General features: G+C 71.8%; 142 protein-coding genes and 13 pseudogenes (2 of these 155 running past the window's edge). 79 read left to right on the plus strand and 76 right to left on the minus strand.

All coding sequences use genetic code 11. The features are described from left to right. Together ACICHK_RS38600 and ACICHK_RS38605 are read right to left on the minus strand one after the other, a co-directional pair. A protein-coding gene (locus tag ACICHK_RS38600; RefSeq protein ID WP_406840622.1) for an FtsX-like permease family protein crosses the window boundary here: on the minus strand, nucleotides 1-305 show its start. The gene continues 2,152 nt to the left of window position 1, outside the view; 305 of the gene's 2,457 nt are visible here — the first part of the coding sequence; the start codon lies at nucleotides 303-305; the stop codon falls past the left edge of the window. Beyond that, nucleotides 299-1,036 carry an ABC transporter ATP-binding protein gene (locus tag ACICHK_RS38605; protein ID WP_406840623.1) on the minus strand — a complete coding sequence of 246 codons (738 nt, stop codon included), beginning with the start codon at nucleotides 1,034-1,036 and terminating at the stop codon, nucleotides 299-301. The genes ACICHK_RS38600 and ACICHK_RS38605 overlap by 7 nt, the downstream gene beginning before the upstream one ends. Nucleotides 1,037-1,242: 206 nt before the next feature. On the opposite strand from ACICHK_RS38605, the gene ACICHK_RS38610 reads away from it, so the two are divergent. Next, nucleotides 1,243-2,514 carry a sensor histidine kinase gene (locus ACICHK_RS38610; RefSeq protein WP_406841441.1) on the plus strand — a complete coding sequence of 424 codons (1,272 nt, stop codon included), beginning with the start codon at nucleotides 1,243-1,245 and terminating at the stop codon, nucleotides 2,512-2,514. Then, a complete protein-coding gene (locus ACICHK_RS38615; protein WP_406840624.1) occupies nucleotides 2,478-3,146 on the plus strand; it encodes a response regulator in 669 nt (222 codons plus the stop codon). The genes ACICHK_RS38610 and ACICHK_RS38615 overlap by 37 nt, the downstream gene beginning before the upstream one ends. Before the next feature lie 76 nt (nucleotides 3,147-3,222). On the opposite strand, the pseudogene ACICHK_RS38620 reads toward ACICHK_RS38615, so the two are convergent. Then, a pseudogene (locus ACICHK_RS38620) lies at nucleotides 3,223-3,375 on the minus strand (indole acetimide hydrolase); the annotation flags it as partial. Nucleotides 3,376-3,380: 5 nt separating this feature from the next. Between ACICHK_RS38620 and ACICHK_RS38625 the strand changes: the two are divergent. The 4 genes and pseudogenes from ACICHK_RS38625 to ACICHK_RS38640 form a co-directional block, all read left to right on the plus strand. Beyond that, a pseudogene (locus ACICHK_RS38625) lies at nucleotides 3,381-3,506 on the plus strand (helix-turn-helix domain-containing protein); the annotation flags it as partial. 287 nt (nucleotides 3,507-3,793) lie between these two features. Next, the gene (locus ACICHK_RS38630) at nucleotides 3,794-4,627 is read left to right on the plus strand and encodes a PIG-L family deacetylase (protein WP_406840625.1); all 834 of its coding nucleotides are present in this window, start codon (nucleotides 3,794-3,796) and stop codon (nucleotides 4,625-4,627) included. A 596-nt stretch (nucleotides 4,628-5,223) separates the two neighbouring features. Beyond that, nucleotides 5,224-6,936: an MFS transporter gene (locus tag ACICHK_RS38635; protein WP_406840626.1), complete on the plus strand. Its 1,713-nt coding sequence runs from the start codon at nucleotides 5,224-5,226 to the stop codon at nucleotides 6,934-6,936. Next, nucleotides 6,933-7,553, plus strand: a complete 621-nt coding sequence (locus ACICHK_RS38640; protein WP_151473868.1) for a TetR family transcriptional regulator — start codon at nucleotides 6,933-6,935, stop codon at nucleotides 7,551-7,553. The genes ACICHK_RS38635 and ACICHK_RS38640 overlap by 4 nt, the downstream gene beginning before the upstream one ends. A 302-nt stretch (nucleotides 7,554-7,855) precedes the next feature. On the opposite strand, the pseudogene ACICHK_RS38645 reads toward ACICHK_RS38640, so the two are convergent. Then, nucleotides 7,856-8,029, minus strand: a pseudogene (locus ACICHK_RS38645) (response regulator transcription factor); the annotation flags it as partial. Between the two features lie 309 nt (nucleotides 8,030-8,338). Further along, on the minus strand, nucleotides 8,339-8,698 hold the full coding sequence (locus tag ACICHK_RS38650) for a hypothetical protein (RefSeq protein WP_406840627.1): 360 nt from the start codon (nucleotides 8,696-8,698) through the stop codon (nucleotides 8,339-8,341). 92 nt (nucleotides 8,699-8,790) lie between these two features. Here ACICHK_RS38650 and ACICHK_RS38655 point away from each other — a divergent pair, with 92 nt between their 5' ends. Continuing rightward, complete coding sequence (locus ACICHK_RS38655; RefSeq protein WP_406841442.1) at nucleotides 8,791-10,056, plus strand: M48 family metallopeptidase; 1,266 nt, start codon at nucleotides 8,791-8,793, stop codon at nucleotides 10,054-10,056. Nucleotides 10,057-10,188: 132 nt separating this feature from the next. Here ACICHK_RS38655 and ACICHK_RS38660 read toward each other — a convergent pair whose 3' ends face one another. Further along, nucleotides 10,189-10,458: a GlsB/YeaQ/YmgE family stress response membrane protein gene (locus ACICHK_RS38660; protein WP_406840628.1), complete on the minus strand. Its 270-nt coding sequence runs from the start codon at nucleotides 10,456-10,458 to the stop codon at nucleotides 10,189-10,191. Nucleotides 10,459-10,628: 170 nt separating this feature from the next. Here ACICHK_RS38660 and ACICHK_RS38665 point away from each other — a divergent pair, with 170 nt between their 5' ends. Beyond that, nucleotides 10,629-12,176, plus strand: a complete 1,548-nt coding sequence (locus tag ACICHK_RS38665; RefSeq protein ID WP_406840629.1) for a CHAD domain-containing protein — start codon at nucleotides 10,629-10,631, stop codon at nucleotides 12,174-12,176. A 101-nt stretch (nucleotides 12,177-12,277) separates the two neighbouring features. Here ACICHK_RS38665 and ACICHK_RS38670 read toward each other — a convergent pair whose 3' ends face one another. Continuing rightward, a complete protein-coding gene (locus tag ACICHK_RS38670) occupies nucleotides 12,278-12,763 on the minus strand; it encodes a TetR family transcriptional regulator C-terminal domain-containing protein (RefSeq protein WP_406840630.1) in 486 nt (161 codons plus the stop codon). Between ACICHK_RS38670 and ACICHK_RS38675 the strand changes: the two are divergent. Together ACICHK_RS38675 and ACICHK_RS38680 are read left to right on the plus strand one after the other, a co-directional pair. After that, nucleotides 12,762-13,330 (plus strand): annotated as a pseudogene (locus ACICHK_RS38675) (peroxiredoxin-like family protein); the annotation flags it as partial. The gene ACICHK_RS38670 and the pseudogene ACICHK_RS38675 sit on opposite strands and share 2 nt — an antisense overlap. 204 nt (nucleotides 13,331-13,534) lie before the next feature. Then, nucleotides 13,535-14,440, plus strand: a complete 906-nt coding sequence (locus ACICHK_RS38680; protein WP_406841443.1) for an endonuclease/exonuclease/phosphatase family protein — start codon at nucleotides 13,535-13,537, stop codon at nucleotides 14,438-14,440. Between the two features lie 103 nt (nucleotides 14,441-14,543). Here the strand turns inward: ACICHK_RS38680 and ACICHK_RS38685 are convergent, their stop codons facing one another. Further along, nucleotides 14,544-16,157, minus strand: a complete 1,614-nt coding sequence (locus ACICHK_RS38685; RefSeq protein WP_406840631.1) for an MDR family MFS transporter — start codon at nucleotides 16,155-16,157, stop codon at nucleotides 14,544-14,546. A 485-nt stretch (nucleotides 16,158-16,642) separates the two neighbouring features. Here ACICHK_RS38685 and ACICHK_RS38690 point away from each other — a divergent pair, with 485 nt between their 5' ends. Together ACICHK_RS38690 and ACICHK_RS38695 are read left to right on the plus strand one after the other, a co-directional pair. Continuing rightward, nucleotides 16,643-17,353, plus strand: a complete 711-nt coding sequence (locus ACICHK_RS38690) for a hypothetical protein (protein ID WP_406840632.1) — start codon at nucleotides 16,643-16,645, stop codon at nucleotides 17,351-17,353. Nucleotides 17,354-17,483: 130 nt separating this feature from the next. Beyond that, a complete protein-coding gene (locus ACICHK_RS38695; protein ID WP_151473845.1) occupies nucleotides 17,484-18,224 on the plus strand; it encodes a VWA domain-containing protein in 741 nt (246 codons plus the stop codon). Between the two features lie 63 nt (nucleotides 18,225-18,287). On the opposite strand, the gene ACICHK_RS38700 is transcribed toward ACICHK_RS38695, so the two are convergent. Further along, on the minus strand, nucleotides 18,288-19,058 hold the full coding sequence (locus tag ACICHK_RS38700) for an SDR family NAD(P)-dependent oxidoreductase (RefSeq protein ID WP_406840633.1): 771 nt from the start codon (nucleotides 19,056-19,058) through the stop codon (nucleotides 18,288-18,290). Then, nucleotides 19,055-19,546: a YbaK/EbsC family protein gene (locus ACICHK_RS38705; protein ID WP_406840634.1), complete on the minus strand. Its 492-nt coding sequence runs from the start codon at nucleotides 19,544-19,546 to the stop codon at nucleotides 19,055-19,057. Before ACICHK_RS38705 ends, ACICHK_RS38700 begins: the two co-directional genes overlap by 4 nt. 119 nt (nucleotides 19,547-19,665) lie before the next feature. On the opposite strand from ACICHK_RS38705, the gene ACICHK_RS38710 reads away from it, so the two are divergent. Beyond that, nucleotides 19,666-20,184 (plus strand): helix-turn-helix domain-containing protein, encoded by a 519-nt coding sequence (locus ACICHK_RS38710; RefSeq protein ID WP_406840635.1) that lies wholly within the window; start codon nucleotides 19,666-19,668, stop codon nucleotides 20,182-20,184. Between the two features lie 113 nt (nucleotides 20,185-20,297). Here the strand turns inward: ACICHK_RS38710 and ACICHK_RS38715 are convergent, their stop codons facing one another. Further along, a complete protein-coding gene (locus ACICHK_RS38715) occupies nucleotides 20,298-21,227 on the minus strand; it encodes an alpha/beta hydrolase (protein WP_406840636.1) in 930 nt (309 codons plus the stop codon). Nucleotides 21,228-21,336: 109 nt separating this feature from the next. On the opposite strand from ACICHK_RS38715, the gene ACICHK_RS38720 reads away from it, so the two are divergent. Continuing rightward, entirely contained in the window at nucleotides 21,337-21,792 is a 456-nt protein-coding gene (locus tag ACICHK_RS38720) for a MarR family winged helix-turn-helix transcriptional regulator (protein WP_151473840.1), read from the plus strand. Nucleotides 21,793-21,921: 129 nt separating this feature from the next. Here the strand turns inward: ACICHK_RS38720 and ACICHK_RS38725 are convergent, their stop codons facing one another. After that, a complete protein-coding gene (locus ACICHK_RS38725; protein ID WP_406840637.1) occupies nucleotides 21,922-22,389 on the minus strand; it encodes a DUF5959 family protein in 468 nt (155 codons plus the stop codon). 340 nt (nucleotides 22,390-22,729) lie between these two features. Here ACICHK_RS38725 and ACICHK_RS38730 point away from each other — a divergent pair, with 340 nt between their 5' ends. Further along, nucleotides 22,730-23,335 (plus strand): RNA polymerase sigma factor, encoded by a 606-nt coding sequence (locus ACICHK_RS38730; RefSeq protein ID WP_151473838.1) that lies wholly within the window; start codon nucleotides 22,730-22,732, stop codon nucleotides 23,333-23,335. 2 nt (nucleotides 23,336-23,337) lie between these two features. After that, on the plus strand, nucleotides 23,338-24,300 hold the full coding sequence (locus ACICHK_RS38735; RefSeq protein WP_406840638.1) for a CU044_5270 family protein: 963 nt from the start codon (nucleotides 23,338-23,340) through the stop codon (nucleotides 24,298-24,300). A 150-nt stretch (nucleotides 24,301-24,450) separates the two neighbouring features. Here ACICHK_RS38735 and ACICHK_RS38740 read toward each other — a convergent pair whose 3' ends face one another. Further along, complete coding sequence (locus ACICHK_RS38740; RefSeq protein ID WP_406840639.1) at nucleotides 24,451-24,930, minus strand: hypothetical protein; 480 nt, start codon at nucleotides 24,928-24,930, stop codon at nucleotides 24,451-24,453. A 90-nt stretch (nucleotides 24,931-25,020) separates the two neighbouring features. On the opposite strand from ACICHK_RS38740, the gene ACICHK_RS38745 reads away from it, so the two are divergent. After that, the gene (locus ACICHK_RS38745; RefSeq protein WP_406840640.1) at nucleotides 25,021-25,386 is read left to right on the plus strand and encodes a MerR family transcriptional regulator; all 366 of its coding nucleotides are present in this window, start codon (nucleotides 25,021-25,023) and stop codon (nucleotides 25,384-25,386) included. A 40-nt stretch (nucleotides 25,387-25,426) separates the two neighbouring features. Here the strand turns inward: ACICHK_RS38745 and ACICHK_RS38750 are convergent, their stop codons facing one another. Then, nucleotides 25,427-25,921, minus strand: coding sequence for a cupin domain-containing protein (locus ACICHK_RS38750; protein WP_406840641.1), 495 nt, complete (start codon nucleotides 25,919-25,921; stop codon nucleotides 25,427-25,429). 81 nt (nucleotides 25,922-26,002) lie between these two features. On the opposite strand from ACICHK_RS38750, the gene ACICHK_RS38755 reads away from it, so the two are divergent. Then, nucleotides 26,003-26,854 carry a LysR family transcriptional regulator gene (locus tag ACICHK_RS38755; RefSeq protein ID WP_406840642.1) on the plus strand — a complete coding sequence of 284 codons (852 nt, stop codon included), beginning with the start codon at nucleotides 26,003-26,005 and terminating at the stop codon, nucleotides 26,852-26,854. A 183-nt stretch (nucleotides 26,855-27,037) separates the two neighbouring features. Here the strand turns inward: ACICHK_RS38755 and ACICHK_RS38760 are convergent, their stop codons facing one another. The 4 genes and pseudogenes from ACICHK_RS38760 to ACICHK_RS38775 all read right to left on the minus strand — a co-directional run bounded on the left by ACICHK_RS38760 (nucleotide 27,038) and on the right by ACICHK_RS38775 (nucleotide 30,983). Further along, complete coding sequence (locus tag ACICHK_RS38760) at nucleotides 27,038-27,538, minus strand: GDSL-type esterase/lipase family protein (protein WP_406840643.1); 501 nt, start codon at nucleotides 27,536-27,538, stop codon at nucleotides 27,038-27,040. Nucleotides 27,539-27,640: 102 nt separating this feature from the next. Further along, nucleotides 27,641-28,638 (minus strand): annotated as a pseudogene (locus ACICHK_RS38765) (IS5 family transposase). 73 nt (nucleotides 28,639-28,711) lie between these two features. Then, entirely contained in the window at nucleotides 28,712-30,229 is a 1,518-nt protein-coding gene (locus tag ACICHK_RS38770) for an FAD-dependent monooxygenase (protein ID WP_406840644.1), read from the minus strand. A gap of 55 nt (nucleotides 30,230-30,284) precedes the next feature. Further along, complete coding sequence (locus tag ACICHK_RS38775; RefSeq protein ID WP_406840645.1) at nucleotides 30,285-30,983, minus strand: TetR/AcrR family transcriptional regulator; 699 nt, start codon at nucleotides 30,981-30,983, stop codon at nucleotides 30,285-30,287. 178 nt (nucleotides 30,984-31,161) lie between these two features. On the opposite strand from ACICHK_RS38775, the pseudogene ACICHK_RS38780 reads away from it, so the two are divergent. After that, nucleotides 31,162-31,257, plus strand: a pseudogene (locus ACICHK_RS38780) (MerR family DNA-binding transcriptional regulator); the annotation flags it as partial. 270 nt (nucleotides 31,258-31,527) lie between these two features. Here the strand turns inward: ACICHK_RS38780 and ACICHK_RS38785 are convergent. Continuing rightward, the gene (locus tag ACICHK_RS38785; protein ID WP_406840646.1) at nucleotides 31,528-32,001 is read right to left on the minus strand and encodes a nuclear transport factor 2 family protein; all 474 of its coding nucleotides are present in this window, start codon (nucleotides 31,999-32,001) and stop codon (nucleotides 31,528-31,530) included. A gap of 187 nt (nucleotides 32,002-32,188) precedes the next feature. Beyond that, on the minus strand, nucleotides 32,189-32,968 hold the full coding sequence (locus ACICHK_RS38790; protein ID WP_406840647.1) for a thioesterase II family protein: 780 nt from the start codon (nucleotides 32,966-32,968) through the stop codon (nucleotides 32,189-32,191). 184 nt (nucleotides 32,969-33,152) lie between these two features. On the opposite strand from ACICHK_RS38790, the gene htpG reads away from it, so the two are divergent. After that, nucleotides 33,153-35,054 carry a molecular chaperone HtpG gene (htpG, locus tag ACICHK_RS38795; RefSeq protein WP_406840648.1) on the plus strand — a complete coding sequence of 634 codons (1,902 nt, stop codon included), beginning with the start codon at nucleotides 33,153-33,155 and terminating at the stop codon, nucleotides 35,052-35,054. A gap of 132 nt (nucleotides 35,055-35,186) precedes the next feature. On the opposite strand, the gene ACICHK_RS38800 is transcribed toward htpG, so the two are convergent. Beyond that, nucleotides 35,187-35,717: a hypothetical protein gene (locus tag ACICHK_RS38800; protein WP_406840649.1), complete on the minus strand. Its 531-nt coding sequence runs from the start codon at nucleotides 35,715-35,717 to the stop codon at nucleotides 35,187-35,189. A 324-nt stretch (nucleotides 35,718-36,041) separates the two neighbouring features. Here ACICHK_RS38800 and ACICHK_RS38805 point away from each other — a divergent pair, with 324 nt between their 5' ends. Together ACICHK_RS38805 and ACICHK_RS38810 are read left to right on the plus strand one after the other, a co-directional pair. Next, nucleotides 36,042-39,821 (plus strand): family 78 glycoside hydrolase catalytic domain, encoded by a 3,780-nt coding sequence (locus ACICHK_RS38805; RefSeq protein WP_406840650.1) that lies wholly within the window; start codon nucleotides 36,042-36,044, stop codon nucleotides 39,819-39,821. Between the two features lie 223 nt (nucleotides 39,822-40,044). Continuing rightward, entirely contained in the window at nucleotides 40,045-40,926 is an 882-nt protein-coding gene (locus tag ACICHK_RS38810) for a neutral zinc metallopeptidase (RefSeq protein WP_406840651.1), read from the plus strand. 167 nt (nucleotides 40,927-41,093) lie between these two features. Here the strand turns inward: ACICHK_RS38810 and ACICHK_RS38815 are convergent, their stop codons facing one another. From ACICHK_RS38815 to ACICHK_RS38850, 8 genes are all read right to left on the minus strand, one after another. Continuing rightward, nucleotides 41,094-41,756: a lysophospholipid acyltransferase family protein gene (locus tag ACICHK_RS38815; RefSeq protein ID WP_406840652.1), complete on the minus strand. Its 663-nt coding sequence runs from the start codon at nucleotides 41,754-41,756 to the stop codon at nucleotides 41,094-41,096. 116 nt (nucleotides 41,757-41,872) lie between these two features. Then, entirely contained in the window at nucleotides 41,873-42,280 is a 408-nt protein-coding gene (locus tag ACICHK_RS38820) for a hypothetical protein (RefSeq protein WP_406840653.1), read from the minus strand. An 85-nt stretch (nucleotides 42,281-42,365) separates the two neighbouring features. Further along, complete coding sequence (locus ACICHK_RS38825) at nucleotides 42,366-42,695, minus strand: CU044_2847 family protein (protein WP_151473570.1); 330 nt, start codon at nucleotides 42,693-42,695, stop codon at nucleotides 42,366-42,368. A gap of 17 nt (nucleotides 42,696-42,712) precedes the next feature. Beyond that, on the minus strand, nucleotides 42,713-43,942 hold the full coding sequence (locus ACICHK_RS38830) for an ABC transporter substrate-binding protein (protein WP_406840654.1): 1,230 nt from the start codon (nucleotides 43,940-43,942) through the stop codon (nucleotides 42,713-42,715). Next, nucleotides 43,939-44,814 (minus strand): hypothetical protein, encoded by an 876-nt coding sequence (locus ACICHK_RS38835; RefSeq protein WP_406840655.1) that lies wholly within the window; start codon nucleotides 44,812-44,814, stop codon nucleotides 43,939-43,941. Before ACICHK_RS38835 ends, ACICHK_RS38830 begins: the two co-directional genes overlap by 4 nt. Next, nucleotides 44,811-46,265 carry a VWA domain-containing protein gene (locus tag ACICHK_RS38840; protein WP_406840656.1) on the minus strand — a complete coding sequence of 485 codons (1,455 nt, stop codon included), beginning with the start codon at nucleotides 46,263-46,265 and terminating at the stop codon, nucleotides 44,811-44,813. Before ACICHK_RS38840 ends, ACICHK_RS38835 begins: the two co-directional genes overlap by 4 nt. A gap of 66 nt (nucleotides 46,266-46,331) precedes the next feature. Continuing rightward, a complete protein-coding gene (locus ACICHK_RS38845) occupies nucleotides 46,332-48,500 on the minus strand; it encodes a tetratricopeptide repeat protein (protein WP_406840657.1) in 2,169 nt (722 codons plus the stop codon). Between the two features lie 3 nt (nucleotides 48,501-48,503). Further along, nucleotides 48,504-50,204 carry a trypsin-like peptidase domain-containing protein gene (locus ACICHK_RS38850; RefSeq protein ID WP_406840658.1) on the minus strand — a complete coding sequence of 567 codons (1,701 nt, stop codon included), beginning with the start codon at nucleotides 50,202-50,204 and terminating at the stop codon, nucleotides 48,504-48,506. A gap of 280 nt (nucleotides 50,205-50,484) precedes the next feature. Between ACICHK_RS38850 and ACICHK_RS38855 the strand changes: the two genes are divergently transcribed. Beyond that, nucleotides 50,485-51,156: a DUF2278 family protein gene (locus ACICHK_RS38855; RefSeq protein ID WP_406840659.1), complete on the plus strand. Its 672-nt coding sequence runs from the start codon at nucleotides 50,485-50,487 to the stop codon at nucleotides 51,154-51,156. 35 nt (nucleotides 51,157-51,191) lie between these two features. On the opposite strand, the gene ACICHK_RS38860 is transcribed toward ACICHK_RS38855, so the two are convergent. The 3 genes from ACICHK_RS38860 to ACICHK_RS38870 all read right to left on the minus strand — a co-directional run bounded on the left by ACICHK_RS38860 (nucleotide 51,192) and on the right by ACICHK_RS38870 (nucleotide 52,856). Beyond that, entirely contained in the window at nucleotides 51,192-51,707 is a 516-nt protein-coding gene (locus tag ACICHK_RS38860) for a hypothetical protein (protein WP_406840660.1), read from the minus strand. A gap of 117 nt (nucleotides 51,708-51,824) precedes the next feature. After that, the gene (locus tag ACICHK_RS38865; RefSeq protein ID WP_151473578.1) at nucleotides 51,825-52,553 is read right to left on the minus strand and encodes a YqjF family protein; all 729 of its coding nucleotides are present in this window, start codon (nucleotides 52,551-52,553) and stop codon (nucleotides 51,825-51,827) included. A gap of 54 nt (nucleotides 52,554-52,607) precedes the next feature. Next, a complete protein-coding gene (locus ACICHK_RS38870) occupies nucleotides 52,608-52,856 on the minus strand; it encodes a WhiB family transcriptional regulator (RefSeq protein ID WP_406840661.1) in 249 nt (82 codons plus the stop codon). Nucleotides 52,857-53,261: 405 nt separating this feature from the next. On the opposite strand from ACICHK_RS38870, the gene ACICHK_RS38875 reads away from it, so the two are divergent. Next, a complete protein-coding gene (locus ACICHK_RS38875) occupies nucleotides 53,262-53,501 on the plus strand; it encodes a hypothetical protein (RefSeq protein ID WP_406840662.1) in 240 nt (79 codons plus the stop codon). Between the two features lie 781 nt (nucleotides 53,502-54,282). On the opposite strand, the gene ACICHK_RS38880 is transcribed toward ACICHK_RS38875, so the two are convergent. Then, complete coding sequence (locus ACICHK_RS38880) at nucleotides 54,283-54,633, minus strand: beta/gamma crystallin domain-containing protein (RefSeq protein WP_151473581.1); 351 nt, start codon at nucleotides 54,631-54,633, stop codon at nucleotides 54,283-54,285. Nucleotides 54,634-54,885: 252 nt separating this feature from the next. Between ACICHK_RS38880 and ACICHK_RS38885 the strand changes: the two genes are divergently transcribed. Then, nucleotides 54,886-55,512, plus strand: coding sequence for a hypothetical protein (locus ACICHK_RS38885; RefSeq protein WP_406840663.1), 627 nt, complete (start codon nucleotides 54,886-54,888; stop codon nucleotides 55,510-55,512). Nucleotides 55,513-55,638: 126 nt separating this feature from the next. On the opposite strand, the gene ACICHK_RS38890 is transcribed toward ACICHK_RS38885, so the two are convergent. Continuing rightward, the gene (locus ACICHK_RS38890) at nucleotides 55,639-55,797 is read right to left on the minus strand and encodes a hypothetical protein (RefSeq protein ID WP_406840664.1); all 159 of its coding nucleotides are present in this window, start codon (nucleotides 55,795-55,797) and stop codon (nucleotides 55,639-55,641) included. Nucleotides 55,798-56,188: 391 nt separating this feature from the next. Between ACICHK_RS38890 and ACICHK_RS38895 the strand changes: the two genes are divergently transcribed. Further along, a complete protein-coding gene (locus ACICHK_RS38895; RefSeq protein WP_406840665.1) occupies nucleotides 56,189-56,884 on the plus strand; it encodes a hypothetical protein in 696 nt (231 codons plus the stop codon). 98 nt (nucleotides 56,885-56,982) lie between these two features. Here ACICHK_RS38895 and ACICHK_RS38900 read toward each other — a convergent pair whose 3' ends face one another. From ACICHK_RS38900 to ACICHK_RS38920, 5 genes are all read right to left on the minus strand, one after another. Next, nucleotides 56,983-57,354 (minus strand): hypothetical protein, encoded by a 372-nt coding sequence (locus ACICHK_RS38900; RefSeq protein ID WP_406840666.1) that lies wholly within the window; start codon nucleotides 57,352-57,354, stop codon nucleotides 56,983-56,985. 125 nt (nucleotides 57,355-57,479) lie between these two features. Beyond that, nucleotides 57,480-57,668 (minus strand): hypothetical protein, encoded by a 189-nt coding sequence (locus ACICHK_RS38905; protein ID WP_406840667.1) that lies wholly within the window; start codon nucleotides 57,666-57,668, stop codon nucleotides 57,480-57,482. A 68-nt stretch (nucleotides 57,669-57,736) separates the two neighbouring features. After that, entirely contained in the window at nucleotides 57,737-58,204 is a 468-nt protein-coding gene (locus tag ACICHK_RS38910; RefSeq protein ID WP_406840668.1) for a cupin domain-containing protein, read from the minus strand. Between the two features lie 107 nt (nucleotides 58,205-58,311). Continuing rightward, entirely contained in the window at nucleotides 58,312-58,473 is a 162-nt protein-coding gene (locus tag ACICHK_RS38915; protein ID WP_406840669.1) for a hypothetical protein, read from the minus strand. A 673-nt stretch (nucleotides 58,474-59,146) separates the two neighbouring features. Next, complete coding sequence (locus ACICHK_RS38920; protein ID WP_151473586.1) at nucleotides 59,147-59,374, minus strand: DUF5133 domain-containing protein; 228 nt, start codon at nucleotides 59,372-59,374, stop codon at nucleotides 59,147-59,149. A gap of 117 nt (nucleotides 59,375-59,491) precedes the next feature. Between ACICHK_RS38920 and ACICHK_RS38925 the strand changes: the two genes are divergently transcribed. Continuing rightward, nucleotides 59,492-60,001 (plus strand): GNAT family N-acetyltransferase, encoded by a 510-nt coding sequence (locus ACICHK_RS38925; protein ID WP_406840670.1) that lies wholly within the window; start codon nucleotides 59,492-59,494, stop codon nucleotides 59,999-60,001. A 26-nt stretch (nucleotides 60,002-60,027) separates the two neighbouring features. Here ACICHK_RS38925 and ACICHK_RS38930 read toward each other — a convergent pair whose 3' ends face one another. After that, complete coding sequence (locus tag ACICHK_RS38930) at nucleotides 60,028-63,579, minus strand: BTAD domain-containing putative transcriptional regulator (protein WP_406840671.1); 3,552 nt, start codon at nucleotides 63,577-63,579, stop codon at nucleotides 60,028-60,030. 1,259 nt (nucleotides 63,580-64,838) lie between these two features. Here ACICHK_RS38930 and ACICHK_RS38935 point away from each other — a divergent pair. Together ACICHK_RS38935 and ACICHK_RS38940 are read left to right on the plus strand one after the other, a co-directional pair. Next, a complete protein-coding gene (locus ACICHK_RS38935) occupies nucleotides 64,839-66,488 on the plus strand; it encodes a GMC oxidoreductase (protein WP_406840672.1) in 1,650 nt (549 codons plus the stop codon). After that, entirely contained in the window at nucleotides 66,481-67,173 is a 693-nt protein-coding gene (locus ACICHK_RS38940; protein WP_406840673.1) for a LuxR C-terminal-related transcriptional regulator, read from the plus strand. The genes ACICHK_RS38935 and ACICHK_RS38940 overlap by 8 nt, the downstream gene beginning before the upstream one ends. An 81-nt stretch (nucleotides 67,174-67,254) precedes the next feature. Here ACICHK_RS38940 and ACICHK_RS38945 read toward each other — a convergent pair whose 3' ends face one another. Then, nucleotides 67,255-67,869 (minus strand): LuxR C-terminal-related transcriptional regulator, encoded by a 615-nt coding sequence (locus ACICHK_RS38945; RefSeq protein WP_406840674.1) that lies wholly within the window; start codon nucleotides 67,867-67,869, stop codon nucleotides 67,255-67,257. 415 nt (nucleotides 67,870-68,284) lie between these two features. Here ACICHK_RS38945 and ACICHK_RS38950 point away from each other — a divergent pair, with 415 nt between their 5' ends. After that, nucleotides 68,285-69,445, plus strand: a complete 1,161-nt coding sequence (locus tag ACICHK_RS38950) for a cytochrome P450 (protein WP_406840675.1) — start codon at nucleotides 68,285-68,287, stop codon at nucleotides 69,443-69,445. Here the strand turns inward: ACICHK_RS38950 and ACICHK_RS38955 are convergent. Beyond that, the gene (locus ACICHK_RS38955) at nucleotides 69,435-71,357 is read right to left on the minus strand and encodes an ABC transporter ATP-binding protein (RefSeq protein ID WP_406840676.1); all 1,923 of its coding nucleotides are present in this window, start codon (nucleotides 71,355-71,357) and stop codon (nucleotides 69,435-69,437) included. The two genes, ACICHK_RS38950 and ACICHK_RS38955, sit on opposite strands and share 11 nt — an antisense overlap. Next, nucleotides 71,354-73,090 (minus strand): ABC transporter ATP-binding protein, encoded by a 1,737-nt coding sequence (locus tag ACICHK_RS38960; RefSeq protein ID WP_406840677.1) that lies wholly within the window; start codon nucleotides 73,088-73,090, stop codon nucleotides 71,354-71,356. The genes ACICHK_RS38955 and ACICHK_RS38960 overlap by 4 nt, the downstream gene beginning before the upstream one ends. A 184-nt stretch (nucleotides 73,091-73,274) precedes the next feature. Between ACICHK_RS38960 and ACICHK_RS38965 the strand changes: the two genes are divergently transcribed. The 3 genes and pseudogenes from ACICHK_RS38965 to ACICHK_RS38975 all read left to right on the plus strand — a co-directional run bounded on the left by ACICHK_RS38965 (nucleotide 73,275) and on the right by ACICHK_RS38975 (nucleotide 112,380). Further along, nucleotides 73,275-100,985 carry a type I polyketide synthase gene (locus ACICHK_RS38965; protein ID WP_406840678.1) on the plus strand — a complete coding sequence of 9,237 codons (27,711 nt, stop codon included), beginning with the start codon at nucleotides 73,275-73,277 and terminating at the stop codon, nucleotides 100,983-100,985. A gap of 66 nt (nucleotides 100,986-101,051) precedes the next feature. Next, nucleotides 101,052-106,370: pseudogene (locus ACICHK_RS38970) on the plus strand (SDR family NAD(P)-dependent oxidoreductase); the annotation flags it as partial. Between the two features lie 37 nt (nucleotides 106,371-106,407). After that, on the plus strand, nucleotides 106,408-112,380 hold the full coding sequence (locus ACICHK_RS38975) for an SDR family NAD(P)-dependent oxidoreductase (protein WP_406840679.1): 5,973 nt from the start codon (nucleotides 106,408-106,410) through the stop codon (nucleotides 112,378-112,380). Between the two features lie 264 nt (nucleotides 112,381-112,644). On the opposite strand, the gene ACICHK_RS38980 is transcribed toward ACICHK_RS38975, so the two are convergent. The 4 genes from ACICHK_RS38980 to ACICHK_RS38995 all read right to left on the minus strand — a co-directional run bounded on the left by ACICHK_RS38980 (nucleotide 112,645) and on the right by ACICHK_RS38995 (nucleotide 116,574). Then, nucleotides 112,645-112,839, minus strand: a complete 195-nt coding sequence (locus tag ACICHK_RS38980) for a ferredoxin (protein ID WP_406840680.1) — start codon at nucleotides 112,837-112,839, stop codon at nucleotides 112,645-112,647. A gap of 17 nt (nucleotides 112,840-112,856) precedes the next feature. Then, nucleotides 112,857-114,035 (minus strand): cytochrome P450, encoded by a 1,179-nt coding sequence (locus ACICHK_RS38985; protein WP_406840681.1) that lies wholly within the window; start codon nucleotides 114,033-114,035, stop codon nucleotides 112,857-112,859. A gap of 32 nt (nucleotides 114,036-114,067) precedes the next feature. Further along, nucleotides 114,068-115,126, minus strand: coding sequence for a DegT/DnrJ/EryC1/StrS family aminotransferase (locus ACICHK_RS38990; RefSeq protein ID WP_406840682.1), 1,059 nt, complete (start codon nucleotides 115,124-115,126; stop codon nucleotides 114,068-114,070). Nucleotides 115,127-115,194: 68 nt separating this feature from the next. Further along, on the minus strand, nucleotides 115,195-116,574 hold the full coding sequence (locus tag ACICHK_RS38995) for a glycosyltransferase (protein ID WP_406840683.1): 1,380 nt from the start codon (nucleotides 116,572-116,574) through the stop codon (nucleotides 115,195-115,197). Between the two features lie 155 nt (nucleotides 116,575-116,729). Here ACICHK_RS38995 and ACICHK_RS39000 point away from each other — a divergent pair, with 155 nt between their 5' ends. Together ACICHK_RS39000 and ACICHK_RS39005 are read left to right on the plus strand one after the other, a co-directional pair. Beyond that, nucleotides 116,730-125,897 carry a type I polyketide synthase gene (locus tag ACICHK_RS39000; protein WP_406840684.1) on the plus strand — a complete coding sequence of 3,056 codons (9,168 nt, stop codon included), beginning with the start codon at nucleotides 116,730-116,732 and terminating at the stop codon, nucleotides 125,895-125,897. 99 nt (nucleotides 125,898-125,996) lie between these two features. After that, a pseudogene (locus tag ACICHK_RS39005) lies at nucleotides 125,997-145,361 on the plus strand (type I polyketide synthase); the annotation flags it as partial. Nucleotides 145,362-145,583: 222 nt separating this feature from the next. Here the strand turns inward: ACICHK_RS39005 and ACICHK_RS39010 are convergent. Beyond that, complete coding sequence (locus ACICHK_RS39010; RefSeq protein WP_406840685.1) at nucleotides 145,584-146,357, minus strand: thioesterase II family protein; 774 nt, start codon at nucleotides 146,355-146,357, stop codon at nucleotides 145,584-145,586. A gap of 225 nt (nucleotides 146,358-146,582) precedes the next feature. On the opposite strand from ACICHK_RS39010, the gene ACICHK_RS39015 reads away from it, so the two are divergent. Continuing rightward, the gene (locus ACICHK_RS39015) at nucleotides 146,583-147,617 is read left to right on the plus strand and encodes a GDP-mannose 4,6-dehydratase (RefSeq protein WP_406840686.1); all 1,035 of its coding nucleotides are present in this window, start codon (nucleotides 146,583-146,585) and stop codon (nucleotides 147,615-147,617) included. Here ACICHK_RS39015 and ACICHK_RS39020 read toward each other — a convergent pair. Further along, complete coding sequence (locus tag ACICHK_RS39020; protein ID WP_406840687.1) at nucleotides 147,581-147,883, minus strand: integrase core domain-containing protein; 303 nt, start codon at nucleotides 147,881-147,883, stop codon at nucleotides 147,581-147,583. The genes ACICHK_RS39015 and ACICHK_RS39020 overlap by 37 nt on opposite strands. A 311-nt stretch (nucleotides 147,884-148,194) precedes the next feature. Here ACICHK_RS39020 and ACICHK_RS39025 point away from each other — a divergent pair, with 311 nt between their 5' ends. Then, nucleotides 148,195-148,563, plus strand: a complete 369-nt coding sequence (locus ACICHK_RS39025) for a peptidase inhibitor family I36 protein (protein WP_406840688.1) — start codon at nucleotides 148,195-148,197, stop codon at nucleotides 148,561-148,563. Nucleotides 148,564-149,026: 463 nt separating this feature from the next. Beyond that, the gene (locus ACICHK_RS39030) at nucleotides 149,027-149,581 is read left to right on the plus strand and encodes a peptidoglycan-binding protein (protein WP_406840689.1); all 555 of its coding nucleotides are present in this window, start codon (nucleotides 149,027-149,029) and stop codon (nucleotides 149,579-149,581) included. A gap of 132 nt (nucleotides 149,582-149,713) precedes the next feature. Here the strand turns inward: ACICHK_RS39030 and ACICHK_RS39035 are convergent, their stop codons facing one another. After that, nucleotides 149,714-151,831 (minus strand): WD40 repeat domain-containing protein, encoded by a 2,118-nt coding sequence (locus ACICHK_RS39035; RefSeq protein ID WP_406840690.1) that lies wholly within the window; start codon nucleotides 151,829-151,831, stop codon nucleotides 149,714-149,716. 221 nt (nucleotides 151,832-152,052) lie between these two features. Here ACICHK_RS39035 and ACICHK_RS39040 point away from each other — a divergent pair, with 221 nt between their 5' ends. Beyond that, the gene (locus ACICHK_RS39040; RefSeq protein ID WP_406840691.1) at nucleotides 152,053-152,175 is read left to right on the plus strand and encodes a hypothetical protein; all 123 of its coding nucleotides are present in this window, start codon (nucleotides 152,053-152,055) and stop codon (nucleotides 152,173-152,175) included. 84 nt (nucleotides 152,176-152,259) lie between these two features. Further along, the gene (locus tag ACICHK_RS39045; protein ID WP_406840692.1) at nucleotides 152,260-153,402 is read left to right on the plus strand and encodes an abortive phage infection protein; all 1,143 of its coding nucleotides are present in this window, start codon (nucleotides 152,260-152,262) and stop codon (nucleotides 153,400-153,402) included. Nucleotides 153,403-153,439: 37 nt separating this feature from the next. On the opposite strand, the gene ACICHK_RS39050 is transcribed toward ACICHK_RS39045, so the two are convergent. Beyond that, nucleotides 153,440-154,225 (minus strand): hypothetical protein, encoded by a 786-nt coding sequence (locus tag ACICHK_RS39050; protein WP_406840693.1) that lies wholly within the window; start codon nucleotides 154,223-154,225, stop codon nucleotides 153,440-153,442. Between the two features lie 336 nt (nucleotides 154,226-154,561). Here ACICHK_RS39050 and ACICHK_RS39055 point away from each other — a divergent pair, with 336 nt between their 5' ends. The 3 genes from ACICHK_RS39055 (at nucleotide 154,562) to ACICHK_RS39065 (ending at nucleotide 156,261) form a co-directional block, all read left to right on the plus strand. Further along, nucleotides 154,562-155,470: a hypothetical protein gene (locus ACICHK_RS39055; protein WP_406840694.1), complete on the plus strand. Its 909-nt coding sequence runs from the start codon at nucleotides 154,562-154,564 to the stop codon at nucleotides 155,468-155,470. A gap of 84 nt (nucleotides 155,471-155,554) precedes the next feature. Further along, nucleotides 155,555-155,890, plus strand: a complete 336-nt coding sequence (locus ACICHK_RS39060; RefSeq protein ID WP_406840695.1) for an SDR family NAD(P)-dependent oxidoreductase — start codon at nucleotides 155,555-155,557, stop codon at nucleotides 155,888-155,890. Beyond that, nucleotides 155,872-156,261, plus strand: a complete 390-nt coding sequence (locus ACICHK_RS39065) for a hypothetical protein (RefSeq protein ID WP_406840696.1) — start codon at nucleotides 155,872-155,874, stop codon at nucleotides 156,259-156,261. Before ACICHK_RS39060 ends, ACICHK_RS39065 begins: the two co-directional genes overlap by 19 nt. A 23-nt stretch (nucleotides 156,262-156,284) precedes the next feature. On the opposite strand, the gene ACICHK_RS39070 is transcribed toward ACICHK_RS39065, so the two are convergent. Next, nucleotides 156,285-157,136: a Cof-type HAD-IIB family hydrolase gene (locus ACICHK_RS39070; protein ID WP_406840697.1), complete on the minus strand. Its 852-nt coding sequence runs from the start codon at nucleotides 157,134-157,136 to the stop codon at nucleotides 156,285-156,287. A 50-nt stretch (nucleotides 157,137-157,186) separates the two neighbouring features. Further along, complete coding sequence (locus tag ACICHK_RS39075; RefSeq protein WP_406840698.1) at nucleotides 157,187-158,329, minus strand: ROK family protein; 1,143 nt, start codon at nucleotides 158,327-158,329, stop codon at nucleotides 157,187-157,189. Between the two features lie 85 nt (nucleotides 158,330-158,414). Here ACICHK_RS39075 and ACICHK_RS39080 point away from each other — a divergent pair, with 85 nt between their 5' ends. After that, entirely contained in the window at nucleotides 158,415-159,737 is a 1,323-nt protein-coding gene (locus ACICHK_RS39080) for a DUF1479 domain-containing protein (protein WP_406840699.1), read from the plus strand. 210 nt (nucleotides 159,738-159,947) lie between these two features. On the opposite strand, the gene ACICHK_RS39085 is transcribed toward ACICHK_RS39080, so the two are convergent. Next, the gene (locus tag ACICHK_RS39085; protein ID WP_406840700.1) at nucleotides 159,948-160,556 is read right to left on the minus strand and encodes a CAP domain-containing protein; all 609 of its coding nucleotides are present in this window, start codon (nucleotides 160,554-160,556) and stop codon (nucleotides 159,948-159,950) included. 1,120 nt (nucleotides 160,557-161,676) lie between these two features. On the opposite strand from ACICHK_RS39085, the gene ACICHK_RS39090 reads away from it, so the two are divergent. Further along, nucleotides 161,677-162,843: a peptidoglycan-binding protein gene (locus ACICHK_RS39090; protein WP_406840701.1), complete on the plus strand. Its 1,167-nt coding sequence runs from the start codon at nucleotides 161,677-161,679 to the stop codon at nucleotides 162,841-162,843. Between the two features lie 150 nt (nucleotides 162,844-162,993). On the opposite strand, the gene ACICHK_RS39095 is transcribed toward ACICHK_RS39090, so the two are convergent. After that, on the minus strand, nucleotides 162,994-163,515 hold the full coding sequence (locus tag ACICHK_RS39095) for a hypothetical protein (RefSeq protein ID WP_406840702.1): 522 nt from the start codon (nucleotides 163,513-163,515) through the stop codon (nucleotides 162,994-162,996). Nucleotides 163,516-163,758: 243 nt separating this feature from the next. Between ACICHK_RS39095 and ACICHK_RS39100 the strand changes: the two genes are divergently transcribed. Next, a complete protein-coding gene (locus ACICHK_RS39100) occupies nucleotides 163,759-164,586 on the plus strand; it encodes a restriction endonuclease (protein WP_406840703.1) in 828 nt (275 codons plus the stop codon). On the opposite strand, the gene ACICHK_RS39105 is transcribed toward ACICHK_RS39100, so the two are convergent. After that, nucleotides 164,481-165,161 (minus strand): thioredoxin domain-containing protein, encoded by a 681-nt coding sequence (locus ACICHK_RS39105; protein WP_406840704.1) that lies wholly within the window; start codon nucleotides 165,159-165,161, stop codon nucleotides 164,481-164,483. The genes ACICHK_RS39100 and ACICHK_RS39105 overlap by 106 nt on opposite strands. 1,038 nt (nucleotides 165,162-166,199) lie before the next feature. On the opposite strand from ACICHK_RS39105, the gene ACICHK_RS39110 reads away from it, so the two are divergent. Then, on the plus strand, nucleotides 166,200-166,781 hold the full coding sequence (locus ACICHK_RS39110; protein ID WP_406840705.1) for a hypothetical protein: 582 nt from the start codon (nucleotides 166,200-166,202) through the stop codon (nucleotides 166,779-166,781). 521 nt (nucleotides 166,782-167,302) lie between these two features. Here the strand turns inward: ACICHK_RS39110 and ACICHK_RS39115 are convergent. Next, entirely contained in the window at nucleotides 167,303-167,494 is a 192-nt protein-coding gene (locus tag ACICHK_RS39115; RefSeq protein ID WP_406840706.1) for a hypothetical protein, read from the minus strand. 194 nt (nucleotides 167,495-167,688) lie between these two features. Here ACICHK_RS39115 and ACICHK_RS39120 point away from each other — a divergent pair, with 194 nt between their 5' ends. Beyond that, on the plus strand, nucleotides 167,689-168,084 hold the full coding sequence (locus ACICHK_RS39120; protein ID WP_406840707.1) for a peptidoglycan-binding protein: 396 nt from the start codon (nucleotides 167,689-167,691) through the stop codon (nucleotides 168,082-168,084). A gap of 362 nt (nucleotides 168,085-168,446) precedes the next feature. After that, nucleotides 168,447-168,710 (plus strand): annotated as a pseudogene (locus ACICHK_RS39125) (transposase); the annotation flags it as partial. 312 nt (nucleotides 168,711-169,022) lie between these two features. Here the strand turns inward: ACICHK_RS39125 and ACICHK_RS39130 are convergent. Further along, entirely contained in the window at nucleotides 169,023-170,228 is a 1,206-nt protein-coding gene (locus tag ACICHK_RS39130; protein WP_406840708.1) for an ISL3 family transposase, read from the minus strand. On the opposite strand from ACICHK_RS39130, the gene ACICHK_RS39135 reads away from it, so the two are divergent. Continuing rightward, nucleotides 170,122-170,382: a hypothetical protein gene (locus tag ACICHK_RS39135; protein WP_406841466.1), complete on the plus strand. Its 261-nt coding sequence runs from the start codon at nucleotides 170,122-170,124 to the stop codon at nucleotides 170,380-170,382. The genes ACICHK_RS39130 and ACICHK_RS39135 overlap by 107 nt on opposite strands. A gap of 601 nt (nucleotides 170,383-170,983) precedes the next feature. Here the strand turns inward: ACICHK_RS39135 and ACICHK_RS39140 are convergent. Together ACICHK_RS39140 and ACICHK_RS39145 are read right to left on the minus strand one after the other, a co-directional pair. Next, nucleotides 170,984-171,625 carry a hypothetical protein gene (locus tag ACICHK_RS39140; protein ID WP_406840709.1) on the minus strand — a complete coding sequence of 214 codons (642 nt, stop codon included), beginning with the start codon at nucleotides 171,623-171,625 and terminating at the stop codon, nucleotides 170,984-170,986. 102 nt (nucleotides 171,626-171,727) lie between these two features. Beyond that, entirely contained in the window at nucleotides 171,728-172,738 is a 1,011-nt protein-coding gene (locus ACICHK_RS39145; protein ID WP_406840710.1) for a helix-turn-helix transcriptional regulator, read from the minus strand. Between the two features lie 93 nt (nucleotides 172,739-172,831). Here ACICHK_RS39145 and ACICHK_RS39150 point away from each other — a divergent pair, with 93 nt between their 5' ends. Together ACICHK_RS39150 and ACICHK_RS39155 are read left to right on the plus strand one after the other, a co-directional pair. Continuing rightward, the gene (locus tag ACICHK_RS39150) at nucleotides 172,832-173,230 is read left to right on the plus strand and encodes a glyoxalase/bleomycin resistance/extradiol dioxygenase family protein (RefSeq protein ID WP_257857693.1); all 399 of its coding nucleotides are present in this window, start codon (nucleotides 172,832-172,834) and stop codon (nucleotides 173,228-173,230) included. An 845-nt stretch (nucleotides 173,231-174,075) separates the two neighbouring features. Continuing rightward, a complete protein-coding gene (locus tag ACICHK_RS39155) occupies nucleotides 174,076-175,551 on the plus strand; it encodes a serine/threonine-protein kinase (RefSeq protein WP_406840711.1) in 1,476 nt (491 codons plus the stop codon). Between the two features lie 10 nt (nucleotides 175,552-175,561). Here the strand turns inward: ACICHK_RS39155 and ACICHK_RS39160 are convergent, their stop codons facing one another. Then, nucleotides 175,562-179,065 (minus strand): NB-ARC domain-containing protein, encoded by a 3,504-nt coding sequence (locus ACICHK_RS39160; protein WP_406840712.1) that lies wholly within the window; start codon nucleotides 179,063-179,065, stop codon nucleotides 175,562-175,564. A 325-nt stretch (nucleotides 179,066-179,390) separates the two neighbouring features. Here ACICHK_RS39160 and ACICHK_RS39165 point away from each other — a divergent pair, with 325 nt between their 5' ends. Beyond that, a complete protein-coding gene (locus ACICHK_RS39165; protein ID WP_406840713.1) occupies nucleotides 179,391-180,704 on the plus strand; it encodes a DUF6348 family protein in 1,314 nt (437 codons plus the stop codon). A gap of 107 nt (nucleotides 180,705-180,811) precedes the next feature. On the opposite strand, the gene ACICHK_RS39170 is transcribed toward ACICHK_RS39165, so the two are convergent. From ACICHK_RS39170 to ACICHK_RS39180, 3 genes are all read right to left on the minus strand, one after another. Continuing rightward, on the minus strand, nucleotides 180,812-181,885 hold the full coding sequence (locus ACICHK_RS39170) for an SMI1/KNR4 family protein (protein ID WP_406840714.1): 1,074 nt from the start codon (nucleotides 181,883-181,885) through the stop codon (nucleotides 180,812-180,814). Between the two features lie 472 nt (nucleotides 181,886-182,357). Further along, on the minus strand, nucleotides 182,358-183,221 hold the full coding sequence (locus ACICHK_RS39175) for a hypothetical protein (RefSeq protein WP_406840715.1): 864 nt from the start codon (nucleotides 183,219-183,221) through the stop codon (nucleotides 182,358-182,360). 157 nt (nucleotides 183,222-183,378) lie between these two features. Next, on the minus strand, nucleotides 183,379-183,819 hold the full coding sequence (locus tag ACICHK_RS39180; protein WP_406840716.1) for an SMI1/KNR4 family protein: 441 nt from the start codon (nucleotides 183,817-183,819) through the stop codon (nucleotides 183,379-183,381). Nucleotides 183,820-184,249: 430 nt separating this feature from the next. Between ACICHK_RS39180 and ACICHK_RS39185 the strand changes: the two genes are divergently transcribed. After that, on the plus strand, nucleotides 184,250-184,837 hold the full coding sequence (locus tag ACICHK_RS39185; protein ID WP_406840717.1) for a hypothetical protein: 588 nt from the start codon (nucleotides 184,250-184,252) through the stop codon (nucleotides 184,835-184,837). A gap of 31 nt (nucleotides 184,838-184,868) precedes the next feature. Here the strand turns inward: ACICHK_RS39185 and ACICHK_RS39190 are convergent, their stop codons facing one another. From ACICHK_RS39190 to ACICHK_RS39200, 3 genes are all read right to left on the minus strand, one after another. Beyond that, a complete protein-coding gene (locus ACICHK_RS39190) occupies nucleotides 184,869-185,294 on the minus strand; it encodes a transposase (RefSeq protein WP_406840718.1) in 426 nt (141 codons plus the stop codon). 5 nt (nucleotides 185,295-185,299) lie between these two features. Beyond that, entirely contained in the window at nucleotides 185,300-185,536 is a 237-nt protein-coding gene (locus ACICHK_RS39195; RefSeq protein WP_406840719.1) for a hypothetical protein, read from the minus strand. A gap of 209 nt (nucleotides 185,537-185,745) precedes the next feature. Continuing rightward, nucleotides 185,746-186,738, minus strand: coding sequence for a LacI family DNA-binding transcriptional regulator (locus ACICHK_RS39200; RefSeq protein ID WP_406840720.1), 993 nt, complete (start codon nucleotides 186,736-186,738; stop codon nucleotides 185,746-185,748). A gap of 321 nt (nucleotides 186,739-187,059) precedes the next feature. Here ACICHK_RS39200 and ACICHK_RS39205 point away from each other — a divergent pair, with 321 nt between their 5' ends. From ACICHK_RS39205 to ACICHK_RS39215, 3 genes are all read left to right on the plus strand, one after another. Continuing rightward, a complete protein-coding gene (locus ACICHK_RS39205) occupies nucleotides 187,060-188,790 on the plus strand; it encodes a discoidin domain-containing protein (RefSeq protein ID WP_406840721.1) in 1,731 nt (576 codons plus the stop codon). 102 nt (nucleotides 188,791-188,892) lie between these two features. Then, nucleotides 188,893-190,272 carry a DUF1996 domain-containing protein gene (locus ACICHK_RS39210; RefSeq protein WP_406840722.1) on the plus strand — a complete coding sequence of 460 codons (1,380 nt, stop codon included), beginning with the start codon at nucleotides 188,893-188,895 and terminating at the stop codon, nucleotides 190,270-190,272. Then, a complete protein-coding gene (locus ACICHK_RS39215; RefSeq protein WP_406840723.1) occupies nucleotides 190,248-190,802 on the plus strand; it encodes a DUF305 domain-containing protein in 555 nt (184 codons plus the stop codon). Before ACICHK_RS39210 ends, ACICHK_RS39215 begins: the two co-directional genes overlap by 25 nt. Here the strand turns inward: ACICHK_RS39215 and ACICHK_RS39220 are convergent. Further along, nucleotides 190,777-190,989: a hypothetical protein gene (locus tag ACICHK_RS39220; protein WP_406840724.1), complete on the minus strand. Its 213-nt coding sequence runs from the start codon at nucleotides 190,987-190,989 to the stop codon at nucleotides 190,777-190,779. The genes ACICHK_RS39215 and ACICHK_RS39220 overlap by 26 nt on opposite strands. Nucleotides 190,990-191,320: 331 nt before the next feature. Between ACICHK_RS39220 and ACICHK_RS39225 the strand changes: the two are divergent. Further along, a pseudogene (locus tag ACICHK_RS39225) lies at nucleotides 191,321-192,135 on the plus strand (IS5 family transposase). Here ACICHK_RS39225 and ACICHK_RS39230 read toward each other — a convergent pair. Then, nucleotides 192,092-192,487 carry a hypothetical protein gene (locus ACICHK_RS39230; RefSeq protein ID WP_406840725.1) on the minus strand — a complete coding sequence of 132 codons (396 nt, stop codon included), beginning with the start codon at nucleotides 192,485-192,487 and terminating at the stop codon, nucleotides 192,092-192,094. The pseudogene ACICHK_RS39225 and the gene ACICHK_RS39230 sit on opposite strands and share 44 nt — an antisense overlap. A 195-nt stretch (nucleotides 192,488-192,682) precedes the next feature. Between ACICHK_RS39230 and ACICHK_RS39235 the strand changes: the two genes are divergently transcribed. From ACICHK_RS39235 to ACICHK_RS39285, 11 genes and pseudogenes are all read left to right on the plus strand, one after another. Continuing rightward, nucleotides 192,683-193,621: a MerR family transcriptional regulator gene (locus ACICHK_RS39235; protein ID WP_406840726.1), complete on the plus strand. Its 939-nt coding sequence runs from the start codon at nucleotides 192,683-192,685 to the stop codon at nucleotides 193,619-193,621. A gap of 146 nt (nucleotides 193,622-193,767) precedes the next feature. Next, a pseudogene (locus ACICHK_RS39240) lies at nucleotides 193,768-194,155 on the plus strand (GNAT family N-acetyltransferase). Nucleotides 194,156-194,563: 408 nt separating this feature from the next. Next, complete coding sequence (locus ACICHK_RS39245; protein WP_406840727.1) at nucleotides 194,564-195,961, plus strand: FtsW/RodA/SpoVE family cell cycle protein; 1,398 nt, start codon at nucleotides 194,564-194,566, stop codon at nucleotides 195,959-195,961. Nucleotides 195,962-196,220: 259 nt separating this feature from the next. After that, nucleotides 196,221-197,195, plus strand: coding sequence for an ATP-binding protein (locus ACICHK_RS39250; RefSeq protein ID WP_406840728.1), 975 nt, complete (start codon nucleotides 196,221-196,223; stop codon nucleotides 197,193-197,195). Further along, nucleotides 197,192-197,707, plus strand: a complete 516-nt coding sequence (locus ACICHK_RS39255) for a hypothetical protein (RefSeq protein WP_406840729.1) — start codon at nucleotides 197,192-197,194, stop codon at nucleotides 197,705-197,707. The genes ACICHK_RS39250 and ACICHK_RS39255 overlap by 4 nt, the downstream gene beginning before the upstream one ends. Next, nucleotides 197,704-198,495: a hypothetical protein gene (locus tag ACICHK_RS39260; RefSeq protein ID WP_406840730.1), complete on the plus strand. Its 792-nt coding sequence runs from the start codon at nucleotides 197,704-197,706 to the stop codon at nucleotides 198,493-198,495. The genes ACICHK_RS39255 and ACICHK_RS39260 overlap by 4 nt, the downstream gene beginning before the upstream one ends. Nucleotides 198,496-198,709: 214 nt before the next feature. Next, complete coding sequence (locus ACICHK_RS39265; RefSeq protein ID WP_406840731.1) at nucleotides 198,710-199,213, plus strand: single-stranded DNA-binding protein; 504 nt, start codon at nucleotides 198,710-198,712, stop codon at nucleotides 199,211-199,213. A 61-nt stretch (nucleotides 199,214-199,274) separates the two neighbouring features. Further along, entirely contained in the window at nucleotides 199,275-200,444 is a 1,170-nt protein-coding gene (gene recA, locus ACICHK_RS39270; RefSeq protein ID WP_406840732.1) for a recombinase RecA, read from the plus strand. 62 nt (nucleotides 200,445-200,506) lie between these two features. After that, entirely contained in the window at nucleotides 200,507-201,703 is a 1,197-nt protein-coding gene (ruvB, locus tag ACICHK_RS39275; RefSeq protein WP_406840733.1) for a Holliday junction branch migration DNA helicase RuvB, read from the plus strand. 987 nt (nucleotides 201,704-202,690) lie between these two features. After that, complete coding sequence (locus ACICHK_RS39280; protein WP_406840734.1) at nucleotides 202,691-203,260, plus strand: FAD/NAD(P)-binding protein; 570 nt, start codon at nucleotides 202,691-202,693, stop codon at nucleotides 203,258-203,260. Nucleotides 203,261-204,222: 962 nt separating this feature from the next. Further along, a complete protein-coding gene (locus ACICHK_RS39285) occupies nucleotides 204,223-204,561 on the plus strand; it encodes a MerR family transcriptional regulator (RefSeq protein WP_406840735.1) in 339 nt (112 codons plus the stop codon). A 213-nt stretch (nucleotides 204,562-204,774) separates the two neighbouring features. Here ACICHK_RS39285 and ACICHK_RS39290 read toward each other — a convergent pair whose 3' ends face one another. The 4 genes and pseudogenes from ACICHK_RS39290 to ACICHK_RS39305 form a co-directional block, all read right to left on the minus strand. Further along, on the minus strand, nucleotides 204,775-205,134 hold the full coding sequence (locus tag ACICHK_RS39290) for a hypothetical protein (RefSeq protein ID WP_406840736.1): 360 nt from the start codon (nucleotides 205,132-205,134) through the stop codon (nucleotides 204,775-204,777). 398 nt (nucleotides 205,135-205,532) lie between these two features. Then, nucleotides 205,533-205,862 carry a UBP-type zinc finger domain-containing protein gene (locus tag ACICHK_RS39295; protein WP_406840737.1) on the minus strand — a complete coding sequence of 110 codons (330 nt, stop codon included), beginning with the start codon at nucleotides 205,860-205,862 and terminating at the stop codon, nucleotides 205,533-205,535. 203 nt (nucleotides 205,863-206,065) lie between these two features. Further along, nucleotides 206,066-207,105: pseudogene (locus tag ACICHK_RS39300) on the minus strand (transposase); the annotation flags it as partial. Between the two features lie 11 nt (nucleotides 207,106-207,116). Then, entirely contained in the window at nucleotides 207,117-207,521 is a 405-nt protein-coding gene (locus tag ACICHK_RS39305; RefSeq protein WP_406840738.1) for a hypothetical protein, read from the minus strand. Nucleotides 207,522-207,842: 321 nt separating this feature from the next. Between ACICHK_RS39305 and ACICHK_RS39310 the strand changes: the two are divergent. From ACICHK_RS39310 to ACICHK_RS39325, 4 genes and pseudogenes are all read left to right on the plus strand, one after another. Further along, nucleotides 207,843-208,816 (plus strand): annotated as a pseudogene (locus ACICHK_RS39310) (IS5 family transposase). A gap of 134 nt (nucleotides 208,817-208,950) precedes the next feature. Then, on the plus strand, nucleotides 208,951-209,886 hold the full coding sequence (locus tag ACICHK_RS39315) for a class I SAM-dependent methyltransferase (RefSeq protein WP_406840739.1): 936 nt from the start codon (nucleotides 208,951-208,953) through the stop codon (nucleotides 209,884-209,886). After that, the gene (locus ACICHK_RS39320; protein WP_406840740.1) at nucleotides 209,883-210,395 is read left to right on the plus strand and encodes a hypothetical protein; all 513 of its coding nucleotides are present in this window, start codon (nucleotides 209,883-209,885) and stop codon (nucleotides 210,393-210,395) included. The genes ACICHK_RS39315 and ACICHK_RS39320 overlap by 4 nt, the downstream gene beginning before the upstream one ends. Before the next feature lie 860 nt (nucleotides 210,396-211,255). Beyond that, nucleotides 211,256-211,561: a putative quinol monooxygenase gene (locus tag ACICHK_RS39325; RefSeq protein ID WP_406840741.1), complete on the plus strand. Its 306-nt coding sequence runs from the start codon at nucleotides 211,256-211,258 to the stop codon at nucleotides 211,559-211,561. Nucleotides 211,562-211,850: 289 nt separating this feature from the next. Here the strand turns inward: ACICHK_RS39325 and ACICHK_RS39330 are convergent, their stop codons facing one another. The 3 genes from ACICHK_RS39330 to ACICHK_RS39340 are packed head-to-tail and all read right to left on the minus strand — an operon-like array spanning nucleotide 211,851 to nucleotide 212,935. Further along, nucleotides 211,851-212,045: a hypothetical protein gene (locus ACICHK_RS39330; RefSeq protein ID WP_151472633.1), complete on the minus strand. Its 195-nt coding sequence runs from the start codon at nucleotides 212,043-212,045 to the stop codon at nucleotides 211,851-211,853. 50 nt (nucleotides 212,046-212,095) lie between these two features. Continuing rightward, complete coding sequence (locus tag ACICHK_RS39335; protein WP_406841444.1) at nucleotides 212,096-212,686, minus strand: IS5 family transposase; 591 nt, start codon at nucleotides 212,684-212,686, stop codon at nucleotides 212,096-212,098. Between the two features lie 3 nt (nucleotides 212,687-212,689). Beyond that, nucleotides 212,690-212,935 carry a transposase gene (locus tag ACICHK_RS39340; protein ID WP_406840742.1) on the minus strand — a complete coding sequence of 82 codons (246 nt, stop codon included), beginning with the start codon at nucleotides 212,933-212,935 and terminating at the stop codon, nucleotides 212,690-212,692. A gap of 1,195 nt (nucleotides 212,936-214,130) precedes the next feature. Between ACICHK_RS39340 and ACICHK_RS39345 the strand changes: the two genes are divergently transcribed. From ACICHK_RS39345 to ACICHK_RS39370, 6 genes are all read left to right on the plus strand, one after another. Beyond that, complete coding sequence (locus ACICHK_RS39345) at nucleotides 214,131-215,924, plus strand: acyl-CoA dehydrogenase family protein (RefSeq protein WP_406840743.1); 1,794 nt, start codon at nucleotides 214,131-214,133, stop codon at nucleotides 215,922-215,924. Then, the gene (locus tag ACICHK_RS39350; protein WP_406840744.1) at nucleotides 215,921-225,268 is read left to right on the plus strand and encodes an amino acid adenylation domain-containing protein; all 9,348 of its coding nucleotides are present in this window, start codon (nucleotides 215,921-215,923) and stop codon (nucleotides 225,266-225,268) included. The genes ACICHK_RS39345 and ACICHK_RS39350 overlap by 4 nt, the downstream gene beginning before the upstream one ends. A gap of 2 nt (nucleotides 225,269-225,270) precedes the next feature. Then, nucleotides 225,271-226,548: an MFS transporter gene (locus ACICHK_RS39355; protein ID WP_151472630.1), complete on the plus strand. Its 1,278-nt coding sequence runs from the start codon at nucleotides 225,271-225,273 to the stop codon at nucleotides 226,546-226,548. Next, a complete protein-coding gene (locus tag ACICHK_RS39360) occupies nucleotides 226,545-229,598 on the plus strand; it encodes a type I polyketide synthase (RefSeq protein WP_406840745.1) in 3,054 nt (1,017 codons plus the stop codon). Before ACICHK_RS39355 ends, ACICHK_RS39360 begins: the two co-directional genes overlap by 4 nt. Then, nucleotides 229,595-230,356, plus strand: coding sequence for a thioesterase II family protein (locus ACICHK_RS39365; protein WP_406840746.1), 762 nt, complete (start codon nucleotides 229,595-229,597; stop codon nucleotides 230,354-230,356). Before ACICHK_RS39360 ends, ACICHK_RS39365 begins: the two co-directional genes overlap by 4 nt. A 156-nt stretch (nucleotides 230,357-230,512) precedes the next feature. Beyond that, nucleotides 230,513-230,686: the 5' portion of a hypothetical protein gene (locus ACICHK_RS39370; protein WP_406841467.1), read on the plus strand. Its footprint extends 258 nt past the window's final position; the window shows 174 of its 432 coding nt (coding positions 1-174); its start codon is at nucleotides 230,513-230,515; its stop codon lies beyond the right edge, outside the window.

The raw sequence follows: 230,686 nt of genomic DNA on the forward strand, positions 1-230,686 counted from the left end.
GACCGGTCCTCGACGACGGTCCCGAGGCCGCGCAGCCTCGCGACCGTGTCGTCGGGCACGGCACGCGGCCGCGCGAGCTTTTGGCTGCGGTCGCCGATCGAGGTGGGCACCTTCAGCGCGTCCTGGCCCTTGACGACGACCGGCGCGGCGGCGAACCGCTCCGGCCCCCGGGCGGGTGCGTCCAGTGAGGACGCCAGGACCAGTCCCATCACGGCGATCAGGGCCACGCCCAGACAGAGGGCGACGAAACCGCCGACGAAGGTGACCCAGCGGGTGCGCAGGACGCGCAGCGCGGTGCTCAGCACGGCATCTCCTCGAGCCCGGTCACGCGCGCCGCGATGTCCTCGGCGGGGGCGCCGGTCAACTCGCCGTCGACACGGCCGTCGACGAGGAAGACGACACGGTCGGCGCAGGAGGCGGCGACGGGGTCGTGGGTGACCATGACGATCGTCCGGCCGTCCCGGTCGGCCATGCCGCGCAGCAGGGCCAGCACCTCGCGGCCGGTCCGCGAGTCGAGCGCGCCGGTCGGCTCGTCGCCGAACAGCACGTCGGGACGGGTGATCAGGGCACGGGCCAGGGCGACCCGCTGCTGCTGGCCGCCGGACATCTCCGCCGGGCGGTGCCGCGCCCGGTCGCCGAGTCCGACCTGTTCGAGCACCTCGCGCACCCGGGCCTTCCGCGGACGGCGGCCGGCCAGCCGCAGCGGCAGGGCCACGTTCTGCTCGGCGGTCAGCGAGGGCAGCAGGTTGAACGCCTGGAACACGAAGCCGACGCGCTCCCGGCGCAGCAGGGTCAGCTCGGTCTCGCTCAGCCCGGTCAGCTCCGTGCCGCCCAGGGTGACCGAGCCCGACGTGGGCCGGTCAAGGCCCGCGGCGCACTGCAGCAGGGTCGACTTGCCGGACCCGGACGGGCCCATCACGGCGGTGAAGGTCCCCTTCGGGAAGGCGAGCGACACCTCGTCCAGGGCGGTGACGGACGTACCGCCCGAGCCGTGGCGCCGGGTCACGGAGCGCAGTCGGATCGCGTCCTCGGTCATGTGTCTCCCCACCGGTACCTGCTCCCTCGGCTCGTCGGTACTTCCACGCCCCACGAAACCGTGCGACCTCCTCGCGACGCAGTACGGCGGGACCGAGACCTGGGGTAGGGCCAGGCATACCCCGATGCGGGCACCGGCCCGATGGCCACCGGCCGACGCGGCCGCCTACGGTCATGCGCATGCACCCTCGAAACGTGTGGCAGGCCATGTCCCGGCCGGGCTTCCTGCTGTCGGCCTGGCCCCTGCGCTCCGCCGCGTACCTGCTCACCGGCGCGGTGACCGGCGTCGCCGCTCTGGCGGGGCTCGTGACGCTGGCTGCGGTCTGCGGTGTGCTCGCCGTCGTCCTGGTGGGGCTGCCCCTGCTCGTCGTGGTCGCTCTCGGCGGGATCCCGGTGGCCTGGGCGGAGCGGCACAGGCTGCGCCTGGTCGACCGCACCCCGGTGTCCGGCCGGCATCAGGTGCCGACCGCGCCGGGGCCGTGGGCCTGGCTGACCACCCGGCTGCGGGAACAGGCGACCTGGCGGGAGCTCGGGTACGCGCTGCTGTTCGCCGGGGTGCTGTGGCCGGTCGACGCCCTGGCGGTCACGGCCGCCCTGCTCTTCCCGGTCTCCATGGTGGCCACTCCGCTGCTGATGGCCACGGCCGGAGACGGCCACGAGGCGAAGGTGCTCAAGCAGTGGACGGTCACCACGTGGCCGGCCGCGTTCGGCGTCGCCGTGCTGGGGGTGCTCCTGATGGGTGCGGGTGCTTACGTGCTGGGCACCGCGGCGGGCGCCCGCGCCGGGCTGACCCGGCTGCTGATCGCCTCGCGCGAGGGCGAACTCGGCGCCGAGGTGCTCGAACTGGCCCGCTCCCGTGCCCGGTTGGTGGACGCCTTCGAGGCGGAACGGCGCCGTATCGAGCGTGATCTGCACGACGGTGCCCAACAACGCCTCGTGGCCCTGACGATGGTCCTCGCTCTGGCCCGTCTCGACGTCCCGCCCGGTCCGCTCGCCGACCAGCTCGACAAGGCCCACGAGGAGGCCGGCAAGGCGCTCGCGGAGCTGCGCGAGCTCATCCACGGCATCCACCCCAAGGTCCTCACGGACTACGGCCTCCACGCCGCGGTCGCCGACGCCGCCGACCGCTGCGTGGTCCCCGTCGACGTCGACCTGGAACTGCCGGGCCGGCCGGGCCGGGCGGTCGAGTCCGCGGCGTACTTCGTGGTCTGCGAGGCGCTCGCCAACGTCGCCAGACACAGTGGGGCCGACCGCGCGCGGGTGAGCGGCGGTCATCGCGACGGACGTCTGTTCCTCGAGGTGCGCGACGACGGCCGCGGCGGCGCGGACCCCTCGGTGGGCAGCGGCCTCGTCGGCCTCGCGGACCGGGTGTCGGTCCTGGATGGCAGACTTGTCCTGACCAGTCCGCCGGACGGACCGACTCTGTTGCGTGTGGAGTTTCCTTGCGAGTTGACCGAGCCGGCCGATCGCTCCGCGTAGTCCTGGCCGAGGACAGCGTGCTGCTGCGGGAGGGGCTCATCGGCCTGCTCGGCCGCTGCGGCCACGAGGTGGTCTCGGCCGTCGGAGACGCACGGGCACTGATCGCGGCGGTCGAGGAGCACGCACCCGACATCGTGGTGACGGACGTACGGATGCCGCCCGCCTTCCAGGACGAGGGCCTGCACGCGGCGGTGCGGCTGCGCGAGGAACACCCCGCACTGCCGGTTCTGGTCCTCAGCCAGTACGTGCAACGGATGTACGCCGCCGAACTCCTGGACTCCGGTGACGGATCGGGCGTCGGCTATCTGCTCAAGGACCGGGTGGGCCAGGTCGAGGAGTTCGTGGAGGCGCTGCACGAGGTGGCGGACGGCGGGACGGTGGTCGACCCCGAGGTGGTGCGCCAGTTGCTGCGCCGCCGCCGCGATCCGCTGGAGCGGCTCACCCCGCGCGAACGCGAGGTGCTGGCCCTGGTCGCCGAGGGCAGGTCCAACGGCGCGATCGCCAGGGAGCTGGTGGTCTCCGAAGCGGCGATCGGCAAACACATCGGCAACATCCTCACCAAGCTGGACCTGCCCCCGGCGGACGAGACCCACCGCAGGGTCCTGGCCGTCCTCGCCTACCTCCGCTCCTGACCCCGACCGGATTCTCGGCTCCTCCCGGGTTCGCGGCTGTCGGTGGCCGGCACGAGCACGGGACCAGGGGTGCCGTCTACCGTGCGGCGACCGGGACTTCCGGGCGAGGGTCGACCGGTGTGAGCACGCCGAGGCGGTCCTCGATCTGCTGGGCGGCGGCCAGGCACAGGTCCTCCCGGAACGCGCGCCCGATGACCTGTACGCCGGACGGCAGTCCGTCGCCGACTCCGCCGGATCGCCGAGGCCGTCTGCCTCCTCGCCGACGAGCACGGACCGGAGGGGGTGAGCATGCGCGACGTCGCCGCCCGCGCGCAGGTCTCCCTGGGCGCCGTCCGGCGCTGCTTCCGCAGCAAGGAGGAAGCCGAGGAAGTCCTGCGCACGCACCTGGCCGGCCTCCGGGAACGCCTCCGCGCCACCCCGTGAAACGACGTGGCGACCTGCCCGGTGCACCGGAGCGCGCCGCGTCGCGGCGGTGCCGGGAACAGCCGGTCCGGTCGGCACGGTTGTACCGGCCGAGGGACCGGTGCCACCCGGGCGGGGGCAAGACGACCGTGCGGTCGTCCGCCCCACCGGGGGCCGGGCCTCAGGGGCGTGGTACGTCCGCCGCGCACCCGAACCACGATGTGTTTCCGCAGGAGGACTGTTTCATGACTGACCGGCCTTTGACGCTCATGGCGGTACATGCCCACCCCGACGACGAGGCCACCGGAACCGGAGGCGTTCTCGCGCGGTACGCGGCGGAGGGCATCCGCACGGTTCTCGTGACGTGTACCGACGGCGGTTGCGGTGACGGACCGGGGGGTGTCAAGCCGGGCGAGCCCGGGCACGATCCGGCGGCGGTCGCCTTGATGCGCCGTCAAGAACTCGAGGCGAGCTGCGAGGCACTGAAGGTCGGCGATCTGGAGATGCTGGACTACGCCGACTCCGGGATGATGGGCTGGCCGAACAACGAGGCTCCGGGCTCCTTCTGGCGCACCCCTGTGGAGGAGGGCGCGTCGCGACTCGCGGAACTCATGCGGCACTACCGGCCTGATGTGGTCGTCACCTATGACGAGAACGGTTTCTACGGACACCCGGACCACATCCAGGCCCACCGCATCACGATGGCGGCGCTGGAGATGACCGAGCTGACACCGAAGGTGTACTGGACCACGATGCCCCGCTCGTCGATGCAGCGGTTCGGGGAGATCATGCGTGAGTTCGGCGAGGAGATGCCGGAGCCGGATCCCGCCGAGACCGCCGCGCTCGCCGAGATCGGCCTTCCCGACGACGAGATCACCACGTGGGTGGACACCACGGCGTTCAGCGGTCAGAAGTTCGACGCGCTGGCCGCGCACGCCAGTCAGGGCGAGAACATCTTCTTCCTCAAGATGGGCAAGGAGAGGTTCGGCGAGCTGATGGGCATGGAGACCTTCGTACGCGTCCTGGACCCCACCGGTGCGCCCGTGCCCGAGAACGACCTCTTCGCCGGACTGCGCTGATCGGTCCGCCGGACCCGGAAGGCGCGTCGGCCGCCCGGCACGAGCCGGGCGGCCGACGCGCCTTCCTGATCGGGTGAGCGGCACGCCGTGCGGTGCGGGAATCCGGCGCGCGCACCGCGCTGACCGAGAACCAGGACGGCATGCGCGTCACCCGGCGACTCGTCCGGGGCCCGGGGCCCGGGGCGTGCGGAAGGAACCGAACACCCCCGCGCCGTGCGGCCCGCAGCACCGCCGCGACCGCGATGGCCGCCCGGGCCGGCATGTCGCGGACCTGCGCGTCGGCGATGAGCTTCGGCGGCCACCAGGCGCTGCGTCGCGCCGGTGATCCCGCCGACCGACCCGCGCCCGCTCCGCGAGACCGTACGGAACGTGCGGGTGCCGGCCCACGACGCCGTGCACGGCTCGCAGGGACACCGAGGCCTGAGCCGCCGTGCCGTGCCGATCGCGGGGCGGCGATGTGCGCCAGACCGCCTTTAGGTAGTCCACCTCGTATGGCAGTGACCATATATTGACAGTCTCTCTCAATTTCAATAGCTTTCAGAGTGCGGAGTTCTCCGCATCACTCACGATGTGCTGACACTTGTCGGAGGTTTGTCATGTCTGCCGCAGCCTCGGATGCCACCCTCTCGCCACCGCCCGCGCTCGCGAACTCACCCCGCCGCTGGTGGGCGCTGGCCGCATTGACGCTGTGCGTGCTGATCATCGGCCTGGACGGGACCATCATCAACGTGGCCCTGCCGTCCATGGCGCAGGAACTGGGCGCCGACAGCGCCGAGTTGCAGTGGATCAGCGGTGGCTATCTACTGGCCCTGTCCGCCGCCATGCTCCCCGTCGGCATGCTCGGCGACCGCTTCGGACACAAGAAGCTGCTGGTCGCCGGCATCGCGCTGTTCGGTCTGGCGTCCGGGGCCGGTGCCCTGGTCGACAGCACCGGCGCGGTGATCACCGTCCGCGCCGTGCTCGGCCTGGCCGCCGCCATCATCACGCCGCTGTCGATGGCGATCCTGCCGAAGATCTTCGCCCAGGAGGAGCTGCAGAAGGCCATCGCCACCTGGACCGGCGCCACCGCCCTGGGCCTGCCGATCGGGCCGCTGGTCGGCGGATGGCTCCTCAACCACTTCTGGTGGGGTTCGGTCTTCGTCTTCAACATCCCGGTGGTCGCCGCCGCGCTGATCGCCAGTGTGTGGCTGCTGCCCGACGACAGCAGGCGCCACGAGGCGGGGGCCGCGCGGGCCGCCGGCCGGGCGCCCGCCGCCGAGGAGAAGCAGGGCTCGTTCGACCTGCTCGGCACCGTCCTCAGCGCCACGGGCATCACCGCCCTCGTGTACGGCACCATCCTGCAGCCCACCAAGGGCTGGAGCGACGTGCAGGTCACCGGCTCGCTGATCGCCGGCGTCGTCCTGCTCGTCGGCTTCGTGCTCCACCAGCGGCGCATCCCCCACCCGCTGGTCGACCTCAAGCTGTTCGGCGACCACCGGTTCGGCTGGGGCGCGCTGATCGCGGTCTTCGTCCAGTTCGCCGTGGTGGGCATCCTGTTCGTCCTGCCCCAGTACCTCCAGGGAGTCCTGGGCGCCGACGCCTTCGGCACCGGTCTGCGACTGCTCCCGATGATCGGCGGCCTGATGGGAGCCGCCGCACTCAGCGACGGCCTGGTCTCCAAGCTCGGATCGCGCACCGTCATCCCGATCGGCCTGCTGCTGCTCGCCGTCGGCGGCCTGCTCGGATCCTTCACCCGCAACGGCGACGGCTACGGGTCGGTGGCGCTGTGGCTGACCCTGACCGGTCTCGGCTTCGGCCTGGCGATCGTGCCGGCCACCACCCTGGTGATGTCCTCGCTGCCGCCCGAGCGCTCGGGTGCGGGCACCAGTCTGCTGGAGACGCTGCAGCAGGTCGGCGGCGTGCTCGGCGTGGCCGTACTGGGCAGCCTGCTCAGCTCGTGCTATCTCGACCAGCTGTCCACCGACCACCTGTCGGCGCCCGCGGCGCACACGGCGCGCGACTCGGTGCTCGGCGCCGACGCGGTGGCCTCCCAACTGCACGACAAGGCCCTGCTCACCTCCGCGCACAGCGCCTTCGTGCACGGCATGAGCCTCGTGCTCGTGGTGTGCGCGGTGTCCTCGCTGCTGGCCGCCGTCCTCGCCGTGGTGTTCCTGCCCGCCCGGTCGCAGGACCCGGCCCTGCTGAGGGCCAAGGAGGCGGAAGCCGAGAAGGCTGAAGAGGCGAGGAAGGCGGAGGAGGCCGCGAACGGCACGGTCGGAGCCGCGAAGGATGACACCACGACCACCCAGCACGGAGAATCGCTGGTATGAGCGCCAGAGAGATCTCCACCGTACCTGCGACGTCAGGCCTCGGCCTGCGTGAACGCAAGAAGCTGAAGACGTGGCAGAGCATTCGGCGCGAGGCGTTTCGGCTCTTCGCCGAGCAGGGCTACGAAGCGACGTCCGTCGACCAGATCGCAGCGGCAGCCGAGATCTCGCCCAGCACGTTCTTCCGGTACTTCCCCACCAAGGAGGACGTCGTCCTCATGGACGAGTACGACTCCATGCTCGGCGACGCCCTGGGCGACCGCCCGGCGGACGAGCCGATCGTGGACGCCGTACGGCACGCCCTGTCCGACTCGCTGGCCAGGCTGCTGGCCAGCGACCGGGAGGAGTTGCTCTTCCGCACCCGGCTGACCTTCAGCGTCCCCTCGATCCGGGCGCGTTCGCTGGAGGAGCAGCTGAGGAGCCAGACGGCCATCGCCGCGCTGATCGCCGAGCGCACGGGCCGCGACGCCGACGACCTGGAGGTCAAGTGCGCCGCCGCGGCCATCATCGCGGTGCTCACCACGGTGATCTGGCACTGGGTGGAACATGACGGCGCCGGCGACCTGACGGCGATGTACGACAACCAACTCACCCTTCTCTCCAAGGGCCTGCACCTCTGACGCCCTCCCGCCCCACGGACCCGGACGCCGGACCAGGACGCCGTAGGCCGGTCCGGACATGAGCGCTTCGCCCCGTCGCCGCACGACGACGGGGCGAAGCGCTGCCCGAGGGCAAGGAGACGCGCCTGGCCTCGCGTACGGGACGGGTGCCGAGGGGCGAGGTCGAGGGTCTGGGCGGAGCGGGCGCGGCGATCGGACAGGGCTTTCAGGGTTCCCTCCGGCGCCCGCTGACCCGTCCCCGAGGAAATGGTCGCCGAAGTTCCCGACGGGCGGATCAACGCGAAAGAACTGGAGACGAGTTCTTCACGGCTGTTGACACCGGTCTTTCGGTAGATCGCCTTGAAATGATCGTTGACGGTGTGCAGGGAAAGATTCAGACTGCGGGCGATCTGTTTGACGGCCAGCCCGTCGAGAGCCCTCCTGATCACTTCCTGCTCCCGCGAGGTGATCCCGTACAGAACGGCCGCGGCCGGCAACAGGACGTCGGCGGCTCAGTGCTTGACGGCCCGGCTGTCGTGCCGTGAGGGCTATGTTCCAGACGTGCGCGACCTCTGAGCATGTGTCCGTCGTGCGGTACGAGTGGCGCGATCCGTTCCGAGACCACCTTGCCCAGTTCGGGTATCGTCGTGGCCTCCGCCGCCGCCGATGGAAGAGCGCGGGATATCAGTTCCACGTCCGGATCCATGCAAGGAGTGTGGATCGGCGCACCTCGACGGGCAAAGGTTCTCGGCGTGTCGGCCGCCCGGTCCTGGGACGTTCCGGACCGGGCGACCCGGCTCATCGCGTCAGCACTCCGGGACGTCCCCGCTGTGGAAGGCCTCGTTGCCGTCCACGTACGCCCCGTACGTCCACCCCGTCACGAACAACTCCTGGCCGTCGGCGGTGTAGCGCTCGGACACCGTGTGGTACCAGACGTTTCCGTGGTTGCCGATGTTGTCACCGCGGTCCCAGCAGTCGGCGACGATCGCGTCTCCGAAGCCCAGGTCCGGGATCCCCACCTTGCCGAAGCGGGTGTGCGTGGTGTTGCAGACGCCCGCGCCGGCACCCGAGGTGACGTGGATCAACGCGTTGGCGGCGGACGCGCTGCTGGTCGCCAGAGCCAGCACACCGGCGCTCAGCGCCGCGACGACGGCGCCGCACGACACTCTTCATCATCGTTTCCCCCTGATCACTGCCGGCGATGCGCTGCCGAGCGGTGCCCCGACGTCCGGAGCACACCCAGGCCCGCGTCTTGGCGGTGCTTCGCGAGAGGAGGAGGATGTCGCTTTCGGCGGCGGTCGGGGGGAGGGCCATGACAGGTCGAGGGGTGGCCGCTGAGGCTGATCTCGATGCCGGCGTACCGTTACGGGAGCGCTTGGCGACGGCCACCGCCTATGGCCTCGCCTGTCTCCTGCATGTCCTGACGGCGAGTTCACTGATCTGCGGTGTGCTGCTCGTTCTTCGTCTCGAGGCGGTCGTGCAGCCGCTGATCGGACTGGTGCTGATCCTGTGCGCCGTCCTGTTGCGCCCCCGCCTCGGCCGCCTCGACCCGGACCTGCCCACGCTGGCGCGGGAAGAAGCGCCCGCCCTGTACGCGCTGTTGGACGACGTGGCGGACGCGGTGGGCGTACGACGCCTCGATGTCGTACAGGTCGGCACGGATTTCTCCGTACGCGTCACCACCTTCGGTGTACGACGCAGACGGCGACTGGTGCTCGGCTATCCCCTCTGGCTGACTTCTGCACCGCAGCAGAGAGTGGCCGCTCTCGCGCATGAGTTGGGGCACTTCGCATCCCGCGATGTCCGACGCGGAGCGCTCGTCGGCCTCGCGCTCGCTTCCCTGGCCGCAGGGGCGGAAGAGATGGAACACCGGACCGTCGTGACGGAGGCGGCCTTCGACACGTCTCCACTGTCCCGGTACGCCGATGAAATGGCCGTAGCGGCCGCGCGGTTCAAGGCCCATGGCCGAACGGTGAATTGGGTGCTGTGGATCCCCGGCCTGCTGATGAAGGGCACAGCTCGGCTGCTGGCCCGGCTCACACTGCCGAGCGCCCGGCGCGCGGAGTTCCAGGCGGACGCCGTGGCCGCTCGTGTCGCTTCCACCCGAGCGGCCGTCTCCGCCTTGCACGACCGGCGACTGGGCGACGTCGTGACCATCGAGGTGCACCGACTGGCCGTTGCGGTGCGAACCCTCGGCCGGACCGGCAGCGCGCGGAGCGTGGACCAGGACTTCTGGGCGAAGGTCGGCGCGCACGCGGCATCATCGCGCGGTAGCACACGGAACGATCCCGATCGCGTCGGCGCAGGCGACGGGACACCTGCGGACTCGGACCCGCTCGGGCGACAGGACAAGGATCCCGGTCTCCCCGCCATCGGGTTGCGTGCGACTCGGCTGTCCACGGGGGCGGCGTACCCGGCCACCGTCCTGCTCGACGCGGCTCGGGCGGACGCCATCGAAAACGAACTCCGCGGCCCGAAGCGCTTGCTGGCTCGCAAGATCGTCCAGGACTGCGTCCAGGCCTGAAGCCGTCGCCGGTGCCGTCCTGGACGACCGGACGGCGAGTACGGCTCCGGCAAGCTCTCCGGGCAGAGCCGCGGCTCCGCCCTCGGACGGACGAGAGGGCGGAGCCGCTTGCCGAAGAGTGCGACGGTGCGGTCAGGCGTGGCGGCGGTTTCCGGTGAAGACCCGGTACAGGACGAGGAGGATGAGCGAGCCGACGATGGCGGCGATCCATGTGGAGACGTCGAAGAAGCCGTCGATGGAGTCGACACCGAAGATGACCTTGCCGAGCCAGCCGCCGAGGAGGCCTCCCGCGATCCCGATGAGCATCGTGATGATGATGCCGCCCGGGTCCCTCCCGGGCATGAGCGCCTTGGCGATGAGGCCGGCGAGCAGTCCGATGAGTATCCAGGCGATGATGCCCATGATGTGTGTCTCCTACCTGGTCGTATAAAGGCTGTGTCAAAGGACCGTGTGATCGGTGTCGGCGATTTCAAACCCATGCGGTCCGGCAGACCGGGGTCCGCGGCCGGTCACCGGGTCCGCGGCCGGTCACCGAAGTGTTTGAATCCCGGGAATAGGTCTACGCGACTGGTATGGCTCGTTCGACGCGAGAGACAGAACGCAAATACGCGGTGCCCGACACCGACATCTCCTGGCTGTCCGACCTGGTCGGTGCGGGCCCCGTCGCCTCCGTGGCGGACCAGGGAGTGCGGGAACTGGACGCCGTCTACTACGACAGTGACGACTTGCGACTGACCCGCACCCGCGCGTCCCTGCGACGCAGGACGGGCGGCACCGATGCCGGCTGGCACCTGAAACTCCCCCTCCCGGGCGACAGTCGCGAGGAGATCCGGACTTCTTCGATGTCGGAGGACGTCCCTGAGGAACTGCGGTGTCTCACGCTCTCCCGCACCCGCGGCGCGGCGCTGCGGCCCGTGGTACGGATCCGCTCCAGCCGTTCCCCGCACCGTCTCCTCGACGCGGAGGGCGACGTCCTGGCGGAACTGAGCGTGGACCAGGTGTCCGCCGAGGCGCTCCTCGACGACGAAGGACGCACGGCCTGGACGGAGCTGGAGGTCGAACTCGTCCAGGACGGCGACCCGGCCCTCCTGGACAGTGTCGAGAAGGTGCTGCGGAAGAACGGTCTCGACCGGGCAGAGAGCCCGTCCAAGGTCTTCCGCGCCCTGACGGAAGCCACGTCCCTCCTGCGACGCGCGCCCGACGCGTCCGACGCGCGCGCCGACGTCGCTCCGGGAACGGCCGGCCGGCACGTGCTCGCCTACACGGACCGACTCGTCGGCGCTCTCATGGACCTCGACCCCGCGGTCCGTCGCGACACGCCCGATTCCGTCCATCGGATGCGCACCACGGCACGCCGTCTGCGCGGCTGCCTGCGGTCCTACCGCTCCGTCTTCGACAGGGAAGTCACCGACCCCGTCCGGCGCGATCTGAAGTGGCTGGCCAACGAACTCGGCGCGGAACGCGACCACGAAGTGCTTCGCGACCGGCTCACCTCGGAGGTGCGGGAGCTCTCCGGCGAGCTGGTCCTGGGCCCGGTCGAGGCACGGCTCAAGGCCTGGGACGTGGCACGGCGGACCGAGGCCCGCCGCCGCACTCTCGACGCGCTCGCATCGCCCCGCTACCTGGGCCTGCTGAACGGCCTGAAGTCCCTCACGGAGGCGCCGCCGTTGCGCGCCTCCAAAGCGGCCGGCAAACCCGGGAAGGTCTTCCGCAAGGTGCTCCGGAAGGAGTACCGCCGCCTCGCGGGACGCATGGAGCCGGCACTCGCCATGGCGTCGGGCCCGGAGCGGGACACCGCGATCCACGACGCCCGCAAGGCCGCCAAGAGGCTCCGCTACGCCGCGGAGGCGGCCCGTCCGGCCCTGGGCAAGCCCGTACGGCGTCTCGGCAAGCGCGCCAAAGCCGTGCAGCAGGTGAGCGGAGCCCAGCACGACAGCGTGGTGACGCGTGACGCCCTGCGCCGACTCGCGGTCTCCGCCCACGCGGCGGGGGAGCCCGGCTTCACCTGGGGCGTCCTGCACGGCCAGGAGGGGGCCGCGGCCGCCGCCCGGGAACGACAGCTCCCGGAGGCCTGGAGCAAAGCGCGCGCGGCGGCACGGAAGAAGGCCCTCCGGTCCTGAGGGGTCCGGGCGGCGGCATGCCGGTGCAGCCCTTTCCCCCGAGGGGCTTCACGGGCCGGGGCGGCCGGGGTCGCCCCGGCAGGTGCCCGAGGGGCACGGGGTCATTCGGTCGCGCGGCTGCCGAGTGACCGCAGCGCGGCGGCCACCGTCGCGCTCAGCGAACCGGCTTCGGCGCCCGCGCGGGAACGCAGGTTGACGCCGTGGGCGAGCAGGGCCAGCAGGTCGGCCGCGGTGGCCGGGTCGGTGTCGAGGGCCGGCTGGCCTTCGGCGCCGGCGACGACGAGCACCGCGTGCAGGGCTTCCCGCAGTTCCTCGTGGTGCCGGTCGAGGAAGGCGCGGACGTCGGGGCCGCCGTTCTCCGCGCCGGCCTGCGCGTTGGAGACCATGCAACCCCAGCGCGCGTACTCGCCCGAGCATCGGACCCCGATCAGCGCGTCGAAGAACTCCGCGACGGCGGGCAGCCCCCGGCGGTCCTCGGCGAGCCCGCGGAACGCCGGCCGGGACCATTGCTCCTGGTAGCGGTGCAGCGCGGCGAGGTAGAGCTCCTGCTTGCCGCCGAAGGTGGCGTACAAGATGTGCCAGAACATGGACCGGGCGGCCCGGGAACTCGCCGACTCCGGGCAGGCCGGCCGCGCACGCGCCGTCGGCGAGCCCGCCCCGCGGTTCACCCTGCCCTCCGCGGCCGGGGCCATGGCGGCCCTGGACGACCTGCCGGCCGAGGGCCCCGTCGTCCTCACCTTCTACCGCGGCGCGTGGTGTCCGTACCGCAACCTCGCCCTGCGCGCCCTCCAGTCGCGCCACGCCGACATCGCCGCGCGCGGCGCCCGCCCGGCCGCCGTCTCCCCGCAGATCCCCGACGAGTCGCTCACCCTCACCGAGAAGCACGGTCTGGCCTTCGAAGTCCTCAGCGGTTCCGGCTCCGACACGGCCGAGCGGTACGGCCTCGCGTTCGACCTCTCCGACGAGCTCGCCGCCGTCCACGACAAGCTCGGCTTCGACCTCCAGCGCGTCACAACGACGACCACCCCCGCACGCTGCCGCTGCCCGCCACTTACGTCATCGACCGGAACGGAGTGATCCGCTGGGCCTTCGTCGACACCGACTGCACCGCCCGCGCCGAACCCGCCGACGTCATCGCGGCCCTGGACGCCCTCGGCGGAACCCGTCAGGGCCGGTCGCTCGGATCGTCCGGCAGTGGGAAGATCCGGACCGGGGAGACGACCGTGGTGCGGGCGGCGCCGAGGACTTCGGCGACGGCTCACCGGAGCGGTTCGACGTGGGGAGGGTTCGGGGTGCGCGCTGCGGGCGGGTGCGGGAGAGGGGACCTGTGGTCCGGGCACGTCCGGAGGCGGGGGCGGGTGCCCGCCGTGCTCGCGGTACTGGCGGCCGGGCTGATGGTCTTCCACCGGGCGGTGCCCAACTCGGTGGGACACCTGGGCAGTCTGCTGGAGGCTTTCCTTCCGTGGCTGGGCCCGGTGGTCGTGGTGCTGTTCCTCGTGGCCGTGCTGTGCCGCTCGGCGGTCGCGCTGGTGGCGCTGATGCTGCCGGTGGCGGCTTGGACCTGCCTCTTCGGGGGGCTGCTCGAGGCGGAGCACGGCTCGTACGACCTGGTGGTGGTGCAGCACAACGTCAGCGACGAGAACACCGACGCGGTGGGTACGGCCCGTGTCCTGGCCGGTGCCGGGCCTGATCTGATCGCGCTGGAGGAGCTCGTGCCTCCGGCGTCGGCGACGTACGCGCGGGCTCTCGCCCCGGCCTATCCGTACCACGCGGTCCGGGGCACCGTCGGGCTGTGGTCGAAGCACCCGCTGGGCGGTGTCCGGCAGGTGGACATAAAACCCCGGCAGATCACGGAGAGCTGGAGTCGTGGACTGCGCGCGGTCGTTCACACGCCCCGCGGTGATGTCGCGGTGTACGTCGCGCACCTGCCCTCGGTCCGTGTCCGGGCGAGCGGGTTCGCCTCCTCGTGGCGGGACGAGAGCGCGGCACGGCTGGGCAAGGCCGTCGCCGCGGAGAAACTGAAGAAGGTCCTGCTGCTCGGCGATCTCAACGGCACCGTCGACGACCGCGGGCTGGCCCCGCTGACCTCCCGGATGAACACGGCCGAGCGGGGTTTCGCCTTCAGCTTCCCCGCCGCCTTCCCGGTGGCCCGGATCGACCAGGTCATGGCCCGCTCCGCGACCGTCGGCCACATCCGTGCCCTGCCGCCCACCGGCAGCGACCACCTGCCGGTGGCCGCCCGGATCACCGGTGTCCTCCGATGATGTCCGGGCCTTCGAGCCGGGGGCGTCGCCCTGCGGCGGGAACAGAAGCCGCCCGGGGCGATCCGTAACGGATCGCCCCGGGCGGCTTCGGTCGTGGAGTGGATCAGGCGACGGCGGCGGTCGAGGTGTCCTGGGCGGTGTCCTCGGGGGCCGTCCCGGGCTTGGCGGCGGAGTCGAAGCCGCGCAGCGGGACATGGCGGATGAAGACGGCGATCAGCAGTCCGACGGCGGCCACGGCCGCGCCCCAGGCGAAGACCTGGCCGACGCCGTCGGTGACGGCCTGCTGGAACACGTGCTGCACCTTCTCCGGCAGGCTCTTGAGGGCCTGCGGCGTCATCTGGGCCACCTCGAACCGGCCGTCGCCCGCCCCCGCACCGGTCGCCGTGCCCATGTGGGAGGTGACGGTGTCGGTGAGGGTGGTGGCGTAGACCGAGCCCAGCAGGGAGACGCCGACCGAGCCGCCCATGTTGCGCAGGAAGGTCGCGGCGCCGGTGGCGGCGCCCATGTTGCGCAGCGGCGCGTTGTTCTGCGCGATGAGCATCGTGCTCTGCATCAGGCAGCCCATGCCCGCGCCGAGCACCACCATGTACAGCGATGTGGTGGTGCGGGTGGTGTCGATGTCCATGGTGGCGAACAGCGCCAGACCGGCGGCCATCAGGATCGTGCCGGCGATGGGCAGGGCACGGTAGCGGCCGGTGCGGCTGATCAGGGCGCCGCCCGCCATCGAGACGACCATCGACGAGAGCATCATCGGCATCAGCAGCAGGCCGCTGTTGGTCGCGGAGGAGCCCTGGACGAACTGCTGGAACTGCGGCAGGAAGGTCACCCCGCCGAACATGGCGAAGCCGACGATGAAGCTGAGGGCGCCGGAGAGCGAGAAGTTGCGGTTGGCGAAGACGGACAGAGGCATGATCGGCTCGGTGACGCGGCGCTCGACGATCACGAAGGCGACGAAGGCGAGCACGGTCGCCACGGCCAGGCCGATGATGGTGGCCGAGTCCCAGTCGTACTCGTTGCCGCCCCAGCTGGTGATCAGGACGAGGGTGGTGATCCAGGTGGTGAGCAGGGCCGCGCCGGTCCAGTCGATGCGGGCCTTGCCGGTGCCGCGGGACAGCTTGGCCAGGGTGAACCAGCACACCAGCAGGGCGGCGACGCCCAGCGGCAGGTTGACGTAGAAGGCCCAGCGCCAGGTGAGGTGGTCGGTGATGAAGCCTCCGGCCAGCGGACCGCCGATCATGGCGACCGGCATGACGGCCATCAGCACGCCCTGGTACTTGCCCCGCTCCCGCGGCGGCACGATCTCGGCCATGACCGCCATCACACCGACCATCAGGCCGCCGGCGCCGAGGCCCTGGAGGGCGCGGAAGCCGATCAGCTCGCCCATGTTCTGCGACATGCCGCAGAGCACCGAGCCGATGAGGAAGATGACGATAGAGGAGAGGAAGGTCATCCGGCGGCCGAGGAGGTCGCCGAGCTTGCCCCATATGGGCGTGGCGGCGGTCGAGGCCAGGATGTAGCCCGTGGTCACCCACGCGAGGTGGTTGAGTCCGCCCAGGTCACCCACGATGGTGGGCAGCGCCGGGGCGACGATCATGTTGTCGAGCATGGCCAGCAGCATCGCGATGACCAGGCCACTCATGGTCATCATGATCTCGCGGTGGGTGAACCCCGGGGGTGCCTCTGCTTCCGGGGCTGGCTTTGCTGCTGTCGACTCCATGGCACTGCCTCTCTTCGAACGGTCACTGCAACAGCCGGGAGCAGTCCACGCCAACGCGCCCCCGTCGTCCGCAGGGCATGCGGACGGCGGGAGCGCGGAGAACAGGGGGGTCTGCTCCAGGTGCGGCCCGCGCGTGGCGAGCCGAAGCGGAGTTCGATGCACGCTCCACTTACCTGTCGTCAAGTAAATTACTTGCCGGACGGCAAGCTTGCAAGCGGGATTCCCGGGAGCGGGGGAGGGTCGGCACCGAAGCCCGGCGGCGACCGGGAAGGCGCTTCGGGGAGCGCGCTCCGTGAGCGATCCGGGTGGCCGAGGGGGTGGGACCGGTCTCCGTGGGTCGGTGAGCGCGCCCCATCGGAACGGCATCCGAGGCGAATCGATCCGGCATGATCAATTCGGCGTATTTGCCTGAAAGTCGCACAAGTATGGTGCCTGGACGGCAATATGGCCTGATCTTCCCCGAACGACGCACCCGAGGCCGCGCCATGACCAGATCGCAGTTTCCGCCGGATCCCTACGCGAGGCCGCAGCGCCCGGTCCGCCAGGCCCCCGGTGACTCCCACCGGAGCGCGCTCGTCGTGGCCCTGATCGGCGCCGCGGCCACGATCGTCGCGGCCCTGATCGGACTGTTCGTGCAGTTGAGCGGAGATGTGGAGCAACGCGCTTCCGGTCCCTCGCTCGGCGGCGCGTCGCCCGCCTCCGACGCGCCCGACACCTCCGTCGTTCCCCGTAGCTCGGTCCCGCCGAGCACGCCCGCGGCGTCCGGAGCGTCCGGGGGAGCCGACGGGCCGGCCGCCCCGACACCCACCGCCCCGACACCCACCGCTCCGACGCCCGTCGGCCTGCCGGAGGAGTTCCTCGGACGCTGGCAGGGCTACGCCGAGGAGGTCGACGCCACCAGTACCGACCACTACCGCGTCACCGTGGAGCTCGACCAGGGCGCACTGCGGGGGCAGGTCGGCAACGTCCACTACGCGATGGAGTCCTCCGACTGCTACGGCACCGTGACCCTGACCGCGGTCGGCGGCACGGACCAGGTGATCCTCGGGGAGAGCATCCAGTCCGGCAACTGCATCACGAACGGCCGCATCACCCTGACACTGCGCCCCGGCGACACGGTGGACTTCGCCTACGAATCGACCAAGCGGGACGGCACCCGGCAGTCGGTGAGGGCGGGCCTGGAACGCGTCGCCTGACCGGCGGCAGGAACGAGGGACTCGGAGCGCCGTCCCGGGGGGCATCGATCGATGCCCCCGGAGGGCCGCGCCGCCGGGTGCCGTCACGACCGAGGCGGTGCGGATGTCACGCGATACGGGAAGAGTGAGCATGGGCGGGGACCGGAACGGCGCCCCGGCGATCAGTCTGTCCAAGGTGCAGGCGCAGGCTCCGGATCTGGTGAGCCTCTACAAGGCCGCCGGGGCCGGCGTGCGTGCGCACGGTCTCGAGGGGGTGCGTGCCGCCGTGTACCTCGTGCTGGACCGCTCCGGTTCGATGCGGCCGTACTACAAGGACGGCACCATGCAGCACCTTGCCGAGCAGGTCCTGTCCCTGTCCGCCCACCTCGACGACGACGGCACGGTACCGGTGGTGTTCTTCTCCACCGACGTCGACGGATCCACCGACCTCAGGCTCACGGGTCATCGCGGGCGCATCGACAAGCTGCACGAGAACCTCGGCCGCATGGGCCGGACGAACTACCACTGGGCCATGGACGACGTCATCGACCACTACCTGGCTTCCGGCAGCGATGCCCCGGCCCTGGTGATCTTCCAGACCGACGGCGGGCCCACCAGCAAGTTCGCCGCCGAACGCTACCTGTGCAAGGCCGCTCGCCTGCCGTTGTTCTGGCAGTTCGTCGGGTTCGGCGATCCCGACGACAACGAGTTCGCCTTTCTCCGCCGCCTCGACGACCTGGCCGTACCCCGATACCGCGTCGTCGACAACGCGGGCTTCTTCCACGCCGGCCGCGATCCGCGCAACGTGCGCGACGATCTCCTCTACGACCGGCTCCTGCGCGAGTTCCCCAGCTGGCTCTCGTCGGCCCGCGCGGCCCGGGTGCTGCGATGAGCGTCCGGAACCACGGAGCCGGAAGCGGTGTGCGCCGAACTCGCCAGGGCCCGCCCCGCGTTGTCAGTGGGCGGTCCAGCCGCCGTCGACCGGCAGCACCGCGCCCGTGAGGTACGACGCCGCGGGGTCGGCCGGCAAGACGGCCGCGCCGACGAGTTCGCCGGGGTCGGCCCAGCGTCCCATGGGGACCTGGTGGTCGAGGAAGTCCCGGACGCGCGGGTCGTCGTCGACGCCGTCGTTCAGCGGTGTGCGAAAGGGGCCGGGGGCCAGCGCGTTGACGCAGATGCCGGTGCCCGCGAGTTCGACGCCGAGGCTGCGGGTGAGCTGGACCACCGCGCCCTTGCCGGCCGCGTAGCCCGCCCGCCCCGCGGCACCGACCAGCCCCAGGGCGCTGGCCAGGGTGACGATGCGCCCGTACCCGGCCTGCCGCATCACGGGCACGACGGCCTGGCACGCGAGGAAGGTCCCGACGACGTTGACGTCCAGGCAGCGGCGCAGCGTGTCGGCGTCGAGCGCGCCTCGGGCCTGGATTCCGGCGCCGGTCACGAGTACGTCCAGGCGGCCGTACCGGTTGACGACGTCCTGGGCGAGGCCGTGGACCGAATCGTCCTCGGTCACGTCGCAGGACATGCCCACGGCGGTGCCTCCGGTCCGGGCGGCTATTTCGGCTGCCGTCCGCTCGCACGCCTCCAGCCGCCGGCCGGCCATCACCACTGCGGATCCCGTGAGGGCCAGTCCCAGCGCGATGGCCCGGCCGAGTCCGGTCGAGCCCCCGGTGACCAGTGCCACCTGCCCGGTCAGATCGGTCCCTGGGCCGAGGGGACTCCTGGTCACGGGCCGACGGGCAGCAGGAGCCCGCCCGTGAGCCGGAGGAGTTCACTCGTGGTGGTCGGGAAGACCGTACGGGGCGTCCCGGCGGCGGCCCAGAGCCGGGGGTAGTCGCCCAGGGCCGCATCGACCACGGTGGGAAGCGCCTGGGGGTGACCGACCGGGGCCACGCCTCCGATCGCCTGCCCGGTGGCCCGGCGCACCTGTTCCGGAGTGGCACGCCGGAGCTTGCCGCGTCCCCACCGTTCGGCGAGTGCTGTGGTGTCCACCTTGTGCCGGCCGCTGGTCAGAACCAGAACGGGTTCGTCGTCGGAGAGGAACACGAGGCTGTTGGCGATCGCGCCCACGTCGCACCCGAGGGCTTCGGCGGCCTCGGCGGCCGTGCGCGCCGACTCCGTCAGCTCGCGGACCCGGCCCGCGATGCCGGCCTCGGCGAGGACGCGAGCCACCTCCATGCTGCGGACGGGCAGGGACGTGCCTTCCTGGGGCGTCATGTGACTCCTTCGTGCAGCGTGCGCCATCGATCGTTCCGTATACGGAACGTTCTGTATGTGGAACGATAGATCCCTCGGAGGCCCGGATCAACCGGCTTTCGAAGACGAGGGGAGACTCCGTGGAACTGGCTGCCGGCGTCGGCTTGCGCTTGCGGGAGTTGCGCGAGGCGCAGGGGATATCGCTGTCCGAACTGGCGCGCAGGTCCAAGATCGGCAAGGGGACGCTCTCCGAACTGGAGAGCGGCCGGCGCAACCCCACCCTGGAAACGCTCTACGCCCTCACGACGGCGCTCGAGGTGCCGCTGAGCACCGCTCTGCGCGATCTCGGGTCTCCCGCCAGGATCTCCGGGCAGGCCGTCGAAGCCGTCCTCGTCGAGCGGTTCGAGGCCGACGCCTCTGTCACGGAGACCTACCGGATCCGCATCCGCTCCGGAGCCACGCAGGAGTCCGCCGCCCACGCCCCGGGCACGGCGGAGCACATCATCGTCCATACCGGCACGGCACGCGTCGGTCCGCTCGCCGACCCCGCCCTGATCGGCCCGGGTATGCACGGCAGTTGGGCCGCCGACGTCCCGCACCTCTATCAGGCGCCCGCCGGGGACGTCGAGGCCCTGCTGATCGTGCGCTACCCGCGGTGAGGGGGAAGGGCCGGCCCCCGGACCGATGCGGAGTGCGCGGGTGTCGTCGCGTCACAGGCTCGGGTCGACGCGGGGCTCCAGGATGCCGTCCGGCAGGCTGGGGCCGTCGGCTGTCAACGGACCGGTTCGAGACGATCGGAGTCCGGGCGCCCGGCGTCCAGGTGGCCGGTGAGGAAGCGGGCGGCGCGGTCGAGTGCGGCGTCCGCCTCGTCGAGGCGGCCGTAGTGGTGCTGGAAGACATGGGGGAGGCCGGGCCGGACCTCGAGGGTGACCTCGACGTCGTCGGCACCCGCGCGGCCGGCCAGCCGGACCGCGTCGTCGAGCAGCACCTCGTTCGCCCCGACCTGCACGAGCAGCGGAGGAAGACCGGTGAGGTCCCCGAACACCGGGCTGGCCAGGGGGTGCGCCCGGTCACCCGCGCCGACGTAGAGATCGGCGTAGGCGCGCACGTCGGCCTCGGTGAAGATGGGGTCGGCGTCCTCCTTGGAACGGATGCTCGCTCCACCGAGGGTGAGGTCGGCCCAGGGGGAGAAGACGACCAGGGCGGCCGGCTGCGGCAACCCGGCCTCCCGGGCCGCGAGCAGCGTGGCGATGCTCAAGCCGCCGCCGGCGGAGTCGCCTGCCATGACGAGGTCCCGTGGGTCGGTGCCCGCCTCCAGCAGCTCGCGATAGGCCGCGAGCCCGTCGTCGACGGCCGCGGGGAAGGGGTGCTCGGGCGCCAGTCGGTAGTCCACCGACAGCGCTCGCAGTCCGGCGCGGCGGGCCAGTTCGCCGACCAGCCCCGCGTGGGTGTCGGGTGAGCCGATGACGTAGCCGCCGCCGTGCAGGTAGAGCAGCCGGCCGCGGCCGGAAGCGTTGGCCGGCTCCAGCTCCAGGGTCGGCCGCCCGCCCAGCACGGTCCTGCGGGTGACCACGTCGTCCGGCGCGGGGCGGCCGACGCCTGCGGCGAAACCGCCGCGCTGTTCCTCGACGGTGAGAGGTGTCTCGCCGCGAGGGACGGAACGGAGCATGGCGTCCAGTGCGTCGCGCTGCTGTCGGGACATGTGGGGCCTCCATGGGTCGGGGTGCGAGGATGGATTCCTGGGAATCCATCTGTCCGAGCCCAACCGGATTCCGGGGAAGATGATTCCCGGGAATCTATTGGAGGTCATTGTGAGCCGCGTCACCCCGATCTTCGTCGATCTCGTCCGTGTCGAGACCCGGCTCTACAACGAGGTGAGCGCTCGGCTGCGCGCCGAACGAGGTCTGGGGTTGGGGCAGTTCGAGTTTCTGGACATCATCGACAGGGTGCCGGGGTGTCGTGTGCTCGACATCGTCGGCGAGCTGGCGATCACCGTGGGGGCCGTCAGCAAGGCGGTCGACCGACTGGTGGCCGCGGGCTGGTGCGTGCGGGTCGCGCATCCCCAGGACCGGCGCTCCTCCGTCCTCCGTCTCACGTCCGAGGGCGAGGAACTGCTGACGGCCTCCCGTCCCGTCGTCGAGAGCCAACTCGCCTTGCTGACCGCGGCCGTTCCCCCTGGCGACCTGACCCGCATCGCCGCGACCCTGGCCGCCCTCCGCGCGAATCTCGAGACGGGCCGTCACGGTCGGCCGGGCGGAGAGGCGTGACCGGACGAAGGCGCCCCGACCCGTGTGGCCGACGGCACCCGGAGCGGCGGCGGGACCACGGTCGACATCGCTGACGGCCTGCCGACCCGCGGCTCGCGCACTCGTCTCCCGGCGCCGGTTCTCGGCGGCTCAGCGCCGCCATCGGTAGGTGCCGGGAGAGGTCTCCACGACCTCCTGGGGCCAGGCGGCACGGACGCGCCGCAGCCGTTCGAGGTGCTCATCGGCCCATCCCTCGGCCAGACGCACCGAGGCACGCACGGACGTCCCCGACGCGGCGACGTCCTTCACCACGAACGTGACAGCCCGCCCCTGGCGGGACGGCTCGAACCGGATCCGGGGGTTGCGCCCGTCGTCCATCCAGACGGCGTCCCGTCCGGCCGCGAGTTCCCCCAGGATCTGGGACCAGCTGTCCAGGTCGTCCGGAGCCAGACACACGTCGAGGTGTCCTCGGGCGAACCCGCCGGTGACGACGATCTCCGCATCGAGGTAATCGTGCAGGGTCAACACCCCCGGCATCGTCCGGCCGAGAACCCGAACCTCAAGACCGTTCTCCCCGTCGGCCAGACGAATGAGTTCCACGGCGCCGTCCTCGGCCATGCCCGCTCCCCGCTCTCGCATCGATTCCCGTCATCATGCACGTGCGTCGGCACTCGGCCGTACGGGGCATCGCGTCAGGAGTTCCCGCGCCGCCGCGGCCGGTCTTCCCGCGATCCGCTCCCGGGCGGGCCGCCGACCGTGACCTGGGCCCGCGAGTGGACGCCGCCCGGCGGCGGGGGGTCTGCGAGGAGGGGCGTGCGGGAGGTGCCGAAGCGGGTGATTTCCTGATCACCCGCGGGTTCACCGGTGGTGCGACGACTTTCGCGAAACCGTGAACTCTTCGCGGCCCATCGGGGAACAGCAGGTGACAGGCACTCACCGAGAAGTCAGGGGAAGCATCGTGAGCGGACCACCGCCGTCTGTGGCACGGACGGAGGACGACGCGGAAACAGTCGCGCAGTCGCTGGAGCAGCCGGAGCTGTTCGCCCTGCTCTACGACCGCTACGCCCCCGACATCCACCGCTACGCGGCCCGCCGTCTGGGCGACGCCGCCGCCGACGACATCACCGCCGACACCTTCCTGGTGGCTTTCCGGATCCGGTCCCGCTACGACCGCACGCGCGCCAACGCGCGCCCCTGGCTGTACGGCATCGCCGGGAACCTCATCGGCAAGCAGCGCCGCGCCGAGGTACGGGCGCTCAGGGCGCTCGCCCGCACCGGCCACGACCCGCTCGCCGCGTCCGGCGGCGAGTTCTGGCTCGAGGACACCGACAGCCGGATCGCGGCGCAGGGCCCGCTGGCCGGCGCCCTCGCGGGACTGTCGGCGCCCGACCGGCACGTCCTGCTGCTCGTCGCCTGGGCCGAACTCACCTACCAGGAGGTCGCGGAGGCGCTGGACATACCGGTGGGCACGGTTCGTTCGCGGCTCAACCGGGCGCGACGCAAGGTACGTACGGCGCTGGGTGCCGATCCTGCATTCGTGACCGACGCGGTAGAGGTGGCGTAGCCATGGACGAGATGACCGAAGTGCGCGAGCTGCGCGCACAGGTGCCGGTGCCCGACCGGGCCCGGCTCGCACCGGGACGGGCCCGGCTCGCCGAAGCCGCACGGGCCAGTGAGGCACGCCGAGCGCTGTGGCGACGGCGGGAGTTCGCGATCGTCGCGGTCGTGGCCGCGGTGACCGCCGTCGCCGTCACCGCCACCTTGCTGGTGGGCGGCAAGGACACGGGACGCACGGTGCGGCCCGCGGCCACACCGGGCGTGCGCTTCAAGGGAGTGAGCGCGGCCGAGTTCCTGCGGCAGGCCGCCGACGCGGTCCAGACACAGCCGGACGGCACCGTTCCGACGGCCAAGCAATGGATCTACAACAAGACGGCACAGGAGCCCTTGAACAAGGCCCACCCGGAAACGGGCGCCATGGAGAACTGGATCCGCTACGACGGCTCCGCCAGCGCCTTCCGGATGGGGGACAGGCCGCTCGACATCACCAAGATGCACCTGGAGAACGGCGGCGCGGGTGATGACCGCTCGCCGCGCGAGATGTACCGGGTCCTCGTCGCCCTGCCGGCCGACGGCAGGGCGACGCTGAAGGAGCTGCGCGAGCAGAACGCCATCGCCGATTCCAAGGAACTCTCGCAGGCGCGCAACGACTACGACGAGATCAGCGTCCTGCTGTCGGCCGACGTGATGCCGGCCAAGGGCCTGGCCTCCCTCTACCGCGCACTCGCCCTCGTACCGGGCGGAAAGGTCACCGGCCACCTGGTCGACACGAACGCCGGACGCCGGGTGATCGCCCTGAACTACGGTCGTGGGAAGGACCCCATGACCGGTAGACCGGTGCACGACCAGTGGCTGATCGACCCGCAGACCTACCAGCTCGTCGGCAGGCGGACCATCGAAGGCGGCAAGACCGTCAACGGCAGCTCGCTCATCAGGACGGCCGTGGTGGACAAGGCCGGCGAGACCGACTGACCCACCACGATCCCGGGCGGCCCGCACCACGGGGGCGGGCCGCCCGCACCCGCCCCGTCGGCGGGAGCGGTGAGGACGACCGTGCTGCCCGGCTCGCCGGAATGTCCCTCGACGATGATCCGTCCTGCCGCCCCCGAGGTGATCGGGGCGTCACCGGGTCCCGGCGCCGAGCGGGTGTCCGGCGGCCGGGCCCGCGGGGTCGTCCACGAGGCCGGTGCGCCGAGCCCGCCCCCACGGCAGAAGCTGGACGACACCGAACGCCGCCTCGACGACGAGGAAGAGCCACAGCAGCCGCGTGGCACCGTGGGCCAGTGCGTACGCCTGCCAGGTGGCGAACAGCGTGCGCGCGACGCCGTCGAGCAGTCCGTGCACCGGCAGCGGCTCGATGATCCGCAGGAGTGCCCAGACGACCACGACCGAGCCCATCAGATTCGCGTACAGGGTCTGCGTCGGGTCGAGGGCGGGCAGGACACCCAGCCCGAACGTGTCACCCAGCGACGACAGCGCGTCGTGCAGCAGGGCGTAGGTCCAGGGCGTGGCGAATCCCGCTGTGACGACGAGGTCGTACCAGGCACTCGCGCGGACGAGGCGGAGATAGGCGCGGCGGGAAGGGGCGAGAAGACGGATCACGGCGAGGCTCCTGCTGGTCTCACGGCAGCGACGCCTCACGGTAAACAGTGGAGTACTCTCCAGGGTCAAGTCCACGGCCGGGGGAGGGCCATGCGTATCGGGGAGCTGGCCGCGCAAGCGGGTACGACCAGGGACACCATTCGCTTCTACGAGAAGATCGGCCTCATCGCGGGCCGACGGCTGACCAACGGTTACCGCGACTTCGCACCGGAGACGGTCGGCTGGCTGCGGTACGTCCGCACCGCACAGACGCTCGGCTTCTCGCTGGCCGAGATCGCCCGGCACGGCGAGGAACTGCGCGACGCGCCGGACGACGCCGAGGCGTTGTCCGCGCTGTTGAGGGAGAAGATCGGGGTCATCGACGCGCGCATGGCCGAGCTCGCCGCCCTGCGGGCCGACCTCGAAGAGCGAGTCGGCACCGGCTGCCCGCTGCGGGCGGCCGGCCAGGTCGCCTGAGCACCGGGCCCGACCCGGGACGGTCTTCACCGACGATCGGTCAGCCGAGGCCGGTGGCGGGCTCGGTCGCGTAGCGGCTCATCGCGTCGACGTTGGCCTGTGGTGTCAGCGGCCGGCCGTCGGCGAGCACCTCCTGGAGGTCTCGGAAGTACTGGACGTACAGGTCGGGGGTGAAGGTGCTGAGCATGACGGCGGGCTGGTCGGTCGGGTTGGCGAAGGTATGGGGGGTGCCGGGCGGAACCATGACGAGCGTGCCCGTGGTGGCGTCGTGCTCCTCGTCCCCGACGGTGAACCGCACGGTGCCGGAGAGGATGTAGAAGCCCTCGTCGTGTCGGGCGTGGCGGTGCTGCGGCGGTCCCTGGGTGTGCGGGGCGAGGACGGACTCGGCGATCGCGAGGCGGTGTCCGGTGTGGCTGCCGTCCTCCAGAACGCGCATGCGCGTGGTGCCCAGAACGATCCTCTCGCCCTCGTCGGCCCTCACCACCGATACGACGGGCTGGGTCTGCGGCTCGCTGGTCTTCGCTTCTTCGGTCATGCTCACGAGTTCACCGCCGGGGACCCGCCGGTGTCCAAGACCCGTCCTGCGGCGCCGATACCTCGTGGGTATCGTTGCAGCGTGGAGTTACGGACCTTGCGCTATTTCGTGGCGGTCGCCGAGGAACTCCACTTCGGCCGGGCCGCCACCCGACTGCACATGAGCCAGCCGCCGTTGAGCCGGGCGATCAAGCAGTTGGAGGCCGATGTCGGAGCCCTGCTCCTCGCCCGCTCGCCCGTCGGCGTCACGCTCACTCCGGTGGGTACGGTGCTGCTCGACGAGGCGCGGGCCCTGCTCGACCACGCCGACCGTGTCCGGGTACGCGTGAGTGCGGCGGCCGGTGCCACGACCATCACCGTCGGGATCCTGGGCGACGGCACCGACCCGGGAGTGGCCAGGCTGGCCGCCGCCTACCGCCGGACCCACCCCGGCATCGACATCCGCGTCCGCGACGCCGATCTGACCGACCCGACCTGCGGGCTGCGCGCCGGACTGGTCGATGTCGCGCTGACCCGGGCGCCGTTCGACGAGACCGCCCTGACGGTGCGTGAACTGCGGAGCGATCCGGTCGGCGTGGTCCTGCGCGCCGACGATCCGCTGGCCCGCCGAGACGGGCTGCGGCCGGCCGAGCTGAGCGACCGCCGCTGGTTCCGGTTCCCGCCGGGCACCGACCCCGTCTGGCAGTCGTACTGGAACGGCGGCAGGCCGCGCGAGGGACCGGTGGTGCGCGCCGTCCAGGAATGCCTGCAGGCCGTGCTGTGGAACGGCACGGTCGGCCTGGCCCCCCTCGGACACGATCTGCCCGCGGAGCTGGCCGTGGTGCCGCTGATCGGCATGGAGCCGAGCCGGGTGGTGGCGGTGTGGAACGAGGGCGATGCCAACCCTTTGCTCCGGTCCTTCGTCGAGATCGCGACAACCGCGTACCGCCACTGAGGGGAGTGTCCGATCGACGGCCCTGCCGGGGGAGGGGAGACAGGGCCTTCCGACGGCTTTGCCGTGGCGCCCGGCGCGTGCGGTCACCGCACACGCACCGGGCGCCACCGCTTTTCACGGGAAGGCCGCGAGCCGCCTCGGTCGTGGATCAGCCGAAGATCGTGGATCAGTCGAAGGTCGGGGTCAGTCGAAGAAGGAGAGGTCCATGGATTCCGCGAGGGCGGCGTAGCCCGCGTCACTGCCGTGGAGGCCGTCCCCCATGTGCAGGTCGCCGCGGATGCGGGTGGGGTCGGCGGGGTCGCGCCAGACGGCGTCGAAGTCGAGCACGCCGTCGAAGGCGCCGCTCGTACGGATCCACGCGTTGACCTGCTCGCGCGCCTTGTCGCCCTCGGCCGAGTACATTTCCGAGCCGCCGTAGGGAGCGATGGTCGCGGCGTGGACCTTCACGCCGTGTGCGCGGGCCCGTGCCGCCAGTTGGAGGTGGGCCGCGATGACGTCGTCCACGTCGACGGGTGAGCCGGGGAACATCGAGAGGAATCCGGCGGTCTTCTCGGTGCGGGGGGCGAAGGACAGGACGAGGTCGTTGCCCACGGCGATCACCGAGGCACCCCAGGTGCGAACCCATGCACCTGCCTGCGGGGTCGGACCTTCGAGGCCGACGGGGGTGTTGATGACACTGTCCACGGTCGTTGCCCTTCGGCTGTCGGGTATGACGGCGGTGCTCGAGGTAGTGGTGCTCGACGACTTCGATGTCAGACAGGCCCTAGGGCGCGTATCGAGTCGTGATCAATTGGTGGTTCGGGTGAGGTCTTTGATCCAGATCATCGAGGCTCGGAGGTGGAGGCCGGCCAGGTAGCTGTCCGGGGTCTTGTCGTATCGGGTGGCGATGCCTCGCCAGGCCTTGAGCTTGTTGATCAGGCGCTCGACGGTGTTCCTCTCCTTGTAGAGGGCGGCGTCGTGGCTGACGGGCCGACCGCCCCTGGACCCCTTCTTCTTCCGGTTGGAGGCCTGGTCCCTCTTCTCCGGGATCACTGCCTTGATGCCGCGCTTGCGCAGGTGGGCCCGGTTGCCGCGGGACGAATAGGCCTTGTCCCCGGCAACCGCGTCCGGCCGGGTGCGGGGGCGGCCGGCGGGGCCGCGGACCCGTAACTTCCTGAGCACCGGGATGAACTGTGGACTGTCCGCAGCCTGGCCCGCGGTCAGCACGAACGCCAGCGGGCGGCACTTGCGGTCGGCGGCCAGATGGACCTTGCTGGTCTGCCCGCCCCTGGAACGTCCCAGGAGAGCGGCCTTCAGGCGGACTCTTCGCCGACGCCGGACGCGTCGCCGCTCCTGCCTTTCGGGATCGGCGTCCTGCCCGCTTTGTTCTTCGAGGCTGCCCCCTTTGACCTGGCCTTCTCCTCCTCGGCAGCCGCCTTCTCCAGGGCGGTGACGACGTCCTCGCCCAGGTGCATCCCGGCGGCATCGTGGTGTCCCCGCACGGTGGTGGAGTCGATACTGACCAGGGACAGGTCCACCTCGCCCCGCTTCGCCGCTTCCGCGATCAGGCCCTCCAGCAGGGCCTCGAAGACGCCGGCGTCACGCCACTGCCGGAAGCGGTTGTGCACGGTCGACCAGGCGCCGAACTCCTGTGGCATCTCCCGCCACTGCCCGCTGGTCCGAAACCGCCAGATCACACCCTCGAACTGCTGCCGCAGCCGCTCGGGGTACGGGCCGTACTCGCCGATCGGCAGGTACGGCCCGATGAACTCCCACTCTGCGTCCGTCAGTTGCCCTCGCGTCACACAAGAAGGTCTACCGGACCAGACCCCGCCGCGAGAGCGAACCCCGCAGATTGATCACAACTCGATACACGCCCTAGTTCCGCGGCGCGCCGAACCACTGGGCGGCCGCCCGCTGGAACGCGTCGCGATCCGGGGCGAGTTCGCTCGCCCAGGCCACGACGCCGTCGGGCCGGACCAGCGCGGCACCCAGCCCGAGGTCGTCGCGCGCCGGGCCGGCCGCGTAGTGGATCCGGTCTCCCCACCCCTTGGCCGCGGCCCGCAGCGCCCGGTCGGTGCTGAACACGACTCCCCGCCCCGGGCGCAGCAGTTCACCGAGGCGGGTGCCGTCCTCGAAGCGGAAGTCCGGGGCGCTGCGGCCGGTGAAAGGCCGTTCACCGTCCAGGTCGTAGCGGTTGAAGAGTCCCGACGTCCTTCGGTACACGTGGGTCGTTCCGTCGGTGGTGCGCATCAGGTCGTGGACGAGTCGACGCAGCGCGGGGGCGTTGGGGCCCGGCTTCATGGTCGCGACCTGCGCGCGGGACCAGTCGAGCACGGCGGCGCCGACGGGGTGCCGCTCGGTGGTGTAGGTGTCGAGCAGACCCTCGGGAGCCCAGCCGCGCACGGTGGCGGCGAGCTTCCAGCCGAGGTTGACGGCGTCGCCGATGCCGAGGTTGAGGCCCTGGCCGCCCAGGGGCGAGTGGATGTGCGCCGCGTCACCGGCGAGCAGCACCCGGCCCTCGCGGTACGTCGTCGTCTGCATCGCTCGGTCGGTGAAGCTGGAGGCGAGATGGACCTCGGTCAGCGTCACGTCGGTGCCGCTGATGCGGCGCAGGACCGTCTGCAGGTGTTCGCGGGTCAGCGGCCGGGACCGGTCGAAGGTGCCGCCGTCGAAGTCCATCATGCCCAGGTGCCCTTCGAGGGGCGTCCGCAGGTACATGCCGTTCGGCGTCAGGTTGAACCCGAGCGGCAGTCGCCCGGGGTCGGCGAAGGCGACCTTGGCGGCGTAGCCGGTGAACAGCGGCTCGGTGCCCACGAACGCGAAGCCGACGAGTCGGCGTACGGCGCTGCGCCCGCCGTCGCAGCCCACCAGCCAGCTCCCCTGGTACTCCTGGCCGCCCGCCGTGACGAGGACGGATCCGGTGTCCTGAGTCACGGCCGTGACGGGAGCGTTCCGGACGATCTCGACTCCGAGCGCGGTGGCCCGTTCGCACAGCACCGATCCGGTCGCTTCCAGGCTCGTCATGAACCCCTCCATCGCCGGGCCGGGCAGCCGGGGCGGGAGGGCGGCCGTGTCGATGCCTGCCGCCGCGAGCGTCATGCCCGCGAAATGGCTCAGCTCGCGGGGGTGGGGCGCCTCGACCGCTTCGGGATCCGCGCCCACCTTCCGCGGGTCGACTCCCGAAGCCCGTGCCACCGCTTCCAGGAGGCCGCGGCGGTAGAACGTCTCGGCCGACCCGGCGTTCAGGCCCCGCAGCCCGAGGGGTAACGCCTTCAGGGGCGAGGTGAGTTCCGGGTCCCGCTCGAGGACCAGGACCGAACAGCCGGACAGGGCCAGCTCGCCGGCCAGGAACAGACCGACCGGGCCGCCGCCCGCGATCACGACGTCATGCATGAGAGGTGTCCTTCCGAGAGACGGACGACGGGGTCACCCGGCCGGATCGGCCGGGTCAGCGCAGATGGGTGAGGCCGTCGAGGATGACGGCGATGCCGGTGAGGAACTGCTCTCGGTCGTCGTGCTCCCTCATCTGGCCGACGACGGCGTGCATGAACGGATAGGTCTCCGGGTCGAGCTCCTGCCACGCCGCCGACGCCGCGTCGACGAACGCGTCGCGATCCCCGGTGGGGTCGGTCCCCGAGGTGTCCCCCTCGATGCGGGCGTTCTGGCTGACGGCTCCGAGGATGTAGTGCACGAGCGTCGAGGCCGCGTCGAACCAGGAGGCTCGCGGCACGCCCAGAGCGCCCAGTTGCCCGCCGATCCGCTCGAAGATCCCCACCGTCACCGGGCCGACCGGATTCCGGACGATCTGGAGGGTCAGCCGAGTGGCGAGCCACCGGTGTGCGGCGATCGCGTCGAACAGCGCCAGCGCGACGGCACGGATCTCGTCCCCGGGCGTGGCCGCGGCCCCGGCGGGCCGGGGCGCCAGCGCCGCGCCGATCACGGTTTCCGTCGCCGTGTCGAGCAGCTCGTCACGGGTGCCCACGTGGTAGTAGATCGCCCCGGAACCGGTGGACAGCCGTTCGGTCAGCGCCCGGACGGTCAGCGCGCCCTCGCCGCCCGCGTCGAGCATCTCGACCGCGGTGTCGACGATCTGCTCCCGGGAGAGCACCTGGTTGCGCCGCTGTGGTCGGCGCGCTCGCGTCGTCATACCTCGATGATGCCGTTCTTTGGTGCGGTGCTCCATATTGGTGCGCCGTACCAAAGCGGGATGGGGCCGCCCTCCAGAGAGGCTGATCGGCATGGCGAAGAGGGCCGGCGACGAGGAGCGGCTCCCGGCCCGCTGCCTGGTTCGGCCTTGACGCAACGGCAGGGGTTTTACCGACGGCCTGCGAATCGGAGAGATCGCCGCGCTCGTGGGGCTCGCCACCCGGGCGATCCGGCACTACCGCCATGCCGGTCTGCTTCCGGAACCGGAGCGGCGCACTGCCGAGAGGAGTCGATGCGGAACGGCCGTAAAGGAATTCCGACTTCATTCTCCGGTAGCCGGAATTCACGAGAATTCCAGCGCGCGCGGCCGACCGGCCCGGAGGAGCCGGGGGCGGTGGTTTCCTCTGGCCGGGCGCCGCGCAGAGCGCACACGCCCGCCTCACTCCCCGTGTTGTTGCAGCACCTGACGGGCTGCCACAACACAACTTCCTTTTGTGTCCCCGGCCATGACGCCACTCGGCGCCTCATGCCGGGTCAGGGCGAGTTCAGTCCTCGGCCTCTGCTCCAAGCCGTTCGGTCGGTCCGGCGAAAGCCAGGTACAAGGAGCGGGAACTGAGGAGCCAATCGCCTTCGACCTTGAGGAACGTGTCCTCGTAGTGCCCGACCTGCGTCGGGGCCCGCGGGGGCGCGTAGCCGCCGACGTGTCCGTCGACGCGGTACGTCGTGAAGTAGGTGGTCGCGGTGGCTGTCGACTCCGATGTGACGGTGACAAGGACATTCGTGCATATCCGGCGGGAGAGCCGGTCCGCGGGCCGGCCGGAGAAATACGACCGCAGCGCGTCACGGCCCTCGATCCGGCGCTCGCCTTCCGCCCACTCCCAGAACCCGGCATCCGTGAAGAGATCGGCCACGTCGCCCGGGTCACCGAGGTCGAGCTTGTGGACGAAATCGAGGATGAGGCGTTCACACGCCCGCTCGGCGAGCAGACGGTCCGTCGGATTCAGTGTTTCAGTAACCATTCCCCATGTCGTATCAAAATGACCGCAGCCGCCGCTACGGCTTTCTTGAGCCGCACGCGTCCACGAGTGACTTCTTTCCGCCCGTGCCCACGACCGGAGGGCGGCCCGTGTCCTCCGCGTCATCCGGATCCGCGAACGCCGGGGCGTGCCCGTTCTCGCCGAGCGCGCACACCCGCCGCCGCTGCGGTCAGGTGTGCGCCGCAGGCGCCGACAGCGCCCGGGCCAGTTGCTCGGAGACGATCTCCAGCACCTCCGCGGTCCGGTCGGCCAGGAAGAAGTGGCCGCCGGGCAGCACCCGCAGGTCGAAGGCGGCGGAAGTGTGCTCCTGCCACGCCCGGACCTCGTCCATCGTCACGTAGGGGTCGTCGTCGCCGGTCAACGCGACGACGGGGCACCGCAGCCGCTCCCCGGCGCGGTAGCGGTAGGTCTCGACGGCCCGGTAGTCGTTGCGGATCACGGGGAGGATCGTGTCCAGCACCCCCTCGTGGTCGAGCAGGCCGCCGTCCGTTCCGCCGATCTTGACCAACTCCGCCACGATGGCCTTGTCGTCGGTCTCGTGGACGTGCTCGTCCCGGCGGCGGGAGGGGGCGCGCCGACCGGACGCGAACAGGGTGACCGGGACCCTGCCCCGCTGCTGCAGCAGCAGGGCCACCTCGAAGGCCACGGTCGCCCCCATGCTGTGGCCGAACAGGGCCACCGGGCGGTCCAGGAGCTCGTCGTCCAGTTCGGCGGCGACGAGTTCGGCGAGGCGGTGGATGTCGTCGACGAAGGCGTCCGCGTGCCGGTCCTGCCGGCCCGGGTACTGCACGGCCAGCACGTCGACCTCCGGGGCCAGCGACCGGGAGACCGGGAAGTAGTACGAGGCCGAGCCGCCCGCGTGCGGGAAGCAGATCAGCCGGGTACGGGCGCCCGGTGCCGGGTGGAACTGCCGGATCCAGGGCGTGGTTCGGGTGGGCGCTTCTGCCATTCGCTCATGATGCAACATCACCGAGCCCGGTTTCCAGGAAGATCAAGTCCTCCCTCCGTCCGAGAACCCTCGCACAGGGTGCGGGCGCGCCCACAGCGAACAGCGGTGACAATGCGCCGACTTGGTGTCTTACAGTGGCTGTCGCCCGATTCGGCCACCCAGGAACCTGTGAGGAATACGAAGCATGGCGACCGAAACGTTCGAGTTCCAGGTAGAAGCACGCCAGCTGCTCCAGCTGATGATCCACTCGGTCTATTCGAACAAGGACGTCTTCCTGCGCGAGCTCGTCTCCAACGCCTCCGACGCGCTGGACAAGCTGCGTCTTGCCGCGTTGCGGGAGGACGGGCTCGACGCCGACACGTCCGACCTGCACATCGAGATCGAGCTCGACCAGAAGGCCCGGACGCTCACCGTGCGGGACAACGGCATCGGGATGTCGTACGACGAGGTCGGCAAGCTCATCGGCACCATCGCCAATTCGGGTACGGCCGCCTTCCTCCAGGAGCTGAAGGAGGCACAGGACGCCGCCGGGGCCGAGGGACTCATCGGACAGTTCGGCGTCGGTTTCTACTCCGGCTTCATGGTGGCCGACGAGATGACCCTGGTGACCCGGCGCGCCGGGGAGCGCAGCGGCACGCGGTGGTCGTCGCGCGGCGAGGGCACGTACACCCTGGAGACGGTCGACGACGCGCCGCAGGGCAGTGCCGTCACGCTCCACCTCAAGCCGGCCGACCCCGACGACCAGCTGCACGACTACACCTCCGCCTGGAAGATCAAGGAGATCGTCAAGCGGTACTCCGACTTCATCACTTGGCCGATCCGGCTCCTGCCGCAGGAGACCGACGGCGAGGACACGCCCGAACCCGAGACGCTGAACTCGATGAAGGCGCTGTGGGCGCGCTCGCGCGACGAGGTCTCCGACGACGAGTACCACGAGCTGTACAAGCACGTCAGCCACGACTGGCGCGATCCCCTGGAGACGATCCGCCTCCAGGCCGAGGGCACCTTCGAGTACCAGGCGCTGCTGTTCCTCCCGGCCCACGCGCCCCACGACCTGTTCACCCGGGACTTCCGCCGCGGTCTGCAGCTGTACGTCAAGCGCGTACTGATCATGGACGACTGCGAGGCGCTGCTGCCGCCCCACCTCCGCTTCGTCAAGGGTGTCGTCGACGCGCAGGACCTCTCGCTCAACGTCTCCCGGGAGATCCTCCAGCAGGACCGGCACATCCGGATGATCCAGCGCCGGCTGACCAAGAAGGTCCTGTCCTCGGTCAAGGAGATGAAGGCGAACGACGCCGACAAGTACACCGCGTTCTGGCGGGAGTTCGGCGCCGTGCTGAAGGAAGGCCTGCTCGGCGACGCCGACGACCGCGACGCCCTGCTGGCCGTGGCGTCCTTCGCCAGCACCCACGACGAGGAGGCGCCGACCACGCTCCAGCAGTACGTGGAGCGGATGAAGGACGGCCAGGACGACATCTATTACATGACCGGCACGTCCCGGCAGACCATCGAGAACTCCCCGCACATGGAGGCGTTCCGGGACCGGGGCGTCGAGGTCCTGCTGCTCACCGACCCCGTCGACGAGGTGTGGGTCGACGTCGTGGGCGAGTTCGAGGGCAAGCGGCTGCGGTCCGTCGCCAAGGGCGAGATCGACCTCGACGTCCAGGACGGCGAACAGACCGACGACGGGCGGGAGAAGCAGGCCGAGACGTACGCCGCTCTGCTGGGCTGGATGAAGGAACACCTCGGGGAGGAGATGAAGGACGTCCGCCTGTCGACCCGGCTGACCGTCTCCCCGGCCTGTGTCGTCTCCGACGCCCATGACCTCACCCCGGCGCTGGAGAGCATGTACCGGGCCATGGGCCAGGAGGTTCCGCCCACCCGGCGGATCCTCGAACTCAACCCCGCTCACCCCCTGGTCCAGGGCCTGAACCAGGCGTACCAGGAGAGCGAGGACCGCTCCGGGCTCGCCGAGACCGCCGACCTGCTCCACGGACTCGCGGTGCTCGCGGAGGGCGGGCGGCCGAAGGAGCCGGGGCGTTTCGTGAAGCTGGTGGCGGAGCGACTGGAGCGCACACTTCGCTGAGCCGGACAGCGCCGTCCGTCCGCTGAGCCGGACGGCGGCGCCACCGGACCGGCGGCGTCGACGCGTGCCCGGCTCCCGATCCGAAGGGGTCCGGGTACGCGTCGACGCCGCCGCCCGCGACGGCCGGCCGGCTCAGTGCCCTCGATCCGCGGGTCCGCTGCCGCACTCGGAGCGGAGGGCGTCGCGGAGCCTGCGCAGGTCGTCGGCGGGCCTTCCCAGACCGTTGAGGTGGAGCCGAGCCGCCTCGACGCCCGGACGCGGGTTCGAGGGGAAGGCGAGGTCCATGGCCTCGCGCATCATCCACTGGCCGTAGGAGAGCAGTCGCCCCGCGTACTCCTGGGCCCGGACGAGATCGGCCTCCGTCAGCGGCAGATCACGCACGCGCGCGTGCAGCCGGTGCAGGACCCTGTACTGCCGTCCGGCTTCCCGGGCGGTCTGCCCGGAGAGGGGGCCCGGTTCGCCGCAGGCCGCCACCGTCCGGTCCGCCGGCGTCTGCGCCGCCACCGCCTCGTCCAGCAGGGCGGTGAGCGCCCGCAGCTGGGCGGAGCGCGGGGGAGGGGCCGGTGCGGGGCGGCGTCGCGGCTTCGCCAGGAGGCGCACGGCATGCCGACGCAGTGCGCCCGGCTGCCGTCCGGGCGTACCCGGTGTCGTACCTGGCGTCATGGCCCTCCCGGTCCGTGCCGCGGGATCCCGGCCGCCGGCGGTTGCCTCCGTGGTCGCGGAGCACCCTGTCGGGGTGCCTTTCCAGTGTGCGTCACCGCGCTCCACGGCCGGTGCCGCCGGATCCCGCCGATCGCGCGGGACGGGCGTGGAGCCGTCCCGGACGGTGCGCCGAACCCCTTGACCCCCTTTGGCGACTTTCGTATGGTGCGACCGCACCAGCGTATTGAAACGTTTCAAATCCATGGTGGACCGGCCGCTCCTGTCCGTGTCCGTCGTACAGCCGAGCCGTCCTGCTTCGCCCGACGTGTGTGAAGGAGTACTTCGTTGGCCAGTCAGACCACCCCCCACGGCCCCGACTCGCCCACCCCTCACGGCCCCGACTCGCCCACCCCCCGCGACCATCCCGCGTTCAGCCGGCGCGGCTTCCTCGGCGCCGGATCGGCGCTGGCCGTGGGCGCGCTCGCCGCGGGGGCCGTCGGCGCGTTCCCCGCCCGCGCGCGAGCGGCCACCGGCACACCGCGGGCACTGCCCGTCGACCTCTCCCCGGCCCACTGGATCTGGTACCCGGAAGGCGATCCGGGCACCGACGCCCCCGTCGGACACCGTTACTTCCGCACCCGGTTCACCGTCGCCCAGGGCGAGGTGACCGACGCGCAGCTCGTCGTCACGGGCGACGACACGGTCGACGTCTGGCTCAACGGAACGCCCCTGGCGGGCTCTCCCCGAGGCGCGGATTCCTGGCGCAGGGCCCTCTACGTGGACCTGCGGCCCGCCGTGACGACGGGCGTCAACACCCTCGCCCTGGCGGTCCGCAACCAGGGCGGCCCCGCCGGCGTCATCGGGCGGGTCCGTGTCCTGTCCGCGGGCGGCACGACCGACGTCGTCACCGGCGGCGGCTGGTCGGCGGGCAAGGACGTGCCCGAGGGATGGGAGCAGCCCGGCTTCGGTGACGGAGGCTGGCCCGCCGCCCGGGACCTGGGCGCCTACGGTGTCGCCCCCTGGTACAGCGCCGTCGCCGCCCCCGACCTCGCGGCCCCGTCGCCGCTGAGCGTGGCCGGCCGCACCGTGGAGCGCCGTGACAACCCGCTGGGGGTGGACACCGCGCGGCCGCGGTTCGGCTGGCGGCTCGACTCGACGGAGCGTCAGCAGCGGCAGGCCGGCTATCAGGTCCAGGTCTCGTCCACGGCCGCCGGCGGTGGTGACCTGTGGGACAGCGGGCGTGTCCCGTCCGGCCAGCAGATCGACATCGCCTACGCCGGCCGACCCCTGGCGAGTCTGACCCGCTACTTCTGGCGCGTACGCGTATGGGACTCCCAGGGCCGTTCGGGGACGTGGAGCGAGCCGGAGTGGTTCGAGACCGGGTTACTGGCGCCGGCCGACGAGTGGCGTGCCGCGTTCATCGGACGGCCGACGGGCCCGGATCTGTCGGGGGCGGGCTGGATCTGGTACCCCGAGGGCGATCCCGCGGCGGGGCGTCCCGCCGAGACCCGGTACTTCCGCCGCACCTTCACGCTGACGGACGCGCCCACCGCCGCGACGCTGGTCGTCACCGGGGACGACACCGCCGACGTATGGGTCAACGGAACGCTGGTGAGTTCCTCGCCTCGCGTCACCGACTCGTGGAAGAGCGCCGCCCTCGTCGATGTCACCGCCCGCCTCACGAGCGGCCGCAACGTGATCGCGGTCGTCGCCCGCAACACGAGTCAGTCTCCCGCCGCGGTCATCGCCAAGCTGACGGTGACCGGGGGCCCGACCATCGTCACCGACGCGTCGTGGAAGTCGTTCCAGAGCGGGCCCTCCGGCTGGCAGACCCCCGGGTACGACGACGACGGCGGCTGGCCGGCGGCCCGGGCGGTCGCGGCGTACGGCGCCGGTCCGTGGGGATCCGGTGTGCGGGTCGTCAGCCCCGCGCCGCTGCTGCGCAAGAGCTTCACCGTGGACAAGGAGGTGGCCGCCGCCCGGCTGCTGACCACCGCGCTGGGCCTTCACGAGACCCGGCTCAACGGGGCGAAGGTGGGCCACGACGTGCTGGCCCCCGGATGGACCGACTACGGCAAACGCCTGCAGTACAAGGTCTTCGACGTGACTGGAGGGATCCGCCGGGGGACCAACGTGCTCGGTGCCTGGCTGGGCAACGGCTGGTACTCCGGCAGTCTGGGCTTCGCCGGAAGCCGGCACTACGGCACCCGGCCGTGGTACGCGGCGCAACTGCTCATCACCTTCACCGACGGCAGCACCCAGTGGGTGACGACGGACGGAGGCTGGAAGACGAGCACGGGCGCGATCACGGCGGACGACCTCTACGACGGCGAGTCCTACGACGCCCGCCTGCACGTCGACGGATGGGACGAGGCAGGCTTCGACGACAAGGACTGGGCCAACGCCACCGTCCACGACGGGACCGCGCCCCGTCTCGTCGCGCAGGTCGACGACGGTGTCACCGTCCAGCACGAGTTCAGCCCCGTGGCGATCACCCAGCCCCGGCCAGGGGTGTGGATCTTCGACCTGGGGCAGAACTTCACCGGCTGGAACCGGATCGCGCTCAGCGGTGACGCGGGCACGACGGTCACCGTCCGGCACGGCGAGGTCCTCAACCCCGACGGCACGCTCTACACCACCAACCTGCGCGCCGCCCAGGCCACCGACCGGTTCACCCTCGCCGGTACCGGGGGAGTGGAGACGTACGAACCCCGGTTCACCGTCCACGGCTACCGCTACGTCGAACTCAGCGGGGCACCGGCCGGGTTCAGCCCGGACAGCGGCACCGTCACGGGCCGCGCGGTGTGGACCGACGCGGCACAGCCGGGCACGTTCAGCACCTCCGACGCGCTGATCAACCAGCTCCAGCACAACATCGTCTGGGGCGAACGCGGCAACATGCTCTCCATCCCCACCGACTGCCCCCAGCGCGACGAACGCCTGGGGTGGACGGGCGACATCGCCGCCTTCTGCGCCACCTCCACCTTCAACCTGCACAGCCACGGCCTCCTCGCCAAGTTCGCCGACGACCTGACGGACGCCCAGCAGTCCGACGGCGCCTTCACCGACGTGGCGCCCGCGGTGATCGGTGGTTCCGGCACGGCCGGCTGGGGTGACGCCGGCGTGATCATCCCGTACACGCTGTGGCAGCGTTTCGGCGATCTCACCGTCGTCGACCAGCACTTCCCGGCGATGGCGCGATGGGTCGACTATCTGCGCGGCACCGCCGGGAGCGACCTGATACGCGACCGGCAGACCTTCGGCGACTGGCTCAACGTCAACGACAACACCGCGCAGGACCTCATCTGCACGGCCTACTTCTCCTGGTCGGCGCGCCTGGTCTCACGGATGGCGGCGGCCACCGGCCGCACGGCCGAGGCCACCTCCTACGGACGGCTCGCCGACCAGGTGGCGGCGGCCTTCACCGCGCGCTTCGTCACCGCCGACGGGACCGTCCGCGGCAACACCCAGACCGGCTACGTACTGGCCCTGGCCTTCGAGTTGCTGCCCGCGTCCCTGGTCCAGCCGGCCGCGGACAAGCTGGCCGCCAAGGTCACCGCGACGAACGGGCACCTCAGCGTCGGCTTCCTGGGCGTCGAGAACCTGCTGCCCGTACTGGCGGACCACGGGCACGTCGACACCGCGTACCGGATCCTGCTCCAGCGGGGCTTTCCCGGCTGGGGCTACATGATCGACCACGGTGCCACCACGATCTGGGAGCGCTGGGACGGCATCCGGACCGACGGATCGTTCAACGATCCGGGCATGAACTCGTTCAACCACTACGGTCTCGGCTCGGTCGGCGACTTCCTCTACCGCCGGATCGGCGGCCTCGGTCCGGCGAGCCCCGGCTACGCCTCCCTGCGCGTCGCACCGCGGCCCGGCGGCGGGCTGACCTCCGCCGACACCGCGTACGACACGCCCTTCGGCCGCGCGTCGAGCGGCTGGTCGGTCTCCGGCGGACGACTGGAACTGCGGGTCACCGTGCCCGTCAACACCTACGCGGCCGTGACCGTACCCACCTCACGGCCGCAGTCGATCGTCGCGCCCGCCCAGGCCGTCCCGGCGGGGCCGGCGAGCTTCCACCTGCCGGCGGGAAGCTACACCTTCACCGCGGCGAACTGACGACGGCGCGGCCGATCCCGGGGGCGGAGCGTTCGTGTCGTTCCGCCCCCGGCGGCCGGTGCCGCGCGGGTCTTGATCCCGGTACAGGGTCGAGGGCTGCGAACGCAGCTGTTCGTGTTGTCCGCGGGTGCGGTGCCGGTGATGATGCGAACCCCCTCGCACGGGGTACGCGGGCGTCACGACGCGGTGCGGGCCGACGCGCTGCCTGAGGGAAAGCCGACGCATGCAATTCGATGACGACGCAGCCCTGGACACGTCCGAGGTGCAGGACAACCGCGGTGGGGCGCTGGGCGGCATCCCGGGCGGCGGGAAGACCGTCGGCGGGGGAGTGGCCGGGCTGCTGGTGCTGGTCGTATCGGTGCTCTTCGGCGTGGACCCGGGCCTGTTCGGCTCGGACGGCAGCACCTCGCCGGGCACGTCCGCCGCCGACCTGTCGGCCGACTGCCGGACCGGAGCCGACGCCAACAGCAAGGAAGAGTGCCGGATCGTCGCCGTGGTCGACAGCGTCCAGGCGTTCTGGAAGCGGACCGGGACGGCCGCGGGCAAGTCCTACGAGCAGGCCCCGACGTTCCTGTTCACCGGCAGCGTGAACACCGGTTGCGGGAACGCCACCTCCGACGTCGGCCCCTTCTACTGCTCGGCCGATGACAAGGTCTACCTCGACCTCGGCTTCTTCGACGACCTGAGCAGCAAGTTCGGCGCCGAGGGCGGGCCCTTCGCCGAGGCCTACGTCATCGCGCACGAATACGGCCACCACTTCCAGGACCTCAGCGGCACGATCTCCCGGGGCAGCGGCCAGGGCCAGGGCAGCGGCTCGGTGAAACTGGAGCTGCAGGCGGACTGCTACGCCGGGGTGTGGGCCCACCACGCCACGACCACCCCCGATCCCCACAGCGGAAAGCCACTGATCACCGAGCTGACCCAGGACGACATCGACCGCGGACTGGACGCGGCCGCCGCCGTCGGCGACGACCGCATCCAGCAGCGGTACCAGGGCAAGGTCACGCCCGACACCTGGACCCACGGCTCCGCGAGCCAGCGCCAGAAGTGGTTCTCCACCGGCTACAGCACCGGCAGCATCGCCCGCTGCGACACCTTCGGCTGAGAACACCGCCGAGACGGATCGGAGGACGACCGCGTCCGGTGAACGGTCACACCTCCTCCGGCACCTGTTCGCCACGGCTGCGCAAAAGGTCGGCGGCAGCCGCTCGCACGTCCTTCTCGACGGCAGCCCGTTCGTCCGGCCGCAGGGATGTCGCGGACGCCGTGGGCCTACGCGGCGAGCGCGGCGGGTTCTCCGAGCCGGGCGGCGGCCGTGCGCCAGGCGGCCGTCACCGCTGTGCGGGCCTGCTCGGTCCGGGCGGCACCCTCCGCCGTCAGCTCGATCGGCTCGCCCACGTGCACATGAAGGTGCGGACGGCGAAGCGGTGCCGTGAACAGGCCCGCGAGCTGCTTGGCCGTGCTTCCCGAGACGATCCGACGGGAGCCGGCCTGACCCACGGGCACCACAGGAGCCCCGGTTCTCCGGGCGAGCCGGGACAAGCCGCTGCGGAAGGCCCCGGGGGCCGCTTCCGCGGCGTCCGCCCGGTGCGGGAGACCGCCCTCGGCGTAGATAAGGACCAAGTGCCCGCGCTCCAGCGCCTCGGCGGCTCCGTCCAGGGCGTCCGCCGCGCGCAGGCCGCCACGGTGGACGGGTATGTGCCCTTCGCGGGCGAGGGCGCGTCCGAGAAGCGGGACGCGCCACAGGCCGGCGGCCGCCATGACGACCGGACGGGCCCCGAGGCGGTGCAGCGCGGCGAGCACGACGGCGGGGTCGGCGAGCGAGGTGTGGTTCGCGGCGATGATGCTGCCGGGGGCGAGTTCGGTGCCCGGGTCGGTGGTGATCGTGAGGCGGCCGACGGCGGGCATCAGGACGTCGGCGAGGCGGCTGAGCATGTTCGGTCTCCGGGTCTCTGCGGTGTCGACCTTCATCGTCGGCTGTGAGGGGCACCGGGGCCTGAGTAGCCGTACTCACCTTTTGCGGCCGGTACCCCGGGGCGTTCCCGGGGCCGTCAGCCCGACCCGATCCCGAGGAGCAGCGTGCCGATCGACGCCAGCGTGAGACCCAGCGGAATCAGGCTCACCCCGATGCCCACGCCGAGACTCCTTCTCCTCGCCAAGTACCACGGCACGCCCAGGGAGAGCAGTGCCAGCAGGAGCAGCACCAGCGTCGCGCCGATGGCGGCCTCCGCGCGCCCGCACGGGTCGGCGGCGGAGCACGAGTCCAACGCCATGGGGGACATCAGCAGCAGGAAGGCGGCGACGAGTTGGACCGGCAGCGCCACCAGCGCACCGGCCAGCGGGGCGATCCACCACTTCCGCGGTGCCCGCGTCCGGTCGGCGGGGAGGGGGCCGGCCGGGGACGGCGGCGGTGAGGAGGAGGGCTGAGGGGAGGCCTGTGGTCCGGCGGTTGTGCTCATGGGCGCAGTATGGCGCCCTGGTGAACATCCGGTGAAGGCGGAGGCCTTTCGCGTCCGCCGGGCCGGCCGGTGTGCCGGCCCGGGGTCAGCTCGGTGGTGTCGGTTCCGTGCCGCTCCAGCGGAGCGTGACATCGAGGTGGGTGCTCGTGCCGGCGCTCGTCAGGACCGCGCCGAGCTTGGCGTCCAGGACGACGCCGAAGGTGACCTCGACCTCGTCGGGCCGTTGGGCGACGCTGCGGAACTGGCCGATCACCTCGGAGGCGGCGGCGGTGATCGGCGCCAATGCCTCGCGCAGGCTCCTTCCCGCGCTCTCGAGACGGGTTCCCAGCCCCACGGCGCCGGTGCCCGTGCGGGCGGGCGGGGCCACGAGGACGACGGTGCCGTCGTCGAGGGTGAACTGGACGGCGTCGGGCATGAGGGCTCCTGGAGGGATCAGGGACGGTCCGGGTGGCTGCAGAGCGGTCCGGGCGGTGGCGAGGACGGGGCGCGCGCGTGTCCGAGTTGCTCCTGGACCCTGTCGAGCGCCTCCAGGAGGGGGAGCAGGCGCTTGCCGTTCGTGAAGTTCAGGACCGCACGGTAGAAGGCGGCGGAGACGTCGGGATCCATCGCGTCGGCGGCGCTGAAGCAGAGCGTGTGACGGGGGGAGCGGAACAGCGCGGCTATCCGGCCCTGAGTGGCGTTGTCGTACTCGGTCACCTCGTTGTCGGCGGAGAGCGCGAAGCCGGGCTCGTTCACCCAGGCCTGCTGGGCCCGCGCGCTCGCCAGGTACTCGATGAACTCGTCGGCGCTCTCGTTCTCGGTGAACTTCCCGACGAAGTCCGCCGAGACCTGCAGGACTTCACGGGAGGACGGCACGTACGTGTACCCCCCGTCCTTCACCCGGTCCGGCTCGAAAGCCATCGCGGACAGGGCGCCGTGGCTCAGGGAACACTGCCTCCTGGCCATCTTCTCGGCGGCGGCGCGGAAGTTGGACGTGGCGGCGTCCTTGCGAGCGCCTGCCACGATGTCCCCCCACGCGGTCCACGCGTCCTCGACGGGCTCCCCGTCCCACCGCGTGCCGCCCGAGGCCCAGGCGGTGTACGGGCCGACGCCCTCGTCGGCGAGCAGGATGTCCGCTATCCAGTCGGCGCCGGGCCAGCCCGACGTCGGACCGGACTCCAGCCCCAGGCACCAGGTGTCGGAACGGGACCGCAGAGCCGTCCAGTTCCCGGGAGGCCGTGGGGTGACCCTGGCGTCGTACCAGATGAGGCTCTTCACGTCGGCCTTGACGGGGACGGCGTAGACGTCCCCGTCGTTCATGCCGAGCCCGCGGAAGGGCTGCGCGTAGGCGTCCGTGTCGACGTCCAGTTTCCGCAGCGCGCCCTCCTCACGGTATCCGGCGATCGCTCCCACACTGGGCAGCACCGCCAGGTCGGGCTCCGCGTCCGCGGCCACCGCGGCGTCGAGCTGCTGGGTCAGGGCGCGGGTCACCTGCGGCTCGATGTCGACGTCGTGGTCGCGTTCGAAGTCCTTGACGACCGCGTAGAACGCCTTGAACTCGGTGCCGGACCAGGGAACCATGATCGTCACCTTGTCCCTCTCCGGCTCCTCGCACGCGACCGGTGCCATGAGCAGACCGAGGACCAGGGCACAGCGCACGAGGGGTGCCGTGAGCCGTCTCATGAGCGGGGGAACCTGTACTCGGCGAGACGGGGACGGTAGGCCAGGTACGCGAGCGCGCCCGCGGCGGCGAGCACGGGCAGCGCGACCGCCGGGGCGAGCGGGTCGGTCGTGCACATGGTGACGCCGATCGACGCGGTGGCCAGCAGGGCCACGACGAGCGCCGGGCCGGGCAGGCGCCGGAAGTGGTGGACCACGATGTAGCCGGTCGCGCAGACCAGCAGCAGCATGACCGCCACCGGCCCGAGGAACAGGGGACGGAGGAGAGCGGGGTCGCGCCAGCCCGACCTGAGCCGGTCGTGGCGGGCCTGGACCTCCAGCTCCTGGAGATCCCTGAGCGATTGCCTGAGGCCGCCGGTGAAGGGGACCGGCGCCCTGCCGTCGTACTCCGGCGCGTCGTCCAACGCGTCGCGTGCCCTCGTCACGCCCGGCACCCCGTCGAGGACCGCCGTGTTGGCCATCTGCACACACATGGTCAACTGCCCCTGGACGAACTCGATGTGGCTCAGCCCCTGCCTTCCGGCCGCGTTGCCCTCGGCCGCCGAGGTGAGGTGGGAGGTCACGCGGGCGGTGGCGGCGGCGAAGTCGTTGCTGGTGCCGGTCAGGTCGATCGCTTTGCTCAGGGAGACGGCGCGGAGCGCGTCGTTCGCCTTCCCCGCCTCGTCGTACGCCGCGCCGATGTGCTGGATGGCCGTCGTCGTACGGCGGGCGGCGGCGATCTCCTCCCCGCCCCGGTTCGCCACCACCAGGTACAGCAGCGCCGTCAGCGCCACCGTGCCCAGCACGGACGCCCTGAGCCACCGCAGCACCACGACCGGGTGGGGCGCCCGAGACCGCGCGAGGGGACGCGGCGCGTGGAACCGTCCGCCGGTCACGGCGTGTCCGCCGGCCCGCCGGCCGCGCTCGCGGCGTCCAGCCGGTCCCCGCACTCCTGGCAGAACTTCGCCGTGGGCAGCGTCGACGCCGTACCGCACCGTGGGCACACACGCGACGGCCCGGATCCGGGGGAAGGGGGTTGGTACGGGCCGTCCGGCTCTCGGGTGACCCTGGTCGAGGCGACGCCGATCCTCTGTACCAGCCCCCGGGGGACGTTCCGCCGCACCCGCGGCAGGCCGTCGGGGCCGTCGGCCGCGATCTCGCGCAGCAGCCGCAGGCGCGTGGCGTCCGGGAGGGACGCCGCGAGGCCGATGGCGAGGCGCAGTTCGCGGTCCGCGCGGTCGAGGTCACCGCGCTCGTGGGCGTCGGCGCAGGCGCGCATGGCCATGCCGAGCTCGCGTTCGTTCTCGACGCGGGTGAGGTCGGCGGAGGGGACGACGGCGGATCCCGGTGTCGAGCGGCGGCACACGACCACGGCCGCGCTGTCCGAGCAGGGCCGTCGGGTTCCGTCGGGGAACTCGGCGTGCAGGGTGACGCGGACGGCCCGCAGGACCTCGTCGACGGTCAGGCTGTCGGGGGTGAAGCGGAGGGAGATCTGGTACTGGCGGCGTTCCGGGGGCCATGAGCCCAGCGGGACGAGCGTCTCCCCGTCATGCTGTCGACGTCCCGTCAGTTCCGCCTCGACGGGACGGGTCTGCCGTACGAACGCGAGCTGGAAACGCCTGTTGAGGCGCAGGCCCAGATACACCCGGGGAACGACGATCCGCTGCGCCTCGCGCATCAGGCGGGTGAAGTCCTCCGTGAGGTCGGAGACGGTGACGACGGCCTCGGCGGTGCCATGCAGGGTCTCGGTGACACGGAGGAGCTCGGTGTAGTGCCAGTCCTCGCCCAGGCCTCTCGCGTCACAGACGAACCGGTCGGTGCACGTCGTGAGGATCTCGTCGAGTTGTCCGGGTGTCTCGTGCTCGTTCTTGCCGTCCGTGTAGAGGACGGCGTGGCGCACCGTGCCGGGGGAGTCCACCGTGGCGAAGAGGTGGCGGGCGCGAGCCAGCCACTGGCCGATCGCCGTGCCGCCCTCGGCGAGCTGGCCGGCCACCCGGAGCTTGGCGTCCTCCCGGACCCGGGCGTCGACCCGGGCCAGGCCGCCCGTCGTCGGGAAGATCACGTCGGCCCGGTGGTTGCCCGCGACGATCCCGAGGAGGGTGCCGTCCCGCAGGGTGTCGACGGCGGCGCACATCGCGCGCTTCGCCTCGTCCAGTCTGTAGCCGGACATCGACAACGAGCGGTCCATGATGAGGATCTCGGCACCGGGGCTCTGCCCGGCCGAGGCCGCGGCGGAGTGTGCGGTGACGGTGATCAGGGCGTCCGCCCGTCGCTCGTCGTAGGACAGATCCGAGGGTGCGTCCACCTCCAGGGTGAAGCCGAGCCCCAACGGTGACTTGTCCTCCACCGGCACCCCCGTCCGTGTCGCCGCGTGTTCTCCTGCGGAGCATGCTCGCTTCCTCGACGGAACGGGTCAGGAGCCTAGTGCGCCGGGTGCCGCTCCGGAACGGGAACGACTCGTTCCGCCGCGCTTTCCCGGCCGTCCCCATCCCGGCGCCGGACGCAGCCGGTTCGCCAGGTCCACCAGTGCGACGTACTCCCGCTCGGTCGGCGCGTGCGGGCCGAGGGCGCGGACCGCGCCGGACAGTTCGAGCCGGTCGTGGGTGTGCAGGAACCGCGCGTACTGGATCTCGGCCCGCAGCGCGGCGGCCGCCGCCTCGTCCACGTCGAGGCCGGGCAGGCACTCCCCGGCCCGGGCCACGTCGTCCTCGGTCGGCACCGGGTGGCCCGGCTCGGAGAGGACCATGACGCGCAGGCGTACGGCTGCCACGCGTGCCTCGCGCTCGTAGCGGAACTCCTTGGCCAGCTGCTCGGCGATGTCCACCGCCCTCGCGCGCTCGCCGTCCAGCAGCAGCACGCGGGCCAGGCCGAAACCGGCCGCCCCGAGCGCGGGGGTGGTGTCGAAGACGGTGCCGTAGTGGGACCGCGCGACCGCGCGGTCCCCGCGGAGTTCGGCGCACAGACCGAGGGCGAGATGGGGCACCAGCTCGCCGGGAAGCGCCCTGCGCACCCGGGTGAACGCGACGGCGGCCCGCTCCGGGGACCCCTCGGCCAGCGCGATCAGACCGCGGTACCAGTCGGGCAGCCAGTGCCAGTCGGGCAGGCCCGCAGCCGCGAGCCGCCGTGCCGCCGACGCGGCGTCCCTCCTGCGCAGGGCGAGCCGGCTCTCCGCCAGCGCGCCGTCGGCCGAGCCCGTGAGGCGAGGGTCGTCGGGATCGGACAAGGGCGCCGGGAGGGTGGCCGCGACCTCGCCGGGGGCGGGGGAGAGGAACGGCCCGGGCATCTTCAGCAGGGCGTTCTCCTCCGCTCGCGCCCCGACCCAGTGGGCGAGCGGCCGGGCCGTGCCCAGGCCACCGTGCAGCGGTTCGGGCACCGAGCCGAACAGGGCCGAGGGACGGGCCACTTGACGACACGTCGGCGGAGCCGCCACGACCTGCCGGATGACCCCGCTGAGCTGTTCCGCGAACTGCCGGGCCGACACGAACCGGTACCACGGCCGTTCGGGGTCCGTGGCACGCTCCAGCAGCAGGCGGAGCGAGTCGGCACCCGGTGCGGAGCTGTCCGTCCAGCGGGAGCGGCAGACCTCGCGCAGGGTCATGCCCAGTCCGTAGAGATCGAAGCCGGGAGTGGGACGCCGGTGCTCCGGATCGGTCTCCGGCGGCGCGTACGCCCTCGTGTACGCCACGACCGGCCCGGTGTCCTTCGTGTGGTTGCGCACCGCGCCGAAATCGATGAGCCGCACCCGGTCGAGCGCGCCCGTCGGGCTCTCCTCCCCGAAACGGATGATGTTCAGGGGCTTGACGTCGCAGTGGAGCAAGCCCCGGGCGTGCAGGTAGTCGAGCGCCTGGAGGACACGCACGCCGTGCGCCAGGAGGGTTTCGAGGCGGTCGCCGTCGCGCGCCGAGAGCGGTTCGCCCGGCACGTACTCGAGAACGAGGTGCGGCCCTTCCTGCTCGTAACCGAGGATGCGGACGATGCTGTCGTGCCGGAGACCGACGAGGACGTCCCGTTCGTGCCGGGCGGTCCTGGCGACCGTCCTGTGCAGGGCCTTGAGGACGACGTCGGTCGCGAGATTGCGGTCGTGGGCGAGGTAGGCGGCACCGTACGCCCCCGAGCCGAGGACGCGTGTGACGTCGTAGCGGCCGGCGATGGTGAGGCCGTCGGGCTGGCCGAAGTCGAAACGGGTGCCGCAGTACGGGCAGAAGCCGGCGGTCCGGCCCGGCTCGCCCTCGTGGCCGCGGCCGACCGGCCGCCCGCAGGAGGGACCGGGGCAGAAGCGGTGCGCCTCGGCGACCGGGCCCGGCGCGACCGGCGGTACGTCCGCGGCCCGCGGTACCTGATGGGGATCGACCAGGCCGAGGCCGTACCAGGGGTCCGGGCGCACCTGCGCCACGCCGAGGCCCGTGCCCACCCGTGCCGACGGGGCCGGGTCCGGGGCCGGACCCGGTTCGGGGGCGCGGGGCGCCGGCGCCGTCGCGTCCCGTGCCTGCGGCTGCCGGTCGCACACGTCGCAGAAGCCCTGTTCGTCGATCGTGCCGCGCCCGCAGTCGGGACGGTCGCACGTCCGAGGGCCGGTCCCCATGCGTCACCTCTCCTCGAGCCGTCGGTCGACCTCGTCGATGTAGCGCCTGACCCGGCCGCGGGCGGCCTCCAGGTCGATCGGCTCGGTCCGCAGCGCGCGGGCGGCGGGGGCGTGCCGCTCGGCGAGTTGCCGGTCCTCGGCGCCGAAGTACCGCGCGGCCCGGACCCGGTGCAGTTCCAGGGAGGCGGTGAGGTCCTCGTGAGCCGTGATCAGCCGGCGCAGGTCGTGGTCGAAGCGGACCAGGGCGGTGCGGGCGTCATGGGCCCGGTCGTGGATCGCGGTGAGCTCGTGACCGGGTTCCGTCGTCCGCGCGACGGCCAGCCGGACCCGTAACCGGGGCGCGGCGCGGGGCGGGAGCCGGGGCGCGGCGAAGAACCGTACGCCCCACTCCCGTTGCAGCGCGGACGCGGCGTCCTCCTGCGCCGCGAGCCGTTCCACGGCCGCGTGGGCCTCGGCGGCGGTCACGCCCCGGACGGCGTCCCCGCGCAGCGGTTCGGGGTCGAGGGACACGTCGTAGGCGAGGCCGGCCGGTGGCGTCCCCTCGAAGCCGAGGACGAGACGGAGGCCGCGCGACCGGGCGCGGGCGGCCAACTGCCCCAGCAGTTCCCGTAAGAGGGCCTCCGGATCCTGGGCCCGGTCGACGCCGCCCACCACCAGACAAGCGGGCGGCCTGCGGCGCAGCAGCTGCCGCCGCACCTCCTGCGGGTCCCCGCCGGGGAGTCCGAACCGGCCGGTCAGGTAGCCGCTGACGTCGGCGACCGACCTGGCACGCGCGTCGTAGGCCGCGTCGAAGGTGCCGAGCCCGAGCACGGTGTCACCGGGGGCACCGGTGAGCTCGGCGTCGGTGGCGGTGGCCCGGGCCGCCGGATCGGCCGTCCGCACCAGACGGACGAGCCAGGAGTCACCGACGGCGCTCGTGCCGCCGGTGCCGACGACGACCGTGCCGCACCAGTCGCCGCCGAGCAGCCGGGTGAGCTCCTGCGTCAGCGCGAGCCGCAGCGGGTCGCCCAGCACGTCTTCGGTCAACTCACCGCGCGAGGAACCCAGTTCGTCGTTGCGGTCCCCGCCCGTGAACTCCTCGATCCGGGGCAGGTACGTCAGTATCGTCTCGGTCGGCAGCATCCAGGCCGCCTTCGCGTCGCCGTTGACGTAGTCGGCCACCACGATGCCGATCACACGGCCGTCGAACTCACCGCCCACCGCCATCGCCCCGGCGCCCGAATATCCACGCTCGATCCACGGGTCGCCCTCGCGTATCCGCTTCAACAGGCCCCATTCGCCCTGCCGGTGGCCGGATCCCGCCAGCCGCGCGTCCGCCCCCATGCCGAACGGTTCGTCACGGGGAAAGCCGTAGACCTGGACCGTGCCCCCCGAGATGGGCGCCTTCCACAACGTGGTCCGGGTGCCGCAGCCGGCCGGCTCGTCGAGTTCGAGCAGTGCCACGTCGCCGCGCTGCGTGTCGTGGTCGTGCACCCACGTGCTGAGGGCCACGTGCGCGGTGCGGGTCCATTCCGGGCGGCACGCCACACTGCTGATCCGCACGTGGGAGGAGGTGCCCCCGGGCGCGGCCCCGGCGTAGCGGACGACATGCGCGCAGGTGAGCACATGCCGGTCGTCGAGCAGTACTCCGGCGCCACAGGGGGTGCCTTCCTCGTCGTCCACCCTCACGCGCCACGGACGGTCACTGTGATGATGCAGCGCCATACGACCAAGGTAGGGCAACGGGCGCCACATTGAACCGGGTCGGCGAGACCGGCCGGGTCCCGACCGTCACTTCGTCGTCGTCACGGCAGCCGTCGGGTCCCGCCCCGGCCGTGCCGACGACCGGCGGTGGCGGCGGCTCGCCGGCCTTTCGCGCGCGACGCGCCGCCGCCCGTCCAGGTGACCGGACGGCCTCCGTCGACCGGTTCGCTCCGACGGCGTTCCGCCTACGGAGCGCTGTCGCCGTGATGCGTCGGGTGTGTGCCGGTGATTCACTGGCGGCATGCCTTTGGAGCGCTATGGCGTGCTGTCGGGGACCTTGTACCGGCACTACCGGGACCAGCCGGACGACCAGGGCCGCTGGTTCCACCTCCACCTGGAGGTGGACGCCTCCGACGTGCGCCACCACTGTGCCGTCGACGTCGACAGCCATCAGTCGAACGTGGGCGTGCAGTGGAAGACGTTCACCCTGGACCCCGGCGGTCTCGGGCCGGTCCCGCTGCTCGCCCCGGGGTACCACGACCTGGTGTCCGAGCCGGACTCCGGAGCCCTGGACCACCTGCGCCACCCGGCGCTCGTCGACCGGTCCGGGGTCCTGTTCCAACGCCGCCCGCCGTCCTGGCTGCGGGAGCTCCTCGACCTCTTCGGGTCCCACCCCTGGCAGGCGGGCTCCAACGTCGACGCGGCCACCGCCCTGGAGTCGATCCTGGTGCCGGGCCGGCCCGTCCTCGTCTTCGGCGAGCCCTTCGAGCACGATGCCGGAGGGCAGCGCGGGATGCACAACATCCACCAGAACCAGGGCGACCCGGCCGACTCCCAGTGGGCGCCGGAGAACGGCCCCTGGCAGGACGGCGGGACGCTCACCCGGCTTCCCGACGGCCGCTTCGAGGTCTTCCTGAACAAGTTCTCCAGCCAGGCGGGGGCCACGGACGGCGCGGGCCACCCCGTTCCGTGAAGGGGCGGTGCACGACCGGAGCGCTCGCCCCGGGGTCAACCCCGCCGGGCGCGCGCGATGCTGTCGTGGACCCACCGGGGAAACACGAGCCGCGGGAAGAGCCGGCCCTCGACGTCGAACTCGAACGAAAAAGACCGGAGCATTCTCATGTCCCGGTGCGCGACGCGGACGGTGACGAAGGTGTCGGGAGCGTGCCAACCCGACCCGAAGGGGCCGATCCGGTTGATCCTCGCGTGAATACGGTTCCCGTGGACCAGGGCGGCACAGCCGTGTTCCCGGGCCTTCAGCACCGGGACGATGCCGTCCCAGCGGCTGAACTCGTCGAGATATCCGTGCTCGGACAGTTCCCGCAGGGTGATCCTCTCCATCCGCGCACTCTCCGGGCCGTCGAGGAACACCATGAGCTGAGGCACCCCCTTGCGGCGCCGCCAGTGGGCGGGGAGGTCCCGGACGACGCGGTCCAGCACGCACAGGATGTCGGCGCGCACCGCGGGATCCAGCGACTGGAGCTCTCTCGGTATGTACTCGACGTGCTCGTCGGCTTCGCTCACCCCGCAAGTGTCCACAGGAGAAACCACCGGCTCAACCACGTGGTCAGCGGCCTGCGTTCGTTCCCGGCGGCGGGCTCGGCGGACCGGGTCGGACATGCCGCGCGACGCACCGCCCGCTCAGGTGCCGGGCAGCGGTACCGGTGTTCCGAACCGCACCGGCACGCCAGGCGCGTACAGCACACTGAGCGGTGCTCCCTCCGGCTGGGACAGGCCCGCGGCCGCGATGAGCGAATCGTCCCAGTCGAGCAGGGAACAGCGGCGGAACGACCACGCGGGATGAGTGTTGGGAAGGTAGTAGGACCGTCCGAGGGCGCGTCCGTGCAGTCCCCAGCGGTTCGTGAGGAACTCCTCGACGGGCTCCGGCACCACAGGGGTCCTCTCGATCTCCAGCCATACGCGGGCCCCGGCTCCGGCCGCTCCGCGGCGGCTGGTCCGGTACAGCAGACGGTTCTCGAACCACTGGCTGCGGATGCGGGACCAACGGTAGGGGAGCCGGAAGGACGCGTCCGCGGCCAGGACGGGTACCAGGCGGTCGCATTCCAGCGAGCGGAACACCACTCCGCGACGCCCGAGCGCGTCCCGGCTGTAGAGACGGACGTTCACCTCGTCGAAGGACCCGAAGTACGGGAGCGCCGGAGTGCCGCCGAAGGCGAGACCGCGCAGACGGAAGAAGACCAGACCGACGTACGTCCGGCCACGGTGGAGGTCGGGGACGGTGCCGGGCGGGAGAAGGCCTGCCACTTCGAACGGGTCCGCGGGCCAGTGCAGGAAGACCAGGTCGTGCCAGCTCTGACGGAAGAGCGTCCGCCGCGGCGTACGCGGCGCGCACGGGGTGACCGGCTCCACGGGGCGTACGGTCCGGTGACGCTGTCGGGATGATCCGGGCTCGCGCACTTGTGATCAGGGGGTGCGGCGCTCGGCCGGCTCTCGTGAGCTCAGCGTGCGCCGCTCGGCCGCCGTCGTCCCGCCCCACACCCCGTCGCGCTCCGTGTTCAGCAGGGCCCAGTCCGTACAGGCGGGCACGACCGGGCATCTGCGGCAGACGGCGCGTGCCCGCTCGATCTGCCCTCGGGACGGGCCTTCCTCACCGAGAGGGAAGAAGAGTTCGGGGTCTTCGGTACGGCAGGCCGCCGATTCACGCCAGTCCATGGCTCGCCCATCCTCCGCACAGCACCGCGACTGTTCGCGGGCAGGTCGTCCACGCGGCGCACGCGGCGCCGCCCGACCCGGCAGAGGTAGGGAACAATATAGGTGCTATCGGTTGATTCGGCCACGTCGAGGTCGCTGTCGTCCTGGGCCGACGTGTCCATGGCTCAAGGAGCGAGGGCCCGCTCCGACTCGCCCGCGGCGTCATCTGCTCGAGGCGTCCGTGAACCTGCGTCGGACCCGGTCGGTAAAGCGGTGGTTCCATCTCGGCATCGCCCCTACCTTGTCGGCATGTGCCGATACGCGATCTCGTACAAGCCGCACTTCGTGTGTCTGGCGTGCCGGTCGTCGTTCAAGCGGAACCCGCTGTCCCCGCGAGCGCATCCATGTCCACGCTGCCGAGCCCCGATGATCGATGCCGGGTTCGACCTCGCCGTCCCCCGTCGTGGGGACAAGGGGGCCTGGAAGGCGCTGGAGGCCACGCTGCGCGCCGGTCTCACCTTCCACTCGTGCGGTTGCGACGGCCCCGGCTACCGGCCGAGGACCGCTGCGGAGGTCCGGGAGCGACGCCGGGCGGCGAAGCGGCTGGGACTGCCGGAACGAGCGACTCTCAAGCGCTACGACCCGTGGGAGGAGCCCACGTGGTGAGGTCGTGCCGTACACCGGCGAAGTACGGCGACCTCCGGTGTGCTCACGGGGCGGCCGTCCTGGCTTCCTCCGGTCGACGAAGCCACGCACCGGCAGAATTGGGGGTCCCCGCAGAGCTGTGAGCCGTTGTGCGGCCATCCGCGGGTGAACGCGTGACCTGCTCCGCGCGCGGCTCCGCCACCGAGCCGAGGGCGTCGGTCCTTCGTTCACTGTAGGTGCGGCGCTGTTGCTGTCGTCGTCGGTCGGTGGGCGGGTAAAGGCGGAAAACCCCAAGGCGGCCATGACCGCCTCGAGCGACGCCATGTCTCTGTCCGCCGGCCATGCACGCCGGGCGATCAGCTCACGCCCACGAGACGGGTCCGCGGACGGTGGCACAGTCGGGTGCGGGAGCCGGGCCGCATCGCGACGGCCCGGCCGCCGACAGGTGCCCGGAGCGTCGGCCGCTCACCGTTACGACCGGGATACGGCCGCGTCGGCCCCAGGTGCGTCCTCGGGACTGCCGAGGGGTGAAACCGGCTTCGTCCTCGAAACAGATGTAGCCCCCGCAGACCGCCTGCCGCGAGATACGGCCAATATCCCTGGCTCTACAGGTGCTTCGCGAAAATTTACCCCGACGGGCCGAAGTCGGCAGCGGGTACCTCTTCCTGTTTCTCCGTCGACAGGCCGATCATCAGGCAGTGGATCGAGGCTGAGGCGGGGTGTCCCGGAGAGGAATTACCCCGCCACATCCCGGCGCTATCCGCGAGGTTTCCGTATTACGCGATCGCGGTTCGTGGAGTCGTCACCAGATTTGAATCGCATTGACGTGCACCGCGTTTCGCGGCTGGAATACGGTCCACCGGTTGATGTGCACCGTGGCCCCGTTGACGTCGTAGTAGGTGATGTCGTTGTTGCCGGTGCTGATCCTGTCCACCCAGATGCCGCCCGGGTACTCGTCCCTGCCGGCGTTCGCGTAGCAGATCTCGAGGGACCCTCCCCAGGAGTGCCCTTCGACCTTCAGGAGGTCCGTCCTGCCCTGGCAGGGAACCTCGTCGATGGCGTAGGCGCTGCCGACCGGTACGGCGACGGTGAGAGCGGCGGCCGCGGCGATCGCCATGGCCGAGGAACGCACCATCCTCTTGGTCCGTGACATTGCAATTTCCCCAATGAGCTAATACCGAATCGTGCGGTCACGTCACGGGGAATGGTCAACGCGACGGAATTGGCCGTACGGCCATTCCGTCGCTTCCCCCGCGCCTCACCGAGGATCGCCCAGGGGTCTCCCGCGCGGCAACCCTGCCCTTTGCCCCGGACCGAAATCAATCACCCAATGTCCTGAAGCGATCCCTGAATGTACGGGTCCGGGTGGATTCGGGCTCTCTTGGCGGCCCGTATCGCAGCGCAAATGACGGACCGCCCGGACCGACACCCGCTCGGGCGGATGCATTTCACGGTGGTTGGCCATGCCACCGGCCTGACCTGGGCAGTTGCAGATGATTCACAGGCCATTCGCTTCGCCGCAGCTTTGGCTTGGCGTTTATCCCCGGCGGGCTTCGTGCTCCTTGACGGTCAGCGGCCGACGCTCCGGACACCTGCCGGTGGCCGGGCCGTCGCGATGCGGCCCGGATCCCGTCAGTGCGAGATCCTGCAGGACGATGCCCAGCTCGAGATCACCGGACTCTTGACCCGGTCATCAGGACTCCACCGGCCTTCGCGGCAACCCGGCCGTATGGAGCGGACTCGGCTTCAGCCAGGACTGATCGAGCGGGCGCTCTCCCGGTGGACCGCCATCGCCAAGGCACCCAAAGATCAGCTCCCTTCACCGTTCGGTGACCGGTGCGGTGTCCCCGAATGCTGCCCTGAACCGGCTGACGAGCGAGATCTGCCGGAGCTGGCGATCCGTGCTCTGCCGAAGAAGAGTTCACGGGAGCTCCGCAGCATCGTGCAGCCCCTCGATCTGAAGATCCTCGAACGCCCCGACGCCGTGCCGTACGGTGATCCGCCGCATCGCTGGTGGCGAAGCGCCTTCTGACCGAGCAGTGCCCCTGCCGTGCCCGATCGAGCGGGGAACAGCGGCAGCCCACGGGTATCGGAAACGGCGACGGGTGCTTTCCTCGGTGCGGTGGACGGCCGCCGGTCAGCGGCAACGGGCTTGTGGTCAGGTGGGACGGCAGGTCTTGCACGCGCGGTTGTCGATCGCGGCCATCAAGTCCTGAGCCGCTGCCCGCACGGCGGGATCCCCGTCACCGGTCGGCCTGTCCGCCAGGCCTCTGCCGTCGAGCACGGCCTTGGCCATCAAGGCCAGGGGGAGGGGCATCCTCGTGGAGGAACGGGCAGGGATCCGCCGGTTGCACGGGCTCGCGGCAATCCGTTCGCGTGATGGTCGCCCGGCCGCATACGGTCCCCGGATGACGAGGACCACGCCGGCCAGACCGGTATCCGTGGAGGCCGTGTTCCCGGAGCTGGCCGCCCACCGGGGCCGGACGACACGGTTGCACCCCAGGCCGGGGCGGCCCGGCATGCACGACAGTCACGTCGGTGGGCCGATGCTGTGGCCGGACTGCGAACCCTGGCCACTCTGCCATGAGCCGCACCAGCGCGAGACCGAGGGGTACGCACCGGAGGAGATCCGCGGTGCTCGGGCCGCAGGCGTCTTTCCTCCGAGCCGGCCGTGGTCTCGCGCGGAAGCTCCCGGGAGGGACGGTCCGGTGCCCTTCGTGGGCCTGGCCCAGTTCTTCCGCCGTGACATCCCCGGTCTTGCCTGCGGGCCCGACGGCGCGGATCTGGTGCAGCTCTTCCGCTGCCCCTTCACCCACGGACCGTACCTGGAGCGCCGCTACCGCCTGCGGTGGCGGCAGACCGGGCAGACCGAGCAGGCGGAACGCTTCCTCGCGGATCTGCCCCACGTGCCCCTGCTGCGGTGGGAGCACGAACTTCCCGAGCCGTGTGTCCTGCACCCGGAAGAGGTGGACACCTATCCCTGGGCGGAGGGGGACACACTGCCCGCCTCGCTGATCGCGCGCATCGATGAGTGGGAGGACGCCCAGATCGCGGAACACGGCCCCGACGCCCCCAACTACCAGAGCGACCTGTCGATTCCTCCCGGCTGGCGCGTCGGAGGATTCCCCAGCTGGGCGTCGACAGGCCCGATGTCCATCGACTGTGCGTCCTGCGCGACCCCGATGCGGCTTCTGCTGACGGCCGAGGGCCACGAGATGGACGCCGGCTCGCACAGCTGGGTGCCACTGGAGGACCGTGACCCGTCCCTGAGGGGGAAGGCATCGATCCGGGGTGGCCAATTCGTCGCCCAGCCCACTCGGCTCCGCTTCGGCCGGGACCGGGACCTGCATGTCTTCATCTGCCCGGCCGATCTCGAACACGAGCCCCGATGGGTGCTCACCTGACGGAGTCCCACCGGCCCGAACCGGACGATCACGTTCGGAGACAGGCCTGGTCCCGAGCGGCAGTGATTCCTCCCGGACCACCGCAACGGCGTCGCCGGTCATCGACCGTCCAGGCCGTTCCCGCGGGAGCGCCGATGGCGGTCGACCAGGGTGTGCTTGAGCAGTTTTCCGGTGGGCGTGCGGGGCAGTGCGCCGACGAACTCCCCGTGGCGCGGATGCTGCGCCCCGCGGGTCCGCTCGGGATCCCCGTGGTGGACGAACGGCGGCTCGTCGCGCTCGAAGTAGACCGTCCCGGTCCGTCCCGGCGGCAGCTCCCCGCCGTCCTCGGCGCAGATCCGCACGGTGCCCAGCAGGACCCGGCCGGCCGAGCCGGGCCTCCGCAGCCACTCCTCGGTGTCGATGAACGTCGCCCCGATGCCCTCGGTCGCCGCGTAGTACTCGTGGATGATCGGCCCCCACCAGGCGATCATGGCCCGCTTGACGTCGACCGGGCAGGGCGCGGCGCGTGCACCGCCACCCGCAGCGAGGAGAGGTCGTACCGGGTACGGACTTCGGCGGGCGGCTTCAGCGCCCTGACGAACATGGCCGGCACCCCCTAGGTGTGGGTCACCCGATGGCGCTCGATGGCGGAAAGGGCCTGTTCCGCGTCGAAGTGCCGCAGCATCACCACGGTCCCGCCGCAGGCGTGCACCACACCGCCGAAGCGCAGCGGCGCGGCGTGGTGGACCGGCGCGGGGGAGAGGCGGACGGTGTCCGGGCCGAAGCCGTAGAGCGGGCCGAACAACGCGGCCGGGATGTCATCGAGGCGACCGGACCGGTCGCAGTCCGACCGGTCAGCGGCTGCGGGGCGGTCTAGTAGGAGCTGGTGCGGTAACGGCTGCGGAACTCCGCCAAGAGTTCGTCGGTCGCTTCGGCCCCGGCGCTCACGGCGGCGTGGATGTCGCGGAAGTAGTTTTCGTAGCCCGCAGGCGTGTAGAGGCACAGGGCGCGTGCGGGGACCGGGCCCGCGTTGCGGAAGCCGTGCGGGGTGCCGCGCGTGGCGGCGAGCAGATGCCCGGGGCCGACCGTCACCTCGCCGTCCCCGGTGTGGAGGGTCAACTCGCCCTCGAGAACGTAGAAGTATTCGTCGTGTCCGTCGTGGACGTGCGGCCTGGCACCGATGGTGCCAGGGGCCAGGCCGAACTCCTCGAAGGCGAAGTGCCCGCCCGTGTGCTCCGCGGTGAGCCGGAAGAAATGCTCGACACCGGCGACGTCGATGAGCTCGCCGTCCTGGGGGCGGCGCAGAAGCGGGCGAACGGGAGTCCGGTCCTGATCATTCATGACTGCATTGTGGCCCAGCCATCCTCGTCCCACGCGGGTGAGCCCTCCGGCAGAGCGTCGAACGCGCCGGCCTCCCGCCCTTGCCGGAAGCGGTTGGAGACGGTCGGTCAGGGGCCGGACCCCTGTGGCATCTCCCGCCGTTGTCCGCCGGTCCCGAACCGCCGGATCACACCCTCGAACTGCTGCCGCAGCCGCTCGGGGTACGGGCCGTACGCGTCGACCTGCAGACAAGGCCCCGTGAACTTCCACCCCTGGTCAGTCAGTTGCACGCGAGTCACGCGAGACGATCTACCGGTTCAAAGCCTCGGAGCGGCGTCGAATCCAAGGAATGATCATGACCCGATATGTGTTCTGGTGGACGTCGACGGCCGTCCCGCATGCTCTTGAGCCCAGACGCCCCGGTCCCGGGGCACCGAGCAGGAGGAGCGGACATGTCCGGACGCATCAGCAGGAGATTCGCGGCCGCCCTGGTGGGCGGACTTGTCCTTGTCTCGGGAGCGACCTCCGCGGCAGCGGCATCGCCGGGCGAAGCAGCAGCAGTGGGTGGCACCAGAATTCGCAGCGAGTACCGACAGTCATGGGCGGACGTGGAGAGCGCGTCATTCGCGGACGGAGCCCGAGTCATACAGTGGGCCACCGACGGCTGCCTGCCCAACCAGCGATTCGACGAGCGGCGCCTTGGGGGACCAGCTCCGCCAGTATCCGTGTAACGGCGTCGTCAACCAGAGGTGGACTCTCTGGTCCTGACAAGGACGCCGTTCCCCTCGGCGCCCGGCGGGACGGGGGCCGATGGCTGCGATCATCGTGTGCCGGTGTGGCGCCCTCCGGGCGCCACCCTCCCGACCCCCGTACCGGCGAGGTCGTGTATTCACGTGTCGCAGGTTCCGGACAGTCCCCGGTCAGGTGGACATGAGGTCTGACATGTCGCGGTGATGGGTGGGGTCAGAGCGTGACGAGGGAGTCGTCGTGCGGGCGTGCGCCGGGCAGCCGGTGGCGGGCGGCGACGAGGGCCGTATCGATGTCGCGGGTGCCGGTCGACACGCACAGGGTGTAGGCGATGTCGTCCATACGCCGGCGTACCTCGGGGCCGCCCTTTTCAGCTTGCAGGATCCGCAGCGTCTCGTACTGCTCGATCAAGCGCGCCAGTACCGCGGGGTGTGCCATGAGCATCGCAAGTCTCCCTGATCGCCATCGTCACCAAGGCTCATACACCGGCTCCTGTGCCCCGGAGCCCGCCCGCCATTCCCCTGTGTTCCGGTCCGGCGGCTGTTCTGAAAGGATCACGGCATGACCGGCCGACGGAACGCCGCCACCGCATCCCCCAGGCCCTTTGCCGAGCCCGTCCGGCTCGACCTGTCCGACCCCGGCACCCTGCGTCCTCTGTGGGACCTCCAGCGGGCCTCCTACGCGGTCGAAGCCCGGCTCATCGGCTTCGACGGCATCCCGCCCCTGCACGAGACCCCTGAGCAGTTGCGCGCGAGTGACGAGTCCTTCCTCGGGGTCCGCGACGCGTCGGGACTGGTCGGAGCGGTCGCCTGGACCCGCTTGCCGAACGGCGCCCTGGACATCTGCCGCCTCGTGGTCCATCCCGCCGCGCATCGCCGCGGCGTCGCGACGGCACTGCTCGACGCCCTGGACTCGATCGAGCCGGCGGAACTGACCGTCGTCTCCACCGGAACCGCCAACCTGCCCGCGATCGCGCTCTATCGCCGGCGCGGATTCACACCGGTCGGCCGGCGCCGGATCGCGCCCGACGTCACGGTCACCCTGCTGGAACGCAGGACCGAACCGGCCTGATCACGTCCCGGGCGGCCTGCGGTGCCTCACGGGGACGGAGAGCCGGTCGGGTCGGACCACTCGTCGGCACCCGGGCCCAGCAGCTCGTGCAGCAGCGGGGTCGCGGGCAGCGCGGGGTGGAGGTACACACGCTCACGGCGTTGTCCGACCGCGGCCAGCATCGTCCGGAAGGTGGTCCTCGCCGCCTCGGCACGCCCGCTGCCCAGCTGCGCCTGCCCCAGCAGGCCCAGGTGGAGGGGGTGGCGCAGGTACGCCCCGGACCGGCCCAGTTCGGCCAGCGAGATGTGCATGAGGGACAGGCCGTCGTCGGGGTCTCCCGCCTGCGCCAGGCCCCACCCCTTGACGACGCCCAACATCGCCTTCCAGTAGAGCAGTCCGTACTCGCCCGCGACCCGGACACCCTCGTCGCTCGAGGCGAGCGCGGTGTGGACGTCACCCTCCCAGGCCGCCACGACCCCGTCCACGTAGAGGGCGAAGGAGCGGTCGGAGGGCCTGCTCTCGTACTCGGTGATGCTCAGCAGTTCCCGTCGGCGCGCATCGGCGGTGCCCCGGTTCCCGAGGAGCCAGTGGGTGAAGGTGTCGTAGGAGCGGCAGGAGACGCGCGGGTCGTGCTGGAAGGTACGTGCCAGCACACGGACCTCGTCGGCCACACGGTCCGCCGTGTCGACGCCGCGCTCCAGTTCGACGAGCGCCTGCGGCAGCATTCCGCGCACGTGCAGCACGATGCCTTCGCCGTAGGCCGCGCCGAGCGCCGCCACGGGCTCCCAGGTCCGGCGCGAGATGTCCCGCAGCAGGCCGGACAGCTGTCGCGAGGTGTCGTAGCGGCCGGTGACCAGGTGCGCCGCGCACAGCGCCCAGAGCACCGACGGATCCTCGGGAGCCTGCGTGGCCGCGTTCAGGGCGCGGCCGTGCGTCAGGGCCGTCTCGGCCTCGCGGTCCCCGTAGCCGCGCGTGGTGGCGAGTACCTGGCCGAGCTGGATGTGCAGCCTCTGCTCCAGCCGCGCCGTGGCGGGATCGTCCGAGGGCAGGAACCTGATCAGGTGCTGTGCGCGGCGCAGCCAGATCTCCACCTGCTCGTACGCCATGGACAGTTCGGCCTGTTCCGCGGCGAGCAGCAGCCGGGGGAGCACCTGGGCGGCGGGCAGCACGCTCCTGGCGTGCCAGCTGTGATGCGCCACCCGCTCCTCGTCGCCCGTCTGCCCGCCCTGGCGTGCGCCCAGCGCCTCGGCGATCCTGGCGTGCAGGTGATGGCGTTCCGCACGGGGCAGTTCGTCGATGAGCGTCTCCTGGACCAGGGCGTGAGCGAAGTGCAGCCGCCCCGGATCATGCGGCTCCTCCCCGAGCAGACCGGCGCGCAGGGCCGATTCGAGACCGGTGGCGACCGGTTCGTCGGGCGTGGCGGTCCGGTGCAGCAGGTCGGTGTCCACCTCGGTGCCGATGACGGCGCACAGCCGGAGCAGTCGCAGCACCGGCTCGGGCAGCGCGGCGAACCGCTGGTGCAGCACCTCGCGAATGCCGGTGGGAATGTGCGCCAGGAGCGCGTCGGCCGCGTCCGGGCGACGGAGTCTGCGCGCGTCGCCCACGAGGGAGAGGAACTGCATCACGAAGTACGGGTTGCCTTCGCTGCGCCGGTGCAGCACCTCGACGACGCTCGGGTCCACACCGGACCCCGCATGTGCCTCGACAAGGTCGGCGATGCCGTGCAGGGAGAGCCCGCCCAGCCGCAGCGTCTCGGTTCTGGGCCCGCGCAACACGTCGGAGACGATCCGGCGCAGCGTCCCGTCCGACTCGGCCTCGAACTCCCGGGCCGTGAACACGATCCCGAGCGGATGGCCCTGGCACCGGGTGCGCAGCAGTCTGAGGAGGTCGAGGGAGACGGTGTCCGCCCATTGCAGATCTTCGAGGAGCAGCACGAGCGGGTGTCGTCCGGCGAGGTCGAGCAGCACCTCGCAGACGGCGTCATGGGCGAGGAAGAGGTCCTGGGGCCCGTTGGCGGACACGCCGGGGTCTTCGGTCCGGGCCGCCGACCGTTCGGGTATGAGCGGGGCGAGCAGGGCGTCGTACGGTCGTGTCGCCTCACGGAAGGCGTCCGGCCGGGTGGCGGACAGCCGCCGCAGGACCTGGGTCCACAGCCAGTAGGCGGGGACGCCCTCGTCGGGGAAGCAGTGGCTCCAGACGACCTCCAGTCCGGTGCCCTCCTGCCGCGCCTCCATGCTTTCCAGCCGGGCGGCGAGTTCGAGCAGCAGGCGGGTCTTTCCGACGCCCGGGGGGCCGAGGACGCCGGCCACGTGGCCCCGGCCCACCGCGGCACTCACGGCAGCGGCGGTCAGACGGTCGAGTTCCTGGCCGCGGCCGGTGAACGGTGACGGGGCGGCCGTCCGCCCCGACTCGGGCTCCGGGGACGCGTCGGCTCCCGGGGCAGTCGCCGGCTCGTACGCCGGCCAGGGTAAGCCTCGCCGCCGTGCTCTCCCGTCCCGCGCGCCGTCGGCGTCCGCCCGTGCCCCGGGCGGCAGATCGGCCCGCGTCCTCGGGCGCGCGTCGGTCCCCGTGCTCTCGTCGCGTCCGGCGGACGGCGGTGAGCCGGCTGCCGCGAGGGCGTCGCCGGTCGCCACCGTCCCGTCGTGCCCGCAGTCGGTGACAGCCGTGCTGCCGTCGGAGCGTGACGAGCCCGGTGGTGCGCCGGCTGCGGTCCCGTTCCTCACCGGCGGCGCGGGGGAGGGGGCGGTGGACGCGGGCCGTGCGGGAGGGAGCTTCTCGGACGGAGCGCCCGCTCCCGGCTCCTGGCGCACTATCAGGTCTCTGACCTGGCGCAGTTCGGCCGCGATGTCGACACCGAACTCCTCGGCCAGATGGCTGCGCGTCCGCTCGTACACCTCCAGCGCCTCGGCCTGCCGGCCGAGGCGGGACAGTGCTGTCATGAGGTGGCCGACCAGTCGCTCGCGTGTGGGGTGCCGGCGCGCTTCCCCGTCCAGATCGGCGGCGACCTCCTCGGCCGCGCCGAGAGCCAGCCGCGCCTCCGCGCGGGACTCCACGGCGGTGAGCCGGATCTGTTCGAGCCGGGCACACTCGTCGCTGAGCGGCGGATGGCCGTCGAACTCCGCGTACGGCGAACCGCGCCACAACTGGAGGGCCTCGGTGAGCCGGGCCTGCGCGGTACGCGGATCGCTCTGCTTGAGCAGCAGCCGTCCGTCGGTGACCAGACGCTCGAAGCGGCAGGCATCGACGTGCTCGGGATCGAGGTCGAGGACGTAGCCGGGTGTCCTGTGACGCAGCACCGAGGGACGACCCGGTCCCGCCGCCGCGTGCAGTGACCGGCGCAGGTGCGAGACATGGCTCTGCAGGGTGGCGACGGCGTGCCGGGGCGCTCCGTCACTCCACAGTTCCTCCACGAGCAGTTCGGTGGGCACCACACGGCCGAGACGGATGAGCAGCAGAGCCAACAGCGTCCGTCGGCGCGGCGGGCCGAGCGGGAGGTCGTGTCCGTCGAGGTGCGCCGACATGGGTCCCAGGACGCTCAGAAAGAGCTCGGCCCGGCCGGTGTTCGTGGGCGACCCGTTCGCGGTCGGGGGTACGGGCATGACGGTCCCTATCGTTCAGCCGCGGCCGGAGTCGACGCCGACGGTCGACAGCGGTGAAGGGCCATCGGCGATTTCGGCTGCATCACGGAGGAGTGGGTATTGGGTAGAACTGATCATGAAGAAACCGTAATACCGTAATGGTGTTACCCGCGGTCGTGACAAACGGCACGCCGGGCCTGTCGGCCATGGAGGCTGAGACGGAGCCACGGGAAGCCGCGGTCCGAGTGACGCATGACACGGTGCCCCAGGTGACGGCGGACACGCCGGGCTGCTTTCGGGTCCGGCGGATCGTGCCGCGAACTCCGGCCCCATGATGGCGAACTCGAGGAGTCCCGGGCCACCACCTCGCTCTGTTCGGCAAGAAACAGGCAGGCATTGGGCAAGGATTCCGTCCAGGGGGCGGAAAAAGGGCGGCGGCCGACGGCAAGGGGTCGTCAGCGGCTCGACCAGGACCCTGCAAGGGCGGTGACGCACGATTCCGGTGTCTGGAGACACCGCTGGTCCAGGGCCGATGAAGCCCCTGTGGACGGTCCGACGACCGCACACCGGCCTTCGGACTGATTTCGTGCTCAAGTTTCGGACAGGGGGCCTTTTCTTGCTGAATGAAGCACTTGCAGCTCCGGGCCTGCTCGTGGCAAGCCTCTATATCACACCGACCGTCCAGCAAGGGCCCAGGAATTTCCGGCAGTTCACCGACTGGTTAAATGGCCCGTCCAGGGACCTGTTCTCGGAATTTACGCCTTCGCCGTGCCTTTGGCGGAAAACCGCTGCTTCGACCGCCGGAGCGTCAAGCGCCGCACGACCTGTCCGCCTGTGCCCGCCCGCCCGAGGTCGTCGATGACGTCGTGAGGTGAGCGGGCGCGGACCCGCGTCGCCGGTCACCCGCCCGCGGCAGGGCAGGACGGCTGGAGCGAGTCGGCGCGCCGTGGCGAGGCGTCTCACCGGTGCCCGCCGCGGTCCCCGGTACGGGACGACCCGGACCGGCCGCGTTCCACGAGTTGCCGCTCGGCCCGGCGCGCGCCCGAAGACACACGTGTGGGCGTGGCCCGCCCGTGAACGAACCATGCCCCACGCCCCCTTCCGCACGTCGAGCGGCCGTCCGTCCATGGCCCGCCCTCCGCGACGTCCCCGAACCCGATCCGGACGCCGGCGACCGCCTTCGCGCTTCACCGGACACCCATCAGGCCGCGCGGGCCCGGCCTTCCGATTCCTCCTTCCCCTTCCTCCTTCCCCGCCTTCACCGCCAAGGAGCACAGCACATGACCGCACAACAGTCCCTGTCACGCCGCCGCATGCTCGGTCTGACGGCCTTGGGCGCTGCCGCACTCGCAGGGCAGAGCACGATCACCGCAGCACCCCGGGCCGCCGCCGCCGAGGCCGGTGTGTCCGACGGCACGTTCGTCCCCGCCGTCGTGGTCGGCACCGGATACGGCGCGGCCGTCTCCGCGCTCCGTCTCGGTGAGGCAGGAGTGTCCACCCTGATGCTGGAGATGGGCCGGCTGTGGAACCAGCCCGGCCCGGACGGCAACGTGTTCAGCGGGATGCTCCGGCCCGACAAGCGCTCCAGCTGGTTCAAGAGCCGCACCGAGGCCCCGCTCGGCTCCTTCCTGTGGCTCGACGTCGCCAACCGGGACATCGAGCCCTACGCCGGTGTACTGGACCGGGTCAACTTCGACCAGATGTCCGTGTACGTGGGACGCGGTGTCGGCGGTGGTTCGCTCGTCAACGGCGGCATGGCGGTCACACCCCGGCGCTCGTACTTCGAGGAGGTGCTGCCCCAGGTCGACGCCGACGAGATGTACACCAAGTACTTCCCGCGCGCGAATTCCACCCTCCGCGTGAAGACCATCGACAAGGCCTGGTTCGAGGAGACGGAGTGGTACACGTACGCGCGTGTCTCGCGCCGGCAGGCCTCGAACGCGGGCCTGAGCACCACCTTCGTGCCCAACGTCTACGACTGGGACCACATGCGCCGTGAGGCGGACGGCACGGCGGCCAGATCCGCGCTGGCCGCCGAGGTCATCTACGGCAACAACCACGGCAAGGTCTCCCTCGACAAGAGCTACCTGGCGGCCGCCCTCGGCACCGGCAAGGTCACCATCGAGACCCTGCACCAGGTCAAGGCGATCCGGCAGCGCAACGACGGCACCTACCTGCTGACCGTCGAGCAGAAGGACGCCGGCGGCAAGCTGCTCGCGACCAAGGAGATCTCCTGTCGCCACCTCTTCCTCGGTGCCGGCAGCCTCGGCTCGACCGAACTGCTGCTGCGTGCCCGGGAGACCGGAGCCCTTCCGAACCTCGGCTCGGAGATCGGCGGAGGCTGGGGCCCCAACGGCAACATCATGACCGCCCGCGCCAACCACGTGTGGAACCCCACGGGCAGCCATCAGTCGTCGATCCCCGCCCTCGGCATCGACGACTGGGACAACCCCGACGCCCCCGTATTCGCCGAGATCGCCCCCATGCCGGCCGGCCTGGAGACCTGGGTCAGCCTGTACCTGGCCATCACCAAGAACCCGGAGCGCGGCACCTTCGTCTACGACGCCGCCGAGGACCGGGCGGACCTGCGCTGGACCCGGGAACAGAACGCGCCCGCGGTCGCGGCCGCGAAGTCGCTGTTCGACCGCATCAACAGGGCCAACACCACCATGTACCGGTACGACCTCTTCGGCAAGCAGCTCAAGGCCTTCGCCGACGACTTCTGCTACCACCCGCTCGGCGGCTGCGTCCTCGGCAGGGCCACCGACAACTACGGCCGTGTCACCGGATACAAGAACCTCTATGTGACCGACGGCTCGCTCATACCCGGCAGCATCGGTGTCAACCCGTTCGTGACCATCACGGCGCTGGCGGAGCGGAACGTCGAACGCGTCATCCGGGAGGACGTCAAGGATTCACGCCGTGATTGACGAAACGCGTGCCACGACGGTGGCCCCTGTTTCCTCCACCGCGACGAAACGGGGATCGGAGTACGGTGAGATATTCCGGTTGATGTTCGAGCGGTCCGGACTGTGCATGGCCACGCTGGATCGCTCCTTGTGTCTGCGTGAAGCCAACACCGACTTCCTCGCACAGTTCGGCCGCAATCCCCGGGACAGTTACGGCCGCCCGTTCTCGACGTTCCTGCATCCGACGGCACGACGATCCATAGGCCGCGATCTGGAACTGCTCGGCGCCGGTGAGCGTGACCGTGTCGGAGGAAAGTTCATCGCGGTCCGGCAGGACGGCGCGCTGCTGTTCGGTGAGCTGATCGCCGTATCGGCGGTCAGGTCGCTCGGTGAGGTCGATTCCATTCTGGTGCTGGTGGGCCGGACCTCCCGGGTCGGCAAGACGCAGGCGATGGTCCGGCGCGGAATGCTGCTCGCCCCGATGGACGCCAAGATCCTGGAAGGCGTCGCCGCGGGGATGTCCACGGACAAGCTGGCGACCGTCCTGCACATGAGCCGGGGCGGGGTGGAGTACCGGATCACGGCTCTGATGCGCAGGTTCAAGGCCGTCAACCGAACCGAACTGGCCTCGAAGGCCTACTCCATGGGCCTGCTGACCGCCGACAGCTGGCCGCCCACCGTGCAGTCGGCCTACGTGCAGGCCTGAGGGGACGAAGGGAAGCGGAGCCGCCCGGTGGTCCGCCGGGCGGCTCCGCTTCCTGTCGGATCGTGGTTTCAGCCGGACTCGTCAGGGGCTTTTGACGTACTCCTGCCGCACCCGGGGTGGCCAACTGCCACTGCTCAGAATGCCCAGCGTGTAGGCGCGGGAGACGAGCGCCGGCCGGTTGGGAACGTCCAGCTTCCGCAACATGGCGCCGACGTGGTACTCGATGCCTTTGCAGCTCAGGTGCAGCCGGCCGGCCAACTGCACGGTGGAGGCACCGGCGGCGACCTTCTCGAGGATTCTGGCCTCCATCTCGCTCAGCAGGGGCGACCGGGCACCGCCCGGCGGGCATGCGGGGGTCGGAAGGTCGACCTGGACCAGCACGAGGAGCGGACTGTCGGCGCGGGCATCGGCCTGCATCCGCAGTGCCGTGAGATTGCCCCCCACCGCGTTGTCCGGGCGCGGCACCTTGACGTACTCGGTGAGACGGCCGGTGCGGCCGAGACGGAGCTGATCGAGACCGGCCCGTAGCCGGGGGCGGCTGTCAGGGTGGAGGAGGTCGGCGAACGCGATGTCACGGACCTCGGAGGTGCTGCGGTCCAGCAGGGCGAGCATGGCGTCGTTGGCCCGTCGGATCCGGCTGTGCGGGTCCAGCGTCGCCACTCCGACTCCGGAACGCTCGAAAAGGGAACGGAACATGGCCGCCGACCGGGACGGTGTGCGTTGGTGCGCAGAGTGATTGATTTCAGCCCGGGGGTGTTCCGCCGGACAATTTAATGCATCTGGCATGAAGTTCCTCGTGGGAAGTTGTCAGACGACTGCGCCAGTGGCTTCTGCTGAGCTGGTCAACATCACCCGGATCCCCGATGCGCGAGGTGTCGGACGAAGCGTCGGTGTCGGACGGAAGTCGTCGGAAAATCGGTTCCAGCCCAGATACTTCTTGTGCCGAAGGCTAGTTGCACGTTTATCCACGCCGCAACTCGACGTGATTAGCGTCACGGTTCCCGTCCGCTGTCATCGCGTCGGATATCGGTCGGCTTTCTAGGGATTTCCGGCCGACGGCGTCATGAGAATGTCCGGTGCCACCGGCCTTCATGCGGAGAGGACGCGAGCCATGACCATGGCCGAAAACAACATTCCCTCGATGGCGTCGCTGACCTCGCCCCTGCTCGGAATCAACGAGGAATTGCGGGCGATGCAGGCGGAGCGGCCCATCTGGAAGGTCAGAACCTACACCGGTGACGAGGCCTGGCTGGTCATGGGCGCTCCGGAGATCAAGCGGCTGCTCGTCGACAGGAGGCTGGGTCGCTCGCATCCGGACCCGGCCAACGCGCCGAAATACGCGCCGAGTCCGGTCTTCGAGCAGATCATGACCGAGTTCGGACGTCATGCCGAGATCCGGGCGTTGCTCACGCCGTACTTCTCCCGCACGTCCATGCGGGGGATGCGGCCCAAGGTCGAGGCGGCCGTGGCGGAACTGGTCGACACGATGCTGGCCGGCGAATCCCCGGCGGAACTGCAGAAGGTGCTGGCGCGTCCGTTGGCCATGCGAGTGATGTGCGAACTCGTCGGCATCCCCGTGGCCGACCAGGAGCTGGTCGGCCGGCTTCTGCACCAGATGGCCGGTCTCGGCGCGGGCGACGGCGACGCCACCCTCGACGCCTACCTGGCCGGGATCGCGGCGCAGAGGCGGGCCGAACCGCGCGAGGACATGATGTCCGGACTGGTCGCCGCGGGACAGACCGATGAGCGGGTGGCGACGCTCGTCGCGATGCTGCTGTTCGCCGGCGGCGAGAGCGTCGCCACGCACATTGGGTTCGGCGTGGCCCGGCTGGCCACCGATGACGCGCTGCGAGAGGCGCTGAGCCACGACCCCGCGCTGGTCGAGCCGGTGGTCGAGGAGATGCTGCGCACCGCGAGTCACGGTGGTGGGGCGCAACCCCATTACGCCAACGCGGACATCGAGATCGCGGGGGTGACCATCCGGGCCGGAGACCTCGTGCTGCCGGACTTCGCGCTGGCCAACTTCGACGCACGCGCCTTCGAGAACCCGGAGGCCGTCGACCTCACGCGCAGCCCGAACCAGCACCTGGCGTTCGCGCACGGCATCTGGCACTGTCTCGGCGCGCCCCTGGCCCGGATGGAGCTGCGGACCGTCTACACGACCCTGTTCGAGCGAGCGCCCTCCATCCGTCTCGCGGTGCCGCTCGACGAGCTGAACCGCGAGACGGACCGGCTGTTCTCGACCATGCCCGAGCTGAGCATCACCTGGTGACACCGCTCTGTCGGGAGGCACCCCTTCGGGTGTCTCCCGACACGGCTTCGAACTGTGCCGTGTACAGACGGGCGTAGGCGCCGTCGACGGCGAGGAGTTCGTCGTGCGTGCCCTGCTCGACGATCCTGCCCCGGTGCATGACGAGGATCAGGTCGGCGTCACGGACGGTGGACAGCCGGTGCGCGATCACGAAACTGGTGCGGCCCCGGCGCAGCCTTGCCATGGCCTGCTGCACCAGCAGTTCGCTGCGCGTGTCCACCGAACTGGTCGCTTCGTCGAGGATCAGCACGGACGGCGAGGCGAGGAACGCCCGCGCCACCGTGATGAGCTGTCTCTCGCCGGCGCTGATGCCCGCGGCCTCGTCGAGCACCGTGTCGTAGCCCTTCGGAAGCGTCCTCAGGAAGTGGTCCACCCGCATGGCCCTGGCCGCGGCGACGACCTCCTCGCGCGTCGCCTCCGGGCGCCCGTACGCGATGTTCTCCGCCACCGTCCCCTCGAACAGCCACGTGTCCTGGAGCACCAGCCCCATGTGTGAGCGGAGGGCCTCGCGGCTCATCGTCGCGATGCCCACGCCGTCGAGCAGGATCCGCCCGGCATCGGGTTCGTAGAAGCGCATCAGGAGGTTGCCGAGCGTCGTCTTGCCCGCGCCGGTCGGACCCACGATCGCGACCGTGGTCCCCGGCGGCACCGACAAGGAGAAGTTCTCGATCAGCGGACGGTCCTGTCTGTAGCGGAAGCTGACGTCCTGGAACTCGACGTGACCGGACACGGCGGCGAGGGAGGCCGGTTCGGCGGGTTCGGCGGACTGCTCGTCGGCGTCGAGGAAGGCGAAGACGCGTTCGGCCGAGGCCAGGCCGGACTGGAGCTTGCCGACCACCGCGCCGATCTGGCCCGCCTGGTTGCTGAACTGGTGGGTGTACTGGAGGAAGGCCTGCACCTCGCCGAGGGACAGCGCGCCCGAGGCGACCCGCAGCACCCCGATGACGGACACGGCGACGTAGTTCAGGTTCGACACGAAGCCCAGTGCGGGTTCGACGGTCGCCGCGAGGAACTGCGCGGCCGAGCCCGCCCGGTACGCCTTCTCGTTGTGCTCGTCGAACTCCGCCTCGCTGTGGGCCTGCCGTCCGAACACCCGTACAAGCGCGTGTCCGGTGTACATGTCCTCGACGTGCGTGGCCAGGGCGCCGGTCGCGGCCCACTGCTCGGCGAACCGCGGCCGGGCCCGGGCACTCAGCTTCGCCGCGATCACGGCGCACACCGGGAGGCTCGCCAGCAGCAGAGCCGCCAGCAGCGGCGAGATCACGAACATCACCGCGGTGAGGCCGCTCGCGTACAGCACGGCGGTGCCCAGCTGACTGAACGTCTGCTGGAGCACCTGTTGCAGATTGTCGACGTCGTTGGTGAGGCGGTTCAGCAGCTCGCCGCGCGGCTGCCCGTCGAAGGAGGCGAGGGGCAGCCGGGCCAGTTTGGCCTCCGCCCGGGTCCTGACGTCCCGGGCGATCGCCTGTACGACGTTCGCCGCGATCCGCTCCTGCACGAAGTTGGCGGCCGACCCGGCCGCGTACAGGGCCAGCGCCGTCAGCAGCACCGACGCCACCGCCGCGAAGTCGATGCCGTGACCGGGCGTGAAGTCGACCGTGTCGTACACGGAGGCGAGGGTGCCGTGGCCCTCCGCGCGGAGCCGGGCCAGTGCCTGCTCCTCGGTGAGTCCGGCCGGCAGCGCCTCACCGGCCACGCCGGCGACGATCAGGTTCGTGGCGTGCCCGAGGCGGAGCGGGGCGATGATGTTCACCACGACCCCGGCGAGGCTCACCAGGACGGTGACGGCGAGGACCCTCCGGTGCGGGCGCATCAGCCGCGCGATCGCCCGCAGGGTTCCCCCCGGGTCGGCGGCCTGCTTCTTCTCGGTCACGCCGCTTCCTCCATGTTGTCGAGCTGGGACCGCACGATCTCCTTGTACGTCCCGTTCTCCGCCAGCAGTTGCTCGTGAGAGCCCCGGCCCACCACGCGGCCGTCCTCCAGCACGAGGATCAGGTCGGCGTTCTTGACGGTGCCCACCCGCTGCGCGACGACCACCACCGTCGCGTCGGCGAGTTCCGGGGCCAGCGCGTTGCGCACGGCCAGGTCCGTCGCGGCGTCCAGGCCGGAGAAACAGTCGTCGAACAGATAGATCCCGGGCCGTCGCAGCAGGGTTCTCGTGAGGGCGAGCCGCTGCCGCTGCCCGCCCGAGACGTTCGTGCCGCCCTGGGTGATCTCCGCCTGCAGCCCACCCGGCATCGCCGCCACGAACTCGCGCGCCTGGGCGGTCTCGAGCGCGTGCCAGAGATCCGCGTCGGTGGCGTTCTCGTTGCCCCAGCGCAGGTTGGACGCGACCGTTCCCGCGAAGAGGTAAGGCTGCTGCGTGACCAGACCCACGGCACGACTGCGGGTGCCGGCGTCCAGATCACGCACGTCGACCCCGTCCACCAGCACCGATCCGGACGTGGCGTCGAACAGCCGCACCACCAGGTTCAACAGGGTGGTCTTGCCGCTCCCGGTGCCGCCGATCACCGCCACCGTCCGGCCGGGTCCGGCGATCAGGTCGATGTCGTGCAGGAACGGCTCCTCCGCGCCGGGATAACGGAACCCGACGCCGCGCAGTTCCAGGTGCCCCGGCCGCGGCCCGGACACGACCGGCCGGGAGGACGTGGCCGTCCCCGGGGCGGTGTCGAGCACCTCACGGATGCGCCGCGCGGCGGCGGCGGCCCTCGGAACCGTGAGCATGACGTACATGGCGATGACCATCGAGGTCAGCACCAGCACGATGTATCCGAGGAACGCGCTCAGCGCTCCGACCTGCAGCGCGCCCGAGGCGATCCGCTTCGCGCCGATCCACGCCACCACCACGGTGAACCCGTTGCCCAACAGCCACACCAGCGGGAACATGCCGGCCGCGAGCCGACGCACCCCGCGGGTCAGCACGAACATCTCTGTGTTCGCCGCGCCGAACCGCTCCTGCTCGTGCGTGTCCCGTACGAAGGCACGTACCACGCGCACGCCGGTGATCTGCTCACGGAACAGCCGGCCGATGGTGTCCATGCCGCCCTGGATGCGGTCGTAGAGCCGGCCCATCCGGGTCAGGATCACCGCCACCACGACCGTCGTCACCGGGATCAGCACGATCACGACCAGCGCCAACGGCACGTCCTGGCGCAGCGCGAGCACCACGCTCACCACGCACATGATCGGCGCGGTGATGATGCTGCTCAGCCCGTCGGCCGCGAGGGTCTGGACCTGCTGCACGTCGTTGAGCGTCCTGGTGGCCAGGGAGGACGTGCCGAAGCGCCCCACGTCGTGCGCGGAGAACCGCTGCACGTGGCGGAACATCGCCGACCTCAGATCGCGGCCGACCGCGGTGGCGGCACGCGCGGCGAAGTACTCGGCTCCCAGCCGCGCGGCGAGCTGGGCCACGACGAGGAGCAGCATCCCCGTACCCAGCCAGATGATCCCCGGCAGCGACCCCACCAGCAGTCCCCGGTCGATGACCTGCGCGCTCAGCGTGGGGAGCATGAGGAGCGCCAGCGTCTGCGCGATCTGGAGGGTGACGGTCAGCGCGACCCAGGTCCGGTAGGGGCGCAGGTACGTCCTGAGCAATCGCAAGAGCACGCGGTACTCCGGAAGTCGATGGCGGTTGGCCGCCGGGCGCGTGCGTCCGGCGCGGGCAGCGTCCCCCGGACCGGGTCGGTGATTCCCTAGTGTCCCCGCACCGCTTTCGCTCCCGACACTAGGAAATTCCGGCTGCCCGGAGATCGAGACTGCACGAGGGTGTCCGCGAGTGAATGGAAGCGACATGGATCGTGCGATGGGCAACGAGCAGCGCCTTCGGGACTACCTGAAGCGTGCCACCGTCGACCTTCGGCGCACCCGGCAGAAGGTGCAGGAACTGGAGGAGGCGGCGGCCGAGCCCATCGCCATCGTCGGCATGGGCTGCCGTTACCCCGGTGACGTGCGCGGCCCCGAGGACCTGTGGGCGATGCTGGAGCAGGGCGGCCACGGCGTGACCGACTTCCCGGACGACCGGGGCTGGGACCCGGAGGCGCTGGGCACGTCCTCGACGCTGTCGGGTGGATTCCTGCACGACGCCACCACGTTCGACGCCGACTTCTTCGGCATCTCACCGCGTGAGGCGCTGTCCATGGACCCCCAGCAGCGGGTGCTGCTGGAGACGACGTGGGAGGCGCTGGAGCGCGCGGGCATCGACCCGACGGGCCTGAAAGGCACGCAGACCGGCGTGTTCGTGGGCGCCATGCCCCAGGAGTACCGGGTCGGTCCGGCCGACGACATCGACGGGTACCGGCTGACCGGCAACACGTCCAGTGTGATCTCGGGCCGTCTGTCGTACTCCTTCGGACTGGTCGGTCCGGCCGTCACCGTGGACACCGCGTGCTCCTCCTCGCTGGTCGCGCTGCACCTGGCGGCCCAGTCGCTCCGGGCGGGGGAGTGCGACCTCGCGCTGGCCGGCGGCGTCACCGTCATGTCCAGCCCGCTCACCTTCGTCGAGTTCTCCAAGCAGGGCGGTCTCGCCGCCGACGGGCACTGCCGTTCCTTCGCCGAGTCCGCGTCCGGCACCGGCTGGGCCGAAGGGGTCGGCGTGCTGGTGCTGGAGAAGCTGTCCGACGCACGCCGACGCGGGCACCGGATCCTCGCCGTCGTACGCGGCTCGGCCGTCAACCAGGACGGCGCGTCCAACGGCCTGACCGCCCCCAACGGGCCCTCGCAGGTCCGCGTCATCGAGCAGGCGCTGCTCAACGCGCGGCTGTCCGCCGACCAGATCGACGTGGTGGAGGCGCACGGCACCGGCACGACGCTGGGGGACCCGGTCGAGGCGGAGGCGCTGCTCGCCACCTACGGCCGCAACCGCCCCGCAGACCGTCCGCTGCTGCTCGGCTCGGTGAAGTCCAACATCAGCCACACGCAGGCCGCCGCCGGTGTGGCGGGCGTCATCAAGCTGGTCCTGGCGATGCGTTACGGGATGCTGCCGAAGACGCTGCACGTCGACGCACCGACATCCCATGTGGACTGGTCCGGCGGGTCGCTGGCGCTCGCGACCGAGAACACGCCGTGGCCCGGGGAGGCGGACCGTCCACGCCGTGCCGCCGTCTCCTCGTTCGGGCTGAGCGGCACCAACGCGCACGCCATCATCGAGCAGGCACCCGCCGACGAGGACCGGACGTCCGACGAGGACGAACCGTCCGCCGGTGACGTCGCGGCCGGCGCGGTGCCGCTGCTGGTGTCCGGGCGTACCCGTGAGGCCCTCGGGGAACAGGCGTCGCGCCTGCTGTCCGCGGTCGACTCCGGCCCCCTGGCCGACACCGCCTTCTCGCTCGCGACCACGCGCGCCGCCTTCGAGCACCGCGCCGCCGTCGTGGCGACCGATCACGAGCAGGCCCGGGCCGCGCTGGCGGCGCTGGCCGCAGGCGGGACGCCGGCCGGGCTCGTCTCGGGCGTCACGCGCGGCAAACCCAAGCTGGCCGTGGTGTTCACCGGCCAGGGCGCACAGCGCGCCGACATGGGCCGCGAACTGTACGACCGCTTCCCGGTGTTCGCCGCGGCGCTGGACGAGGCGTGCGCGGCGCTGGACGCCCACCTCGACCGCCCGCTGCGCGAGGTCATGTGGGCCAGGACGGCACGTACGCTCAACCGCACGGAATACGCCCAGCCGGCACTGTTCGCCGTCGAGGTCGCGCTCTACCGGCTGGTGGAGTCGTGGGGCGTCAAGCCGGACTACCTCGCCGGCCACTCCATCGGCGAGCTGGCCGCCGCGCACGTGGCCGGTGTCCTCGACCTGACCGCTGCGGCGGCTCTCGTGGCGGCGCGCGGGCGACTGATGCAGGCGCTGCCCGCCGGCGGCGTGATGACGTCCGTGCGGGCGTCCGAGGCCGAGGTCGCGCCGCTGGTCTCCGGGCACGCCGGCACCGTGTCGATCGCGGCCGTGAACGGCGCCCGGTCGGTGGTCGTCGCGGGCGAGGCCGACGCGGTCGCCGAGATCGAGGCCGCACTGGTCGAGCGGGGGCACAGGCCGAAGCGGCTGCGGGTGTCGCACGCGTTCCACTCGCCGCTGATGGACCCGATGCTGGACGAATTCCACGCGGTGGCCGACGGGTTGGCGTTCCGCGAGCCGTTGCTGCCGGTCGTGTCGACGGTGACCGGTGAGCAGGCCACCGTCGAGCAGCTGACCGGCGCTGACTACTGGACCGACCACGTGCGCCGCCCGGTCAGGTTCCACGACTGCGTCGGCTGGCTGCGCGAGCACGGAGTCGGCGCGTTCCTGGAGCTGGGCCCGGACGGGGTGCTCACCGCGATGGTGCGGGAGGACTTCCCGGACGCCGGCGTGGTCGCGACGCTGCGCGGGGCGCGGCCCGAGGACGCCGCCCTCGCGGCCGCGGCCGCGGGTCTGCACACGCTCGGTGTCCCGCTGCGCTGGGCCGACTACTTCGCGGGCACCGGCGCCCGTCGCGTCGGCCTGCCGACGTACGCCTTCCAGCGCCGCCGTTACTGGCCGCGTGACGCCCACGCCGCGCCGGGGGACATGCGCGCCGCCGGACTCGGCTCGGCGAACCACCCCCTCCTCGCCGCCGCCGCGTCCCTGGCGGACTCGGACGGCGTGCTGCTCACCGGCCGGCTCTCCCTGGCGTCGCACGCATGGCTCGCCGACCACGCCGTCCGCGGCACGGCCGTGCTGCCCGGCACCGCGCTGCTCGAACTCGCGGTGCGAGCCGGAGACGAGGTCGGCTGCGGCGGGATCGAGGAGCTGACGCTCGCCGCGCCGCTGGTGCTGCCCGACCAGGGCGGCGTACAGGTACAGCTGTGGATCGGCAGCCCGGACGCCCGCGGCCACCGCACCCTCACGGTGTACTCGCGGTCCGACGCGGGCGACGCCACCGACTCGGGCGAGGACCGCCCCTGGACCCGTCACGCCGATGGCGTCCTGGCCCCCGGCGAGCGGACCGGCCCCTCCGGTGCCACCGTGTGGCCGCCGGCCGGGGCGGAGGCGGTGGGCCTCGACGGCTTCTACGAGCGCGCGGCCGAGGCGGGGCTGGAGTACGGACCGGCGTTCCGCGGCCTCGCCGCGGCCTGGCGGGTGGGTCCGGACGGCACGGTCGCCGCCGAGGTCGAACTGCCCGAGAGCGTCGCGGCCGAGGCGCCGTCCTTCGGCATGCACCCGGCGCTGCTGGACGCCGCCCTGCACGCGATCGCCCTCACCGGCCTCGGCGACGGCGGCGCCATGCTGCCGTTCTCATGGGAAGGCGTGCGCCTGCACGCCACGGGTGCGACGGCGGCCCGCGTGCTGCTCGTGCCGGTCGGCGATTCCGCGGTGTCGATCGAGGTGACGGACGCCGCCGGCGCGCCGTTGCTGTCGGTGGCGTCCCTGGCGCTGCGGCGTCTCGGGGACGAACGCCCGGCCGCCGAGCCGGGCGGGGACGCGCTCTTCCGTCTGGAGTGGGCTCCGGTGTCCGGTGGAACGGCGCCCGGGACCGTCGCGGTCCTCGGGCCGGACGCCCCCGTGCTGCCCGGAGCGGAGGTGCTGGTCGCCGCCGGTGTCGCCGACCTGCCCGGCGCGGTGCCGCCGGTGGTGCTGGCACCGGTGCCGGCGGGCACGGGTGACCCGGTGGCCGACGCGCACGCGAACACCGTCTGGGCCACGGGCATCGCACAGGACTGGCTCGCGGACGAGCGCTGCGCCGGCTCCCGTCTGCTGTTCCTCACGCACGACGGCGTGGCCGTGCGGCCGCAGGACACGGTCGATCCGGCTCAGGCCGCCGTGTGGGGTTTCGTGAGGGCGGCCGAGGCGGAGAACCCCGGACGGTTCGGTGCGATCGACGGCGTCCCGGTGCCGGCCCTCGGTAGCGGCGAGCCGCAGACGGCGGTGCGGGACGGCGAGGTGTTCGCCGCCCGCCTCGCCCGCGTGCGGTCCGCCGACCGCGGTGCCGTGGACTGGGGGGACGGTGCCGTCCTGGTCACCGGCGGTACGAGCGGTCTGGGCGCCCTGGTGGCGCGGCACCTCGCCGAGCACCACGGCGTGCGGCGGCTGGTCCTGGCCGGCCGTCGCGGTGCTGCCGCCGAGGGCGCGGCGGAGGTGGCGGCCGAGATCGCCGGGCTGGGCGCGCGGGTGACGTTCGCCGCCGTGGACGCGGCCGACCGGGACGCGCTGGCCGCCGTGTTCGCCGCCGAGGGGCCCGTCACGGGCGTCGTGCACGCCGCCGGCGTCCTCGACGACGGCGTCCTGTCCTCGCTGACGGCCGACCGCGTCGACGCCGTGCTGCGGCCCAAGGCCGACGCGGCCTGGAACCTGCACGAACTGGCCGGTGACGCGACGGCGTTCGTGGTGTTCTCCTCGGTCGCCGGTGTGGTGGGCGCGGCGGCGCAGACGGCGTACGCGGCCGGCAACGCCTTCCTCGACGCGCTGGTCACCGAGCGGCGCTCCGAGGGCCTGCCGGGCGTGTCGCTGGCATGGGGGCCATGGACGCGGGAGACGGGCATGACCCGCTCCCTCGGCGCGTCCGGCATGCGCCGCCTGGCCCGTGCCGGCGCGTTGCCGCTGTCCGTCGAGGACGGTCTCGCGCTGTTCGACACGGCGGTCACCGGTCCCGACGCCGTGGCGGTCCCGGTACGGCTCGACCTGCCCGCGCTGCGCGCCCGCGACGAGGTGCCGCCCGTGCTGCGCGCCCTGGTCCGGCCCCGGGCCCGCCGGGCCACCGCGGAGAGCGTCGCCGCGAGCGGCCTGGCGCAGCGGCTCGCGCGGCTGAGCGCCGTCGAGCGTGCCGATACCGTGCTGGAGCTGGTGCGGTCCCAGGTGACCTCCGTGCTCGGCCACACCGGCACCGATCGCATCGACCCCGACCGGACCTTCGCCGACCTCGGCTTCGACTCCCTGACGGCCGTCGAACTGCGCGGTCGGCTCGCGGCCGCCACCGGCCTGCGGATGCCGGCCACGCTCGTCTTCGACCACCCGACCGTCGGCGCGCTGTCCGCGTACGTACTGGACGAACTGCTCGGCGCCGAGGAGCCGTCCGAGCCGGTCACCGGTCCGGAGGCCGTCACCGACGACCCGATCGTCATCGTCGGCATGTCCTGCCGCTACCCGGGCGGCGTCTCCTCACCGGAGGACCTCTGGCGGTTGGTCAGCGAGGGCGTCGACGCGATATCGGGCTTCCCGACCAACCGCGGCTGGGACCTGGACACCCTGTTCGATCCGGACCCCGACAACATCGGCACGTCCTACGCGCGTTCCGGCGGCTTCCTGCACGACGCGGGCGAGTTCGACCCGGCCTTCTTCGGCATGAGCCCCCGCGAGGCGCTCGCCACCGACGCCCAGCAGCGCCTGCTCCTGGAGGCGTCCTGGGAGGCCGTCGAGCGGGCCGGGATCCCTCCCGCCGCGCTGCGCGGCAGCCGCACCGGTGTGTTCACCGGCGTCATGTACAGCGACTACGCCCACGCGCTCGGCGGTGGCGAGTTCGAGGGGCACCAGGGCACCGGCACGTCCCCGAGCGTGGCCTCCGGCCGTGTGTCGTACACGCTCGGCCTGGAGGGCCCGGCGGTCAGTGTCGACACGGCCTGCTCGTCCTCGCTGGTGGCGCTGCACCTGGCCGCGCAGTCGCTGAAGGCGGGGGAATGCTCCCTCGCCCTCGCCGGCGGCGTGACGGTCATGTCGACCCCGACGTCGTTCCTCGAGTTCTCCCGGCAGCGCGGCCTCGCCCCCGACGGCCGGTGCAAGGCCTACGCGGACGCCGCCGACGGCGTCGCCTGGTCCGAGGGCGTCGGCGTCATCGTGCTGGAACGCATGTCCGACGCCCGCCGCAACGGGCACGAGATCCTCGCCGTGGTCCGCGGTTCCGCGGTGAACCAGGACGGCGCGTCGAACGGCCTGACCGCGCCGAACGGCCCGTCCCAGCAGCGGGTGATCCGGGCCGCGCTGGCGAACGCCGGACTGTCGGCCTCCGACGTGGACGTCGTCGAGGGGCACGGCACCGGGACGGCGCTGGGCGATCCCATCGAGGCGCAGGCGTTGCTGGCCACGTACGGCCGTGACCGGGAGGCGCCGTTGCTGCTGGGTTCGGTGAAGTCCAACATCGGTCACACGCAGGCGGCGGCGGGTGTCGCCGGGATCATCAAGATGGTGTTGGCGATGCGGCACGGTGTCGTGCCCCGCACCCTGCACGTGGACGCGCCGTCGGCCCAGGTCGACTGGGCGGCCGGCGCGGTGAGGCTGGTCACCGGCCGGACCCCGTGGCCGGTCTCCGGCCGGCCGAGGCGTGCGGCGGTGTCGTCGTTCGGCTTCAGCGGCACCAACGCGCACACGGTCCTGGAAGCCCCGCCCGCGGTGGCGGAGTCCGTCCCGGAGCCGGGGACCACCGCCGGTGTCGTACCGGTGCTGGTGTCCGGGCGCACCCGGGACGCGCTGAGGGCGCAGGCGGAGCGGCTGCCGGCGTACGTCGACTCGGCCGCCCCGCTGGACCTGGCCCACTCGCTGGCGACCACCCGTTCGCGGTTCGAACAGCGGGCGGCGGTGATCGCACCGGACGCCGGGACGCTGCGGCGGGCCCTCGCCGCGCTGGCGGCCGGCCGGCCCGACCCGGCCCTGTTCGAGGGGGAGACGGTCCACGGCCGTACGGCCTTCGTGTTCGTGGGGCAGGGTGCCCAGCGGCTGGGCATGGGCCGTGAGCTGTACGCCAGGTTCCCGGTCTTCGCCGAGGCGTTCGACGCGGTGACGGCGGAGCTCGACGAGGGCGTCCGCGAGGTGATGTGGGGCGAGGACGCGGAGGTGCTGAGCGGGACGGGACGGGCGCAGCCGGCGCTGTTCGCGCTGGAGGTGGCGCTGTACCGGCTGGTCGAGTCGTGGGGCGTGCGGCCCGACTTCCTGGCCGGGCACTCGGTCGGTGAGATCGCTGCGGCGCACGTCGCCGGCGTCCTGTCGTTGAGCGACGCGGCGGCGTTGGTCTCGGCGCGCGGCCGGCTCATGCAGGCGCTGCCGGCCGGCGGCGGCATGACGGCCGTCGAGGCCGGTGCGGACGAGGTCGCCGCCGAGCTGGTCGAGGGCGTGTCCATCGCCGCGGTCAACGGTCCGCGGTCCGTCGTCGTGGCCGGTGGGGCCGACGCGCTCGCCCGGATCGAGACGGTGTTCCGCGAGCGGGGCTGCCGTACGAAGCGGCTGCGGGTCTCGCACGCGTTCCACTCGCCGCTGATGGATCCGATGCTGGACGCGTTCCGGTCCGTGGTCGAGGGACTGTCCTTCGGCGAGGCGCGGATCCCGCTGGTGTCCACCGTGACCGGCGTCGTGGCCGGTGACGAGCTGGCCACGCCGGAGTACTGGGTCAGGCACGTCCGGGAGGCCGTGCGGTTCGCCGACGGCGTACGGACCCTCGTGGACCGCGGGGTGCGCGCGTTCGTCGAACTGGGGCCGGACGGCACCCTCTGCGCGATGGTCGAGGACAACGCCGCCGACGTCGCCGCCGTCGCCCTGCTGCGGGGCGAGCGGGACGAGGAGCACGCCGCCGTCACCGCCCTGGCGCGGCTCGACACCTGGGGCGTGCCCGTCGACTGGGCCGCCTTCTTCGCCGGCACCGGCGCCCGCCGCGTCGACCTGCCGACCTACGCGTTCTCCCGCGAGTCCTACTGGCCCGAGGCCCGCACGCGGCCGCCCGGCGACCCGGCGGGCGACCGGCTGTGGGCGGCCGTCGACGAGGGCGACGCCGCCGGGCTCGCCGAACTCCTCGGCCTCGGCGAGGACCAGCGCGGCTCGCTGGACGCGCTGCTGCCCGCGCTGTCGTCGTGGCACCGGGACCGTCACGAGCGTGCCCTGCGCGACACGTGGCGCTACCGCGTCGAATGGGCGGCCCTGGCGGAGCGCGCGGCGACGCTGTCGGGTTCCTGGCTGCTCATCGGCACGACCGGACATCCCGATCTCGCCGAGGCGCTGCGGGCGCACGGCGCCGAGGTCCGCACCCTGGTGGTGACCGGACCCGACCGTGCCGCGCTCGCCGCTCGGCTGGCCGGGTCCGGCGACCACACGGGGGTGGTGTGGGTGCCGCCGTCCGAGGAGGAGCCGACGGCGTTGTCCGGACCGGCCCTGACCGTCACGCTCGTACAGGCGCTCGGCGACGCAGGCGTCACCGCTCCGCTGTGGGTTCTCACGCGCGAAGCGGTGTCGGCGGCCCCCGGCGACCCGGCGCCCCGCCCGTCGCGGGCCGCGGTGTGGGGCCTCGGCCGCAGCGTCGCGCTGGAGCACCCCGACCGCTGGGGCGGCCTGATCGATCTGCCCGCGGTGTGGAACGACCGGGCCGCCTCCCACCTCGCCGCCACCCTGGCCGGGACCGACGGCGAGGACCAGGTCGCGATCCGGCCGGCCGGGCGCAGCGGTCGGCGTCTCGTCCGGTACACCGCCCCCTCGCCCGCCGCCGAGTTCACCGCCCGCGGGACCGTGCTCGTCACCGGGGGCACCGGCGGGCTCGGCGGCGAGGTCGCGCGCTGGCTCGCCCGTTCCGGTGCCACCGGCCTCGTGCTGACCAGCAGACGCGGCCCGGACGCGCCCGGAGCCGCCGAGCTCCGCGCCGAACTGGAGGAACTGGGCGCGCGCGTCGAGATCGCCGCCTGCGACGTGGCCGACCGGGCCGCGCTGGCGGCGGTGCTCGCCGAGCACCCGGTGACCGGTGTGGTGCACACGGCGGGTGTCAGCGACATGAAGGCGCTTGCGGACACCACCCTCGCCGAGTTCGACTCCGTGCTGTCCGCGAAGGCGGCCGGCGCGGTCAACCTCGACGCCCTGGTCGGGGACGTGGACTTCTTCGTGCTGTTCGGCTCCGTCGCCGGCACGATCGGCAGCGGCGGCCAGGCCTCCTACAGCGCCGCCAACGCCTGCCTGGACGCCGTCGCCGAGACCCGTGCCGCACGCGGCCTGACCGCCACGTCCGTCGCGTGGGGACCGTGGGCCGAGACCGGCATGGCGACCGGCGACGCCATGACCGCGAACCTGCTGCGGCAGGGCCTGCGGTTCATCGCGCCGGCCGCCGGCATCGCCGAACTCCGCGACGCCGTCGTGCGCGGCGACACCACCGTCACCGTCGCCGACGTGGACTGGACGCGCTACGCGCCGGTCTTCACCGCCTCCCGTCCGAGCCCGCTGCTCGCGGCGCTGCCGGAGGCGGCGGCGCAGGCCGAGGAACCGAACGGCCGCACGGAGTTCGCCGCCCGCCTGGCCGCACTGCCCGCCGAGGAGCGCGAACGACAGCTCGTCGACCTGATCCGCACCGAGGCGGCCGGCGTGCTCGGCCACGGCTCCGTGGACGGCGTGCCGGAGCAACGGGCCTTCCGCGACGGCGGGTTCGACTCGCTGACCGCCGTCGAACTGCGCAAGCGCCTCAGCGGCGTCACCGGACGCGCCCTGCCCAGCACCATGGTGTTCGACTACCCCACGCCGTCGGCGCTGGCACGCTTCCTGGCCGGGGAACTGCTCGACGCCGACAGCACCGCCGCGCGGGTGACCGCCACGGTCGGCGCCCCCGACGAGCCCATCGCGATCGTCGGCATGGCATGCCGGTTCCCGGGCGGCGCCGCCACGCCCGAGGAGTTCTGGGCCCTCGTCGAGGACGGCGTCGACGCCGGCAGCGAATGGCCCGTGGACCGCGGCTGGGACGCGACCGCGCTGTACGACGCCGACCCGGACAAGCCGCACACCACCTACACCACGCGGGGCGGCTTCCTGCACGACGCAGGCGACTTCGACCCGGCGTTCTTCGGCATCTCGCCGCGTGAGGCCCTGTCCATGGACCCGCAGCAGCGCCTGCTGCTGGAGACCTCGTGGGAGGCACTGGAGCGGGCCGGCATCGACCCGGCGGCACTGCGCTCCACCACGACCGGCACGTTCGTCGGCTCCAGCTTCCAGGAGTACGGCGCCCAGCACGTCGAGGACCTCGAGGCGCACGTCGTCACCAGCACCATCCCCAGCGTGCTGTCCGGCCGCCTCGCCTACGTGTTCGGGCTGGAGGGTCCGGCGGTCACCGTGGACACCGCCTGCTCGTCGTCGCTGGTGGCGATCCACCTCGCCGCGCAGTCGCTGCGCAACGGCGAGACCACGCTGGCGCTCGCCGGCGGCGCGACGGTCATGCCGAACCCCGGGCCGTTCACGGCGTTCAGCCGGCAGCGGGCGCTCGCCCACGACGGCCGGTCCAAGGCGTTCGCGGAGGGCGCCGACGGCATGGCGCTCGGCGAGGGCGTCGGCATGCTGCTCCTGGAGAAGCTGTCCGACGCGCAGGCCAACGGCCACCCGGTGCTCGCGGTGATCCGCGGCTCCGCCGTCAACCAGGACGGCGCGTCCAACGGTCTGAGCGCGCCGAACGGGCCCGCGCAGCAGCGGGTCATCCGGCAGGCCCTGGCCAACGCCCGGCTGGCGCCGTCCGACGTGGACGCCGTGGAGGCGCACGGCACCGGCACCGCGCTCGGCGACCCGATCGAGGCCCAGGCGCTGCAGGCCACCTACGGCGTGGACCGGGACCCGGAGCGGCCGCTGCTGCTCGGCTCCGTGAAGTCCAACATCGGCCACACGCAGTCCGCCGCGGGCGTCGCCGGCGTCATGAAGATGGTGCTGGCCCTGCGGAACCGCGTGCTGCCGCCCACGCTGCACGCCGGGACACCGTCCTCGCACATCGACTGGAGCGCGGGCACCGTGCGGCTGCTGCACGAGGCCCGGCCGTGGGAGCCGGGGGAGCGGGTGCGCCGCGCCGCCGTGTCGTCGTTCGGCATCAGCGGCACCAACGTCCACCTCGTGCTGGAGGAATCGCCGGCCGCGCCGGCACCGGACGAGCGCACGCCCGTGCCGGTCCCGGCCGTGCTGCCGCTCGTGCTGTCGGCGCGGTCCGCCCCCGCGCTGCGTGACCAGGCCGCCCGCCTGGCCGGCTGGGACGCGGACCCGGTCGACGTCGGCTACTCGCTGGTGACCTCGCGGTCGCTGTTCGAGCACCGGGCCGTGGTCCTCGACCGGGACGCCCTGGACGGCTACGCCCGCGGCGGGGCCACGACCGCGGTGGTCGAGGGCGTCGCGGACGTCGAGGGCCGGACCGTGTTCGTGTTCCCTGGCCAGGGATCGCAGTGGGCCGGCATGGGAGCGCGGCTGCTCGACGAGTCGCCCGTGTTCGCGGAGCACATCCACGCGTGCGCCGCCGCGCTGTCGGAGTTCACGGACTGGTCCCTGCTGGACGTGCTGCGCCAGGCGGAGGGCGCGCCGGGCCTGGAGCGCGTCGACGTCGTGCAGCCCGCATCGTTCGCGGTGATGGTGGCGCTGGCGGCGCTGTGGCGGTCGCAGGGCGTGCACCCGGACGCCGTGGTCGGACACTCCCAGGGCGAGATCGCCGCGTCCGTGGTCGCCGGCGCGCTCTCCCTCGGGGACGGTGCCCGCGTGGTCGCCCTGCGCAGCCAGGCCATCGCACGGCGGCTGGCGGGCAAGGGCGGCATGATGTCCGTGCCGCTGCCCGCGGACCGCGTCGAGCCGCTGCTGCCCTCCGACGGCACGGCGCAGATCGCGGCCGTCAACGGGCCGGGTTCCGTGGTCGTGGCCGGTGCTTCCGCCGCGCTGGACACGCTGTTCGACACCCTGGCCGCGGACGGCGTCCGGGTGCGGAAGATCGCCGTGGACTACGCCTCGCACTCCGCCCAGGTCGAGGACATCCGCGACGAGCTGCTCGAACTCCTCGCCCCGATCCGGCCGCGGACCGCCGAGGTCCCGTTCTACTCCACCGTGACGAGCGAGTGGCTCGACACCGCGGTCATGGACGCCGGCTACTGGTACCGCAACCTGCGCGGCACCGTGCACTTCGGTCCGGCCGTCACCACCCTGCTCGGCGAGGGCCACCGCGCGTTCATCGAGTGCAGCCCGCACCCGGTGCTGCGGACGGGCATCGCCGAGGCGGTCGACGCGGCCGGCGTGCGAGCCGTGGTGACCGGCACACTGCGCCGCGAGAGGGGCGGCCTGGACCGCGTCCTCACGTCCTTCGCCGAGGCGTTCGTCCGCGGCGTCGCCGTGGACTGGGCCCCTCTGTACCGGGGCGGCCGCCGGACCGACCTGCCCACCTACGCGTTCCAGCACGAACGCCTGTGGATCCCGGTGCCGCCACCCGCGGTGTCCGGCGGCACGGACCCGGTCGAGGCGGACTTCTGGCAGGCCGTCGAGACCGGCGACCTGGCCTCGCTCACCACCGGCCTCGCCGTGGACGAGGAGGCCCTCGCGGCCGTGCTGCCCGGTCTGTCGGCATGGCGTGGCCGCCGCCGCGAGGAGACACTCGTGGACGCCTGGCGCTACCGCGTGGCGTGGACGCCGGTCAGCACGGGCACCGCCGCGCCGACCGGACGCTGGCTCGTGGTCACCGCCGACGGCGTCGCCGACGAGGACGTGTTCTCCGCGCTGAGCGCGCACGGCGCCACGCCGGAACGGCTGGTCCTCGACGCCGCCTGCGCCGACCGGGCCGTGCTCGCCGCACGCCTCGACGGCATCGACGCCGTCACGGGTGTGGTGTCGCTGGTGGCGGGTGCCGAGCGCCCGCTCGCGGGCCGTTCCGCGACGAACGAGGGCCTCGCGCTGACCGTGGCGCTCGTACAGGCCCTCGGCGACGCCGGAATCGACGCCCCGCTGTGGTTCCTCACCCGTGCCGCCGTGTCGACGGGCCGCGCCGACGAGGTGCTCAACCCCGGCCAGGCACAGGTGCTCGGTGTCGGCTGGACCGCCGCGCTCGAGCATCCGCAGCGGATCGGCGGCACCGTGGACCTGCCGGTCGAACTGGACACCCGCGCGGCGGGCCGGCTCGCCGCCGTGCTGTCCGGAGCGACGGGCGAGGACCAGCTCGCCGTGCGTGCCGCCGGCACACTGGCACGGCGGATCGTGCGGGCGCCGAAGACCGCCGACGACTCGGGCTGGAGCGCCCGCGGCACCGTCCTGGTCACCGGCGGTACCGGCACCCTGGCCCCGCACCTGGCCCGCTGGCTCGCCGACCGGGGCGCGGAGCGGATCGTGCTCGCCGGCCGCCGCGGCCCGGCCGCCCCCGGCGCGGCCGAACTGGTCGCGGAGCTGACCGAGCGCGGTGCCGCCGCCGAGGTCGTGGCCTGCGACATCACCGACCGCGACGCCGTGTCCGCACTGCTGGACCGGCTGCGCGCGGACGGGCCGCCGCTGCGGACCGTGGTGCACACGGCCGCCGTGATCGAGCTGAGCGCTCTCGCCGACACCACCCTCGACCAGTTCGAGCGGGTGCTGGACGCGAAGGTGACCGGCGCCGCCGTCCTGGACGAGCTGCTCGCCGAGGACGAGCTGGACCACTTCGTGCTCTACTCGTCCACCGCGGGCATGTGGGCCTCCGGCGCGCACGCCGCGTACGTCGCGGGCAACGCGTACCTGCACGCCCTGGCCGCGCGCCGCCGTGCCCGAGGACTGCCGGCGGTGTCCCTGTCGTGGGGCATCTGGGCGGACGACAGGAAACTCGGCCGGGTCGACCCGGAACAGATCGTGCGCAGCGGCCTCGTGTTCATGGAGCCGCCGCTCGCGCTGACGGCCCTGCGCAACGCCCTCGAGGGGGACGACACCGCACTCGCGATCGCCGACATCGACTGGGACCGCTACCACGAGGTGTTCACCTCGGCCCGGCCGACGACGCTGTTCGACGAGATCCCCGAGGTCAAGGCGCTCACCGAGGCCCGGGAGCGGAACACCGTGACCGGTGGTGCCGGAGGCGGTCCCGCCGCCACGCTGCGGGCGCTGCCCGCCGCCGAGCGGGAGCGCACGCTGCTGGACCTGGTGCGCGGCCAGGCCGCCACCGTGCTCGGCCACGCCTCCGGCGACGCGCTCGGCGAGCAGCGGGCGTTCCGCGACGCCGGCTTCGACTCCGTGACCGCGATCGACCTGCGCAACCGGATCGCCGACGCCACCGGCCTCACGCTGCCCAGCACCATCGTCTTCGACCACCCGAACCCGGTCGCGCTGACCGGGTTCCTGCTGGCGGAGATCACCGGCGACGCGCCCGCGGCCACGAGCGCCCCCGCCGTGGCCGCGCCGGACGAGCCCATCGCCGTCATCGGCATGAGCTGCCGCTACCCGGGCGGGGCCGACTCGCCCGAGGACCTGTGGCGGCTGGTCACCGAGGGCGTCGACGCGATCGGCGGCTTCCCCGCGGACCGCGGCTGGCCCGCGGACGAGCTGTACGACCCGGACCCCGACCGCGCCGGCAGGACCTACTCGGTGCAGGGCGGCTTCCTGCGGGACGCCGCGGAGTTCGACGCGGACTTCTTCGGCATCTCACCGCGTGAGGCGCTGGCGATGGACCCGCAGCAGCGGCTGCTGCTGGAGACGGCGTGGGAGGCCTTCGAACGGGCCGGTCTCGACCCGCACGCCCTGCACGGCAGCCTCACCGGCACGTTCATCGGAGCCAGCTACCAGGACTACACGGCGTCGGTGTCGCGCACCGCGGACAGCTCCGAGGGCCACATGGTCACCGGCTCGCTGGGCAGCGTCCTGTCCGGCCGCCTGGCGTACCTGTTAGGCCTGGAGGGTCCCGCCGTCACGCTGGACACCGCCTGCTCGTCGTCGCTGGTGGCGATCCACCTCGCCGCGCAGTCGCTGCGCACCGGGGAGAGCACGCTGGCGCTGGCCGGCGGCGTGAGCATCATGTCCAACCCGGGCGCGTTCATCGGGTTCTCCCGGCAGCGGGCGCTCGCCGTGGACGGGCGCTGCAAGGCGTACTCCGACGACGCCGACGGCATGACCCTCGCCGAGGGCGTCGGCGTGGTCCTGCTGGAGAAGCTGTCCGACGCGCAGGCCAACGGCCACCGGGTGCTCGCCGTGCTCAAGGGCTCGGCGGTGAACCAGGACGGCGCGTCCAACGGCCTGACCGCGCCGAACGGACCCGCGCAGCAGCGGGTCATCCGCGCGGCGCTGGCCAACGCCCGGCTGACGGCGTCCGAGGTGGACGCGATCGAGGGCCACGGCACCGGCACCGCGCTCGGCGACCCGATCGAGGCCCAGGCGCTGTTCGGGACCTACGGCCGCGAGCGCGACCCGGAGCGGCCGCTGCTGCTCGGCTCCGTGAAGTCCAACATCGGCCACACCCAGATGGCCTCCGGCGTGGCCAGTGTGATCAAGCTCGTACTGGCCATGCAGCGGGGCGTACTGCCGCGGACCCTGCACGCCGAGACGCCGTCCACGCACGTCGACTGGTCCAGCGGTGCCATCGGCCTGCTGACCGAGCAGGTGCCGTGGCCCGAGACGGGCCGGCCGCGCCGCGCCGCCGTGTCGTCGTTCGGGCTCAGCGGCACGAACGCGCACGCGATCCTGGAACAGGCGCCGGTCGCGCCGGAGTCGGCCGAGCCCCGCGTCGACGGCGTGCTGCCGTTCGTCCTGTCCGGCCGGACCGACGCCGCGCTGCGGGCGCAGGCCGGGCGTCTGCTCGACCTCCTGCGCACGCGGCCCGACACGCACCCGGCCGACCTCGCGCACTCGCTGGCGACCGGCCGCGCGGCGTTCGAACGGCGCGCCGCCGTCGTCGCGACGGACCTGGCGGAGCTGGGCAGCGGCCTGACGGCGGTGCGGGACGGAGCACCGGGCGCGGGTGTGCTGCGCGGCTCGGTGGAGCGGGGCGGCCTGGCCGTGCTGTTCACGGGCCAGGGCGCGCAGCGCGTCGGCATGGGCCGCGAACTGTACGAGCGCTTCCCGGTGTTCGCCGACGCCCTCGACGAGGTGCTGCTCCACCTCGACGACGAGTTGGACCGTCCGCTGCGGGACGTCATGTGGGCGGACGACGCCACCGAGCTGGACCGCACCGGCTGCACCCAGCCGGCGCTCTTCGCGGTGGAGGTGGCCCTCTACCGGCTCGTGGAGTCCTGGGGCGTGCGGCCGGACCACGTCGCCGGCCACTCGGTCGGCGAGCTCGCCGCCGCGCACGTCGCCGGAGTGCTGTCGCTGGCCGACGCCACCAAGCTCGTCGCCGCGCGCGGCCGGCTGATGCAGGCCCTGCCCGAGGGCGGTGCGATGGTCTCCGTCCGGGCGTCCGAGGCGGTCGTCGCGCCGCGCCTCGACGAGCGGCGCGTGTCCGTCGCCGCGGTCAACGGTCCGGAGTCCGTGGTGATCGCCGGCGACGAGGACGCGGTGCTGGCGCTGGCCGAGGGCTTCGAGGCCGACGGGTACCGTACGCGGCGGCTGCGGGTGAGCCACGCCTTCCACTCGCCGCACATGGACGCGGTGCTCGACGACTTCCGCCGGGTCGCGGCGACCCTGACGTACCGGCCGCCGCGCATCCCCGTCCTGTCCAACGTGACCGGCGAGCCGGTCACCGCCGAGCAGGTCTGCGACCCCGAGTACTGGGTGCGGCACGTGCGCGCCGCGGTGCGGTTCGCCGACGGCGTCGCATGGCTGGCCGGGCACGGCGTGCGCGCCTTCCTGGAGATCGGCCCGGACGCGGTGCTGACCGGCATGGCGCAGGAGAGCCTGCCCGAGGACGGGGCGGCGGTCGTCGCGTCGCAGCGGCGCGACCGCTCCGAGGCCTCCGCCGTCGCCGCGGCCGTCGCGGCCCTCCACGTGCACGGCGTCCCCGTCGACTGGACGGCGTTCTTCGCGGACACCGGCGCCCGCCGGATCGACCTGCCGACCTACGCGTTCCAGCACGAGCGCTTCTGGCCGCGGCAGGACGCCGCCGCGGCGCCGCGGCCCGGCGACACCGTCGACGCCACGTTCTGGGCGGCCGTGGAGGAGGCCGACGTCGACTCCCTCACCACCGCCCTCGGCCTGCCCGCCGACACCGTCTCGGCGATGGTGCCGGCGCTGTCGACCTGGCGTCGCCGCCGCGACGAGGAGTCCGCCGTGGACTCCCTGCGCTACCGCGTCGTGTGGGCGCCGATGCCCGGCGGCTCCCCGTCGCTCGGCGGCACCTGGCTGGTGCTCGCGCCCGGCGACTCGGACTGGGTCACCGCGGCCGTCGGCGGTCTCGTCGCCGCCGGGGCGGACACCGTCCGGCTCGACGTCACGGAGCCCGACCGGACCGCGCTCGCCGACGCGCTGCGCGACCAGGCCGCCGGGGGCGGCTTCGCGGGCGTGGTGTCACTGCTGTCGGCCGCGGCGCCCGGCGACGGCGAGGTGCCCGCGGGCCTGGCGCTGACCACCGTCGCCGTGCAGGCGCTCGGCGACGCCGGGATCACCGCGCCCCTGTGGTGCGTCACGCGGCACGCCGTCGCCGTCGACGGCACGGAGATCCCCGACCCCGCCCAGGCCGCGGTGTGGGGCCTCGGCCGGGTGGCGGCGCTGGAGCAGCCCGCGACCTGGGGCGGTCTCGTCGACCTGCCGGCACGACTGGACGCCGTCACCGCGCACAGGCTCGGCGAAGTCCTCGCCGGGGCCGGCGAGGACCAGGCCGCCGTGCGCGCGGCGGGCGTGTTCGCCCGCAGGCTCGCCCACGCCGCCTCCGGCACCGGCCGGCCGTACCGCCCACGGGGCACCGTGCTCGTCACGGGCGGTACCGGCGGCATCGCCGGGCACCTGGCGCGCTGGCTGGCCGGCGCGGGAGCCGAGCACCTCGTGCTGACGAGCCGACGCGGCCCGGACGCCCCCGGCGCCGTGGAGCTCGCCGCGGAGCTGGAGGCGCTCGGCGCGCGGGTCACCGTCGCCGCGTGCGACGCCGGCGACCGCGAGGCACTGGCCGCGCTGCTCGCCGACGTGACTCCCACGGCCGTCTTCCACAGCGCGGGGGTACTGGCCGACGGCGTGCTGGACACGCTCACGCCGGAGTCGTTCGCGACCGTGCTGCACGCCAAGACGACGGCGGCCCGGAACCTGGACGAGCTCACCGCGGGGCTGGACCTCGACGCGTTCGTGCTGTTCTCGTCCACCGCCGGCACGATCGGCGCGCCGGGACAGGCCAACTACGCCGCCGCGAACGCCTGGCTGGACGCCTTCGCCGCCCGGCGGCGGGCGCAGGGCCGGGTCGCGACCTCGATCGCGTGGGGTCCGTGGGCCGACGCGGGCATGGTCGCCGACGGCGGCCTGGCCGCGCGGGTACGGCGCGGCGGGTTCCGGCCGCTGCGCTCGCGGACGGGTGTCGACGCGCTGCGCCGGGCCGTCGAGCTGGACGACGTGGCGGTGGTCGTCGCCGATGTCGACTGGGCGGCGTTCGTGCCCGCGTTCGCGTCGATGCGGCCCACCCGGCTGGTCGAGGACCTGCCGGCGGTCAGGGCACTGCGTACGGGCCCGGCCGCCGACCGGCCGTCGGGGTCCGGCCTGCGCGCGGACCTGTCGGGCCGCAAGGAGAGCGAGCGCAGGAAGGTGCTGCTGGAGCTGGTGCGGGCGCAGATCGCCGCCGTGCTCGGGCACTCCGACGCCGACCGGATCGAGCACGACCGCGCGTTCCGGGACCTGGGCTTCGACTCGGTGACGACGCTGGAGCTGCGCAACGGACTGGCCACGGCGACCGGCACCGCACTGCCCGCCTCACTCGTCTACGACCACCCGACGCCGGCGGACCTGGTGGACTTCCTGCTCGCCGAGATCCTCGGGAACGCGGAGGCGCCGGCGGCCGTGGTCCCGACGCGCCCCGCGGACGACGAACCGATCGCGATCGTCGGCATGGCCTGCCGCTTCCCGGGCGGTGTCGACTCGCCCGAGGAGCTGTGGGAGCTCGTCGCCGGCGGCCGGGACGGCATCGGGGCGTTTCCCACGGACCGCGGCTGGGACCTGGCCGCCCTCGCCGCGGGCGCGTCGGCCACCATGGAGGGCGGTTTCCTCGACGGCGTCGCCGACTTCGACGCGGCGTTCTTCGGCATCTCGCCGCGCGAGGCCCTGGCGATGGACCCGCAGCAGCGGCTGCTGCTGGAGACGGCGTGGGAGGCGGTGGAGCGCGCCGGCATCGACCCCACCGCACTGCGCGGCTCGCAGACCGGGGTGTTCGTCGGCACCAACGGGCAGGACTACCTGACCGTCCTGCGGACCGCCACCGAGGACGTGCGCGGCCACGCCGCCACCGGCAACACGGCGAGCGTCCTGTCCGGCCGGCTGTCGTACACGCTGGGTCTGCAGGGCCCGGCCGTGACCGTCGACACGGCGTGCTCCTCGTCGCTGGTGTCGATCCACTGGGGCACGCGCGCGCTGCGCTCCGGCGAATGCTCGCTCGTGCTGGCGGGCGGCGTGTCCGTGATGTCCACACCGGACTCGATCATGGAGTTCACCACCCAGGGCGGCCTGTCGCCGACCGGCCGGTGCCGGTCGTTCGCCGACGACGCGGACGGCACCGCCTGGGCCGAGGGCGTCGGCGTCCTGGTGCTGGAGCGGCTGTCCGACGCGCGGGCCAACGGCCACCGCGTGCTGGGCCTGGTGCGCGGCACCGCCATCAACCAGGACGGCGCGTCCAACGGTCTGACCGCGCCCAGCGGCCCGTCGCAGCAGCGGGTCATCCGCGCCGCGCTCGCCGACGCCGGTCTGTCCACGAGGGACGTGGACGCGGTCGAGGCGCACGGCACCGGCACCCCGCTCGGCGACCCGGTCGAGGCGCACGCGCTGCTGGCCACCTACGGCCGGGACCGCGAGACGCCGCTGCTGCTCGGCTCCGTGAAGTCGAACATCGGCCACACCCAGGCCGCCGCGGGTGCGGCCGCCGTCATCAAGACGGTCATGGCGATGCGGCACGGCAGCGTGCCGCCGACCCTGCACGCGGACACGCCGTCCTCACACGTCGACTGGTCGGCCGGCGCGGTCGAACTGGTCACCGACTCGATCGCGTGGCCGGAGACCGGCCGTCCGCGCCGGGCCGGGGTGTCGGCGTTCGGCATCTCCGGCACCAACGCGCACGTGGTCGTCGAGCAGGCCCCGGAGGCGGAGCCGGCCGCCCGCTCCGTCAGCCCGGAGATCCTGCCGTGGCCGGTGTCGGCGCGCACCCGCGAGGCGCTGGACGCGCAGCGCGGGCGGCTGGAGGCCCTCGTCACCGGCCACGAGCGGGTCGACGTGGCGTGGTCGCTGGTCAGCACCCGCGCCCACCTCGCCCACCGCGCGGTGCTGCTGTCCGCACCCGACGGCGTCGTGGAGACGGTCACCGGCACGGCACGCGGCGGCGCACTGGCCATCGTGTTCTCCGGCCAGGGTTCGCAGCGGCTGGGCATGGGGCGTGAGCTGTACGCACGGTTCCCGGTGTTCCGGGAGGCGTTCGACGCGGTGGTCGCGGAGCTGGAGGCCGATGTCCGTGCCGTGATGTGGGGTTCGGACGCCGACGCCCTGAACGGCACCGGGTGGACGCAGCCGGCGCTGTTCGCGGTGGAGGTGGCGCTGTACCGCCTGATGGAGTCGTGGGGCGTCGAGCCCGGCTTCGTCGCCGGTCACTCCGTCGGTGAGATCACGGCGGCCCATGTGGCCGGGGTGCTGACGCTGGCCGACGCGGCGGCACTGGTCTCGGCACGGGCACGGCTGATGGCCGCGCTGCCGGCCGGCGGCGCCATGACGGCGATCGAGGCCGGCGAGGACGAGGTCCGCGCCGAGCTCGTCGACGGTGCGGTGGTCGCGGCCGTCAACGGCCCGCGGGCCGTCGTGGTCGCCGGTGAGGCCGAGGCGGTCGCCACGGTGGCGGCGCGGTTCACGCGGTCTCGCGAGCTGCGGGTGTCGCACGCGTTCCACTCACCGCTCATGGAGCCGATGCTGGCCGGGTTCCGCTCCGTGGCCGAAGGCCTGTCCTTCGCCCCGGCGCGGATTCCGGTGGTCTCCAACGTGTCCGGCAAGATCGCCGGCGACGAGCTGGCCACACCTGAGTACTGGGTCCGGCACGTCCGCGAGGCGGTGCGGTTCGGCGACGGCGTGGCGACGCTGCTCGACGCGGGCGTGACGACCCTGCTCGAACTCGGCCCGGACGGCGTGCTGTCCGCGATGGCGGCCGAGACCGTGCGGGAGCGTGGCACCGAGGCCGCCCTCGTGCCGGCGCTGCGCCGCGACCGGGGCGAGGAACGCGCTGTCGTCACGGCGCTGGCGCGCCTGTACGCGCAGGGCGTCGAGATCGACTGGACGGCGTACTTCGCGGGCAGCGGCGCACGCACCGTCGACCTGCCCACCTACGCGTTCCAGCGCGAGCGGTTCTGGCCGACGGCGGCGCCCCTCACCGCGACCGATCCCGAGGACGCGGAGTTCTGGGCGGCGGTCGAGCGCGCCGACCTCGACACCCTGGCATCGGCCCTGGAGCTCCGGGGCACCGAGCTCTCCGCGGTGGTGCCGGCGCTGTCGCAGTGGCGTCGCCGCCGCCGCGACCGTGCGGCCACGGCCGGCCTGCGCTACCGCGTCACGTGGCGTCCCGTCCGGCAGGAACCCGGCGACGGGCGGTGGCTGGCGCTCGTGCCGGACGGCTGGCAGGCGGACGGGACCGCGGCCTCCGTCGTGGCGGCGCTGGACGCGGTGCCCGTGGTGCCGGGCGCGGACCTCCCCGGCACCGACGGTTTCGCCGGGATCCTGTCCCTGCTCGCCGCCACCGACGGCGAGGACGTCCCCGACGAGGCGTGGCCCGAAGCGCTGCTGGCGGCGTCCGAGGGAATCGGGCTCCCGGTCTGGCTCGCGACGCGCGGGGCCGTCGCCGTCGCCGACGGTGAGCGACCGGTGCCCGCTCGCGCCGCGCTGTGGGGCGCCGGCCGGGTCGCGGCCCTCGACCACGCCGACCGCTGGGGCGGCCTGATCGACCTGTCCGGTCCGGTGACGGCGACCACCGTCGAGCACGTCAGGTCGGCGCTCGGCGGAGCGGAGGACAACGTCGCCGTGCGCGATCACGGCGTGCTGGGCCGCCGGCTGGTCCGTGCCGAGGGCCTCGCGGCGGAATGGACCGCCACCGGCACGGTGCTCGTCACCGGCGCGGACACCCCCGAAGGCGCGCGCACGGCGCGCTGGCTGGCCGACCGTGGTGTGCCGGGCCTGCTGCTGCTCGGCGGCGACCCCGGTGACTCCGGCGGCCTGGGCGTGCCGGTCACGGCGTCCGACGTGGACCCCGAGGACCGGGACGCGCTGGCCGCGCTGCTCGCCGGGCACACCGTCTCGTCGGTCTTCGTCACCGGCGACGCCGGAGCCGACGACCTGGCCGCACTGCTGCACGACACCCCGCTCGACGCGTTCGTGCTGTTCGGGTCGGTCGCCGGCACCTGGGGCGTCCGGGACCGGGCCGGACAGGCCGCCGCCGACGCTCGGCGCGAGGCCGTGGCCGCCGCGCGACGGGCCCGTGGCCTCGCCGGGGTCGCGGTGGCGTGGGGCGCCTGGGCCGGCAGCGAGGGCGACGGGACGGCCCGGCACCTGCACCTCAACGGCCTGCCGGCCATGGAGCCCGGCCGGGCGCTGGCCGCTCTGGACGGCGTGCTCGGCGGCGCCGTCGACGTGACGGTCGCCGACGTGGCGTGGGAGACCTTCGCCCCCGCCTTCGCGCGGACCCGGCCCAGCAGGCTGTTCACCGAGCTGCCGGAGGCCGCCGTCGCGGAACCGGCGGAGCACGGTCTGCGCGACCGCCTGCTCACCCTGCCCGAGCAGGATCGCGCCCCCGAGGTGCGCACCCTGGTCCGCGACCGGGTGGCCGCGGTGCTCGGCCACGCGGGCGGCACGGCGATCGATCCGGACCTGTCGTTCAAGGACCTCGGCATCGACTCGCTGACCGCGGTGGACCTGCGCGACCAGCTCGCCGAACTGACCGGGCTGTCGCTGCCGGCCACCCTGGCCTTCGACCACCCGACGCCGGCCGTGCTGGCCGACCACCTGCGCGCCGAACTGCTCGGCGAGCGGACCGAGGACCTCGCGCCGGTGCGCGCCGTGGCCGCCGACGACGACCCGGTGGTCATCGTCGGCATGGCCTGCCGCTACCCGGGCGGGGCGGGGTCGCCGGAAGAGCTGTGGGAACTGATCACCGCGGGCACCGACGCCATCGGCCCCATGCCCACGGACCGCGGCTGGGACCTGGCCGGGCTGTTCGAGCCGGGACCGGCGGGCCGGCCGCGCACCGTGGCGCGCGCCGGCGGATTCCTGGCCGGAGCGGCCGACTTCGACCCGGCGGTCTTCGGTGTCTCGCCGCGCGAGGCGGTCATCATGGACCCGCAGCAGCGGTTGGTACTGGAGTCGGCGTGGGAGGCGCTGGAGCGAGCCGGCGTCGACCCGGCCGGGCTGCGGGGCTCGGACACCGGCGTGTACGTCGGCGGCATCAGCGGCGACTACCGGCCCGTCGCGGAGGGGCGTGACTGGCAGACCGCGCAGTCGGCGAGCCTGCTGTCCGGCCGCCTCGCCTACACCTTCGGCCTCGAGGGGCCGACCGTCTCGGTGGACACGGCGTGCTCGTCGTCGCTGGTCGCGATGCACCTGGCGGCCCAGGCGCTGCGGTCCGGCGAGACGGACCTGGCGCTGGCCGGCGGTGTGACGGTGATGTCCACGCCGGTCAACTTCGTGGAGTTCACCGACCTCGGCGCGCTGTCGCCGGACGGCCGCTGCAAGGCGTTCTCCGACGCGGCGGACGGCACCGGCTGGGCCGAGGGCGTGGGCATGGTCGTTCTCGAGCGGCTGTCCGACGCGCGGCGCAACGGCCACGAGGTGCTGGCGGTCCTGCGCGGCTCCGCCATCAACCAGGACGGCGCGTCCAACGGCCTGACCGCGCCGAGCGGCCCCGCGCAGCAACGGGTCATCCGCCGGGCGCTGGCCGCCGCCGGCCTGGCACCGTCCGACGTGGACGCCGTGGAGGCGCACGGCACCGGCACCAGGCTGGGTGACCCCATCGAGGCGCAGGCGCTGCTGGCGACGTACGGCCGCGACCGGGAACGTCCGCTGCTGCTCGGTTCCGTGAAGTCGAACATCGGCCACACCCAGGCCGCGTCCGGTGTCGCCGGTGTCATCAAGATGGTGCTGGCCATGCGGCACGGCACGCTGCCGCGGACCCTGCACGTCGGCGAGCCGTCCTCGCACGTGGACTGGTCGTCCGGCGCGGTGCGGCTCGTCACCGAGGCGACGGCCTGGCCGGAGACCGACCGGGCCCGCCGCGCGGCGGTGTCGTCCTTCGGCGCCAGCGGCACCAACGCGCACCTGATCCTGGAACAGGCGCCGCCGGCCGTGACCGAGACCGTCCCCGAACGACCGCACGGGGTACTGGCGATGCCGCTCTCCGCGGTGACCGGTGCGGCGCTGCGCGACCAGGCCCGCCGTCTGCTCGACACGGACGTCACCTCGCTGCCGGACCTGGGGCTCTCCCTCGGCACCACCCGCAGCACGTTCGACCGGCGCGCCGCCGTGCTCGCGGCCGACGCCGACACCCTGCGGGCCGGGCTCACCGCCCTCGCCGAGGGCACGCCGTCGGCGGCCGTGCTCACGGATCGCGCCGGCAGCGGCGCGGTGGCGTTCCTGTTCACCGGGCAGGGCGCGCAGCGCGTCGGCATGGGCCGTCGCCTGTACGAGCTGTACCCGGTGTTCGCCGAGGCGTTCGACGCGGTCGTCGCGGAGCTGGACCCGCATCTGGCACGGCCGCTGCGTCAGGTGATGTGGGACGGCACGGACGGCGCGCTCGACCGCACGGAGTTCACCCAGACCGCGCTGTTCGCGCTGGAGGTGGCCCTGTACCGGCTGGTGGAGTCGTGGGGCGTCGAGCCCGACTTCCTGGCCGGGCACTCCGTCGGCGAGCTGGCCGCGGCCCATGTGGCCGGTGTGTTCTCGCTGGCCGACGCGGCGGCGCTGGTCGCCGCCCGCGGGCGGCTGATGCAGGCGCTGCCGACCGGCGGCGCGATGGTCTCCGTGCAGGCGTCCGAGGACGAGGTGATCCCGCTGCTCACCGACGCCGTGTCCATCGCGGCCGTGAACGGCCCCGAGGCGGTGGTGATCGCCGGTGACGCCGACGCGGCCGACGCGGTCGCCGCGCACTTCGCGCGCCGGGGACGCAGGACCAGGCGGCTCAACGTCAGCCACGCGTTCCACTCCCCGCACATGGACGCGATGCTCGCCGACTTCGAGCGCCTCGCCCACCGGGTGACCTATCACGTTCCGACGATCCGGCTGGTCTCCACGCTCACCGGCGTGGTCGTCGAGCCGGGGAACCTCGTCACCGACCCGGCGTACTGGGTCCGGCACGTCCGCGACGCGGTCCGGTTCGCCGACGGCGTGCGGACCCTGCTGGACCGCGGCGTCACGACGTTCCTGGAGATCGGCCCCGACGGTGTGCTCACCGCGATGGCCCAGGACACCATCGCGATGAACGGCGCGGGACCGGTCGCGGTGGCCTCGCTGCGCCGCGACCGGGACGAGGACGCGGCACTGGCCGCGGCACTCGGCACGCTGTTCACACGAGGCGTCCGCGTGGACTGGGCCGCCGTGCACGCCGGAGCCCGAAGGATCGGGCTGCCCACCTACCCCTTCCAGCACGAGAGGTTCTGGCCGCGGACCACGGCGGCCACGGCGGTGCCCGCCGGCCGGCGCGACGACGACGGGTTCTGGGCGGCCGTCCGGGACACCGACCTCGAAGCGCTGGAGTCCCTGCTCGACGTCGACGGCGAGGCACTGGCGAAGGTCATGCCGAAACTGCTCGACTGGCGGCGCGCGAGGGACGAGCGGTCCACGGTCGACGGCTGGCGGCACCGGATCGCCTGGCGCCCCGTCGCCGGACGCCGTACCGCCGTCACGGGCACGTGGCTCGCGGTGCTGCCGGCCGACCGGGTCGACGACGCCTGGGCGGACACCGTGGTCGACGCGCTCGGCCCGGACACGGTCCGGGTCGAGATCGGCGACACCGATCGCGAGCGGGTGGCCGCACGGCTGCGTGAGGCCGTGGACGGCACGCGGGTCGCGGGCGTCCTGTCGCTGCTGGCGCTGGACGAGACGATCGTCGGCGCCGTACCGAACGGCGCGCTGCTGACCACCGCGCTCGTGCAGGCACTCGGCGACGCCGGCATCACCGCGCCGCTGTGGTGCGCGACCCGTGGCGCGGTGTCGGTGGACGCCGACGAGCCGTTGGCGCACCCGGCGCAGGCGGCGGTGTGGGGTCTCGGACGCGTCGTGGCCCTCGAACACCCCGACCGCTGGGGCGGACTCGTGGACCTGCCGTCCCTCCTGGACGGGGCCACGGCGACCCGGCTGCCGGGCGCGCTGTCCGGCGAGGACGGTGAGAACCAGGTCGCGGTGCGGCCGGGCGCGGTGTTCGGCCGCCGGCTCGTGCCGGCGCCGGCGGCCGACCCGGACCGCCTGTGGACACCGGACGGCACGGTCCTGGTGACCGGCGGCACCGGAGCGCTGGCCGCGCACGTCGCCAGGTCGCTCGCCGCGGAGGGCGTGCCGCACCTGCTGCTCGCCGGCCGTCGCGGCGAGACCGCGCCGGGTGTCGCCGAACTGCGGGCCGAACTGGAGGGCCTCGGCACGCGGGTCACCGTTGCGGCATGCGACGTGGCCGACCGGGCCGGCCTGGCCGCGCTGCTGGACGGCATCCCGGCCGAACACCCGCTGACCGCGGTCGTGCACACGGCGGGCGTGCTGGACGACGGTGTCGTCGACGCCCTGACGCCGGACCGCTTCCAGGGCGTGTTCCGCGCCAAGGTGGCCTCGGCACTGCTGCTCGACGAGCTGACGCGTGATCTCGACCTGACCGGATTCGTGCTGTTCTCGTCGGCGTCGGGCGCGGTGGGCAACCCCGGCCAGGCCAACTACGCCGCCGCGAACGCCGTGCTGGACGCGCTGGCCGAGCAGCGCCGGTCGAAGGGCCTGCCGGCCACGTCGATCGCCTGGGGTGCCTGGGACGGCGGCGGCATGGCCGCCACCGCACGTGCCGAGGAGGGCGCCCAGCGCACCGGCGTCGACGCGATGGATCCGGCGCCGGCCGTGACGGCGCTGCGGCAACTCGTCGCGGAGCCGGTGGCGGCCGCGGTGGTGGCCCGGGTGAGCGCCGCGGCGTTCCTGCGCGGGGCCACGGGGTCCCGCCTGCGGACGCTGCTCCAGGAACTGCCCGGCGGCGAGGACCTCGACACGCCGGCGCGGCGGCAGGAGGAGGCGCCGCGGCTGCTGACGCGGCTCGCCGGCCTGACGCCGGTGCGGCGCCGGGAGCAGGTGCTGCGACTGGTGCAGGACAGCGCGTCCGCGGTGCTCGGCCACGCCGACGCCGAGCTGTTCGGACCCGACAGGGCGTTCCGGGACATGGGCTTCGACTCGCTGAGCGGCGTCGAGTTGCGCAACCGGCTCACCGCGGCGACCGGGCTGACCCTGCCGTCCACGTTGGTGTTCGACCGGCCGACGCCCTCGGCGACGACCGCGTACCTGCTCGACGAACTCGGGCTGGACGAGGAGGCCGACGGCGCCGTGGCCGACGGCGACGAGACGGCCGTCCGTTCACTGCTCGCCTCCGTGCCGCTCGCCCGGCTCCGCGAGATCGGCGTGCTGGAACCCCTGCTGCAACTGGCCGGCCGCGGCGCCCGGTCGGCGGACGGCGGTGAGCCGGACGACGCTGCCGAGCAGGTGGACGTCGACGAGATGACCGTGGACGACCTGGTCCGAGCCGCGCTGGACGGCTCGTCCGACCTGACGGTCGACTGAGGGAGGGAAGATCCGGTGTCTACACCCAAGGACAGCACCGACAAGGTCGTCGAGGCGTTGCGGGCGGCCGTGAGAGAGACCGAGCGGCTGCGCAGGCAGAACCAGCGGCTGGTCGCCGCCGCCACCGAGCCGATCGCGATCGTCGGTATGGCGTGCCGGTTCCCGGGCGGCGTCACGTCGCCCGAGGACCTGTGGCGGCTCGTCGCCGCCGGCGACGACGCCGTCACGCCGGTCCCCGCCGACCGCGGCTGGGACATCGGGGAACTGGCGGCCGGCGACACCACACTGCTCGGCGGGTTCCTGCCGGACGCCGCCGACTTCGACGCCGCCTTCTTCGGCATATCGCCGCGCGAGGCGCTGGCGATGGACCCGCAGCAGCGGCTGCTGCTGGAGACCTCGTGGGAGGCGCTGGAACGGGCCGGCGTCGACCCGGCGTCGCTGCGCGGCAGCCGGACCGGCGTGTTCGTCGGCACCAACGGCCAGGACTACGCGTACCTGATGGTGCGCTCTCCCGCGCAGAGCACGGGTGAGGTGGGCACCGGCATAGCGGCCGGCGCGATGTCCGGCCGCCTCTCCTACACGCTGGGCCTCGAGGGACCGGCGATCACGGTCGACACGGCGTGTTCGTCGTCGCTGGTGGCACTGCACTGGGCGGCGCGGGCGCTGCGCGCCGGTGAGTGCACGCTGGCGCTGGCCGGCGGTGTGAACGTGATGAGCACGCCGGGCGCGCTGGTGGAGTTCTCCAAGCAGGGCGGCCTCGCCCCGGACGGGCGCTGCAAGGCGTTCGCCGACGAGGCCGACGGGACCGGCTGGGCCGAGGGCGCCGGCATGCTCCTGCTGGAGCGGCTGTCCGACGCCCGCCGCAACAACCACCCGGTGCTCGCGGTGGTGCGCGGCTCGGCCGTCAACCAGGACGGCGCGTCCAACGGCTTCACCGCGCCGAGCGGGCCCTCGCAGCAGCGGGTGATCCGCGCGGCACTGGCCGACGCCCGGCTCACCGAGAACGACGTCGACGCCGTGGAGGCGCACGGCACCGGCACCGCGCTCGGCGACCCGATCGAGGCGCAGGCACTGCTGGCGACCTACGGCCGTGACCGGGAACGCCCGCTGCTGCTGGGCTCCGTGAAGTCGAACATCGGGCACACGCAGGCCGCGGCGGGCGTCGCGGGCGTGATCAAGATGGTTCAGGCGATGCGGCACGGCGTGCTCCCGCCCACCCTGCACGCACGTCGTCCGTCGTCGCACGTGGACTGGTCGGCGGGCTCGGTCGAGCTGCTGACCGAGGAAGTTCCCTGGCCGGAGACGGGACGGCCCCGCCGAGCCGCCGTGTCGTCGTTCGGCATCTCCGGCACCAACGCGCACACCGTCCTGGAGCAGGCGCCCGAGCCGGCGCCGGCCGAGCAGGGCCCGGTGCGCGACGCGGTGGTGCCGTGGGTCGTGTCCGGCCGGACGCCGGCCGCGCTGCGGGACCAGGTCGCGCGGCTGGCCGCGAACGTCGGGGCGACGACGAGCGCCGCCGACGTGGCCGCCGTGCTGGCCACCGGCCGTACCGCCCACGAACACCGTGTCGCCGCCGTCGGCCGTGACACCGCGGACCTCGCGGCGGCGCTGTCGGCGTGGGCGTCGGGCGACCCCGCGCCGGGCGTGGTGTCGGGCACGGCCGCGCGGACCGGGAAGCTGGCCGTGCTGTTCACCGGCCAGGGCGCGCAGCGGCTCGGCATGGGCCGCGAACTGCACGCCCGGTTCCCGGCGTTCGCCGAGGCCTTCGACGAGGTCGCCGCCGAACTGGACCGGCATCTGCCCGGCTCGGTCCGTGACGTCCTCTGGGGCACCGACGCCGACCGCCTGGACAGCACGGACTGGTCGCAGCCCGCCCTGTTCGTCGTGGAGGTGGCGCTCCACCGGCTCGTCGAGTCCTGGGGCGTGCGGGCCGACCTCGTCGCCGGCCACTCGCTCGGTGAGATCACCGCCGCGCACGTGTCCGGGGTGCTGAGCCTCGCCGACGCGTGCCGGCTGGTCGCCGCCCGCGCCCTGCTGATGGGCGCGCTGCCGGAGGGCGGCGCGATGCTCGCCGTGGCGGCTGCCGAGGAGGAGGTCGCGCCGCTGCTGGACGCGGCGGTGTCGGTGGCGGCGGTCAACGGCCCCACGGCGGTGATCGTCGCCGGCGCCGAGGACGCGGTCGAGCGGGTCGCCGGCGCTGCCGACGAGCGCGGGTGGAAGCACAAGCGGCTCGCGGTGTCGCACGCCTTCCACTCGGCACTCATGGACCCGATGCTGAGCGACTTCGCCGACGCCGTCGCGGACATCGAGTTCGGTGACGCGCGGATCCCGCTGGTGTCGTCCGTGACCGGCGGCCTCGCGGAGGCGGCGCGGATCCGGGACGCCGCCCACTGGGTGGCGCACGTGCGACGACCGGTCCGGTTCGCCGACGCCGTGCGCGCGCTGCTCGCCGCCGGGGCGACGACCTTCCTGGAACTGGGCCCCGACGCCACGCTGTGCGCGATGGTGCAGGACACCGCGCCGGACCCCGTCACCGCCGTCCCCGTGCTGCGTGCGGGCCGCGACGAGGAGACCACCGCGGTGAGCGCGCTCGCGAGACTGTCCGCACGCGGCGAGCACGTCGCGTGGGACGCGTTCTTCGCGCCGCTCGGGACACGTCCGGTGGAGCTGCCCACGTACGCGTTCCAGCGCTCCCGGTTCTGGCCGGACGGCGGCACGGGCGGCGACGCCGCGTCGGTCGGTCAGTCGGCGCTCGGCCACGCGCTGCTCGGTTCGTCCGTGGAACTGGCCGACGACGGCGGCGTGGTGCTCACCGGCCGGCTCTCGCCGGCCACCCAGCCGTGGCTGGCGGACCACGTCATCATGGGCCGGATCCTGTTCCCCGGCACGGGCTTCGCGGAGCTGGCGCTGCGCGCCGCCGACGAGGTCGGCGCGGATCTCGTCGAGGAGCTGACGCTGTCGGTGCCGTTGGAGCTGTCCCGGCACGGCGCCGTCGCCGTCCAGGTGCGGGTGGGCGCGGCCGACGAGGACGGCCGCCGGTCCGTGGGCGTCTACTCCCGCGACGCCGAGCACGCCGGCGCATGGCTCCAGCACGCCGCGGGCACGCTCGGGACCGGAAGCCCCGAGGCCGGCACCGACTTCGCGTCGGCGTGGCCGCCGCCCGGCACCGATCAGGTCGACCTGGCCGGCTTCTACGACGGCGGTGACTACGGGCCGGCCTTCCAGGGCCTGCGCGCGGTGTGGCGGCGGGACGGCGAGGCGTTCGCGGAGGTGGCGCTGCCCGCCACGGCCCGTGGTGCGGACCGGACGGGCCTGCACCCGGCGCTGCTGGACGCCGTGCTGCACGCCGTCGGCTGGGTCGAGTCCCCGGACGGCGGCCGTGGCGTACTGCCGTTCTCGTGGGAGGACGTGGCCCTGCACCGCACGGGCGCGACCACACTGCGCGTTCGGCTCACCCGCGGCGGCCAGGGGGCCGTCGGCATCGAGGCGGTGGACGGCGCGGGCCGGCCGGTGGTGACCGTGGGCAGGCTGGTGCTGCGCGCGCCGTCGCGGGAGGACACCGCGCGACGCCCCGACTGGCTGTTCCGCGTCGACTGGACACCGTTCGCCGTCCGGCCGGTGACCGGGGCTTTCGTGGTGCTCGGCGCGGACCCGGGCGGACTCGCCGGAGCGGTGCGGTACGACACCGTCGACGCCGCGCTCGCCGCCGGACCGGACGTGGTCTTCGCGCCGGTCACGGGCGCCGGCGTGCTCGATGCCACGACACGGGCGCTCGGCCTGGTCCAGGAGTGGCTCGCCGACCGGCGCGCCGAGGACGTGCCGCTGGTGTTCGTCACCGACGGCGCCGTGTCCGGCGCGGACGTTCCGGCCGCCGCCGCGGCGGGTCTGGTGCGGACCGCGCAGGCCGAGCACCCGGGACGCTTCCTGCTGCTCGACGCCGCCGCCGACGAGTGGCCGCTGCTCGCGGTGGCACCGGAACTGACGGCGGCGGGGGAGACCCAGGCCCTCATCGAGGACGGCACCGTGAAGGTCGGCCGGCTGGCCCGGTTCGCGGGCGCCGAGCGGCCCGCCGAGTGGCGCCCCGACGGCACGGTGCTCGTCACCGGCGGCACCGGCGGCCTCGGCGCGCAGCTGGCCCGGCACCTGGTCGCGGAGCACGGCGTGCGCGAGCTGCTGCTCCTCAGCAGGCGCGGCCTCCGGGCGCCCGGCGCGAGCGAGCTGGCGGCCGAGCTCACCGGTCACGGCGCGCACGTCGACATCGTCGCCTGCGACGTCGCGGACCGCGACGCCCTGGCCGCCGTGCTCGAGGGGCGCACGATCACCGCCGTGGTGCATGCCGCGGGTCTGCTGGACGACGGCGTCGTCACCACGCTCACCCCGGAGCGGCTCGACGGCGTGCTACGGCCCAAGGCGGACGCCGCACGGCACCTGCACGAACTGACGGACGACCTGGACGCGTTCGTGCTGTTCTCCTCCGTCGCGGGCACGTTCGGCAGCCCCGGCCAGGGCAACTACTCCGCCGCGAACGCCGCACTCGACGCGCTCGCCCGCGAGCGCCGTGCGGACGGCCAAACCGCGCTGTCGCTGGCGTGGGGCCCCTGGACGCAGGACGCCGGCATGACCGGGGCGCTGGCCGAGACCGATCTCAAGCGCATGGCGGACTCCGGCTCCGCGCCGCTCACGGTGCCGCAGGGCCTGGCGCTCTTCGACGCGGCCGTCGCCACCGACGAACCGGTGCTGGTGCCGCTGGCGGTGCGCCTCGGCGCCCGCGCGGGCACCCCCCATCCGTTGCTGCGCGGCCTCGTGCGCACGCCTCGTCGTCGCCCGTCGGCCGACGCGGCTCCGGCGGCACCGGTCACGGCGCGCCTCGCGGGCCTGGACGAGCAGGCGCGCACGCGGTTCGTCCTGGACCTGGTGCGCGCCGAGGTGGCGGCGGCGCTGGCGCACGACTCCACGGACGGTGTCGCCGACGACCGCGAGTTCCGCGACCTCGGCATGGACTCGCTGACCGCCGTGGAGCTGCGCAACCGGCTCGCGACGGCCACCGGGCTGCGGATGTCCGCGACCCTGGTGTTCGACTACCCGACCCCCGCCGCGCTCGCGGACCACCTGCTGTCCCGGCTCGGCGGCGCGGCCACCGCCAGGGCCCAGGCCCCGAACCCGCTGGCGGAGCTGGACCGGCTGGAGTCCGCGCTGGCGGGCGCCGATCCCGACCCGATCACACGCGCCGGCATCACGGCCCGGCTGCGCGGCCTCGCGGCGCAGTGGGCCGGCGCCGACCCGACGCCCGACGGCGAGGACGTCACGGAACAGATCTCCTCGGCCAGCGCCGACGAGATCCTCGCCTTCATCGACCACGAGCTCGGCCGGATCAACGACCGCTGAACTCCCCACATCACGCACCGAAAGGCAGCCATTTGCGATGGCGGACGACACCAAGCTGGTCGAGTACCTGAAATGGGTGACGGCCGATCTGCACCGGACCCGGCGCCGGCTGGAAGAGGCCGAGTCCGGCCACCACGAGCCCGTCGCGATCGTGGGCATGGCCTGCCGGTTCCCCGGCGGCGTCACCACCCCCGAGCAGCTGTGGGAGCTGGTCGCCGACGGCCGCGAGGGGATCGTGCCCTTCCCGGCCGACCGCGGCTGGGACCTGGACCTGCTCTCGGGCGGGGGCCCGGGCCACAGCGCCACGCTGCGCGGCGGCTTCCTGCACGACGTCGCCGGATTCGACGCGGCCTTCTTCGGCATCTCGCCGCGTGAGGCCGTGGTGCTCGACCCGCAGCAGCGGCTGCTGCTGCAGACGTCGTGGGAGGCGTTCGAGCGGGCCGGCATCGACCCGGCGTCGCTGCGCGGCAGCCGCACCGCGGTGTTCGCCGGCACCGACGGGCAGGACTACGCCTCACTGGTGCTGGACTCCGTCGAGGACGCGGAGGGGCACGCCGGCACGGGCATCGCGGCGAGCGCGATCGCGGGCCGCCTCTCCTACACGTTCGGCCTCGAGGGGCCCGCGGTCACCGTGGACACCGCCTGCTCGTCGTCGCTGGTGGCACTGCACCTGGCGGCGCAGGCCCTACGGGCCGGGGAATGCGACCTCGCGCTGGCCGGCGGCGTCACCGTGATGTCGACCGCGCTCCGGTTCGCCGGCTTCACCCGCCAGGGCGCGCTCGCGTCGGACGGACGGTGCAAGGCGTTCGCGGACGCCGCGGACGGCACCGGCTGGTCCGAGGGCGTCGGCATGTTCGTGGTGGAGAAGCTGTCCGACGCCCAGCGGCTGGGCCACCCCGTCTGGGCGGTGGTGCGCGGCTCCGCCGTCAACCAGGACGGCGCCTCCAACGGCTTCACCGCCCCCAACGGGCCGTCCCAGCAGCGGGTCATCCAGCAGGCGCTGGCCGGCGCCGGCCTGACCGCCGGCGATGTCGACGTGGTCGAGGCGCACGGGACCGGTACCAGGCTCGGCGACCCGATCGAGGCGCAGAGCCTGCTCGCCACCTACGGCCAGGACCGCGAGCGGCCGGTGCTGCTCGGCTCCGTGAAGTCCAACATCGGCCACACGCAGGCCGCGGCCGGCGCGGCGGGTGTCATCAAGATGGTCATGGCGATGCGGCACGGCGTCGTCCCTCGGACCCTGCACGTGGACGCGCCCTCGTCCCACGTGGACTGGACGCAGGGCGCGGTCGAGCTGGCGACGGTCGCCACGCCGTGGCCGGAGACCGGACGCCCGCGCCGAGCCGGCGTGTCGTCGTTCGGCGTGAGCGGCACCAACGCGCACACGGTCCTGGAGCAGGCGCCCCCGCAGGACCCCGCGGAGAGCGCGCCGGAGACATCGGTGATTCCGTGGGCGCTGTCGGCGAAGACCGCCGCCGCGCTCCGTGACCAGGTCACCGCGTTGGTGGAGCGCGTCCGGCGGGAGCCGGACCGGTGCGCCGCGGACGTCGCGGCGGCCCTCGCCGCACGGAGTCGGTTCGAGCACCGCGTGGTGGCGACCGGCCGCACGCGGCGCGACCTGGCCGACGCGCTCTCCGCGTGGGCCGCCGACAACGCGGCGCGGGGCGTCGTGGCCGGCACGGTGCGGCGCGGACGGCTCGGGATCGTCTTCACCGGCCAGGGCTCGCAGCGCCTGGGCATGGGCCGCGAGCTGTACGAGCGTTTCCCGGTCTTCGCCGAGGCGTTCGACGCCGTCGTCACGGAGCTGGGCACCGAGGTCCGCGACGTGATGTGGGGCGGGGACGCCGAGGCGCTCGGCCGCACCCGCTGGTCGCAGCCGGCGCTGTTCGCGCTGGAGGTGGCGCTCTACCGGCTGGTGGAGTCGTGGGGCGTCCGGCCCGACGCCGTGGGCGGGCACTCGCTGGGGGAGATCACCGCCGCGCACGTCGCGGGTGTGTTGTCGCTGTCCGACGCCTGCCGCCTCGTGACCGCGCGGGCGGAACTGATGGGCGCGCTGCCGGAGGGCGGCGCGATGCTCGCCGTCTCGGCGGCGGAGGCCGACGTGGCCGCCGTGCTCGGCGAGGGGGCGTCCGTCGCGGCGGTGAACGGACCGGCGGCGACCGTCGTCGCGGGCGGGACGGAAGCGGTGGAGCGGGTCGCCGCGGTGGCGGCCGAAAGGGGCTGGAAGCACAGGCGGCTGCCGGTGTCGCACGCGTTCCACTCGGCGCTGATGGACCCGATGCTCGACGGCTTCGCCGCCGCCGTCGCCGACCTCACGTTCGCGCGGCCGACGATCGGCCTGGTGTCCGGCGCCCCGACCGACCCCGCCTACTGGGTGCGGCACGTCCGCGAACCGGTCCGGTTCATGGAGACCGTCACCACCATGGCCGAGGACGGTGTGACCACGTTCATGGAACTGGGGCCCGACGGCACACTGTCCGCGATGATCGCGGCGACGGTCGACACCGCCGCCACGGTGCCGATGCTGCGGCCGGACCGTCCCGAGGAGGAGACGGCCGTCACCGCGCTCGCCACCCTGCACACCCGCGGCGTCGCCGTCGATCTGCGTACGGTGCTGCCGCCGGCGCGGCCGGCGGATCTGCCGACCTACCCCTTCCAGAACGTCCGCTACTGGCCCCAGGCCCGCTCCGCCGCGGCCGACGTCACAGGGGCGGGTCTCGGTCCGGTGGCGCACCCGCTGCTCGGCGCGGCCGTCGAACTGGCCGACGGCGACACCGTGCTGACCGGACGGCTGTCGCTGCGCACGCACCCGTGGCTCGCGGACCACGTCGTGGCCGGCGCCGTCGCGCTCCCGGCCACCGCTTTCGCGGAGCTGGCGTTCCGCGCGGCCGACGAGGTCGGCTGCGACACCGTCGAGGAACTGACCGTCGCGGCCCCGCTCGGCCTGCCCGGGACCGGCTCGGTCGCGGTACAGGTGCGGGTCGCCGCCGACGACGGGCGAGGACGCCGCCGCGTAGGAGTGTTCTCCCGCCGGGACACCGCCGGCGCCGCCTGGCTGCCCCATGCCACCGGCACGCTCACGACCCGCGGCGCGACCGGCGCGACCCTGGAGTGGCCGCCGCGTGACGCCGAACCCGTCGACATCGGCGCGCACTACGACGGATCCGGCTACGGCCCGGCGTTCCAGTGCCTGCGCGAGGTCCGGCGGGCCGGCGACACCGTGTACGCCGAGGTGGCGCTGCCGCATTCGGCCGGGGACGCCGCGGACTTCGGCGTGCACCCGGCACTGCTGGACTCGGCGGTGCAGGCGGTGGCGTTCCTGCCCGGAGCCGCCGGCCGTGTGCTGGCGCCGTTCTCGTGGGAGGACGCCTCGCTGCACGCCTCCGGACCGACGCTGCTGCGCGTGGCGATCAGCTCGCTCGGCGGCGACGCCGTCTCCATCAGGGCGGTCGACGCGGCCGGCCGTCCCGTGGTGTCGGTGGCGTCGCTGGCGCTGCGCGAGCCCGTCGCCGCCGGGCCGGTGCGGCCGGAGTCCGACTGGCTGTTCCGCCTCGACTGGACGCCGGTCGACGTCGCTCCGGTGCCGGGGAGGCGATGGGCGGTGCTCGGCGCCGACACCTTCGGCCTCGGTGCCGCGCTGGCGCGCGGGGGCTGTGACGTCCTCGGCCACGGCGGCACCGCCGACGCGGTGCTGGCCACGCGGCCCGACCTCGTGGTCGCGCCCGTCACGGGCGATTCGGTGCAGGACGCCACCGCCTCGGCGCTCGACCTGCTCACGTCCTGGCTGGCCGACGAGCGCGCCGACGACGTGCCGCTCGTGCTGGTCACCTCCGGTGCGGTGACCGGTGCGGACGTGCCCGCGGCCGGTGCCTGGGGTCTCGTGCGGGCGGCCCAGGCGGAGAACCCCGGCCGGTTCCTGCTGCTCGACGTCGACGACACGGAAGCGTCCCGGCTGCTCGTCGCGGCGGCGCCCGGCCTGCTGGAGGAGGACGAGACACAGGCCGTCCTCACGGACGGGGTGGCCGCCGTCGCCCGGCTGGCGAGGTTCGGCAGCGCGCCGGAGCCCCGGGCGTGGGACCCGGACGGCACGGTCCTCATCACCGGTGGCACCGGCGGTCTCGGGAGCGCGCTGGCCCGGCACCTCGTCGCGGAACGGGACGTGCGCAAGCTGCTGTTGGTCGGCCGACGCGGCCCGAAGGCCCCGGGTGCGCGGGAACTGGCGGCCGAGCTCACCGAACAGGGCGCCGACGTCACGCTGGTGGCGTGTGACATGTCCGACCGTGACGCGGTGGCCGCCCTCCTGGCCGAGCACCCGGTCCGGGCGGTCGTGCACACGGCGGGCGTGCTGGACGACGGCGTGATCGGCACGCTGACGCCGGACCGGCTGGCGGCCGTGCTGCGGCCGAAGGTGGACGCGGCACAGCACCTCGACGAACTCGTCGGCGACGTGGACGTGTTCGTGTTGTACTCCTCCCTCTCGGGCGTGATGGGTGGTGCCGGGCAGGGCAACTACGCGGCCGCCAACGCCGCTCTGGACGCCATCGCTGCCCGGCGCCGGGCAGCCGGGCGTCCCGCGCTGTCGTTGGCGTGGGGCGCGTGGGCACAGGACGCCGGCATGACGGGAGCGCTGTCGCAGGCCGAGATGCGGCGGATGGCGAACTCGGGTTCGATGCCGCTCACCGTGGCACAGGGCATGGCCCTGTTCGACGCCGCGTCCGCCACCGACGAGGCGCTCCTCGTGCCGCTGGCGGTGAAGCCCGGTGCGAAGGGCGGACCGGCCACGCACCCGATCCTGCGCGGCCTGCTGCGGGCACCGCGCCGCCGGGCCGCCGCGGACGCGTCCGAGGTGTCCACGGCGACGCTGCGCGAGCGGCTGAGCGGCCTCTCCGCCGCCGACCAGCACACGGTGCTGAGTGAGTTGGTCGTCGGCTACGCGGCGGCCGTGCTCGGCCACGCCGACGCGAGCGGCATGGACCCGGAGCGTGACTTCCTGGAGGCCGGCTTCGACTCGCTGATGTCGGTGGAGCTGCGCAACCGGCTCGCCGGCACGGTCGGTCTCCGGCTGCCCAGCACGGTCGTGCTCGACCACAAGACACCCGCCGAGCTGGCCCGGTGGCTGCGCGGCCGGCTCGCCGACCACATCGGGCCGGCCCCGGCGGCCGCGTCGGGGCGGTCCGACGACACCGTCGGCACGCTGTACTTCGACGCGGTCCGGGCGGGCAAGGTCGACGAGGGCTGGGAGCTGCTCAAGGCCGTCGCCCTCACCCGCCCGCTGTTCGAGGCGCCGGCCGAACTGGAGGAGCTGCCCCGGCCCGTCACCCTCGCGGACGGGCCGACCGAGCCACGGCTGATCTGCATCAGCTCACCCGTGTCCGTCGGCGGCGCGCACCAGTACGCCCGTCTCGCCGCCCACTTCCGCGGCGACCGTGGTGTGCAGGCGTTGCCGCTGGCCGGGTTCGCGGCCGGAGAGAGCCTGCCCGGCTCGGCCCGGGCCATCACACGGGCCGCCGCGGAAAGCGTGCTGCACGCCAGCGACGGGGACCCGTTCGTGCTGGTCGGCCACTCGTCGGGCGGTGCGCTGGCCCTGGCGGTGGCCGGGCTGCTGGAGAGCATGTGGGGGGTGTGCACCGACGGCGTGATCATGCTCGACACGCTCAGCCTGCGGCACGAGCACGGGGACAGCGTGGACTACCGGCAGCTGGCCAGGAGGTTCATGGGCGAGACGGACTCGGCCACCGTGACGGTGGACAGCAACCGGCTGTCGGCCATGGCCCACTACCTCAACCGCATGTCCGCCCTGGACGTTCCGCCGACCACCGCGCCGACGCTGCTGGTGCGGTGCAGCGTGCCCCTGCTCGGTGATCCCGACACACGGGTGGAGCACGGGCAGCAGGAGCTGCTCGTCCCCGCGGGGACGGTCCGCACCATCGACGCCGACCACTTCTCGCTGGCGCAGCGGGACTCCCACGTCACGGCGGCCGTCATGAAGGAGTGGCTGGCCACGCTGTGACGGACAACGACACAAAGACAGCGTGCGCCCGCGAGCAGGAAGCGGGCGCACGCTGTGCGGTGGGGCAGACGGGAATCGTCGGACAGGGCCTAGGCCCTGTCGTCAAATTCCCGCCTGCCCCGCGACGCCCGGCACGCACTCTCGCCGCACCGGGCGAAAGCCCAAGTACGTCCAGTACGAGGACTTCCGCCCGGCACGCCGAGAGCACGCGCCGGACGCCGCAGGGCCGCCCTTCGGGCGACGACGGCAATTTGACGACAGGGCCTAGCGGCTCAGAGTGATCGTGCCGGACGGGCACACCCGCGCCGCCATCGCCGCGGCGGCGGCCTGCGTGTCGTCCGGCTCGGCGTCGAGCACCTCCACCAGACCGTCGTCGTCGCCCTGGTCGAACAGCGCCGGCGCCGTCAGCGCGCACTGGCCCGCGCCGACGCACCGGCTCCTGTCCACATGGATCTTCATGACTTCGCTCCTCTGGTTCACCAACGGACGGGCAACTCGTGCAGGCCGAACAGGGTGCCGTCGTACTTGAACGGCAGGGCGGTGACGTCGGCGTCGACCGCGAGCGTCGGCACCCGGCGGAACAGCGTCCGGTAGACGATCTCCATCTCGGCACGCACCAGGTTCTGTCCGAGGCACTGGTGCACCCCGTAGCCGAACGCGACGTGGTGGCGGGCGGCCCGGCCCGGATCGAACTCGTCGGGCCGGTCGAAGCTGTCCAGGTCGTGGTTGGCGCCGGCGATGAGCGGGATGATGCCCTCCCCGGCCCTGACGACCTGCCCGCCGATCTCCACGTCCTCGACCGCCACGCGCAGCGCGACCAGGTCCGCGACCGAGTGGTAGCGCAGCAGTTCGTCCACCGCGCGGTCGTCGCCGATCCACTGCGGGTTCGACAACAGGGTCACCACGCCGAGCGCGATGTTGTTCGCGGTGGTCTCGTGCCCGGCGATCAGCAGCAGCATGACGACCCCGGTCAGCTCTTCCGGGGACAGGACCGCGGACTCCAGAAGCCGGGAGATCAGGTCGTCGCCGGCCCGCTTCCGCTTGACCTTGATGAGCCTTCCGATGTACCGCAGCAGCTCCTGGACGGCCACGCCCCGCTCGTCCTCGGTGGTGGTCTTCAGGTTCACCAGCGTTTTGGTGCGCGACTCGAAGAACTCCCGGTCCACGAACGGCACGCCCAGCATCGTCGAGATCACCAGTGAGGGCACCGGCAGCGCGAACTCGGCGACCAGATCGGCGGAACCGCCGAGGGAGAGCAGGTGGTCGACGCAGCGGTCCACGGTCTCCTGGATGAGGGGCCGCCACTGCCGGATGCGCCGTACGCTGAATTCGGGGATCAGCGCCTTGCGGAACCTGTCGTGCTCCGGAGGGTCGATGCCGACGAACCAGCCGGGAATCTGATCCTGCGTCGGTACGCCGCCGGTCCTGGCGACGTTGGGGAAGCCCTCGCGCGCGGGATCGGAGCTGATCCGGCGGTCGGTCAGCACGGTGCGCACGTCCTCGTACCGCGACACCAGCCACACCGGGCCGCCCGTCGGCAGCGTCGAGCGGATCAGACCGGGCTGTTCGCGGAAGCCGGCGTACTGGCGCGGCGGGAAGGGCTCGCCGGGCGACCGTACCGGGAACGGGGTCGCCGCGGGTTCGGAAAGCGTCATGGGTGCACGTCCCATCGGGATCGGGGCGCCGGTCAGCCGGCACCGTAGAACTTGCGGACCCGGCCGACGATGAAGTCCTGGTCCTCGGGGCTCAGATCGGTGTAGGTCGGCAGGTAGAGGCCCTCCCGCGCGAACCGGGTGGCCCTGAGCGAAGGCCACACCGGGTCGCGGTACATCGGCTGCCTGCTCATCGGCTGGAAGAAGTAGCGGGTCTCGATGCCGTTGTCCGTGAGGAACTCCATGAGCCCGTCGCGGTCCTGGGCCAGCACGTCGTACATCCACAGCACCTGCCGTGACGGCATCAGCGTGATGCCGTCGACGCCCAAGAGCCCGCGGTCGTAGTGCGCTTCGATGCGCGCCCGTGCCGCGAGGATCTCGTCGATCCGCTCGGTCTGCGCCAGGGCCACGGCGGCCTGCAGATTGGTCATCCGGAAGTTGTAGGCGAGCTTCTTGTGCAGGAAGTCGTGCTCCCTGCTGAACGCCATGCCCCGCAAGTGCTCCATCTGGGCGGCCAGACGGGGGTCGTCGGTGACGCACACCCCGCCCTCGCCCGAGGAAATGATCTTGTTCGCGAACAGCGAGAAGCACGCGATGTCCCCGACCGGGCGGATGCCGTGCGCCTCGGCGGAGTCCTCGACCACCCGGAGGTTGTACTCGTAGGCGATCTTCATGATCGCGTCCATGTCGCACCGTCTGCCGTAGACGTGCACCGGCATGACGGCCCTGGTCCGCGGGGTGATCTTGTCCTCGATCAGCGTGACGTCGATGTTCAGGTCGTCGCCGCAGTCCACGAACACGGGTGTGGCACCCGTGTACGACACCGCCCAGGCCGTCGCGACCATGGTGAACTCCGGGACCAGCACCTCGTCGCCCGGCCCGATGCCCAGCGCCCGCAGCGCCACGGTCAGTGCCGTGGTGCCCGACGAACAGGCGACGGCGTGTCCGACCCCGTTGTACCGGGCGAACGCCTGCTCGAATCGTGGAATGTAGGGTCCCTGCGCGGAGATCCATCCGCTGGTGACCGCGTCGGTGACGTACTCCAGTTCGCGCCCCTTCATGCTGGGCCTGGAGACCGAGTACTTGAATCCCATGGGGTCCTCGTTCGTTGAGTGGTGCCGGCGCCGAAAGGGGATCGCTCGGGGGTGGCGCTTCGCGGCGGTCAGGGAGCCAGGGCGGGCAGGGCAAGCACCAGATCGGCGGCGGCGTCCGCGCCGCCGGCGGCGCGCAGCAGCTCGCCGAAGTGCTGGGCGCGCTCGCTGAACGACGGCTCGTCCAGTACCCGTCGGAGCGCGCGGAGGATGTCGTCACCGCTGCCGCGGTGCGGATCGACGGTCAGGCTGACGCCGAAGTCCTCGCCGCGCACCGCCTGGTCGTGGCAGTCCACCCACAGGGGGCGGACGACCATGGGCTTGCCGAAGTAGAGGCCCTCGTGGAAGCCGTTGCCACCGCCGTGGGTCAGGAACGCCTTCACGTTCGGATGGGCGAGCACGTCGAGCTGGGAGGGCACCCAGCTCTCGACGCGCACGTTCCCGGGCAGCGGCCCGTCGGGCAGCAGACGCTGCTGCTCGACGGGCAGCTTCCACAGGATGTGGTGGTCGTCGCCCAGCCGCCGTGCCACCGTGAGCACCTCACGCACCTGTTCGGAGGTCAGGCGGGTGGTGGTGCCCAGGCCGACGAAGACCACGGAGTCGTGCTCGGCGAGCCACCCGCTGACGTCCTCGTCCTCGGGTGCCTCGGGCAGCGGCGGGATCAGCGCGCCCACCATCCTCATGTTGTCCGGCGCCCGGAAGGGGTAGTCCAGCTCGGCCAGTGACCCGTTCACGACCAGTTCGGCGCGTTCGATCCTGGCCAGGAAGCGCCGCGCCTCCGGGGCGATGCCCAGCTGCTGGCGGGTCCGCCTGTCCCGCCGGAGGACCCGCGCCATGGACGGGCGCAGGAAGATCCCCAGGGTGCGCACACGGAAGAGCCGGTTCTCGATCCGCTGCCGCAGCGTCATGCGCGCGGACAGGCCCGAGTGCGGCACGGGGAAGTCGGGGCCGGTGTAGGCCTTGGTGAAGGGGGTGTACGCGGTCACGTAGTTGCTCGGCAGGAAGGGCGAGACGAGCACGTACGGGATCCCGCGGGTGATCGCGATGTCGATGGCGTACGCGGTGAGGCTCTCGATGACCATCAGCGCGGGCTCGATCTTCTCGACGATCTCCAGGAGCCGCCGGTACTTGTCGACGTGCAGCGCGGGGTCGTAGGTGTGGCGGATCACGGCGGCGTGCGCGGCGAACCGCTTCGGGCCCGTCACCTTGGCGTAGACGTCCTCGTCCCACGTCAGGGCCGACAGCTCCGGCACCACGTCGCCGAGTGAGGCGAAACGTACCGCCGACGCGTCGGCCAGCTCCTCGACGTCGTCCCGGCGTTCCTCGTCGGTGGCGAACCACAGGTCCTGGACGCCGCGCCGTGCGAACTCGCCCGCGATCGTCCGGACCGGGTTGAACAGGCCGCTCTCCGGGAGGCTGACGAACAGGACCGGCCGCGAGCTGGATGACATGCGGGACACCTTTCGGGCGGGATTGTCCACGGACGGGACCGGCATGCGCCCCCGAGGTCCCGTTTATCCCACCGTCGACGGCCGGAATTCCCTAGACCGGCGGGCCCCCGCGCAGGCCCCCCTGCACCCGTGCCGCACCTGTAGGGAAATACGGGTTGGGCCGTGCCTACGCTCCACCGCTGAGTCCTGTCGTACCTACCGGTCTGAGGTGGTCCCGCGTCATGAGCGAAGCCGGCAACGAGAACCCGGAAGCGACCGACCCGGTGGTGATCGTCGGCACCGCCTGCCGCCTTCCCGGCGGCATCGACTCGCCGGAGGAGCTGTGGCGCCTGCTGTGCGACGGCGAGGACGTCCTCGGACCGTTCCCGACGGACCGCGGCTGGGACCTCGACGCGCTGTACGACCCCGACCCGGCGGCACCGGGACGAAGTTACGTGCGCGAGGGCGGGTTCCTCGCCGGCGCCGCCGAGTTCGACGCCGCGTTCTTCGGGATCTCACCCCGTGAGGCCGAGGCGATGCACCCGCAGCAGAGGCTGCTGCTGGAGACCGTGTGGGAGGCGTTGGAGCGCGCGGGCGTGGATCCCGCGACGCTGCGAGGCACCGCCACCGGCGTGTTCGTCGGCGCCGAGGCGCATGAGTACGGCCCGGGGCTGACCAACGCGCACGGTGCCGAGGGCCACCTGCTCACCGGCACCGCGGGCAGCGTCGCCTCCGGCCGTATCGCCTACGAACTGGGGCTTCGCGGACCCGTGCTCACCGTGGACACGGCGTCGTCCGGCTCGCTGGTCGCCCTGCACCTCGCGGTGCGGTCGATACGAAGCGGGGAGTGCGCGCGTGCCGTCGTCGGCGGCGTCACGGTCATGCCGACTCCGGCGGCCTTCGTCGCGTTCAGCCGGCAGCGCGCGCTGTCGCCCGACGCCCGGCCGAAACCCTTCGGCGCGGACGCGAACGGCACCGCGTGGAGCGAGGGCGTCGGCGTGCTGTTCGTGGAGCGCCTGTCGACGGCACGGGCCGAGGGACATCAGGTGCTGGCCGTGGTGCGGGGCTCGGCGATCAACTCCGACGGCGCCTCGGCAGGACTCACCGCGCCGAGCGAGGAGGCGCAGCGCGAGGTCGTCGTCGCGGCCCTCGCCGACGCGGGCCTGCTCCCCTCCGAGGTGGACGCGGTGGAGGCACACGGCACCGGCACCCCGCTCGGCGACCCGGTCGAGGCCCGGGCGCTCATCGCCGCGTACGGACAGGACCGCGACCGGCCCTTGTACACGGGGTCGTTGAAATCCAACCTGGGACACACCCAGGCCGCGGCCGGCGTGCTCGGCGTGGTGAAGATGGTGGAGGCCCTGCGGCACGGCGTCCTGCCCGCCACCCTGCGCGCCGAACCACCGACGCCGCACGTGGACTGGTCGTCCGGCGCCGTCGAACTGCTGACCCGGAAACGGGACTGGCCGGGCGGTGACACCCCGCGCCGGTGCGGCGTGTCGTCCTTCGGGTTCAGCGGCTCCAACGCCCATGTCCTGCTGGAGGAGGCCCCGCCCGCACCCGACCCGGCGGAACGGGGGACCGCGCCGTATCCGGCCGCGCTGCCGCTGGTGCTGTCGGCGCGCTCCGCGGCGGCGTTACGCGGCCAGGCCGCCGGCCTGGCCGGACTGGAGGCCGATCCGCGGGATCTCGGGCACTCGCTGCTGACCTCGCGTTCGCTGTTCGAGCACCGGGCGGTGGTCGTCGATCGTGACGGGCTGGAGCGGTTCGCCCGGGGCGAGGTGACGCCCGCCGTCGTCGCCGGTGTGGCGGACGTCGAGGGCGGGACCGTGTTCGTGTTCCCCGGTCAGGGCGCGCAGTGGGCCGGCATGGGCGCGCGGCTGCTGGACGAGTCACCGGTGTTCGCGGACCGGATCGGCGAGTGCGCGGCGGCGCTGTCCGAGTTCACCGACTGGTCGCTGGTGGACGTGCTGCGGCAGGCCGAGGGCGCGCCGGACCTGGACCGCGTGGACGTGGTGCAGCCGGTGTCCTTCGCGGTGATGGTGTCCCTGGCGGCGCTGTGGCGTTCGCGGGGCGTGCGTCCGGACGCGGTCGTCGGCCACTCGCAGGGCGAGATCGCCGCCGCCGTCGTCGCCGGGGCGCTGTCCCTGCAGGACGGTGCCCGGGTGGTCGCGCTGCGCTCCCGGGCCATCGCCCGGCGGATCGCGGGTGACGGTCTCATGATGTCGGTGCCGTTGCCGGTGGAGCGCGTCGAGCCGTTGCTGCCCGCCGACGGGTCCGCGCAGATCGCGGCCGTGAACGGGCCGGCGTCGGTCGTCGTCGCCGGTCCGCCCGCCGTGCTGGAGACGCTCTTCGAGGCGCTGACCGCCGACGGTGTGCGGGTGCGGCGCATCGCCGTCGACTACGCCTCGCACACGACGCAGGTCGAGGCGATCCGGCAGGAACTGCTCGACCTGCTCGCACCGATCCGGCCCCGGACCGCGCGGGTGCCGTTCTACTCGACGGTGAGCGGCGAATGGCTGGACACCACGACGATGGACGCCGGCTACTGGTACCGGAACCTGCGTCACACGGTGAACTTCGGGCCCGCGATCGCCGCACTGCTCGACGGCGGGCACCGCGCCTTCATCGAATGCAGCCCGCACCCCGTGCTCCGTGTCGGTATCGCCGAGGCGGTCGAAGCGGCCGGCGTGCGGGCCGTCGTGACGGGCACGCTCCGCCGCGGCGAGGACGGCCTGGACCGCGTGTTCACGTCGCTCGCCGAGGCGTTCGTGCGGGGCGTGACGGTGGACTGGTCCGGTCTGTACGAGGGCGGCCGCCGGATCGCCCTGCCCACCTACGCGTTCGACCGCCGCCGGTACTGGCTGGCCGGTCCCGGTGCCACGGCCGCGCCCGTGCGCCGGCCGGAACCCGTCGCCGACGTCCCGGCGCTCGATCGCGCGGCGCTCCTCGACGCCGTCCGGACGCAGGCCGCCGGCGTACTGGGGCACACGGACCCGGCCGCGATCGACGCGTCCCGGGAGTTCCGCGCCCTCGGTTTCGACTCGATCACCGCCGTCGACCTCCGTGAGCGGCTCGTCGCCGCACTGGGCATCGCGCTGCCCACGTCCGCCGTCTACGACCACCCGACGCCCGACCGGCTCACCGACTTCCTGCTCGCCTCCGTCACCGGCGAGACCGAGGAAGCCGCTGCCCCCCGGGCCGCCGCCGACGAGCCGATCGCGATCGTCGGCATGGCGTGCCGGTTCCCGGGCGGCGTCGTCGGCCCCGACGACCTGTGGCGGGTCGCCGCCGAAGGGCGGTGCGTCGTCGGCGACTTCCCGGCCGACCGTGGCTGGGACCTGGACGCGCTGTTCGCCCCGGGCACCGACGGCACGCCCGCCGTCGCCACTCGCTCCGGTGGCTTCCTCCCCGACGCGGCGGGCTTCGACGCCGAGTTCTTCGGTGTCTCGCCGCGAGAGGCCAAAGCGATGGATCCCCAGCAGCGCCAGCTGCTGGAGACCACCTGGGAGGCGCTGGAGCACGCCGGCCTGGACCCGGCCTCCCTGCGCGGCACCCGGACCGGTGTGTTCGTGGGCACCTTCGGCGGCAGCTACGCGTCGCTGCTCGGCCGGCGCGAGGACGCCCGGGGCTTCGTGATGACCGGTACGACGCCGAGCGTCATGTCGGGCCGGACGGCGTACGTGCTCGGCCTCGAGGGACCGGCGCTGACCGTCGACACCGCGTGCTCGTCGTCGCTGGTGGCGCTGCACCTGGCCGCACAGGCACTGCGCGCCGGGGAGTGCGGGCTCGCGCTGGCGGGCGGCGTGACCATCATGTCCACGCCCGACAACTTCGTGGAGTTCACGCGGCAGGGCGGCCTGGCCGCCGACGGCCGGTGCAAGTCGTTCTCCGACGCCGCCGACGGCACCGGCTGGTCCGAGGGCGTCGGCGTGCTGGTCCTGGAGCGGCTGTCCGCCGCCCGTGCGAACGGGCACCGGGTGCTCGCCGTCGTGCGTGGCTCGGCCGTCAACCAGGACGGAGCCTCCAACGGCCTGACCGCACCGAACGGGCCGTCGCAGCAGCGGGTGATCCGTGCCGCGCTGGCGAACGCGGGCCTGCGCCCGTCCGAGGTGGACGCGGTCGAGGCGCACGGCACCGGCACGAGGCTCGGCGACCCGATAGAGGCCCAGGCCCTGCTGGCGACGTACGGCCAAGGCCGGGAGACACCGCTGCTGCTCGGCTCGCTGAAGTCCAACATCGGCCACACACAGGCCGCCGCCGGTATCGCGGGTGTCATCAAGATGGTGCAGGCCATGCGGCACGGGAGGCTGCCGCGGACCCTGCACGTCGAACAGCCGTCGTCGCACGTGGACTGGTCGGCGGGTGCGGTGGAGCTGCTCACCGAGGCCGCGCCGTGGCCCGACACCGGCCGTCCGAGGCGCGCGGCGGTCTCGTCGTTCGGCATCTCCGGCACCAACGCGCACGTCGTCCTGGAGCAGGTCGCCCAGCCGGAGCCCGCGCCCGGGACGAACGGTGTCCTGGTTCCGTGGGTGGTGTCGGCCCCCACACCGGAGGCGCTGCGCGCACAGGCGGCGCGGGTCGCGACCGCGTCCGGCGGCGCGGCCGACGTGGCGCTGTCCCTGGCCGGCACCCGCACGCACTTCGCCCATCGTCTCGCCGTGACCGGCCGGGACGGCGACACCCTGCGGGCCACGCTCGCAGACCCGACCGACGCGGTCCAGGGCTCGGTCGTCCAGGGCAAGCTGGGCATGCTGTTCACCGGTCAGGGCTCGCAGCGCCTCGGCATGGGCCGCGGCCTGTACGAGCGGTTCCCCGCGTTCGCCACGGCGTACGACGAGGCCGTCGCGGCACTGGGCACCGAGGTCCGGGACGTCATGTGGGGCCGGGACGCGGCGGAACTCGACCGGACCCGTTGGACGCAGCCCGCGCTCTTCGCGCTGGAGGTCGCCCTGTACCGGCTCGTGGAGTCGTGGGGCGTCGAGCCGGACGTGGTCGGTGGCCACTCGGTCGGTGAGATCGCCGCCGCGCACGTCGCCGGCGTGCTGTCGCTGGCCGACGCGGCGACGCTCGTGCTCACACGGTCCGGCCTGATGCAGGCCCTGCCCGAGGGCGGGGCGATGCTCGCCGTCGAGGCGACCACGGCCGAGGTCTGCCCGCTGCTGGTGGAAGGAGTGTCCATCGCGGCCGTGAACGGGCCGATGTCGGTCGTGGTGGCCGGTGTCGGCGAGGTGGTGGCCGAGATCCGCGACACCTTCACGCGGCTGGGCCGCCGCACGAAGCCGCTGCCGGTCTCCCACGCCTACCACTCGCCGCTGATGGACCCGATGCTGGCCGAGTTCGGCGAGGCGCTGAAGGACTGCACGTTCCAGGAACCGCGCATCCCGTTCGTGTCGGCACTCACCGGCCGGATCGACACGCCCGACAGCGCAATCTACTGGACGCAGCACGTACGGCAACCGGTGCTGTTCGCGGACGCCGTCCGGGCGATGGCCGACGCCGGTGTCCGCACCGTGCTCGAACTCGGACCGGACGGCACGCTCAGCGCACTGGTTCCCGATGCCGCCGGCGACGTCGACCTGCGCGCGATCCCGGTGCTGCGCCGTGACCGGCCCGAGGAGGAGCGGGCCGTCACCGCGCTGACGGAGCTGCACGTGCGCGGCACGGAGGTGGACTGGGCGGCCTTCCTCGCGGACACCGGGGCGCACACCGTGGCCCTGCCCACCTACGCGTTCCGCCATCAGCGGTTCTGGCCGGACGACGGCGGGACGGACGACGTCGTCGGCGCCGGTCTCGACCAGGCCGGTCACCCGTTGCTCGGCGCGGTCGTCCGATTGGCGGACGGCGACGGCATGCTGCTCACCGGCCGGCTGTCCGCCACCGCGCACCCCTGGCTGGCGGACCACGTGGTCGGCGGCCGCACCCTGTTCCCGGGCACGGGATTCGTGGAGCTCGTGCTGCGCGCCGGCGACGAGGCCGGCTGCCGACGACTGGACGAGCTGACGCTGGCCGTGCCGCTCGTGCTGCCCGCGCACGGCTCGGTCCCCGTGCAGGTCGCGGTCGGCGCGGACGAGGACGGCCGCCGCCCCGTGAAGGTGTCGTCGTGGGCCGACGGCACCTGGACGCTGCACGCCACCGGACACCTCACGGCGGACGCTCCCGCGGTGGACACGGCGTTCGCGCGGGACGCGTGGCCACCGGCCGGCGCGCAGGCCGTGCCGCTGGACGACCGCTACGAGCGGCTGGCCGCGATGGGCCTCGCCTACGGCCCGGCCTTCCGGGGCGTGCGTGCCGTGTGGCGGCGGGACGCCGAGGTGTTCGCGGAGGTCGCGCTGCCCGACGTGGTGGCGGGCCAGGCTGGTGCCTTCGGTCTGCACCCCGCCCTGCTCGACGCCGCAGTGCAGGTGGCGTTCCTCGGCGGGACGGATGTGGCACCCGGGGCCCTGCCGTTCGCGTGGGAGGGCGTCTCCCTGGCGGCCGGCGGCGCGGCCGTACTCAGGGTCCGTCTGACCATGAACGGCCCGGGCGTGTCCGTCACGGCCGCGGACGTGCTCGGTGATCCGGTCGCGGCCGTCGAGTCGCTGACGCTGCGGGCGGCCGCCGCGCCCGGCACCGCGCACGCCTACGACTCGCTGTTCGCACTGGACTGGACGCCGCTCCCGGAAGCCGGGGCGGTCGAGCCCGCCGCGGTGACGGAGTTCGCGCCGGCCACCGGAGACCTCGCGGCGGCGGCGCACACGGCGGCGGCCGAGGCGCTCGAGGCCGTGCAGGAGTGGCTGTCCGGCGACAGCACGGAACCGCTGCTCTTCGTGACGCACGGAGCGGTGACGGGCGAGGACCCGGCCGCGGCCGCCGTGTGGGGCCTGGTGCGGACCGCGCAGACCGAGAACCCCGGCCGCTTCCTGCTGCTCGACCTGCCGGAAGGCCAGGACCCCTCGACGGCGTACGGCGCGTTGCTGGCGTCCGGCGAACCCCAGGGCTGGGTGCGGGACGGCGTCGTGCACGCCGCCCGGCTGGCGCGCCTCGGCGCGGACGCGGGCCTGTTGCCGCCCGGTGGCGGCGGGTGGCGGCTGGACGTCCCGCGACGGGGAAGCATCGACGGCATCGCCCTCGTCCCGTACCCCGAGGCGGAGCGCGAACCGACGGGTCGGCACGTACGCGTGCGGGTGCGCGCGGCGGGCGTGAACTTCCGGGACGTGCTCAACGTCCTGGGCATGTACCCCGGCGACCCGGGCGCGCCCGGCGCCGAGGGCATGGGCGAGGTCGTGGCGGTCGGTCCCGAGGTGACGGGCGTGCGAGTCGGCGACCGGGTCATGGGCATGATCACGGGTGGCTTCGGCCCGCTGGCGGTCGTGGACGAGCGGTTGATCGTGCCCGTACCGGCGGCCTGGCCGGACGAGGTGGCGGCAGCCGTCCCCCTGGTGTTCCTCACCGCGTACCACGGTCTCGTCGACCTGGCGGGCCTGCGCAGTGGCGAGCGCGTACTCGTCCACGCCGGTGCCGGAGGCGTGGGCATGGCCGCGATCCAGCTGGCGCGGCACCTGGGCGCCGAGGTGTTCGCCACGGCCGGCGAGGGAAAGTGGGACACGCTGCGCGCCCTCGGCGTCGCGGACGACCACATCGCCACCTCCCGGACGCTCGACTTCGCCGAAGCGTTCGGCAGGGTGCTGGGCGAGCGGCGGATCGACGTCGTGCTCAACTCGCTGGCCGGGGAGTTCGTCGACGCGTCCCTGGGCCTGCTCGCCGACGGCGGCCGGTTCGCGGAGATGGGCAAGACGGACGTGCGCGACCCCGCCGATCTGCCCGGCGTGCGGTACCTGCCGTTCGACCTGATGACGGTGGAACCGGACCGCGTCGCCGGCATGCTCGCCGAACTGGGCGAGCTGTTCGAGGCCGGGGCACTGGCACCGTTGCCGGTGCGGTCGTGGGACGTGCGGCGCGCGCGCGACGCGTTCCGGTACATGAGCCAGGCCAAGCACATCGGCAAGATCGCCCTCACGATGCCGGCGGGACCCGCCACCGACGGCACGGTCCTCGTCACCGGCGGCACGGGCGGCCTCGGCAGCGAGCTCGCCCTGCACCTGGCCGGGCGGGGCGTGGCCCGGATGGTGCTCGCCTCACGCCGCGGACCGGCGGCGGACGGTGCGGCGCGACTGCGCGAGGAACTGGCGCGACGCGGTGCCGAGGTGCGCATGGTCGCCTGCGACGTCGCGGACGCCGCCGCCACCCGCGAGCTGGTCGCGAGCATCCCCGACCTCACGACGGTCGTGCACGCCGCGGGTGTGCTCGACGACGGCGTGGTCGGCTCGCTCACGCCGCAGCGGCTGGCGACCGTGCTGCGGGCGAAGGCCGACGCGGCCTGGAACCTGCACGAGGCGACCAAGGACAGGCGGCTCACGGACTTCGTGACGTTCTCCTCGGTCATGGGAATCGTCGGCGGGGCCGGGCAGGCCAACTACGCCGCCGCGAACGCCTTCCTCGACGCACTGGCGGCGCACCGCCGCTCCGCGGACCTGCCCGCCGTCTCACTGGCCTGGGGCGCGTGGGCGCCGGGCACCGGCATGACCGCGGCGCTGTCCGAGGCGGACCTCGCGCGCATGGCCCGCGACGGCATGGCCCCGCTGTCGACGGAGCAGGGCATGGCGCTGTTCGACGCCGCGCTGGCCGTCGACGCCCCGGTGCTGGTGCCGATGCGGCTGGACCTGCCCAGACTGCGCGCGAGGAGTGACGTACCGGCCGTGCTGCGCGGTCTCGCCGGCACCGGCCGCCGCACCGCCGCCTCCGCCGCGGCGGCGGAGACCGCCACACTGACATCGCGGCTCGCCGGCGCGACTCCCGACGAACGCGTCCGGCTGGTGCTCGGCGTCGTACGGACCGAGGCCGCTGCCGTCCTCGACCACGGCTCACCGGCGGCGATCGAGCCGTTCCGCGAGTTCCGGCAGCTCGGCTTCGACTCGCTCACCGGCGTCGAACTGCGGAACCGGCTCAACACGGTCACCGGCCGCAGACTGCCGTCGACGCTCCTGTTCGACTACCCGACTCCGTCGGCGCTCGCGGAGTACCTGCGGGACGAACTCACGCCTTCGGCCGAGCCCGGGGCGGCCGGGACCGGCACACCACTGGAGCAGCTGGACCGACTGGAGGCGGCCGTCGCGGCCGCCGGCTCCACGGCCGACCACACGGCGCTCGCCGACCGGCTCGAGCAGCTCGGCCGACGGCTGCGGCAGACGGAGACGGACACGGCCGGACACGGCGGCGAGATCGACGCCGCCACGATCAACTCGGCTTCGGTCGACGAGCTGTTCACGATCATCGACGGCGGTCTGGGCGTCTCCCAGAACTGAACCCGCCCGCCACCGCCCCCCGTTCGTTGATGGAGAAGAGGACCCGCGATGGATGACCACGGCCAGCAGGACAAGGTTGTCGAGTATCTGAGGCGGGTCACGGTCGACCTGCGCACCGCCCGCCAGCGCGTGGAGGAACTCGAGCTGAAGGGACGCGAGCCGATCGCCGTGGTCGGCATGGCCTGCCGGTACCCGGGCGGTGTGCGCTCACCGGAGGACCTGTGGCAGCTGGTCGTGGACGGCACCGACGCGGTCACCGGGTTCCCGGCGAACCGCGGCTGGGACCTCGACACCCTCTACGACACCGACCCCGAGCACCTGGGCACGTCCTACGCGCGGGCCGGCGGATTCCTCCACGACGCGGGGAACTTCGACGCCGAGCTCTTCGGGATGAGCCCGCGGGAGGCCATGGCGACGGACGCGCAGCAGCGTCTGTTGCTGGAGACGTCGTGGGAGGCGCTGGAGCGGGCGGGCATCGACCCGGCGTCGCTGCGCGGCAGCCGCGCCGGCGTCTACGCGGGGGTGATGTACAGCGACTACCGGGAACTGCTCGCCGACGACGCCTTCGAGGGCTACCGCACCAACGGCAGCCTGCCCAGCGTCGCCTCGGGCCGCGTGGCGTACACACTGGGGCTGGAGGGGCCGGCGGTCACGGTCGACACGGCGTGTTCGTCGTCGCTGGTGACGCTGCACCTGGCCGCGCAGGCACTGCGCAACGGCGACTGCACGCTGGCGCTGGCCGGCGGGGTGACGGTGATGTCCACGCCGAGCACCTTCGTGGAGTTCTCGCGCCAGCGCGCCTTGTCCGCGGACGGCCGCTGCAAGGCCTTCTCCGACTCCGCCGACGGCACCGGCTGGGCCGAGGGCGTGGGCATGCTGGTGCTGGAGCGCCTGTCGGACGCACGGCGGCTCGGCCATCCGGTGCTCGCGGTGGTGCGGGGTTCGGCGGTGAACCAGGACGGCGCGTCGAACGGCCTGACCGCGCCGAACGGCCCTTCGCAGCAACGGGTCATCAAGCTGGCGCTGGACAGTGCCGGGCTGCAGGCGTCCGACGTGGACGTCGTCGAGGCGCACGGCACGGGGACGACGCTGGGTGATCCGATCGAGGCGCAGGCGTTGTTGGCGACGTACGGGCAGGGTCGTGGGACGCCGTTGTTGCTGGGTTCGGTGAAGTCGAACATCGGGCACACCCAGGCCGCCGCCGGCGTCGCCGGTGTGATCAAGATGGTCATGGCGATGCGGCACGGGCTCGTGCCGAAGTCGCTCCACGCGGAAACCCCGTCGTCCCACGTGGACTGGTCGGCGGGTGCGGTGACACTCGCGGCGGAGGCGAGCCCGTGGCCGGCGGTGGACCGACCGCGGCGAGCGGCGGTGTCGTCGTTCGGGATCTCCGGCACCAACGCGCACACGATCCTGGAGCAGGCCCCGGATGCCGAGCCGCGCGCCGACGAAGCGCCGGTCGACGCGGTCGTGCCGTGGGTGCTGTCCGGGCACACGCCGACGGCGTTGCGCGCGCAGGCGGAGCAGCTGGCATTGCGGCTGGACGCGGGTGCGCATCCGGCGGACGTCGGCCTCACCCTGGCCACCGGCCGCGCGCACCTCGCTCACCGGGCCGCGTTCGTCGGACGGGACGCCTCCGAGCTGGCGAGGGAGTTGACGGCCTGGACCTCGGTGGAGGGGGTGGCTGGTGATGGCCGGTTGGGGGTGGTGTTCACGGGTCAGGGCGCGCAGCGGTTGGGGATGGGGCGTGGGCTGTATGGCCGGTTCCCGGTGTTCGCGGAGGCCTTTGACGCGGTGGTCGCGGAGTTGGGTGCTGATGTCCGGGAGGTGATGTGGGGCGCGGATCCTGATGTGTTGAATCGGACGGGGTGGTCGCAGCCGGCGTTGTTCGCGCTGGAGGTGGCGTTGTTCCGGTTGGTGGAGTCGTGGGGTGTGCGGCCCGAGGTGGTGGCCGGGCATTCGCTGGGGGAGGTGGTGGCGGCGCATGTGGCGGGTGTGTTGTCGCTGGGGGATGCGTGCCGGTTGGTGCGTGCGCGGGCCGCTTTGATGGACGGGCTGCCGGCGGGTGGGGCGATGCTCGCGGTGTCGGCTTCGGAGGCGGATGTGCGTGGTCTGCTGACCGACGGGGTGGCCATCGCCGCTGTCAACGGGCCGACGTCGGTGGTGGTCGCCGGTGAGACCGATGCTGTGGAGAGTGTCGCGGTGCGGGCGACTGCGTTGGGTTGGAAGCACAAGCGGTTGTCGGTGTCGCACGCGTTTCATTCGCCGTTGATGGATCCGATGCTGGAGGAGTTCGCGGCCGCGCTCGAGGGGATCGAGTTCCGTGAGCCGGTGATCCGGCTGGTGTCGGGTGATCCGACGGATCCGGCGTACTGGGTGCGGCATGTGCGTGAGGCGGTGCGGTTCGCCGACGCGGTGCGGGAGATGGTCGATGACGGTGTGGGTACGTTCCTGGAGCTGGGGCCGGACGGCACGCTGTCGGCGATGATCCAGGAGACGGCAGCCGTCACCACGGTTCCCGCCTTGCGCCGGGACCGGGACGAGGAGGAGTCGGTCGTCACCGCGCTCGGCGCCTTGCACTCGGCCGGAGTGCCGGTCGAGTGGGCAGCGTTCTTCGGGCCCCTGCACGCCACCCGCGTGGACCTGCCCACCTACGCCTTCCAGCACCACCACTACTGGCCCGAGCCGGCCGATGACGAGCCGGGCGCGACCGACCCGGTGGACGCCGAGTTCTGGGACGCCATCGAGAGCGAGGACCTCGACGGCCTCGCCGCCGGCCTCGGTCTCACCGGCGAGGAGCTGTCCGGAGTGGTACCGGCGCTCGCCGCATGGCGCCGCCGCCGACGGACCGAACGCGACCTCGATGCCGTGCGCCACCGCGAGACGTGGGCACCGCTGACCGGAGCCGTCACCGGCGTCCCGCGCGGCACCTGGCTCGTGATCGTGCCGGAGGGAGCCGACGAGACCTGGGCGAGCCGCGTGGCCGGCGCCGCCGGTCCGGGCGCGATCCTCGTGCACGTACCGGTGACCGCCGACGCCGACGCTCTCGCCGCGCGGCTGTCCATCGCGGAGGGCGCGGGCTTCGCGGGCGTGCTGTCCTTACTGGCCGAGGACCCGGCCGGACCGGTCGCCACGGCCACGCTGCTCCGCGCGCTCTCCGGGCTCGGCATCACCGCGCCCCTGTGGGTGGTCACGCGCGGCGCCGTCGCCGCCGTCGAGGGCGACACCGTCGAGCACCCCGAACGCGCAGGCGTCTGGGGGCTGGGCCGGGTCGCCGCGCTCGAGCACCCGGACGGCTGGGGCGGTGTGATCGACCTGCCCGTCGAGCCCGACGACGCCGCACTCACACGGTGTGCCGCCCTGCTCGCGCATCCCGCAGGCGAGGAAGAGGTCGCCATCCGCAACGGGGGCGTCGCGCTCGGCCGACGGCTGACACCCGCGCCCGCCGGGGACCCGCAGGAGTGGACCCCGACCGGCACGGTGCTCATCACCGGCGGTACCGGTGCGCTCGGCGCGTGCGTGGCCCGCTGGCTCGCGGACCGAGGTGTCGCGCGTCTCGTGCTGGTGAGCCGTCGGGGTGGCACGGCGCCGGGCGCCACGGAGCTGCACGACGAATTGACCGCTTCCGGCGTCGAGGTGGACCTGGTCGCGGCGGACACGGCGGACCGGGACGCCATGGCGGCCGTCCTCGCGGCGATCCCCACCGACCAGCCGCTGACCGGCGTCGTCCACGCGGCCGGCGTCCTCGCGGACGGCGTGCTGACCAGGCTGAACGGAGAGCAGTTCGAGACGGTGTTCTGGGCCAAGGCCGCCTCGGCGCTGGTGCTGGACGAACTGACCCGCGGTCACGACCTCTCCGTGTTCGCCCTGTTCTCCTCCGCGGCCGGTTCCGTCGGCAATCCCGGCCAGGCGAACTACGCCGCGGCCAACGCGGTCCTCGACGCCGTCGCCCAGCGCCGCCGTGCGCTGGGGCTGCCCGGCACCTCACTGGCGTGGGGCGCGTGGGCCGGGGACGGCATGGGCGGCAGCGCGACGGGCGTCGGCGCCGCCGCGCTCGACCCGCGGCTGGCCCTCACGGTGCTCGGGCAGGCCGTCACGGCGCCGGACCCCACGCTCACCGTGCTCGACATGCGCCACCCCGACGTGCTGGCCACCCTGCTCACACCACGGCCGCACCGCCCTCTGCTGTCGGCACTGCCGGAGGCGCGCCGCTTCGCCGAGTCCTCCGCCGCTCCGGCGTCCGGACTCGCCGCGGAGCTTCGGGCTCTCGACCAGGACCAACGCCTGGCACGGGTCGCCGGTGTGGTGCGGGGCGCCGTGGCGGCGGTCCTGCACAGGATGCCCGGCGACATCACGCCGGACCGCGAGTTCGGCAAGCTGGGCTTCGACTCCCTGGCCTCCGTCGAGCTGCGCAACCGGCTTGTCGCGGCGACCGGGCTCAGCCTGCCCGCGTCCCTGCTCTACGACCACCCGACCCCGGCCCGGGTGACCGAGCTCCTGCTCGCCCAACTGCTCGACAGCCCGAGCACCACCGTCACGGCACCGGTCGCCACCGTCACCGACGAGCCGATCGCCATCGTCGGCATGGCGTGCCGTTTCCCGAACGGCATCGACTCGCCGGAGGCCCTCTGGGCGCTGCTGGCCGAGGGCAGCGACGCGATCGGGCCGTTCCCCACGGACCGTGGCTGGGACCTGGACGGACTCGCGGACGACCGACCGGGCCGCAGCGCCACCCAGCGGGGTGGCTTCCTGCACGACATCGCCGGCTTCGACGCGGAGTTCTTCGAGGTCTCCCCGCGGGAGGCCATGGCGATGGACCCGCAGCAACGACTCCTGTTGGAGACGTCGTGGGAGGCACTGGAACGGGCGGGTATCGACCCGCTGTCGTTGCGCGGCAGCTCCTCGGGGGTGTTCGTCGGCACGAACGGCCAGGACTACGGCGACGTGCTCGCCGGCACCGAGGCCGGCCACCAGGGACACACCGGCACGGGCCTCGCCGCCAGCGTGCTGTCCGGCCGCCTCTCGTACACGCTCGGTCTGGAAGGACCGGCGGTCACCGTGGACACGGCGTGCTCGTCCTCGCTGGTGGCGCTGCACTGGGCGACGCAGGCACTGCGCGGCGGTGAATGCTCCCTGGCGCTGGTCGGCGGTGTGACGCTGATGACGACGCCGTGGCTGTTCGTGGAGTTCTCCCGGCAGGGCGGGCTGGCGCCGGACGGCCGGTGCAAGGCGTTCGCCGAGGACGCCGACGGCACGGGGTGGTCCGAGGGCATCGGCATGATCGTGGTCGAGCGGCTGTCCGATGCCGTCCGCAACGGTCACGAGGTCCTCGCGGTGGTGCGGGGTTCGGCGGTGAACCAGGACGGCGCGTCGAACGGCCTGACCGCGCCGAACGGCCCTTCGCAACAGCGGGTGATCCGGGCCGCGCTGGCCAGTGCCGGTCTCGAACCGTCCGGAGTGGACGCCGTGGAGGCGCACGGCACGGGTACGTCGCTGGGTGATCCGATCGAGGCGCAGGCGTTGTTGGCGACGTACGGGCAGGGTCGTGGGACGCCGTTGTTGCTGGGTTCGGTGAAGTCGAACATCGGGCACACCCAGGCCGCCGCCGGCGCCGCGGGCATCATCAAGATGGTCCTCGCGCTGCGCAGCGGCGAGCTGCCGAAGACGCTGCACGTCGGCGACGTGTCGTCCCGGGTGGACTGGGACTCGGGCGCGGTGTCGGTACTGACCGAGGCGAGCCCGTGGCCGGTGGTGGAGCGGCCGCGGCGGGCGGCGGTGTCGTCGTTCGGGATCTCGGGGACGAACGCGCACACAATTTTGGAGCAGGCCCCGGTTGCTCAGGTCGGTGAGGTTGTTGAGGTCGTTGAGCCGGCGGTCGGGGATGTCGTGGTGCCGTGGCTGGTGTGCGGCCGGTCCGGGGCGGCTGCCCGTGGGCAGTTGGCCCGGCTGGCGGAGGTTTCGGCTCGGCCGCTGGACGTGGCGTACTCCCTGTTGTCGCGGTCGCGGTTCGACCACCGTCTGGTTTCGGTCGGACGGACCAGGGACGAGCTGTCGGCGGCTGCGGTGGAGGGGGTGGCTGGTGATGGCCGGTTGGGGGTGGTGTTCACGGGCCAGGGCGCGCAGCGGCTGGGGATGGGGCGTGGGCTGTATGCCCGGTTCCCGGTGTTCGCGGCGGCTTTCGACGCGGTGATGGCGGAGCTGGGTGAGGACGTCCGGGAGGTGATGTGGGGCGCGGATGCTGATGTGTTGGACCGGACGGGGTGGTCGCAGCCGGCGTTGTTCGCGCTGGAGGTGGCGTTGTTCCGGTTGGTGGAGTCGTGGGGTGTGCGGCCCGAGGTGGTGGCCGGGCACTCGCTGGGCGAGGTGGTGGCGGCGCATGTGGCGGGTGTGTTCTCGCTGGGGGATGCGTGCCGGTTGGTGCGTGCGCGTGCGCGGTTGATGGACGGGCTGCCGGCGGGTGGGGCAATGCTCGCGGTGTCCGCCGCCGAGGCCGATGTGCGTGGTCTGCTGACCGATGGGGTGTCCGTCGCCGCGGTCAACGGCCCGTCGTCGGTGGTGGTGGCGGGTACGGAAGACGCGGTCGAAAGTGTTGCGCGGCGGGTGTCTGGGTTGGGTTGGCGGCACAGGCGGTTGTCGGTGTCGCATGCGTTTCATTCGCCGTTGATGGATCCGATGCTGGCCGAGTTCGCGGCCGCGCTCGAGGGGATCGAGTTCCGTGAGCCGGTGGTCCGGCTGGTGTCGGGTGATCCGACGGATCCGGCGTACTGGGTGCGGCATGTGCGTGAGGCGGTGCGGTTCGCCGACGCGGTGCGGGCGATGGTGGACGACGGTGTGGGGACGTTTTTGGAGCTGGGGCCGGACGGGACGCTGTCGGCGATGATCCAGGAGATCGCCGGGGTGACGACCGTGCCGATGCTGCGGCGTGGCCGGGACGAGGAAACGTCGGCGGTCACCGCCCTGGCCGGTGTGTTCGCGCACGGGGTGGCCGTGGACTGGGAGGCGTTCTTCGCCGACACGGGCGCCCGCCGGGTCGAACTGCCCACCTACCCCTTCCAGCACGAACGGTTCTGGCCCGAGCGGACCGGTGTCACCGGGGACGTGTCCGGCGCGGGCCTCGCTTCGGTCGAACATCCCTTGCTGGGCGCGGCCGTTGCCGTTGCCGGCGGCGAGGTCACCGTGCTCACCGGGCGGCTGTCCGTGCGGTCCGTGCCGTGGCTGGCGGATCATGCCGTGCACGGCCAGGTCCTGTTCCCCGGCACCGGGTTCGTCGAGCTGGCGCTGCGCGCTGGCGACGAGGTCGGGCTCGACCGGATCGAGGAGCTGACCCTGGCGGTCCCGCTCGTTCTGCCCGAAACCGGCGCGGTGCACGTACAGGTGAGGGTCGACGGCACCGCCTTCGGCGTGTTTTCCCGCCCCGAACACACCGACGGTCCCTGGACACAGCACGCGTTCGGCGCCCTGGCCACCTCCGAGGCCGCCACGGCCGACTTCTCCACGTGGCCGCCGGCCGGTGCGGAAGCCATCGCCCTGGACGGCTTCTACGAGCGGCTCGCCGGCCTCGGCTTCGGCTACGGCCCGATGTTCCGCGGTCTGACGGCCGCCTGGCGCCACGGCGGCGATGTCTACGCGGAGGTCGTGCTGCCGGACCGGACGGCCGGCCAGGCCGACGCGTACGGTCTGCACCCGGCGTTGCTGGACGCGGTTCTGCACGCGGCGTCGTTGACCGGCGACACCGATCGCAGTGTGCTCCCGTTCGCCTGGGAGGGCGTGACCCTGCATGCCTCGGCGGCCGCCGCGCTGCGCGTGGTCCTGACCGGCGATCCCGCCGACGGCGTCACCATCACCGCCGCCGACACAGCCGGCAACATGGTTGCCACCGTCGACTCGCTCGTGTTCCGCGAGGTCGCCGCCGACCAGGTCGGCCCCGGCACCGACGCGCTCTACCGGATCGACTGGTCGGCACGGGTACGCGCCGGCAACGAGCCGGTGACCGCCGTCGTGCTCGGCGACGACCCGAGCGGTGTCGCCGACCGGTTGCGTTCGGCGGGCGTCACCGTCTCGGCCGCCGTCGACCTGGCCTCGCTCGGCGACGCCCCCGGTACCCCCGACGCCGTCGTCGTACCTCTCGCCGCCGACGGCGACGTGCTCACCGGAACCCACGACCTCGCCACCCGTGTGCTGAGCCTGCTCCAGCGTCGGCTCGCGTCCGACGTGTCGTCCGACGGGACCCGGCTGGTGTTCGTCATCGACGGCGCCGATCCGGCCACGGCCGCGCCGTGGGGTCTCGTGCGGTCCGCCCAGACCGAGAACCCCGGCCGCTTCGTCCTCGTCGACGCCGACCACGGACCACTGCCGCTGGGCGCGGTCCTCGCCACCGACGAGCCCCAGGTGCGCGTGCGGGACGGCGAGGTCCGGGCCGCTCGGCTCGCCCGCCTCACCGCCCCCGCCGCGAGCACGGACTGGGACGCCGACGGCACGGTCCTGATCACGGGTGGCACCGGCGGGCTCGGTGCGAGCCTGGCACGGCACCTCGTCGCCGAGCACGGCGTGCGGCACCTGCTGCTGCTCAGTCGCCGCGGACCCGATGCCGAGGGCGCCACCGAATTGGTCGCCGATCTGACAGGACTCGGTGCCACCGCGACGGTCCTCGCCTGCGACGTGACGGACCGGGAGGCACTGGCCGCGGCACTTGCCACCGTGTCGGCCGGGCACCCGCTGCGTGCCGTCGTGCACGCCGCCGGCGTGCTGGACGACGGTGTCATCGACTCCCTCACGCCCGAACGCCTCGCCACGGTGTTGCGAGTGAAGGCGGATGCCGCCTGGCACCTGCACGAGCTGACCACCGACCTAGACGCCTTCGTGCTCTTCTCCTCGGTCGCCGGCATCCTCGGCGCGGCCGGCCAGGGCAATTACGCGGCGGGCAACGCGTTCCTCGACGCCCTCGCCGCCCACCGCCGTGCCCACGGGCTGCCCGGCCTGTCGCTCGCGTGGGGCGCGTGGGCGCCCGAGACCGGCATGACCGCCGGGCTCACCGACGCCGACCGCGCCCGCCTCGCCCGTGAAGGCGTGCCGCCGCTGACGGTCGAGCAGGGCATGGCGCTGTTCGACGCGGCCCTGTCCGTGCCGGACGAGGCGGTGGTGTCGCCCGTGCTGCTCGATCTGGCGGCGGTGCGGACACGTGGCGAGGTGCCCGCCTTGCTGCGCGGACTCGTGCGCGTGCGGGACCGGCGGATCGCGGCGCACGGAGGGGAGGTGGCCGACGGCCTGGCCCGCCGCCTCGCGGCGCTCCCGGAGGCCGACCGCACGGAGGTCGTGCTCGACCTGGTCCGTGGCCGGGTGGCGGCCGTGCTGGGCTACGACGCCTCGGTGTCGGTGGATCCGGCGCGCTCGTTCCAGGAACTGGGCATGGATTCGCTGACGGCGGTGGAGTTGCGCAACGGTTTGTCGGCGGCCACCGGGTTACGGCTGCCGGCGACGCTCGTGTTCGACTACCCGACCTCCGCCGGGCTAGCGGCCCACCTGGTCGGGGAACTGCTCGGGATCGAGCCGGCGCAGACGCCGGTCGCGTCACTGCCGCCCGTGTCCGACGACCCGGTGGTGATCGTGGGTATGGCGTGCCGGTATCCGGGTGGGGTGCGGTCGCCGGAGGACCTGTGGCGGCTGGTCACCGACGAGGTGGACGCCGTGTCGGCGTTCCCGGACAACCGGGGCTGGGACCTCGACGGCCTGTACGACCCCGACCCCGACCACCTCGGCACCTCGTACGCGCGTGAGGCGGGTTTCCTGCACGACGCGGGGGAGTTCGACGCGGAGTTCTTCGGCATGAGCCCCCGGGAGGCGCTCGCCACGGACGCGCAGCAGCGTCTGTTGCTGGAGACGTCGTGGGAGGCGCTGGAGCGGGCGGGCATGGATCCGGTGTCGCTGCGGGGCAGCCGCACCGGTGTGTTCGCCGGCGTCATGTACAGCGACTACTCGGAACTGCTGAACACCCCGGAGTTCGAGGGGTACCGCGGCAACGGCAGCGCACCGAGCGTGGCGTCCGGCCGCGTCGCCTACACCTTCGGCTTCGAGGGTCCGGCGGTCACGGTCGACACGGCGTGTTCGTCCTCGCTGGTGGCGCTGCACTGGGCGGCCCAGGCGTTGCGGTCGGGTGACTGCGATCTGGCGCTGGCCGGCGGGGTGACCGTGCTGTCCACCCCGAACCTGTTCGTCGACTTCTCCCGCCAGCGGGGTATGTCCGTCGATGGCCGCTGCCGGTCCTTCGCCGACTCCGCCGACGGTGTCGGGTGGTCCGAGGGTGTCGGCATGCTGGTGGTGGAGCGGCTCTCCGATGCCGTCCGCAACGGTCACGAGGTGCTCGCGGTGGTGCGGGGTTCGGCGGTGAACCAGGACGGCGCGTCGAACGGCCTGACCGCGCCGAACGGCCCTTCGCAACAGCGCGTGATCCGGCAGGCACTGGCGAGCGCGGGGCTGTCATCCGCGGACGTGGATGTCGTGGAGGGTCACGGCACGGGGACGACGCTGGGTGATCCGATCGAGGCGCAGGCGCTGTTGGCGACGTACGGGCAGGGGCGTGGGACGCCGTTGTTGCTGGGTTCGGTGAAGTCGAACATCGGACACACCCAGGCCGCCGCCGGCGTCGCCGGTGTGATCAAGATGGTCCTCGCGCTGCGCCACGGTGTTGCGCCGCGGACCTTGCACGTGGACCACCCCTCGTCACACGTGAACTGGGAAGCCGGTGACGTCGAGCTGGTGACCGAGGCGAGCCCGTGGCCGGTGGTGGAGCGGCCGCGGCGGGCGGCGGTGTCGTCGTTCGGGATCTCGGGGACGAACGCGCACACAATCTTGGAGCAGGCCCCGGTTGCTCAGGTCGGTGAGGTTGTTGAGGTCGTTGAGCCGGCGGTCGGGGATGCCGTGGTGCCGTGGCTGGTGTGCGGCCGGTCCGGGGCGGCTGCCCGTGGGCAGTTGGCCCGGCTGGCGGAGGTTTCGGCTCGGCCGCTGGACGTGGCGTACTCCCTGTTGTCGCGGTCGCGGTTCGACCACCGTCTGGTTTCGGTCGGACGGACCAGGGACGAGCTGTCGGCGGCTGCGGTGGAGGGGGTGGCTGGTGATGGCCGGTTGGGGGTGGTGTTCACGGGCCAGGGCGCGCAGCGGCTGGGGATGGGGCGTGAGCTGTATGCCCGGTTCCCGGTGTTCGCGGCGGCTTTCGACGCGGTGATGGCGGAGCTGGGTGAGGACGTCCGGGAGGTGATGTGGGGCGCGGATGCTGATGTGTTGGACCGGACGGGGTGGTCGCAGCCGGCGTTGTTCGCGCTGGAGGTGGCGTTGTTCCGGTTGGTGGAGTCGTGGGGTGTGCGGCCCGAGGTGGTGGCCGGGCACTCGCTGGGCGAGGTGGTGGCCGCGCATGTGGCGGGTGTGTTCTCGCTGGGGGATGCGTGCCGGTTGGTGCGTGCGCGTGCGCGGTTGATGGACGGGCTGCCGACGGGCGGGGCAATGCTCGCGGTGTCCGCCGCCGAGGCCGATGTGCGTGGTCTGCTGACCGATGGGGTGTCCGTCGCCGCGGTCAACGGCCCGTCGTCGGTGGTGGTGGCGGGTACGGAAGACGCGGTCGAAAGTGTTGCGCGGCGGGTGTCTGAGTTGGGTTGGCGGCACAGGCGGTTGTCGGTGTCGCATGCGTTTCATTCGCCGTTGATGGATCCGATGCTGGCCGAGTTCGCGGCCGCGCTCGAGGGGATCGAGTTCCGTGAGCCGGTGATCCGGCTTGTGTCAGGTGATCCGACGGATCCGGCGTACTGGGTGCGGCATGTGCGTGAAGCCGTGCGGTTCGCCGACGCGGTGCGGGCGATGGTCGACGACGGTGTGGGGACGTTTTTGGAGCTGGGGCCGGACGGGACCTTGTCGGCGATGATCCAGGAGATCGCCGGAGTGACGACCGTGCCGATGCTGCGGCGCGATCGTGATGAGGAGACATCGGCGGTCGCAGCCGTGGCCGGGGTGTTCGCGCACGGGGTGGCCGTGGACTGGCAGGCATTCTTCGCGGGTACGGGCGCCCGCCGGGTCGAACTGCCCACCTACCCCTTCCAGCACGAACGGTTCTGGCCGGAGCGCACCAGTGCCACCGGAGACGTGTCCGGGGCCGGGCTCGAGTCCGTGGAGCACCCGCTGCTCGGCGCCGCCGTCGAGCTGCCGGACGGCGGAGGCGTCATCCTCACCGGTCGGCTGTCGCTGCGGACGCAGCCGTGGTTGGCGGATCACGTCGTACACGGCCAGGTTCTGTTCCCCGGCACCGGTTTCGTGGAGCTGGCGCTGCGCGCCGGGGACGAACTCGGTCTCCAGCAGATCGAGGAACTGACGCTGTCCGTCCCGCTGGAGCTGCCCGAAACGGGTGCGGTTCCCGTGCGGGTGAGGGTTTCGGAGCCCGACGCGAACGGCCGCGCCGAACTCGACGTCTTCTCCCGCGACGGAGAGGAATGGATCCGGCATGCGACCGGCGTCCTCCGTGCGACGGCCGTCGAACCGGCCTGGGACGCGGAGCGCTGGCCGCCGACCGGAGCCGTCGCGCTCGACCTCACCGGCTTCTACGACGGGACCGACTACGGCCCGACCTTCCAGGGCTTGACCGCTGCCTGGCGCGTCGGGGACGACGTGTTCGCCGAGGTCACACTGCCGGAGCGGGCCCGAGACGTGGCGGCCTTCGGCATCCACCCCGCGCTGCTCGACGCCGTGCTCCACGGGGCCGCGTTCCTCGAGGGCGCCGAGCCCGGCACGCTGCTGCCGTACGCGTGGACGGGCGTGGGACTGCACGCGAGCGGCGCGGCCACCGTACGGGTGCGACTGAGCGGTTCCGCGTCCGCCGGTATCGGGATCGCGGTCGCCGACGGCACCGGTAGGTCGGTCGCGACGGTCGGCACGCTGCACCTGCGCGCCCCCGAATATGTGGATCGAGTCCGCTCCTTGTATCGGGTGGAGTGGTCGGTGTCGGTGCCGGCGGTCGAGGTGGGTGATGTGCGGGTTGTGGAGTTGGTGGGTGGCGTTGATGTGGTGGCGTCGGCGCATGTGTTGGCGGTTCGGGCGTTGGAGTTGGTGCGGGAGCCGGGTTCGCGGGTGGTGTTCGTGACCCGGGGTGTGGTCAGTGGTGCGGATCCGGCTGCGGCGGTGGTGTGGGGTCTGGTGCGGTCGGCGCAGCGGGAGTTGCCGGGTCGGTTCTGGCTGGTGGATGTGGAGGGTGGCGGGGAGCCGGTTGTCACGGATGAGCCGGAGGTGGTGGTGCGTGGGGGTGAGGCGTTCGCCGCCCGCTTGGTCCGAGCCGGGGCCGGGGCCGATGAGGGTGAGGGTCGGTCCTGGGATGCCGATGGGCTGGTGGTGATCACTGGTGGTACGGGTGGTCTGGGTGCGTTGGTGGCGCGGCATGTGGTGGCCGAACACGGTGTGCGCAGGCTGCTTTTGCTGAGTCGGCGTGGTCCTGCGGCGGAGGGTGTGGCGGAGCTGGTGGCCGAGTTGGCCGGGCTGGGGGCGCAGGCCGAGGTGGTGGCGTGTGATGTGGGGGACCGGGCGGCGTTGGCGAAGGTGCTGGACGGGCGTGTGGTGTCGGGTGTGGTGCATGCGGCCGGGGTGCTGGACGACGGTGTGCTGGAGTCGTTGACGCCGCAGCGGCTGGATGGGGTGCTGGGGCCGAAGGCGGATGCGGCGTGGCATCTGCATGAGCTGGTCAGGGATGTGGATCGGTTCGTGGTGTTCTCGTCGGTGGCGGGTGTGTTCGGTGCTGCGGGTCAGGCGAACTATGCGGCGGCCAATGCGTTTTTGGATGCGTTGGCGGTTCATCGTCGGGCTCTGGGCTGGTCGGGTGTGTCGCTGGCGTGGGGTCCGTGGGAGCAGGGCGCGGGCATGACCGGGCAGCTGGCCGCGGCGGATGTGGCGCGGATGCGGCGTTCGGGTGTGCTGCCGCTGGCTGCTGTCGAGGCCCTGGCCCTGTTCGACGCGGCGACCGGCCCGGCGATGGTGCCGGTGAAACTGGACCTGACCGCACTGCGGACTACCGGCGAAGTACCGGCACTACTGCGCGGTCTCGTCCGCACCCCATCCCTCCGTGGTGTCGCACGCACCGGCGAGGCCGGTGACCTCGCGCACCGCCTGGCCGGCCTGCCCGCCGAGGCCCGCACCGACCTGGTGCTCGACCTGGTGCGTGGGCGGGCGGCGACCGTGCTCGGGCACGTGGACGGCTCACTGGTCGATCCGGAGCGCTCGTTCCAGGAACTGGGCCTCGACTCGTTGACGGCGGTGGAGTTGCGCAACGGCTTGTCGGCGGCCACCGGGTTACGGCTGCCGGCGACCCTGGTGTTCGACTACCCGACCTCGGCCACGCTCGCGCACCACCTGCTCGATGAATTGCTCGGCACCGCTGAGCAGACCCAGGTTCCAGTCGGCGCACTGCCGTCGCTCTCCGACGATCCGGTCGTCATCGTGGGCATGGCGTGCCGCTATCCGGGTGGGGTGCGGTCGCCGGAGGACCTGTGGCAGCTGGTCAGCGAGGGCGTCGACGCCATCGGTGACTTCCCGGACGACCGCGGCTGGGATCTCGACGCCCTCTACCACCCCGATGCGGAACACACCGGCACGTCCTACACCCGATCCGGCGGGTTCCTGCACGAGGCAGGGGACTTTGATGCCGCGTTCTTCGGCATGAGTCCTCGGGAAGCCATGGCGACGGACGCGCAGCAGCGTCTGTTGCTGGAGACGTCGTGGGAGGCGCTGGAGCGGGCGGGCATGGATCCGGTGTCGCTGCGGGGCAGCCGCACCGGTGTGTTCGCCGGCGTCATGTACGGCGACTACTCCGACCTGCTGAACGCCCCCGAGTTCGAGGGCTTCCGCGGCAACGGCAGCTCGGCCAGCGTGGCCTCCGGGCGCGTGGCCTACTCGCTGGGCCTGGAGGGTCCGGCGGTCACGGTCGACACGGCGTGTTCGTCCTCGTTGGTGGCCCTGCACTGGGCGGCCCAGGCGTTGCGGTCGGGTGACTGCGATCTGGCACTGGCCGGCGGGGTGACCGTGCTGTCCACCCCGGAGCTGTTCGTGGAGTTCTCGCGGCAGCGAGGAATGTCGGCAGACGGACGGTGCAAGGCGTTCGCTGACTCCGCCGATGGTGTCGGGTGGTCCGAGGGTGTCGGCATGCTGGTGGTGGAGCGCCTGTCGGACGCACGGCGGCTCGGCCATCCGGTGCTCGCGGTGGTGCGGGGTTCGGCGGTGAACCAGGACGGCGCGTCGAACGGCCTGACCGCGCCGAACGGGCCGTCCCAGCAGAGGGTGATCCGGCAGGCTCTCGCCGGGGCCGGTCTGTCGCCGCTCGACGTGGATGTCGTGGAGGGTCACGGCACGGGTACGACGTTGGGTGATCCGATCGAGGCGCAGGCGTTGTTGGCGACGTACGGGCAGGGTCGTGGGACGCCGTTGTTGCTGGGTTCGGTGAAGTCGAACATCGGGCACACCCAGGCCGCCGCCGGCGTCGCCGGTGTGATCAAGATGGTCATGGCCATGCGTAACGGCCTTGTGCCCCGGACCTTGCACGCGGACCTGCCGTCGTCCCATGTGGACTGGACCGTCGGTGACGTCGACCTCGTCACGGAGAACACCGCCTGGCCGGTGGTGGAGCGGCCGCGGCGGGCGGCGGTGTCGTCGTTCGGGATCTCGGGCACCAATGCTCACACCGTCCTCGAACAGCACCTCGTCAACCCGGTCGAGCCAGAGTCTGCCGATGTCGTGGTGCCGTGGGTGGTGGCGGGCAAGACAGCGGCCGCTTTGAAGGAGCAGGTCGCGCGGCTCGCCCGCAGTCACGGACGGCCGCTGGACATCGGCTACTCGTTGGCGACGACCCGGTCGGGATTCGAGCACCGGGCGGTGCTGGTCGGCCGGACCAGGGACGAGCTGTCGGTGGCTGTGGTGGAGGGGGTGGCTGGTGATGGCCGGTTGGGGGTGGTGTTCACGGGTCAGGGCGCGCAGCGGTTGGGGATGGGGCGTGGGCTGTATGGCCGGTTCCCGGTGTTCGCGGCGGCCTTTGACGCGGTGGTCGCGGAGTTGGGGGCTGATGTGCGGGAGGTGATGTGGGGCGCGGATGCTGATGTGTTGGACCGGACGGGGTGGTCGCAGCCGGCGTTGTTCGCGCTGGAGGTGGCGTTGTTCCGGTTGGTGGAGTCGTGGGGTGTGCGGCCCGAGGTGGTGGCCGGGCATTCGCTGGGGGAGATCGTGGCCGCGCATGTGGCGGGTGTGTTGTCGCTGGCGGATGCGTGCCGGCTGGTGCGTGCGCGGGCCGCTTTGATGGACGGGCTGCCGGCGGGTGGGGCAATGCTCGCGGTGTCCGCCGCCGAGGCCGATGTGCGTGGTCTGCTGACCGACGGGGTGTCCGTCGCCGCGGTCAACGGCCCGTCGTCGGTGGTGGTGGCGGGTACGGAAGACGCGGTCGAAAGTGTTGCGCGGCGGGTGTCTGGGTTGGGTTGGCGGCACAGGCGGTTGTCGGTGTCGCATGCGTTTCATTCGCCGTTGATGGATCCGATGCTGGCCGAGTTCGCGGCCGCGCTCGAGGGGATCGAGTTCCGTGAGCCGGTGGTCCGGCTGGTGTCGGGTGATCCGACGGATCCGGCGTACTGGGTGCGGCATGTGCGTGAAGCCGTGCGGTTCGCCGACGCGGTGCGGGCGATGGTGGACGACGGTGTGGGGACGTTTTTGGAGCTGGGGCCGGACGGGACCTTGTCGGCGATGATCCAGGAGACGGCGGCCGTCACCACGGTTCCCGCACTGCGCCGGGACCGGGACGAGGAGACGTCGGCGGTGACGGCGCTGGCGGTGCTGCACGCGCATGGGGTCGGGGTGGACTGGGAGGCGTTCTTCGCCGGCACGGGCGCCCGCCGGGTCGAACTGCCGACGTACGCCTTCCAGCACGAACGGTTCTGGCCGCAGCCGTCGGACGCAGCGCCTTCGACGGCCGGCCACCCGCTTCTCCACTCCGTTGTGGCACTGGCCGACGGCGACGGCGTGGTCCTCACCGGTCGGCTGTCGCTGCGGACGCAGCCGTGGTTGGCGGATCACGTCGTACACGGCCGGATCCTGTTCCCCGGCACCGGTTTCGTGGAGCTGGCGCTGCGCGCCGGGGACGAACTCGGTCTCCAGCAGATCGAGGAACTGACCATGGCGGCGCCGCTGGTGCTGCCGGAGAAGGGCAGCGTCGCCCTTCAGGTCTCGGTCGACGGGACCGGCCGGATCGCTGTCTTCTCCCGGCCCGACGGCACGGACGGCCCGTGGACGCAGCATGCCACCGGCACCCTGGGCCAGGGCGCCAGGCCCGCCGCCGACCTCGGCGCGTGGCCACCGGCCGGTGCGGAACCCCTGTCGCTCGACGGCTTCTACGATCGCGTGCTGGAGCTCGGTTTCGACTACGGACCGGCGTTCCAGGGCTTGCGGTCGGTCTGGCGCGCCGCCGACGGCGCGCTGTTCGCCGAGGTCGAACTGTCCGACCACATGTCGGGACAGTACGGCTTGCACCCGGCGCTGTTCGACGCCGCCCTGCACACCCTCGGCACGACCGCACATGGCGAGCCGAGCCGGGTGCCGTTCTCCTGGGAGGGCGTTTCCCTGCACGCGACCGGCGCCACAGCACTGCGGGTCCGGCTGGTCGTCGACGGCGACACCGCGTCGCTGACCGCGGTCGACCCGGCGGGCGCCCTCGTCCTCAACGCCGATGCGCTCACGTTGCGTACCGTCACGCCGGATCAGTTCGGCCAGGTCGACTCCTTGTATCGGGTGGAGTGGTCGGTGTCGGTGCCGGCGGTCGAGGTGGGTGATGTGCGGGTTGTGGAGTTGGTGGGTGGCGTTGATGTGGTGGCGTCGGCGCATGTGTTGGCGGTTCGGGCGTTGGAGTTGGTGCGGGAGCCGGGTTCGCGGGTGGTGTTCGTGACCCGGGGTGTGGTCAGTGGTGCGGATCCGGCTGCGGCGGTGGTGTGGGGTCTGGTGCGGTCGGCGCAGCGGGAGTTGCCGGGTCGGTTCTGGCTGGTGGATGTGGAGGGTGGCGGGGAGCCGGTTGTCACGGATGAGCCGGAGGTGGTGGTGCGTGGGGGTGAGGCGTTCGCCGCCCGCTTGGTCCGAGCCGGGGCCGGGGCCGATAAGGGTGAGGGTCGGTCCTGGGATGCCGATGGGCTGGTGGTGATCACTGGTGGTACGGGTGGTCTGGGTGCGTTGGTGGCGCGGCATGTGGTGGCCGAACACGGTGTGCGCAGGCTGCTTTTGCTGAGTCGGCGTGGTCCTGCGGCGGAGGGTGTGGCGGAGCTGGTGGCCGAGCTCGCCGGGCTGGGGGCGCAGGCCGAGGTGGTGGCGTGTGATGTGGGGGACCGGGCGGCGTTGGCGAAGGTGCTGGACGGGCGTGTGGTGTCGGGTGTGGTGCATGCGGCCGGGGTGCTGGACGACGGTGTGCTGGAGTCGTTGACGCCGCAGCGGCTGGATGGGGTGCTGGGGCCGAAGGCGGATGCGGCGTGGCATCTGCATGAACTGGTCGGGGATGTGGATCGGTTCGTGGTGTTCTCGTCGGTGGCGGGTGTGTTCGGTGCGGCCGGTCAGGCGAACTATGCGGCGGCCAACGCGTTCCTGGATGCGCTGGCGGTTCATCGTCGGGCTCTGGGCTGGTCGGGTGTGTCGCTGGCGTGGGGTCCGTGGGAGCAGGGCGCGGGCATGACCGGGCAGCTGGCCGCGGCGGATGTGGCGCGGATGCGGCGTTCGGGTGTGCTGCCGCTGGCTGCTGCCGAGGCCCTGGCCCTGCTCGACACCGCGACCGGCCCGGCGATGGTGCCGGTGAAACTGGACCTGACCGCACTGCGGACTACCGGCGAAGTACCGGCACTGCTACGCGGCCTCACCCGCACCCCGGCCCGCCGTACGGCGGCCACCGCGCACGCCGGAGGCGGGATCGTCGCGGCACTTGGCGCGGCCGCGCCCGCCGACCGGCCGGAGCTGGTGCTCGAGCTGATCCGTCGGCATGCCGCCGCCGTCCTCGGACACGGCGACGCGGCGGAGCTCTCACCGGACCGGCGGTTCCAGGACCTCGGGTTCGACTCGCTGATCGCTGTGGAGTTCCGCAACAGGATCGGTGCGGAGATCGGGCAACGGCTGCCTGCGGCGCTGCTGTTCGACTACCCGACCCCGGGTGATCTGGTCGACCACCTGCTGCCCAGGCTCGTCGCCGACGAACCCACCGGTCCGGCCGCGCTGCTGGCGGATCTGGATCGGCTGGAGCGCGCGCTGGACGGGACCGCGGTGGACGACGAGCGCCTGCACCGCCAGATCGCCGGCCGGCTGGAACTGCTCCGCAGCAGGTGGGCGGCAGGTCGAGAGGAGGCGGCAGGTCGAGAGGAAGAAGGGGGCTTCGATGTCGAGTCGGCCACCGACGACGACATGTTCCGCATGCTCGACGACGAGCTGGGCCTGAACTGAGGACCGAGGAGCGCACCGTGGCAGCGGGTGCCTGTCCGGGCATTCGCGGGCGGTGAGGGCCGGGCGATCACGCCCGGCCCTCACCGCCGCATGCTCGGAAGCGACGGCCTCGCAGCCGTGGCCGGCTCCTTCGAGCAGGTTCTCACTCGCGGGGGCAACCGGTGGTGATGGACGCACGGGAGCCGCTGCCGCACGTCACGTGCGGCAGCGGCCCCGGAACGACTACCTGATGGCGGCCCCCTCGGAGACGGCGGACAGCGTGGCCGCCAACTCGGCGTTCACCGCGGCCTGGTGCTCGGCCAGGTAGAAGTGGCCGCCGGGGAACGTGCGGAGGCGGAAGGCGGCGGTGGAGTGTTCGCGCCATCGGTCGGCCTCCGCGACGGTTGTCTTCGGGTCGTCGTCCCCCACCAGCACGGTGATCGGGCAGTCGACCGTGCTGCCCCGTACGGCCTGGTAGGTCTCGATGACCCGGTAGTCGCCGCGCACCGCCGGCAGGGCCATCCTCACGATCTCCTCGTCGCCCAGTAGGTCCGCCTGGGTGCCGTTGAGCTTCCGTAACTCGTCGAGCAGGCCCTCGTCGTCCCGCAGGTGCACGCGCTCGTCGCGGTACGTGGCCGGCGCACGTCGGCCGGACGCCACGATCGCTCGGGGCGCGGCGGGCGTGTCAGCGAGGGCGATGGCTGTCTCGAACGCGAGCACCGCCCCCATGCTGTGTCCGAAGTAGACGGTCGGCAGCGGCCTTTCCTGCTCGAGCACCGGCCCGATGCGGGCGACGTACTCCGCGACGCTGGGCACCAGTGGCTCATGTCTGCGGTCCTGGCGGCCGGGGTATTGGAGGACCACGACGTCGGCGGCGGCCGCGTGGGTCATCGCGACGGGGTGGTAGAAGCTCGCGGAGCCGCCCGCATGCGGGAAGCAGACGAGCCGTACGCGGGCACTCGCGTTGGGCCGGAAGCGGCGCAGCCAGCGCGCCGCGTCGGTGCCGGGCATGGGCATGAGGTCTCCTCGGGGCAGTCGTCAGAGGCGAGTAGGTCCCATTCCTGACCGGAGAATCCCCAGTCCCGAGAAATGATCGTGCCGATTCCCAGTGATGCACTAGGGTGCCCCGACTTTCGTTGACACTGCGGACTTGCGGCTGTGAAGGTCATTACCAGGGACTGCTCCGGCGAGAATTCGCAGCGCGTAGCGGTCATTTTTCCCGTCGTGGCAGAAGGGAATGTCGTGTCCAAGCGTGCTCTCATCACTGGGGTCACCGGCCAGGACGGCTCGTACCTCGCAGAACACCTGCTGGCACAGGGCTACCAGGTATGGGGTCTGATACGCGGCCAGGCCAACCCGCGAAAGTCACGGGTCAGCCGCCTCGCATCCGATCTCTCCTTTGTGCACGGTGACCTCATGGACCAGGCCAGCCTGGTCTCGGCGCTGGACCACGTCCAGCCTGACGAGGTGTACAACCTCGGAGCCATCTCGTTCGTGCCGATGTCCTGGCAACAGCCTGAACTGGTGACCGAAGTCAACGGCGCCGGTGTGCTGCGCATGCTGGAGGCCATTCGCATGGTCAGTGGGCTGAGCACGTCCAGATCGACGCGCTCCGGTCGGATCCGGTTCTATCAGGCTTCGTCCTCGGAGATGTTCGGGAAGGTCGCGGAGACTCCGCAGCGGGAATCGACTCGCTTCCACCCCCGTAGCCCGTACGGGGTGGCCAAGGCTTATGGCCATTTCATTACGCGCAACTACCGTGAGTCGTTCGATGTGTACGGCGTTTCCGGCATCCTGTTCAACCACGAGTCCCCGCGCCGTGGTGCCGAGTTCGTGACCAGGAAGATCTCGCTGGCCGTGGCTCGGATCAGACTGGGACTGCAGGACAAGCTGGCGCTGGGCAACCTGGACGCGGTGCGTGACTGGGGCTTCGCCGGCGACTATGTCAAGGCGATGCACCTGATGCTCCAGCAGGACGAGCCCGGGGACTACGTGATCGGGACCGGCGTCATGCACTCGGTCCGCGACGCGGTGCAGATCGCCTTCGACGCCGTGGGCCTCCACTGGGAGGACCACGTCGTGATCGACCCCTCGCTGGTCCGCCCGGCTGAAGTGGAGACGCTGTGCGCCGACTCCAGCATGGCCCGGGCCGCGCTGGACTGGGCGCCCACGGTGAAGTTCGAGGAACTGATGCAGAGGATGGTCGAGTCGGACCTGGAGCAGGCATCGCGGACCCGCGATCACGGCGAGCTGCTGGCAGCCGCCGACAGCTGGTGACACCATTGATCGAGTTCGAGGACGGCCGGGGTGAGGTGGCCGATCGCCGAGTGCCTGCGCTGGTGGTTGTGACAGCCGAGTCGGCGGAACACCACGAGGCGGGCGGCTCGTGCGGTGGGCGAGCCGCGCCGGCCGGGCAGGACCTCCCGTTCGAGTGAGGTGAAGAACGACTCGGCGAACGCCTTCGCGTTGTGCCGGGTTCCGTGATCGCTGTGGAAGATCACGCCGTTCATCCGGCTGCCGCGGGTGCGGACGGCCGTGTCCAAGGTGTCGGGTGTCGGTGTCGATGACGAGCTGGGTGTGTATGCGGCTGGCGATCGACCGGCCCAGCAGGTGCCGGGAGTGCGCGTCGACGGCCTTCTGCGCGTTCCATCTCCACCTCGGCCTGCTCCAACTCGCTTGCGGCGTCATCTGCTTGCGACGACTTCGAAGGTCATTCCGAAGACTGTGACCAACGTCATCTCCGTGAACCACATGAGTGCGGGGGCCGTCTTACGGCCGGATGACCTGGAGGAGCGGCAGCTGGACGCGGTGACCATGACCGCGCTTCCACGGGCGACAACGGGAAAGGACACTCATGAAACTGACAGTCAAAACCGCGATGGTAGCGGCAGCCATCGCTTCCACCGCCGTACTGACGGCTCCGGGAACCGCGTCGGCCGCCCCCCAGGGCGCTTGTTGGGAAGGTATGGTCTGCCTCTTCGACGGCCACAACAACACCGGGGACATGGTGCAGCTCTATCCGGTGGACACCCCCAACATCGGTTGGGCGTGGAACGATCGGGTCAGCTCGGTGTGGAACCGCAGCGGCGATCAAGTCTGCATCTGGACCGATGCCGACTACGACGGCTACCACTTCAGCATCCCGGCGGGCGCGAAGCAGGAACTTCTGTTCCTCTACGACAACGCGGTGTCCTCCTTCTCGGTCAGTGGCTGCGGAGGCTGAGCCGGCTGGTCGACCGAGCCCGTCACCCCCCCGCTTCGAGAGGGACGCGCGCACCAGGCGGCGACTTCGCGTCAGGCGGGTGAAGAGGCGGTCGACGATCCACCGCTCGGGCGGCACCACGAAGCCGTGCATGTCGTCGCTGCGTCTGACGATCGCCGGGTCCGGTGTGAGCGTGCACCGGCAGCACACCGCCGTTGCCGCAGCGGCTCCACAGGGCCCTGCTCCTCACCTACTCGGCGCGGTGCGGTCTGCTCGCGGGCCGCGCCGGGGGCGCCCGGCGAGGCGGCCCGTGGCCCGGCTCCGTTCCGCCGGCCCGTGCTGCAGGTCCCCCGTCCCGGGGCGCAGTGCCCCACCCCCCGGTGCCCGGACCGGGCGATGTGCTTTTGTTGATCATGAAGTGCTAGGTTCTGCCTGCTCATGCCAGCAAGGTGCGCAAGTAGCGCGCGATCAACGGGGGTTCGTCATGAAGTGGGTCAGCAGGCGTTTCAGACTGGGCGCGGCCATGGTCGGGGCGTTGACCGCCTCCGTCCTCGCCATGAGCACCACCCCCGCCGCGGCGGCCGGTGACTACAGCGGCCTCCCCTACATCAGCGGAGGCGGCGACTACTCGGACGACTGGGGCGACGAGGGCATCCTGTCGATGAGCCAGCACGCGCAGTCCAACGCCACCTGCCTGTGGCAGAAGATCCTCTGGGCTGACGGCTACATCCAGCCCGAAGGTGCCGACGGGTACTTCGGCGACATCACCAAGGGCTATACCCAGCACTGGCAGGCGGACCGCAAGGGACTGACGCCCGACGGGGCGGTCGGCAAGGCGACCTTCGGCTGGGCCGACGGCCAGAAGATCGAGTACGTCTCCGGCAGCACGGCCGACGGCCAGACGCTGAACCTGCGGTACCACGGGACCTACTGGAGCTTCCCCATGGTTCGTGACAGCTACGGTCACTACCAGTTCCAGGACTACGCGGGGAACTGGCGGGCGGCCGGGTACGACTACCGGACCTGCGTCAACCTCTGAGCTTGACCCTGTCGGGGATCTTGGTCGCTGCGGCGTCAGCTGACGGCCCCCCTGGCCAGCAGTCGATTTCCCGATCGACATCCTGGCGCACCCTCGGCACCTGACCTCGATCATCCAAGATCCCCGACAGAGTCAAGCTCGGCGGTGATGGGTCAGGACCGCCATGCCCGCGCCGAAACCGACCACCAGCCGTCCGTCGGGCGCCACCGTCAGTCCCCTGATACGGGAAGGAAAGGCGTACGTACCGATCCGCTGCCCTGTGCTCGCGTCCCACATCCACACGGTCCGGTCGCCGCCGGCGACGACGACAGGGCGACCGTCCAGCGTGCCGGTCGCTCCCGCACGCACCTCACCGGTGTGTCCCGTCAGCGGCGGTGCCAGCAGTTCGCCCGTGGCCAGGTCCCAGAGATGGACTCCTTCAGCCCTGAGACCGGTGAGGAGGACGCTGCGGCCTTCGAGCGTCTCCAGGGCCAGGGCACCTCGTTGCCGCGGCTGCACTCCGATCCATCGGCTCGCGGTCAGGTCCCAGACGCGGCCTTCCCCGGTCACACCGACGAAGCGGTCGTCGACCGCCGCGAAGAACTCGATGAAGGAGCTGGTGTATTCGCTGGTCGACCGCCCGTGCAGCTCTTCCCGGGTGGTCAGGTCCCATATCCGCACCGTCTTGTGCCGGTCGCCGCGCGTGAGGAGGGTGGGCCGTCCGTCCACCGTCCCCGTCGTCAGCAGATCCACGGCAGTGGTATGGCCGGTCAGGGGCTCACCGAGCGGTTCCTCGCCGTCGAGGTCCCAGATCCGCACTCCCGTGTCCGAGCCGCTGGTGACGATGACGCAACTGCCGTCCACGACGGCCGTGGTGACCCCTGTCACGGGGCCGGCATGACCAGCCGGCCGGCTGCCCGTCTCCCTTTCGCCGTCGAGGTCCCAGACCCGGACCGATCCGTCGTCGTCACCGGTGACCGCGAGGTGGCGCCTGTTCACCACCGCCGTCGCCGCTCCCCGCACAGCCGCCTCATGGCCGGTCAGCGGCGGCCGCAGCTGCCGGAGGGTGGACAGGTCCCACACCTCGACCGGCCCATGGCCGTAGGCGACGAGGGCGGCGGGGCGGTCGTGGAGCACGCTCACGGCCGCCGTTTCCACGAACATGGCCGCGACAGGCTCACCGACCTGCTCGCGCGCGGCCAGGTTCCAGACGTGCACCTCGTAGGCGTTGGCGCTGACGGCCAGCGGGCACTCGGACGCCGGATCCGTCACCAGAAAGTGCGCCCTGGCGTTGAGGTCCAGACTGACGCAGCGCCTGGCCTCCCCGTCACCGTCACTGCCGCCTTCCACCGTCCGGTCGTACGCCTGGTCCGTGAACTCGGCAGGCTCGTCGGGACGGTCGCCCAGGGCGCCGAACTCCCGTCCCGTGATCAGGTCCCACGCCCGGACGGTTTCCTCCCCGGTGATCGGGTCCGTCGCCCCGAGTTCCGGGGAGTGGCTGGTGACGGCGACGGGACGGCCGTCCAGCACCGTCGTCGCCAGAGCGGACACAAAACCGGTGCGCACGGTCAACGGCTCACTGCGCTGGGAGAGGGTGGCCAGATCCCACACTCTCACCACGTCGTCGACGCAGGCGCCGACCACGACCGGCCGCCCCTCGACCAGCCCCGTGGCCAGCGATTTCACCCAGGAGTCATCGTCGGCGGAGCACGTACCGACGAGTTCTCCCCGCCCCAGGTCCCATACCCGAACGGCTCGGTCGTAGGCGGCGGTGACGGCGACGGGACGACCGTCCAGGACCGCCGTCGTCAGCGCACGTACGGCGCCGGTGTGAGCGGACACGGCCTTGCCGTACCGGCTGCCCGTGGCCAGATCCCACGCGTGCAGCGTGCCGTCCTCGCAACCGGCGACAGCGAGACCACGGGCCTCCACCACCACGGTCGCCAACACGCCCACCTTGGCCGACACCGGCAACGCGTACCGCAGCCGGGAGTCCAGGTCGCCGCCGGTCGCCCACTGCACGACCCAGGGGTCGTCCATCTCCTGGCGGACCGCGACCCGGGCGATGTCTCTCGCCAGCTCCCGGTTCCCGTACCGGGCGGCGTCCAGCGCCAGTACCTGCCGCCGAACCCCCGCACCGGCGTCACGGTGCACATGCCCCGACGTCCGGTACACGGCAGCCGCCAGCGTCTCCTCCGGCCCGGCGGCGCCGTCCAAACCCGCGAGGACCAGCTCCGGGTCCCCGTGCACCAGCCATCCAGGATCGGTCAACCGGCTACTTTCCGGCGCGACTTCACGGTCCGGACTGCTGCTTCGGAGTTCATGGGACATGACCGGCATGGTAACCACGCCGGTGCACGGCGAGCTTCGAAGACTGCCGCGAGGGCTGCCGGACACCAAGCCGCCTCCTGATTGTCGGTGCCGCCCGCGAGACTCGTTCCATGATGGCGAAACTGCCCTTGGACAGCCCTCGTCGGTGTGGTTTCGACGGTGTGAAGGTCGAGGAGGTGCGGGTGCTCCTGGAGCAGCTGGCCTCCGCGGCCGCCACCGGGGGCGTGTGCGACCGCGGAGAGCGCGCGCTCCTGGAACATCCGTCCTTCGGACCGTCGCCGTAGACCTTCGGCGGACGACGTGGAGCCCGGTGGCTTCCCAGACTGGGGCCGAGGCGAAGGACGCCGGTGCGGGAGTCGGGAGGCGCGATGCAAGGGACACCGGGGATCAGCCGGGCGCGGTTTCTGGGGATGGCGGCGGCCGTCGGCGGCGCGGTGGCACTGCCCGTCGGCGCGGCGGCGCGGGCTGCGGCCTCGGACGGGCGGACGACGCCCGGCCGGCGCGGGCTGACCCACCGGGGCGTGGTGTACGAGGTCGGCGCCGGCGAGACGCCCGCGACGGCGTGGAACGCCAGGACCATGCGTGCGGACCTGCGCGCCGTCTCCCGTGACCTGCACGCCGATTCCGTCAAGGTCACCGGGGACGGCGTCGCACGGCTCACCGCGACCGCGGCCGAGGCGGCGGAGCGCGGCCTGAACGTCTGGCTCGAACCGACCCTCGGGGACGTGCCCGAGCGGGAGATCCTGGACCATCTCGCGGAGACGGGCCGGTACGCCGAGCGGCTGCGACGGCAGGGCGCCGGCGTGCATCTGAGCGTCGGCTGCGAGTTCGTGCTGTGCGTCCCCGGCATCGTGCCCGGCGCGAACGTCCAGGAGCGCGTCGAGAACCTGCTCAAGGGCGACGTCGACCCGGTCCTCATGGCCCGGCGCCTGCGCCGGTTCACCGCGAAGGCCGCGAAGGTGGGCCGGTCCGTCTTCAAGGGACGACTGACGTACGCGGCGGCCCAGGACGAGGACGTCGACTGGCGTCTCTTCGACCTCGTGGGCATCGACTACTACGGGTACTTCCGGCGGCCCTCGGACTACCTCCGCGATCTCGCCGCCTACCGCCGCTTCGGCAAGCCCGTCGCCGTCATGGAGTTCGGCTGCTGCACCTTCGAGGGCGCGCCGGAGCGCGGCGGCATGGGCTGGGACGTCGTCGACCACACGAAGGAACCTCCGGAGCTCGAGGCGGGCCTCGTGCGCAGCGAGCGCGTCCAGGCCCAGTATCTGACGGACGTACTGGCGGCGTTCGAGGCCATGGGGCTGTACTCGGCGATGGCGTACACCTTCGTCTCCCGCGACGCACCGCACCGCCCGTGCGACCCGCGCCACGACCTCGACACGGCGAGCTACAGCATCGTGAAGACCGTCGAGGACCGCCCCGGCGACCCTGCCTCCGGCGTGCACTGGGAGCCCAAGGCGGCCTTCCACGCCCTGGCCCGGCAGTACGGGTGCGCCCGCCGCGGCTGACGTCCGGCGACGGTGCCGCACCGCCGTCGTGCCGTCGTCAGTACCGCCAGGCGAAGGACGCGCTCTCCCGCATGTCGCCCGGGCAGACGATGTCGGCGATCCGGTTCGCGGAACGCCGGTAGGCGGCCTCCTGTTCGGCGGTCAGCACCCGCGGTGCCGGTGCGCCGGCGTCCGCCCGGTCCGCCGGAGCGAGCAGCGGTCGCAGCAGTGCCAGGTCCCGCGGCGCGGGTTCGGGACGGAGCGTGTCCAGCAGGATCCGCACGTTGAAGCACAGGCTCGAGGCGGTGGACGGGCCGAGCGGGTACGGGTGCTGTCCGGCGATCCGGTCCAGCAGGGCGGTTCCGTGCAGCCGCCCGGCCAGCACCTTCGTCAGGCGGTCCAGCAGGGCCGCGAGGGTGTCGAGGTCCCGCGCCGCGATCTCCACCAGGTGGACGGGTATGTGTTCGCGGCCGTCGGGTCCCCACAGGCCGCTGCCCCGGGCGACCCGGTCCCGCTCCTCCGTCGCCAGCCGGCACACGCGGTCCACGACCGATTCCCTCGGGTCGCGGTGTTCCGCGGGCTCGGCGAAGGGGTCGACGGGCTCGGGAACGTGGGTGCGCAGCGCTTCGGGGAGCGCGGCGCACAGCGCCTCCCAGGCCGCCAGGGCGGCCACCGGGTCGACTCCGTGCGGCAGTTGGGCCGGCTGCTCCACGGCCGCGGCCGCGAGGGGGACGAGGAGCATGGAGTGCGCCCGGTGGAAGTGCCAGAGCCAGGCGGGGTCGCCCGGCACGAGCCGTTCGCAGCGCACGTCGACCGTGCCGGGGGTGTCTTCGCCGAGTGTCACAGGATCCTCCGAGGCCGGTTCCGGGCATGGGGGACGGGCGTACGTACGCGTCCGCCCGACAAGTCCTCATCATATCGTCACACTGACGATATGGAGGTCGGTTCCCTGAACTCCCACCGCTTCCGGCCGGCACCGGCCCGCACCGCGCCCTCCCGGCCACCGATACCGGTGCCGATACTGGTACGACCGTCCGTCCACCCGTCGGCGCACGGCATATTTCGACATACCTCCCCGACCGAAGCATCTGGGCTATAGATTCACGTCCCGACCGCGTATCACCGGCATTGTCCGGTGCGCGGACGAGCGGTCGAGGCATGGAAACACGGGGGAACGTCGGTGCGTGTACGAGAGTTGTGGATCGGCTTGGCGGCGGTGGCCGTCACGGCGACCGGATGCGCGGCGGGAACGCCCGACGCGCGGGAAAGCCCCTCCGCGGCGGCGCCTTCCGCTCCCGGAGTCGGCGAGTCGGCCGACTCGTCGAACCTGAGCCCTCAGGGGCGGGCCGCCCGCGCGGTCGAGCAGGCCATGATCGGCCGCCACGTGACCGCGTTCGACATCGAGGCACGCAATCCCAGTGACCCCGCTCAGTTCCACGGCCAAGGACGTATCGACATGTTCTCGGGCCGTACGAGGGCCGCCGCGACCCATGTCCTGTACGAGCCGGGCGAAGACCCGTGGTTTCCCCCGGACGTCGTGGTGATCGGAAACCACGCCTGGGTGACCCCGGACAACTCTCCCAGGACCGACACGGCGACGTACGGGCCGACCACCTACGTCGGCGACGCCGGCGCCGCGACGGGCGACCTCTCCGTCGGCAACGCCCTGCAGACTCGCTGGCTGGCATCCCCGGAACACCTCGCGGCGCTGATCGCACACGCCGACCACTTCCGCGAAACCGATCACGCCGGACGGGAACTCACCGGCCGGGTCGCCCTCTCGACCCTGGCGGCGGACCCGACGGGGGCCTTCTTCTACCGCCCCTACGCCGAGGCGAGTCCCGGCAAGGAAGTCTCCTTCACCATCGTCACCGGCGCCGACCACCTGCCGGTGTCCTTGGACATGACCGTCCCCTTCCGCCACGACGACACGGACCATCTCTCGCAGTACACCGTGGACCCCTTCTCGGTGAAGTACCGCGACTGGGCCAAGGGCGGTTCCATCACCCCACCCGCGCCGTCCCCGTCCCCCCAGTGGGGCGGCCTCCCACCACGGAACGACACCACCACGCCCCGACCGGCAGGCTGACCAGGTCATTCGTCGCTCTCCGCCGGCACCACCCGAAGAGTCTCGGTGTCGCGGGGGCGCAGGCGACGGCCGCGGGTGGCGGTGGTGGCCGGTGCAGGGCGCGAGCTGGGACGAGAGTGCGCGACGCTTCTGGCCGGACGGGGCGCGAAGGTGGTGGTCAACGACGTGGGGACCGGGATCGACGGCCGCGGGTCGTCGGCGGCGCCCGCGTGCACCGTGGCCGAGGGGATCGGCACGACGGGCGGTGAGGCCGTCGCGGACCTCCACGACGTCTCCACCCCGGCCGACGCGCGGGCACTGGTGGCGGCCGCCGTCCAGCGCTGGGGACGACTGGACGTCGTGGTCAACAACGCGGGGATCTCGATCCCGCGGCCGCCTCCCACAGTCCTGAGCTGCGCATCATGCGGCAGACGGCCATAGACGTCACGTTCATGTGCAACGACGTCTACTCGCTGGAGAAGGAGGAGGCGCGCGGTGACGTGGACAACCTCGTCCTGGTCATCGAACACGGCCGTCGCTGCACGCGCGCCGAGGCCGTCGCCGAGGCCCGCCGGGAGGTCGGGCGACGCGTCGAACGGTTCGAGGCACTCGCTCTGCAAGTGCCCGGTCTCTGCGCGCTGCTGAGGCTCACCGACGCGGAAGCGGCCGCCGTGCGCACGTACGTGGAGATCATGGCCGCGTGGATGAGCGGCTATCACGCCTGGCAGACCCGGACCCGCCGCTACACGAACGTGCTCCACGTCCTTCCCCGCACCGGGCCGGGCCACTTCGACCAGATCATCGGCGCCTGACGACACCCCGCCCGCGCCCGGCGTCAGATGTCCAGAACACTCCTGATGGTGCGTACGACACCGTCGTCGGTGTGCGCGGGAGCCAGGTGGCGGGCGCGGGCGAGGACGGCGGGATGGGCGTTGGCCATCGCGTACGACCACTCGGCGGCGTCGAGCATGCCGAGATCGTTCAGGTAGTCCCCGAACACCATCGTCTGGTCCGGGCCGATGCCCAGGTGCTCCTGGAGTCGGCGCACGGCGACTCCCTTGTCGGCGGTGTGGTTCATGACGTCGATCCAGTGCTCGCTGGAGACGACCACCTGGTGGGTGTCGGCGAAGGGGGCGAGTGCGGGCGCCGTGGTGCGCTCGATCGGCCCGAAGTCGAAGACCGCGACCTTGACGATCTCGTCGTCCACCGCGGTGGCGTCGTCGACCAGGCGGTGCGCGTGGTAGTAGCGGCACACTTCGTCGAGGAAGGCCTGGTCACGGCGTTCGATGTAGGCCGCGCGCTTGCCGCACACGACGACGCCCACGTCCACGCCCTCGTCCGCGAGCTGCCGGACGGACTTGACCAGTCGCGCGGAGACGGCGGGGTCGAGGGGGTCCGAGGAGACCTCCGTGCCGTCGCGGACGACGAACGCGCCGTTCTCCGCTATGTAGACCATGCCGTCGTCAGCGCCGCCGAACAGGTGGGCCAGCGTGGCGTACTGGCGTCCGCTGGCGGGACTGAAGACGACGCCCCGGCGGCGCAGGTCGGCGAGCAGGGGCCACAGACCCTGCGGGACGCGCCCGTCGGCGTCCAGCAGGGTGCCGTCCATGTCGGTGACGACGAGCCGGATGTCGGGACGGCCGGAGAGGGGAGCAGGGGCAGAGGCGGGCGCGGTTCGCGTGGTCATCGTGTTCCGGGAGGGTCGGTGCGGAAAGGGGCTGAAGGGGCTGGGGGTGGTCACCACTGCGTGGTGGGGTGGGCGTCGCGGACGATCAGGGAACCGAGCTCCTCGACGGCGCGGGCGCGCGCTCCGGTCAGCTCGGGCAGGGGCAGGGCCGCCGCGCTGAGCGGGACGGAACGTGGTGAGCGGGCGAGGTGTTCCTCGACCGCGGCGATCAGGAGGGGGTGGGAGCCCCAGGGTCCGCCGAGGACGACCGTACGGGGGTCGGCGAAGGCGAGGGCGGCGGACAGGACACCGCCGATGGCGTGCGCCAGAGCGAGGCGTACCCGCTCGGCGCGGGTGTCGGAGGCCTCCAGGACGCCCAGCAGTTTCGGCACGTCGACCGCGGTGGAGGAGTTCCGGCGCAGGCCGAGCGCGGCGAACACCTCCGTGAAGGCCATGGCCTGCCCGTCCGGGCCCGCGGTGTACAGGTGCGCGACCTCTCCGACGAGGCCTCCGTGTCCGCGGCGCACGACGCCGTCGCCGACCACCGCGCAGCCGAGGCCTTCTCCGAGGTGGAGGTAGACGAAGTCGTCGACGCCCTGCACGCAGCCGTGTTCGTACTCCGCGCGGGCGGCCCAGTTGACGTCGTTGTCCACGAGGACCGGGCCGGTCACCGTGTCGGCCAGGACGGCGGGCGGATCGAGCGCGCCCACGAGGAACGGGGCGTCCGGCAGGTGCACCAGCCGGCCGGTCGCCCGGTCGACGGGGTCGGCGGCGCTCACGACCGCGAGGCGCAGCGGGCCGGCGGACTCGCCGTCGAGCCGGGCGGCCGCCGCGCCGAGCGCCTCGGCCGCCGCTTCCTGTCCCGCGTCGGCGTGCAGCGCGGTGCGGACCTGTCCGTGGGTGCGTCCGCGGGCGTCCACGGCCTCGGCGACGACGCCGTGCGGGGTGATGCTCGCCACCAGGGCGGTACCGGCGTGCGGTGCCAGCGCGTAGTACGAGCCGACCCGGCCGCGCCCGGTGGTGCGCTCGCCGGTGTCGACGACGAGCCGCGCCTGTTCGAGGCGCTGGACGCTCTCGGAGATGGTCGGCTTGGAGATGCCGGTCCTGGTGGCGATCTCGGCCCGGGTGAGCCGGTCGTGGGCCATCAGGACGCGCAGCACGTTCTCGTCCGTCAGAGCCCGCAGCAGTTCCAGGGACGGTTTCGGCGCGGTCATGCGGACAGTCTAGTAAGGAGTCTTGCCTAAAGATGCGCGGGGGGTTACGTTCCTCTAGTAAGGAGTCCTGACTAAAGGAGCTGAGATGACGCTCGCCGCCGAGCAGCGCCCCGTGCCCTCACTGCCGCACTGGAACCAGACCCCCGAGGACATCGCCGCGGCCGTCCGTGAGATCAAGCGCGCCCTGCGTGCCCGCATCGAGGCGCACGGCCGCACGGTGGAGCAGGCCTTCGCCGCCGTCGAGGAGCGTGTCGGGGCACGTATCGCGGAGATCGAGGCCGACCGCGAGCGCGGCGAGGAGATCTGGCCCGTCCTGGACTACGACGCGATCGCCGCCGGCACCGTCTCCCCGGCCCGGACGGCCAAGCTCGAGAAGCGCGGCTGTCTGGTCGTGCGCGGCCACTTCCCGCACGAACAGGCGCGGGCCTGGGACCGGGACATCGTCGACTACGTCGAGCGCAACAAGTTCTTCGAGACCTACACCGGCCCCGGCGACGACTTCTTCGGCAGCGTCGGCTCCAAGCCCGAGATCTACCCCGTCTACTGGTCGCAGGCCCAGATGCGGGCCCGCCAGTCCGACCGTACGGCCACCGTCCAGTCCTTCCTGAACTCCTTCTGGAAGCACACCGACGACGAGGGCACCCAGTGGTTCGACCCCGATCGCGACGCCCTCTACCCCGACCGCATCCGCCGCCGCCCGCCGGGCACGGACTCCTCCGGCCTCGGCACCCACTGCGACCCCGGAACCCTCGACCTGTGGATGACCCAGGAGTACCAGCGGGCGTTCCGCCACCTCTTCAGCGGCCAGGTCGAGCGGTACGACCCCTGGGACCCCGCCCACCGCACGGACGGGCCCCAGTACCCCGGCTCCACCATGTGCTCCGCGTTCCGCACCTTCCAGGGCTGGACCGCGCTGTCCGACATGGACGCCGACCAGGGCGTCCTGCACACCGTCCCGATCCCGGAGGTGATGGCCTACCTCCTGCTGCGCCCGCTGCTGCCGGACGTCCCCGAGGACTCCATGTGCGGCGTACGGCCCAACCAGGTCTTCCCCGTGACCAAGCGCTGGCACCCGGACCTCTACCGCGCCCTGACCCCGATCCCCGACGTCAGGGCGGGCGACTCCGTGTGGTGGCACTGCGACATGATCCACAGCGTCGCGCCCGTCGAGAACCAGAAGGGCTGGGGCAACGTCATGTACATCCCCGCCGCACCCTGGTGCCCCCGCAACGAGAAGTACGCGGCCGACGTCAGGGAGGCGTTCGCCACCGGCTCCAGCCCGAGCGACTTCCCCGAGGAACACTACGAGCGTTCCTGGAACGGCCGGTTCACCCTCGAGCAGCTCAACGAAACCGGACGCCGGGGCCTCGGCCTGCCCCGGCGCCCGGACTCGACGACCGTCATGTAATGAATGTCCGTACCTGGACGTGCGGTTGCGGAACGGTCCGCAACCGGGCGTGAACGCGGCGAAGGATCTGCCGGCTGCCGGACTGGCGGTGACCGCTTGTGGAGTCGGCGTAAGTCATCAACGGAGCATCGCCGGAGGGCAGTTGGCGACGAAGCAGGAAGTCCTGCAGCGCGAGCCATAGGAATCCCTCTCTCGCAGGAGGGGAGGAAGTCACTGCTGGCAGCGTCCGAACGTCACGACGTAGGTGCCGGCGCCGGGCGACGAGGCCCCGGCCCGGTCCGCCGAGCCGGGCTGGGCCCACGGGCCCATCTCGCGCAGCGACGGCTTGAGGATGATGGCACGGTGACCGGGGCTGTTCATCCACCAGTTGACGGCGGCCTGCGGAGTTCCCGATCCGCCCCACCCGGTGTACGCGATCTCGTTGAACTCCCACGAGCGGGGGTTGGGACAGTATCCGGCCGCCTGGATGCGGCTCTGCGGTGTCGAGCCGGTTCGGGGGTTGCGGTGCGGGTCGATGCCCGGTCCCCACCACTTCAGCTGGACGGCCGCGACAGCGTGCTGCTGGGCCGCGTTCGTCAGGGCCTGGTTGGTGGTGAGGGGAGAAAGCCCGCGCTGTGTGCGCTGCGCGTTGATCAGGCAGATCACGGCATCCCTCGCCTGGGCGGTCGTCCCGGCGGTCGGGGCCCGGTTGGCGGCGGCCTGGTCGCAGGTCACGGCCGCCGCGGGCGAGGCCGCCACGACAGGGAAGAGCGTGGCCGACAGGGCGGCGACCGCAGCAGTGCTCAGCAGTTTTCCGGTGCGCGACATGCGGCTCTGCATGGGTACTCCACCTCCTGCGAACAAGAAGGGTGTTGTCTCCAGGCTGTCACCGGGTCTGACCCGTCGCCAACCGGGGCCGCGGGCCTAGCGGATGCGCTTGTCCTTCTGCCTGACCCCGGCTCGCAGCCGCCCCGGGCTCGGCGCGTTCGCTCTCCCGCGAGGCGGGGCCTGCGTGGTGACAGCCCGTCACGGAACCCCCCACCCGAAGGGCACAACGGTTTCGGACGGGTCCAACGCCGACCAACACCGGCAAAGGCCGACTTGCCTGGTCGGCGGCATGACTTGACGGGCACCGCAGAAAATGCCCGAAGGGACCGCACCCCGTGACGTGGTGGGTGGGCTTCGCGACGGCCACCTGGACCGGCGAGAGCGAGCCGACCTGGTACGAGACCTTCGGAGGCGAGGAGAAGCGCGGGGTGGTCGCAGGCGGTGCCCTGGTGGTCCTGCAGGGCGAAGGAGATCCGGCCCGGCCCGGACAGCGAGCCGTTCCGGATCGGCACGAGGGCGCCCGAGGTCGCCGGCAGGGTCTTCGGGGTCTTCTTCCCGGGCGGGAGAGGTTTCCTCGACCACGTGCCGAGGAGGGAAGGAGACCACGAGCCGGGCGTCGTCACCGGTGGCCTCGAGGACCGGCATCCCGTCGGCGCGGGTTTCGGTCACGGTCGGACCGGACCACGAAACTCCGGGGAGCGGATGGTCCGAGGGTCGGACGGGGAGGAAGTTCGGCACGATGACCACCGGCCGGGGTCGAAGACGTGTGGGCGCGGCCGAAGTCGACGAACGCAAATCTGATTGAAATGCGAACTTCTGAGGGGTCGTTCGGCGCACCTGACCCCAGACTCGTCCCGTGCACAGGCCATGTCAATTTAGGTCGGGGCGCGTCCACGCCACGCAGGACCTCGGGCCGGCTCCACCCCGGACGCACATCGCCCGTCCGCGCGCCTGACCTTCTGTCGGTCGCGCGGATCATGGGGCGGGCGTACGATGCAAGGTGGGGGACAACGGGGATTGCGGGAGCCTATTCGACCCGTACGCAGTTGAGCATGCGCCTTGCGGCCATAGACCCTGCGATATCTCGCCAGCCCCTGCGATATCTCGTCGTCGGCAGCGACAGGGATGAACCATGACTGAAAACACCGTTCCCTCGCGCCTTCAGTTCCGACTGCGTGGATTCATCGAGCACGAGTCCACCGACGATTTTCTTCAGGGCGCCAACGATGAAGTGTATATGTCCGCCGTAGGGCTTGACTCTTCGTCGGTGAAGAAAGGGGCCGACGGGAAACCGACTGTCGGCCTGATCCACGCTCCGCAGATCGGCGATGTGTCCGACAACGCCGTCCGGGGCCCGTGGGCCACCAACCCGCACGTACTGATCGACTTTGACCTTCAACAGCCCGGCGACTGGCCCCGGACGTACACGGTGACGCTGTTCATCGTCGAACACGACAACGGCGACCTGGCCAAGGCCTTCGAAGTGCTCAACGAGCAGGTCGGACAAAAGATCAGGACCGCGGTGGTGGCGGCTGCCAGCTCGGCGGCCGCCGGCCTCGCCGGCGCGGCGGTGGGTTCGGCGATTCCCGGAATCGGAACCGTGGTCGGTTTTGCCGTGGGAGTTCTCGCCGGTGCCGCCTACGACGGCATCATCACCGCGATCGACGAGGGTCTTTCGGACGACGTCTTCGTTCCCGTTTCGCTCACGCTGACGGCTGAGGACTTCCTGCTCACCGGAACGCAATCCGATGTCGGCGTCCAGAAGTCCTTGGAAGTCAAACAACATGGTGGCCACTACACCATCTTCTACGACTGGAACATGGTATCCGTCGCGGCCCCGGATGGTGTCGGCTTCCCGACCCTGAGCCTCCATTCCCAGGGTCCGGCGGTGCGTAAGCTCCAGCAGTTGTTGAACGGGCATGTTCCTGATCTGCCGTCGTTGGCTGTCGACGGGGATTTCGGGCCGGTGACGGATGGTCGGGTGCGTGAGTACCAGCGGCGCGTGGAGATCACGGTGGATGGTGTCGTGGGTCCTCAGACGTGGGGCATGCTGACGGGTGGTGAGGTGTCGCAGGAGGCGGCTGTCGGTACGCCGACGTTGCAGCAGGGTGCGCATGGTCCTGCGGTGCGTAAGGTGCAGCGGTTGCTGAATGCTCACGTTCCCGATTTGCATCAGCTTGCCGTCGACGGTCGCTTCGGTCCGGTCACGGACGGCAGGGTGCGTGAGTTCCAGGGGCGTGTGGCGATCGTGGTCGACGGCATCGTCGGGCCCCAGACCTGGGGGCACCTGACGCAGTAACAGGGGAAGCCCGGCACGCGGTGAAACTGCGCGTTGTCGACCAGGAGATCGTCGGTCCCCGGACCTGGGAACGCCTGACGCAGGGACGTGCGACTGTGACTCCGTCCCTGCTCTCTCGAGTGGCCTTCCGCAGCAGCCGTGTCGATCGACTCAGTCGTCGGCGGCGACGAGGAGCGTGATCCGCCCGGCCGAGCGGTCGATGAGCACGAATTCGTGGAAGTCCACGTGCACACGCCCCCAGTCATGAATCGCCTCGTCCCCGAGCCCGCTCAGGTAGTAGATGTGGCTGGCCGCGGCCAAGCGATCGAACACCTCCTGCCGCAGATCCGCCTCCAGCTCGGTGGGTACGTTCCCGAACTGGTTCGCCCACCCCCACAGGACGTGCGCGCTCTTCTCCCGGCTGACGGCTTCGTAGACGTCAGGGGTGACCAGCCTCAGCCAGTACGGTCCGTGCCTGGACCCCTCGGCCAGGACCCCGCCACCCGCGTAGTCGTTCCGGAACTGTTCATGCCCGATGAGCGCAGCGAGCAGTTCCCGATTCCCGCCGGACTCCGCAGGGAGCCGCAGATGTTTGACGTCGACCCACCTGAAGCCGTGTGACCTCGGGTCCTGGAACGCGTAGTCCCGGAAATTGATAAAGGCACTGGCCTCATGGGCGAGCTGGTTCTCCACAGCGCCACAGCTTAGGAGCCGAACAAGGTTGCTCCGCCTGGGACGCGGTCGGTGGCTCCGCTCGGCGCCGGTAGGCGCAGAATACCGGCGCGCGGGCCCACCCCGACGCGCCTGTCGACGGCGGTGGGCCCGCACCTGCCGTCGGGCCGGAAGAGGCGTGCACGACGGAACCCGGTAGAACGGCCGCTGCCTGGGAAGACGCGAATTGATCTTCGTTGACGTTCCAGGGGAGGAAACATCACCATGGCCGTTCCCGCACGCGCCCGGCGTACCGCGCGCCGCCCCCGCCGGTTCGAACTCCGGGCGACGGCCCTCTACTTCGCCCTCCTCGCCGTCATCATCGCCCTGGTGGGCGCGGCCGCCCGCACCGCGGCCGCGGCCGCGGTGCACCGTCCCGCCTGGGCTGCGGCGCTCGCCCTCATGGGCGTCGGCGCCGTCATGGCCGGCTGCCGCGGGAAGCGTCGCATATCGGCGGCCAGGATCGTGCGCCGCTCGGCCGAAGCCCTGGACGAAGCCACACAGACGGCGGTCGAAGCGCTCGACGCGGCGTCACCGGCTCCTGCCGTCGACCTGGCCCCCGCCGGGGCCGGCGCCTGCAGCGGCCGCCTCGGCACGGAACCCACCGTCCTGCTTCCCGAGGCCGTGCCCGAGGCGCCCGCGGACATGGTGGAGATCGCCTACGAGGCCCTGGACCCGGACGAGTTCGAACAGGCGGTGGCCGAACTGTGCCGACGCGACGGCTGTCTCGATGTGGACGTCGTGGGCGGGGCCGGCGACCTGGGCGCCGACGTCGTGGCGAGGACGCCCGACGGGCGCTCGGTCGTCATCCAGTGCAAGCGGTACTGCGACGGCAACCGGGTCGGCTCACAGGACCTGCAGCGCTTCGGCGGCACCTGCTTCACCGTTCACGGCGCCGATGTCGCCGTCGTGGTCACCACCAGCGACTTCACCGCCCCCGCGCTCGACTACGCGGAGCAGTGCGGCATCGTGTGCGTCGACGGTCCGCAGTTGCGGCGCTGGCAGGAAGGCACGGGACCGCGGCCCTGGGAGGCGCAGCCGTCGGCGGGCTGAGGCGGGTCGTGGGCGGCGCCCCCGTGCATCATCTCCCGAAGCTTCGAGGAACCGCCGGTCGTCTCGAACTCCTCGCAGTACGGACAGCGCGGATCCTCGTACAGGCGCACGGTCATCCTCGCGTCCGGATCGCCCACGAGAACGGCGGCGCCGTCCTTCGCTGGCTTCTCAAACAGCTTCTCCGCACTCTCGAACGCAGGCTCGGCCTGTGCTGCCCGCTGCCCGTACCCGGTCGGCATCGGCATCGCGGCCCCACACAGCACAGCGACCTCGTCCTCACCCCTGAAGGGGGAGAGGACGTCAACCCCAGGTCTGGTGGCACAGGGCCGCGAGCTCGGAGGACGTGACCCCGTCCGCCTGGCGGCACAGCTGACGCATCTGGTCGGGCAAGGGCTGCGGACGGATGCGCGGTGCCCGCGGAGTCGGGTGGCGGTGAGCCCTCGCGCGGGAGTGTGCTCGCGGCGGCTTTCGGCGCTGCGGAACGGCTCGCGCGTGCGGCACCGCGTACGTCGGCGGCACCGTATGCGTCGGCGGAACCGTACGAGGCGTGGTGCGTCGTGCTGGTCCCCCCGCATGACGGGGAGGAGCCGTTGCGACCCCGGCCGCACGCCGCGGCCGTTCCGGTTCGGTCTTCACCAGAGCGGAACGAGGCGAGGACTGCGTCACCGGTACGGACCTCGGTGAGGCTGCGCCGTCCGCCGCGAGCGAGGCGCGTACACCCGGGCGGCCGTCGACCGGCGGGACCTTGGGGGCCACGGTGGTGCAGCCCGTGACACTGAGCAGCGCCAGGAGCAGGATGATCAGCGGGCGAGGAGACACCGGTCCACTGTGCTGCACCGTGAAGACGGTCGAGCGGCACCACGCGGCGGATCATCACAAGGCGGGAGGCCGCCGCTGTGGGTTGACGCGACAGTCCAGAGGGGTGGGGCGGGGAGAGGTCGAGCGAGCGCGGAGAGGCCTCGCGGCACCAGCCTGGAGGGGGCTTCCGACGGAAGCCTGAGCGCACGGACGTGTTCGTCCGGGAGCACTGATGGCGCTATTCGAAAACGGCTCTGTCCGCAGTTCCGTGACGGCCCACATCCTCACGCCGAGCACCGATGCTCGTGTAGAACTGCACCAGCCCGGAACCGGAGACGCCCGCAACGCTCTTCGTCCTCGCCGGCTGCGTCGCCAGCACACCGGAACCGACCGGTCGCCGTCAGGCAAACGGCCCCGACATCACCCATTCAAGTTCAGTAGCCGGCGGTGAGGTCGAGCATGTTGGCGGCCGAACTACCCCCGCAGGCGCGGGGACAACACGACCGCAAGGGTTCCCGCGACATCACCCGACGAAGGCGATCAACGCCTTCCACGCCTCGGGCTGGACAGCGATGCTCACGTGGCCTCGTAGCGGCTATTCAGTATGCGCGGTCGGTGAGTAGCGGACAAAGAGCGAGGGAGCAGGGTCCGGATAGCGGAGCCGTCCAAAGTAAGTGAAGGCAGTCACCGGAAGCGGCTCATGCGGTGCGGTGAGACCCGCCGCGTGGTCATTCTCCGGGACCCATCACTTCACTGTTCAACCACACGGTTGTGCCACATCCGCACGCTCACAACTCACAGACGGGGTAAGCCTGATGAGCTTCAAGTCCACGATCGACAAGGGTGGCACGGCCGCCGCCACGACCGATCTTGCTGCCGAGGGTGCGCAAGCGGCCGCCCGGCCGCGTCACGGAAGGATGATCATGGGCAGGCGGATAGGCGGGGTGGTGCTGGCTGCGATGCTGGCGGTTCCGGCGGTGCTGCTGGGGTCGGCGGAGCAGGCGTCGGCGGCGGACGGCGGCACGGTGACGTGGCGCAACCACAAGAACGACTTCTTCCTGTCCGCCCACGGCGGCCGGGTATGGGACGACAAGTGGGCGGGTGTGAGCAACTACCACCTGTGGTTTGAATACCAGAACAGTGACGGCAGCTGGAACCTGCAGTCGAACGACGGCCAGTGCCTGGTGGGCTACTACCGCCAGGTCTACACCGAGCCGTGCAACCCGCGCCGCGACCAGACCAACTCGTGGCAGCGCTGGTACGAGATCCCGACCCAGACCGGCTGGGCGCTGAAGAACGTCCAGACCCGCTACATGCTCGACGACGCCGGCGACGGCAGCATCTACGCCAACAAGAATGACGTCGGCAATGGCGACCCCAACCAGCGCTGGTACTGAGCCTGCGCACCCACACGCTGCCCCGCCCCTGCCCTTCCCGGGTAGGGGCCGTGCGGCAGCCCTGCGGTGAAGCCGCCGCACCTGGGACGACTGCCCCGGCCATCCCGCCGGGTGGGCGCGTAGCGTGGGAACCGCACCCTGCGCCCCGCCCCGTCCTCGCCGGGAGCCCCGAAGCCGGCCAGTGCCTCGCCCTTCGAGGCACGGCCCCTGTCCTTCTCCCGCCCGCCGCAGCGCCGGCTCAGGCAGGTCCCCGCGGCCACCCGGCCGCGCGGGGACCAGCAGGACCGCAGGTGTGTCGTCTTCGAACGGCTTTCCGCCCCCTACCGGCCCGCGGCCAGGGGATGGCGCGCGTACAAGACACCGGAGACGACCGAGGCCATCGTCGGTGCCGTCGCCGACCCGCTCACCGCCCCGGGCACCCTCCTCCTCGGCCGCTACGGCACCGACGGCCGCCTGCAGTACGTCGGCTCCACCACCCTCGCCCGGAGCACCGCCGCAGTCCTCACCCCGGCGGTCAGCAGTTATCCCTGGACGGGGTGGACGTTCTCCGCGGGGTGGGGCAGCCGCCAACCGCTGGACGTCACCCCGGTGAGCCCCAGCCTCGTGATCGAGGTCGGTGTCGACGTGCCGGACGGCCGGATGGTGGGGTCGACGACCAGGGCGTAGGCGCAGTGGTCGTTGACTTCGGCGTGCAGCTGGTGTCGCTTGAACACGCCGCGCATCACCTGCAGTACGGCGACGGGCTCAGAGCGACATCGAGTCTCCTGCGGTCCGGATCGGAGAGCCGGCGGTCGTGGCGGAGGGGATTCACGAACGGCTCGGAGAAGGCTGGCTCGGGGCGGTCGCACCCTTTATACGATCATGAATTGAATTCGCTTCACCTCTACTACTGTGCATGGGGGATCACATGTCCATACGTCGTCCGTCCCGCTCGCTGAAGGTCACCGCCGCCCTGACCCTTGCCTCGGCCGCGCTGCTGGTGGCCACTCCGTCGGCCGACGCGACCGAGTACAACTTCGACACCTGCATCGCCCAGGTGGGCAGCCGTATCGCCCCGAACGGCAATGAGATTCCGGCCCGGAACTTTGCCCGCGGCAACTCGGGGGTCTGCGTCAAAGCTATCCAGGTAGTGCTGGTCAGGTACGTCGTGACCGAGTCAGAGAAATCCGGTTTCGTCGACGGACAGTTCGGTGCCCGGACCGACTACTACGTGCGCCTCTTCCAGCACCAGTACCGCCTCGATGCTGACGGGATCGTGGGTCCGAGCACGTGGGGTGTGCTGGCGGCCACCTACACCGGCTGACCAGGAACTGAACGGGCTGTCCCGCCCACTGTGCGCCGTACGGGGCCGGCCCGCCGAAGGGCCGGCCCCGTACGGCGTGGCCACCGCCGTCCATGGGGCGCAGACCGACCTCCGTGGACGTCCGCCGGGACCGAAAGCAGCCCGTCACCCCGGGCAGTTGATTCCACACGACGCCCCCGCCGACCGTCACGCCTGGCCGCAATCCTGCGCCGGGCATGGAGCCGGGCGGCGGCTATCGTGGGCGACTCGAGGCCGGACGTGCCCAGCCCGGTCCTCATCGACGCCGCCCGAGTCGCCCTCGACACCGCCCGCATCAGGACCAACACCGTCTCCTGCATGGCCAGTTGGTCGTCGGCCGGGTCATGGGGAGTAGGCAGCGGGGATGGATCGTGCCGGAGGGGCTCCGGGAGATCGCCAGGCCTTTGCTGTCGCCGGCACGGGTGCGGCCGCAGGACGGCGGGGTGGCCGACATCGATGACGAGGCGATGTTCGCGTCCATCATTTACGTCCTGGTCAGCTGCTGCGCCTGGCACGCTCTGCCTCCGCGCTTCGGGACGTCGAAGTCCACGGTGCACCGCCGGTCCCTGATCTCGTCGCGGGCGGGTGTCTGGGGACGGCTGCATCAGCAGACAGAGCCCAGACAGGTCGGGTTGATGGCGATTCGTGAAAACGGCTCTGTCCGCAGTTCCGTGACGGCCTACGTCCTCATGCCGAGTGCTGATGCTTGTGCAGGGCTGCGCTAGCCCGGAAGCGGAGCCGTCCGCAGCGGTCCTTGTCTGCGTCGGTTGCGTCGTCGGCGCAACAGCAGTGCTGCGCCAGCCAGCGCAAGTCTTCCGGGTCAAGCCAGAGAGCAATACGGCCTTGTGCGACCTCGGCTTGCGGATCCGTGGGTTGGGGCGACTTCATGGGTCCTGACTGTATGCCCAGCTCTCGGAACCTCATGGCTGGGTGAGGATCCGGGTCCGGAGGAGTTCGAACGAGGCTCGGCCATACATAGCCCGCTTGAGTGTCTTCACTCGGTTCACGTTTCCTTCGACGACGCCGGAGCTCCAGGGCAGGGTGAGTCCGGCGGTGACGGCGTCGAGGTCCTGGCGGAGGAAGCCGGCGAAGCCTTTCATGGGCTTCGGTGCGTCCTGTTCGGCCTGCTGGATCCACTCCAGCAGCAGGTATCCGCGCTTGTGACGCACCAGATCCGCGAAGGCCCGGGCGAGGTCGCAGACCCGGGTGATGTCCGGGCAGGCGAGCCGGACTTGAAGGAGTCGCTCGTCCTGGCTCTCGGTGAGCGTCTCCCGGGGCCGCATGATCCACGAGGTGATCTTCCGGGGGCTCGGGATGTCTGCCCGGACCGGCTCGGCGGTGCCCGCGCGGAGGGCGGCGAGGTGTTTGCGGACGACCTGGCGGCTGCCGCGATAGCCGCGAGCCTGGATCTCCAGGAAGAGCTGGGTGCTGCTGACCTGGCCCTGGGCCTCGCTGAAGCGGGCGTTGAGGTATGCCTTGAACGGCTCCAGGACGCCGCCTGGGCGGCGGTCGTGGGCGGAGGCCAGTAGCTCGTCGAGGTCGGTGTCGCGGAAGCGGCGCACGGTCTTGCGGTCGAGGTTGAGGCGGCGGGCGATGGCGCTGATCGTCCAGCGTCTCTCCAACAGGCGGTGGATGTCTTCATAGCGGTGGCGAGTGCGTTCGATGATCTGGGTGCGGGGCAGTTCCGCGGGCGGCAACAGCATCGGGGACGGCTCCGGCACCTCGGTCACCGGCTCCTCCTCGGCACATTTGCGCAGGCAGTCGCGGTGCTGGTGACAGGTCTTCTCCACCGCGGCGGACAGGTTCTGCAACAGGTGCCACCGGTCGGCCACTTCGAGGGCGTGAGGGGCGGCTTCCTTGACCGCCTTGGTGTAGGCGGTGGCCCGGCCCCGGCAGATGATCTCGGCCCCAGGATGCACGGTGAGCCAAGCCGCGAACGTCTCCGAGGTGCGGTCGGGCAGCACGTCCACGACCCGGCCGGCCTCGACGTCGACCAGCACGGTGCCGTAGGTGCAGCCCTTGCGGAAGGCAAACTCGTCCACCCCCAGCACCCGCGGTGCGCGGTCCGGCACCGTCGGCAACGAGATCCAGGCCGAAGTCAACCCGCGTCTGCTGAGCCTGGGCATGCCGATGACCCAGCGCGCGATCGATGCCTTCCAGGCCACCACCGCGTTGGCCTGCTTCCTGCGCATCCCCGACCTCGCCGCACGCCTTTCGAAGGAGGACCGCGGAGGCAACTGGCAGCTCCCCGAGAACCCGGCCCCGACCAGCATCATCTGAAAGCGACCGGGCTGTTCGCACTGCCAGCCGCCATGACCGTGCCCGACCGGCCGTGCGAACTGCGCAGGACAAGAACCCCCTGCCTACAAGCTGATCAGCTGCGCCCCCAGCGTTCTCCATCCGCCGTCGCCATCTACCTCGTCTGCGGGTGGCGGGCCCAGACACGCAGGGCCACTGCAAGCGCTGCGGATATTTCGTGACGGTGGAGGCTGAACACCAGATCAGACCCCTGTGAATGTGGGCCTGGCACTCTCCCTGGCTAGGGTGATTGCTTACTCGGAACATGCGAAAGCACAGCACGTGCATGCGGGGAGGATGGGCGTCATACGTGGCGGCATTCAGTGGCTTGTAGAGCAGGATGACTGGCAGCACGGCATGGTCTTTGCGCGTGGCATCTCTCCGGAGGAGCTGGGGTTGCGTATGGGGGCGTACGTGGATCCATCGTTTCTGCGCTGGCGCAATGCGAATGCCCGTCACCCCGGCGTGCTCGCAGCCCGGCGCCGCGAGCGCGCTCGTATTCGCAGCGAGAGGGCATCCGTTGGGGCGGACGCCCCCTCGCCGATGCCGTTTGACCAGCCCGGCGACTTTGCCCGGCCGGGTCCTAGCAGTAGCCGTCCACCCGGGCGCCGGCTGGAGTGAGGTCGGGCCAGGGATGTCCTGCTCTGTCGGAGGCAGCGGACTGTAGGAGGCCGAGAATCGTGCATCCCGGGTAGCCCCGAAAACTCGCGTAGGTGCCCCGGTAGTAGCAGTTCCAGTAGCTCACGACCCGCCGTTGAGTGCGCGCGAAGAAAGCAGGGTTGTCCACGAGGAACTGCCCGTAGGCGAGGTGGCTGCAGGTGCCGGGAGTGGCGAGATCACGGAGCTCATCGCAGATGACGACCAGGATCTCCAAGACGTACTCGCCGACCAGCTGCACGACGAAGGGGACGACCCATGGGTCCGTGCAACCAACGATTTTCTCCAGGTGGCGCTGCCTGACCATGCCGTCGCAGTGCCTTGAGTACAGGCAGTGCAGAAGCTGTTGTTGGCGCGACGAAAGCGACGCCACCCTGTCAGTTGGCGGCTCGTCGTTGTAGAGGCGCTCGGGGATCAAAACCTGCCGGCCCTCCACAGCGACCGAGAACGAGGCATGCGGCTGGAGCCGAGAATCAGGCATCACCGCCAGGACTGCCCCGGCATCGCTTGCAAGCTCGGCTGGGAACGCCTTGATCAACGGATTGCTGTGGTCGGAAAGCGGCTGCACGAGCCGAGCATAGGCGGATGCCTCGGCCAGGCAGCTGACATTATTGGCCCCCACCCGTCCAACCCGGCGAGGGTATGCGGTCAGAGCACCAGCTGTGCCATCTCATGGCATCGGTTTCTCGCGGTCGGGCTCGGCGGCGCAGGACGTGAGGCGATCGGCGAGCGCGACGACGAGGTCGCGGAGTTCATCGGGGCGCTCGATGACGAACGGCCGGTCGAGTGAGGCGAGTACCGGGGGCAACCAGTCGAGCCGCTCCGCCCGCAGCTCGACGCGCAGCCAGCGCTCGGTCGCGCGGTCCTCGTCGGCCGCGGACTCGTGCTCCTCCAGGCTCGCGACGCCGGCCGGAAGGCGGGCGCGGATCTGCTCGACCGTCCCGTGGATCCGCAAGGTCACCTCATGCCGGTACTCGGCCGTGGCGAACCCTGACAACACGCGCTGTTCCGGACCGGGACCCACCGGCGCTTCGAACGAGCCGGGCAGGGTCCGCGCGTCTGCGATGCGATCGAGCCGGAAGGTTCGGTCCTCGCCGATCCGGGCGTCCTCGCCCGTGACGTACCACCGGCCCGCATGGGCGACGATCCCGTACGCGTGCAGTGTGCGTTCGCTGCGCCGTCCGTCACGGTCGGTGTAGCGGATCGAGACCGGTCGGTGGTGGCGCACCGCATCGGCGATCGTGAGCAGGACCCCGGCGTCCGGGGTGTCGAACTCGCCGGGCTGATCCGTGAAGGCGAGGGCTTCCAGGAGTGTGTCGAGCCGGCGGGCGATGTGCTTGGGCAGCACTCGCCGGATCTTCGCCGACGCCGTCTCGCTCGCCGTGCGCTGCGTCGTCGTCAGCCCTGCTCGGCGGCCCGCGACCAGGCCGAGCAGCACGGCCAGCGCCTCGTCGTCGCTGAGCATGAGCGGAGGCAAGCGGTACCCGGGAGCCAGCCGGTACCCGCCGTAGCGGCCGCGCACCGATTCCACGGGCACGTCGAGGTCGAGCAGTTGGTCCACGTACCGGCGCACGGTGCGCCCTTCGACGCCGAGCCGGTCGGCGAGTTCGGCCACCGTCCGGGTGCCGCCCGACTGCAGCAGCTCCAGGAGTGTCAGCACGCGGCCGGTGGGTCGAGGCATGTCGGCAGCCTAACGCGAATACAGGACCGATTCTGTCCACTATTTCTCCTAGCCTGCGACGAGCACGCCTCCAGCACAGCCAAGGAGATTCCCATGGACTTCGTCTCGATCCGCATCATCACCAGCGACGTCGCACGCCTCGTCGACTTCTACGAGCGAGCCACAGGGGCGCGGGCGACGTGGGCCACCGAGGACTTCGCCGAACTCCGGACCGCGGGCGCCACCCTCGCGATCGCCGGCACCCGCACCGTCCCGCTGTTCGCCCCGGGCTCCGCCCGCCCGGCGGACAACCACAGCGTGATCACCGAGTTCCTCGTCGACGACGTGGACCGCGTTCACCAGAACCTGACCGGCTTCGTCACCGACTTCGTCACCGAGCCCACCACGATGCCCTGGGGCAACCGGTCGCTGCTGTTCCGCGACCCCGACGGCAACCTCGTCAACTTCTTCACCCCCGTCACCCCGGCGGCCATCGAGAAGTTCGCACGCTGACGCCACGCACAGCCGCTCACCGGGAGCCCTGAGATCCCAGGGCTCCCGGTGAACGCGGCCGCCGGGTCCAGGAGCGCCACCGGCAGGGGACATCGGAACGCACCGCTGCCCCCCGAAGGACGTCTGCGCTTGTGTCTGCGGGGCGGCGCCGGACGTCCGATCGCGTACGTCGCTGCGGGATCCGGGATCTCCCACCGTTGCCCGGCGAAGTGGTACGCCCACTGGCGCGCACGGCGAGAACGGACTGCTCGACCACTCCTCCCGCCCCGCCACCAGTCCCGCCCGCACCCCCGAGGACATCGCCGACCGGGTGGAGGCGCTGCGGCGTCGGCACCGAGTCCGCCCGCGCCTCCGAACGCACCGGTCCCGGCACCGGCAAGGGCGGATACACGTACCCGCATTCGGCGCTCGACGACCACTTCCGGCTCGCCCGCACCGAGGCCCCGGACGATGAGAAGGCCGTCACCGCGGTCGCCTCGCCGCCGTCTTCCCGACGGACCGGACCCTGCCCGCCCTGACACCACGCCTGCGGATCTTCACGCACCAGCCGCCCCCAGGACACCGACATCGGCGACTACGTGCGGTTCGCCCTCGTGTCGGCCACCCAGGAAGACGACCAGATCCTCGCGGCGACAGAGAAGCTCACCGACGCCTACCGGACGGGAACAGCTCACAGCGCCCGGCGGACGACCCTCGTACCTCTGCCTTCCGGGCGTGGAGCGACGCGAGGTCCTGCCCACCGCCGCAGGCGACGGGGGATAGGGGCGTGCCCGCTGGGTACGCGGGTCTGGTCATCGCGTCGGCGGGTGTCGTCGGTCGTGGTCGAAGGATCAGGGAGGTTCGAGGTGGGGTTCGTCGAGTCGGGTTTCGCTCTGGCCTCCAAAGGCAGTGCGCGGGTTCTGACAGGTCGCTATCGCCTCGACGGGCTGATCGGCTCCGGTGGTGCCGCGGATGTCCACCGCGGGTTCGATCTGCGGCTGCGGCGGCCGGTGGCCGTGAAGATCTTCCGGGCCGGTACCGGCTTCGACACGGAGGAGGATTACCGCAGCGAAGCGGTGCTCCTGGCCCGGCTGCAGCACCAGGGCCTGGTGACCGCCTACGACGCCGGACGGCACGACGGTGACGCCTACCTCGTCATGCAGCTCATCGAGGGCCCCACCCTGAAGACCCGCATAGCCGAAGGCCCCCTGCCGTGGAAGACCACCGCCACGCTCGGAGCCGGCCTGGCCGACGCCCTGGCCCACGCGCACGAGGCAGGAGTGGTCCACCGCGACGTGAAGCCGTCCAACATCATCCTGGACGACTCGGGCGACCCCCACCTGACCGACTTCGGCATCTCACGACTGCTGGACACCACGACCCGCACGGTCACGGGCACCCTTGTCGGAACGGCGGCCTATCTGTCCCCCGAGCAGGTCCTCGGCGAGCCCGTCGGCCGGCCCGCGGACGTCTACGCCCTCGGCCTGGTCCTCCTCGAATGCCTCACCGGCCGGCTCGAGTACGACGGCGGCCCCCTGGAAGCCGCGATCGCACGCCTGCACCGCCGACCCGGCGTCCCCGACTTCGTGCCCCGGACACTCGCAGCCCTGCTGCAGCCGATGACGGCCCTGGACGCCGGAACCCGGCCCACGGCGCGTGACTGCGCCCATGCGCTGGCCCTCCTGGCGGCTGAGCCGGCCGCGGCGGATCCCACGGCACCGGCCGCCCGCGCCACGAGCGTTGTCGTCGCACCGCAGGCGGCCACGGATGCCCGTGACAACACGCACAACATGCCGCTGTCCGGCAGTGAGCGACCCGCCCAGCGGTCCGTTCCTCGGGCTGCTGCGCGCACCGCGCCCGTCCGGAGCCGCTTGCGGGCGGTCGGAGCGGCAGCCGCGCTGGCCGCGGCAATCGCCGCCTTCGCCGTCACCGAGGGATCCTCCGCTCACAGCTCCGGTGGTGATCGGGCGGCGTCGGCCGACGACCGGCCCGCCCCCTCCGACTCCCCGAAGGCGTCGGTACGAGACGACGACAGTCACGCACCGGCGGCGGCGCCGGCCGACGCACACTCGGCCTCTGCCCGTCCCCGGCGCGACTCCGCACCGGGTCGCAGTACGCCTGTCGGCAGCCCGGCCCGTGCTCCGGCCACCGGTGCGGTGCCGACTCCGAACGACGACAGGGCTGGTGCGGCGAAGGGAGTCGGGCCGGACGTTGCCGGGAAGCGCGGCAAGAAGGCCCCCAAGGAGCCGCCCGGGCAGGTACGTAAGGCCCGACAAGGCGGCGACAAAGGAGAAGACGGCAATTCGCAGGGGTCCGGCGGCACAACTCCCGAGGATGAATGACCTCTTCGATTCAGCGGCTCATCAGGCCAGGGTGGAAGTCGTAGCCGAACAGACCGCCCCGGCCGCCGGCGAAGAGGGTCCGGCCGTCCGGGCTCCAACCGCAGCACCGCAAAGGGCTGTCCGTGCGCATCAGGGTCACCACTGACCCACTGACCGGGTCCCAGACCTGGACCTTGCCGTCCTCGCCGCACGACGCCAGCCGCGGACCGCTGAACGCCACCGCGCCGACGGAGCCTTCGTGGCCGGTGAGGGTGTGCCGAACGGTGCCCGAAGCCGGGTTCCACTGGCGTACGGTTCCGTCGTCTCCCGCCGTTGCGACCAGGCTCCCGTCGGCGCTGAAGGCGACCGCCCGTACGGTCTGCGCGCCGTCATGGCGCAGGGCGTGCGTCGCGATGCCCGTGTCCAGGTTCCAGAGGTGGACGGTCTCCTGGTCGCCGGCGGCCGCGAGCATGCTCCGGTCCGCGTTGAAGGCCAGCAGGCGCACTCCTTGCAGGGTGCTTGTCAGGGTTCTCCCGACCCGGCCGTCCGCGACGTCCCACAGGTGCAGCAGTCCTTCGCCGTCGGCCGTGGCCAGCACCCCGCCGTCCGCGCTGAACGCCGCGGCCCGTACGCCCCGGACGCTGCCGTCGTCGCCGAAGGCCCGGACGGGCATGCCGGTCTCCGGGTCCAGAACCCACATCTGGCCGTCCTCCCCGACCGTGGCGAGGAGCGTTCCGTCCGGATCGAGGGCCACGGTCCGAACACCTCGGATGTACTCGGTGAGGATGCGCAGGGGCCTGCCCGTGGACGCGTCCCAGACGCGTACGCACCCGTCGTCGTCCGCCGTGACGAGGCGCGGGCCCGCCGCGACGGCCAGTACCCGTGTGCCCACCGCGTCGTCGGTGGGCAGAGTGGTCGCCGGGTCCCGGAGCCGTACCGCCCGGTCGTGGCCGGCGATGGCGAGGAGCGTTCCGTCGGGGCTGAACGCCAGGGTGTTCACACCGCCCTCGTGACCGGTCAGGGTCCGTACCGCGGCACCGGTGCCCGGGTTCCATATGCGTACGGCCCTGTCGTACCCCGCGGTGGCCAGCAGCGCTCCGTCGGGGCTGAAGGACATCCCGTTCACGTACCCCTCGTGTGCCGGGAGGACCTGTGCGGCCGCACCGGTGGCCGGATTCCAGAGCCGCACGCGCCGGTCCTCGCCCGCGGTCGCGAGGAGCCTTCCGTCGGGGCTGAAGGCCAGTGCCCTGCCGCCGATCTGATCGTTGAGGGACCGCACCACGGTGCCGGTGGCGGGGTCCCAGATCCGTACCCAGCCGTCGTCGTCGGCGGTGGCGAGCAGGGTGCCGTCCGGATGGAAGACCAGAGCCCGGAGGCCTCCGACGTGGTCGGTCAGGCGACGCAAGGCGGTTCCGGTCCTCGGATCCCAGGCTCGTACGTGTCCGTCCTCCGCGACACCCGCGAGCAGGCTCCCGTCGGGGCTGAAGGCCACGGCGTTCGCGTGCCCCTCGTGGCCTTTCAGCGTCCGCAGGGTCGCACCGGTGGCGGAATTCCACACGCGTACGCGGTTGTCGTCGGCGGTGGCGAGCAGGGCGCCGTCGGGGCTGAAGGCCACCGCCTTGATCCTTCCCCCGTGCCCGGTGAGGGTGCGCAGGGCCACGCCGGTCGCCGGGTTCCACAGGCGTACGCGCCGGTCGTCCCCGACGGTGGCCAGCACCGTCCCGTCGGGGCTGAAGGCGACCGCCCGCACCTCGCCGGAGCTGCCGGTGAGGGCGCGCAGCAGGGAGCGGTCGGGCAGGTCGGGGGGCAGCCACCGGTTGGTCAGGGCGGGATGCGCCGTGGCGGTCGGCCGGTCGTCGCCGAGCCCCAGGGCGGCCAGCCGGCTGCGGAGGATCGAGTCGAGGGCGTGGGGCGGGTCCGTGGGCGAGAGGAGGTGCGCGGCGCGGGCCAGGTCGCCGGCCAGTGCCCGGGCCGCCGGACTGGCGACGCGGTCGAGGTCGCGCCAGGGGGCCGTGGGGCCGCGTCGGCGAAGCCGGACCTGTATCCACCGCGCGTCACCGGCCAGCGACTCGGCTTCCGCCGCGCGGCCGGCGTCCAACAGGTGCTCGACGAGGTGGTCCTGCAGGTAGCCGTCGGTCGTCCGCCACCACGAGGGCCGTGCGGCGCCGGCACCGGCGGACGGGAGCTCCGCCGCGATCGCGTCGACCAGCGCCGAGTTCACCGTGGTCACGTCGGCCCCGAGTTCGACGCGCAAGTAGTCGCGTACGACGTCGTGGAGGGTGACGGCACCGCCGTCGGCGGAGGGATCGACGGCGAGGAGGGACAGATCGGCCATGTGCATGCACAGTCGACGGGTCTCGGGTTCGCCGAGGCCGCCGGTGGTCCGCCACAACATCGCGACCAGTGCCAACGGTACGGCCTCGTCCTCGGCGAAGATCCCGAGCTCGGAGAATCGGCGGGCGCCGTCTCCGGGCAGCAGTTCGGTGGCCGCCTGGATGCTCGCCCGCACGGCGGTGTTCCGTCGGACGGGATCGTCCAGGTCCAGGGGCGGTTCGGGGTCGGCGCCGGCCGGTCCGAGAGCGCGCAGCCGGTCGAGGATCGCTTGCGCGGCGATGGTGGGCTCTACGCCCGTGGCCGCCTGCACCGTGATCAGCTGGTTGACCAGCCGGAGCAACAGGGCCCACCGTCCCGTCGCCTTGACCAGGGCGGTCGCCAACGGCTCCGGCAGGGCGGGAGTCAGTTCACGGGTCAGCACCGCCCGCGCCTGCCCGAACGACATGCGGTCCACGACGGCCCGTATCGCGTCCGGCGGCAGGACGGCGGGCCTACGGGTCGTCACCAGGCGTACGCAGCGTTCCTGGGCCCCGCGGAGGAACGGCTCCAGCTGCTCCGGCTCCCAGACGTCGTCGATCACCAGGAGCGTGCGCGGACGCATGGCCAGGAGACGGCCGAGATGGTCACCCGCCCGGCCGGGATCCTCACCGGATTCGAGGGTGTCACCCGTGATGAACCGCGTCGCCTCGGCCACCTTCGCGGCGATCGCGGCCCGGCCGCGCACATCGCGCCCCACGGTGACGACGTAGACGCGGCCGCGGAAGGCCCTGCGGACCTTCGGATGGGCACAGACCATGTGCGCCAGCGTCGTCTTGCCGAATCCGCCCGCCCCGTGCAACCCGGTCGTGATGCCGACGGGTGCGCCACCGTGTCCGCGCGTGTGCCGACGGCCGAACCATCCGCGGACTCCCGCCCGCCCGCAGACCGCGGTGACGACCGCCTCCATCTCGTCCCGGTCGACGACCCAGGCGGGAACGGCCGGTGCCGGCGGAGGCGGTGGGTCGCCCGCCGTCCCCGCGACACCGGAGGCGAACCCCAACGACACCATCAGCGCGACGATGCCGGCGGCGCCGCCCATGACACTCGCGACCGGATCCGCGGCGTCCCAGCCCCCGCGGACCGCCGTCGCCAACAGCCACACCGCGGCGGCAGCGCTCACGGCGACCATGGCCTGCCCCAGCCGCCGACCCCCGTCTCTCATGACGAGTGATCCTTGCCGCTGCACACGCCGACTGCCAGCGCCTCGGCCCGCCCGACACCGAACCGGAACATGGAACACAAACCCACCAGGGATCGGCAATCCGTCTGCGCCTCAAGGGACTTGAAGGAAGGAGTCTCGCCGGCCGCACGGTCCGGGCCGTGGACGACCGGGTTCACCAGCCTTGTCCGGCGGCGTCCAGACCTCCGTCGGCCCTGTGCCCCGCAGCCGGGCCGCGAACACTTCGAGGCCCGGTCCGAGCGCCCGGCACCCCCGGAGCCCCGAGCCCGAACGCTGCTCGGCCGACCGGGCTCAGTACCATCCACGGATGTCCTGGATACGACGTCGTACGCGCAAAGAGGAGCCACCGGCGAACCGGCTGCCCGACCTGGAGTTCCTCGCACTGGTGAGGGCCGGGCTCGAAGAGTTCGCGCCCGGCGTGACGCAGGACGCCCAGCTCAAGGGGAACTCGTTGATCAGCCCACGGGGATGGGCCGTGGCCGTGGCCCCGCCGCACCACGGGGGCGGCCACCACTACGACCTCGTCGCGCTGCCGGACGTCGGTCTCCAGCCGGACGTGCCGTGCTTCATGGACTGCGTCGTGTCGATGTCCGCCGATCCACAGGACGCGGCGAACACGTGGGTGCAGACGGCAGGAGCCTGCCTGCTGGAACTCCTCGACCGCCGCGAACACTTCGCGGACCACGCGGGCCCCGACGACGAACGCGGCGTGCCCGGCCGGCACGTGATCACGTCGGGCGCGGTCGGCCTCGGACGCGACGTCGACGAGAACCGGCGACTTCAGGGCGCGCTGCTGGAAGCGAACGTGCTGCACCGGATCGCGGACTCGTTCACCGCGGACCTGGAGTCCCCCTTCTTCAACGGCGTCAAGGTCTTCTACGGCGGCAGCCCTGGCGCCATGCAGGCCGAGGTCCGCGTCAACGGTGAGCGCCACGAGGCCGCATCGGCGGCGATGGCGGCGCTCGGACTGCCCGAGCCGACGACGTTCACGACAGTACGGTTCTACGCGCTGCTGCTTCCCGTACCGGCGGGCGGCGGCCGGCCGAGCTACCGGACGGCCCGGCTCGATCTCGCTCCTGCCTCCGTGCGAACCGACGCCCACAGCCACGGCGCCGCCTGCGCCTGTGACTGCGGGGGCCACCTCGACCCGGAGCACCCCGGGTTCGACCTCGCCCTGCCTCACCTGGTCGCCGAGCTCTCGGAGGAGGAGCGCGAGCGCCGCGTGAAGTCGGACACGGGCGCGATCATCATCGCGGAGGGCGTCGGCAACTTCCTCAAGGTCCGCCTCCCGATCCGTCTGGACGACGGACGCACGGTGGTCTACCTCGCCTGGGTCTACCTCCAGGCGGCTGTGATCGACGACTTCGTGCAGCGGGTCCACAACGACGACCTGGCCGGTCATCGCTTCGAGGGCCTGCTGTGCAATGCCATCGGCCCCTGGGGCGAGGACGTCCTGCGCGCCCCCGTCGTCCTCGGCGGCCAACGGATCAACGAGGACGGCTCGATCCGCCGCAGCGAGGTTCTGGAGTCCAGCGACCCCCTGCTCGGCAAGGTACTGAGCGAGACCTGGCCTGCCGCGTTCGTCCTCGGCGACCGCTTCCCCCGCTCGCCGTCGAACTGAGGGGCCGACAGGGGAAGCGGACCCGAGGGCAGGGGGCTCGACCCAAATGAGCATGGTCATGAGTCGCCGGCTCGCCCGGCGACCACGCTGATTCCACCGCGTTCAATTTAGGACAGGGGTTCGTAGAACGGACGGTCAGGCGTGAAGTTGCGAGAACACACCGTCACGTCCTCGCCCCTGAGATAAGCCAGCAACCAGTCGCTGAACGTCATCTCATGGAGAGTCCAGGCCGGGCTGTCAAGCTCCTGAACCAGGACGCTCCAGGGCGACGAGGACCCGTCTGGAACGCGAAGGAAAACCCATTCACCCGTCGTGGCCGACGCCACCGGCATCAACTCACCGGGGTTCGACCCAACCGGACTGGGCAGAAACTCTGCCATGTCCTCCTCCCGCCACATCTCGAGATCCCCTCTGATGGTCTCTCCCAAGCTGTGCAGAAGATGGCCGGCGGGGTGCTCCAGGTACAACTGCCCGTTGATCTGGATCGAACCGTAGGCGTTCACGATCTCACGGAAGTCCGCAGGGAATTCGATACCGAACTCCCGCTCCATTTCGGCCCATGGCACCGCATCCGACCAGTTAAATCGGGGTTCGCCCAACAGGGAGCGGATCTCTGAAAGCGTTGCCACCGCTGGGCCTCTTCCACCAGGTTTCGGATGTCCTGGCCGGTACATCCGCCCCAGCAGCCTATGGGGCGCTGACTCACCTGGCGACCGCGCTGAACATCCCCGGACGTTCCTCGGCCGGCCGGCCCCACGCGACCAGGCGCTTCGCCTTCGACCGCACCCCTCGACCTTTGCCGGAACCGTCTCCAGGCCGAGCGCCACGGCGAGTTGCCGACAGTCCATCGCCTCCCCGCCCGGCTCGCTCCCACCGGCAAGGACATCCACGAGCCGTCGGTAGTCCGGCGCCAACGCACTGTCCTCGAGCCCGTCCCTCCACACCGGCACCACCGAGCCAGGCACAGCTGCGGCGGTCTGCGTCGACGGCTCGCCTGCCGCTACGACCGGCGGCACCTCATGGCCTCCGCAGGACTCAGCCGGCACCAGTCCGATCGTCTCCCGGGTGATCATGAACCGCTCCCACGCGGCCTCCGCCTCCCGAAGCTCGGTCTGAAGAGCTTCCACCCGCTGCCGAGCGGCATGCTCGCGCTCCTCCAGCAGCCCCATCACGGACGGCATCCCAACACCTCCACCGCAAAGACGACACGACACCTCGTCTCTGCCGCCGAAGCGCCGGTCCTGTACCTGACCAGCGGGAACGCGCCCACAACTCTCGGAAAGACAACGGCTTCTGACCGAGTCGGAGCTTCACTCGGCTCTATTGGAGTGGCGCTCACCCCCGACAGCCACGAAGCCTTCAGCCGGTATCTCGAGTTCCGGACCGTGCGGTCCTGACCTTCCCGCCTCTTCGGTCGGACCCCTCAGCCCAGAGACTGTTGTTCGGCTCGGGTGCGGGCGGCCGCGAGGCGTTCAACGATGGCAGCGCAGAGGCGAGGGTGGTGGGGGCCGGGAATGAGGACAGGGCCGGCCCGGATCGGTCCTGCACGTGCGGTACTCGTGCTGTGGCGCGGTGCTGCTGTGTTTCTGTCCGCGAAGTCACCGGTTCGAGGCAGCTTGCCGCGGCGGGGGCGTTTTTTCGGGTGACTGAGTGTCACCCATTGAGGTCGAAGACGTCCCATGTGGTGAACGGTTCGGCCTGGACGTAGATTCTGCTGCCCCGGCCGACGACCCGTCGACGGCCCGGGGGAGTGCCATCGGGCAGGGTGAGCAGGCCGACCTCCGTCGGCTCGACGGAGGTCTCGGTGAGTTCTCCGTGGGCGAGTCGGTCCTGTTCTTCGCCGTAGCCGCCGTAGAAGGCGACCTGCTTGCCGTGAACGGCCACCGCGTTGGCGCCCCGTATGGTGTTCGTCCACACCTTCACGGGTCGGTCGGGCCGGTCGGGGCGGATCTCGACGAGTGGGAAGTCTGTGTATGGGCAGGCCCAGGCGACGGTGCCGGACACGTTCAGCGCGTAGCAGTCGAAGAGTCCGGGTATGCGGGCGCCGTCGGAGGTCCAGGTGCGCCGACCCGTGGCGCTCCAACGCTTGATGCCTTCCGGGTTCTCGTCGAAGTGTCCGACCCAGAGGTGGCCGGCCTCGTCCACGAGCATGTGCTCGAGAGCGTCCCCGACGGAGAAGGATGTGGTTTCGCGGCCGAATTCGTCGAAGACCTGGACCTGGTCCGCGGCCTCGTGCCGGCGGGCGCGGGGCGCGGCGACGATGAATCCGCCCTCCGGCAGGCGGTCGAGGTGCGGCCACCGGGCCCGCACAGTGTTCAGCTCGGTGAGTTCGACGTGGCCGTAGGGGTGGACGGAGACGACCAGCGCGTCAAAAGGCCGGACACCGCCGGGCTCCGGTGCCCGGTCGGCGAGCAGCCAGTGGGCGGCGCCGAAGACGTCGACGGTACTGGTCAGGACGTGACGGTTGCAGTGCGCGCGGGGCAGGCGGGCGTAGGGGGTAAGGGCGGTCCTCTGCACGGGCGGGCTCTCCTGGGTGCGTGGTCGCGGACATCGGGGGCGGTGGTGACCGGTGGCGCGCGAGCGCTGGAGAGCGGAGCGGGGCGCCTAGACGGCATGGCCCTTTCTGGTCGTCATGCAGTGATCCTCGCCGACGTCGGACCTGGTGACAAACCCTTTACCACTGCCGGTACCAGTCGTCTCCGCCAGTGCGCAGCGAACGACCGAGGTAGTCCTGGAGGTCCCTGGCCACCCATCGGCGGCTGTCGCTTTCGTGCTCCCAGACGAACACGTCCGCGCGCTCGGGCTTCTGGACGAAGGCGAACTGATCGCCGCCCCCGTTGTCCCCGAAGAACAGGAAGGCATCGAACGACATATAGAGCTGAGCGAAGGATTCGTCAGTCCAGAAGAGGAGGTTCCGCTCGACGATCTGGTCGAGAGTCCAGACGGTGTCGACGTGAGTGCGGCCGAGCACGCCGTCGCTCTCCAGAAGCAACTGCTTGAGCTCCGCCGGCAGACTTCGCCCGAGTCGCTCCTCGGCCTCGGCAAGCGCCGATGCGCGAACGGGCTCCCGAATCCCTGCTGCGGGAAAGACTTCGAGTACTGCTCGTCTCCACATGGTCGGGAGCTTAGCCAGACCGGCCGAACGGGCAGACGGCCACACCAGTCAGAGGTCCGAGCCGGAGGAGTAGGCGGAGTCCGAGGAGCACTTCGACAAGCGCAGGACTGAAAATCGGGAACCGCGGCCGGCCTTACGGCCCGCCCAACGGACACCCGTCGCCCTCGGCATCCCGACCCCCCGCCGGTCTGGGGGAGCCTGAAGCTCGGCGCTCCGAACGCTCGATCTCTACTCGCGCCTGATCGACGTGGCTGACCACAACCACCCATAACACCAAGGCCGTCTCTCGGACGCAAGGGCCCGGATACAGCCAGCTAGTGGCTCGGATTGAACCGTTGACCAGGTAGCGGGACCTTCCGGAACTTCTGATCCGGGAGGTCGCTGTAGAAAAGGTCCACGACGTTCTCGCGGTTCGTGCCAGTGTGAAGGCGTGACAAAGATCGAGGCGGCAGAGGTGTTTGCGGCCGGGCGCCGAGGTAGGCGCGAGAGTCTCTATGCCTATCGGGTGCGCGGGCTCGGCCGCAGCGCGGTGGTCTTGTGGATCGGTGGCGAGAACGACGAGCCTGATCAGGTGCTGACGTTGCCGGAAGTCGATCACTGCCGGGTGCCGGTGTTCACGACCGTTCGGCAGGCGCGGTTGTACGTGAGCCGACGGGGGCGGAGGCTGGCCTGTCCGGAGGCCGACATCCTGGAGCTCAACCGTGTCGAGCATTGGCTGGAGAACCCGGCACGCCGGCGCGTCCCCTCGGGTGCGGTGCTGGATGCGTGGAACTTCTTCGAGGATCTGGCCCGAGGACTTGGTGAGGTCCATCGGCTGCCCTCGCAGAGCGCGGTGCATAACAGCGCATACGAGAGGCTGTTCGGAGGCGAGTGCGCCGCATGGACTCCCGAGGAGCAAGGTGCGGCACTGGAACTGATCACGGCCGGGATGGAACTGTGGAACTTCTGTCCGGTGATCGTCAAGCCCTGTTCGAGCATCGCTTTCGGCAGCGGGCGGAGGTCTCCCAAGGTCCGGTGATCCGTGTGCCGGTTGGCTCACCGAGGTCCTTTTACGCAGCCTTGGCCGGGTAGTCGGTCCATGATCGGATCGGTGAGTCGGGGGCGAAGCTGGTCTTCGGTTTCGCGTGAGTGTTGCGCCGGCGCGCGTAGGCGGCGATGGCGGCGTTCTGCTCGTCGTGGCTGCGGTGGTCGGTGCCGTTGAGGGCGAAGTAGCGCAGGGCCGCGAACTCGGCCTCGAGCCAGTTCAACCAGGATCCGTAAGTGGGCAGGAAGACCAGCTCGTTGTTGTTGTCGGTCGCCCAGGTGCGGACCTTGGCGTGCTTGTGCGGGGAGAAGTTGTCCAGCACCACGTACAGCTTGCCGGTGGCCAGGTCGAGGGCGGCGAGCATCTGTCGCACACCGTCGTAGCGGTCGTAGGTGGCCCGCAGCCTGCGCGGACGCCTCACCGACCCCCACGCCTTGCCCTTGCGGGACATCAGGTTCAGCGGTCCGAATTCGTCGACGCATACGCGGGCGGGCCGATGTGCAAGGACCAGCCGCCGGTGTGCTCATCTAGGCCGATTCGCGGGGGCTGCAGGGCGTCGGCGTCGTGGACGTCGGCCCGGATGATGCGGCCGGTGCCCAGGTGCAGGGAGACCCGAAGCTGCCGGCCTGTCCGGTTGGGCACCTCCACCCCGATGAGCGGCAGCGACACCACGGAGCCGGCCTTGAGGACCAACGGCAGCTCAAATGCGCTCAGCCTCGCTTTCGACCCGCACCGGCGCCGCGAAGCGCACCGCCACGCACGGACGTTCCGCGAGGCGGGTGCACGCCCGGCCCGGCGCCGTGCTCACCGGAGCACGGCGCCGGCCGCCCGCGTCCGGAGCGCGACCTCGTGTGCGGGCGGGGCCGGGGGAAGGCGCGGGGAAACGGGCCCGGGCCCTCCGTTCAGCTGGACTCGCGGACCACGAGTTCGTTCGGCGTGATCACCGGCTTCCTGGGGCCGCCCTCGATGAGCGCCAGCAGCAGGCGCACCGTCGCGGTGGCCTGGTCGGCCATGGAACTGCGCACCGAGGTGAGCGCGGGAGTGGTGTAGGCGGCGGCCTCGATGTCGTCGAACCCGACCACGGCCACGTCGTCGGGGACCCGGCGGCCCGCCTGGTGCAGGGTGCGCAGCGCCCCGATGGCCATGAGGTCGTTGGCCGCGAACACCGCGTCGACGTCCGGGTCGTCCTCCAGGAGCTGCCGCATGGCCTCCGCGCCCGACACCCGCGTGAAGTCGCCCAGCGCGACGATCGAGCGGCGGCCGGTGTCCCGCAGGGTCGCGCGGTACCCCTCGAGCCGTTCGCGGGACTCGTACAGGTCCAGCGGCCCGGTGATCGTGGCGATCCGGCGTCTGCCCCGCTCCAGCAGGTGCCGTACGGCCAGCTCCGCACCGCCCGCGTTGTCCAGCGCCACGTACGGGACGTCCGTCGCGGCGGTGCGGTTGAAGGACGCGACGGGCAGGCCCATGCGGGCGAGCGCGGCCGGCAGGGGATCGGCGCCGTGCAGCGCCACGAGCATCACGCCGTCCACGTGGCCCCCCGCCACGTAGCGCTCCACCCGGGCCCGGCTCTCGTCGGACTCGGCGAGGATCAGCACCACGCGTCTGCCGACGGCCTCCAACTCCCGGCTGACGGTGCGCACCACGGTGGAGAACAGCGGGTCGTCGGACACCACGCCCTTGGGCGGGTCGGACACGACCACGGCCACGGCGTCCGTGCGGCGGGTGACCAGGTTGCGGGCGGCGGCGTTCGGCACGTAGCCGAGTTCCCGCACCGCCTGCATGACGACGTCCCGGATCTCCGGCGCGACGGTGGTCTCCCCGTTGATGACCCGGGAGACGCTCGACTTGGACACGCCGGCCCGGGCGGCGACCACCGTGAGCGTGGGTCGTTTCATCGCCTTCCGATCACCGGTGCCCGGTCGTCGAGTCCAGGGAGCGTTTCCCCCAGGATGACCTCGGCCCGATCCGCCTGTCAACGACGCCTCCCGCGCACCTGGTTGACGGTCCCTCGCCTCAACCGGCCGGCCTCCGGCGCCGGTCGGCCGGCGCCGCGCGCACCGCCGCAGTGGATCTCAGGAACCGTTCCCTGATACGCAGCACGTGCGTCGGGGGTGTTACGGGCCTGTTGCCGAAAGCCTTGACAGGCCACCGACACCGGCCCATTCTCACCCCTCAGGGAGCGCTCCCTCACCCTTTCCCCCACTGAGGAGTCGCCCGTGCATCCCCTGCTCCGCCGCATCGGCTTACCCGCCCTGGTCGCGGCCGTCCTGCTCACCCTCGTCAGCCTGCCCGCGCCCCGCGCCCACGCCGCCGAGACCCTGCTGTCGCAGGGCCGGCCCGTGGTCGCGTCGAGCACCGAGGACCCGTTCACCGCGCCGGGAGCCGTCGACGGCAACCCGGCGACGCGCTGGTCCAGCGCCTTCTCCGACCCGCAGTGGATCAGGGTCGACCTCGGGGCCCCGGCCCGGATCAGCCGTGTCACCCTCCAGTGGGAGGCCGCCTACGGCAAGGCCTTTCGCATCCAGGTGTCGGACGACGCCGAGACCTGGTCCACCGTCCACGAGACGGCGGACGGCACCGGCGGCACCCAGAACCTGACCCTCATGGGCACCGGCCGCTACGTCCGCATGTACGGCACCCAGCGCGGCACTCAATACGGCTTCTCCCTCTGGGAGTTCCAGGTGTACGGCACGGCCGGCACCGGCGGCGACCCCGGCGGCGGTGGCGGGGACACCCTGCTGTCGTACGGGAAGACCGGCACGGCCTCCTCGTCGCAGAGCGACGGCAACTGCTGGGAGTGCACCCCGGCCCGGGCCTTCGACCGCGACCCGGCCTCCCGGTGGGCGACCAGCTCCACCACCGGCTGGACCGACCCCGGCTGGATCTCCGTCGACCTGGGCGCGACCGCGCAGATCACCAAGGTCGTCCTGCAGTGGGACCCCGCCTACGCCAAGTCCTTCCAGATACAGGTCTCGCCCAACGGCACCGACTGGACGCCGATCTACTCGACCACGTCCGGCACCGGCTTCAAACAGACCCTGTCCGTCTCCGGCACGGGGCGCCATGTCCGCATGTACGGCACCGAACGCGCCACCCCTTACGGCTACTCCCTCTGGGAGTTCCAGGTGTACGGCACCGGAGGCGCCCCCGTCCCGGCGCCGCCGCTGCCACCGGACCCGGCGCAGCCGCCGCGGCTGGTGTGGAGCGACGACTTCGACGGGGCCGCCGGCGGCAAGCCCGACCCGGCGAAGTGGCGCGCCGACCCCGGCACCGGCCAGAACGGCGAGCTGCAGTACTACACCGACCACCAGAACGCCGCGCTCGACGGCGGAGGCCATCTCGTCATGGAGGCCCGCAAGGAGGCCAGCCCCGGCCGGGCCTGCCCGCCCGACCCGCTGACCGGCAGCACCACCTGCCAGTACACCTCGGCCCGCATGAACACCGGCGCCACCTTCCAGTTCACCTACGGACGCGTCGAGGCCCGCATCAAGGTGCCCAAGGGCAACGGGCTGTGGCCCGCCTTCTGGATGATGGGCGCCGACTTCCTCACCGGCCGTCCGTGGCCGTACAACGGCGAGGTCGACATCATGGAGGTCCTCGGCAAGGACGTGAAGACGGCCTACTCGACCGTGCACGCCCCTGCCTACAACGGTGGCAACGGGATCGGCTCGCCGTACCGGCTGCCCTCGGGCGCCGACTTCTCGGACGACTTCCACACCTGGGCCGCCGACTGGAACAGCAAGGGCATCGTCTTCAGCCTCGACGGGCGCACCGTGTTCACCCTGGACAAGGACCAGGTGGAGCGCACGCGCGGACCCTGGATCTTCGACCACCCGCACTACATGATCCTCAACCTTGCGGTCGGCGGCGACTGGCCCGGCCCGACCGACGCGTCGACGCCGTTCCCGTCCCGGATGCTCGTCGACTACGTGCGCGTGTACCAGTAGCGCGGCCGGCACCGGCCCCCTTGTCAGGTCGGGCCCGGACACCTCGGTTCCGGGCCGGACCGCAGCCGCACCACGCCCCACACCCTCCGATGAGGAAGTGACATGCGCAGACACCCCTTGCACCTCTTACACCTCTATCCCGTGTTGGCCGGTGCCCTGGCGATCGCCCTGGCCGCCGCCCTCGGCATCACCCTCGGCGCCCCCGCAGCGCGGGCCGCCACCGTCACCGTCCAGGCCGAGTCCTACGCGGCGCAGTCCGGCGTCGTCCTGGAGACGACCGCCGACATGGGCGGCGGGCAGAACGCCGCCTACCTCGCCGACGGAGACTGGATGCGCTTCGACCAGGTCGACCTCGGGCCCGCCGGCCGCCTGACGGTGTCGGCGCGCATCGCCGCCGCCACGGGCAGCGGGTCCGTCGAACTGCGCACCGGTTCCCTGACCGGCCCCCTGCTCGCCGTGATCCAGACAGGCCCCACCGGGGGCTGGCAGACCTGGGCGACGCGCAGCGCCGACGTCACCACCCACCCGACCGGCGCCCAGACCGTGTTCGCGGTGCTGCGCAGCACCACGCCCGGCGACTTCGTCAACATCAACTGGTTCTCGTTCGTCACCGGCGGCGACGAGGCCGCGCCGGGCTGGGTCGACGTTGACCAGACCAAGTGGCAGGCCCAGCTGACCCAGTTCCGGGCGATGACCCCGGCGCCGGTGCCCGCCAACGCGGTGCGCGTCCCCGAGTTCAACGCCACCTGCACCTACAGCCACTCCAAGCCGGACGACCCGATCGTCGCCCCGGGCCTGCCCGGCGCGTCCCACATGCACAGCTTCTTCGGCAACAAGAGCACCGACGCGTTCACCACCACCCAGAGCCTGCTGGGCAACACGGGCACGACCTGCACACCCGCCAAGGACCTCTCGGCGTACTGGATCCCCACGCTCTACGAGCGCGGCAAGGCGGTCGAACCCGACGGGATGATCGTCTACTACGGGTCGCGGCTGCCCGACCCCACGGCGACCGTGCCCTTCCCGCAGGGCTTCCGCATGATCGCGGGCAACGCCAAGTCGCAGGTGGCCACCCCGGCCGGCTCGCCCAACCAGTTCTGGTGCGCCGGACCCGGCGGCGAGACCGGCCGCAGCGCCGACGGCAACTGGCCGCTGTGCGCCCCCACCGCCAAGCTGGTGTACCAGCTGGTCTTCCCGGACTGCTGGGACGGCCAGCACCTCGACAGCCCGGACCACAAGTCGCACATCGCCTTCACCTACGACGGCAAGTGCAGCGGCGCCTACCCGGTCGCCATCCCCTCGGTGTCGTTCGTCATCAGCTACCCGACCAGTGGGAGCGCCGACGGGTTCAGCCTGGCGTCGGGCATGGCCTCGTCCATCCACGGCGACTTCTTCAACGCCTGGGACACCGCGGCCCTCGGGCAGCGCGTGAAGGACTGCATCGTGCAGAGCGCCAAGTGCAACTCCGCCGGAACGTTCTGACCCGGCGGACGGCGGCCGCCCTGCTCCTGGGCCTGTCGGTCGTCGGCTGCACCCCGCAGCCGCCGACCGACAGGCCCGCGCCCGCCGCCTTCAACGACACCGACACGGCATGGATCCAGTTGATGATCCCCATGGACGAACGGGCCTCGCTGCTCATCGACTTGGCGCCCGCCCGCGCCGGTCGCCCGGCCCTGGCCGGCTGGGCCGAGGAGGCGGGAAGGAGATCGAAGGACGAACTCGTCGACCTGCGTGAGCTGTTGGAGGTCTCGGGTGTTCCCGACACCCGCCCCCACGAGGGGCACAACATGCCGGGCATGGTCACGCTCGACACGGTGCGCAGGGCGAGGACGGCGACGGGGGAGAGCTTCGACCGCCTCTTCACCGAGAGTCTGCGGGCCCATCTGGTCCAGGTCCGCACGCTGTGCGCGAGTGAACGCATGTCAGGGAGCGCCGAGCGGGCGAAGGACCTCGCCGCCGTCATCGAAAGGAGCGTGGCCCGGCAGATCACCCGGCTCGACGCCCTCCGGTGACGGCCTCGTGAAAGAGACTGGCCGGCTCTCCGGCTCCGGCAGCGGCGAGGTCGCCGCGCCGGGCGAGGTAGTCGGCCATGGAGGCACGGTGGACGGCGCGGGCACACTCCAGCAGCGCACCGTCCACCGTTCCGCCCAGGGTGCGGCCGAGGGCCTCGACGTGACTCACGACGGCCTCGACGGTCATCGGCCGCCTGTACGGGCCCGGCCGCGCGGATGAGGCCGCCGGCAGCAAACACCGATTCCGGCTCGATCACGTCCCGCGCGGCGTCCACCAGCCCGGCCCGCCCGTGCACTCAGGTGCGCCACCTGCGTGGGTTGTCAGCTCATCGGCGTACCGTGAGTACTCCCTACCGGGTCGACACCGTTCGTCGAATTGCCCGCTGGTACGGGCCTTGGTGCTCAGAACCCGTCACCCCATCCAAAGGGGACCTTGTAGGCGCGCTGTAGTGCGTGCCGACCGTGGTCCCCGTCCGCTGAGTCGTGTGACGCTCCCACTGGGAACTCGTTCTGGGGACGTGGGGCGGGGAGATCTTTCAGATGAAGAGTGGGCTCGGCCGGAGCCGCACCTGCCTACGAATCGCGGGCGGGGCGGACGCTGGCAATGCCACCGTCGTGTGATCAACGGGATTCTGTTCCGGCAGCGGACCGGTCTCCTCTGGCGGGACCTGCCGTCCCGCTTCGGCAGTTGGAAGACGGTTCACGACCGTCATCGAAGGTGGCCGGCGCCTCCACTTGTGCCCCGAAGATCCCGGGCCGGCGAAGGAGACCAGGGCGTCACCGCTCCGATGAGGCCCTGGGACGCTCGCGAGGCGGGCTCACCTGCAAGATCCACCTCGCTGGAGGAGGTGGGCGTCGCCCGCTCGGTTTTGTCGTCACGCCCGGCCAGTGGGGAGACGCACCACAGATGATTCCCGTCCTGGAAGAGATCCGTGTGCCCCGGCAGGCTGGTGGACGACCGCGCACCCGGCCCGACCACGTCGGGGGCGATAAGGCATACGCGTCACGCCGCAACCGGCTTCACCTGCGCAGACGCCGCATCAAACACACGATCTTCGAGCCGAGAGACCAGCGGGCCAACCGCCGGCGCCGCGGCAGCCAAGGCGGCCGACCTGCCAGGTTCGACAAGATGGTCTACCGCCGCCGCAACGAAGTGGAGCGGACCATCAATTGGCTCAAGAACTTCCGGGCCATCGCCACGCGCTTCGACAAGCGGGCATACGTCTTCCATGGGACGGTCGCGGTGGCCGCGATCCGCCTATGGATCCGCCCGGTGCGAAGCGCCCGTTTCAGAGGTCCTGCGCACCCGGGTAGTGGTGGCGAAGTTCGCTGAGTACGCGCTCGTCGACAGCCCTGACGTCCCACAAGGAGCTGTCGAATTCGGTCAGGACGACCACCAGTTCGTCCTGGGCGAACCCACGTGCTTCGGCGTCGATCAACTGGAGGAAGGGAGTCGTCAACGACAACAGCGTCAACGTGTCCATACCCTCGCCGGCAGACAGCCTCTCCATCTCGACACAGCGAGGGTCGACGATCTCGTCGAACTCCACACGCCACGTCAGGTCCAGGCCGAAGCTGCCGAGGCGAACCAGTAGCTCAGCCAGGGTCACGTAGTGCTTTCCACGCCAGGCAGGAAACGTGATCCCCTTCATCCCCGTCTCTGCTTCGGCTGTATCGCGCGACATGCGACCCCCTTCGTACAGCGAACACTAGGCCACGGCCCTGACCAGCTCGCACGACTCATCGGACAGGCCTAGGGCCAAGCGCGCTTATGCCTTCCATGGCAGAGGAATTGTCAAGGCTTGTGGATGAGGAGTGGTTGCCTGCTGGCAGGTGAATGGCCTTGAGTCTCCAGTAGGGGGAGACACAAAGGTGGGGACATGGACGGCGACACGCTTTATCCGATCGGCGAACTTGCTCGACGGACCGGCCTGACGGTCAAGACCATCCGGTTCTACTCCGATCGCGGAATCGTGGCGCCGACGGACCGCAGCCCGGCCGGCTACCGCCTCTACGGCATCGACGCCGTCGCACGCCTGGACCTCGTACGGACCCTGCGCGAGCTGGGACTGGACCTTCCCACGATCCGCAGGGTCGTGGACCGGGAGCTCTCGCTTCCCGAGGTCGCCGCGGCGCACGCCGAAGCACTGGCAGTGCAGATCCGCGTCCTGCGCCTGCGGCACGCGGTGCTGACGACGGTGGCCGAGCGCGGGTCCACACCTGAGGAGACGGATTTGATGCACAAGCTGGCCAGGCTCTCCGAGGACGAACGCCGACGTCTGATCGGCGATTTCCTCGACGCCGCCTTCGGCGGTCTCGATACCGACCCCGCATTCGCGGGGGTCATGCGCTCGATGACCCCCGAGTTGCCCGACAACCCGGAGGCGGAGCAGGTCCAGGCGTGGGTGGAGCTGGCCGAACTGGCCATGGACCCGGGTTTCCGCGCCGTCGTGCGGCGGATGGCCGAGGACCAGGCAGCCGAGCAGACCCGAAGCGACATGACGGTCCCGCGCCGCGACATCACCGCAGCCGTCCGTGACCAGGCCGGCCCGGCCCTGACCGCAGGTATCGACCCGGCCTCACCCCAGGCCGATCCGATCGTCGCGGAGTTCACGGCGCACTACGCGCACCTCCTCGGCCGCCCCGACGACGTCGAGCTTCGCCGTCGGCTGGCGACTCGGCTGGAGAGCGTGAACGACCCACGCAGGGAGCGGTACCTCCAGTTGCTCGCAGTGGTCAACGGCTGGCCGGCCCCGGAGAGTCTGGCCCCGGTGTTCGATTGGTCCGTCCAGGCTCTGCGCGCCCGGACACAGCAATGACGGGGCGGTCGCAAGGCGGCATGGGGCGGACACGGCACGCGTAGGGTGAAAACGCCGCCGCGTACGATCGGTTGATGAGTGCCCCGGTCGTACTTCAGGTGGCCGCGGCGCCGGTCTCTCCCGCTCTCGTTCTTCGCCCCTGGCGCATGGAGGACGTTGCCGCATTGATCGAGGTGAGTCGGGATCCCACACTGCGCCGGTGGGCGGGCTCTGTCGTGGACAACGATGCCGAGGGGGACACGCTGGGTGCAGGCTCAGCAGCAGGGCTGGGCAGCGGGGGACCGGTTCGGCTCTGCCGTCCTTGAGTCGCGGGCGGGGAGTGGCCTCCCGCGTTCTGGAGGCACTCACCAGTTGGGCCTTCGAGACCTTCGAAGCCGACGGGCTGGAGCGCCTCGAACTCCTGCACCAGGTGGACAACCTGGCATCGTGCCGGGTTGCACAGAAGAGCCGCTACGACTTCGACACCGTCCTGCCCGCGGCACCGCCCTCCTTCCCCGCGATGGCCACCTGCACATACGGCGTACGAGTGCCTGAGATCCGCTGATCTGTGACATTCCGTGACGGCTGGAGTTCTTCAACATCCCGGCCGCTTTCGTCGAGTTCGAAGTTGGACCTCCTGCGTATGCGCACCGGGAGGCGCATGGCCGTAGGCAGGGCCTGGGGGAAGCCGAAAAGGCAAGCAACCCGAGCTGAACGCCCGCCAGTGGGCGTACCTCCTCAAGGGGCACGCCACTGGACCATCGCTGACCTAGGGAACCACTCGTACCTTTCTGGCATCTACAGCATCAACGCCACCGGAAGCGATCATGATGTCCTCCCTCGACGTACCCGCCACGACCGCAACTCCGGCCCCTGGCTCTGGCCCGGGCTTCTCAATGGACGAGCAGAAGGTCATCTCGCTGTGCGACACGAGGTAGCTACCTTGAGAGGCCCTTTCACGCGATGAGCAGTACAACCAATACGCCGACGCGCCACACGTCCACCACCGGCTCCGTGGACACCACGGGCCGCCGCAACACCGAGCTCGCGTTGCTGGTGTTCGCCGTGGTGATCCCGCTGTTCGCCTATGCCAATGTGGGCCTGGCCATCAACGGTTCGGTACCGTCCGGTCTGCTGGGCTACGGCCTCGGACTCGGTCTGCTTGCCGGCGTCGGCCATCTCGTCGTACGGAAGTTCGCGCCACATGCCGACCCGCTGTTACTTCCGCTGGCCACGCTGCTGAACGGGCTCGGTCTGGTGGTCATCTGGCGGCTGGACCAGTCACCGAGGCTTCAGCGGCGTGCCGAGATGTTGTTCGGGGGGTTCAGTCCGGACACCCCCAAGCAACTGCTGTACTCGGCACTCGGCATCGCGTTCTTCGCCGTGATCATCGTGTTCCTGAAGGACCACCGGATCCTGCAGCGCTACACGTACATCTCCATGGTCGTCGCGCTCATGCTGCTCATCGCGCCGGTGTTCTTCCCGGCCGTCAACGGCGCCAAGATCTGGATAAGCCTCGGCGCCTTCACCATCCAGCCCGGCGAATTCGCGAAGATCGTCATTGCTGTCTTCTTCTCCGGCTACCTGATGGTGAAGCGTGACGCACTGGCGCTGGCCAGCCACCGTTTCATGGGTCTGTACCTGCCGCGTGGCCGCGACCTCGGCCCGATCATCGCTGTGTGGGGGATGAGCCTGCTCGTCCTGGTCTTCGAGACTGATCTCGGTACGTCGCTGCTGTTCTTCGGAATGTTCGTCGTCGTCCTGTACGTCGCCACCGAACGGACCAGCTGGATCGTTTTCGGTCTGCTGATGTCGTCGGCCGGCGCGGTCGGTGTGGCCTCCTTCGAGCCGCACGTTCAGCAGCGCGTCGATGCCTGGCTGCATCCCTTCTCGGACAAGGTCATGGCGCAGAGCGACCAGATCGCACAGTCGCTGATGGCGTTCGGTTCCGGCGGAGTCCTCGGCACCGGACTCGGCCAGGGCCACTCCGACCTCATCGGGTTCGCCGCCGACTCCGACTTCGTCTTCGCCACCTTCGGCGAGGAGCTCGGCCTGGCCGGTGTGATGGCGATCCTGCTGCTGTACGGACTGATCGTCGAGCGCGGCATCCGCACCGCGCTCGCCGTCCGCGACCCCTTCGGAAAACTGCTCGCGGTCGGCCTGTCCAGCGCATTCGCCATCCAGGTGTTCGTCGTGGCCGGCGGTGTCATGGGCCTCATCCCGCTGTCCGGCATGACGATGCCCTTCCTGGCGTACGGCGGTTCCTCCGTCATCGCCAACTGGGCACTCGTCGGCATCCTGCTGCGCATCAGCGACGCCGCACGCCGCCCGGCCCCCGCCTCCCACCCCGACGCCGACTGAGACCGGAGGCGTCCGATACCCGCATGTGTGCGGGGGCATTATACGCCCCGATGCCGACATTCCCACCTTTCCTGTATTTTTCTTGCGAAAAAGGGTGGATTGTTACTCCTGGGGCGCCTAGTCTGAGTGCAGACAGCAATTCGAATGCATATTCGATCCGAGCGACGGTCACGCGGGGGCACGTCCTGCCGGACGAGGACCGCGTCCCCTGCCGGCCAGGCCCACCCGGAACCGCCGTCGCAGACGCCAGGAGAACGGCGTGAACCTCACCTTCACCACCGCCACCAAGGAACAGGCCAAGGCCCGCATCGCGCTCGCCGGTCCCACCGGGTCGGGCAAGACCTACACTGCCCTGGTCGTCGCCGCCGGGCTCGGCGAGCGGGTCGCCCTGATCGACACCGAGCACGGCAGCGCCGCCAAGTACGCCGACGAGTTCGACTTCGACACCCTCCCGCTCACGACGTTCCAGCCCACCACCCTCGTCGACGCGCTCGCGGTGGCCGCCCACGAGGGCTACGACGTCATGATCGTCGATTCCCTGAGCCACTTCTGGTCCGGCACCGGCGGGATGCTGGAGCAGGTCGACAACGCGGCCAAGCGCCTCGGGGCGGGCGGCAACTTCGCCGGCTGGAAGGAGGCCCGCCCCCAGGAGCGGGCGATGATCGACGCCCTGCTCGCCTACCCCGGTCACCTCATCGTCACCATGCGCACCAAGACCGAGTACGTCGTGGAGGCCGACGAGCGCGGCCGCAAGGTGCCACGCAAGATCGGGCTCAAGCCCGAGCAGCGGGAGGGCATCGAGTACGAATTCGACATCGTTGGCGATCTCGACCACGAGAACACCCTGGTGATCTCCAAGTCCCGGGCGAAGCCGCTGTCCGGGACGGTGCTCCACAGGCCGGGTCCGGAGTTCGCCGAGGCCGTCCTCGACTGGCTGGAGGCCGGCAAGCCCGTCCCCTCCGTTTCCGACTACGTCACGGCGGCCACCGCGCCGGGCGCCAGCCACGAGGAACTGCGCGACCTGTACGAGAAAGCCCGGCGGCACAACCTGCTCGGCGCCGCCGTCCTGGACGACACCGGGGAGACCCACACGCTCGGCCAGCTGATAGTGCGCCACGGCACCGTGGCGGCGAGGAACAGGGTCGCCGAGGACGTCGAGTCCGGGGCCGGGACCAGGCGGGCGAACGGGACCAAGCAGGAGAACGGGGCCAAGCGGAAGGACAAGTCCGCATGAGCCTCAAGGAGCACGCCACCCGGGTCGCCGTGCTCCGGGTGCTGCGCGACGCCGTCGACGCCGAGTACCAGACCGAGCGCCGCGAGGTCCTCGAGGGGCTGCGCGCGGCCCGTGCCGAGCTGAACCTGAAGTCGGTCCGGGTGGCCCTGCCGGACGACACACCGGTCGCCACCCTCACCCTCGTCGACCCCAAACCGACGGTCGTGGTCACCGACGAAGAGGCCTTCACCGCCTGGGTGGCCGAGAACCACCCCGGCGAGGTGGAGACGCTGGTCCGGGTGCGCCCCAGCTGGCAGCGGCAATTTCTCGCCCGGCTGACCTGCCTCGAGCCGGTCGCCGACCCGTACACCGGCGAGGCGATCCCGGGGCTGTGTGTGCTGTCGGCCTCCGAACCGCGGTCGTTCAGCCTGCGCCCCCTGCCCGGCGGGCGGGAACGGATCGCCCGCGCCTTGCACATCGGCACGCTCGACCTGCGCCGTCTGCTCCCCCTCGAGGGAGGCGAGGATCCATGACCGCTGTCGTCGCCCACCCCGACCGGGACACGCTCGACACGGTGTGGTTCCTGGTCTCCCAAACCGGTCACCTCGATTGTGGCCGCTGGACGTTCGAGGACGACAAGCGGCTGCGGTGCGCCTGCGGGGCCGTCCTGTACGTGTACCAGCAGCCGGCGGATGCGGCGGGAAGCGGCGCACCGGCGTCAGCCGGGACGTTCCCCCGCGGAAGGGAAGAGCGCATGCTGCCAGCCGAGACGGCCCAGCTCGTCGCACTGGTCGCGGCGATGTGCCCCTCGATGCACCTGGAAGACACCACGACGGACGCCTGGCACCTGCTGCTCGCCGACCTGGACGTCGCCGATGTACAGGCGGCTGTGATCCGGCTGGGCAGGCAGCGGTCCGACATCGCCGCCGCCGACATCCGCGCCGAGGTGCGCGCGATCCGGGAGGAGCGGCTCGCCCGCAACCCGCTGCCACTTCCGGACAGCGACCCCGACGATCCGCGCCGTTATCGTGCGGAACTCCTCGCGCTGGTGACCGCGATCGCCTCAGGACAGCGAGTTCGGCGCACACCCGCCGCCGCGGGCAGTCCGCCCTCCCACCTCACCGGCTCGAAGCGCGACGCGCGTGTCCGGTCCCTCCGCGTGCCCTGTCCCTGGTGCGGGGCCGCCGCAGGCCGTCCCTGCACCGTCCCCCGGCTCGGAATCCCGCTGAGGAGGTCCCCTGCCCACCAGGCACGGCTCCTCGCAGCCGGGCTCGCCGAGCCCGGGCCGAGACAGGAAGGGGGAACGGGGCGAACCCGGTGACCGCCCCGACTCGGGGAAAAGCCACGTACCGGAGCCCCGCCACCCCTCGCCACCGCGACTCCCCTGGAGACCCGCGCCGCCCAGCTCACCCCTCACACCTGCCCGGAGCGGCGCAGCCTCCCCTCCCGGCACCATCACCACCGGTACGAGGCTGCCCGTCGAACTCGAACCGGCACGGGTGAGGAACCACCCGTCGCACGAGAGGAAAACCGCCATGGTCGGTGAAACCGTCATCACCGTCGTCGGCAACCTGACCGACGACCCCGAGCTGCGCCTCACCCCGTCCGGCGACACGGTCGCGCACTTCACCGTCGCCTCCACGCCCCGCGCCTTCGACCGGCAGAGCAACGAATGGCGGGACGCCGAGACGCTGTTCCTGCGCTGCTCGGTCTGGCGGCAGGAGGCGGAGCACGCCGCCGAGTCCCTGACCCGCGGCACCCGCGTCATCGTCCAGGGGCGGCTGCGCCAGCGGACGTACGAGACCCGGGAGGGCGAGAGGCGGACCGTCATCGAGCTGGAGGCCGACGAGATCGGCCCGTCGCTGCGGTTCGCCGCCGTGACGATCACCAAATCCCCGCACACCGCCGTCCCCGCCGGTTCCCGCGGCGGCCGCCGTCCTCCCGCCGAGGACCTGTTCACCTCGCCCGGCGGCGGCGAGCGGCCGGTCCCCGCCGAGAGCGGACAGCATGCCCTCCACGAGGAGACGGAGCCCTTCTGACGGGTCGGTGCACCCGTGCGCCGGCCGCGACCACACACCGCACCCATCCGAGGCGGACCCCATGAAGGAACAGGACCGCGAGGAAGCGCTCGAACTCGCCCTCGCCCAGATCGAAAAAAGGTTCGGCGCGGGCTCGGTGATGCGCCTGAGCGATGAGCCGGAGGTCCCCGTCGAGGTCATCCCCACCGGCTCGATCGCCCTGGATCTCGCCCTCGGTGTCGGCGGCCTGCCGCGCGGCCGCGTGGTGGAGATCTACGGCCCGGAGTCCTCCGGCAAGACGACCCTGGCCCTGCACGCCATGGCCAACGCGCAGAAGGCAGGCAGGACCGCGGCGTTCATCGACGCCGAGTACGGCCTCGACCTCGAGTACGCCAAGCGGCTCGGCGTCGACACCGACACCCTGCTGGTCTGCCAGCCGGACAACGGCGAACAGGCCCTGCAGATCGCCGACACCCTCATCCACTCCGGCGCCCTGGGCCTCATCGTCATCGACTCCGTCGCCGCGCTGGTGCCGCGCGCGGAGATCGAGGGCGAGATGGGCGACCCGCACGTCGGCCTGCAGGCCCGGCTGATGAGCCAGGCGCTCCGGAAGATCTCCGGCGCGCTGAGCCACTCCGGAACCACGATGATCTTCATCAACCAGCTGCGCGAGAAGATCGGAGTGGTCTTCGGCTCGCCGGAGACCACGACCGGTGGCCGCGCCCTGAAGTTCTACGCCTCGGTCCGCCTGGACATCCGCCGGATCGAGACCCTCAAGGACGGCACCGAGCCGGTGGGCAACCACACCCGCGTCAAGGTGGCCAAGAACAAGGTCGCCCCGCCGTTCAGGCAGGCCGAGTTCGACATCCTCTACGGCCGGGGCATCAGCCACGAGGGCGAGCTGATCGACCTGGGCGTCCAGCAAGGCCTCGTCCGCAAGTCCGGCACCTGGTACACGTACGAGGGCGACCGGCTCGGCCAGGGCAAGGAGAACGCCCGCGCCTTCCTCGGGGACCACCCCGACCTCACCGACGAGATCGAGAAGAAGACCAGGGAGAAACTGGGAATCGGGGCGAAGCCGGAGGCCCCGGCGGCGGAGCCCTGGGCGGACAGGGCGAACCGAGCGGCCGCACCCGGCACCGTGCCGTTCGACTCGGCCGCGGCCGGCCGACGCTCCACCGGGCCGGCCGCGTCGGCCCCGAGCGGTCCGGCCCCCCGCGTCCTCCTCGACGGCACCCAGGCCGGGCCGTGAAGACCAGCCGGCCGCTCCCTCACTCCGGCGCGAGGCGAACGCCGGAGAACCGTGGCGGCACCATGTTCCCCGGCGCCGCCACGCCTCGGGACGAGACGCCGACCCCGGGCAGGACCGCCGTCGGCCGGCCCACTGCGGCGGAGCCTGTCCACCGGCCGGCCGCGGCCGCCGCCGACGGCGAGGACCGGGTCACCGAGGCGGCGTTGCGCCCCAAGGACCTGGACGCCTTCATCGGCCAAGCACGGGTCCGCGAGCAGCTCGACCTCGTCCTCAGGGCCGCGCGGCAGCGGAGCGTCACCGCCGACCACGTGCTGCTCTCCGGCGCCCCGGGGCTCGGCAAGACCACCCTGGCGATGATCATCGCCGCGGAGATGGGAGCCCCGCTGCGCATCACCTCCGGCCCCGCCATCCAGCACCCCGGGGACCTGGCGGCGGTCCTGACCTCGCTCACCGGGGGTGAGGTCCTCTTCCTCGACGAGATCCACCGGATGTCCCGGCCCGCCGAGGAGATGCTCTACCTGGCGATGGAGGACTTCCGCGTCGACATCGTCGTCGGCACCGGCCTCGACGCGACCGCCATGTCCCTCGAGCTGCCGCCGTTCACCCTCGTCGGCGCCACCGTCCGGGCCGGCCTGCTGCTCCCGCCGCTGCGCGACCGCTTCGGCTTCACCGCCCACATGGAGTTCTACGACCCGGCCGAACTGGAGCGCGTCATCAACCGCTCCGCCCGGCTGCTGGAGGTGGAGGTCGAGCCCGCGGGCGCCGCCGAGATCGCCGGCCGCTCCCGCGGCACGCCCCGCATCGCCAACCGGCTGCTGCGCCGGGTGCGGGACTACGCCGAGGTCACCGCGGACGGAGCGGTCACCCGCCAGATCGCGTCCGCGGCCCTGGGGGTCTACGAGGTCGACGGTCGTGGCCTGGACCGCTTGGACCGGGCCGTGCTGCACGCCCTGCTGAAGCTGTTCGGTGGCGGACCGGTCGGTCTGTCCACCCTCGCGGTCGCCGTGGGGGAGGAGCGGGAGACGGTGGAGGAGGTCGCCGAGCCGTTCCTGGTCCGGGAGGGGCTGCTGGCCCGGACGCCCCGGGGGCGGGTCGCGATGCCCGCCGCCTGGGCCCACTTCGGGCTCGTACCGCCTCCCGGGCCGTCCCGGGCCGCGCCCCCGGGACACCAGAACGGCAATTCCGGACAGGACGACCCACCCGGAGGCCGCACCGGACCGACCACCTCCCCGGCCGCTCCCCGGCACCGGCCCCCGTGACGGTGAGACCCATGGCTGCCCGTACGAGAACCGCCAAGAACCGGCCGTCCTACCGCTGCACCGAGTACTTCCGGCAGAAGCCGAGCTTCTTCGGGGAGTACGACACCGGCAGGTCCTTGGTCTGCCGGCGGTACAAGCGAGGCAGCCTTCCGGGCCGGCAAGACTGGTGGTCCAGTGCGTCGATTGCGGGGCGCTGGGCCGCGTACGGTCCGGATCTCGGTGGCGGCCACGGCCGGTGACGATGCAAGCGGGGCCGAGCAGCGTTGGTGCGTGGGGGCCGGCCGGCCGGGCCCCGCGACAAGCGGAAGTGCCTACTGGCCGATGCGCTGCCACTGCCGGCCGGTGCCCCCGGGCGACGCCAGGAAGCGCGCCCGGGGGCGGGTCTTGAGGTGAGGGGCGACCGGACGCCGGGGCAGGAGTCGGCTGTCGCTGGACGATGCCGCCCCGGCGCGCCGATGCGCCCCGCTCGGGACGAGTCACGGGCTCCGCGGGGAATCGCCGGCCCGTCAGGAGCGTCTCGCCGGGGCGAAGGGCCGTCCAGATGCCGGACCAGGTCAGGACGGCGATCGCAGCGGTCGGGAACTTGGTCCGTACACGGTCCAGGGCGTCCCCGACCCCCCCTGGCCGCGAGCGGCAGCACCAGGTCCTGGCCGGCGACGTCCTCCGGCCAGCCGCTCTCGGCGTGCCGCAGGACGAGCAGCCGGCGCGGTCGGCCTTCGGCGGATCCGGCGTGCTCAGGAGTCCCGGTGGAGGGCGGCACATCCTTGAGCGTAAGAGGTGGGGCGCCGAACGGCCATGGACGCTACGGGTACGTCCGCACGTCGTCGTCGTAGTCGCGGGCCGATCCCGTACGAGCTCGAGCAGTGCGCCCGTCGCCAGATTCGCAAGGGTCGTGCTCTCCAGGACCTGGCGCAGACTCGTCCGCACAGCACGCCCCCATCCGGCAGGGGAGCCGCCGCACCCCGGTACTCCAGCCCCGTCAGCTTCATGCCCCGCACGCCGACGAGTGGTCCGTCCATCGCGCGGAGGACGTCGGCGAGGGTGATCTCCGTCCAGCTGTGCGAAGGGGCGGCCCGACGTCGTACCCCGCTCGATCTGATCCTCGTCGACCCCGCTCCAGAGGCGGGCTGGGGCACCGTGTACGTCACCGAGGTTCCCGAGCACCGGGTCGACGTGCCCGTCGGTGGCATGAGCTGCTGCCCGGACGACCTGGGTCGCTTCCGGCGTCGGCTCTGCCGGCACGGCGAAGTCCACCGTCACCGCGGCGGACTTCGCCTTCCGGTACCGCTACCCAGAGCGAGACCCTCTACAGGCAGGGCCGCTGTCGCGTCTGCGATCTGCCGGTCTCACTCTGTAAGCGCACCGACTCCGTGTGCTGCTCCACGAAATGCCGCACGCGGGCATGGCGGCGGCGCCGTCAGGCTGCTGCAGGCAAAGCGTGAGGATCCGAACGGCCATTGCATCACCCGTCACCGCGTGACGAATGTTTATGAAACGGAAGAGATCAGCCACCGGCTGACGAAATTCACCAAAGGTGACGTCGGATCCTGCGCATGACGTCTCCTGGAACGATCTTCGGGCCTGACAGGCACAACTCCGGCCGGGTTCCAGTCGCGAAGCTGCTCATCGGGTCCATTCAGGGTCTCCCGCACCTGTGCGGCGCGGCCCGGTACGGGAACCGTGCTTGTGCCCTGGGCCTAAGCCCGCCGATCCTTCCGGACGGTCCTTCATCGCCCCTGTCCGGGATCGAATGGCTCCTCGCAGGGGACACGAAAATCTATGTTGGCTGGAGTAGACATTCCTTGATCGCCTGGCTACGATTTTTCTCGTAGCCGAGATCGCAAGGGCCCGGCAGACACGAACTGCCGGGCAGCAGTACCAGTGGTTGCAGTTGGCAGGACGGTGCGGTGGTGAAGTTCCGAAGCCAAGGTTGTCGCAGGTCGGCGACGGGGCTGACGACCGGACCGGGCGGCCCGCAGTGATCAGGGGCCGCCGCGAGCAGGACCGCAGTTGAAGTTGCAGTACCTGTAGGTGCAGTTCGCGCTATCCAGCAGCGAAGGTGTGTCAGTGGTACCTCGGTGAAGGCGTCGGCTGCGGGCGCGCGCACCGGGAAGTTCGGCAGCGGGGTTCTAAGCCAGAGCAGATGCAGGACGGGCGACGGGGCTGGCTGCCGAAGAGTGGCGCTTCCTCAGGTCACGACGGAACACGCAGTAGAGCAGTGCCAGCATCACGCAGTCCCCCTTTGGTAATTGTTGGTCAAGAGGGAAAGAACGGAGGGGCGAGGCGCCATCAGGATCGCCCGGGCGAAGTGACTGAGCCCGGGTACCGCAGGACATCGATAGTGAGGTGGTCTCCGGTCGAGCAACCGCGATCCCCGCGCATCCGACAGCACCACGGTCGGACCCGCGGAAACAGTAGGCCGGTGCAGTATCAGGGCCGGCAGATGGTGTAGCAGTTCCTTCGGGGCCCTGGCACACATGGTGCCAGGGCCCCTCAACGCGTTCCACGAGAGAGGTGCAATGACAGCAGAGGACTCATACGGCCGACTCGACGACGATGACTACCCCGCCTACACGATAGGCCGGGCCGCCGAGATGCTCGGCACCACCCAGGGCTTCCTCCGCGCGATCGGTGAAGCCCGCCTGATCACCCCGCTGCGCTCCGCGGGCGGCCACCGCCGCTACTCCCGCTACCAGCTGCGCATCGCTGCCCGCGCCCGCGAACTTGTCGACCGGGGCACTCCGGTCGAGGCCGCCTGCCGCATCATCATCCTCGAAGACCAGCTCGAAGAAGCCCATCAACTGAACGCCGCATACCGGCGCAAGACCGGAATGGCGGACCCGACGACCGCAGTTTAAGAGGTCATCTTTCTTAGCGGGCCTCGGCAGCAGAGCTCCGGCGATGACTCACCGGAGCCCTTTCACGTTCCAGCAGGCAAGTCCGCGCTTCGGTGTCCGTCTGACCGAGGAAAACAGGCACGAGCCGGTACCCGGACAGCAGGATGGCCCCGACCGGCGCGTGCCGGTGGGGCCCACACCGCGCGTCGAGCGGAATTTTGCCGCAGTGGTTCCTCAGTGGTCGGAGTAGCTGAAGTCGCCCATGGTCCAGGCGCTGACGTCCTCGATCGCAACGCGGTACATCCCGCCCGTCTCCGGGATCCCCACTGTGCCCTGGAGGATCCGGGCGACATGGAAGTGCAGATGCGTGGGCGGCCCGTTCTTCTTTGCGGGGGTACCGAAGACGGCGGAGAACTCGCCCAAGCGGGCGGAATCCGTCAGTACCTCCGACACCCTCTGCCTCCACACGGCTTCGGGAGCCAGCCGACCGGTGATGACAGCACCCCCGGTGACCACGGTCAGGGACATCTGGTTGCTCTGCCCGGACTCCACCAGGGCGGCGATGTCAACGAGCAGCTCGTCAGGCTTAGACATGGGAAAGATTATATTTAGTGGCCGTCCGGCTTTTGAGTGGTGGCGACCATGGGCGGAGCGGGCGTTTACGGCATGGGCGCCGGAAGGTCCGGCGGGCGACCACGGTGGCGCGTGCGAGGCGATGAAACCTGGGTCAGCCGAAGCCGACGCTCCCATCGTTCTGATTGACTGATCGTTTCAGAATGCCGCTCGACGAAGGCGCCGGAGGCCCCTGTGTGCCAAACGCTTCGAGACGTGGGCGGGAGAAGTCGCATGGAACGGAGCTCGGCTTCGGAAGGGCCTCGCACGGTGACAGTGCGTGATCTTGTGCGCGGCGTCGTTACCGCGCTCCTCGGATGTCGGTGATGGAGTGAATCACTCGTGTCCGTTTGAGGGTCGGCCAAGCCACTCTTCACTGTTCAGTGCGGCAGGCGGTGGTCGCGCGGCTGCAGGAACACTTCATCCGCGTAGCACCAGGCCCATGCTTCGCTGCCCGGCTCCACGGACTGTACGAGTGGGTGACCGCTCGATTCGTAGTGAGCTGTGGCGTGGGCGCCTGGTGCGCTGTCGCTGCACCCTACGTGGCCGCAGGTCAGGCAGAGTCGCAGCCGTGTCTCCTCGCGCCCCTGGGCGGAGCACTCCACGCACAGGTGGCTTTGGGGCGCTGGTGTCGGGCCTGCGTCGGCGGCATGGGGACATCCGTGGCCTTGCGGGCGGCCCCCGTCCGGCCGTACCACCCACTCGGTCATGGTGTCGCCTTTCGACTGCTGGCGGTCGTGGTCGGAATATCCAGTACTTCGTTCATGCAAGGACAGACGGATGCACAGCTGCGGACCTCGGCGACGGAAGCCGCTGAACCAGCGACTGCGTGCAGGAGGAAGGTATCGAGGTGCACCGGTGAGGGCGGCGACTGGTGCTGTATCTGCGATTCCACGCCGGCCGCTGATCTTGATCATTGACCTCGCTGCTGCTCCAGGCGGACGTGTTCGGTGAGGGTTTCGATTCGTTTCACGGTCTTTCCCGGCTCGTGGTGTGGGGCTGGCCTGCAGTTCTTCGAGCCAGGTGGGCGTCCAGGTCCGGGCTTGGAGGGTTGGGGCACGTCGGCGGGACGGGCGGTCTTCACGCGGAGGTGGCGGAACCCCCGGCGAACCCGGGCGAGGGTGAGCCGACGCGGCTCGGCGGGCCGTTCTCGAGGTCGGCGCAAGTCCTCGGCGAAGGGGCCGGGCAAGGCGGAATTGGGTGTGGGCGGCGATGATCAGCCAGGTCCACAGATCTGCCGTGTGCGGATCGCGGACCTTGGGGCGGTCCAGCCCAGGGTCTGTTTGAACAGCCGGAAGGTATGTTCAAGATCGAACCTGCGGAGGAACGCCTGTCGGCGCAAGTCGACGTCCTGGCCGGTCATCCTGGTGAGCGAGGACCACAGCCACACCGGCTTCGGATCGCGGTCGCCGGGCAGGTGTTCGACCTTCAGCCAGATCAACGTGCCGTGGATCAAAAGGAGTTCGCCGCAGTGGTCGAGCCAGGGACCGCGGGCCTGCAATCGGAGGTGCATCCGGTCCCAGGCGAGGGCTTCGGACGTGTCGCAGCGGCTGGTATCGCAGGTGGTGGCCTGGTCGGGGGTGTGCCAGGAGGTCGGCGTGGAGAAGGCGAGGACGCCGCCGTGTCTGTGGGGCTGTCCGCCGCGTGGGGTGGAGCGGTGTGGTCGGCATCCCGGAGCATGACCCGGTCCGAGCGGAGTCGGCCGACCAGTTCCACGGGCAGGTCTGCCAGGACGTGGGCGAGGCGGGTGACGTCGTAGCCGGTGTCCATGACGACGAGGATGTCCGCGTCACCCGGCCGTCTCTGCCTTGCATGCACGAGTCGGGTGACCACCTCGCGCAGCTGGGCGGCGGTCACCGCGGTGGCGTCGTCGGCCGGCCCGAGCCGGATCGCGTCCAGCACAGCTGTCCAGGACGTGCGTCCCGTCTCCAACGCGGCGACGAAGGAGTAGGGGCATGTCGACTTCAGCCGACCGCGATCGTGCAGTACTCGGAGGGGACGGCGGCAAGTTCACACGCGGCAGCATCCTGCTCGCCCTCAGTTCGGTGTTGCTGCAGATACGCCGCTGTCGCACGCGTCCCGGCACCGAAGCAGGTCGGATTCTGCACCACGATCAGGCTGAGGATCTTCACCTTGGTCGACTCCATCGTCCAACTTGCGGAGACGGAGTCGGCGTAGTCGGCATCGCGGGACTCCCGTTGCTTGTGCTTCCGGAACTGGCCAGCCCGCTTTTCGAAGTCCTGGTGGGCCTGCTCGCACGTGGCTGAGCGCTCGGACGCGCCGTTGTGTCGCATTGCACCGACGGCATAGCCGCCCGAGGCGAGCGTGAGTGCTCCTGCGCCGACCAGCGCGATCATCGAACGCTTCATGGCCGGGGATCGTATACGCCCAGGTGAGGCCGCTCGCCACCGGAGTCCGTCGGCCTGCGGTCGACAATGTGTCAGAGGTCGGCTCCGAGACTTTGAACAGGAGCTGTCGTGGGGCGAGTCGTCATGGCCTCGTGAGCTTCCAGCGAGTCAGGCAGGCGCGGGACCAAGCGGGCGAACACCGAGCACGCAGCCGCGACTTCTGCCGAGATGGTCATCGCTGTTTGTCGTCCACAGTAGGAGCAACCTAGCGCCTGTGTGATGTTGTGATCAGTCGGTGGGTTCTGCCCTCTTCGGGCGGTGGAACCCGGTAGGACATGGGTTGTGACTCGCAGGCAACTCACCGACGATCAGTGGAAGTTCATCGAGCCGTACCTGCCGATCGGTGAGTACGGCCCCTATCCCGAGCGGCTGCGAGAGCAGTTCGAGGGAGTGATCTGGCGGTTCCGGTCCAGTGGCCAGTGGCGGGAGATGCCCGCCGAGTTCGGCCCCTGGGCCACCGTCTACGGACGTTTTCGGGTCTGGCGCAACGCCGGTGTCTTCTCCGCTCTGCTGGAAGGCATGATCGCCGAGGCAGCCCGCGCCGAGCAGACCGACCTGTCGCTGGTCAGCGTGGATTCCACAACGGTCCGTGCCCACCACGACGCTGCAGGGATGCGGGTGAGTGAGAACCTCATGGAGGTGCTGGAGGAGGCCGCGCGGGAGCAGGAGCAAGCCCGGCAAAAGGGGGCGGGACGCAGGAACAGAACGGACAGGCCGAGCGGCGGCGCGTCCGACGCCGGCTCCGTTTGAAACAGGCCCTGCTCGGCAGGTCCCGGGGCGGCCTGACCAGCAAAATCCATCTCGCCTCGGACCGCAGATGCCGCCCGCTCGTGCTCGTCCTGACCGCGGGACAGGCGGCCGACAGCCCGCAGTTCATCCCCGTCCTGCAAAGGGTGCGCATCCGGCTGCCCGTCGGCCGTCCCCGCACCAGGCCTGGCGCGGTCGCCGGGGACAAGGCCTACTCGTCCCGCGGAAACCGCGCCTACCTGCGCAGACGCAACATCAAAGCGGTCATTCCGGAGAAGAGGGACCAGGCCGCCAACCGGAAGAAGAAGGGTGCCAGAGGTGGCCGGCCCGTCAGTCACGACGTCGATCTCTACAAGGAGCGCAACACCGTCGAGCGCCTGATCAACAAACTGAAGGCATGGCGAGGCATCGCCACCCGATACGACAAGTCGCCCGAGAGCTACCTCGCCGGCCTCCACCTCCGCGCCGCAATGATCTGGATCAACGACCTCCTGAAGACCCCAGGCTGATCACAACATCACACAGGCCCTAGTGCCGGTCAAACATTGGCCCTAGGTGTATTGCCCTGTGAGGTTGTGGACACTCCACGGGCGGGGCAGCCGGCCCGCCGGGCTTGGCAGGGGAGGCCGTAGGGTTCTGCCTCGTGCACCAGCTTGAGATTTCCGACCTGATCACGGCGGTGGAACCGCATAGCGGCCGCCGGCTCCCGGTCCGACGCGCCGAGGTGATCCAGCAGCTCCGTGAGAGCGGAGACGAGCGGGCGGTCCGGATCGTCGCCGAGCTGCCCTCGGATCGGGACGGCGTACTCGACCCGCACGTCGTGGACCGCCTGCTCATCAGCGTGCACACCGAGCTCCAGCGCCTGAGCGAGGAGCTGCGTGTCGGGGAACGGCTGGTCCACCTGCTCGGCCCGCTCTTCACCGCAATTCGGTCGACTGGCGCACGGTCCGGCCCGTACCGCCTGGTCGACGTCGGCTGCGGCTTGGGCTACCTGGTCCGCTGGCTGGCGGCCACCAACGCCCTCGGCGCGGACGTCGAGCTGGTCGGGGTCGACCTCGACGCCGCACTGGTCGGCGAAGCGGAACGACTGGCCCGCGCGGAGGGGCTCGGCTGCCGCTTCGTCCACGGAAACGCCTTCGACCTGCCGGAGGCGGCGACCGTCTACGTCTCCACCGGTGTGCTGCACCACTTCCGCGGCCCGGCCCTGGCCGAGTTCTTCCAGGCTCAAGCCGCTACACCGGCGCATGCCTTCTGCCACTACGACATCGCCGCAACCCGCCTGGCCCCCATCGGCGCCTGGGTGTTCCACCACGCCCGGATGCGCCACCCCCTCGGCCGCCACGACGGCGTCGTCTCCGCGCGGCGCGCACACAGCGACGAGACACTGCTGCGCGCCGCCGCCGCACCCGGCATCCGACCACTGCTGTACGAACCGCGCGGTTCGGTGAACCCGTTCTGCACCACGTTGCGGCCGGTCATCGGAGTGCGCCCGCACCTGGAGGCGCCGCTACGCCTGGCGCTGGGACGGGCCGCGCGCCGACTGGTCGGCCCGGAGCACCTGGCCGAGGCCACCGGATGACGCCCGCCACACTGCTCGCGCTACTCGGCCTGATCGACGCGTCGTTCAGCGGATTCCGCGCCTACGCCGGCCGTGACGCCCGTATCCGCAAGCACCGGGCCACGGCACGAGCGGCCCTGCGCGGGCTGGCCGTCGGAGCCGTTCTGCTGCTCGCCCCCGCGCTGACCGCCTCCTTCTTGTTGTTGACCGCGTCCGACCGGGCCGAGACCTTCGACACGCTGGCCGCCGGAGGCCTCGGCTACTTGATCCCGCTCGCCCTCTACACCGCCGTCGTACTGGTCTCGCTCGCCGCGTACTTCGCCCTGCCCTTCCGGGCCAGCACCCTCGCAGTGGTCATCGGCCTCGGCCCGCTGACCCTGCTGCGCCCGCTCGCCATTGCCGCAGCCTGCCTCGGCGCGCTCATCAACGGTGGCGGAGCCCCGGCGCTTCTGGTCGGCACGATCGCAGGCGCCGCCGTGCTGTGCGTCGAACCCGCGGTGCACCGACGCTGGTACCACCACGTGCAGTAGAAAACCCGGGTGGCGACGCGCGGTTGCCATCGAACGTCACCGCGATGGCTGAGCCGGCGCTGCCCCTTCTTATGAAGATCGAACTCGCCACAGTTCGGGTGCCTCGCCTTGTGCAGACCACGTTACGACACGAGTGATGGCGGCACCACGGTTGAGCGATTCATCGGGACGTCCGGGTCGTTTCAGTTCGGGCAGTTTCCGTCCGGCACGCACCAACCCTCACGCCCCGGCGCTAAGGGCTGTCCCGTAATCCCCGGTGGATCAGCGGTCGGCGGGGGAGTGTGCACCGGCGCGGCCGTGACGAGATTTTGGGGACCGCGTATAGCGACCGGGACCTGGCGGTCTTCCTTGAAGCCGCTGGCGTGCATGATGCGGACATGGTGCTGGACGATCCGCACTGGGTGGAGTGGAGAGACCTGCCCGCTCACCGGCGGGACGCGGCCTGAGCGTCCTGTTCGAGACGTGGAGGGCTCGGGGCGGTCTGAGGTCGCGGAGAAACTCCACTGCCTCCTCGCCGAGTATCCCGCCGAGGACTCATAGAGCCAGCGGTGCGCCGGTTGGGGCTGTGGTCGGGTTTGTGGTCGCACCGGTGGAGGCAGTGGTGGGGCCATAGCCCCACGTTGATGACAAAGACTTTTTCGGCTGCCGGAGCTCCGTGCGTCTGTGGGTGCCGCCTGAGCCGTACGTCCGGCCCGCACGTTGCGGGTGCTGCGGCGCGGTGAGGGTGATTCGACCTGCCAGCGGGAGGCAAATATACGCAAAGGCATAGTAGTCCAGACATAATGGGCTCGTTCTGTGCCAACAGGTCACGGCAGTGCCCGGGCGCTCACGGGCGGCCGAGCGCCGAAAGGAGTCCCCTCATGGCAGACGTCAAGGTCGGGCTGTACGTATACGTCGAGGCCAAGCCCGGCAAGGAGGAAGAGGTCGCCGACTTTCTCCGCAAGGGCCTTGACCTCGTGCAGGAGGAGTCCGACACCGTCGCCTGGTTCGCCGTGCGCCTGAGCGCGACCGCCTTCGCGATCTTCGACGCCTTCCCCACCGACTCCGCGCGTCAGACCCACCTCAACGGCCGGCTGGGCAAGGCCTTGATGGAACGAGTGAGCGATCTGTTCTCCCAGCCGCCTTCCATCGAGCGACTCGACGTTCTCGCCCACAAACTTCCCTGAAGACCGGACGCGGCTGATCGGCCCGGCGTGGCCGCCTCCGCCCCCGGTGCTCGCACTCTCTGACCACTCTCGGTACCTGCCGCGCGACGTTGACGGGCAGGGTGAATCTGGTGCTTCGCACGGGCGGGTCCTTCATCCACGTCGTGTACGTCCACAAGCGATGCGGTCCCTCCGAAGTCGTGCATATGGGGCACGACTTCGCCCCGGCTGTGTTCGTCCAGGGCTACGGCACGCTGATGCCCCCAGCAGTAGGGCGCTGGGGGCATCAGCGGAACCGTGGCTTCGATAATCAGTGGGCGTCCGCTGACTTCATGGCCTCGGTGCAGAACCGCACCTGGTCATGGAGCAGCTGCATGCCGAGGAGTGCGGGCGTCTCCAGCTCGTAGTCGTCGCCGAAGGACTTCTTCTCGCGGAGCGCCATTTCGAAGGAGAGCGGGGCGGCGCTTGGGTCTCCGGAAAAGCGCGCACGCGCTCGATCTTCCATGCGGCGGGGAGTCCTGAGTTCACCGGGACGTGGTTTCAGGAGGCCGTCCGTCACAGCCACTCGTTAAGGACCGCGACCAGCACGGTCGCCTCGTATTGGACGGCGAGCTTGTCGTAGCGCGTGGCGACAGCGCGATGTCTCTTGAGGCGGTTGATGCCGTACTCGGCCGCGTGGCGCTGGTGGTAGTCGACCGGGTCGAAATGCGGCGGCCGGCCACCGCGGGAGCCGAGCTTTCGGCGGTTGCGGGCATGGTCGGCCTTATCGGGGATGGTGCAGCGGATCCCGCGACGGCGCAGGTAGGCGCGGTTCTTGTGAGAGGCGTACGCCTTGTTTGCGTGGATCCGGTCGGGGCGGAGGCGTGCCCGGCCCGGCCGGATGCGAGGCACGCGAACCTTCTCCAGCACAGATTCGAACTGGGTCGAGTCCCCGCGCTGTCCTGTCGTGATTACGATCGTCATAGGCTTCTGGCCCTGTTCGACGGTCAGGTGGAGCTTGGTGGTGAACCCGCCGCGTGAACGTCCCGGCCCGTGATCTCCAGACTCGGTGAACACACCGCCCGGTGGTTCCTTCTGCAGGTCGCCCTGCTTGCGAACCCCGGCCGCGTGCTGGTGGGCGCGGCAGACCGTGGAGTCGATGTTCAGGTCTCACACGATCGCGCCCTTCGCGTCGGTCAGGGACTGGAGACGGGTGAGGATCCGGTGCCAGGTGCCGTTCCGCTGCCACCGGCGGAACAGGCCGTAGACCCGATTCCACGGCCCGTACTCGACGGGGATGTCCCGCCACGGAACCCCGGTCCGGACACGAAACCGTATGCCGTCGATCAGCTGCCGTCGAGGCCGGACGGGCGGCCGCCCCGCCCTGACACCCTTCGGCAACAACGGCTCCAGCACCGCCCACTGAGGCAGCGCTGATCGCCGGGTACTGCCACTACCTGCCGTTCTCCTTCACCAGAGACGGGCGGCTTGTGTCAGACCCGCCACTGGGCGACGGAGGCCTTGGGCCCGCTGTGATGAGGAGGCCGCCCACCTCCAGGCCGCTGCGCCGCCAGAGCCGGGGGGCGACCAGGAGCCGGGCCGGGGCCGCGGCTGACTCCGCCGGGTGGCCCTGATGACGCCCCCGCCCTGGGGTGACCACGGGCCCGGCAGGTTGCACCTGCGGCAGGCTTACGCGGGCGCCGGTTCCGGGTGCAGCGAGGCGAGCGGAGAGCGTCGGCCCTTCTCCACCGCGCGCAACTGCTTCCGGTCGATCTTCACCAGGTCCAAATGTGGTGTGGAATTCGGTGAACGTCGCGGAAAAAAATGCCGCTCAGGCTCCGCTGTCGGTGGGGGTACAGGCACGGGCAGAAGCCGACGTCTGGTCCGTCGGCCGGAAACCCGAATGAATACGGGCTTGGAGGGCGTGGCCAAGTGACCCGCGGAGACGAGGGATTGGACACGACGAGCCTTTCCCGGGTCATTCCGCTCCCTGTCCACATGGTGAGATGGCTCACAGACGTGGCCTCGACCGGCCGACTAAGATCATGGAACGAAAGCGCTTAGCTCCGGCATACATGCCACCCCTTCCCGTGCGCGGCTGGCCGCGGCGCGGCGGAAGCGGCGACCATTCCGAGCCTCCGCGTTCGTACATCAGAATGCAAGGATTGGTGTGTACGTCTTAGCCAGTTGGTTTGAACAGCAAGGTGCGGTCCAGTCGTCAGGTCCTGGCGCCGAGCAACTGGACACCCCGCTCGGCGTTCCTGGCCGTCATGACGGCACAGTACGGCAAGCGCGCCGCCCCACGGCGACCTCCGCACCTGACGTACCGTCGGTGGCCCGCGCCCGTCTTCGACACGCCTCGCGCCGCCATCACCGCCGTCGTGTACGACCCGGACAGGCCCTCGCCCGCATGCGCGCCGGCACAGGACCGGGCCTCGCTGTGTCCCTCCGTCGCGCGCCCGTCGCCGGGCCATCCCTCTCCACCACCGCTGCGCTCCCTCGCTTCCGCGGCGCCCTGGCCTGAGCCCCCGCGCACCCGCTCTTCCCTTCCCCCCGCCGTCCAGCCCTTTCCCGGCCGGACGACCGTCCTTCGCAAGACAAGGAACGCCACTTGGCAACCACAACACGGAACGCCACCAGCGATCCGGACCGCGTCAGCTTCCTGGAGGAGCTGTACCAGGGCCGCTTCCGCTGGGACCTCGTCCGCGACTTCCCCGTGCAGGAGCCTGCGGATGCAGCGGCTGGCGACAAGCTGACCGAGGAGTTAGCAGCCCTCTTACACGAGCGGATCGACCCCGACGACGTCGACGCCCGGGCCGCCCTGCCCGACGGATTCCTCGACGAGCTCGGCCGACGAGGTTATTTCGCATTGCAGGCGGACCCCGCCCTCGGCGGACACGCCCTGTCGCACTACAACACCTTCCGCATGGTGTCGGCGGCCGCCACGCACAGCACACCGGTCGCCCTGTCCCTCGCCGTCGAGAACGCGCTCGGCGCCGGGGCGTTCCTCGCCGTGGCGCCCGAAGGCCCGCTGCGTGAACTGCTCAGCGACGTCGTGCGCCGGGGAGCCCGCTCCGCCAGCGCGGACAGCGAACCCCAAGGGGCGGCCAACCAGCGCCGGTTCACCACCGCCACCCGCATCGAGGGAACCGACGACTACCTGCTCAACGGCAGTAAAGTTTTCGTCGGGCACGCGCCCGTCGCCGAGGTGGTCAGCGTCTCCGCCACGGTCCACGAGGACGGCGTCGACCGGGTGCGGATGTTCTTCGTGGGCACCGACAGCCCCGGCGTGACCAGCGGTGACTGGCACACGTACATGGGCATCAGGGGATTCCCCAACGGCTGGCTGGAGTTCAAGGACGTACGGGTGCGCGGCGGCCATATGCTCGTCGAGCGGGACCTCGGTCACGTCGTCCGCACCACCCCCGCGACCGCCCGGCTCGTCGGCCGCGGCAGAATGCACCTGATCGCGGCTCCGTCGCTCGCCGTCGCCCGGCTGTGCGTGGGCTGGATGCGCGACTTCGCCGCCCGACGAGTCATCGACGAGCGGCCGCTGGCGGAGTACGACGAGGTACGGCGGCGCCTCGCCGAGAGCCTGGCCGACACCTTCGCCATCGAGACCATGGCCCAGTGGTGCCTGCTCCCCGAGGACCAGGGCCGGGGCCTCAACCTCCGGTTCGAGCAGAACGCCGTCAAGAACGCCTCCTCGCTCCTCGCCTGGGACGTTGCCGAGCGCGCCATGTCCCTGCTGGCCGGGGAGGGGTACGAGACGGCGCCCAGCAAGCGGCTGCGCGGCGCACCCCCCGTCCCCGTCGAACGCTTCCTGCGAGACCTGCGCAACCTGCGTATCTCCGGCGGTGTCGACTTCCAGATCGACAACTGGATCGGTCAGCGGGCGATCCTGTCGTACTACTACCCCGAGCCGGACCACGCCGCAGCGCTCGAAGACGCGGACGAGGTTCCCCTGGACACCGCCGGCACGGTCCTCACCGGCCGCAACCTCGGCCATCTGCGCTGGGCGGCGGAGCAGACCCGGGCCTTCGGACACACCTGCCTCGACCTGGTCCGCAGCCACCCCGACCGGGCGGAGCTCGACGCCGAGGAGCGCACTCTCATCCAACTCGCCGGGATCACCCGGGAGATCCTCGGCGTGACCCTCGTACTCGCCCGCGCCTCCACACTCTCGGCCGCCGGGGACCACAGCGCCCAGGCATTGGCCGACGTCTTCTGCACCGCAGCCCGGCAGCGGGTGACCGATCTCCTCGGTCGGCTTCAGAGCCCGCCCGGACCGGACATCGAGGCGGTCGCCTCCGCATGGATGTCCGGTACCGCATACGCATTCCTCACCGCCGACGGCGCCCCGCGCTCGTCCCACGGTGGCAGCATCGAAAAGAGCATGTCATGAGCGCCTCCACCCAGCACGTTCCGCTGACCGTGGGCCAGGAGGCGATGTGGGTCTCCTGGAAACTCGACCCCGAGCAGTGGACCCACATCATTCCCATGCCCTTCGAGGTGAGCGGCACCCTGGACCTCGACCGGCTGCGCCGCGCCGTCGCCGAGACCGGTGAGGCGTTCCCGCAACTGCGCGCCCGCGTGCGCCCGGGTACGGACGGTCTGATCCTCGACTGGTCGGACGCCCCGGACATCACCGTCCGACGCACGCGCACCGTGCAGGACCGCGACAGCGCGATCCGGACCGCCTGGCAGACCCCCTTCGACCTGCGAGGCGGCCCCCTCGTCCGCGTCGACCTCATCGACGGCCCGGACTACACGGTCCTGCTGATCGCCGTGCACCACCTCGTCCACGACGGCGCCTCCGTCCTGCTGTTCCTGGACGCGCTGCGCTCCGCCTACCGCGGTGAGGAGCTCGCGCGAGAGGACCACGCCCCCGCTCTCGCCGCCTTCGCCGCCCGCACGCGCGATCTCGCCGACGGCCCACAGGGGGAGGAGCACCGGCTCCACTGGAAGGAGGCCCTCGCCGACGGCGGCGGTGACTTCACCCTGCCCGCAGCACAGGAGGAACCCCACTACACCGTCGTCAGCGAGGCCCTGCCGCCGGACCTCGCCGCGGCGCTGCGCGACCGCGCCGCCGAGTCCGGCATGTCATTCGTGACCGTACTGATGGGTGCTTGGTTCGCGCTGCTGCGGCGCCACAGCGGCAGCACCGACGTGCTCTCGTTCCTGCCGTACCACGGCCGCTCACTGCCCGAAGTGCGCGACCGCGTCGGCTACTTCGTCAATGCCCTGCCGGTCCGCGTCCCGGTCCGCGCCGACGACCGCTACCGCGACCTGCTGGCCAGGGTGCGCGGCCGGGTCAAGGAGGCCCTCGCCCACGGCGACCTGCCGCTTCCCGCCATCATGCGTGCCGCCGGACTGACCGGCCTTGAGGCACAGCACCGTACCCACCAAGCGGTTTTCCAGTACTGGCACGCGGGTCTGCACGCTGACATTGATGTCCACGACATCCGGCTGAGCCACGACGGCGGTGAGGCACGGCTGAGCCTCATGGACATGGAGAGCACCGCCGGCTTCCGTCTCGCCCTCATGGTCCGTCAGGACAGTTGTGGCACCCATCTGCTGTGGAAGGACCCGGCCGGCTCCCTCGGTGCCGCCGTGGTGCGCGCCATGGCCAGAGACTATCTGTCCATCTTGCGCGCGATCGCGGCCGACCCCGACGCCCCTCTCGCCGAAGTGCTGGCCTCCAGCACCCCCGCCCGGCCCGCCGGCACGGCCGCCCGATCCGCCGAGGCGTCGGCGGGCTCGGCGGAACTCACCTTACAGATCGGGAAGATGGCGGAGGTCTGGCAGTCGGTCCTCGGTTCAGGTCCCGTCGGTGACGACGACTCGTTCTTCGAGCTGGGCGGACATTCGTTGCTGGCGGAGACGCTGGTGGCCGCGGTGCGGGACCGCTTCCCGGGCACGTCGGCTCGGATCCGCACCCTGTTCGACCATCCGCGGCTCGCCGACTTCACCACCCACGTCCTCCCCGCCACCGGGACCACCCAGGCTGCCCCGGTGCCCCACACCGTTGCGGCCGCGGACACCTTCCCCGCCTCCAGCTTCCAGCGCCGAATATGGCTCGCCCAGCGCGTCGCAGGCGACCCGGCGGCCTACAACGTGCCCCTCGCCTGGCGCGTCGAGGAACCTCTCGACGCGGATGCCGTCACCCGCGCCCTGGCCGCGACGATCACGCGCCACGAGATCCTGCGCACCGCCTTCCACGAGGTGGACGGCGATCTGACGCAGAGCGTCCGCGCTCCCTGGACGCCGCACGTGGAACGGGTCGACCTCAGCGGCCACCCTGACCCCGACAAGGCGCTCGACGCCTGGATCCGCACCGCCGCCCACGAGCCGTTCGACCTCACCACCGGCCGGCTGCTGACCGCCGCCCTCATCGAGCTCGGCGACGCCGGACAGGTGCTCTTCGTCTGCCTGCACCACCTGCTGTGGGACGGCGAGTGCGAGAACATCCTCCTCGAGGAGCTCGACGCCCACTACACGCAGCCAGGCACCGGCGCGGCCGAGCGGCCGGCCGGAGCCGACACCGCTGCCCCCGCCGCCAAGACCCCGACGCCTGCCGCCGAGGACACGCGCCCCGCATCCGCGCACCAGGAGCGCATGTGGTTCGTCGACCGCTTCGAGACGGGCTACCTCTACCCGGCCGCGCCGACGTACCACAACCTCCCCCTGTACCTGCGGCTGGACGCCCTCCCCGACCGTACCCGGCTGGCCGAGTCCGTCGCCGCCGTCGTCACCGCCCATGAGGCGCTGCGCACCGAACTGCTCGACGCGGACGGCAGGGCAGTCCAGCACGTGCGGCCCGGAGCAACCGTGGTCCCCGAGTGGCTGCCCGCAGCCGGAGGCCCCGACCGCGAGCGGTCCGTTCCGGAGTCCCTGATCACCTGGAGCCGCGAGCCGTTCGACCTGTGCGCCGGACCGCTGCTACGGGTCGCCGTGCGGCCCGACACGGACACCCCTGGAGGCTGGATCGCCCTCAGCGGACACCAGGCCGTCGTCGACCAGGTCTCCCTGCTCACCGTCGCCGAGCAGATCCTCGCCGGACCGGACGGCACGGCACCCGTGCCGAGCAGCTACCGCAACTGGCTGGACGCCGGTGAAGAGGAGGTCCACCGCGCCCACCTCGCCGCGCGTACCGCCGTCCTGCGGCCGCCGGCCGACCCGCTGCGGCTCCCCGAGCGCCGCACCCGCGACGCCGTCCACGTCTACGAGGAGCGGTCGGTGGCGTTCACGCTCCCGGCCGGACTCGACCTGGACGCCGCCGCCGACCGGCTCGGCACCGACGCCACGGAGATCGCCCTCGCCGCCTTCGCGGCGCTGCTGCACTGGTACTCCGGCCAGGAGGACATGGTGCTCGGCCTGTCGCACGCGGGCCGGGACGAACGGGACCGGCACGTCGTCGGGCCCCTCGCGAACCTGCTGCCCGTACGCCTGCGCCCCCGCGCCCGGCAGTCCTTCGCCGACCTCGTCGCCCACACCGCCGCCGAGACCGCCCACGCCCGCGCCCACGACCGCGCCCGGTTCGACGAACTGGTGCGCGCCGTCGACCCGTCGAAGGACATGAGCCGCACCGCGCTCTTCGACGTGCTCTACAGCTACCTGCCCGCCGCGGCGCCCCTGCCCGGACCGGACGGCGCCCTCGCACACGTCATGGACACCGCCGGCGGCCGCGGCAAGTACGACCTGCACCTCGCCCTCCAGCCCGACGGCGACGGCCACCGCGGTCATCTCGTCTACAACGGGCTGTACTTCGACCACGACCAGATCTCCGCCATGGCCGAGCACTACGCCACGGCCCTCCGGCAACTTACCGAGTGCCCGGAGGGCGAGGTGGCCGGCATCGACCCGCTCTCGGAGCGCGAGCGTCACACCCAGCTGCGGGTGTGGAACGCGACCGAGGCGTCGTACGAGGAGACCTCCGCCCACGAGCTGATCGCACGTCGGGCCGCGGCCCGGCCGGAGGCCACGGCGCTCACCGACGGCGACGTCACGGTGAGCTACGGCGATCTGATGGCCGACGCCCGCTCGGTCGCGCGGGGCCTGCTCGCCGCCGGAGTACGCCCCGGCGAGCTGGTCGCGCTGCTGTTCCCGCGCGGCGCCGACCAGGTGCGCGCGGTGCTCGGGACCCTGCTGGCCGGTGCCGCCTACCTGCCCATCGACCCGGCCATCCCCGCGGAGCGCCGCGCGTTCATCCTGTCCGACTCCGGTGTGCGCCTCGCCCTCGCACCGCGCGCCAGCACCGGGGGCGACTTCGACGGGACGGTGCTCGCCCTGGAGGAGATGCTCGCCGCCCCCGCCCCCGAGGCGACCGTGCTCCCGGCCGTGCCACTGGACTCACCGGCCTACTGCATCTACACCTCCGGCACCACCGGCCGTCCCAAGGGTGTCGTGCTGACCCACCGCAACCTGGTGCGACTGCTCGACAACGACCGCTTGCCGTTCTCCTTCGGGCCCGCCGACGTCTGGACGATGTTCCACTCCTACGCCTTCGACTTCTCGGTGTGGGAGCTGTTCGGCGGCCTGGTGCACGGCGGCCGGGTGGTGCTCGTCTCCGAGGACGAGACCCGGGACCCGGGCCTCTTCTTCGACCTCCTCCAACGCGAACGCGTCACCGTGCTCAACCAGACGCCCAGCGCGTTCCGCCGCCTGCTCGGCCTGCGCCCCACGACCCCGGCCGGGCTGTCCGCGCTGCGCTGCGTCGTCTTCGGCGGCGAAGCGCTGCGCCCGGGGATGCTCACCGAGTGGTCGGAGCGTTTCCCGCACGTCCGCCTCGTCAACATGTACGGCATCACCGAGACCACCGTGCACGCCAGCGTGCGCACCGTCACCCGCTCCGACATGGAGACGGACACGAGCGTGGTGGGCACCCCGATCCCCACCACCCGCCTCTATCTGCTCGACCGCCACACCGGCCGTCGCCTGCTGCCCGTCGGCGCCGTCGGTGAGATCTACGTCGCCGGCGACGGAGTGGCCGGAGGCTACCTGGGGCGGCCCGAGCTGACCGCCCAGCGCTTCGTGCCCTCACCTTTCGGCGACGGCACCCTGTTCCGCAGCGGTGACCTCGCCGCCCACCTGCCCGACGGCTCCCTGCGGTTCATCGGCCGCGCCGACTCCCAGGTGCAGCTCCGCGGTTACCGCATCGAGCCGGGAGAGGTACAGACTGTGCTGTGCGGCCATCCCGATGTCTCCGATGCGGTCGTGTTCGCCGAGGACGACCGGCTCGTCGCCGTCGTGCAGAGCGAACGGGACCTGAGCGCGGGGGAGTTGCGAGGCCACCTCGCGCAGCGGCTGCCGTCGTACATGGTTCCCTCGCTGTTCCACGTCGTGCGGACCATCCCGCTCACGGTCAACGGCAAGGTCGACGTGAAAGAACTGCGCGCGCTGACCGCGGAGGCGGCCGCCCCCGCACGGCGCGAGCCCCGCGCCGGCACAGCCGCCGAACTGGCCGCCGTGTGGTGCGATCTGCTCGACGTGCCCGCCGTCGGCGAGGACGACTCGTTCTTCGGCCTCGGCGGGCACTCCATGCTCGTCGTCCGCCTCATCGGTGAGATCGCCGACCGGTTCGGCGCCGAGCTGCCGATCAAGACCCTCTTCGAGACGCCACGACTGGGCGACCTCGCCGACCTCGTCGACGCGGCCCCCGGCCGCCGCGGCACCGCCCCCGCCGCACGGCGCGAGCCGGCCCCGGCTCCTCTCGCCGTACCGGCCGCTTCCGCCCCGTCCGCCGCGCCCCGTCCCGTGACGGCCGGCACCGCTGTGACGGCGGCCGGCGACGAGTCGCCCGCGAGCGCGTTCCAGCGCCGCATGTGGCTGGCGGAACAGATGGGCCAGGGCGCACCCGCGAACGTCTCCCTCGGCTGGACCGTCACCGGCGTCCTGGACATCGACGTCCTGGAGGACGCGCTGGCCCGCCTGATCACCGGGCACGAGATCCTGCGCACCGCCTTCCGCATGCGGGGCGGCACCCTCCGCCAGGTCGTCCAGCAGCCCTGGCGGCCGCGCGTGCACACCCTCGTGGCCGAGGACGGCGACGGTCCCGAGGAGGCCGCCGCCCGATGGCTCGACGAGGCGGCCGGCCGCCCCTTCGACCTCGCGTCCGGACAACTGCTGCGCGCCGCCGTCGCCGACTGCGGTCCACATGGCATGGCGTTCATGCTCTGCGTGCACCACCTCGTCGTGGACGGCGAGTCCGTACGCGTCCTCATCAGCGAACTGGAGCGTTGCCACCGCGACAGCCTCGCCGCGGTGCCCTCCGCACCGCCCGCGCTCCAGTACCGGGCCCACACCGCCGCCGAACTCGCCGACAGTGCCCGCCACGACGCCGACCTCGCGTTCTGGCAGGAACGGCTCGAAGGCTGGCCGACCCGGGTGGGCCTGTCCGCCCCCGAGCGACCCGAGGCCCACGGTGCGGTCCGGATCGACCTGCCCGACGGCCTGCTCGGCCGACTGCAACCGGTCATGGCCGAACACGGCGCGAGCTGGTTCATGATCATGGCGGCGGCCCTGGCGACGGCCCTGCACCGGTGCGGCGACATGCCCGCACTGACGTTCGGCGTCCCCGCCAGCATCCGTGACTCCGCCTCCGCCGACCTGCTGGGGCCCTGCCTCAACCTCGTCGTGCTGCGCTCGTCCCGGACCGCGGGCACCACCGCCCGCGACACACTGACGGCCATGCGCACCGAAGTGCTCGACGCCTTCGAGCACGCCCACGCCCCCTTCGACGAGGTGGTGGCCCGGCTCCGTCCGGAACAGACAGCCGGCAGCGCGCCGTACACCGACGTCGTGCTCAACATGAACCTGCGCGGAGACCGGAGCGCGGTACTCGGCGAAGCCGAACTGCGCCCGGTGTCCGACGAGTCGATGTGGCTCCGGGAGGTCAAGTTCGGCGCCACGCTGACCGTGACGGAGCAGGAAGGCGAACTGAGCGCCGTACTCTCCCACCGGGGTGACCGGGTGTCCGCCGCCGACGCCGCCCGCCTGGCGGACGCCGTCGCCGCCTACCTCGTCGAACTCTCGGCGGACGCGCTGCCGCCGCAGTACCGGGACTTCGTCCGCGCCCAGAGCGCGGACCGCTCCTCGGGCCGGCACGAGGCCTCCCTCGCCCACTGGCAGGAGCGGCTGAAGGGCGCGCCCGCCTACCTGGAGCTGCCCTCACCCGAGGAGCCCGCCCCGCACGGCGTGGTCGACCTGGTACTGCCCGAGCGCGCGGGCGAGCGCCTGCGCGCCCTGCACGAGCGGCACGGCATCTCGCCGTTCATGACGGCGGCCACCGCTCTGGCCGTCCTGCTGCACCGCCGCACCGGCACCGACGACGTGGTCATCAGCAGTCCCATGACCAACCGGGGACGCAACGGACTCGCGGGCGTGTTCGGGCCCTGCCTGAACACCGTCCCGCTGCGCTCCCGGCTGCACCCCGGCACCACGGTGCGCGACGTGCTGGAGGCGATGCGGGACGAGACGCTGGAGGCGTTCGCCCACGGCGAGGCCCCCTTCGAGGACGTCATCGACCGGCTCAACCCGCCCCGCAGGCCCGGCCGCACGCCCTACGGCGACGTCAGCCTGTCCTTCACCACGGTCGCGCCACGCCCCCGCACCATCGGCGGGCGCACCCTCAGCGCCGTACCACTCGACGGCGAAGACGCCGCCTACACCGGCAAGCTCGGCCTCACGGTCGCCCTCGTCCTCGACGGCGCACAGCTGCGCGGCCGCCTGTCGTACCACGGCGGCCTGCTGCGCCGCGTGGACGTCGAGCACATGGCCGGCACCCTGGCCACGCTGCTGGACCGGCTGCCCGAAAGCCTCGACACGCCCGTCGCCGCGCTGGACCTCCTCCCGCCCGAGGAAGCGGAGCGCATCCGCGCCTGGGAACACGGCCCGCGGCCTGGAGCGGTCACGACCGTCCCCGCGCTCGTCCTGCGCCAGGCCCGCACCCGGCCAGACGCCCCGGCCGTGGAGAGCACCCGCGGCACGCTCGACTACGGCGGCCTCGTGCGTCGCGCCCGCTCGCTCGCCGCGGCACTCGAGCCGCACCTGGCGAACGAGGCGCCCACGGTCGCCCTGCTCCTCGAACGCGGCGAGGACTTCGTCGTCGCCATGCTGGCCGCCTGGTTCGCCGAAGCCGCGTTCTGCCCGATCGACCCGTCCTGGCCCGCCGCACGGCAGGAGTACGTCCTCGACGACGTGCGCGCCGACGTACTGCTGACCCGTACCGGGACCGCACTGCCGGCCGGCGGCACGGTCACCGTGGTCGACATCGCCGACGTACCGGAGGCCGAGCACGACACGGACACGGAGGGCCTGCCCGACTGGTCCGCCGACGCCCGGGCCTACGTCATCTACACCTCCGGCACCACCGGCAAGCCCAAGGGCGTCGCCGTCCGGCACGGCGGACTCGCCAACCTGGTGCGCTCCGCCGCCTCGACCATGGGCCTCGGCCCCCAGGACCGCTGCTCCCACCTGCTCAGCGTGAGCTTCGACTCCTCCCAGCTGGAGGTCTGGCAGGCCCTCGCCAACGGCGCCTGCCTGGTCCCGCACGAGAAGCCCGTGCCCCCCTCCACACTCGGCGCGTGGCTGGACGCCAAGGGCGTGACGGCGGCGTTCTGCGCGACCGCGCTGGCCGAGGCCATGTGGAGCACCAGCACCACCACGCCCCGCGCCCTGCGCTGGCTGGGCATCGGGGGCGCCGCGCTCTCCCAGCGCCCGCCCGCCCAGCTGCCCTACCGGGTGCTCAACTCCTACGGCCCGACCGAGAACACCGTCGCCTCCTCCGAGCACATCGTGGACGGGGCCGGCACCACCCCGTTGAACTGCATCGGACGCCCCCTGCCCGGGGTGCGGATGCTCGTCCTCGACGAGGCCGCCCAGCGCGTCCCGCTCGGCACCGTCGGCGAGATCCACCTCGCCGGTGACAGCCTCGCCGAGGGCTACCTGCACCGGCCCGAACTGACCGCGGAGCGCTTCCGGACCATCGAGGTGGACGGCGGTCCGCTGCACGTCTACCGCACCGGTGACCTCGGCCGCCGACTGGCCGACGGCTCCGTCGAGTACCTGGGCCGGATCGACCGCCAGCTCAAGCTGCGCGGCTACCGCGTCGAGCCCGGTGAGATCGAGCACTTCCTCCAGCAGCAGCCCGAGGTCGGCCAGGCCGCCGTCACCGGCGACCCGCAGCGCACACCGGCCCTCGTCGCCTACGTGACCCCGCGCGGCGACCGCACCCCCGACAGCGCCGAACTGCTGCGCCGCGCACGGACGGAACTGCCCGCGTTCATGGTGCCGGAGGCCGTGGTGGTCCTGACCGCCCTGCCCCTGACCACCAGCGGCAAGGTCGACCACGCCGCCCTGCCGCGCCCCGAGCGCGCCGACCTCGTCGGCACCGTCGGACACGTCGCGCCGGGCAATGACACCGAACGCAAGGTCGCCGCGCTCTGGTCGGAGGTCCTGGGCCTGCCGGAGATCTCGGTCCACGACACGTTCTTCGACCTCGGCGGCAACTCCCTGGCACTGGCCAAACTGCACAGCAGGATCGTCTCCGCCTTCGGCCGGGAACTCCCCATCACCACCCTGTTCGAGCACCCGACCGTGTCCGCCCTGGCCCGCGCGCTCGGCGCGGCCACCGGCCCCGGTCACCCCGCCGGGCTGCCGGAAGGGCCCGGACACCCGAAGCGACCCGTCCGCTCGGCCCGTGCCGTCCGGCGCGGCCGCCGGCGCCCCGGCACGGCAGGGGGCGAGTGACCGTGACCACCGAAACCACCCCCGCCACCCCGGCCGGATCCCCGCCCAGCGTGTGGAGGCACCCCACCCTGCGGGTGCTCCTCGCCGCGGAGACCACGTCCATGCTCGGCACCCAGCTCAGCGCCGTCTCCATGCCCTGGCTGGTGCTCCAGCTCACCGGCTCCGCCGCTGACATGGGTCTGGTCATGGCGGCCCAGCTCGCCGCGATCACGGTGTTCGGCTTCTTCGGGGCCTCCTGGACCGGCCGGATCGGACCCAGGCGGATCATGCTCATCGGGGACACCGTCCGCGGCCCGCTCGTGGCGCTCCTGCCGGTGCTGTACTACCTGCACTGCCTGAACACGGCCACCTTCGTAGTCGTCATGTTCGCCATCGGCGCCTTCTACGCGCCGTACCTGGCGAGCCAGCAGGCCATCCTGCCGAGCGTCGTCGGCGAGGACGAACAACTCCTCGGCCGGGCCAACGCTGCCCTGCACAGCGCCACCCGGCTCAGCGTCCTGCTGGGCCCCACGCTCGGAGGCCTCCTCATCTCCCTGTTCGGCGCACCCACCGTGCTCCTCGTGGACGCGGTGTCGTTCGCCGCCTCGGCGCTGCTGCTGAGCCGACTCCTGCCGCACACCCCGCCGCAGGCGCCGGTGCCCCGCCGGTCCCCGACCGCCGCGCTGCGCCTTCTGCTGTCCGACCGGCTGCTGAGCAGTTGGTCGGCGGGCCTGGCCCTCGGGGAGATGGCCTGGCAGGCGATGTTCGCGCTGCTCCCGGTGATCGCCGTGACGCTGGAGGGCGGTTCGTCCCTCGTCGCCGGAGGACTGCTGACCGCCTTCGGCGGCGGAGCCCTGACCGGCACCCTCCTGGCCGGACGGCTGATGCGCCGACTACCTCCGCGCACCCTCGCCCTCACCGGCAGGGTGGGCCTCGGCGTGGTGTTCTTCGCGCTGCCGCTGCACCTTCCGCTGCCCGGACTGGTGTGCCTGCTGGCCCTCGCCGGCCTGCTCAACGGCGTCTCCAACGCACCGGTCGCCACCGTCCGCGTCCTGCGCATCCCGCAGGACCGGCGGCCGGAGGCGCTCACCGTCGCGACGGCCCTGGCGCTCCTGGGCGGCACGATCGGCTGGATCCTGTCCGGCACCGTCAGCCAACACGCGGGGATCACTCCCGTGTTCTGGGGTCTGGCCACCCTTCAAGCCCTCGCCGCCGTCCTGTTCGTCGTCGGCGCCCTGGGCACCCAGGGCGCCGCGTCCTCCGCCGCCGTCCCCGCACCCTCCACGAAGGACCCTCGATGACCGACAACGGACAGGAAGACCAGGAACACCTCGTCGCGGTGGTGGGCATGGCCGGACGGTTCCCCGGCGCTCCGGACGTGGAGCGCTTCTGGGAGAACCTGCTCGCGGACCGGGAGACGATCACTGTGCTCCCCGACCGCGCGGACCCCGCCCACCCCGAGTTCGTCCCCGCCTACGGCGTCCTGGACGGCGTGGGCGACTTCGACGCGGCCTACTTCGGGCTGTCCGCCCACGACGCGCTGATCACCGATCCGCAGCAGCGGCTGCTGCTGGAGTGCGCCCACGAAGCCCTCGAACGGGCCGGGCACGGCGGCATGGACCGCCCCGTGACCGGCGTGTACGTCGGGACCGGCGGCAACGGCTACGCGGAGGCCGTGCGGGCCCGCCTCCACGAGATGCCGTTCGTCGACGAATGGCGAGTGCGCCAGGCCACCGCCCCCGACTTCGCCGCCACCCGCATCGCATACCACCTGGACCTGACCGGTCCCGCGATGACCGCGCAGACCGCCTGCTCCACCTCACTGGTGGCCGTTCACCTCGCCGTGCAGGCGCTGCTGAACGGCGAGTGCGATCTGGCCGTCGCCGGTGGTGCCACCGTCGTGCCGCACCTGCCCACCATGCGTTACACACCCGGCGGCATCGTCGCGGCCGACGGCCACTGCCGCGCCTTCGACGCCGACAGCGACGGAACGGTCTCCGCCAGCGCGGTCGGCGTGGTCGTCCTGCGGCCCCTGGCGGACGCCCTGGCCGACGGCGACCACGTCCACGCGGTGATCCGCGGCTCGGCCGTCAACAACGACGGCCGCCACAAGGCGGGCTTCACCGCCCCCAGTGTCGTCGGCCAGGCCGAAGTGGTCCGCACCGCTCACGAGGTCGCCGGCATCGACCCCCACGAGGTCGGCTACGTCGAGGCTCACGGCACGGGCACCGCGCTCGGCGACCCCATCGAAGTGGCCGCGCTCACCCAGGCGTTCGGCTCCGGCGAGGGCCGCGACGCCCCCTGCCTCATCGGCTCGGTGAAGACCAACATCGGACACGCCGACGCGGCGGCGGGCGTCACCGGATTCATCAAGGCCGTCCTCAGCGTCGAGCACGGTGTCATCCCGGCGACCCTGCACTATCGAAGCCCCAATCCGGCCGTCGACTTCGCCACCTCCTCCTTCGAGGTCAACGCCACCGCCCGCCCCTGGCCGACGGACGGACCGCGGATCGCCGGTGTCAACGCCCTCGGTGTCGGCGGCACCAACGCCCACGTCGTCCTCGAACAGGCCCCGCACCAGGAGGAGTCCGCACCCTCCACCGGTCATGAGCTCCTGCTCGTGTCCGGCAAGACCCCGGCCGCCGTCGAAGCCGCCGCGGACCGCCTTGCCGAACACCTCGCCGCGCACCCGGGAACACACCTCGGCGACGCCGCCCGGACCCTTCAGGTGGGCAGGACACACCACGCCAACCGCCGGTTCGTGGTGGCGTCCGGCACCCAGGACGCGGTGACCGCCCTGCGCGGCCGCGCCCCCGCCCCCGGGACGGGCGCGCTCTCCGACGCCGAGCTGGTCTTCATGTATCCCGGCCAGGGCGGCCAGCACATCGGCATGACGGCCGAACTGTACGACGGCAGGCCTGCGTTCCGACGGGCCCTGGACGAAGTGGCGGACGCCGTGGCCGGTTCGCTCGGCTTCGACCTGCGCGAAGTCCTCTACCCCCGCACGGACGCCGAAAGGGCGGTGGCGGCCGGGCGCCTGGCGACCATCGAGGCCGGCCAGCCGGCCGTGTTCGCCGTGCAGTACGCCACCACCCGCCTGCTCGACTCCTGGGGCCTGCGGCCGAGCGCCGTCACCGGCCACAGCCTCGGCGCCTACGCCGCTGCCTGCGCGGCCGGAGTGTTCGCCCCCGCGGACGCGATCCGGCTGGTCGCCGAACGCGGACGGCTCCTCGGCGCCGTGCCGGCCGGCGCGATGGCCGCGGTGCGCCTGCCCGAGGAAGAGGTGCTGGAGCTGCTCCCCGCCGACATCACCGTCGGCGCGGTCAACGGCCCCGGCCAGTGCACGGTCACCGGTCCCGCCGCCTCCGTGGCGCGCCTCGCGCAGGAACTGACCGACCGCGGGCTGGAGGCGCGGGTGCTGCGCATCGCCACCGCGGGCCACTCACCCCTGGTCGACCCCATCACCCAGTGTTTCGCCGAGGCGATCGAGGCGCTGCCGCGCGACCGGCCCACCCTGCCGGTGCTCTCGGACACCACTGGAGCGTGGGTCGACGAGGACGCCGTGCGCGGCTCGCGGTACTGGGTGCGGCACATGCGCGAGCCCGTCCGCTTCGGAGAGGCGCTGGACACCCTGTTCGGCGCCCCGGACCGGGTCCTCGTCGACATGGGCCCGGGCCGCACCCTGGCCACGCTGACCCGCCAGCACGCCGCCTACGACGGCAAGCAGACCGTCGTGCGCCTCGCCCCGCACCCGGCGGAGGAGGCGTCCGAGACGGCGGTGCTGCTGGCCGGCGTAGGCGAGATGTGGGCCCGAGGGGCGCACCCCGACTTCGCCGCCCTGCAGCACGACGGGCCCCGGCGCCGGATCGCGTTGCCGACCTACCCGTTCGAACGCCGCCATCACCTCGTGCCGTCACCGACCCCGTTCACGCCGACCGCCACGACACCCCTCACACCTACTCCCGTGGCCTCACCGGTCTCCATGACCGAGGCGTCGGCCACCGGGCTGCCGGCCGAGCCGGGGGAGGCAGCCACCGGTGCGCCGGAGGCTGCCGCCGACGTACCGGCCGGCGTCCCCGCGCTGGAGCACCCGCCCGTCCTCCAGGCCGTGCTCACCGCCTTCGGGCAGGCCCTCGGCTACCCGGACATCGACCCGCAGGACGGGCTGTTCGACCTCGGGGGCGACTCGCTGACCGCCACCAAGCTCGCTGCCTGGGCCGGCTCCACCTTCCACCTCACCGTCAAGGCCTCGGACGTCCTGCGCTTCCAGAGCCCGGCGTCGTTCGCCGCGCTCATCGAGGAGCGCGGGGCCGACGCTTCCGCCGCGGAGAAGGAGAATTCCACCTCATGACCACGCCCCCTCCCGCCCGGCTGCTCGGTGGCACCCGCGCCCGGCGCAATCCCTGGCTGAACGGCCGTCCCCTCACGGCGACCCCCGAGCGCCATCTGTACTGCTTCCCTCACTCGGGCGGGCTCCCCGGCGAGTACGTCCGCTGGGAACGGCACCTGAGCGGTACCCAGGTCTACGGCGTCTGCATGCCGGGACGTGGCGGCCGGGCCGCCGAACAGGCCCTGAGCGACCTGAACGCCGTGGTCCACGCCTTGCTGGCGGAGACGCAGTTCGTCGCCCCCTACGACCTGTTCGGACACAGCCTCGGCGCGTTGGTCGCGTACGAGACGACGCGCGAACTGGCTGCCCGGGGACTGCCGCTGCCCGAACGGCTCGTCGTCTCGGCGTTCCCTGCTCCCCACCTGCCGCGCCAGGGGGCCCGGCTGTCCGGCCTGCCGGACGAGGAACTGATCGCGGTCCTGAACGAGCGCTACGGTGGCGTCCCGCCCCAGATCGCTGCCGACCCCGATCTGCTGTCGGTGCTGCTGCCCGCTTTCCGCGCCGACTTCGCCCTGCTCGAGAATTACCGGTACCAGGAGTCAGGGCCGCTTCCGGTCCCGCTCGTCGTCCTCGGCGGGGAGGCCGACAGCGTCACCCCGGACCAGCTCGACGCGTGGGACCGGCACAGCACCGCGCCCCTACGCCGGCACGCCTTCTCCGGCGGTCACTTCTATTTCCGTGACGACACGGCAGCGGTCGCCGCCGTAATGGCACCCTGAGCGCCCGCCCCCGGCGCCGCGAGGAAAGGGCTCGTCCCGACCTCGCGGCGCCGGGGCCCGGGACAGCGCTCGGCCTTCTCACCGGAGGAGAGCGGCTCATTACCAGGCAGTGAGGGTAGTGAACCCAATGCACGATCGTGGGCGAGGTCTGACCATGTGGTCGAAGTCGGCACGGCGCACCCGGAGCCTGGTGGCGGCCTGATCGGGCCCCAGTGGGGTGTCGGCGGCGACCAGGTCCGCCAGGTCCTCACGCTCGCAGACCTCCGCAACCTGTTCGGGGCGGTGCAGCGTTCCGTACGGGTTCGCTCTCACCTACTCAATTCGACCGAT

Source organism: Streptomyces sp. AHU1, from assembly GCF_045343905.1.
GTDB lineage: Bacteria > Actinomycetota > Actinomycetes > Streptomycetales > Streptomycetaceae > Streptomyces > Streptomyces triticiradicis.

Excerpts from the sequence above, each read along its gene's own strand:
- ACICHK_RS38605 (WP_406840623.1), bottom strand. The coding sequence starts at position 1,036 with ATGACCGAGGACGCGATCCGACTGCGCTCCGTGACCCGGCGCCACGGC.
- ACICHK_RS38610 (WP_406841441.1), top strand. The coding sequence starts at position 1,243 with ATGTCCCGGCCGGGCTTCCTGCTGTCGGCCTGGCCCCTGCGCTCCGCC.
- ACICHK_RS38630 (WP_406840625.1), top strand. The coding sequence starts at position 3,794 with ATGACTGACCGGCCTTTGACGCTCATGGCGGTACATGCCCACCCCGAC.
- ACICHK_RS38635 (WP_406840626.1), top strand. The coding sequence starts at position 5,224 with ATGTCTGCCGCAGCCTCGGATGCCACCCTCTCGCCACCGCCCGCGCTC.
- ACICHK_RS38640 (WP_151473868.1), top strand. The coding sequence starts at position 6,933 with ATGAGCGCCAGAGAGATCTCCACCGTACCTGCGACGTCAGGCCTCGGC.
- ACICHK_RS38660 (WP_406840628.1), bottom strand. The coding sequence starts at position 10,458 with ATGGGCATCATCGCCTGGATACTCATCGGACTGCTCGCCGGCCTCATC.
- ACICHK_RS38665 (WP_406840629.1), top strand. The coding sequence starts at position 10,629 with ATGGCTCGTTCGACGCGAGAGACAGAACGCAAATACGCGGTGCCCGAC.
- ACICHK_RS38670 (WP_406840630.1), bottom strand. The coding sequence starts at position 12,763 with ATGTTCTGGCACATCTTGTACGCCACCTTCGGCGGCAAGCAGGAGCTC.
- ACICHK_RS38685 (WP_406840631.1), bottom strand. The coding sequence starts at position 16,157 with ATGGAGTCGACAGCAGCAAAGCCAGCCCCGGAAGCAGAGGCACCCCCG.
- ACICHK_RS38690 (WP_406840632.1), top strand. The coding sequence starts at position 16,643 with ATGACCAGATCGCAGTTTCCGCCGGATCCCTACGCGAGGCCGCAGCGC.
- ACICHK_RS38695 (WP_151473845.1), top strand. The coding sequence starts at position 17,484 with ATGGGCGGGGACCGGAACGGCGCCCCGGCGATCAGTCTGTCCAAGGTG.
- ACICHK_RS38705 (WP_406840634.1), bottom strand. The coding sequence starts at position 19,546 with ATGACGCCCCAGGAAGGCACGTCCCTGCCCGTCCGCAGCATGGAGGTG.
- ACICHK_RS38715 (WP_406840636.1), bottom strand. The coding sequence starts at position 21,227 with ATGTCCCGACAGCAGCGCGACGCACTGGACGCCATGCTCCGTTCCGTC.
- ACICHK_RS38725 (WP_406840637.1), bottom strand. The coding sequence starts at position 22,389 with ATGGCCGAGGACGGCGCCGTGGAACTCATTCGTCTGGCCGACGGGGAG.
- ACICHK_RS38735 (WP_406840638.1), top strand. The coding sequence starts at position 23,338 with ATGGACGAGATGACCGAAGTGCGCGAGCTGCGCGCACAGGTGCCGGTG.
- ACICHK_RS38745 (WP_406840640.1), top strand. The coding sequence starts at position 25,021 with ATGCGTATCGGGGAGCTGGCCGCGCAAGCGGGTACGACCAGGGACACC.
- ACICHK_RS38750 (WP_406840641.1), bottom strand. The coding sequence starts at position 25,921 with ATGACCGAAGAAGCGAAGACCAGCGAGCCGCAGACCCAGCCCGTCGTA.
- ACICHK_RS38770 (WP_406840644.1), bottom strand. The coding sequence starts at position 30,229 with ATGCATGACGTCGTGATCGCGGGCGGCGGCCCGGTCGGTCTGTTCCTG.
- ACICHK_RS38775 (WP_406840645.1), bottom strand. The coding sequence starts at position 30,983 with ATGACGACGCGAGCGCGCCGACCACAGCGGCGCAACCAGGTGCTCTCC.
- ACICHK_RS38785 (WP_406840646.1), bottom strand. The coding sequence starts at position 32,001 with ATGGTTACTGAAACACTGAATCCGACGGACCGTCTGCTCGCCGAGCGG.
- ACICHK_RS38790 (WP_406840647.1), bottom strand. The coding sequence starts at position 32,968 with ATGGCAGAAGCGCCCACCCGAACCACGCCCTGGATCCGGCAGTTCCAC.
- htpG (WP_406840648.1), top strand. The coding sequence starts at position 33,153 with ATGGCGACCGAAACGTTCGAGTTCCAGGTAGAAGCACGCCAGCTGCTC.
- ACICHK_RS38800 (WP_406840649.1), bottom strand. The coding sequence starts at position 35,717 with ATGACGCCAGGTACGACACCGGGTACGCCCGGACGGCAGCCGGGCGCA.
- ACICHK_RS38810 (WP_406840651.1), top strand. The coding sequence starts at position 40,045 with ATGCAATTCGATGACGACGCAGCCCTGGACACGTCCGAGGTGCAGGAC.
- ACICHK_RS38815 (WP_406840652.1), bottom strand. The coding sequence starts at position 41,756 with ATGCTCAGCCGCCTCGCCGACGTCCTGATGCCCGCCGTCGGCCGCCTC.
- ACICHK_RS38820 (WP_406840653.1), bottom strand. The coding sequence starts at position 42,280 with ATGAGCACAACCGCCGGACCACAGGCCTCCCCTCAGCCCTCCTCCTCA.
- ACICHK_RS38825 (WP_151473570.1), bottom strand. The coding sequence starts at position 42,695 with ATGCCCGACGCCGTCCAGTTCACCCTCGACGACGGCACCGTCGTCCTC.
- ACICHK_RS38830 (WP_406840654.1), bottom strand. The coding sequence starts at position 43,942 with ATGAGACGGCTCACGGCACCCCTCGTGCGCTGTGCCCTGGTCCTCGGT.
- ACICHK_RS38845 (WP_406840657.1), bottom strand. The coding sequence starts at position 48,500 with ATGGGGACCGGCCCTCGGACGTGCGACCGTCCCGACTGCGGGCGCGGC.
- ACICHK_RS38850 (WP_406840658.1), bottom strand. The coding sequence starts at position 50,204 with ATGGCGCTGCATCATCACAGTGACCGTCCGTGGCGCGTGAGGGTGGAC.
- ACICHK_RS38855 (WP_406840659.1), top strand. The coding sequence starts at position 50,485 with ATGCCTTTGGAGCGCTATGGCGTGCTGTCGGGGACCTTGTACCGGCAC.
- ACICHK_RS38870 (WP_406840661.1), bottom strand. The coding sequence starts at position 52,856 with ATGGACTGGCGTGAATCGGCGGCCTGCCGTACCGAAGACCCCGAACTC.
- ACICHK_RS38875 (WP_406840662.1), top strand. The coding sequence starts at position 53,262 with ATGATCGATGCCGGGTTCGACCTCGCCGTCCCCCGTCGTGGGGACAAG.
- ACICHK_RS38880 (WP_151473581.1), bottom strand. The coding sequence starts at position 54,633 with ATGTCACGGACCAAGAGGATGGTGCGTTCCTCGGCCATGGCGATCGCC.
- ACICHK_RS38885 (WP_406840663.1), top strand. The coding sequence starts at position 54,886 with ATGACGGACCGCCCGGACCGACACCCGCTCGGGCGGATGCATTTCACG.
- ACICHK_RS38890 (WP_406840664.1), bottom strand. The coding sequence starts at position 55,797 with ATGCCCCTCCCCCTGGCCTTGATGGCCAAGGCCGTGCTCGACGGCAGA.
- ACICHK_RS38900 (WP_406840666.1), bottom strand. The coding sequence starts at position 57,354 with ATGATCGCCTGGTGGGGGCCGATCATCCACGAGTACTACGCGGCGACC.
- ACICHK_RS38910 (WP_406840668.1), bottom strand. The coding sequence starts at position 58,204 with ATGAATGATCAGGACCGGACTCCCGTTCGCCCGCTTCTGCGCCGCCCC.
- ACICHK_RS38920 (WP_151473586.1), bottom strand. The coding sequence starts at position 59,374 with ATGCTCATGGCACACCCCGCGGTACTGGCGCGCTTGATCGAGCAGTAC.
- ACICHK_RS38925 (WP_406840670.1), top strand. The coding sequence starts at position 59,492 with ATGACCGGCCGACGGAACGCCGCCACCGCATCCCCCAGGCCCTTTGCC.
- ACICHK_RS38930 (WP_406840671.1), bottom strand. The coding sequence starts at position 63,579 with ATGCCCGTACCCCCGACCGCGAACGGGTCGCCCACGAACACCGGCCGG.
- ACICHK_RS38935 (WP_406840672.1), top strand. The coding sequence starts at position 64,839 with ATGACCGCACAACAGTCCCTGTCACGCCGCCGCATGCTCGGTCTGACG.
- ACICHK_RS38945 (WP_406840674.1), bottom strand. The coding sequence starts at position 67,869 with ATGTTCCGTTCCCTTTTCGAGCGTTCCGGAGTCGGAGTGGCGACGCTG.
- ACICHK_RS38950 (WP_406840675.1), top strand. The coding sequence starts at position 68,285 with ATGACCATGGCCGAAAACAACATTCCCTCGATGGCGTCGCTGACCTCG.
- ACICHK_RS38965 (WP_406840678.1), top strand. The coding sequence starts at position 73,275 with ATGGATCGTGCGATGGGCAACGAGCAGCGCCTTCGGGACTACCTGAAG.
- ACICHK_RS38975 (WP_406840679.1), top strand. The coding sequence starts at position 106,408 with ATGGCGGACGACACCAAGCTGGTCGAGTACCTGAAATGGGTGACGGCC.
- ACICHK_RS38980 (WP_406840680.1), bottom strand. The coding sequence starts at position 112,839 with ATGAAGATCCATGTGGACAGGAGCCGGTGCGTCGGCGCGGGCCAGTGC.
- ACICHK_RS38985 (WP_406840681.1), bottom strand. The coding sequence starts at position 114,035 with ATGACGCTTTCCGAACCCGCGGCGACCCCGTTCCCGGTACGGTCGCCC.
- ACICHK_RS38990 (WP_406840682.1), bottom strand. The coding sequence starts at position 115,126 with ATGGGATTCAAGTACTCGGTCTCCAGGCCCAGCATGAAGGGGCGCGAA.
- ACICHK_RS38995 (WP_406840683.1), bottom strand. The coding sequence starts at position 116,574 with ATGTCATCCAGCTCGCGGCCGGTCCTGTTCGTCAGCCTCCCGGAGAGC.
- ACICHK_RS39010 (WP_406840685.1), bottom strand. The coding sequence starts at position 146,357 with ATGCCCATGCCCGGCACCGACGCGGCGCGCTGGCTGCGCCGCTTCCGG.
- ACICHK_RS39025 (WP_406840688.1), top strand. The coding sequence starts at position 148,195 with ATGAAACTGACAGTCAAAACCGCGATGGTAGCGGCAGCCATCGCTTCC.
- ACICHK_RS39030 (WP_406840689.1), top strand. The coding sequence starts at position 149,027 with ATGAAGTGGGTCAGCAGGCGTTTCAGACTGGGCGCGGCCATGGTCGGG.
- ACICHK_RS39045 (WP_406840692.1), top strand. The coding sequence starts at position 152,260 with ATGCAAGGGACACCGGGGATCAGCCGGGCGCGGTTTCTGGGGATGGCG.
- ACICHK_RS39065 (WP_406840696.1), top strand. The coding sequence starts at position 155,872 with ATGCGGCAGACGGCCATAGACGTCACGTTCATGTGCAACGACGTCTAC.
- ACICHK_RS39070 (WP_406840697.1), bottom strand. The coding sequence starts at position 157,136 with ATGACCACGCGAACCGCGCCCGCCTCTGCCCCTGCTCCCCTCTCCGGC.
- ACICHK_RS39075 (WP_406840698.1), bottom strand. The coding sequence starts at position 158,329 with ATGACCGCGCCGAAACCGTCCCTGGAACTGCTGCGGGCTCTGACGGAC.
- ACICHK_RS39080 (WP_406840699.1), top strand. The coding sequence starts at position 158,415 with ATGACGCTCGCCGCCGAGCAGCGCCCCGTGCCCTCACTGCCGCACTGG.
- ACICHK_RS39085 (WP_406840700.1), bottom strand. The coding sequence starts at position 160,556 with ATGCAGAGCCGCATGTCGCGCACCGGAAAACTGCTGAGCACTGCTGCG.
- ACICHK_RS39090 (WP_406840701.1), top strand. The coding sequence starts at position 161,677 with ATGACTGAAAACACCGTTCCCTCGCGCCTTCAGTTCCGACTGCGTGGA.
- ACICHK_RS39100 (WP_406840703.1), top strand. The coding sequence starts at position 163,759 with ATGGCCGTTCCCGCACGCGCCCGGCGTACCGCGCGCCGCCCCCGCCGG.
- ACICHK_RS39105 (WP_406840704.1), bottom strand. The coding sequence starts at position 165,161 with ATGCGGGGGGACCAGCACGACGCACCACGCCTCGTACGGTTCCGCCGA.
- ACICHK_RS39110 (WP_406840705.1), top strand. The coding sequence starts at position 166,200 with ATGAGCTTCAAGTCCACGATCGACAAGGGTGGCACGGCCGCCGCCACG.
- ACICHK_RS39120 (WP_406840707.1), top strand. The coding sequence starts at position 167,689 with ATGTCCATACGTCGTCCGTCCCGCTCGCTGAAGGTCACCGCCGCCCTG.
- ACICHK_RS39130 (WP_406840708.1), bottom strand. The coding sequence starts at position 170,228 with ATGCCCAGGCTCAGCAGACGCGGGTTGACTTCGGCCTGGATCTCGTTG.
- ACICHK_RS39145 (WP_406840710.1), bottom strand. The coding sequence starts at position 172,738 with ATGCCTCGACCCACCGGCCGCGTGCTGACACTCCTGGAGCTGCTGCAG.
- ACICHK_RS39150 (WP_257857693.1), top strand. The coding sequence starts at position 172,832 with ATGGACTTCGTCTCGATCCGCATCATCACCAGCGACGTCGCACGCCTC.
- ACICHK_RS39160 (WP_406840712.1), bottom strand. The coding sequence starts at position 179,065 with ATGAGAGACGGGGGTCGGCGGCTGGGGCAGGCCATGGTCGCCGTGAGC.
- ACICHK_RS39165 (WP_406840713.1), top strand. The coding sequence starts at position 179,391 with ATGTCCTGGATACGACGTCGTACGCGCAAAGAGGAGCCACCGGCGAAC.
- ACICHK_RS39170 (WP_406840714.1), bottom strand. The coding sequence starts at position 181,885 with ATGCCGTCCGTGATGGGGCTGCTGGAGGAGCGCGAGCATGCCGCTCGG.
- ACICHK_RS39180 (WP_406840716.1), bottom strand. The coding sequence starts at position 183,819 with ATGTGGAGACGAGCAGTACTCGAAGTCTTTCCCGCAGCAGGGATTCGG.
- ACICHK_RS39190 (WP_406840718.1), bottom strand. The coding sequence starts at position 185,294 with ATGTCCCGCAAGGGCAAGGCGTGGGGGTCGGTGAGGCGTCCGCGCAGG.
- ACICHK_RS39200 (WP_406840720.1), bottom strand. The coding sequence starts at position 186,738 with ATGAAACGACCCACGCTCACGGTGGTCGCCGCCCGGGCCGGCGTGTCC.
- ACICHK_RS39210 (WP_406840722.1), top strand. The coding sequence starts at position 188,893 with ATGCGCAGACACCCCTTGCACCTCTTACACCTCTATCCCGTGTTGGCC.
- ACICHK_RS39220 (WP_406840724.1), bottom strand. The coding sequence starts at position 190,989 with ATGACCGTCGAGGCCGTCGTGAGTCACGTCGAGGCCCTCGGCCGCACC.
- ACICHK_RS39230 (WP_406840725.1), bottom strand. The coding sequence starts at position 192,487 with ATGTCGCGCGATACAGCCGAAGCAGAGACGGGGATGAAGGGGATCACG.
- ACICHK_RS39235 (WP_406840726.1), top strand. The coding sequence starts at position 192,683 with ATGGACGGCGACACGCTTTATCCGATCGGCGAACTTGCTCGACGGACC.
- ACICHK_RS39245 (WP_406840727.1), top strand. The coding sequence starts at position 194,564 with ATGAGCAGTACAACCAATACGCCGACGCGCCACACGTCCACCACCGGC.
- ACICHK_RS39255 (WP_406840729.1), top strand. The coding sequence starts at position 197,192 with ATGAGCCTCAAGGAGCACGCCACCCGGGTCGCCGTGCTCCGGGTGCTG.
- ACICHK_RS39260 (WP_406840730.1), top strand. The coding sequence starts at position 197,704 with ATGACCGCTGTCGTCGCCCACCCCGACCGGGACACGCTCGACACGGTG.
- ACICHK_RS39265 (WP_406840731.1), top strand. The coding sequence starts at position 198,710 with ATGGTCGGTGAAACCGTCATCACCGTCGTCGGCAACCTGACCGACGAC.
- recA (WP_406840732.1), top strand. The coding sequence starts at position 199,275 with ATGAAGGAACAGGACCGCGAGGAAGCGCTCGAACTCGCCCTCGCCCAG.
- ruvB (WP_406840733.1), top strand. The coding sequence starts at position 200,507 with ATGTTCCCCGGCGCCGCCACGCCTCGGGACGAGACGCCGACCCCGGGC.
- ACICHK_RS39280 (WP_406840734.1), top strand. The coding sequence starts at position 202,691 with ATGCCCCGCACGCCGACGAGTGGTCCGTCCATCGCGCGGAGGACGTCG.
- ACICHK_RS39285 (WP_406840735.1), top strand. The coding sequence starts at position 204,223 with ATGACAGCAGAGGACTCATACGGCCGACTCGACGACGATGACTACCCC.
- ACICHK_RS39290 (WP_406840736.1), bottom strand. The coding sequence starts at position 205,134 with ATGTCTAAGCCTGACGAGCTGCTCGTTGACATCGCCGCCCTGGTGGAG.
- ACICHK_RS39295 (WP_406840737.1), bottom strand. The coding sequence starts at position 205,862 with ATGACCGAGTGGGTGGTACGGCCGGACGGGGGCCGCCCGCAAGGCCAC.
- ACICHK_RS39305 (WP_406840738.1), bottom strand. The coding sequence starts at position 207,521 with ATGAAGCGTTCGATGATCGCGCTGGTCGGCGCAGGAGCACTCACGCTC.
- ACICHK_RS39320 (WP_406840740.1), top strand. The coding sequence starts at position 209,883 with ATGACGCCCGCCACACTGCTCGCGCTACTCGGCCTGATCGACGCGTCG.
- ACICHK_RS39325 (WP_406840741.1), top strand. The coding sequence starts at position 211,256 with ATGGCAGACGTCAAGGTCGGGCTGTACGTATACGTCGAGGCCAAGCCC.
- ACICHK_RS39330 (WP_151472633.1), bottom strand. The coding sequence starts at position 212,045 with ATGGAAGATCGAGCGCGTGCGCGCTTTTCCGGAGACCCAAGCGCCGCC.
- ACICHK_RS39350 (WP_406840744.1), top strand. The coding sequence starts at position 215,921 with ATGAGCGCCTCCACCCAGCACGTTCCGCTGACCGTGGGCCAGGAGGCG.
- ACICHK_RS39360 (WP_406840745.1), top strand. The coding sequence starts at position 226,545 with ATGACCGACAACGGACAGGAAGACCAGGAACACCTCGTCGCGGTGGTG.
- ACICHK_RS39365 (WP_406840746.1), top strand. The coding sequence starts at position 229,595 with ATGACCACGCCCCCTCCCGCCCGGCTGCTCGGTGGCACCCGCGCCCGG.